This is a genomic window from Longimicrobium sp., from assembly GCF_035474595.1.
Classification (GTDB): Bacteria; Gemmatimonadota; Gemmatimonadetes; order Longimicrobiales; family Longimicrobiaceae; genus Longimicrobium.
In genome coordinates this window covers 57,138-281,527 of the sequence record NZ_DATIND010000046.1, presented here as the reverse complement: position 1 = coordinate 281,527, position 224,390 = coordinate 57,138, and the positions used below count along the sequence as shown (strand labels likewise).

The 224,390-nt window shown below is 70.6% G+C and carries 201 protein-coding genes, 1 tRNA gene and 1 pseudogene; 129 read left to right on the top strand and 74 right to left on the bottom strand.

Translation table 11 applies throughout. The annotated features are described in order from the left end of the window. Positions 1-291: 291 nt before the first annotated feature. From VLK66_RS09090 to VLK66_RS09075, 4 genes are all read right to left on the bottom strand, one after another. Positions 292-921, bottom strand: coding sequence for a hypothetical protein (locus VLK66_RS09090; protein ID WP_325309081.1), 630 nt, complete (start codon positions 919-921; stop codon positions 292-294). A 438-nt stretch (positions 922-1,359) separates the two neighbouring features. Beyond that, positions 1,360-1,821, bottom strand: coding sequence for a YaiI/YqxD family protein (locus VLK66_RS09085; RefSeq protein WP_325309080.1), 462 nt, complete (start codon positions 1,819-1,821; stop codon positions 1,360-1,362). Beyond that, a complete protein-coding gene (locus tag VLK66_RS09080; RefSeq protein ID WP_325309079.1) occupies positions 1,818-2,066 on the bottom strand; it encodes a hypothetical protein in 249 nt (82 codons plus the stop codon). Before VLK66_RS09080 ends, VLK66_RS09085 begins: the two co-directional genes overlap by 4 nt. After that, on the bottom strand, positions 2,038-2,574 hold the full coding sequence (locus VLK66_RS09075; protein WP_325309078.1) for an arsinothricin resistance N-acetyltransferase ArsN1 family A: 537 nt from the start codon (positions 2,572-2,574) through the stop codon (positions 2,038-2,040). Before VLK66_RS09075 ends, VLK66_RS09080 begins: the two co-directional genes overlap by 29 nt. A 178-nt stretch (positions 2,575-2,752) precedes the next feature. On the opposite strand from VLK66_RS09075, the gene VLK66_RS09070 reads away from it, so the two are divergent. Beyond that, entirely contained in the window at positions 2,753-5,764 is a 3,012-nt protein-coding gene (locus tag VLK66_RS09070) for a PAS domain S-box protein (RefSeq protein ID WP_325309077.1), read from the top strand. A gap of 98 nt (positions 5,765-5,862) precedes the next feature. Here the strand turns inward: VLK66_RS09070 and VLK66_RS09065 are convergent, their stop codons facing one another. Beyond that, positions 5,863-6,939 carry a serine/threonine-protein kinase gene (locus VLK66_RS09065; RefSeq protein ID WP_325309076.1) on the bottom strand — a complete coding sequence of 359 codons (1,077 nt, stop codon included), beginning with the start codon at positions 6,937-6,939 and terminating at the stop codon, positions 5,863-5,865. Positions 6,940-7,196: 257 nt separating this feature from the next. Here VLK66_RS09065 and VLK66_RS09060 point away from each other — a divergent pair, with 257 nt between their 5' ends. From VLK66_RS09060 to VLK66_RS09025, 8 genes are all read left to right on the top strand, one after another. After that, positions 7,197-7,631: a hypothetical protein gene (locus VLK66_RS09060; protein WP_325309075.1), complete on the top strand. Its 435-nt coding sequence runs from the start codon at positions 7,197-7,199 to the stop codon at positions 7,629-7,631. A gap of 45 nt (positions 7,632-7,676) precedes the next feature. After that, positions 7,677-8,117, top strand: coding sequence for a DUF3293 domain-containing protein (locus tag VLK66_RS09055; RefSeq protein WP_325309074.1), 441 nt, complete (start codon positions 7,677-7,679; stop codon positions 8,115-8,117). A 324-nt stretch (positions 8,118-8,441) separates the two neighbouring features. Then, entirely contained in the window at positions 8,442-9,113 is a 672-nt protein-coding gene (locus VLK66_RS09050) for a CBS and ACT domain-containing protein (protein WP_325309073.1), read from the top strand. Beyond that, positions 9,110-10,294, top strand: a complete 1,185-nt coding sequence (locus VLK66_RS09045; protein ID WP_325309072.1) for an acetoin utilization protein AcuC — start codon at positions 9,110-9,112, stop codon at positions 10,292-10,294. The genes VLK66_RS09050 and VLK66_RS09045 overlap by 4 nt, the downstream gene beginning before the upstream one ends. Next, on the top strand, positions 10,294-10,827 hold the full coding sequence (locus VLK66_RS09040) for a GNAT family N-acetyltransferase (protein ID WP_325309071.1): 534 nt from the start codon (positions 10,294-10,296) through the stop codon (positions 10,825-10,827). The genes VLK66_RS09045 and VLK66_RS09040 overlap by 1 nt, the downstream gene beginning before the upstream one ends. Positions 10,828-10,975: 148 nt before the next feature. Continuing rightward, positions 10,976-12,961, top strand: a complete 1,986-nt coding sequence (locus VLK66_RS09035) for a M1 family metallopeptidase (protein ID WP_325309070.1) — start codon at positions 10,976-10,978, stop codon at positions 12,959-12,961. Positions 12,962-13,024: 63 nt separating this feature from the next. After that, positions 13,025-13,198, top strand: coding sequence for a hypothetical protein (locus VLK66_RS09030; protein ID WP_325309069.1), 174 nt, complete (start codon positions 13,025-13,027; stop codon positions 13,196-13,198). A gap of 166 nt (positions 13,199-13,364) precedes the next feature. Then, positions 13,365-15,374 carry a M1 family metallopeptidase gene (locus VLK66_RS09025; RefSeq protein ID WP_325309068.1) on the top strand — a complete coding sequence of 670 codons (2,010 nt, stop codon included), beginning with the start codon at positions 13,365-13,367 and terminating at the stop codon, positions 15,372-15,374. A gap of 184 nt (positions 15,375-15,558) precedes the next feature. Here the strand turns inward: VLK66_RS09025 and VLK66_RS09020 are convergent, their stop codons facing one another. Continuing rightward, entirely contained in the window at positions 15,559-16,209 is a 651-nt protein-coding gene (locus tag VLK66_RS09020; protein WP_325309067.1) for an Ig-like domain-containing protein, read from the bottom strand. A gap of 249 nt (positions 16,210-16,458) precedes the next feature. On the opposite strand from VLK66_RS09020, the gene VLK66_RS09015 reads away from it, so the two are divergent. Further along, positions 16,459-17,922 carry a putative glycoside hydrolase gene (locus VLK66_RS09015; protein WP_325309066.1) on the top strand — a complete coding sequence of 488 codons (1,464 nt, stop codon included), beginning with the start codon at positions 16,459-16,461 and terminating at the stop codon, positions 17,920-17,922. A 113-nt stretch (positions 17,923-18,035) separates the two neighbouring features. Here VLK66_RS09015 and VLK66_RS09010 read toward each other — a convergent pair whose 3' ends face one another. After that, positions 18,036-19,115 carry a Fic family protein gene (locus VLK66_RS09010; protein WP_325309065.1) on the bottom strand — a complete coding sequence of 360 codons (1,080 nt, stop codon included), beginning with the start codon at positions 19,113-19,115 and terminating at the stop codon, positions 18,036-18,038. A 424-nt stretch (positions 19,116-19,539) separates the two neighbouring features. Here VLK66_RS09010 and VLK66_RS09005 point away from each other — a divergent pair, with 424 nt between their 5' ends. From VLK66_RS09005 to VLK66_RS08980, 6 genes are all read left to right on the top strand, one after another. After that, entirely contained in the window at positions 19,540-19,854 is a 315-nt protein-coding gene (locus VLK66_RS09005) for a DUF721 domain-containing protein (protein WP_325309064.1), read from the top strand. Positions 19,855-19,954: 100 nt separating this feature from the next. After that, complete coding sequence (gene gyrB, locus VLK66_RS09000; protein ID WP_325309063.1) at positions 19,955-21,931, top strand: DNA topoisomerase (ATP-hydrolyzing) subunit B; 1,977 nt, start codon at positions 19,955-19,957, stop codon at positions 21,929-21,931. Between the two features lie 113 nt (positions 21,932-22,044). After that, positions 22,045-22,590: a hypothetical protein gene (locus VLK66_RS08995; protein ID WP_325309062.1), complete on the top strand. Its 546-nt coding sequence runs from the start codon at positions 22,045-22,047 to the stop codon at positions 22,588-22,590. A gap of 231 nt (positions 22,591-22,821) precedes the next feature. Beyond that, the gene (locus VLK66_RS08990) at positions 22,822-23,364 is read left to right on the top strand and encodes a hypothetical protein (RefSeq protein ID WP_325309061.1); all 543 of its coding nucleotides are present in this window, start codon (positions 22,822-22,824) and stop codon (positions 23,362-23,364) included. Positions 23,365-23,445: 81 nt separating this feature from the next. After that, positions 23,446-24,504 carry a cell division protein ZapE gene (gene zapE, locus VLK66_RS08985; RefSeq protein ID WP_325309060.1) on the top strand — a complete coding sequence of 353 codons (1,059 nt, stop codon included), beginning with the start codon at positions 23,446-23,448 and terminating at the stop codon, positions 24,502-24,504. A 483-nt stretch (positions 24,505-24,987) separates the two neighbouring features. After that, complete coding sequence (locus VLK66_RS08980) at positions 24,988-25,230, top strand: GlsB/YeaQ/YmgE family stress response membrane protein (RefSeq protein WP_325309059.1); 243 nt, start codon at positions 24,988-24,990, stop codon at positions 25,228-25,230. 263 nt (positions 25,231-25,493) lie between these two features. Here VLK66_RS08980 and arfB read toward each other — a convergent pair whose 3' ends face one another. Both arfB and VLK66_RS08970 read right to left on the bottom strand, forming a co-directional pair. Beyond that, entirely contained in the window at positions 25,494-25,925 is a 432-nt protein-coding gene (gene arfB, locus VLK66_RS08975; RefSeq protein WP_325309058.1) for an alternative ribosome rescue aminoacyl-tRNA hydrolase ArfB, read from the bottom strand. Further along, positions 25,922-26,398: an FKBP-type peptidyl-prolyl cis-trans isomerase gene (locus tag VLK66_RS08970; protein ID WP_325309057.1), complete on the bottom strand. Its 477-nt coding sequence runs from the start codon at positions 26,396-26,398 to the stop codon at positions 25,922-25,924. Before VLK66_RS08970 ends, arfB begins: the two co-directional genes overlap by 4 nt. A 164-nt stretch (positions 26,399-26,562) precedes the next feature. On the opposite strand from VLK66_RS08970, the gene mpl reads away from it, so the two are divergent. Continuing rightward, a complete protein-coding gene (gene mpl, locus VLK66_RS08965; RefSeq protein ID WP_325309056.1) occupies positions 26,563-28,020 on the top strand; it encodes a UDP-N-acetylmuramate:L-alanyl-gamma-D-glutamyl-meso-diaminopimelate ligase in 1,458 nt (485 codons plus the stop codon). Between the two features lie 9 nt (positions 28,021-28,029). Here mpl and VLK66_RS08960 read toward each other — a convergent pair whose 3' ends face one another. From VLK66_RS08960 to VLK66_RS08950, 3 genes are all read right to left on the bottom strand, one after another. Beyond that, complete coding sequence (locus VLK66_RS08960) at positions 28,030-28,494, bottom strand: hypothetical protein (RefSeq protein ID WP_325309055.1); 465 nt, start codon at positions 28,492-28,494, stop codon at positions 28,030-28,032. After that, positions 28,491-29,087, bottom strand: a complete 597-nt coding sequence (locus tag VLK66_RS08955) for a nucleotidyltransferase domain-containing protein (RefSeq protein ID WP_325309054.1) — start codon at positions 29,085-29,087, stop codon at positions 28,491-28,493. The genes VLK66_RS08960 and VLK66_RS08955 overlap by 4 nt, the downstream gene beginning before the upstream one ends. Before the next feature lie 167 nt (positions 29,088-29,254). Continuing rightward, positions 29,255-29,536, bottom strand: a complete 282-nt coding sequence (locus VLK66_RS08950; RefSeq protein WP_325309053.1) for a twin-arginine translocase TatA/TatE family subunit — start codon at positions 29,534-29,536, stop codon at positions 29,255-29,257. A gap of 323 nt (positions 29,537-29,859) precedes the next feature. Between VLK66_RS08950 and VLK66_RS08945 the strand changes: the two genes are divergently transcribed. The 3 genes from VLK66_RS08945 to VLK66_RS08935 all read left to right on the top strand — a co-directional run bounded on the left by VLK66_RS08945 (position 29,860) and on the right by VLK66_RS08935 (position 33,590). Beyond that, positions 29,860-30,633, top strand: a complete 774-nt coding sequence (locus VLK66_RS08945) for a glycerophosphodiester phosphodiesterase (protein ID WP_325309052.1) — start codon at positions 29,860-29,862, stop codon at positions 30,631-30,633. Positions 30,634-30,739: 106 nt separating this feature from the next. Next, entirely contained in the window at positions 30,740-32,977 is a 2,238-nt protein-coding gene (locus VLK66_RS08940; RefSeq protein WP_325309051.1) for a hypothetical protein, read from the top strand. A 211-nt stretch (positions 32,978-33,188) separates the two neighbouring features. Further along, positions 33,189-33,590, top strand: coding sequence for a hypothetical protein (locus VLK66_RS08935; RefSeq protein WP_325309050.1), 402 nt, complete (start codon positions 33,189-33,191; stop codon positions 33,588-33,590). 278 nt (positions 33,591-33,868) lie between these two features. On the opposite strand, the gene serA is transcribed toward VLK66_RS08935, so the two are convergent. The 4 genes from serA to VLK66_RS08915 all read right to left on the bottom strand — a co-directional run bounded on the left by serA (position 33,869) and on the right by VLK66_RS08915 (position 39,131). Then, on the bottom strand, positions 33,869-35,470 hold the full coding sequence (gene serA / locus VLK66_RS08930; protein WP_325309049.1) for a phosphoglycerate dehydrogenase: 1,602 nt from the start codon (positions 35,468-35,470) through the stop codon (positions 33,869-33,871). Continuing rightward, positions 35,467-36,564, bottom strand: coding sequence for an alanine--glyoxylate aminotransferase family protein (locus tag VLK66_RS08925; protein ID WP_325309048.1), 1,098 nt, complete (start codon positions 36,562-36,564; stop codon positions 35,467-35,469). The genes serA and VLK66_RS08925 overlap by 4 nt, the downstream gene beginning before the upstream one ends. 261 nt (positions 36,565-36,825) lie before the next feature. After that, complete coding sequence (locus VLK66_RS08920) at positions 36,826-37,554, bottom strand: HAD-IB family phosphatase (protein ID WP_325309047.1); 729 nt, start codon at positions 37,552-37,554, stop codon at positions 36,826-36,828. A 212-nt stretch (positions 37,555-37,766) separates the two neighbouring features. Further along, positions 37,767-39,131 (bottom strand): HAMP domain-containing sensor histidine kinase, encoded by a 1,365-nt coding sequence (locus VLK66_RS08915; protein ID WP_325309046.1) that lies wholly within the window; start codon positions 39,129-39,131, stop codon positions 37,767-37,769. Positions 39,132-39,235: 104 nt separating this feature from the next. Here VLK66_RS08915 and VLK66_RS08910 point away from each other — a divergent pair, with 104 nt between their 5' ends. Continuing rightward, entirely contained in the window at positions 39,236-39,523 is a 288-nt protein-coding gene (locus tag VLK66_RS08910) for an HU family DNA-binding protein (RefSeq protein ID WP_325309045.1), read from the top strand. 63 nt (positions 39,524-39,586) lie between these two features. Continuing rightward, positions 39,587-40,045 carry a Smr/MutS family protein gene (locus VLK66_RS08905; RefSeq protein ID WP_325309044.1) on the top strand — a complete coding sequence of 153 codons (459 nt, stop codon included), beginning with the start codon at positions 39,587-39,589 and terminating at the stop codon, positions 40,043-40,045. A gap of 279 nt (positions 40,046-40,324) precedes the next feature. Here VLK66_RS08905 and VLK66_RS08900 read toward each other — a convergent pair whose 3' ends face one another. From VLK66_RS08900 to VLK66_RS08890, 3 genes are all read right to left on the bottom strand, one after another. Beyond that, positions 40,325-41,149, bottom strand: coding sequence for a L,D-transpeptidase (locus tag VLK66_RS08900; protein WP_325309043.1), 825 nt, complete (start codon positions 41,147-41,149; stop codon positions 40,325-40,327). A 453-nt stretch (positions 41,150-41,602) separates the two neighbouring features. Beyond that, positions 41,603-42,232 (bottom strand): hypothetical protein, encoded by a 630-nt coding sequence (locus VLK66_RS08895; protein WP_325309042.1) that lies wholly within the window; start codon positions 42,230-42,232, stop codon positions 41,603-41,605. A 26-nt stretch (positions 42,233-42,258) separates the two neighbouring features. Next, a complete protein-coding gene (locus VLK66_RS08890) occupies positions 42,259-43,563 on the bottom strand; it encodes a tetratricopeptide repeat protein (RefSeq protein WP_325309041.1) in 1,305 nt (434 codons plus the stop codon). Positions 43,564-44,281: 718 nt separating this feature from the next. Here VLK66_RS08890 and VLK66_RS08885 point away from each other — a divergent pair. After that, positions 44,282-46,363 (top strand): alpha-1,4-glucan--maltose-1-phosphate maltosyltransferase, encoded by a 2,082-nt coding sequence (locus VLK66_RS08885; protein ID WP_325309040.1) that lies wholly within the window; start codon positions 44,282-44,284, stop codon positions 46,361-46,363. A 395-nt stretch (positions 46,364-46,758) separates the two neighbouring features. Here the strand turns inward: VLK66_RS08885 and VLK66_RS08880 are convergent, their stop codons facing one another. The 3 genes from VLK66_RS08880 to VLK66_RS08870 all read right to left on the bottom strand — a co-directional run bounded on the left by VLK66_RS08880 (position 46,759) and on the right by VLK66_RS08870 (position 51,927). Further along, the gene (locus VLK66_RS08880) at positions 46,759-48,936 is read right to left on the bottom strand and encodes a putative bifunctional diguanylate cyclase/phosphodiesterase (RefSeq protein WP_325309039.1); all 2,178 of its coding nucleotides are present in this window, start codon (positions 48,934-48,936) and stop codon (positions 46,759-46,761) included. A 540-nt stretch (positions 48,937-49,476) separates the two neighbouring features. Continuing rightward, complete coding sequence (locus VLK66_RS08875; protein WP_325309038.1) at positions 49,477-50,328, bottom strand: hypothetical protein; 852 nt, start codon at positions 50,326-50,328, stop codon at positions 49,477-49,479. Between the two features lie 336 nt (positions 50,329-50,664). Further along, entirely contained in the window at positions 50,665-51,927 is a 1,263-nt protein-coding gene (locus VLK66_RS08870) for a hypothetical protein (protein ID WP_325309037.1), read from the bottom strand. Positions 51,928-52,327: 400 nt separating this feature from the next. Here VLK66_RS08870 and VLK66_RS08865 point away from each other — a divergent pair, with 400 nt between their 5' ends. The 6 genes from VLK66_RS08865 to VLK66_RS08840 all read left to right on the top strand — a co-directional run bounded on the left by VLK66_RS08865 (position 52,328) and on the right by VLK66_RS08840 (position 57,073). Then, the gene (locus VLK66_RS08865; protein ID WP_325309036.1) at positions 52,328-52,525 is read left to right on the top strand and encodes a hypothetical protein; all 198 of its coding nucleotides are present in this window, start codon (positions 52,328-52,330) and stop codon (positions 52,523-52,525) included. A 64-nt stretch (positions 52,526-52,589) separates the two neighbouring features. After that, a complete protein-coding gene (locus VLK66_RS08860; RefSeq protein WP_325309035.1) occupies positions 52,590-53,018 on the top strand; it encodes a type II toxin-antitoxin system VapC family toxin in 429 nt (142 codons plus the stop codon). A gap of 371 nt (positions 53,019-53,389) precedes the next feature. Further along, positions 53,390-53,968, top strand: a complete 579-nt coding sequence (locus VLK66_RS08855) for a DUF2383 domain-containing protein (protein ID WP_325309034.1) — start codon at positions 53,390-53,392, stop codon at positions 53,966-53,968. Positions 53,969-54,009: 41 nt separating this feature from the next. Further along, positions 54,010-54,684 carry an SGNH/GDSL hydrolase family protein gene (locus VLK66_RS08850; protein ID WP_325309033.1) on the top strand — a complete coding sequence of 225 codons (675 nt, stop codon included), beginning with the start codon at positions 54,010-54,012 and terminating at the stop codon, positions 54,682-54,684. Positions 54,685-54,881: 197 nt separating this feature from the next. Next, on the top strand, positions 54,882-55,784 hold the full coding sequence (locus VLK66_RS08845) for a cyanophycinase (protein WP_325309032.1): 903 nt from the start codon (positions 54,882-54,884) through the stop codon (positions 55,782-55,784). Between the two features lie 17 nt (positions 55,785-55,801). Further along, positions 55,802-57,073 carry an NAD(P)/FAD-dependent oxidoreductase gene (locus tag VLK66_RS08840; RefSeq protein WP_325309031.1) on the top strand — a complete coding sequence of 424 codons (1,272 nt, stop codon included), beginning with the start codon at positions 55,802-55,804 and terminating at the stop codon, positions 57,071-57,073. A gap of 150 nt (positions 57,074-57,223) precedes the next feature. Here VLK66_RS08840 and VLK66_RS08835 read toward each other — a convergent pair whose 3' ends face one another. Next, on the bottom strand, positions 57,224-57,553 hold the full coding sequence (locus VLK66_RS08835) for a hypothetical protein (protein ID WP_325309030.1): 330 nt from the start codon (positions 57,551-57,553) through the stop codon (positions 57,224-57,226). Positions 57,554-58,156: 603 nt separating this feature from the next. Between VLK66_RS08835 and VLK66_RS08830 the strand changes: the two genes are divergently transcribed. Further along, positions 58,157-58,723, top strand: a complete 567-nt coding sequence (locus VLK66_RS08830) for a hypothetical protein (protein ID WP_325309029.1) — start codon at positions 58,157-58,159, stop codon at positions 58,721-58,723. An 87-nt stretch (positions 58,724-58,810) separates the two neighbouring features. Here VLK66_RS08830 and VLK66_RS08825 read toward each other — a convergent pair whose 3' ends face one another. Together VLK66_RS08825 and VLK66_RS08820 are read right to left on the bottom strand one after the other, a co-directional pair. Beyond that, positions 58,811-59,581 carry a prepilin peptidase gene (locus VLK66_RS08825; protein WP_325309028.1) on the bottom strand — a complete coding sequence of 257 codons (771 nt, stop codon included), beginning with the start codon at positions 59,579-59,581 and terminating at the stop codon, positions 58,811-58,813. Between the two features lie 7 nt (positions 59,582-59,588). Then, positions 59,589-60,368 (bottom strand): RNA methyltransferase, encoded by a 780-nt coding sequence (locus VLK66_RS08820; protein WP_325309027.1) that lies wholly within the window; start codon positions 60,366-60,368, stop codon positions 59,589-59,591. A 64-nt stretch (positions 60,369-60,432) separates the two neighbouring features. On the opposite strand from VLK66_RS08820, the gene VLK66_RS08815 reads away from it, so the two are divergent. From VLK66_RS08815 to VLK66_RS08805, 3 genes are all read left to right on the top strand, one after another. Further along, on the top strand, positions 60,433-61,269 hold the full coding sequence (locus VLK66_RS08815; RefSeq protein ID WP_325309026.1) for a M48 family metallopeptidase: 837 nt from the start codon (positions 60,433-60,435) through the stop codon (positions 61,267-61,269). Beyond that, complete coding sequence (locus tag VLK66_RS08810; RefSeq protein WP_325309025.1) at positions 61,266-62,129, top strand: M48 family metallopeptidase; 864 nt, start codon at positions 61,266-61,268, stop codon at positions 62,127-62,129. Before VLK66_RS08815 ends, VLK66_RS08810 begins: the two co-directional genes overlap by 4 nt. A 169-nt stretch (positions 62,130-62,298) precedes the next feature. Then, a complete protein-coding gene (locus VLK66_RS08805) occupies positions 62,299-63,348 on the top strand; it encodes a PDDEXK nuclease domain-containing protein (protein ID WP_325309024.1) in 1,050 nt (349 codons plus the stop codon). A gap of 203 nt (positions 63,349-63,551) precedes the next feature. On the opposite strand, the gene VLK66_RS08800 is transcribed toward VLK66_RS08805, so the two are convergent. Both VLK66_RS08800 and VLK66_RS08795 read right to left on the bottom strand, forming a co-directional pair. Then, complete coding sequence (locus VLK66_RS08800; RefSeq protein WP_325309023.1) at positions 63,552-64,895, bottom strand: hemolysin family protein; 1,344 nt, start codon at positions 64,893-64,895, stop codon at positions 63,552-63,554. Further along, entirely contained in the window at positions 64,888-66,228 is a 1,341-nt protein-coding gene (locus VLK66_RS08795) for a hemolysin family protein (RefSeq protein WP_325309022.1), read from the bottom strand. The genes VLK66_RS08800 and VLK66_RS08795 overlap by 8 nt, the downstream gene beginning before the upstream one ends. A gap of 369 nt (positions 66,229-66,597) precedes the next feature. Between VLK66_RS08795 and VLK66_RS08790 the strand changes: the two genes are divergently transcribed. The 8 genes from VLK66_RS08790 to yhbY all read left to right on the top strand — a co-directional run bounded on the left by VLK66_RS08790 (position 66,598) and on the right by yhbY (position 75,015). After that, positions 66,598-67,590: a winged helix-turn-helix domain-containing protein gene (locus VLK66_RS08790; RefSeq protein WP_325309021.1), complete on the top strand. Its 993-nt coding sequence runs from the start codon at positions 66,598-66,600 to the stop codon at positions 67,588-67,590. Positions 67,591-67,976: 386 nt separating this feature from the next. Continuing rightward, on the top strand, positions 67,977-68,150 hold the full coding sequence (locus VLK66_RS08785; RefSeq protein ID WP_325309020.1) for a hypothetical protein: 174 nt from the start codon (positions 67,977-67,979) through the stop codon (positions 68,148-68,150). 242 nt (positions 68,151-68,392) lie between these two features. Further along, complete coding sequence (locus tag VLK66_RS08780) at positions 68,393-68,701, top strand: circadian clock KaiB family protein (RefSeq protein ID WP_325309019.1); 309 nt, start codon at positions 68,393-68,395, stop codon at positions 68,699-68,701. Continuing rightward, positions 68,698-70,209: a circadian clock protein KaiC gene (gene kaiC / locus VLK66_RS08775; RefSeq protein WP_325309018.1), complete on the top strand. Its 1,512-nt coding sequence runs from the start codon at positions 68,698-68,700 to the stop codon at positions 70,207-70,209. The genes VLK66_RS08780 and kaiC overlap by 4 nt, the downstream gene beginning before the upstream one ends. Continuing rightward, positions 70,206-71,855, top strand: a complete 1,650-nt coding sequence (locus tag VLK66_RS08770) for an ATP-binding protein (protein WP_325309017.1) — start codon at positions 70,206-70,208, stop codon at positions 71,853-71,855. Before kaiC ends, VLK66_RS08770 begins: the two co-directional genes overlap by 4 nt. A 60-nt stretch (positions 71,856-71,915) precedes the next feature. Then, the gene (locus tag VLK66_RS08765; protein ID WP_325309016.1) at positions 71,916-72,563 is read left to right on the top strand and encodes a ribosomal protein L7/L12; all 648 of its coding nucleotides are present in this window, start codon (positions 71,916-71,918) and stop codon (positions 72,561-72,563) included. A gap of 538 nt (positions 72,564-73,101) precedes the next feature. Further along, entirely contained in the window at positions 73,102-74,460 is a 1,359-nt protein-coding gene (locus tag VLK66_RS08760; protein WP_325309015.1) for a sensor domain-containing diguanylate cyclase, read from the top strand. A gap of 258 nt (positions 74,461-74,718) precedes the next feature. Beyond that, positions 74,719-75,015 carry a ribosome assembly RNA-binding protein YhbY gene (yhbY, locus tag VLK66_RS08755; protein ID WP_325309014.1) on the top strand — a complete coding sequence of 99 codons (297 nt, stop codon included), beginning with the start codon at positions 74,719-74,721 and terminating at the stop codon, positions 75,013-75,015. Between the two features lie 246 nt (positions 75,016-75,261). On the opposite strand, the gene VLK66_RS08750 is transcribed toward yhbY, so the two are convergent. Both VLK66_RS08750 and VLK66_RS08745 read right to left on the bottom strand, forming a co-directional pair. After that, positions 75,262-76,116, bottom strand: coding sequence for a L,D-transpeptidase (locus VLK66_RS08750; protein WP_325309013.1), 855 nt, complete (start codon positions 76,114-76,116; stop codon positions 75,262-75,264). A 60-nt stretch (positions 76,117-76,176) separates the two neighbouring features. Continuing rightward, the gene (locus VLK66_RS08745) at positions 76,177-76,884 is read right to left on the bottom strand and encodes a hypothetical protein (RefSeq protein ID WP_325309012.1); all 708 of its coding nucleotides are present in this window, start codon (positions 76,882-76,884) and stop codon (positions 76,177-76,179) included. A 275-nt stretch (positions 76,885-77,159) separates the two neighbouring features. On the opposite strand from VLK66_RS08745, the gene VLK66_RS08740 reads away from it, so the two are divergent. From VLK66_RS08740 to VLK66_RS08725, 4 genes are all read left to right on the top strand, one after another. Continuing rightward, positions 77,160-77,537, top strand: a complete 378-nt coding sequence (locus VLK66_RS08740; RefSeq protein ID WP_325309011.1) for a DUF423 domain-containing protein — start codon at positions 77,160-77,162, stop codon at positions 77,535-77,537. 211 nt (positions 77,538-77,748) lie between these two features. Continuing rightward, positions 77,749-78,975, top strand: coding sequence for a hypothetical protein (locus tag VLK66_RS08735; RefSeq protein WP_325309010.1), 1,227 nt, complete (start codon positions 77,749-77,751; stop codon positions 78,973-78,975). A gap of 141 nt (positions 78,976-79,116) precedes the next feature. Further along, the gene (locus tag VLK66_RS08730) at positions 79,117-79,803 is read left to right on the top strand and encodes a uracil-DNA glycosylase (RefSeq protein ID WP_325309009.1); all 687 of its coding nucleotides are present in this window, start codon (positions 79,117-79,119) and stop codon (positions 79,801-79,803) included. A 110-nt stretch (positions 79,804-79,913) separates the two neighbouring features. Continuing rightward, positions 79,914-80,084, top strand: a complete 171-nt coding sequence (locus tag VLK66_RS08725) for a hypothetical protein (RefSeq protein WP_325309008.1) — start codon at positions 79,914-79,916, stop codon at positions 80,082-80,084. Positions 80,085-80,377: 293 nt separating this feature from the next. Here the strand turns inward: VLK66_RS08725 and rsgA are convergent, their stop codons facing one another. Further along, complete coding sequence (gene rsgA / locus VLK66_RS08720; RefSeq protein WP_325309007.1) at positions 80,378-81,289, bottom strand: ribosome small subunit-dependent GTPase A; 912 nt, start codon at positions 81,287-81,289, stop codon at positions 80,378-80,380. Between the two features lie 157 nt (positions 81,290-81,446). Continuing rightward, positions 81,447-82,370: an RNA polymerase sigma factor RpoD/SigA gene (locus VLK66_RS08715; RefSeq protein WP_325309006.1), complete on the bottom strand. Its 924-nt coding sequence runs from the start codon at positions 82,368-82,370 to the stop codon at positions 81,447-81,449. Positions 82,371-83,179: 809 nt separating this feature from the next. Between VLK66_RS08715 and VLK66_RS08710 the strand changes: the two genes are divergently transcribed. Together VLK66_RS08710 and VLK66_RS08705 are read left to right on the top strand one after the other, a co-directional pair. After that, positions 83,180-84,670 carry a thioredoxin-like domain-containing protein gene (locus VLK66_RS08710; RefSeq protein ID WP_325309005.1) on the top strand — a complete coding sequence of 497 codons (1,491 nt, stop codon included), beginning with the start codon at positions 83,180-83,182 and terminating at the stop codon, positions 84,668-84,670. A gap of 325 nt (positions 84,671-84,995) precedes the next feature. After that, positions 84,996-85,337, top strand: a complete 342-nt coding sequence (locus VLK66_RS08705; RefSeq protein WP_325309004.1) for a hypothetical protein — start codon at positions 84,996-84,998, stop codon at positions 85,335-85,337. Positions 85,338-85,533: 196 nt separating this feature from the next. On the opposite strand, the gene VLK66_RS08700 is transcribed toward VLK66_RS08705, so the two are convergent. Together VLK66_RS08700 and VLK66_RS08695 are read right to left on the bottom strand one after the other, a co-directional pair. Continuing rightward, positions 85,534-86,049: an adenine phosphoribosyltransferase gene (locus VLK66_RS08700; protein WP_325309003.1), complete on the bottom strand. Its 516-nt coding sequence runs from the start codon at positions 86,047-86,049 to the stop codon at positions 85,534-85,536. Between the two features lie 121 nt (positions 86,050-86,170). Then, the gene (locus tag VLK66_RS08695) at positions 86,171-87,169 is read right to left on the bottom strand and encodes a rod shape-determining protein (protein WP_325309002.1); all 999 of its coding nucleotides are present in this window, start codon (positions 87,167-87,169) and stop codon (positions 86,171-86,173) included. Between the two features lie 330 nt (positions 87,170-87,499). Here VLK66_RS08695 and apaG point away from each other — a divergent pair, with 330 nt between their 5' ends. The 3 genes from apaG (at position 87,500) to VLK66_RS08680 (ending at position 89,968) form a co-directional block, all read left to right on the top strand. After that, the gene (apaG, locus tag VLK66_RS08690) at positions 87,500-87,883 is read left to right on the top strand and encodes a Co2+/Mg2+ efflux protein ApaG (RefSeq protein WP_325309001.1); all 384 of its coding nucleotides are present in this window, start codon (positions 87,500-87,502) and stop codon (positions 87,881-87,883) included. 318 nt (positions 87,884-88,201) lie between these two features. Then, positions 88,202-89,647 (top strand): VCBS repeat-containing protein, encoded by a 1,446-nt coding sequence (locus VLK66_RS08685; RefSeq protein ID WP_325309000.1) that lies wholly within the window; start codon positions 88,202-88,204, stop codon positions 89,645-89,647. Positions 89,648-89,894: 247 nt separating this feature from the next. Then, a tRNA-Met gene (locus tag VLK66_RS08680) sits at positions 89,895-89,968 on the top strand. Positions 89,969-89,990: 22 nt separating this feature from the next. On the opposite strand, the gene VLK66_RS08675 is transcribed toward VLK66_RS08680, so the two are convergent. After that, positions 89,991-93,881, bottom strand: coding sequence for a PAS domain S-box protein (locus tag VLK66_RS08675; protein ID WP_325308999.1), 3,891 nt, complete (start codon positions 93,879-93,881; stop codon positions 89,991-89,993). A 283-nt stretch (positions 93,882-94,164) separates the two neighbouring features. Here VLK66_RS08675 and VLK66_RS08670 point away from each other — a divergent pair, with 283 nt between their 5' ends. Continuing rightward, entirely contained in the window at positions 94,165-94,692 is a 528-nt protein-coding gene (locus tag VLK66_RS08670) for an acyl-CoA thioesterase (protein WP_325308998.1), read from the top strand. Between the two features lie 144 nt (positions 94,693-94,836). On the opposite strand, the gene VLK66_RS08665 is transcribed toward VLK66_RS08670, so the two are convergent. Beyond that, positions 94,837-97,122, bottom strand: coding sequence for a tetratricopeptide repeat protein (locus tag VLK66_RS08665; RefSeq protein ID WP_325308997.1), 2,286 nt, complete (start codon positions 97,120-97,122; stop codon positions 94,837-94,839). 132 nt (positions 97,123-97,254) lie between these two features. Between VLK66_RS08665 and VLK66_RS08660 the strand changes: the two genes are divergently transcribed. Together VLK66_RS08660 and VLK66_RS08655 are read left to right on the top strand one after the other, a co-directional pair. Continuing rightward, a complete protein-coding gene (locus VLK66_RS08660; RefSeq protein ID WP_325308996.1) occupies positions 97,255-97,845 on the top strand; it encodes a hypothetical protein in 591 nt (196 codons plus the stop codon). A 224-nt stretch (positions 97,846-98,069) separates the two neighbouring features. Next, entirely contained in the window at positions 98,070-98,912 is an 843-nt protein-coding gene (locus VLK66_RS08655; protein ID WP_325308995.1) for a pentapeptide repeat-containing protein, read from the top strand. Between the two features lie 446 nt (positions 98,913-99,358). On the opposite strand, the gene VLK66_RS08650 is transcribed toward VLK66_RS08655, so the two are convergent. Next, positions 99,359-101,434, bottom strand: coding sequence for a carboxypeptidase regulatory-like domain-containing protein (locus VLK66_RS08650; protein ID WP_325308994.1), 2,076 nt, complete (start codon positions 101,432-101,434; stop codon positions 99,359-99,361). Between the two features lie 570 nt (positions 101,435-102,004). Here VLK66_RS08650 and VLK66_RS08645 point away from each other — a divergent pair. The 3 genes from VLK66_RS08645 to VLK66_RS08635 all read left to right on the top strand — a co-directional run bounded on the left by VLK66_RS08645 (position 102,005) and on the right by VLK66_RS08635 (position 103,985). Then, positions 102,005-102,469, top strand: a complete 465-nt coding sequence (locus VLK66_RS08645) for a MarR family winged helix-turn-helix transcriptional regulator (RefSeq protein ID WP_325308993.1) — start codon at positions 102,005-102,007, stop codon at positions 102,467-102,469. 70 nt (positions 102,470-102,539) lie between these two features. Continuing rightward, entirely contained in the window at positions 102,540-102,995 is a 456-nt protein-coding gene (locus VLK66_RS08640; RefSeq protein ID WP_325308992.1) for a DoxX family protein, read from the top strand. A gap of 81 nt (positions 102,996-103,076) precedes the next feature. Continuing rightward, positions 103,077-103,985: a VOC family protein gene (locus VLK66_RS08635; RefSeq protein WP_325308991.1), complete on the top strand. Its 909-nt coding sequence runs from the start codon at positions 103,077-103,079 to the stop codon at positions 103,983-103,985. Between the two features lie 91 nt (positions 103,986-104,076). Here the strand turns inward: VLK66_RS08635 and VLK66_RS08630 are convergent, their stop codons facing one another. Next, positions 104,077-104,337 (bottom strand): hypothetical protein, encoded by a 261-nt coding sequence (locus VLK66_RS08630; RefSeq protein WP_325308990.1) that lies wholly within the window; start codon positions 104,335-104,337, stop codon positions 104,077-104,079. 80 nt (positions 104,338-104,417) lie between these two features. Continuing rightward, the gene (locus VLK66_RS08625) at positions 104,418-104,687 is read right to left on the bottom strand and encodes a hypothetical protein (protein WP_325308989.1); all 270 of its coding nucleotides are present in this window, start codon (positions 104,685-104,687) and stop codon (positions 104,418-104,420) included. 246 nt (positions 104,688-104,933) lie between these two features. On the opposite strand from VLK66_RS08625, the gene VLK66_RS08620 reads away from it, so the two are divergent. The 4 genes from VLK66_RS08620 to VLK66_RS08605 are packed head-to-tail and all read left to right on the top strand — an operon-like array spanning position 104,934 to position 107,205. Continuing rightward, complete coding sequence (locus VLK66_RS08620; protein ID WP_325308988.1) at positions 104,934-105,266, top strand: methylated-DNA--[protein]-cysteine S-methyltransferase; 333 nt, start codon at positions 104,934-104,936, stop codon at positions 105,264-105,266. Between the two features lie 5 nt (positions 105,267-105,271). Beyond that, positions 105,272-105,706, top strand: coding sequence for a GNAT family N-acetyltransferase (locus VLK66_RS08615; protein WP_325308987.1), 435 nt, complete (start codon positions 105,272-105,274; stop codon positions 105,704-105,706). A 3-nt stretch (positions 105,707-105,709) separates the two neighbouring features. Then, positions 105,710-106,405: an alpha/beta family hydrolase gene (locus tag VLK66_RS08610; RefSeq protein WP_325308986.1), complete on the top strand. Its 696-nt coding sequence runs from the start codon at positions 105,710-105,712 to the stop codon at positions 106,403-106,405. After that, entirely contained in the window at positions 106,366-107,205 is an 840-nt protein-coding gene (locus VLK66_RS08605) for a hypothetical protein (protein WP_325308985.1), read from the top strand. The genes VLK66_RS08610 and VLK66_RS08605 overlap by 40 nt, the downstream gene beginning before the upstream one ends. A gap of 298 nt (positions 107,206-107,503) precedes the next feature. Here the strand turns inward: VLK66_RS08605 and VLK66_RS08600 are convergent, their stop codons facing one another. Together VLK66_RS08600 and VLK66_RS08595 are read right to left on the bottom strand one after the other, a co-directional pair. Next, positions 107,504-107,890 (bottom strand): DUF3037 domain-containing protein, encoded by a 387-nt coding sequence (locus VLK66_RS08600; RefSeq protein ID WP_325308984.1) that lies wholly within the window; start codon positions 107,888-107,890, stop codon positions 107,504-107,506. Beyond that, on the bottom strand, positions 107,887-108,723 hold the full coding sequence (locus VLK66_RS08595; RefSeq protein ID WP_325308983.1) for a HipA family kinase: 837 nt from the start codon (positions 108,721-108,723) through the stop codon (positions 107,887-107,889). Before VLK66_RS08595 ends, VLK66_RS08600 begins: the two co-directional genes overlap by 4 nt. A 436-nt stretch (positions 108,724-109,159) precedes the next feature. On the opposite strand from VLK66_RS08595, the gene VLK66_RS08590 reads away from it, so the two are divergent. Both VLK66_RS08590 and VLK66_RS08585 read left to right on the top strand, forming a co-directional pair. Then, positions 109,160-111,475, top strand: a complete 2,316-nt coding sequence (locus tag VLK66_RS08590) for a hypothetical protein (protein WP_325308982.1) — start codon at positions 109,160-109,162, stop codon at positions 111,473-111,475. Beyond that, positions 111,459-112,133: a hypothetical protein gene (locus tag VLK66_RS08585; protein WP_325308981.1), complete on the top strand. Its 675-nt coding sequence runs from the start codon at positions 111,459-111,461 to the stop codon at positions 112,131-112,133. Before VLK66_RS08590 ends, VLK66_RS08585 begins: the two co-directional genes overlap by 17 nt. A 314-nt stretch (positions 112,134-112,447) precedes the next feature. Here the strand turns inward: VLK66_RS08585 and VLK66_RS08580 are convergent, their stop codons facing one another. From VLK66_RS08580 to VLK66_RS08570, 3 genes are all read right to left on the bottom strand, one after another. Further along, on the bottom strand, positions 112,448-112,633 hold the full coding sequence (locus tag VLK66_RS08580; RefSeq protein WP_325308980.1) for a hypothetical protein: 186 nt from the start codon (positions 112,631-112,633) through the stop codon (positions 112,448-112,450). A 66-nt stretch (positions 112,634-112,699) separates the two neighbouring features. Further along, positions 112,700-113,791, bottom strand: coding sequence for an LLM class flavin-dependent oxidoreductase (locus VLK66_RS08575; protein WP_325308979.1), 1,092 nt, complete (start codon positions 113,789-113,791; stop codon positions 112,700-112,702). Positions 113,792-114,220: 429 nt separating this feature from the next. Next, positions 114,221-115,015 (bottom strand): phosphodiester glycosidase family protein, encoded by a 795-nt coding sequence (locus VLK66_RS08570; protein WP_325308978.1) that lies wholly within the window; start codon positions 115,013-115,015, stop codon positions 114,221-114,223. 176 nt (positions 115,016-115,191) lie between these two features. On the opposite strand from VLK66_RS08570, the gene VLK66_RS08565 reads away from it, so the two are divergent. After that, positions 115,192-116,154 (top strand): aldo/keto reductase, encoded by a 963-nt coding sequence (locus tag VLK66_RS08565; RefSeq protein WP_325308977.1) that lies wholly within the window; start codon positions 115,192-115,194, stop codon positions 116,152-116,154. A gap of 420 nt (positions 116,155-116,574) precedes the next feature. Here VLK66_RS08565 and VLK66_RS08560 read toward each other — a convergent pair whose 3' ends face one another. Then, positions 116,575-116,838, bottom strand: a complete 264-nt coding sequence (locus VLK66_RS08560; protein WP_325308976.1) for a hypothetical protein — start codon at positions 116,836-116,838, stop codon at positions 116,575-116,577. A 560-nt stretch (positions 116,839-117,398) separates the two neighbouring features. Here VLK66_RS08560 and VLK66_RS08555 point away from each other — a divergent pair. Beyond that, positions 117,399-117,611, top strand: a complete 213-nt coding sequence (locus VLK66_RS08555; RefSeq protein ID WP_325308975.1) for a hypothetical protein — start codon at positions 117,399-117,401, stop codon at positions 117,609-117,611. A gap of 1 nt (position 117,612) precedes the next feature. Here VLK66_RS08555 and VLK66_RS08550 read toward each other — a convergent pair whose 3' ends face one another. The 9 genes from VLK66_RS08550 to glmM all read right to left on the bottom strand — a co-directional run bounded on the left by VLK66_RS08550 (position 117,613) and on the right by glmM (position 129,832). Then, on the bottom strand, positions 117,613-118,827 hold the full coding sequence (locus tag VLK66_RS08550; RefSeq protein ID WP_325308974.1) for a hypothetical protein: 1,215 nt from the start codon (positions 118,825-118,827) through the stop codon (positions 117,613-117,615). Positions 118,828-119,288: 461 nt separating this feature from the next. Continuing rightward, positions 119,289-119,570 carry a ubiquitin-like small modifier protein 1 gene (locus VLK66_RS08545; protein WP_325308973.1) on the bottom strand — a complete coding sequence of 94 codons (282 nt, stop codon included), beginning with the start codon at positions 119,568-119,570 and terminating at the stop codon, positions 119,289-119,291. A gap of 8 nt (positions 119,571-119,578) precedes the next feature. Beyond that, the gene (locus VLK66_RS08540) at positions 119,579-120,739 is read right to left on the bottom strand and encodes a hypothetical protein (protein WP_325308972.1); all 1,161 of its coding nucleotides are present in this window, start codon (positions 120,737-120,739) and stop codon (positions 119,579-119,581) included. Positions 120,740-120,866: 127 nt separating this feature from the next. Beyond that, positions 120,867-122,606, bottom strand: a complete 1,740-nt coding sequence (locus tag VLK66_RS08535; RefSeq protein WP_325308971.1) for a DUF4268 domain-containing protein — start codon at positions 122,604-122,606, stop codon at positions 120,867-120,869. Between the two features lie 140 nt (positions 122,607-122,746). Beyond that, positions 122,747-124,663 (bottom strand): Xaa-Pro dipeptidyl-peptidase, encoded by a 1,917-nt coding sequence (locus VLK66_RS08530; RefSeq protein WP_325308970.1) that lies wholly within the window; start codon positions 124,661-124,663, stop codon positions 122,747-122,749. Positions 124,664-124,837: 174 nt separating this feature from the next. Then, on the bottom strand, positions 124,838-124,984 hold the full coding sequence (locus tag VLK66_RS08525) for a hypothetical protein (protein WP_325308969.1): 147 nt from the start codon (positions 124,982-124,984) through the stop codon (positions 124,838-124,840). 259 nt (positions 124,985-125,243) lie between these two features. Then, positions 125,244-125,855, bottom strand: a complete 612-nt coding sequence (locus VLK66_RS08520) for a bacteriocin fulvocin C-related protein (protein ID WP_325308968.1) — start codon at positions 125,853-125,855, stop codon at positions 125,244-125,246. A gap of 369 nt (positions 125,856-126,224) precedes the next feature. After that, positions 126,225-128,087 (bottom strand): glutamine--fructose-6-phosphate transaminase (isomerizing), encoded by a 1,863-nt coding sequence (gene glmS, locus VLK66_RS08515; protein ID WP_349260496.1) that lies wholly within the window; start codon positions 128,085-128,087, stop codon positions 126,225-126,227. Positions 128,088-128,461: 374 nt separating this feature from the next. Next, positions 128,462-129,832: a phosphoglucosamine mutase gene (gene glmM, locus VLK66_RS08510; RefSeq protein WP_325308966.1), complete on the bottom strand. Its 1,371-nt coding sequence runs from the start codon at positions 129,830-129,832 to the stop codon at positions 128,462-128,464. Positions 129,833-130,071: 239 nt separating this feature from the next. Between glmM and VLK66_RS08505 the strand changes: the two genes are divergently transcribed. Then, complete coding sequence (locus VLK66_RS08505) at positions 130,072-131,496, top strand: AMP-binding protein (protein ID WP_325308965.1); 1,425 nt, start codon at positions 130,072-130,074, stop codon at positions 131,494-131,496. Positions 131,497-131,598: 102 nt separating this feature from the next. Here VLK66_RS08505 and VLK66_RS08500 read toward each other — a convergent pair whose 3' ends face one another. The 4 genes from VLK66_RS08500 to treS all read right to left on the bottom strand — a co-directional run bounded on the left by VLK66_RS08500 (position 131,599) and on the right by treS (position 137,695). Next, positions 131,599-132,168, bottom strand: a complete 570-nt coding sequence (locus VLK66_RS08500; RefSeq protein ID WP_325308964.1) for a hypothetical protein — start codon at positions 132,166-132,168, stop codon at positions 131,599-131,601. Between the two features lie 239 nt (positions 132,169-132,407). Then, positions 132,408-132,821 carry an IS200/IS605 family transposase gene (gene tnpA, locus VLK66_RS08495; RefSeq protein WP_325308963.1) on the bottom strand — a complete coding sequence of 138 codons (414 nt, stop codon included), beginning with the start codon at positions 132,819-132,821 and terminating at the stop codon, positions 132,408-132,410. Positions 132,822-133,052: 231 nt separating this feature from the next. Then, the gene (locus VLK66_RS08490) at positions 133,053-134,417 is read right to left on the bottom strand and encodes a hypothetical protein (RefSeq protein ID WP_325308962.1); all 1,365 of its coding nucleotides are present in this window, start codon (positions 134,415-134,417) and stop codon (positions 133,053-133,055) included. Beyond that, positions 134,414-137,695, bottom strand: a complete 3,282-nt coding sequence (treS, locus tag VLK66_RS08485) for a maltose alpha-D-glucosyltransferase (RefSeq protein ID WP_325308961.1) — start codon at positions 137,693-137,695, stop codon at positions 134,414-134,416. Before treS ends, VLK66_RS08490 begins: the two co-directional genes overlap by 4 nt. A 417-nt stretch (positions 137,696-138,112) precedes the next feature. Between treS and VLK66_RS08480 the strand changes: the two genes are divergently transcribed. Continuing rightward, positions 138,113-138,460 carry a hypothetical protein gene (locus VLK66_RS08480; RefSeq protein ID WP_325308960.1) on the top strand — a complete coding sequence of 116 codons (348 nt, stop codon included), beginning with the start codon at positions 138,113-138,115 and terminating at the stop codon, positions 138,458-138,460. Between the two features lie 567 nt (positions 138,461-139,027). Here VLK66_RS08480 and VLK66_RS08475 read toward each other — a convergent pair. Next, a pseudogene (locus VLK66_RS08475) lies at positions 139,028-139,132 on the bottom strand (phage integrase N-terminal SAM-like domain-containing protein); the annotation flags it as partial. 284 nt (positions 139,133-139,416) lie between these two features. Between VLK66_RS08475 and VLK66_RS08470 the strand changes: the two are divergent. Together VLK66_RS08470 and VLK66_RS08465 are read left to right on the top strand one after the other, a co-directional pair. Continuing rightward, on the top strand, positions 139,417-140,610 hold the full coding sequence (locus VLK66_RS08470) for a serine hydrolase domain-containing protein (RefSeq protein WP_325308959.1): 1,194 nt from the start codon (positions 139,417-139,419) through the stop codon (positions 140,608-140,610). Between the two features lie 422 nt (positions 140,611-141,032). Then, positions 141,033-141,950 carry an NADP-dependent oxidoreductase gene (locus VLK66_RS08465; RefSeq protein ID WP_325308958.1) on the top strand — a complete coding sequence of 306 codons (918 nt, stop codon included), beginning with the start codon at positions 141,033-141,035 and terminating at the stop codon, positions 141,948-141,950. A gap of 286 nt (positions 141,951-142,236) precedes the next feature. Here VLK66_RS08465 and VLK66_RS08460 read toward each other — a convergent pair whose 3' ends face one another. Next, positions 142,237-142,650, bottom strand: coding sequence for a hypothetical protein (locus VLK66_RS08460; RefSeq protein ID WP_325308957.1), 414 nt, complete (start codon positions 142,648-142,650; stop codon positions 142,237-142,239). A gap of 91 nt (positions 142,651-142,741) precedes the next feature. On the opposite strand from VLK66_RS08460, the gene VLK66_RS08455 reads away from it, so the two are divergent. The 9 genes from VLK66_RS08455 to VLK66_RS08415 all read left to right on the top strand — a co-directional run bounded on the left by VLK66_RS08455 (position 142,742) and on the right by VLK66_RS08415 (position 150,535). Then, a complete protein-coding gene (locus VLK66_RS08455; RefSeq protein ID WP_325308956.1) occupies positions 142,742-143,635 on the top strand; it encodes a sigma-70 family RNA polymerase sigma factor in 894 nt (297 codons plus the stop codon). A gap of 201 nt (positions 143,636-143,836) precedes the next feature. Then, positions 143,837-144,265: an ester cyclase gene (locus VLK66_RS08450; RefSeq protein WP_325308955.1), complete on the top strand. Its 429-nt coding sequence runs from the start codon at positions 143,837-143,839 to the stop codon at positions 144,263-144,265. Positions 144,266-144,734: 469 nt separating this feature from the next. Then, entirely contained in the window at positions 144,735-145,220 is a 486-nt protein-coding gene (locus VLK66_RS08445) for a hypothetical protein (protein WP_325308954.1), read from the top strand. A gap of 112 nt (positions 145,221-145,332) precedes the next feature. After that, on the top strand, positions 145,333-146,646 hold the full coding sequence (locus VLK66_RS08440; protein ID WP_325308953.1) for a hypothetical protein: 1,314 nt from the start codon (positions 145,333-145,335) through the stop codon (positions 146,644-146,646). Positions 146,647-146,796: 150 nt separating this feature from the next. After that, positions 146,797-147,444: a dihydrofolate reductase family protein gene (locus VLK66_RS08435; protein WP_325308952.1), complete on the top strand. Its 648-nt coding sequence runs from the start codon at positions 146,797-146,799 to the stop codon at positions 147,442-147,444. 208 nt (positions 147,445-147,652) lie between these two features. Next, a complete protein-coding gene (locus VLK66_RS08430; protein WP_349260495.1) occupies positions 147,653-148,087 on the top strand; it encodes a VOC family protein in 435 nt (144 codons plus the stop codon). A 194-nt stretch (positions 148,088-148,281) separates the two neighbouring features. Next, positions 148,282-148,653 (top strand): hypothetical protein, encoded by a 372-nt coding sequence (locus tag VLK66_RS08425; RefSeq protein ID WP_325308950.1) that lies wholly within the window; start codon positions 148,282-148,284, stop codon positions 148,651-148,653. Positions 148,654-148,780: 127 nt separating this feature from the next. Further along, complete coding sequence (locus VLK66_RS08420; RefSeq protein WP_325308949.1) at positions 148,781-150,043, top strand: cytochrome P450; 1,263 nt, start codon at positions 148,781-148,783, stop codon at positions 150,041-150,043. 102 nt (positions 150,044-150,145) lie between these two features. Beyond that, entirely contained in the window at positions 150,146-150,535 is a 390-nt protein-coding gene (locus tag VLK66_RS08415; RefSeq protein WP_325308948.1) for a VOC family protein, read from the top strand. A gap of 595 nt (positions 150,536-151,130) precedes the next feature. Here the strand turns inward: VLK66_RS08415 and VLK66_RS08410 are convergent. Both VLK66_RS08410 and VLK66_RS08405 read right to left on the bottom strand, forming a co-directional pair. Further along, the gene (locus VLK66_RS08410; RefSeq protein ID WP_325308947.1) at positions 151,131-151,568 is read right to left on the bottom strand and encodes a CARDB domain-containing protein; all 438 of its coding nucleotides are present in this window, start codon (positions 151,566-151,568) and stop codon (positions 151,131-151,133) included. Between the two features lie 130 nt (positions 151,569-151,698). Next, positions 151,699-152,892 carry a DUF2911 domain-containing protein gene (locus tag VLK66_RS08405; protein WP_325308946.1) on the bottom strand — a complete coding sequence of 398 codons (1,194 nt, stop codon included), beginning with the start codon at positions 152,890-152,892 and terminating at the stop codon, positions 151,699-151,701. Between the two features lie 294 nt (positions 152,893-153,186). Between VLK66_RS08405 and VLK66_RS08400 the strand changes: the two genes are divergently transcribed. The 6 genes from VLK66_RS08400 to VLK66_RS08375 all read left to right on the top strand — a co-directional run bounded on the left by VLK66_RS08400 (position 153,187) and on the right by VLK66_RS08375 (position 157,223). Next, positions 153,187-153,684 (top strand): NUDIX hydrolase, encoded by a 498-nt coding sequence (locus VLK66_RS08400; protein ID WP_325308945.1) that lies wholly within the window; start codon positions 153,187-153,189, stop codon positions 153,682-153,684. Positions 153,685-153,780: 96 nt separating this feature from the next. Continuing rightward, the gene (locus VLK66_RS08395) at positions 153,781-154,194 is read left to right on the top strand and encodes a VOC family protein (protein WP_325308944.1); all 414 of its coding nucleotides are present in this window, start codon (positions 153,781-153,783) and stop codon (positions 154,192-154,194) included. 70 nt (positions 154,195-154,264) lie between these two features. Next, positions 154,265-154,999 (top strand): phytanoyl-CoA dioxygenase family protein, encoded by a 735-nt coding sequence (locus VLK66_RS08390; RefSeq protein ID WP_325308943.1) that lies wholly within the window; start codon positions 154,265-154,267, stop codon positions 154,997-154,999. Between the two features lie 54 nt (positions 155,000-155,053). Then, positions 155,054-155,707, top strand: coding sequence for a DUF6624 domain-containing protein (locus tag VLK66_RS08385; RefSeq protein ID WP_325308942.1), 654 nt, complete (start codon positions 155,054-155,056; stop codon positions 155,705-155,707). Between the two features lie 257 nt (positions 155,708-155,964). Beyond that, entirely contained in the window at positions 155,965-156,882 is a 918-nt protein-coding gene (locus VLK66_RS08380) for a hypothetical protein (RefSeq protein ID WP_325308941.1), read from the top strand. A 170-nt stretch (positions 156,883-157,052) separates the two neighbouring features. After that, positions 157,053-157,223, top strand: a complete 171-nt coding sequence (locus VLK66_RS08375; RefSeq protein WP_325308940.1) for a hypothetical protein — start codon at positions 157,053-157,055, stop codon at positions 157,221-157,223. 117 nt (positions 157,224-157,340) lie between these two features. Here the strand turns inward: VLK66_RS08375 and VLK66_RS08370 are convergent, their stop codons facing one another. Next, entirely contained in the window at positions 157,341-157,808 is a 468-nt protein-coding gene (locus VLK66_RS08370) for a PDZ domain-containing protein (RefSeq protein ID WP_325308939.1), read from the bottom strand. Positions 157,809-158,146: 338 nt separating this feature from the next. Between VLK66_RS08370 and VLK66_RS08365 the strand changes: the two genes are divergently transcribed. The 5 genes from VLK66_RS08365 (at position 158,147) to VLK66_RS08345 (ending at position 161,812) form a co-directional block, all read left to right on the top strand. Further along, complete coding sequence (locus VLK66_RS08365) at positions 158,147-158,338, top strand: YegP family protein (RefSeq protein ID WP_325308938.1); 192 nt, start codon at positions 158,147-158,149, stop codon at positions 158,336-158,338. Between the two features lie 111 nt (positions 158,339-158,449). Further along, positions 158,450-158,905 carry a response regulator transcription factor gene (locus VLK66_RS08360; protein WP_325308937.1) on the top strand — a complete coding sequence of 152 codons (456 nt, stop codon included), beginning with the start codon at positions 158,450-158,452 and terminating at the stop codon, positions 158,903-158,905. A 123-nt stretch (positions 158,906-159,028) separates the two neighbouring features. Next, positions 159,029-159,577 (top strand): DUF4199 domain-containing protein, encoded by a 549-nt coding sequence (locus VLK66_RS08355; RefSeq protein WP_325308936.1) that lies wholly within the window; start codon positions 159,029-159,031, stop codon positions 159,575-159,577. Positions 159,578-159,620: 43 nt separating this feature from the next. Beyond that, on the top strand, positions 159,621-160,484 hold the full coding sequence (locus VLK66_RS08350) for an NAD(P)H-binding protein (protein WP_325308935.1): 864 nt from the start codon (positions 159,621-159,623) through the stop codon (positions 160,482-160,484). A 281-nt stretch (positions 160,485-160,765) separates the two neighbouring features. Further along, the gene (locus VLK66_RS08345; protein WP_325308934.1) at positions 160,766-161,812 is read left to right on the top strand and encodes a tectonin domain-containing protein; all 1,047 of its coding nucleotides are present in this window, start codon (positions 160,766-160,768) and stop codon (positions 161,810-161,812) included. Between the two features lie 705 nt (positions 161,813-162,517). On the opposite strand, the gene VLK66_RS08340 is transcribed toward VLK66_RS08345, so the two are convergent. Then, positions 162,518-164,296 carry a hypothetical protein gene (locus tag VLK66_RS08340; RefSeq protein ID WP_325308933.1) on the bottom strand — a complete coding sequence of 593 codons (1,779 nt, stop codon included), beginning with the start codon at positions 164,294-164,296 and terminating at the stop codon, positions 162,518-162,520. Positions 164,297-165,042: 746 nt separating this feature from the next. Here VLK66_RS08340 and VLK66_RS08335 point away from each other — a divergent pair. The 14 genes from VLK66_RS08335 to VLK66_RS08270 all read left to right on the top strand — a co-directional run bounded on the left by VLK66_RS08335 (position 165,043) and on the right by VLK66_RS08270 (position 178,283). After that, a complete protein-coding gene (locus VLK66_RS08335) occupies positions 165,043-166,413 on the top strand; it encodes an alpha/beta hydrolase (protein ID WP_325308932.1) in 1,371 nt (456 codons plus the stop codon). A gap of 61 nt (positions 166,414-166,474) precedes the next feature. Beyond that, positions 166,475-167,014 (top strand): hypothetical protein, encoded by a 540-nt coding sequence (locus VLK66_RS08330; RefSeq protein ID WP_325308931.1) that lies wholly within the window; start codon positions 166,475-166,477, stop codon positions 167,012-167,014. A 183-nt stretch (positions 167,015-167,197) separates the two neighbouring features. Further along, a complete protein-coding gene (locus VLK66_RS08325; RefSeq protein WP_325308930.1) occupies positions 167,198-168,136 on the top strand; it encodes a serine hydrolase in 939 nt (312 codons plus the stop codon). Between the two features lie 60 nt (positions 168,137-168,196). Further along, positions 168,197-168,733 (top strand): hypothetical protein, encoded by a 537-nt coding sequence (locus VLK66_RS08320; RefSeq protein ID WP_325308929.1) that lies wholly within the window; start codon positions 168,197-168,199, stop codon positions 168,731-168,733. A 132-nt stretch (positions 168,734-168,865) separates the two neighbouring features. Continuing rightward, positions 168,866-170,146, top strand: coding sequence for a pyridoxal phosphate-dependent aminotransferase (locus tag VLK66_RS08315; RefSeq protein ID WP_325308928.1), 1,281 nt, complete (start codon positions 168,866-168,868; stop codon positions 170,144-170,146). 91 nt (positions 170,147-170,237) lie between these two features. Further along, positions 170,238-170,750, top strand: a complete 513-nt coding sequence (locus VLK66_RS08310) for an isoprenylcysteine carboxylmethyltransferase family protein (RefSeq protein WP_325308927.1) — start codon at positions 170,238-170,240, stop codon at positions 170,748-170,750. Between the two features lie 645 nt (positions 170,751-171,395). After that, positions 171,396-171,695: a DUF4242 domain-containing protein gene (locus VLK66_RS08305; protein WP_325308926.1), complete on the top strand. Its 300-nt coding sequence runs from the start codon at positions 171,396-171,398 to the stop codon at positions 171,693-171,695. A 253-nt stretch (positions 171,696-171,948) separates the two neighbouring features. Beyond that, positions 171,949-172,302 carry a nuclear transport factor 2 family protein gene (locus VLK66_RS08300; protein WP_325308925.1) on the top strand — a complete coding sequence of 118 codons (354 nt, stop codon included), beginning with the start codon at positions 171,949-171,951 and terminating at the stop codon, positions 172,300-172,302. Positions 172,303-172,310: 8 nt separating this feature from the next. After that, entirely contained in the window at positions 172,311-172,847 is a 537-nt protein-coding gene (locus VLK66_RS08295) for a GrpB family protein (RefSeq protein ID WP_325308924.1), read from the top strand. 30 nt (positions 172,848-172,877) lie between these two features. Further along, a complete protein-coding gene (locus VLK66_RS08290; RefSeq protein WP_325308923.1) occupies positions 172,878-173,306 on the top strand; it encodes an HXXEE domain-containing protein in 429 nt (142 codons plus the stop codon). Between the two features lie 69 nt (positions 173,307-173,375). Continuing rightward, the gene (locus tag VLK66_RS08285) at positions 173,376-173,789 is read left to right on the top strand and encodes a YciI family protein (RefSeq protein ID WP_325308922.1); all 414 of its coding nucleotides are present in this window, start codon (positions 173,376-173,378) and stop codon (positions 173,787-173,789) included. A gap of 130 nt (positions 173,790-173,919) precedes the next feature. After that, positions 173,920-174,561, top strand: a complete 642-nt coding sequence (locus VLK66_RS08280; protein ID WP_325308921.1) for a VOC family protein — start codon at positions 173,920-173,922, stop codon at positions 174,559-174,561. A 597-nt stretch (positions 174,562-175,158) separates the two neighbouring features. Next, positions 175,159-175,470, top strand: a complete 312-nt coding sequence (locus tag VLK66_RS08275) for a metal-sensitive transcriptional regulator (RefSeq protein ID WP_325308920.1) — start codon at positions 175,159-175,161, stop codon at positions 175,468-175,470. 14 nt (positions 175,471-175,484) lie between these two features. Further along, the gene (locus tag VLK66_RS08270; RefSeq protein ID WP_325308919.1) at positions 175,485-178,283 is read left to right on the top strand and encodes a heavy metal translocating P-type ATPase; all 2,799 of its coding nucleotides are present in this window, start codon (positions 175,485-175,487) and stop codon (positions 178,281-178,283) included. Between the two features lie 65 nt (positions 178,284-178,348). Here VLK66_RS08270 and VLK66_RS08265 read toward each other — a convergent pair whose 3' ends face one another. Next, positions 178,349-180,469 (bottom strand): hypothetical protein, encoded by a 2,121-nt coding sequence (locus tag VLK66_RS08265; protein ID WP_325308918.1) that lies wholly within the window; start codon positions 180,467-180,469, stop codon positions 178,349-178,351. A gap of 332 nt (positions 180,470-180,801) precedes the next feature. Between VLK66_RS08265 and VLK66_RS08260 the strand changes: the two genes are divergently transcribed. Next, the gene (locus VLK66_RS08260; RefSeq protein WP_325308917.1) at positions 180,802-181,182 is read left to right on the top strand and encodes a cupredoxin domain-containing protein; all 381 of its coding nucleotides are present in this window, start codon (positions 180,802-180,804) and stop codon (positions 181,180-181,182) included. A 358-nt stretch (positions 181,183-181,540) separates the two neighbouring features. On the opposite strand, the gene VLK66_RS08255 is transcribed toward VLK66_RS08260, so the two are convergent. Then, positions 181,541-183,529, bottom strand: coding sequence for a heavy metal translocating P-type ATPase (locus tag VLK66_RS08255; protein WP_325308916.1), 1,989 nt, complete (start codon positions 183,527-183,529; stop codon positions 181,541-181,543). 297 nt (positions 183,530-183,826) lie between these two features. On the opposite strand from VLK66_RS08255, the gene VLK66_RS08250 reads away from it, so the two are divergent. Continuing rightward, entirely contained in the window at positions 183,827-184,204 is a 378-nt protein-coding gene (locus VLK66_RS08250) for a hypothetical protein (RefSeq protein WP_325308915.1), read from the top strand. Between the two features lie 107 nt (positions 184,205-184,311). Here VLK66_RS08250 and VLK66_RS08245 read toward each other — a convergent pair whose 3' ends face one another. After that, entirely contained in the window at positions 184,312-184,944 is a 633-nt protein-coding gene (locus VLK66_RS08245; protein WP_325308914.1) for a hypothetical protein, read from the bottom strand. A gap of 449 nt (positions 184,945-185,393) precedes the next feature. Here VLK66_RS08245 and VLK66_RS08240 point away from each other — a divergent pair, with 449 nt between their 5' ends. Further along, complete coding sequence (locus tag VLK66_RS08240) at positions 185,394-187,268, top strand: alpha-amylase family glycosyl hydrolase (protein WP_325308913.1); 1,875 nt, start codon at positions 185,394-185,396, stop codon at positions 187,266-187,268. Positions 187,269-187,550: 282 nt separating this feature from the next. On the opposite strand, the gene VLK66_RS08235 is transcribed toward VLK66_RS08240, so the two are convergent. Further along, positions 187,551-190,514, bottom strand: a complete 2,964-nt coding sequence (locus VLK66_RS08235) for an ATP-binding protein (RefSeq protein ID WP_325308912.1) — start codon at positions 190,512-190,514, stop codon at positions 187,551-187,553. A gap of 398 nt (positions 190,515-190,912) precedes the next feature. Here VLK66_RS08235 and VLK66_RS08230 point away from each other — a divergent pair, with 398 nt between their 5' ends. The 3 genes from VLK66_RS08230 to VLK66_RS08220 all read left to right on the top strand — a co-directional run bounded on the left by VLK66_RS08230 (position 190,913) and on the right by VLK66_RS08220 (position 192,354). Continuing rightward, positions 190,913-191,497 carry a hypothetical protein gene (locus VLK66_RS08230; protein ID WP_325308911.1) on the top strand — a complete coding sequence of 195 codons (585 nt, stop codon included), beginning with the start codon at positions 190,913-190,915 and terminating at the stop codon, positions 191,495-191,497. Between the two features lie 135 nt (positions 191,498-191,632). Beyond that, the gene (locus tag VLK66_RS08225) at positions 191,633-191,842 is read left to right on the top strand and encodes a hypothetical protein (RefSeq protein ID WP_325308910.1); all 210 of its coding nucleotides are present in this window, start codon (positions 191,633-191,635) and stop codon (positions 191,840-191,842) included. 134 nt (positions 191,843-191,976) lie between these two features. Then, positions 191,977-192,354, top strand: a complete 378-nt coding sequence (locus VLK66_RS08220) for a hypothetical protein (protein WP_325308909.1) — start codon at positions 191,977-191,979, stop codon at positions 192,352-192,354. A 440-nt stretch (positions 192,355-192,794) separates the two neighbouring features. Here the strand turns inward: VLK66_RS08220 and VLK66_RS08215 are convergent, their stop codons facing one another. Both VLK66_RS08215 and VLK66_RS08210 read right to left on the bottom strand, forming a co-directional pair. Further along, positions 192,795-193,589, bottom strand: coding sequence for a carboxypeptidase regulatory-like domain-containing protein (locus VLK66_RS08215; protein ID WP_325308908.1), 795 nt, complete (start codon positions 193,587-193,589; stop codon positions 192,795-192,797). 130 nt (positions 193,590-193,719) lie between these two features. After that, positions 193,720-194,928 carry an acyltransferase family protein gene (locus VLK66_RS08210; RefSeq protein ID WP_325308907.1) on the bottom strand — a complete coding sequence of 403 codons (1,209 nt, stop codon included), beginning with the start codon at positions 194,926-194,928 and terminating at the stop codon, positions 193,720-193,722. A gap of 409 nt (positions 194,929-195,337) precedes the next feature. Between VLK66_RS08210 and VLK66_RS08205 the strand changes: the two genes are divergently transcribed. The 6 genes from VLK66_RS08205 to tnpA (VLK66_RS08180) all read left to right on the top strand — a co-directional run bounded on the left by VLK66_RS08205 (position 195,338) and on the right by tnpA (VLK66_RS08180) (position 202,819). Next, a complete protein-coding gene (locus tag VLK66_RS08205) occupies positions 195,338-196,231 on the top strand; it encodes a phosphatase PAP2 family protein (RefSeq protein ID WP_325308906.1) in 894 nt (297 codons plus the stop codon). Then, complete coding sequence (locus tag VLK66_RS08200; protein WP_325308905.1) at positions 196,228-197,598, top strand: 1-acyl-sn-glycerol-3-phosphate acyltransferase; 1,371 nt, start codon at positions 196,228-196,230, stop codon at positions 197,596-197,598. Before VLK66_RS08205 ends, VLK66_RS08200 begins: the two co-directional genes overlap by 4 nt. 1 nt (position 197,599) lies before the next feature. Further along, positions 197,600-198,331 (top strand): hypothetical protein, encoded by a 732-nt coding sequence (locus VLK66_RS08195; protein ID WP_325308904.1) that lies wholly within the window; start codon positions 197,600-197,602, stop codon positions 198,329-198,331. Positions 198,332-198,629: 298 nt separating this feature from the next. Then, complete coding sequence (locus VLK66_RS08190; protein WP_325308903.1) at positions 198,630-199,325, top strand: NYN domain-containing protein; 696 nt, start codon at positions 198,630-198,632, stop codon at positions 199,323-199,325. A 48-nt stretch (positions 199,326-199,373) separates the two neighbouring features. Then, positions 199,374-201,872: a PEP/pyruvate-binding domain-containing protein gene (locus tag VLK66_RS08185; protein WP_325308902.1), complete on the top strand. Its 2,499-nt coding sequence runs from the start codon at positions 199,374-199,376 to the stop codon at positions 201,870-201,872. 251 nt (positions 201,873-202,123) lie between these two features. Continuing rightward, a complete protein-coding gene (gene tnpA / locus VLK66_RS08180) occupies positions 202,124-202,819 on the top strand; it encodes an IS200/IS605 family transposase (protein ID WP_325308901.1) in 696 nt (231 codons plus the stop codon). Positions 202,820-203,001: 182 nt separating this feature from the next. Here tnpA (VLK66_RS08180) and VLK66_RS08175 read toward each other — a convergent pair whose 3' ends face one another. After that, positions 203,002-205,026: a M13 family metallopeptidase gene (locus tag VLK66_RS08175; protein WP_325308900.1), complete on the bottom strand. Its 2,025-nt coding sequence runs from the start codon at positions 205,024-205,026 to the stop codon at positions 203,002-203,004. A 371-nt stretch (positions 205,027-205,397) separates the two neighbouring features. Between VLK66_RS08175 and VLK66_RS08170 the strand changes: the two genes are divergently transcribed. From VLK66_RS08170 to VLK66_RS08115, 12 genes are all read left to right on the top strand, one after another. Beyond that, entirely contained in the window at positions 205,398-205,961 is a 564-nt protein-coding gene (locus VLK66_RS08170) for a DUF4189 domain-containing protein (protein ID WP_325308899.1), read from the top strand. 109 nt (positions 205,962-206,070) lie between these two features. After that, the gene (locus VLK66_RS08165; protein WP_325308898.1) at positions 206,071-206,298 is read left to right on the top strand and encodes a DUF433 domain-containing protein; all 228 of its coding nucleotides are present in this window, start codon (positions 206,071-206,073) and stop codon (positions 206,296-206,298) included. A 127-nt stretch (positions 206,299-206,425) separates the two neighbouring features. After that, a complete protein-coding gene (locus VLK66_RS08160) occupies positions 206,426-206,650 on the top strand; it encodes an addiction module protein (protein WP_325308897.1) in 225 nt (74 codons plus the stop codon). A gap of 55 nt (positions 206,651-206,705) precedes the next feature. Beyond that, the gene (locus VLK66_RS08155) at positions 206,706-206,939 is read left to right on the top strand and encodes a hypothetical protein (RefSeq protein WP_325308896.1); all 234 of its coding nucleotides are present in this window, start codon (positions 206,706-206,708) and stop codon (positions 206,937-206,939) included. Positions 206,940-207,051: 112 nt separating this feature from the next. Further along, positions 207,052-209,391 (top strand): bifunctional salicylyl-CoA 5-hydroxylase/oxidoreductase, encoded by a 2,340-nt coding sequence (locus VLK66_RS08150; protein WP_325308895.1) that lies wholly within the window; start codon positions 207,052-207,054, stop codon positions 209,389-209,391. Positions 209,392-209,518: 127 nt separating this feature from the next. Then, positions 209,519-210,307 (top strand): SDR family NAD(P)-dependent oxidoreductase, encoded by a 789-nt coding sequence (locus tag VLK66_RS08145; RefSeq protein ID WP_414676460.1) that lies wholly within the window; start codon positions 209,519-209,521, stop codon positions 210,305-210,307. Between the two features lie 424 nt (positions 210,308-210,731). Then, positions 210,732-211,565 carry an enoyl-CoA hydratase family protein gene (locus VLK66_RS08140; protein WP_325308893.1) on the top strand — a complete coding sequence of 278 codons (834 nt, stop codon included), beginning with the start codon at positions 210,732-210,734 and terminating at the stop codon, positions 211,563-211,565. Positions 211,566-211,838: 273 nt separating this feature from the next. Beyond that, the gene (locus VLK66_RS08135) at positions 211,839-213,011 is read left to right on the top strand and encodes an acyl-CoA dehydrogenase family protein (protein WP_325308892.1); all 1,173 of its coding nucleotides are present in this window, start codon (positions 211,839-211,841) and stop codon (positions 213,009-213,011) included. Positions 213,012-213,169: 158 nt separating this feature from the next. Next, positions 213,170-213,613: a hypothetical protein gene (locus VLK66_RS08130; RefSeq protein ID WP_325308891.1), complete on the top strand. Its 444-nt coding sequence runs from the start codon at positions 213,170-213,172 to the stop codon at positions 213,611-213,613. A gap of 12 nt (positions 213,614-213,625) precedes the next feature. After that, positions 213,626-213,850 carry an addiction module protein gene (locus VLK66_RS08125; RefSeq protein ID WP_325308890.1) on the top strand — a complete coding sequence of 75 codons (225 nt, stop codon included), beginning with the start codon at positions 213,626-213,628 and terminating at the stop codon, positions 213,848-213,850. A 129-nt stretch (positions 213,851-213,979) separates the two neighbouring features. Beyond that, on the top strand, positions 213,980-215,638 hold the full coding sequence (locus VLK66_RS08120) for a benzoate-CoA ligase family protein (protein ID WP_325308889.1): 1,659 nt from the start codon (positions 213,980-213,982) through the stop codon (positions 215,636-215,638). 124 nt (positions 215,639-215,762) lie between these two features. After that, a complete protein-coding gene (locus VLK66_RS08115; protein ID WP_325308888.1) occupies positions 215,763-216,203 on the top strand; it encodes a RidA family protein in 441 nt (146 codons plus the stop codon). A gap of 308 nt (positions 216,204-216,511) precedes the next feature. Here VLK66_RS08115 and VLK66_RS08110 read toward each other — a convergent pair whose 3' ends face one another. Together VLK66_RS08110 and VLK66_RS08105 are read right to left on the bottom strand one after the other, a co-directional pair. After that, on the bottom strand, positions 216,512-217,876 hold the full coding sequence (locus tag VLK66_RS08110; protein ID WP_325308887.1) for an aminopeptidase P N-terminal domain-containing protein: 1,365 nt from the start codon (positions 217,874-217,876) through the stop codon (positions 216,512-216,514). A gap of 27 nt (positions 217,877-217,903) precedes the next feature. Continuing rightward, positions 217,904-218,176, bottom strand: a complete 273-nt coding sequence (locus VLK66_RS08105) for a NifU N-terminal domain-containing protein (RefSeq protein ID WP_325308886.1) — start codon at positions 218,174-218,176, stop codon at positions 217,904-217,906. Positions 218,177-218,646: 470 nt separating this feature from the next. On the opposite strand from VLK66_RS08105, the gene VLK66_RS08100 reads away from it, so the two are divergent. The 3 genes from VLK66_RS08100 (at position 218,647) to VLK66_RS08090 (ending at position 222,493) form a co-directional block, all read left to right on the top strand. Continuing rightward, positions 218,647-219,528, top strand: coding sequence for an SDR family oxidoreductase (locus VLK66_RS08100; RefSeq protein ID WP_325308885.1), 882 nt, complete (start codon positions 218,647-218,649; stop codon positions 219,526-219,528). Continuing rightward, complete coding sequence (locus tag VLK66_RS08095; RefSeq protein WP_325308884.1) at positions 219,528-220,502, top strand: TIGR03885 family FMN-dependent LLM class oxidoreductase; 975 nt, start codon at positions 219,528-219,530, stop codon at positions 220,500-220,502. Before VLK66_RS08100 ends, VLK66_RS08095 begins: the two co-directional genes overlap by 1 nt. 377 nt (positions 220,503-220,879) lie before the next feature. Beyond that, on the top strand, positions 220,880-222,493 hold the full coding sequence (locus VLK66_RS08090; RefSeq protein WP_325308883.1) for an alpha-amylase family glycosyl hydrolase: 1,614 nt from the start codon (positions 220,880-220,882) through the stop codon (positions 222,491-222,493). Positions 222,494-222,515: 22 nt separating this feature from the next. Here the strand turns inward: VLK66_RS08090 and VLK66_RS08085 are convergent, their stop codons facing one another. Further along, on the bottom strand, positions 222,516-223,373 hold the full coding sequence (locus VLK66_RS08085) for a 1,4-dihydroxy-6-naphthoate synthase (protein ID WP_325308882.1): 858 nt from the start codon (positions 223,371-223,373) through the stop codon (positions 222,516-222,518). A gap of 61 nt (positions 223,374-223,434) precedes the next feature. Beyond that, a complete protein-coding gene (gene mqnB / locus VLK66_RS08080; protein WP_325308881.1) occupies positions 223,435-224,178 on the bottom strand; it encodes a futalosine hydrolase in 744 nt (247 codons plus the stop codon). Positions 224,179-224,390: the final 212 nt, after the last annotated feature.

Below are 224,390 nucleotides of genomic sequence, written 5' to 3'. Positions count from 1 at the left end.
AGGACAGTGGTCGTGAGCGCTGATGCCACAGAATGAGCGGATCAGCCTCGCGCAGTTTGCGAGGCTTCCCGTAGTTGTTGCTGCGACTTCAGTCGCCGGTGGGGGGCCAGGCCGCGAACTTTCTATTCAGGCCGGCCACACTGTCATCAGCGGCCGCACGGTAGGTCGCAGGCCGAAGGATCCATAGCCGCGGCAGCACGTGACTGGGACGAGATGCGCTGATATAAGCGGCGGCGGCCCCGGAGGAAGCTTCCTCCGGGGCCGCCGTTGTTCACTCGTGCGTTGGTGCGCTCAGCTCTGCGTCCAGGTGCGGGTGACGTCGATGGTCTGGCGGCAGAGGGTGCCGGAGACGTGCAGCGTGTGCGTGGCCGGGTCCCAGGTGTGGGTCACGTCCACGGTGCAGGTGCCCGAGCCGCCGGTGCTCTTGGTCCAGGTGAAGCTGCCCTTCTTGGTGGCCGTGCGGATGCCGGGGGTGCCGTTCGTGACCGACTGGCTGGCCGTGAGCTGCGTGTTGGGGCTGCCGGTGACGGTGATCGTGGCGCCGTTGTGGTTGAAGGCGCACGCCTCTTCCGTCCGCGTGGCGGTGAACTGGATGCTTCCCGTCTGCGCCGCGCGGTCCCAGCTGCGGACCAGGCTGCCCTCCAGCTTCACGTCGCCGCCCTGCGGGCAGGTGCGCGTGCGGGTGAAGGTGGTCGTCACCGTGCTCGTGGCGAACGACGGGCCGTCCGGCGACGCGCTGAACGCCGGGCCGCCGAAGCCGTCCAGCATCGCGCCGTCCTGGTCGCCGAAGTCGCCGGCCAGCGCCACCGCGTCGCTGCGGCTCAGCTGGTTCGCGGTCCCGGCGTTCGTGATCCCCCGGTCGCAGGCGGCCAGAGCGAGGACCGCGGCCAGCGCGGTGGGGAAGAGCAGCTTGCGTTGCATGGCGTCCGTTCCGGATTGGAGGGTCCTGTCGCGCACGGCGCCCGCCGTGCCGAGCCATCCCAGTTTACAGCGGCTCCCCGGTAAGCGTTGGGGGGAGATTTTCATCCGTCCCATCCCCATCTTCCGCCCGCATATCACAAGCCGATGTGCGGCAATCTGTTACTACATTCGTGCGGGGCAACGACGGTGTGGCCGGCCTGCATAAGAAAGCTTCGAGCGCAGCCGATCACCGGCGACTGAAGTCGCAGCAACAACAACGGGAAGCCTCGCAAACTGCGCGAGGCTGATCCGCTCACTCCGCGGCATTGGTGCTGACGATCGATCTCCCTTTCATCCTCCCCCGGACGCGCCCAGCACGGGGACGACTCAGGATGACGCCTCTGTGCGTTTTGAATGCGCAGGTGATTGCCAGATCCGCTATCAGGGGGATGGGTCGCATCATCGCTTCGCCCGCAGGAGACGCGTGAGGACGCGGTCGAGCGCGGCGGCGAAGGCCTGCTTGTCGCGGTCGCCGTACGGGCGCGAGCCGCCGGTCTCCACGCCCGCGCCGCGCAGGCCGTCCATGAAGTCGCGCACCGACAGCCGCTCGCCGATGGTGTCGGGCGTGTGCTCATCGCCGCGCGGGTCCAGCACTTTCACCTGCTTCTCCACCAGCGCGGCGGCCAGCGGGATGTCGGCGGTCACGGCCAGGTCGCCCGGCGCGGCGTTCTCGGCGATGTGGCGGTCGGCCACGTCCGGCCCGCCCTCCACGCGCACGGCGCTCACGAACGGGTTCCCCGGCGGCGGCGTCAGCCGCAGGTTGGCCACCATCACCGTCTCCACCTGCAGCCGTTTGGCCGCGCGGAATACGATCTCCTTCACGTCCCGCGGCGCCGCGTCCGCATCGATCCAGATCTTCACCGGTCCCCATCCCATGGTTCGCGTGCCAGCGTCCGGATCTGCGCCCGGCGCACGGGTGCATCCAGACGGCCCGGCTCCGTCGCGTAAACTGCGTCCAGTCTCTCCGTGACGGAAGATGCGTCGTGCTTCGCCACGAATGCGGCCACGGCTTCCGCAACAAGCTCGTCGCGGCTCATCCCCAGCCGACTCGCTGCGGCATCGGCGGCCGCGAGAAGGTCATCGGGAAGGTCGATCGAGATCTTCATCTTCCTGTTCCTCCGCCGGGCCGAGGAGGCGCTCGACGATGACGGTGTCGCGCCACGCGCCGTCCAGCCTGCCGTGGCGGCGGTAGGTGCCGACCACGCGGAAGCCGTGGCGCGCGCAGAGGGCCAGCGAGGCGGCGTTCTCGGGGAAGATGCGCGAGAGCACCTTCCAGAACCCCGCCGCCTCGAGCGCGGGGACGAACGCGCGCATCAGCGCATCGCCCACGCCGCGGCGGCGGGCGCGCCCGGCCACGTACACCGAGAACTCCGCCACGCCCGCGTAGCAGTCGCGCGGCCGGTACTCCGACGCGGCGACCCAGCCGACCACCGCGCCGCCCATCTCCGCCACCAGCAGCGGGTGGCGCTCGCGACGGAACCACGCGCGCACCTCGTCGACCGTGCGCTCGCGCGTCTCGAAGGTGGCGCCGCGGCCGCGGATCCCCTCGTTGTAGATCTCCGCGATCGCCGCCGCGTCTTGCTCGACCGCGGTCCGCACCTCCACCCTCTCCATCCGCTTCTCCCTGACCTGGATCCGAACGCCGCACCTTCACCTGAACGGGCGTTTCTTGCATCTTACTGGATACGACCTCCGGGCGTAATCCGCCCCCGCGGGCGCGCCCGCCGCCGTCCTCGATTTCGCGTGGACTCCGGCGGCGTCCGTGGCGGTGTCGTCCCCCCGAAGCATCCGCATGACCGACCTCGCCGCCGCCGCGCCGGCGTCCGCCCTCTCCCTCCTCGCCGCCAGCCCCGACGGCGTGCTGGCGTACGACCGCGACTTCCGCGTCACCTTCTGGAACGGGGCGATGGAGCGCCTTTTCGGCGTTCCCGCCGCGGAGATGCTGGGCCGCGACGCGCACGAGGTCTTCCCCTTCCTCCGCGACCTGAACGAGCGCGAGATCGCCCGGACTGCGCTCCGCGGCGAGACGGCGGCCGCTCCGGAGTGGGAGATCACCCTCCCCGCGACCGGCACCGGCGTCCGCATCGAGGCGCGCTACGCCCCGCTGCGCGACGAGGCGGGCGAGGTGTGCGGGGTGATGGCGACGGTGCGGAAGGTCGAGGCGCGCCGGCGGACGGACGACGCGGAGGCGGGCTCCATCCCCACCCGCCCTTCCGCCGAGGCCGAGACGGCGCTGCGCCGGAGCGAGGAGCGCTACCGCTCGCTGGTGGAGGCGTGGACGCAGATGGTGTGGACCACCGACCCCCGCGGAATGGTGGTGGACATGCCCTTCTGGCGCCACCTCACCGGGCAGACGGTGGAGGAGGTGCGCGGCGACGGGTGGCTGTCGGCCATCCACCCCGGCGACCGCGAGCGCGTGCTGGCCGTGTGGTGGAGCGCCGTGGAGGCGCGCTCGGTCTACGAGGCCGAGTACCGGCTGCGGCTGCGCGACGGGAGCTACCGCTGGTTCGTGGCCCGCGGCGTTCCGGTGCTGGAGGCCGACGGGAGCATCCGCGAGTGGGTGGGCGTGTTCAACGACGTGCACGACCGCCGCGTGGCCGAGGCGGCGCTGCGCGACAGCGAGGAGCGCTATCGCCTGGCGACCCTCGCCACCCGCGACGTGGTGTGGGACTGGGACCTGGCCACCGACGAGGTGCGCTTCGGCGACTCCATCCGCCAGGTGCTGGGCTTCCACCCCGGCGACGTGGCGCCCGAGGCCAACTGGTGGTACGACCACATCCACCCCCACGACCGCGACCGCGTGGTGGCCGGCGTGCACGACGCCATCCGCCGCCGCGCCGAGGTGTGGACCGACAGCTACCGCCACCTGCGCGCCGACGGCCAGTGGGCGCAGGTGGAGGACCGCGCCTTTCTGCTGTACGGCGACGACGGCCGCCCGGTGCGGATGGTGGGCGCCACGCAGGACGTGACCGAGCGCCGCCGGGCCGAGGCCGTGCGCGAGGCCGAGCGCCTGCGCCTGCGCCGCGTGCTGTCGCGGATGCCCGCCGCCGTGTCGGTGCACGAGGGGCCGGAGCTCACCTTCGTGGCGCTCAGCGAGGCCATGCAGCGGCAGATCGGCGGGCGCCCGGTGCTGGGGCTTTCCGCGCGCGAGGCGCTTCCCGAGCTGGCCGCGCAGGGGTTCGTGGACGAGCTGGAGCGCGTGTACGCCACCGGCGAGCCCTTCACCGCGCGCGCCGTGTCGGCCTGGTACGACTCGGACGGCGACGGCGTGGCCGAGGAGCACGTGATGGACTACGCCTACGAGCCGCTGCTGGACGCGGAGGGCGGCGTGTACGGCGTGGTCAGCCACGTGGCCGACGTCACCGGCCGCGAGCAGGCCGCGCGCGAGCTGGCCGAGGCCCGCCGCGAGGCCGAGTGGCGCGCCGACGAGTCGGCCCGGCTGGCACGCGAGCTGGCGGAGAAGGCGGCGGCGCTGCAGGAGCGGGCGGACGAGGCGCACCGGCTGGCGGTGGAGCTGGGGCTCGCCAACCTGGAGCTGCGCGCCGCCAGCGCCCGCGCCGAGGAGGCCGGCCGCCGCATCGCCGTGCTGGCCGAGGCCAGCAGCCGGCTGGCGGCGTCGCTGGACTACCGCGAGACGGTGCGCACCGTGGCCGACCTGGCCGTGCCGGCGCTGGCGGACTGGTGCTTCGTGGAGATGCGGGAGGAGGGCGGCCCCATCCGCCTCCTGGCCTGCGGGCACCGCGACCCGGAGCTGGTGGAGCTGGTGGCCGAGACGCTGCGCCGCAACCCGATCGACATCGACGCGCCGCACGGGACGGGCAAGGTCCTCCGCACCGGCGAGCCCGAGGTGGTGCTCGACATCCCCCCGGAGTTCGTGGAGCTGATGGGGAAGGACGACGCGCACCGCGACCTGCTGCGCCGCGTGGGCTTCCGCTCCTACGTCTCCGTCCCCCTCGCCGTCGCGGGGCGGACGTTCGGCGTGCTCTCGCTGGTCCACTCCGACTCGGGCCGCCGCTTCGGCGCCGACGACGTGGATCTCGCGGCCGAGCTGGCGCACCGCGCCGCCGTGGCGATCGAGAACGCGCGATTGTACGAGGAGGCGCTGGCGGCCAACCAGGCCAAGGCGGGGTTCCTGGCCACCATGAGCCACGAGCTGCGCACCCCGCTGAACGCCATGATCGGCTACGTGGACCTGCTGCTGATGGGGATCCCCGACCCGATCCCCGTTTCCGCGCAGGGGCAGGTGGAGCGCATCCGCCTCGCGTCGCGCCACCTCCTCTCCATCATCGAGGAGATCCTCACCTTCTCGCGCATCGAGGCGGGGCGCGAGACGCCGGAGATGGAGGACGTGGACCTGGCCTCGGTGGCCAACGAGGTGAGCGCCATCATCGAGCCGCTGGCGCGGGAGAAGGGGCTGCTCTTCCACCTGCCGGACGAGATCGACCCGCCCATGCTGCGCACCGACCCGCGCAAGCTGCGGCAGATCCTGGTGAACCTGCTGGGGAACGCGGTGAAGTTCACGGCGCGCGGGAGCGTGGGCTTCGCGGTGGAGCGGGGCGATGGAGAGGTGCTGCTGCACGTCCGCGACACGGGGCTGGGGATCGCCCCCGAGTTCCACGAGATCGTCTTCGAGCCCTTCCGCCAGGTGGACGACGCCAAGACCCGCGCGGCCGCGGGCACCGGCCTGGGCCTTACCGTCAGCCGCGAGCTCGCCCGCCTCCTCGGCGGCGACGTGACGCTTGCGAGCACGCTCGGCGAGGGAAGCGTGTTCACGGTGCGGCTGCCCGAAGGGGAGAGGGGTTAAGGAGACTTTTCCGCGTCCTCCAACCTCGTTGATCTCACGCGGAGACGCGGAGACGCGGAGGTGCATGCCCAGCCACCTCCGCGTCTCCGCGTGAGATCCTACCGCGTTACGGTATCGCTGCGGCGCTCGACGGGCGCGTTCTCGGGCCAGAGGCGGTGGCGGCCCTTGAGCAGCGGCGCGAGGGCGGCGAGCATGCCGCTGACGGTCTGGAAGCGCCTGGCCGGGTCGCGCTCCAGAGCGCGCAGGATCAGCCGCTCCAGCTCCGGGGTGACCTGCGAGTTGCGCTGGCGCGGGGGGACCACCTCCTGCGAGATCTGCGGGTAGCGCATCGTCAGCTCGCGCGTGGTCAGGTTCCGCGGCGTCCCGTCGGGGCTCACCGGCGGGAGCGCGGTCCGCGGCTCGAAATCGTCGTCGTCCTCGTCGAACCAGTCCTCGTCCTCGTCTTCCTCGAACTCCTCGGTGGGCCACTTTCCGGTCAGCAGCTCGTACAGCAGCGCGCCCAGGCCGTAGACGTCCGTCGCCGGGGCCAGGGGCTCGCGCAGCACCTGCTCGGGGGCCATGTACGGCGCCGTTCCCAGCCGGTCGCCGGGGCGGCGCGCCTCCTTCCCCAGCGTCCAGACCACGTCGAAGTCCAGGAGGACGGGGATCCCCTCGCGGAGGTGCACGTTGCCCGGCTTCAGGTCGCGGTACAGCCAGCCGCAGCGGTGGAGGTAGTGCACGGCGGCGCCCACGTGCATCACCGCGCGGATGGCGTCGGGAACGTGCAGGCGGCGCTTGGGCAGGCTCTCCAGCACGTCGAAGAGCGAGGGGCCGGCCAGGTACTCCATGAGCAGGTAGTGGCGCCCGTCGGCGTCGCCGGTGCCGAACACCTGCACGATGTTGGGGTGCCGCACCCGCGCCAGCACGCGCTCCTCCTTGCGCAGCGATGCCGGGAGATTGCCCTTTCCCATGTGCTCGGGCGCCACGATCTTGGCGGTCAGCGCGCACCAGTGCCGGTTGCTCCACACCTGGTACAGCTCGGTGAAGCGTCCGCGCGCCAGGTGGCCGATCACGGTCAGCTCGCCCACGCGGTCGCCGACCGCCAGCGAGAACTCGGCGCGCGGGCGCGCCGGGTCGTGCTCCCACCGGCGCGCGGCCACCAATCCCTGGTAGCGCGGCTTTGCGACTGCCGCCATCTGGTTGTCCCGCAGAAGGTTGGGCGCCCGGGGCCGATGGACGCATGGAAATCCGCATGAATGCTACGCAACGCGCGTACCCCGCGCGGAACCCCGGCGTTTCGGCAGGGTAGGGGTTGAGGTTGGAAACCGGTCTCCCCGCCATCCCCGCGCCCGGTCCCGGACGTGACGCTCGGCCCCCCGCCTTCGTCCCCCCAGGTGACCCCCGCGAGCCCCGCGCGAGGACGAGAGGGACCCCATTCCCAAAGAGGTGCCAGATGCAACGCATCCACACGGCCGCGGGCCTGGTGGTGCTGGCGGCGGTCGCGCTGGGCGCGGCGCCGGCCCGGGCCGGGCAGGAGTGGACTCCGCCGTCGCGGCAGATGCCGCAGATGCCCGCCGCGGGCGAGCTGGACGGCGGGTGGAGGGGTTCGCTGGGCGCGTGGTTCGGCGGCACGGGCGTGCAGCTGGACCAGGTGCGCGCCAGCGGCGACGACGGCGGCGCGCGCCCGCGCTTCGTGCGCTTCACCGCGCAGTCGCGCCCGGTGGAGGCGTGGAGCGACCGCAACGGCGACGGCCGCGCCGACCAGGTGGAGGTGTTCCGCGACGGCGCGCGGGCCTACCAGCTGGTGGACACCGACTACGACGGCCGCGCCAACGTCCTGCGCGTGTACGGCGCGGGCGGCGGGCTGGCCCGCGAAGAGCGCTACTGAGCCCCATCCGCCGGGGATGGGCGCCCCGCCCTTTTCCCGCGCACCGTGAGCGACTCCGACCTCCTGCACGCCTACCTCGCCACCGTCTGGACCGTCCATGGTCCCGGCGGTGAGGTCGAGGTGCGCCCGGGCCGCTCCGCGCCGCCGCCGCTCCGCCCCGCCGGCATCGTCACCGCCTGGAACCCGGCCTCCGCGCAGCTTTCGCTGGATGAGAACGAGCGCGCCGACGGCCAGCTCCGCGCCCGCATCGCCGCCGCGGGACTCATTGCGTGGCCGACGCTCGCGCACGGGACGGGGGATGACGGGTCGTGGGACGAGCCCGGCTGGTGCCTCCGCGGCGACGTGCGCGGCGACGCCATCCGGCTCGGCGCGGAGTTCGGCCAGAACGCGATCGTGTGGATCGATGCGGAGGGCGGGGTGACGATCGTCTGCACCCGCGCGAGGTTCTGTGGCGGGGAGATCGGGGAGGTACTGGATGCCCGGTAGATGGGGATCGGTGCGCGAGGCTGGCATCGCGCCCTCTCCGGCCGGCCTAGGCCGTCCACCTCTCCCGTACCGGGAGAGGTAGCTTTCCGGCATCGACTCGGTCCCACAAGCACTTGCGTGTGAAGGAGTTGCGGAATCGCGGAGATGCTGGAGAGCCACCCTCTCCCGGAACGGGAGAGGGTCGCGCCCTCCGGCGCGGGGTGAGGGCGGCGCGAGGGTGAGGACGCGCAGCCCGGTTCCGCACCTCGGCGCCAAACACGCCCGGAACCTGCAGTTCAAGATCTGTCCTTCGATCATCCTGAAGATCCGTCAGAAGATACAGACATGCTGGTCAAGAACCGCATGACCGCGGAGCCCGTGACCGTGACGCCGGAGGACTCCCTGGCGCACGCGCTGCGGCTCACGCGCGAGCACCGCGTCCGCCACCTTCCCGTGGTGCGCAACGGCGAGCTGGTCGGCATCCTCTCCGACCGCGACATCCGGCTGGCGATGCCGTCTCCCATCGAGGTGGCCGACCCCGAGCGCGCCGCCATGCTGGAGCGCACCCCCGTGGAGCGGGTGATGACGCGCGAGGTGATCACCGCCGGCCCGTTCGACGCGGTGGAAGACGCGGCCGAGCAGATCTGCCGCCACCGCATCGGCGCGCTTCCCGTGGTCGACGCGCACGGGCATCTGCTGGGCGTCATCACCGAGACCGACGTGGTGGTGGCCTTCGCAGAGGTGCTGGCGGCGGGCGGGCCGTCGTCGCGGCTGGAAGTCTCCATCGCCGACCGGCCGGGAGAATTGGCGCGCCTCCTCGCGATCATCGGCGGCGAGCTGAAGCTGAATGTCACCAGCCTGATGGTGCTGCCGGACGGAAAGGACGGGCGGAAGACGGCGGTGCTGCACGTCGCGACGATCGATCCGCGCGAGGCGATCGAGGCGCTGGAGCGCGCGGGCGCCACGGTCGGCTGGCCCTCGCTCGAGGCGGACCTGCGCCGGGGGATGGACGCGTGAGCGAGCACCGCACGGCGCTGATCTGGGACCCCGCGGTCACCGCCTACCAGTTCCGCCCCGACCACCCGTTCAACCCCAAGCGCCTGGAGCTCACCGTCTCCCTCATCGAGGCGATGGGTCTCGCCGGCGGCGAGCGCACGCCGATCGTCGCGCCCCGCCAGGCGACGGACGCCGAGCTTCTGCGCGTCCATTCGCCCGAGTACATCGATGCGGTGAAGCGCTTCAGCGCGCCGGGCGCCGACGTCTCGGACGCGTGGCGGTGGGGATTGGGGACCGACGACACGCCGGTCTTCCCCGGAATGCACGAGGTGACGTCGCTGGTCTGCGGCGGCTCGATCCGCGCGGCCGAGCTGGTGATGGGCGGCGAGGTAACGCGCGCCTTCAACCTCTGCGGCGGGCTGCACCACGCGCACCGCGACCGCGGATCCGGCTTCTGCGTGTACAGCGACCTGGCCGCGGCCATCGCCTGGATCCGCGAGGCGCACGGCGCGCGGGTGATGTACCTCGACTACGACGCCCACCACGGCGACGGGGTGCAGGGGATCTTCTACCAGGACCCCGAGGTACTCACCCTCTCCATCCACGAGTCGGGGCGATACCTCTTTCCCGGCACCGGCTTCGTGGACGAGCTGGGCGACGGCGAGGGATACGGCTACTCGCTGAACCTGCCGCTGGACCCGTTCACCGAGGACGGCTCCTGGACCTCGATCCAGGCCAAGCTGATCCCCGAGGCGGCCGAGGCCTTCCGCCCCGACGTGATCGTCCTGCAGAACGGCTGCGACGGCCACATGCTGGACCCGCTCACCCACCTGCGCGCATCCACCCGGCTGTACGAGGAGACCGTCCGCGTGGTGTGCGAGACGGCGGACCGCCTGTGCGGCGGCCGGGTCGTCGCCACCGGCGGCGGCGGGTACGCGGTGTGGAGCGTGGTTCCCCGCGCGTGGACGCTGGTGTGGGCGGGGCTCAGCGGGCAGCAGGCGCCCGACGCCATCCCGCGCGAGTGGCTGGACCGGTGGCAGGGGGAGAGCCCGGAGCTCCTGCCCGAGCGCCTGCGCGACCCCGAGGGCGCCTACCCGCCCGTCCCCCGCCGCGACGAGATCGAGGCCACCAACCGCCGCACCTTCGAGTCGCTGCGCCGGCAGGCGTACCCGCTGCTGCGCGGCTGGGGGCTGGGGTTCTGATGATGGCCGCCGCCCCCGCCGCCCTCCCGGTGCCCACCGTGTTTCCCCTCATCCCCGCCCACCTCCACGACAAGGGAGGCCGCGTGTTCACCGTACGGGAGCTGCGCGCGGAAGACCGCGCCGCCCTGGAAGACTTCTACGACGCCTTCGACCCCAAGCGCGCCGCGCAGGGGCTGCCCCCCGACGGCCGCCCGCGCGTGGCCCGCTGGCTGGACCAGGTGCTCCCCAACGGCACGCACCTGGCCGTGGAGCGCGACGGCCGCCTGATCGGCCACGCCATGCTGATCCCCACCGGCAAGCCGGGGGTGAACGAGTACGCCATCTTCCTTTCGCGCGAGGTGCGCGGGCAGGGGGTGGGCACGCAGGTGAACCGCCTCTCCGTCGAGCTGGCGCGGTCGATGGAGCTGCGCGGACTCTGGCTTTCGGTCGAGCCGCACAACCGCCCGGCGCTGCGCAGCTACGAGAAGGCCGGCTTCCGCTTCGTCCCCGGCACCATCTTCTCCCCCGAGGTGGAGATGGAGATGGCACTGTAGGGAGATCGATCCACGGTCGATGGATGTTGACGCGCCCGCCCACTCCCGATTGCGGAGGGGCGGGCGCTGCGCTTATGCTGGCCCGCGTTTTGATTCCCCGTCGCTTGCTTGTTTCCGCAGTCCGGTCCTTAACGCGGAGCCCCACATCTTGTCCATCCGGTTCGTTTACAGCGCGGCGCTGCTGGGCGCCGTCCTCTCGGCGTGTGCGCCCGTGGCGGAGCCCATCGTGGCGCCCGTGCCGCGCGGCGCCGCCGGCGACACCGCCGCGCGCCCGCTGCTGCAGCCCGTGCCCGTGATCCCCGAGTACATGGCGGCCGTGCAGCGCGGCACCCGCGGCACCACCGGCGCGCCGGGCCCCCGCTACTGGCAGCAGCGCCAGCGCTACAGCATCCAGGCGCGGGTGGCGCCGGACTCGCTGCGCGTGAGCGGCCGCGAGCGCGTGGTGTACTTCAACCACTCGCCCGACGCGCTGCGCTTCGTCGTCCTCAACCTCTACCAGAACCTGTTCCGCAACGTCACCGGCGGGCTGACCATGACGCGCGTGGCCGCGCAGGGGCAGACGCTGGCGCGCCTCAGCTCCATGCAGGTGGAGCAGAACCTGGCGGCGGTGAACGTGGCGGCGGGGTGGTTCGAGAACGGCTCGCTGGGCCGCATCTACCTCCCGCGCCCGCTGGCGCCGGGCGACAGCGCGGTGTTCGAGTTCGAGTGGAGCTTCCGCGTGCCGCCCTCCACCGCGCCGCGCACCGGCTACGAGGACGCGCTGGGTGGCCGGGTGCTGCAGGTGGCGCAGTGGTATCCCCAGCTCGCCGTGTACGACGACGTGATGGGCGCCGACGTGACGCCGTACACCGGCAACGCCGAGTTCTACCTGGACTACGGCGACTTCGACTACTCGGTCACCGCGCCGGCGGGGTGGCTGGTGGCGGGAACGGGAACGCTGCAGAACCCCGAGCAGGTGCTGACCCCCGAGGTGCGCCAGCGCCTCGCGCAGGCCATGCAGCAGGACTCGCCGGTGCACGTGGTGGGGCACGAGGCCGAGAACCTGGGGCGCGGCACGCTGCAGGGCGACGGGGGGATGGTGACCTGGCGCTACACCGCGCAGAACGTGCGCGACGTGGCCTGGGCCACCAGCAACCGCTACAACTGGGACGCCATGCGCGCCCCCATCCCGCAGGCGGGGGGCGGGGTGAAGTACATCCCCGCGTACGCCTTCTACCGCACCGGCGCGCCCTTCTGGGACCACGCGGTGCGGCACGGCGCGCACGCCATCTCCTTCCTGAGCCGCGAGGAGGTGCCGTACATCTACCCGCAGATCACGGTCACCGAGGGGCCGGTGTACGGGATGGAGTACCCGATGATCGTGTTCGTGGGACGGCCGCCCACGGGGGGCGAGAAGGAGCTGTACGCCGTGGTGGGCCACGAGGTGGGGCACGAGTGGTTCCCCATGATGGTGGGCGGCGACGAGGCCGTGGCGGTGTGGATGGACGAGGGGATCAACACCTACCAGGAAGCGCTGGCGTACAACGACTACTGGCGCGGCACCGACCACTGGACCGAGCCGCGTGGCTACTACCTGACGGTGGCCGGCCGCCGCGGCGACGTGCCGCTGATGCGCAACGGCGAGTCGCTGGACAACGAGTCGCTCGGGGTCGCGGGCTACTACAAGCCGGGGCTGGTGATGCGGGCGCTGCGGGCCACGCTGGGCGACTCGGTGTTCCACACGGCCATGCGCACCTACATGAACGAGTGGATGCTGAAGCACCCGTATCCGTGGGACTTCTTCAACACCTTCGAGCGGGTGGCGGGGCGCGACCTGGACTGGTTCTGGTACCCGTGGTTCTTCACCAACGCCACGCTGGACCTGGGGCTGGGCACGGTGACGCCGGGCGCGGGGAACGTGACGGTGACGGTGCGCGACGTGGGCCAGGTGCCCGCCCCCGCCTTCGTGGTGGTGACGACCGATGCCGGCGTGGTGCGGCAGACCATTCCCGCGGAGCGCTTCCTGAACCCGCCCAACCAGCGCGCGGTGACCATCACCATCCCGGTGCAGGGGCGGGTGACGCGGGTGGAGATCGACCCCGAGCAGCAGTTCCCGGACGTGAACCGCCGCAACAACGTGTGGACCGGGCAGTGACCGTTCTTCGGTAGATGGAGAGGGCGCGGAAGGGCGGCTGCCGGCGCGGGGCCGCCTTTCCATTTGGATCACGCGGAGGAAACGGAGGAGCTCTCCGCCCCTCCGTGGTTCTTCACCAACGCCACGCTCGACCTGGGGCTGGGCACGGTGACGCCGGGCGCGGGGAACGTGACGGTGACGGTGCGCGACGTGGGCCAAGTGCCCGCCCTACCGGATCTGGCAATCACCTGTGCATGACAAACGCACAGAGGGACGTCATCCTGAGGCCGGCCACACCATCTTTGCTCAGCACGAGTGGTGGCAGGCCGAAGGATCTATGGGCGAGGTCGCACGTGCGCTTCCGGATTGCACGATCGATCCCCGAATTCAGTGTGACATCCGTTGCTTTTCTGAGGAGATGGGGATGGTGAGGAAGATGATGGTGCTCTGCGCGCTGGCGCTGTCCGCGTGCGGGCCGGGGATGCGCACGGCGGCCCCGACGCCCGCGTCGATCGTGATGGACACGGCGCGGCGATGGAACGTGCGCCCGGTGCCGGTCTCCGAGGCGTTCCGGCGCGGCCTCGCGGCGGGGACCCGCACGGCCACGGGGGAGCCGGGCGCGCGCTACTGGCAGCAGGGCGTGCGCTACCGCATCCGCGCGGAGCTGGATCCACAGTCGACGGTGCTGCACGGCTCGGAGCGCATCGTCTACCGCAACCGCTCGCCGGACGCGCTCGCGACCGTCGTCCTCAACCTCTACCAGAACATCTACACCGAGAACGCGGCCCGGAACCGCCGCGCCCCCAACACCGGCGGCGTCACGCTGCAGCGCGTCGTGGCGCAGGGGACGACGCTGGCGGAGCGCCCCACGGCGAGCATCGGCGTCGTGCGCGCGGCGGAGAATCCCGCGGCGGGGTACGCGGTGGAGGGGACGCTCGCGCGGCTCGTCCTTCCGCGCCCCATCGCGCCGGGGGACAGCGCGGTGTTCGAGATCGACTGGCACCACAGGGTTCCGCCCGCGCCCACCTTCCGCACCGCGTGGGAGGACGCGCTGGGCGCCCGCGCGTTCGTCGTCGGCCAGTGGTATCCGCAGATCGCCGTGTACGACGACGTGAACGGGTGGGATGCCACGCCGTACCTGGGCGACGGCGAGTTCTACCTGGAGTACGGCGACTTCGACGTCGACCTCACGCTGCCCGCCGGGTGGATCGCCGGGGCGACGGGGACGCTGGCGAACGCGGCGGAGGTGCTGTCTGCCCAGACGCGTGAGCGCCTGGCTCGCGCCGCCGCGGGTACCGACAGCGTGGTGCACGCGGTCACCGCGGCGGACCTGGCGTCCGGCGCGGCGCTCGCCCGCCCGGCGAACGGGCGGCTGACGTGGCGCTTCTCCGCGCGAAACGTGCGCGACTTCGCCTTCGCCACGAGCGACCACTACCTGTGGGACGCGGCGCGGGCGGCGGTGCCGGACCCGGCCGGCGGCGAGCGGACGGTTGCCATCACCGCGCTGTACCGGCCGGGTGCGCCGGGGTGGGAGCGGGCGTGGCGCTACGGGCAGCACGCCATCTCCTATCTCTCCAGTCTCGTCATTCCCTACGCCTACGATCAGGCCACGATCGCGGAGGGGCCGATCGCGGGGATGGAGTACCCGATGCTGGTCTTCATCCACCGCGCGCCCACGGCGGAGAGCCTGGAGGCCGTCATCGCCCACGAGCTGGGGCACCAGTGGTTCCCCATGATGGTGGGCTCGGACGAGGCGCGGTACGCGTGGATGGACGAGGGGGTGAACAGCTACCACGAGGACCGCGCGGCCGCCGACTTCTTCCGCGGTAGCGACCCGCGCGCCGGCACCCGCGCCGCGTACCTGGGCGTGGCCGGGCACGACGCCGAGGTGCCGCTGATGCGCCACACCGACCTGGTCACGCCGTACGGCGCGCGGACGGTGGCGGCATACAGCAAGCCCGCCGCGGTGCTCGTCGCCCTCCGCGCCGTGCTGGGCGACAACGCGTTCGACCGGGCGATGCGGGAGTACGCGCGGAGCTGGTCGTTCCGCCACCCGCAGCCGTGGGACTTCTTCGCCACCTTCGAGCGGGTGGCCGGGTGCGACCTGGACTGGTTCTGGACGCCGTGGTTCTTCGAGACCGGCGTGCTGGACCAGTCTATCGAGTCCGTCCGTGCGGTCAGCGGCGGCGTGGAGGTGGTCGTCCGCGACCGCGGCGACAACCCGATGCCCGTGATCGTCGCCGCGACGTCGGGGAACGGTGTGGTCGCCGAGGCGGAGGCGGGCGTGGAGGAGTGGCTGGCGCACGGCGGCACGCGGACGGTCACCGTCCTGGTCCCCACGCAGGGCGCGGCGACGCGCGTGGAGATCGACCCGCGGCAGCTCCTCCCCGACGCCGACCGCGCCAACAACGTGTGGACGCCGCCGGCGCCGTAGCGGGAGATCAACAAGACGCGCCACGTGCCCTCCCCCACATCGGCCATGGGGCGGAACGAGAGAGTCCCCCTTCCCGGAACGGGGAAGGGGGACTCTTCTTCAGCGGGTCACGCCGAAACCGCTCGTACGGTCTTCCGGTGTCCGCCCATCCGTACGGGCGGTCTCGGCCGGATCGGGGATCCGATCAGCAGTAGTACTTGCCGCACATGGGGTTGTCGGGCTCCTGGTAGTCTTCCACCGTGACGGTGCCGGCGCCGGCCACCCCGTCGATCGTGGCGCGAGCCGTGGTGGAGCCGAGGGCCTGTCCCGTCACCACGCCGCTCGAGGTGATGGTGGCGACAGCGGGGTTGTCGATGCTCCAGGTCGCGGTCTTCCCGCTCATCTGGTTGTTGTACTGGTCGTAGGCACGAGCCGTGAGCTGCGCGCTCTGGCCAGGCGCCACCGACACGGAGGTCACGGTCACTTTCGTAACCACCGGTGGCGCCGGGGGCGGGGCGACGTATACGGACGCGGAGGCCATGTAGCCGCCGTAGGAGGCGTAGATCGTCGCGGCACCGGGAGAGATGCCGTACAAGAAGCCACCACTGTTTGCGCTCACCACACCCGGGTTGGTCGACCAGTAGCTGGGATAGATGAAGCCGCCGGAGTAGGAGTAGGCGGAGCAGTGTCCGGTGCCCCCTACCGTGAGGCTGCTCGTGCAGTTGATCCAGAACGGACCGGTGAGGTCCGCGCGAGGCTTCTGGGGAGCCCGCGCCTGCCCGGTCGGCAGATCCGTGCAGGACGCCGCCAGCGCGGGCAGCATGAGCGCGGCAGCGAAGAGACGGAATGCTTTCATCGAGGTCCTCCTGAGCTTGGAGTGGGTAAAATGGGCGTCAAATGATAATGTGAATGAGCGCCGAAGCTCAAGACCCGGGCGAACGAGCGTCCGTGGAAGCCGCTGGGTCCCGAACGGGAACGTTGTCCGCGCACGCCGAGTATCTCGGCCGCGCACGTTCCCCTCGCGTGCGAGTGCGGCGCGCAGCATCTTTGTAGCGGTGAACGCGCCCAGCCGGCACCTCCCGCACAGTCAGGCAGATCCCCGCAGATGAACACGCAACCCCTCCTCCGTGCGGCCGCCATCGCGGCGTTCGCCCTGGCCGCGGCGTGCGGCAAGGACACGCCCGCGCGCACCGGCGGCACGTCCGCGGGCGGCGACACGTCGTCCGCGACGAAGACGGACTCCGCCACCGCGACCGCCTCGCCCGCCGCCCCCGGCTCCACCTCGCAGGGCGACGTGCGCGACAACGCGCCCCCGCAGATCCGCGGGCTGTACATCAACGCCTACGCGGCCGGCTCGCGCACCCGCTTTCCGCAACTGCTGAAGATGGCGGACGAGACCGAGATCAACGCGTTCGTGGTGGACGTGAAGGACGAGAAGGGGATCCGCTACCACACCGACCTGCCGCTGCAGCACTCGCTGGAGCAGCCGGGCGAGGTCACGCTGCGCGACCTGAAGGCGCTGGTGGACACCATGCACGCGCACCACATCTACGCCATGGCGCGGATCGTGGTCTTCAAGGACCCCATCCTGAGCAAGGCCCGGCCCGACTGGAGCGTGAAGGCGCCCGGCGGCGGGCTGTGGCACGACAAGAAGGGGAACACCTGGGTGAGCCCGTGGGACCCGCACGTGTGGGACTACAACCTGGCCATCGCCGAGCAGGCGGCGCGCGCCGGGTTCGACGCCATCCAGTTCGACTACGTGCGCTTCGCCGAGCCGTACAAGAGCCTTCCGCCGCAGATCCATCCGCTCGCGAAGGGCGACCGCAGCGACGCCATCGCCGCGTTCCTGAACGAGGCCAAGCGCCGGCTGCACCCGCTGGGGGTGATGATCCAGGCCGACGTGTTCGGCCTGGTTCCCAACGACCCGGGCGACGTGGACATCGGGCAGCAGTGGGAGACGGTGGCCAGCACGGCCGACCACGTGAACCCGATGATGTATCCGTCGCACTACCTGCCGACCCACCTGCCCGGCGTGCCGAAGCCGGACCTGATGCCGTACCAGACCATCTTCAAGTCGGCGGGGATGGCGCGGCTGCGCAACGACCGGCTGCGCGAGGTGGGGGTGACGCCGGCGCGGGTGAACGTGTGGCTGCAGGCGTTCAACGCCACCTGGCTGGGGCGCAACCACCAGGACTACGGCCCGCAGCAGCTGCGCGAGCAGAAGCAGGGCGTGTACGACGTGGGGTTCGACGACTGGATCCTGTGGAGCCCGGGGTCGCACTACGAGCAGGTGGCGGCGGGGCTGGAGCGCGAGACGGTGTCGCGCCGCAAGCCGCAGTACGCGCCGCCCGCCGACGTGCTGTCGACGGTGAACATCTTCGACCGGCAGGGGGTGCGCACCGCGCGCGAGAAGGCGGCGCGGCAGGCGCACGGGCAGATCGGCAACCCGCAGGCGGCGCAGGCCGCGCGGCAGGGCGCCCCCGAGCCCAACCAGCCGCCCACACGCACCGTCCCCGGCCAGAACGCCCCCGCCGAGGCCGCCCCGAAGGCCACCGGCGGCACGCGCTGAGCGTCGGGCGGAGATGACGATCGGAAGGCCCGCGGGGATCGTTTCTCCGCGGGCCTTCGTCTCTGATAAACATGATCATTTCGACCGCTCGTGATCACGTTAATCACTCGTGATCATGATTTCTCCCACGTCGCATCGCGGCCCGGACGCGTGCACCGGATGATGCCCTCTTCCCGCAGCTCGCGCAGGGCCCGGTTGATGGTGGGGCGGCTGACGCCGGGGCATGCACGCTCGACGTCCACGTAGCGGAAGGTGGTGGGCAGCCGCTGTACTGCATCGCGGACCAGCTCGCGCTTGGCCCCGCGCCCGGACGTGACCGCGCCGACCCGCGCGTCGATCTCGGAGTAGGCGCCGAACACGACCACTCCCAACAGGTACTCGAGCCAGGGCCGGAGCGTATGCGTGCCTTCGTGCCAACCACGGGACGATGCCCGCAGCGCCTCGTGATAGCTCTCCTTCGTCTGCTCGACCAGGCGCTCCAGGCTGACGTACCGGCCCACGTCGTGCCCGGCGTGGTAGAGCAGAAGCAGCGTGAGCAGACGCGCCATCCGGCCATTGCCGTCGAGGAACGGGTGGATGCACAGGAAGTCGAGGACGTAAGCCGCGATGAGGATCAGCGGCTCCACCTCTCCGCGCTCCCACTCCTCTTCGAAACGCTGGTGCAGATCGCGCATCGCGCCGGCCGTCTGGTATGCCGGCACCGGCTCGAAGCGCACGATGCGCGTGCCGTCGGGCTGCACCTCGGTGATGCTGTTGTCCACCGATTTCCAGCGGCCGCCGGGAAGGGTGGTGAAGTGGTAGAGATCGCGGTGCAGCTGCAGCACCACGTTCGGCGTGCGGGAAATGTACGGATGGTTCGCGTGGATGGTGGCCAGCACGTCTCGATAACCGGCGATCTCCTGTTCCGGCCGGTCGCGGGGCGCCGTGCTTTCTGCCACCAGCGCGCGCAGCCGTTCGGGCGCGGCGGTAATTCCCTCGATGCGATTCGATGATTCGGTGCTCTCGATCACCGCGGCATGCCTCAGCGTCTCGAGCACCTGCGGTGCGTGGTCGCGGAACAGCTGGATCCGCCCCTTGCGCTCGGCGATCGCGGTGAGCGTCCGCAGGAGCCCGTGGGTTATCTGCGTGTTCCGAAGAAAGCCGGGATCGAAAGATCGCATCGATGCTGCCCTGCAAAATGTGATCACGAACACGCGAGATGATCATGTTAATGAATCATGATCACGTTTGCCAAGCCATTCGAGGGGGCCTGTCACGCATTCAGGGCGTCAAAACGTGATCATCCCCGCCGCTCGTGATCACGTTAATCGATCATGATCATCTTCCCATCTCCACCTCCGCGACTCCCACCCCGGATAGATCTTACGCGGAGACGCGGAGAACTCATCGCGGCGCGGCACTCCCCGCGTCTCCGCGGCTCCGCGTGAGACCAGAAGACCGCATCCTCCGCGCGGGATGTGAAAAGCGGACAGAACGCAACCCGTTGTGGAGAGCGCGTCTCCACATCACCAGATCTGCGGGTGCGGGAAGGTTTCGCGGCGGGCGCGGAGGTGCTAAATTAGGGAGCACCCATCCGCCGGGAATCATCCCCGTTTTCAGCGCCGTTCCAGATCGCCCTTGAGCCGTATCCGCAGAGCCGACGCGTCACCGCAGCCCGTAGGCGACCTGGTCGCGCGCTTCCTGGACCGGTCGGGGCTGGCGGGCCGCGTCGAGGCCGCCAGCGTGCTCACCGACTGGCCGCAGCGCGTGGGCCCGCAGATCGCCGCGGTGACCGCGCCCACCCGCCTGGCCGACGACACGCTGTTCGTGTCGGTGGCCACCAGCGCGTGGATGATGGAGCTGAACCTGATGAAGGGCGAGCTGATCAAGCGCGTGAACACGGGGCGCAAGGAGGGGCGGATCCGCCACATCGTGTTCGTGATGGCGGCGTGACCCGGCACCGCGCAAACCCTTGCGCGGCGCGAACTTTCGGCCCTGCTTCGGGGTACTGGAAGGGATGATGGACTCAGCGAATCACAGCGACGAGGGGGGCATGGCTTCCAGCTCCGCAGCCCACGAATACAATGCCGGCCAGATCCAGGTCCTAAAGGGGCTGGAGGCGGTCCGCAAGCGCCCGGGGATGTACATCGGCTCCACCAGCGCGCGCGGCCTGCACCACCTGGTCTACGAGGTGGTCGACAACTCGATCGACGAGGCGCTGGCGGGCTACGCCACGCACGTGGACGTGGTCATCCACCCCGACAACTCGATCACCGTGGTCGACGACGGCCGCGGCATTCCCGTCGACCTGCACCCCACCGAGAAGGTGCCCGCCGTTGAGCTGGCGCTGACGGTGCTGCACGCCGGCGGCAAGTTCGACAACGAGGGCGAGGGATCGTACAAGGTCTCGGGCGGCCTGCACGGCGTGGGCGTGTCGGTCGTCAACGCGCTCAGCGAGTGGCTGCGCGTGACGGTGAAGCGCGGCGGCCAGATCCACGAGATGAGCTTCTCGCGCGGCGACAAGACCAGCGACCTGGCCGTCATCGGGGAGACCGGGGAGCGCGGGACCACCGTCTCCTTCAAGCCCGACACCGAGATCTTCGAGGAGACCACCTACTCGTTCGACGTGCTGTCGAGCCGCCTGCGCGAGCTGGCGTTCCTGAACAAGGGCGTGCAGATCACCCTCACCGACGAGCGGCCCACGCTGGAGGGCGGCGAGGTGCGGCGCGACGAGTACCACTACGAGGGCGGGCTGCGCGAGTTCGTGGAGCACCTGCGCGGCGCGCGCAAGCCGCTGCACCCCGAGGTGGTGTACATCGAGGCGTCGAAGCCCGAGGCCGAGATCGAGATCGCCTTCCAGTACGACGACGGGTACAACGAGAACACGTTCACCTTCGTCAACAACATCAACACGCACGAAGGCGGCACGCACCTCACCGGCTTCAAGAGCGCGCTGACGCGCACCATCAACGACTACGCCCGCCGCGTGGGGCTGTTCAAGAAGGGCGGCGTGGAAGGTCTCTCGGGCGACGACGTGCGCGAGGGGCTGACCTGCGTGATCAGCGTGAAGGTGCGCGAGCCGCAGTTCGAGGGGCAGACCAAGACCAAGCTGGGCAACAGCGAGGTCAAGGGCGCGGTGGAGAGCACGGTCAACGAGAAGTTCAGCGAGTACCTGGAGGAGCACCCGGGCGTCGGCCGCGCGATCATCGAGAAGGCGATCAGCGCCGCCCGCGCCCGCGAGGCCGCCCGCAAGGCGCGCGACCTGACGCGCAAGAAGAGCGCGCTGGAGACGGGCGTCCTCCCCGGCAAGCTGGCCGACTGCTCCAGCAGCAACCCCGAGATCGGCGAGCTGTACATCGTCGAGGGCGACTCGGCCGGCGGCAGCGCCAAGCAGGGGCGCAAGCGCGAGTTCCAGGCGATCCTCCCGCTGAAGGGGAAGATCCTGAACGTGGAGAAGGCGCGCTTCGACAAGGTGCTCTCGAACGACGAGATCCGGGCCATCATCACGGCCATCGGCACGGGGATCGGCGACGACGAGTTCAGCCTGGAGAACGCGCGCTACCACAAGATCATCATCATGACCGACGCGGACGTGGACGGCAGCCACATCCGCACCCTGCTGCTGACCTTCTTCTTCCGGCAGATGCGGCAGCTGATCGACGAGGGGTACGTCTACATTGCCCAGCCGCCGCTGTACCTGGTGAAGAAGGGCAAGCAGGAGACGTACGCGTACAGCGACGCCGAGCGCGACGAGCTGCTGGCGCGGCTGAAAGGTCCGGCGAGCGGGGACGGGGATGGCAAGGAGACCAAGGGGATCCACATCCAGCGCTACAAGGGCCTGGGGGAGATGAACCCCGACCAGCTCTGGAAGACCACCATGGACCCGGAGACGCGCACGCTGCTCCAGGTGACCATGGAGGACGCCGCCCTGGCCGCCGACATCTTCGAGCGGCTGATGGGCGAAGAGGTGGAGCCGCGCCGCAAGTTCATCGAGGAGAACGCGCGCTACGTGAAGAATCTGGACGTGTGACGAGCACGCCGGGCGCAGGCGGTCGCGAAGAGCGGCTCCGGGACGAGTTCCCGGGGCCGCTCGCGCGTTACGGCCACTCTTGCCACTTGGCGGGAAGCGAGCTATACATTCCGATGAACCCCAAGAATTCTGGTCCAACTGGACGCAAGCCCGATCGCCGGCGGGAGTTCCACATCACCCGCCACCCGGGGTACGTCCCCGAGGATGCGATCCGGGAGTTCCTGCTCCAGCGTCAGGACGAGGTGACGCTTCGCGGCGTCGCGGAAGAGGTCGAGACTTCGCACGAGACGGTGCGCGGCTTCATCGAGGGCGACCGGGTCACGCGCAGCACCACGATCTGGAAATTCTCGAAGTACTACCTCGACTTTCACCCCGTGGGGTACGTGGCCGAACGGAAGCCTTCTCCCGACGATCCGCCGTCCGGCGTCACGGTGCCTCTTCCGCAGCTGAAGGAGGTGCTGCGCGAGCCGGGGCTGGGTTCGGCCGAGCAGAACCTCGAACTGCTGGTGGAGCTGGCGAAGCGGTTTCCCGACGAAGTTCCCGAGTTCGCCGACCGGCTGAAGGAGTGGCTGAAGACCGTCGTGGCCGCGGAGTACCTCGGGAGCTCACCGCCGAAGCGCCCTCCCCGGCGGAGGCAGCGGAAAAGCTCAAATGGGTAGAGGGACGATCGAGCGATGTGTCGAGCGGCCCCGGGACGAACTCCCGGGGCCGCTTTTTCGTCCATCCGTGTGAAAGCGTGCACCATCCTTTCGCGCTCCGAATCGGACTTCCGTACGAGCGGTGGCGGTGTTTTGGCGCTCTGTTGCTGCGGCGCGGGGCGCCTGCTAAACATTTGCATGAACAGCCTACCTCGTGGCCAAAGTGGCCGCATCGCCGGGGAAGCCCGGTACGTGCACTTCGCCTCTTCGTGGCGCTACATCCCCACCGAGCTGCTGCGCGAGTTCACCCTGGAGCTGATCGCGCAGTTCCGCATCCGCGGCGTGGCCGAGATGGCGGGCGTGGCCAAGGACACCGTGCGCAAGTTCGCGCACGGGCTGAGCGAGCCCAACCTGACCACCCAGAAGGCGCTGGGCGAGCTCTTCCTGCAGATGCACCCGGCCGGGGTGCTGGCGGAGCACGGCCGCGAGCACGACCGGAAGTGGCGCCTTCGCCCGCGCCTGGCCGACCTGCTGCCGCGCGGCGAGCCGGCCGCGCGCGCCGCCCTGGCGGCCATCTTCCGCGAGGCGCGCGGCGCCACGGCGGGCGCGCAGGAGAGCATCGGCCGCATCGAGCGGTGGCTGGAGCTGCAGGTGCGCGGCGAGTACTGGGCCGAGCACAACTGCCGCGAGGTCGCCCGGCGCCCGCCGCGCCGCGTGGGCGCGGAGCCGGGAACGCGCACCACTCGCCGCCGCCGCAGGCGCGAGCCGTGGGAGATGGACGAGGACGACGGTTAGCGCCCGCCCGGCCTTGTCGCGCGGGGAGCGGGTGGCGAGCTTGTCGCGCTCGCGAACCCACTCTCCCGCCGCGGACGCCGCTTGCTCGACCTGGACACGCTGATCTCGACGCTCCCCGCGCGGCCGGACCCGGCGGCGCTGGTGGCCGGGTTCGTTCCGCCGCGCCGCTTCGCGGAGAAGCGGTTCGACGACTACCGCCCCGACCCGCGGCACCCGTCGCAGGCCGGGGCGGTGCGGCGGCTGCGCGAGATCGCGGGGGAGCTGCGCGGCGCGGCGGAGGCGGGGCTCGGCCGGCGCCTCCGCGCGCTCTTCGGGGCGGAGGAGCGGGGGAGCGGGGTGTACCTGGATGGCGGGTTCGGGGTGGGCAAGACGCACCTGCTGGCGGCGCTCTGGCACGAGGCGCCCGGGCCGAGCGCCTACCTGAGCTTCGACGAGCTGGTGTACACGATCGGGCTGCTGGGCGTGGAGGGGACGCGCGAGGCCTTCCGCGGGCGGCGGCTGGTGGCGGTGGACGAGTGGGAGCTGGACGACCCCGGGAACCTGAAGATGGCGCTGGCGTTCCTGCGAGGTGCGCTGGCGGACGGGATCCGGGTCGCGACGACGTCCAACACCATTCCCGACGAGCTGGGGCGGGGGCGATTCGACCAGAAGAACTTCCGGTCGGAGATCGAGGAGCTCTCGGGCGCCTTCGAGGTGCTGGAGATCGAGGGCGCGGACTTCCGCCACCGCCGCTTCCAGGCGGACCCGGGCCGCGCGTACTTTCTGGACGCCGCGGCGCTGGAGCAGGCGGAGCGGCGCGCGGGGGACAGGGCGCTCGCGGCGGACTTCGGCGCGCTCCTCCGCGCGCTGGGCGAAGTGCACCCGATCCGCTACGTGGCGCTGGTGGAGAGCGCCGACGAGCTGCTGGTGAGGGACGTGCGCCGGGTCACCTCGCTGTTTGACGGGCTGCGGTGGGTGCACTTCGTCGACAAGCTCTACGACCGCGCCGTCTCGGTCGCCATGTCGTCCGAGGCGGCGCTGGGGGAGCTGTTCCCGGCGGAGTTCCTGAGCGGCGCGTACGGGAAGAAGTTCTCGCGCTGCCTGTCGCGGATGGAGGAGATGCTGGGGGAACGGGAGGGGGAAGGAAGTGCTGAGTGCTGAGTGCTGAGTGCCAAGTGCCAAGTGCCAAGTGCCAAGTGCCAAGTGCCAAGTGGCAAGTGCCAGACGGTTGGAAGTCGCGGCGAGCGTAGGAGCTGGATCTTCGCTCCCAGGCGACCTTGCCCGATCTTCTCGCTGTCCCCTGCTGTTGCGTGAGGGATGCGCGCCCGAAGGGCCGGGAACCCGGCGGGGCGGATGCAATGATGCAGGTTGATCGAGACGGGCTCTCGGCGGAGATGAATCCGCCGGGGGCCCGGCGCCGTTGGGCACAGTCGTACCGTGCCCTACGGCGCGCGCAGCCCGGTTTGGCGCCCAAGCGCCAAACACGCCCGAATCCCGAAGTTCAGGATCGTCCTGTCGCGACGCGGGGATCGGCGCGGGTGTCCGGTGCAACGCGTAACTTCGGCACCCCATTTGCGTTACCGGCCGCCGACGACGGAGCGGAGGCCCCGTCGCGGCGGAAACACGAAAGGGTGGAGGAAACGTATGGGTATCCTGTGGATGATCATCATCGGCCTGATCGCCGGCGCGATTGCCAAGCTGATCATGCCGGGGCGTGACCCGGGCGGGATCATCGTCACCATCCTGCTCGGCATCGCGGGCTCGCTGATCGGTGGGTTCCTGTTCGGCGGCAGCGACGGGCGGGTCGGCCTCATCGGCTCGGTCGTCGGCGCGCTGATCCTCCTGGGGCTCTACCGCCTCATCATCGGCCGGCGCGCGCACGTCTAACCGCGCGCGCACCCGACGCAACGAGCCCCCTCCGGAGAGATCCGGCGGGGGCTCGGTGCTTTTCTACCGACCTTGTCGCGGGTGAGGTGCGGTAAAGAGTTCGCGTCGCGGCGGGGATGGTATCGCGAAAATGCGAGTGAACTCGCGGCTACAAAAGCACGCAGTCCGCCTTCGCGGACTTCCCGCGGGGCAGATGGCGGCGCGCGTCCGCCGGTCACGAACGGTATCGTACTTCCGTACTCTCGTACTTCCGTACTCGGCCGTCAGTCTTCCAGCGTCCGGCGGCTCCGCTTCACCTCGGAACGGTGCTTCTTGGCGCGGAGGCGCTCCTCGCGCGAGGCGGCGCTGGGGCGGGTCTTCCTGCGCTTCTTGGGCACGACGAGCGCCTGGCGGACCAGCTCCACGAAGCGCTCGGTGACCGCTTCCTTGTTCTGGTGCTGGCTGCGGTGCTCGCTGGCCGCCAGCAGCAGCGTGCCCTCGCCGCTGATGCGGTTCGCCAGCTTCTCGCGGATGCGGGCGCGCTGCTCGTCGCTCAGGCTGGGCGACGCGTCCACGTCCCACACCAGTTCCACGCGCGTGGAGCTGGTGTTCACGTGCTGGCCGCCGGGGCCGCCCGAGCGGGTGGCGCGGTACGCCAGCTCGGTCCGGGGAACCCAGAGCGACTCATTGATGGCCAGGACGCCGTCGTCGCTCATCCCGGCTGCACCGACACCAGCTCTACGTCGAAGATGAGCGTGGAGTTGGCGGGGATGATCACCCGTCCGCTGGCGTCGGTCTGCGGCGTGGAGCCGTACCCGAGCGACGGCGGGATGATCAGCCGGCGCGTGCCGCCCTCCTTCATCCCCGGGATCCCCTGGCTGAAGCCGGCGATCAGCCCGGCGTCGCCCAGCGTGAAGAGGAGCGGCGCTCCGCCCCGCGAGGTCTCGATGCCGCTGCCGTTGGACAGCCAGAGCGTGTAGTGCACCTGCACCCGGCTGTTGGCCTGGGCCACGTCGCCCGTGCCCACGATGATGTCGGCGTACTTCAGCCCCGACGCGGTGGTCACGGTGTCGGTGCCGGCGGGGAGCGCGGGTGGGGGCCCGATCTCCAGCCGGGCGCCGGTGGGGTCGCCGAAGCAGGCGGAAAGCACGGCCAGCGAGGCCGTGGCGAACAGGATCCCGAGCTTCAAGAGGTCTTCCTTGCGGCGGTGGTTTTTTGACGCGAGCGCACGGAGGATGGAATATACCACTCCGGGCGCGTTCGCTGAACCCGCTGCCGGGCACGCACTTCGCAGTCGCCCTGCGCCCGCTCGATGCATTCCGAGCCACTTTCGTTCCCGACGGATCAACGCCGATGACCGACATGCGCTCCACCGTGCAGAGCTCCACCCCACGCCACTACCACCTGATCGGCATCGCGGGGACGGCGATGGCCTCGCTCGCCGGGCTGCTGCGCGCGGCGGGGCACACGGTCACCGGGAGCGACGAGAACGTCTACCCGCCCATGTCGGACCAGCTGCGGGAGATGGGGATCGACTACGCGGTCGGCTTCCGGCCCGAGAACCTGGAGCCGCGCCCGGACTGGGTGATCGTGGGAAACGCCATCTCCCGCGGGAACCCCGAGCTGGAGGCGGTGCTGGACCGGCGGCTGCCGTACACCTCGGCGGCGCACACCCTGAAGGAAGAGTTCCTGCGCACCCGCAAGGTGCTGGCGGTGGCGGGAACGCACGGGAAGACGACCACCACGTCGCTGCTGGCCGCGGCGCTCGAGGGCGCGGGGCTGAACCCGTCGTTCCTGATCGGCGGGGTGGCCGAGAACTTCGGCAGCAGCTACCGGCTGACCGACTCGGAGTGGTTCGTGATCGAGGCCGACGAGTACGACACGGCGTACTTCGACAAGGGCCCCAAGATGTGGCACTACCTGCCGTACGTGGGGCTGGTGAACAACATCGAGTTCGACCACGCCGACATCTACCGCGACGAGGAGGCGTACCGCTTCGCCTTCGCGCGCTTCATCAACCTCGTCCCCGGCAACGGCGCGCTGGTGGCCGGGTGGGACTCGCCCATCGTGCGCGAGCTGGCGCCGAAGGCCTTCGCGCCGGTGGAGAGCTTCGCCTACGGCGACGGTGCTTCCGGAGACGGCGGGCACCCGGTGTGGACGGCGGAGGGGGTGGAGTTCGGGGCGGAGGGAACGCGCTTCACCGTGCTGCGCGGCGGCGAGCGCTGGGGCGAGGTGGACACGCCGCTCTCCGGCGCGTTTAACGTGCGCAATTGTCTGGCGGTGATCGCGGTGGCCGAGTTCATCGGCGCCGACCGCGACGGCGTGCGCGAGGGGCTGCGCACCTTCCGCAGCGTGAAGCGGCGCATGGAGGTGCGCGGCGAGGCGCGCGGGGTCACGGTGATCGACGACTTCGCGCACCATCCCACCGCTGTGCGCGAGACCATCGACGCGGTGCGGCAGCGGTACGGCGACCGGCCTCTCGTCGCGATCTTCGAGCCGCGCAGCTACACGGCGCAGCGCCGCGAATTCCAGGATGCGTACCGGGCCGCGTTCGCCTCGGCGGACCAGGTGGTGCTGGCGGGGCTCTTCCACCCCGAGCGCTACACCGAGCAGACGGCGATGAACCCGCGCGAGCTGGTGGAGGCGTGGAAGGGCGAGGGAAAGGAGGCGTGGTACATCCCCGAGCCCGACGACATCGTGGCGCACCTGGCGCCGCGGCTGCACCACCGCGAGGTGGTGCTGGTGATGTCGAACGGCGGCTTCGGCGGCATCCACGACAAGCTGCTGAAGGCGCTCGGCGAGGGGGGGTGAGGCGGGGAGCTACGCGGGCGTGGAGATGCGGGCGGCGATGCTGGGGAGTTCGGCGCGGAGGTTTTCGGCAGCCAGCCCCAGCAGGCGCGCGACGATTGGAACCGCTCGCTCGGCGTCCCGCTCCGACGCGGCCTCCCAGCCGTACTCCAGCGTGTTTCGCAGCTTGCGCAGCTGGTTCACGTCGCGGAGCGCCCGCTCGAAGTCTTCCCCGCCGATGATTCCCGCCGCGGTGAGCGTGACCTCGTGATGGTTCTGGGCGCGCGCCTTCACGTTGCGCGAGCGCACCAGCGCGTAGGCGGCCAGCCGCGCCGCGTCGTACGCGCGGATCACGCGGCCTTCGGCGCTCAGGCCGGCGGCTCGCGCGTCGTGATAACCCTTGAGCGCGTTGGCCCAGATCCCGGCCACCTCTTCGTCGGGGGCGGATTCCCGGGCAAGCATCCCCGCGGATAAAAGCGCTTCGATGCGGTCCGTCATGCGGCCATTCGCTCCCGCTGCGGGAAGAGGTTCTCGGAGCCGATCAGCCAGATCTTCGGGGCGCGAAGCGCCGACGGGAGAAAGCTGACCCGCGGGTCGTTCCAGCGAAGGAAACGCTCCCGGTCGATCCACTTGTCGTCGAGCTTGCGATCGAGCAGGCCGAAGATGTACAGGAAATCGAAGGAATCGCCGAGCTCCTCCCCGTACACAAGCAGGTCGATGTCGCTGTCGGGGCGGGCGTCGCCGCGGGCGAGGGAGCCGAAGATGAACGCCGCCTCCACGCCGGGAACGCCCGCGAGCCCCGCGCGGAGGAGGAGGGGGATGCCGTACGTGGCCACCAGCTTCTCGATCGCGCGCCACTCGGGCGTGTAGCCGCTGCGCACGTACACCACGCGCCGGCCCTCGTGCTCGCGCCGCACCAGCCCCATCTCCACCAGCCGGGCCAGCTCCTTCTGCAGCGAGCGCTTGCCGATGCCGGTGTCGCGCTCCAGCGCGCGCACGTGCAGCCGCGACTCCGGCCGCGCGACGAAGTGCGCGAGCAGGCGGGCGCGGGCCTCGGAGCCTACGAAGGCGGAGAGCTGATCCAGTTCCATGCCCTCAATTGTAGGGCAACGCTGCGGCACGTCAAGCCGTCAGCTGGGGGCGCCGTTCCGTGCTCTCGTACTCCCGTACTTTTCCTACTTCTGCGAGCACGAAAAAAGGCCCCCCGGCGCACCAGCGCCGGGAGGCCTCCGATTCATCGACCAGCAAGCGGCGAAGCTCAGCCGAGGCGCCGGGGCTCGCCGGCGGCGGCGGGCGTCTCCACGACCGGCGCGGCCGGGGCGGCGGCGACCTGCGCGGGCGCGGCGGGCGTCGCCTGCAGGTAGTTCTGCTGCTGGTTGGCCTGCACCGACTGGTCGTCGAGGCCGTTCAGCGAGCGCTTGAAGTCGCGGATCCCCTTGCCCATGCCGCTGGCGAGCTCGGGCAGCCGCTTCGCGCCGAAGAGCAGCAGCAGGACGGCGAAGATCAGGATCATCTCGAAGGGGCCGAGTCCGAGTCCCATCGGAACCTCCTCACGGAAAGGGAAGCGCGGGCGCATGCCCGCGCATGTGCTGGCGGAGAGCCGGAGCGCAGTTTCATATCCTGCAAGCCGTACAAGATACTACAATCGGCCGTGCCGTTCAATGGTGGCGGCGGGCGCGCTCCCGCGCCGGAAATCGTTCGCGAACAATATGTTAGCCGCGCGGATCGCCGATGGTCGGGCAACGGCGGATGTCGTCCGGAGCCATCGCCGACGCGGTGTAGGAGTTTGGCTGACGCGTGGGGAGATGAGGGGGACAGGGGGACAGGTGCGTGTCCGGATGCGGCGGGGCGGGGGAGCGGGGGATGCGCTACATTGCCGCGTCGCCCGATTCCACCGCTGATGGAGATGCCGTGTTCGCGAATCGCCCGCTCATCCTCGGCCACCGCGGCGCGCCGCGCGAGGCGCCGGAGAACACCATGCGCGCCTTCCGCCGGGCGATGGAGCAGGGCGCGGACGGCATCGAGCTGGACGTGCAGCCCTCCGCCGACGGCGTTCCCGTCATCCTGCACGACGACACGCTGGACCGCACCACGGACTCGCGCGGCGACGTCGCCGACCTGGCGTGGGAGAGTATCTCCGCCGCGCGCGCGGGCGGCGAGCCGGTGCCGCGGCTGGAGGAGGTGGCGGCGTGGGCGGCCGAGTCGGGCGCGTTCCTGAACGTCGAGATCAAGCGCCGCGGCGTGGAGGCCGCCGCGCTCGCCGCCATCGCCGAGGCGGGGCGGACGCGGGCGACACTCTTCTCCTCGTTCGACGTGGGCTCCGTGGCCGAGGTGCGGCGGCTGGACCCGTCCGCGGCGTGCTGGCTGCTGACGGAGCGGTGGAGCCCGGCGGTGCTGGAGCTGGCGCGCGACCTGGGCGTCGGGGGCGTGTGCCTGCACGATCCGCTCGCCACGCCCGCGGTGCTGGAGACGCTGCGCGCCGCCAGCCTGGGCTCGGTCGTGTGGACGGTGGACAAGCCCGGGCGCATCCGCGCGCTGCTGCGGGCCGGCGTCGCGGGGATCATCACCAATCATCCCGCCACCGGTATCCAGGCGCGCGCGGAGGTGGAGGCGGAGGGCGCGTCATCGACTGGGTGATGGGGAAGACACGGGAGGCGGTGCATCTCCCTGTCCCCTGTCCCCTTGCAGTTGGTCCGCCGCTTGCCTTTGATCGGCGCAACGATCCACAATCGAGGCCGGACCGATGCTCCTGACCCTTGCCGCGGCGGCGCTCTTCCAGCAGCAGCCGCAGCGTGACACCACGCCGCGTCCGCGCACGGACACCATCTACATCGGCCCGCGGCCGGCGGCCCCGCCCGGCGCGCCGCCGTCCGCGCAGCCGGGCATCGTGACGCGGGCACCGTCCGCCGTGGCGGACACTTCGACCGCCATCTTCGACTCGCCGGCCACGCGCGCGCTGGTGGAGCGGGTGATCCGCGCGGGGGCGCAGGTGCCCGCGGGGCTGGACGACTACACTGCGCGGATGAACGCGGCCATCTACCTCTCCATCCGTGCCGACTCGGCGCAGAACGGCGAGGTGCCGGTCACGATCGACGAGTTCGCGGGGCAGGTGCGATGGGCGCGCGGTGAGGCCTTCGAGCAGCGCGTGACCGGGCACCGCGTGCGGATGCTGGCGCCCACGCCGTACACCGTGGGCTCGCTGCTCGAGTCGCCGTGGGTGATCCCGCACCTGTACGGCAACACCATCTCCGTCTTCTCCCTTTCCGCCACCCCCGGCGCCCGCACGCGGGTCTCCGTGGCCGTGCATCCGTTCTCGTGGCGCGGGCTGGACTTCTACCACTACACCGCGGGCGACACGGTGCGCGTGCGCACGCAGCAGGGCGTAACCACGCTGGTGCCCGTCACCGTGCGCCAGCGCGTGGGGATCACCGACACCGCGCGGACGGTGGCGGGGACCTTCTACGTGGACGTGGACCGTGCCGCCGTGGCCCGCGCGCGCTTCGGGTTCGTGGAGCGGCAGGGGCGATTCATCGCCACCGAGAGCGGCATCTACTTCGAGCTGGAGAACGGGCTCGTCGGCGGGCGCTACTGGCTGCCGTACCGCCAGCGGCGGGAGATCCAGGTCTCCTCGCCGCTCTTCGGCGGTGCGGCGGCCATCCGCATGGTGACGGCGCTCTCCGACTTCCAGGTGAACACCGGCGTGCGCCCCGAGCAGCCCGGGCAGCGCCTGGTGCGCAGGCTGGCGCCGGGCGACACGGCGTTCGCCGACTTCTCGCGCGCGGTGGGCGAATTCGCGCAGGCGGCCGACATCGCCGACTTCTCGGACCTGCGCGCCGCCGTGCGCCCGCCCAGCGCCGACCCCGGCGCGGTGCGCGTCTCCCTGCGCTACGAGCGCGGCGACCACCTCTTCCGCTACAACCGGGTGGAGGGGGCGTACCTGGGGCTGGGAGTGCGGCTGGAGCCGGGGAGCCCCGAGCGGCGCGACTGGGACGTGTACGCCACCGGCGGATGGGCCTTCGCGGAGGGAACGCCGCGCGGCGAGCTTTCCGCGCGGTGGCACCCGCAGCCGCGCCTGCCGGGGGCGCCGCGCTACACGCTGGCGGCCACCGGGTACCGGCGGCTGCGCGACCTGCAGGCCTTCCGCCCGCCGCTGCAGTGGGACCTGGGCTACTCGCTGGGCGCCGCGCTGGCCGGGTACGACGTGCGCGACTACCTGGACGCCACGGGCGGCGAGCTGCAGCTGACGCGGCGCAGTGGGCCGTTCCTGGCCATCCTGGGCGGCCGCTACGAGCGGCAGGACTCGGTGAGCAAGAACGTGAACGGCGGCCTGTTCGGCGGCGTCTCGGGCGACTTCCCGGAGCTGGCCGCCGTCGATCCCGGCACGCACGCCGCGGCCGAGGGCGAGCTGCGCTGGGCGCGCGGGGCGGGGGCGCTGTCGCTGGGGAACTCGCTCTTCGCCTCGCTGCGCGGGGAGCTGGGGCTGGCGGACTTCCGCACGCAGCGGGTGACGGCGCTCCTCTCCTTCCGCCGCACCGGCAAGTACCTCACCTTCAGTGGCCGGGGGGATGCAGGGATCGTAGGCGGGATGGCGCCGCCGCAGTTCCTCTTCCGCTTCGGGGGGACGGAGGGGCTGCGCGGCTACGAGCGCAACGAGTTCGGCGGCAGCCGCGCGGCGCTGGGCCGGGGACGGGTGCTCCTGCATCTCCCCCCGTACGGGAGCCAGCCGATCGCGCGCGCGGCGGGGTTCATCATCCCCCCGCTGCGCCCGGCCATCGTGGTGTCGGCGGACGCGGGGTGGTCGGACGTGTCCGAGGCCTCGCGTCCGTCGCTGGTCCGGCTGGGATCGTCTACGACGGACGGGGTGCGCTGGTCGTACGGGACGGGGCTCAGCATCTTCGAGGACGCCTTCTCGGTGGAGTACGTGCGGCCGGGCGGCGGGGGAAAGGGGAAGTGGTACGTGGGGTTCGTGACCGCGTTCTAGACGGCGTTCGTAAGTTCTGTCAGGTGTGAGAGTCCTAAGTCCTAAGTCCTAAGTCCTAAGTGCTGGAAGCAACAGGATATCGGTCTGTTGACTTGGGACTTGGGACTTAGGACTTAGGACTACTTACTTCGACGGGGCGCGGCGCTTGCAACCTTCGCGGGCGAGCACGGCGGCGCGGCCGCCATCCACCGGAAAGACGGAGCCGGAGACCATGTCGTCCATCAGCCGCCCCCTGGCGGGGCCCTCGTTGACCTTCCGCCTCACCGACCACCTGGGCGAGCTGCGCCAGGAAGAGGCATACTCCCGCAGCGGCCGCGCGGGGCGCACGCTGGCCAAGTCCGGCCGCCTGCGCGTGGTGCTGCTGGCGCTGGCCGACGGGATGGAGATCGGCACGCACCAGGCCGACAGCCCCATGACGCTGCAGGTGCTGGAAGGCGGCCTGCGCTACCGCGACGCGGGCGGCGAGTACGAGCTGCGGCAGGGTGACCTGCTCTTCTTCGGCCCCGGCCAGGCCGAGGACATCCGCGCCATGGCCGCCAGCGCGCTTCTCCTCACAATCAGCGCCGTGGACGACGACTTCCGCCCGGAAGAGCGGGGGAATACGAATTCGTAGGGAAGTACGGGAGTGCGGGAGTGCGGAAGTGCGGAAGTGCGGAAGTGCGGGGATCGTCGTGCCGCGCGGCATCATCCACAGACGAACTGTCGGTGCTCGCCGCGGAAGCCCTCTCCCCGCGCCTTAGAGCGCTCGCCCTCTCCCGATAACGGGAGAGGGTGGGATCGGCGCGGCCTGCAACCTGTCGATCGCACGTCGAAGTCACGTGTGGCGGAGGACGGCGGCCGATGGCTGTCTCGCGAAACGCACTCACGCACTTCCGCACTTCCGCACTTCTTCTATTCCATGTCCACCTGGCGGACGTCCAGCACCTCGGGGAGGGTGGAGAGGCGGTCGCAGACGTCCTTCGGCATCGGGCCGTCGACGGAGATGGCGGCGAGGGCCTCGCCGCCTACCTGGAGACGGGCCTGGTGGTACTCGGCGATGTTGACGCCTGCCTCGCCTAGGATCGTTCCGACGCGGCCGATGACGCCGGGGACGTCGCGGTTGCGCAGGACGACCATGTTCCCGCGCGGCGCCACGTCCACGCGGAAGGCGCCGATGCGCACGATGCGGCCCTGCACGTCGCCCAGGAGCGCGCCCACCACGCGGATGCTGCGGTCGCCTCCCTCCAGCCGCAGCTCCACCTCCTCGCCCGTGTCGCCGGGGCCGTCCACCCGCGTGAACGCCGTCTCGATCCCCCGCTCGGCGGCCACATGGTGCACGTTGACCATGTTGACGTTGCGTCGGTCCACCACGTCGCGCATGGCCCCCATCAGCGCGCCCAGCAGCAGCGGGCGCGGCGCCTGGTCGCGCTTGCCGGCGTAGCGCAGCTCCAGGCTGCTGAGCGGGCCGGGGAGGAGCGCGCGCCCCAGCCGCCCCAGCCGGTCGGCCAGGTTCAGCAGCGGCCGCAGGTCCGCCCACGCGGCGCCGCCCACCCCCGCCGCGTTGATCGCCGCCGACAGGTCGCCCGTGAGCAGCGCGTCGCGGACGGAGAGGCACGCCTCGATGGCCACGCTGCGCTGCGCGTCGGAGGTCGACGCGCCCAGGTGCGGGGTGAGGACGACGTTGGGGAGCCTGCGCAGCGGGCTGTCGGCCGCCAGCGGCTCGGCGGCGTACACGTCCAGCGCCGCGCCGCCGATGCGGCCGCTCTGCAGCGCGTCGATCAGCGGCTCCTCGGCCACGATGCCGCCGCGCGCCAGGTTCAGCACGAAGGCGCCGCGCGGGAGCCGCGCCAGCTCCGGCGCGCCAATCATCCCCTTCGTCTCCGCCGTCAGCGGGGTGTGCACGGTCAGCACGTCGGCGCGGTCCAGCAGGTCGCCCAGCCGCTCGGCGCGCTCCACGCCCAGCTCCTCGAACCGCCCGTTGCCCACGTACGGATCGTACGCCACCAGGTTCATCCCGAAGGCGCGGCCGCGGCGCGCCACCTCGCTGCCGATGCGCCCCAGCCCCACGATCCCCAGCGTCCGCCCGCGGATCTCCGTCCCCCCCAGCTTGGAGCGGTCCCACCGCCCCTCGCGCATCGACGCGTCGGCGCGGGTGATGTGGCGCGCGAGGGAGATGACGACGCCGAAGAAGAGCTCCGCCACCGAGACGGTGTTGCCGCCCGGCGCGTTGATCACCGCGATCCCCAGCTCGGTGGCGGTGGGGAGGTCGATGTTGTCCACGCCCACGCCCGCGCGGCCGATCACCTTCAGCCGCTCGCCGCGGCGCAGCAGGTCGCCGGTGACGCGGGTGGCGCTGCGGCCGATGAAGGCGTCGTACTCGCCGATCTCCTCCAGCACCTCGGCCAGCGGGCGCGTGGGCTTCTCCACCACCTCCACGCGCGGCTCGCCGCGGAGCACGGCCAGTCCCTCGGGGTCCACCTCGTCGGTGACGAGGATGCGGAAGCGGTCCGTCATCCCAGCACCTCCTCGATCGCCGCCAGCAGTGCTTCCAGCTCGTCCACGGTGTGGTCTCCCATGTGCCCGATGCGGATCGTCCGTTCCTTCAGCGGCCCGTAGCCGCCGCCGATCACCCAACCCTCCGCCTTCAGCCGCGCCACGATCTCCGGCGCGGCGACCGGCCCGTCCACGCCGATGCAGGTGACCGTCGGCGAGCGGCATCCCTCCGGCGCGAAGAGCGAGAATCCCCACCTCGCCCCGTCCTCCATCACCCAGTCCCAGCAGCGCCTCGCCATCGCCCGGTGCCGCTCGGCGCGCGCGTCCACACCCTCGGCGGCGATGTGGCGGCACTGCTCGGCCAGCGCGTAGATGAGGGAAACGGCGGGCGTGGTCGGCGTCTGGTGCTTCTTCCAGAACTCGTCGTACTCGATCAGGTCGAAGTACTGCCCGCGCCCGGTGAGCGTGGCCGCGCGCGCCATCATCCGCGCGGACGCGGTGCCGAAGGCAAGGCCGGGCGGCAGCGCCATCGCCTTCTGGCTGCCGGTGAGGACGAAATCCAGCCCCCACGCCTCGGATTCCACGATCGCACCGCCCACGCTGGTGACGCCGTCGGCGAGGACCAGGATCTCCTCCCCCGTCTCGCGCTCCGCCCGCCGCACCGCCTCGGCGATCCCGGAGAGCGGGTCCAGGACGCCGGTGGACGTCTCGGAGTGGACGGCGGTGACCGCGTCGAAGCCGCCAGCGCGCAGGCGCTCGAACACCTGCTCCGGGTCGTGGCACTGCCCCATCGCCACCTCGTACGTCTCCACCTCGCGCCCGCAGTCGGCCACCAGATCGCGGAAGCGCTTGCTGAACGCGCCGTTGACGAGGGAGAGCGCCTTCGACCGAATGCCGTTGCGCACCGACGCCTCCATCAGCCCCGTGGCCGACGACGAGGCCACGTAGACGGGGCGCGAGGTGCGGAAAAGGTCGCGCAGCACGGGATCGCACTCCGCCAGGATGCGCGACATCTCGCTGCCGCGGTGCCCGATCACGGGGCGCACCATGGCTTCGAGCACCTCGCGGCGGACCTCGGTGGGCCCGGGGAGGAAGAAGCGGCCGAAATCGGTCATCTATCGATCAGTCCCAAGTGCCAAGTGCCAAGTAACTGCGGAGTCGGGAGATGCGACGAAATTCGGCGGGCACGATGAAGTCCGCGCAGGCGGACTGCGTGCCGTTGTAGCCGCGACTTCAGTCGCATCTTCGGCCACCTCCGCTCCCGATCTCCCTCCCGACATTCTGGGGGGATGGCGGGGCGCGCGAAACCCGTATGACGGGCAGTCCGCCCCTGCCCGATCTAAGGGGCGGGGGCGGACTGATGGCGTGCGGACAGTCTATCGCGCGGCCGCGGATGCGGCGAGGTCCGCGTCGCCGCGGCCAAGCACGGCGGCCCACTCGCTGGCGCGCAGCCGCTCTCTGTCCGCCGCCGTCGCGGCGAGGGCGAGGACGGGCGCCAGGCTCCGGCCGCGCAGCACGAAGTCCGCGCCCGCGGCCACCGCCGGGCGAAAGGCGACGCCCATGTACGCGGCGAACGCATCCACCGCGGGCCGCGCCTCCAGGTCCGTCGCGCCGTCGCCGACGAGCAGGGAGGGGCGAGGAAGATTCCACCCGCGGATCACCTCCGTCTTCCCCCCGCTCCGCGCCACCGGCGACGCGGTTTCGTATCCCGCGTACGAGCCGTCGTCCGCGAAGTCGAGGCCCACGGCGGTGACGGCGTCCAGCGGGAGGCCCAGCGCGCGGGCGACGTCGTCCACCGCGGGGCGCACGCCGCCGGAGAGGATGCGCACCGTCTTTCCCAGCCAGAGCAGCGCGGCCACGACCTCGCGCGCGTCCGGCACCAGCGCGGCCACGTAGTCGCGCCCGAGCCCCTCCACCTGCGCGCGGGTGGGGCGGATGATGGCGAGGCGACGGCCGTAGACCTCTTCCAGCGCCACCTCACCCTGCATGGCCGCGTCGGTGAGCGCGCTGATCTCGGCCGCGAACGGGCCGGCCAGCTCGTCGATGCCCTCGATCGCCGCGAGGGTGGAGTCGCAATCGAAGATGACGGAGGCGAAGCCGGTCATCTAGCGGCCCTGCTCGGATTCGGAAAGAGCAAGGAAGGCGAATGAATTCGCGGCAACAACGGCCCGAAGTCCGCCTTCGCGGACTCGCGCTTCGCCATCCGCGCGCGCATCCGGCCTCGTCGCATCCTGAACTCCGCGCAGGCGGAGTGTGTGCCGTTGTAGCCGCGAGTTTACTCGCATTTTCGATATCAATCCTCGCACTCCGATCTCCATCAATCCCCACCTCCCACGCGGCCCAGACCCGCCGGGAGCGCGAGGACGAAGAGCGAGCCGCGGCCGGGCTCCGAGCGCACGCTGATGTCGCCGCCCAGGCGCCGGGCGAGCTGGCGGGAGAGGGCGAGGCCGATCCCCACCCCGCCGAAGCGGCGCGTGGCCGAGCCGTCGGCCTGGCGGAACTCGTCGAAGACGCGGTCCAGCGCCGCCTCGTCCATCCCGATCCCCGTGTCCTCCACCTCCCACACCACCAGGTGCCGCGCGTCGCCCGTCCGCCGCGCCTCGTCGCTCCACGGCGAGCCGCTGGACATGCGCACGCGCAGCGCCACCCCGCCCTGGAAGGTGAACTTGAAGGCGTTGGAGACGAGGTGGCGGAGGATGCGCACCACCTGGCTGGGGTCGGTGCGCACGGGAACGGTCGCGTCGGGCACGTCCACGCGCACTTCCAGGTGCGGCGGCGGCGGGGCGATGCCGGACATGGCGGCGCGGAGGAGCGCCACGGCGTCGCAGGTCTCCACCTGCGGCTCCAGGCGGCCCAGCTGCAGGCTGTTCAGGTCCAGCAGGTCCTCGATCAGCCGCAGCAGCTGCGAGCCGGCCTCCTCGATCCGCACCACCTGCGCCGCCGCGTCGTCCGGCAGCCTGCCCGTGTCGCGCAGGAGGAAGGCGTAGCCCAGGATGGCGGTGAGCGGCGTCCGCAGCTCGTGCGACACGTTGGCCAGCAGCTCGCCGCGCAGCCGGCGCGCCTCCTCGGCCTCGCGGAAGCGCGCCTCCAGCTCCACGTTCTGCAGCCGCAGGAGCGCGTTGGCGCGCTGCAGGTCGTCGATCAGGTGCGCCTTCTCGGCCGTGGCGGAAAGCTGGTCGGCCACGAGGCGGAGGAGATGCCGGTCGTGCGGGCGGGGCGCCCCGGCGTCGCGGAAGTAGAAGGTGATGGCCCCCTCCGGCTGCCCGTCCAGCAGCAGGGGAAGGGAGACGGCCGAGGCGAAGCCCAGCTCGCGCGCCACCTCCCACCAGTCGTCCAGCGCGGGGTCGGCGAACACGTCGTGCACCTCGACCACGCGGTTCTCGCCCGCTGCCACCCCGGTGGGCCCGGCGCCCAGGCGCACGCGCGTCTCGCCCAGGAAGGCGGCGTACTCCGGGGGCCAGTTCCACGCCGCCGCCAGGCGCAGCACCGGCCCGTTCTCGCGCAGGAACACGGAGGCGAACGCAGCGCCCACGAGCGGCGAAACGCGTTCCAGCGCAAGACGATACACTTCGGCCGGCGAGGCGGCGGTCAGGAACGCGTGGGCGATCTCGCGGGCGGCCTGCACCTCGCGCAGCAGCGTGTCGGCAGCCGGAAGCGGCGCCGCGACTGGAAATTCGGGCAATGACGGTCTCTTGACGGAAGAGGGGGCGGCTCCTACTGTAGGTGCGAACGGCGTTGCCGTTTGTGGGTTTTCGCCGATTTCCACCCCTCTACAGGAGCTCCGCGGTGAACAAGACCGAACTAGTCAGCGCGCTCGCGGCGAGCGCGGAACTGAGCAAGGCCGAGGCCTCGCGCGCCGTCGATGCGCTGTTCTCGGTGGAGAACGGCCTCATCGCCAGGGCGCTGCGCGAAGGCAACAAGGTGCAGATCACCGGGTTCGGCAGCTTCGAGGCCAAGAAGCGCGAGGCCCGCAAGGGGCGCAACCCCCGCACCGGCAAGGAGATCAACATCGCCGCCTCGACCAGCCCCGTGTTCCGCGGCGGCAAGAGCTTCAAGGACTCGTTCGGAGGCTGAGGCCGAGCGACCGGCAGCCGCGAGAGCCACGGCCCCGCCGTGGCTCTCGTCGCGTCCGCACGCATGGCGCGCCGAAGACGCCCTTCCGAGCCTTCGCGGGGAACCATCTATCCCCTGCTGGACCTGCACGGCCACACCGGTGGCGAGGCGCGGGCCCGGACCGAGTCGTGGCTGCGCGCCCGCGCCGCCGGCGGCGAGCGCACGGTGGTGATCGTCACCGGCCGCGGCAACCGCTCGCAGGGCCTCCCAGTCCTCCGCGGCGAGGTGGAGCACCTGCTCACCCTGCTCACCGGCGAGGTGGTGCTGCGCTGGGAGATGACGGTCGGCGGCGGCGGCTTCCGCGTGGAGCTGCGCCCCGCGCGCGAGACCGTTGCCCGCGCGGACGACGGCAGGCTGCTGCGCGACCACTCGCACGCCCTCCGCCGCCAGGCCGAGGAGGCGCTGATCGAGCTGGGGATCACCCCCACGCCGCCGCTGGTCCTCGCCGAGATCCGCCGCATCCTGGCGGAGGAAGAGGGCTGAGGATTGGCACCGGCGGATGGCGGCGAAGCTATTTCCCGAATCGCCCCCCGCGCAAGCCGTTTTCCGGGCCGCGCATCATGCCGGTCACCGGCGACTGAAGTCGCAGCAACAACGACGGGAAGCCTCGCAAACTGCGCGAGGCTGTTCGGCTCGCTTCCGGCTGCGGAGTGACGTCAGCGCGGCGGAAGGCGCCATCATCATCATCGAAACCAAGAAGAAGCGGGGGCGGCAGAACCTTCTGCCGCCCCCACTTTCTTCATCTCCATGCCTGTCTTGCGGTTAGCGCTCCAGCGCGAGGGTCCTCACCGCCTGGGTGTCGGCGCTCACCGTGACGACCGGCTCGCGCACCTCGGGGAGCTGCACGCCGCCGCGGGCGAGGCGGAGCGGGGTGGCCGGGGCGCGGCTCAGCTGCACCTGGGCCAGCACCGTGGCCGGGTCGGCGCCGGCGGCGTTCATCTCCTGCCGCACGCGGGCATCGTAACGGCCCGCCGCGCGGCCGTAGACGTCCGGGTGCAGCGTGACCGAATCCGCCGCCACCTCGGCCAGGCGGTACTCCACGCGCACCCGGACCCGGCCGGCCAGCGCCAGCTCGCGGGTGGCGTGCGGGTTCCGCACCAGCGACTGCACCGTGGCCTGCGAGACGGGGGTGCCGTCGGCCTGCAGCACCAGCTGCGCCAGCTCCATCACGTCCTGGTTGCGCATCCGGATGCACCCGTGCGAGGCCGGGCGCCCCAGGTGCCGCTCGTTGGACGCGGGCGTGCCGTGCACGTAGTAGTCGGCGAACAGGTGCATCTTCACGCGGCCCATGGGGTTGCCCCATCCCGGGCCCTTGGGCTTCTCGTTGCGCGCCCACGCCGCGTCGGGCGGCGGCGTCCACGAGGGGTTCCACACCATGCGGCGGATGCTGGCCTCGGCGGTGGGGGTGGCGTGGTTCGCGGTGCCCACCGACACCGGGTAGCTGCGGATGCGCTCGCCACCCTGGAACACGTCCAGGCGGCCGGCGGGAATATTGACGACGATCTCCATCGGCCCCTGGGCGGCGGCCGGAATCGAGCTGACGGCGGTCACGAACAGCGCGGGGATGATCCCCTTCAGGGCGAACATGGTCGGGTTCAGGCGGCGTTGCGGACCTGTTCGGGACGCTTCCGAGAGACGGGAGCGTTTGATCCGCTGGTACTGCGGGGCACTTCCCCACGGTACTTGGCGTGAGGGTTACGAGGGCCGTTCGGAAAGAGTTTCAGCCGCGACCTTCCGCGGCGGCGCCCTCCGACCGGCGAGGACCCACCAAGGCAACCCGGGAGCCACGCCGGCGCAGCCGTCCGCACTGGTGCCCAAGTCGTTCGGATCATGGTAGATGGGCGAAGAAGACCCGGTGAGCGCCACGGCCGCATTGTGCGACGCGCCTGTCCCGTATGCACCAGGGATGCCCCAGCGGGAACGGAGATCGGGCCAACGTGTCCCCTCGATCGCACCTGCATCGATGCCACGCAAGCAAGGCCGCGGAGAGCTCGTGCCCTCCGCGGCCCCTTCTTCCCTGTCCCCTGTCCCCTGTCTCCTTCAGAACGTCCGCACCTTCACCGCGTCGCGGAAGATGGCGGCGGCGACCAGGCGCGTGGCCGGGTTCGCGGCGGAGAGCCACGCCGATGCGTCCAGGTCGATCAGCAGCCGCACGTCCGCCTCGGGCGCGCCGAGATCGACGGCGCGCTCCACGACGATGCTGTCGCCGCGGGTGATGGAGACGTTGATCAGCCCGGTCACGCTCGTGCCGCCGATCACCAGCCCGCTGGTGACGTTGGCCTGCACGCGGGTGAAGGCGACGCGCACCGCCGTGTACCGCGCCGCCGGCACGTCCCCCGAGATGACGGTGACGGTGTCGCTGCCGTCGATGCGCACGACGGCCGTGGCGAGCGACGAATTCAGCGGCACGACCGAGCCCGTCGAGGTGACCAGCGACACCTTCGCGTCGAAGGTGATGGTTCCCTCGGCGCGCCCGGCCACCGCGAGCGCGGGGGCGAGATCGTACGCCGCCGCGCGCGAGCCCGACGCGCCGCCCTCCGGCGTGCCGTCACCCGTGGCGCGGGTGTCCACGTGCTTCTGGCCGCCGACGACGACCTCCTTGGCGCATCCCCCCAACCCCATGGCCAGCAGCAGCGCGGCGGCCGCCCATCTCGCATGCGTCTTCATCATCCACCATCTCCCCAAAAGTCCAGCGTTCAATCGCCTTCATGCGGCGCGCGGAGTTGCGCCCGCAGCTCGTCCATCTCTCGCGTGGCCCTCGCCATCTCCGGCCGGGTCCCCAGGCGCCGGTAGATCGCCAGCGCCTCCTCCAGCCGCGCCACGGCGCTCTCGGTGCGGCCCATCTCCCTCTCCCAGAGCGCGTACTCGTGCTGCGTCTGCGCCAGCTCGAAAGGGGGCGATCCCGGGGCGTGGCAGAGCTCCAGCGCCTGCTCGTAGAACACGAACCCCTCCTCCTCGCGCCGGGCGCGGGCAACGGCGCCCAGCGTCCGGTACGCGTCGGGGAGGAGCGTGGGCAGCCGGTGCACCACGGCCAGCCGCTCCAGCTCGCGCGCGGCGGCCTCGGTGCCGCGCAGGTCGCCCGCCGCCAGCAGGCACTCGGCCAGCGCCGCCAGCACCGCGCCGCGCACCGTCGGCGAGCCCTGCCCCTCCAGGGAGCGCCGGTACGCACGCGCCGCCGCGGCGTAGTTCCCGCGCGCCACCAGCAGCCGCGCGCGGCCGTTCTCGATGGGCAGGCGCCCGACCGGGTCGTCGGTGGCCAGCACCAGCGCCTCGGCGCGGTCCAGCCACTCGCCGCTGGCCTGCAGCTCGCCGGAGCGCCGCGCGACCACCGACAGGTTGCTGAACAGCTGCCAGAGCAGCTGCGAGCGCGTGCTCTCGCCGGCCTGCCCCACGCCGCGCTCGTACCACTCGCGGGCCTTCTCCCACAGCCCCTGGTCCACGTACACGTTGCCCACGCCCTGACAGGCCACGATGGCGCCCTCGGTGTCGCGCTGGGCCACGGCGACCTCGTAGCCCGCCAGATAGAAGCGCAGCGCGGGCTCCAGGTCACCGCGCTCGCGGGCCACGCGGCCCAGCCGGCGCAGCGCCAGCCCCTCCGCGCGCCGGTCGCGCGGCCGCCGCCCCAGGGCGAGCGCCTGCCGGTAGAACGCCTCGGCCGCGTCCAGCCGCGCCGCGTCCTCCTCCACCTCGCCCGCGGCCACCAGCGCGCGCGCGGCGGCGGCCTCGTCGCCCGCCTCCAGCGCGCGGAGGGCGGCAACGGAGTGGCGCATCACCGCGTCCACCCGCTCGCGCGCCTCCTCCGCCAGCGCGGCGATGCGCGCTTCCAGCGCGGCGACGTCGGCCAGGCGCCCGTCCACCGTGGCGTACGCGGCCGATGCGGCCCACGCGCGCCGGCTGTCCTCGCGCGATACGCCGATCAGCGCCTCGCGCAGCCCGCCCAGGTCGTCGACCTCGGGAAGGGCCTTGAGCGCGTGGTCGACTTTCAGCGGGCGCGTGGTCACGGTTCGAACAGTCCTGGTCTGCGTGGATGCGTCGCGTCCCGGCCCTCCGGTCCGCGCCCAGCCCCAAAGCACGCGCCGTTCCACGCGGGCACGCGACGGCGGCGGCGTGGTTGCTGGCGTTCCGGAGGGTCGGGGGGAGATGGAGATCGGATGGGGATATCACTTTTTGTGGCAGGGGGATGGGAAATCCGGCAGCGACTTCGGTGCATCTCGGGATCGGTTCACCGGGACAAAGCCTGTGCGCGCGTCCGGCTTACCGCGGGGATGGGCGGTGGCTAGTGCCCGCGGCATCGCGCCCTCTCCGGCCGGCCGAGGCCGTCCACCTCTCCCGTACCGGGAGAGGTAGCCGTCCCGCATCACCGCCACACCGAACCCTCATTGCAACCAGAGGCTGCAGGCCCCGCCGGCGCCGGACAGCCCCCCTCGCCCGGGACGGGAGAGGGCGAGCGCTCTCAGGCGCGGGGAGAGGGCTCCGCGGCGAGCACCGGCGCCCGGCCTGCACCGCTACCGCGCGGCTCACCGATTCCAGCGCACTCCCGCACTCCCGCACTCCCGCACTCCCGCACTCCCGCACTCCCGCACTCCCGCACTCCCGCACTCCCTTTCCCCTCGCCATTCCATCCGTTCCCCTTACCTTCATGCGCCCGCCCATGGCGCGGCGCTTGCGCGCGGCGCGCGGGCCGGAGAACGACCCTCGAACCACCCACAGGATCTGCAGATGCCGGAGACGATCGACGCCAGCCGGAAGATCGTGATCGAATGCGTGGAGCCGGAGCTGGACGGCGGCCGCTACGCCGTCAAACGCGAAGTCGGCGACACCGTGGAGGTGTTCGCCGACATCTTCAAGGAGGGGCACGACGCCATCGCCGCCGCCATCCGCTACCGCGCCGAGGACGAGGCGGAATGGCGTGAGGCGCCCATGCGCTTCTTCGACAACGACCGGTGGACGGGGTCGTTCACCGTGGACCGCAACTGCCGCTGGCACTTCACCGTCATCGCCTGGACGGACTGGTTCGGCACCTGGCAGAGCGAACTGCGCAAGAAGTACGACGCCGGCCAGAACGTCTTCCTGGAGCTGTACGAGGGCGCCCAGCTCGTCGCCGTGGCGGCGGCGCACGCGCGCGGCGGCGACGCCGCGCGGCTGAACGCCTACCTCGCCGAGATCCTGGGCGACGAGCGCGGCGAGGTCCGCCATCTCCACGAGGAGGCGGAGTTCGAGACGGTCGCCACCATCCTCGAATCCGGCGCGGGCGACCGCACCCTGGCCGACCGCGTGGCCGCCGCGCTGGACGCCGAGCTGCTGGCGCTGATGGCGGCCAACCCCATCCGCACCGACCTGACCGGGTACGACCGCCATCTCCCCGTGCAGGTGGACCGCGTGGCCGCGCGCTACGCCGCCTGGTACGAGCTGTTCCCGCGCTCGATGTCGGACGACGCGGCGCGCCACGGCACCTTCCGCGACGTCATCGCCAGGCTGCCGTACGTGCGCGACATGGGGTTCGACGTGCTGTACTTTCCCCCCATCCACCCCATCGGCAAGCAGTTCCGGAAGGGGAAGAACAACACGCTCACGCCGGGGGACGACGACCCCGGATCGCCCTACGCCATCGGCGGCGAGGCGGGCGGGCACCGCGACGTGCACCCGGAGCTGGGGACGATGCAGGACTTCCGCGCGCTGGTGGACGCCGCGCAGGAGCACGGGCTGGAGATCGCCATCGACTTCGCCATCCAGGTCTCGCCCGACCATCCCTACGTCGAAGATCATCCCGGCTGGTTCTACGTCCGCCCCGACGGCACCATCAAGTACGCCGAGAACCCGCCGAAGAAGTACCAGGACATCTATCCCCTGAACTTCTACGGCGACGACTGGGAGGGGCAGTGGCGCGAGTGGCGCGACGTGATCCTGCACTGGGTGGCGCAGGGCGTCCGCATCTTCCGCGTGGACAACCCGCACACCAAGCCGGTGCAGTTCTGGGAGTGGATGATCCGCGAGGTGCAGCGCGAGTACCCGGACGTGATCTTCCTCTCCGAGGCGTTCACGCGGCCCAAGATGATGAAGGCGCTGGCCAAAGCGGGGTTCACGCAGAGCTACACCTACTTCACCTGGCGCAACTTCAAGCGCGAGCTCGAGGAGTACTTCACCGAGCTCACGCAGACGCCCATGAAGGAGTACTTCCGCGGCAACCTGTTCCCCAACACGCCCGACATCCTTCCCGAGTTCCTGCAGCGGGGCGGGCGCCCGGCGTTCATGATCCGCGCGATCCTGGCCACCACGCTGTCGTCGGTCTACGGCATCTACAGCGGCTTCGAGCTGTGCGAGAACCGCGCGCTGCCGGGGAAGGAGGAGTACCTGGACAGCGAGAAGTACGAGGTGAAGGCGTGGGACTGGGACCGGCCGGGGAACATCCGCCCGCTGATCACGCGGCTGAACCAGGTGCGGCGCCAGAACCCCGCGCTGCACGAGTACGACAACCTGCGCTTCTACCCGGCCGACGGCGAGGACGTGCTGTTCTACGGGAAGATGACGGAGGACAGGACCAGCATGGTGTTCGTGGCGGTGAACCTGGACCCGTTCCGCGCGCACGAAACCGTGCTCCACTTCCCGCTGGGGGAGATGGGGATCGGCTGGGGAGACCCGTGGGAGGTGGAGGAATTGCTCACCGGCGAGCGCCACTTCTGGCACGGCGCCGACCAGTACGTGCGCCTGGAGCCCGACGCCCCCGGCCGGATCTACCGGGTGCGCGCCTGGCGGAGCTCGGAGACGGGGTTCGACTACTTCATGGAGCCGACGCTGGTGTAGGGAAGTACGAAAGTACGGGGAGTACGGAAGTACGAGACGGAAGTGCGGGAGTGCGGAAGTGCGGAAGTGCGTGGGGATGGTGAGAGGCGAGGCGGCGGTGCGTGCCCGAGGCCTCGCGCCCTCTCCCCGCGCCTTAGAGCGCTCGCCCTCTCCCGTTCCGGGCGAGGGGGGCTATCCGGAATCGGGGGGGCCTGCAGCCTCTGGTAGCGATGATGGTTCAGGGGGTCGGTGATGCGGGATGGCTACCTCTCCCGGTACGGGAGAGGTGGACGGCCTCGGCCGGCCGGTGAGGGCGCGATGCCAGCGGACGCGCACGTAAAACCGAACGGCAACAGCGCAGAGGCTGTTGCCGTTCGATTGTTACGCTCTTCGTCGAGAGCCGCGGATGCCGACCCTCACCACCGCGGCTGGGTGGCGACCAGCTTGTCGATCTCCGGGCCGGGGAGCGGGTGCGAGAAGAGGTAGCCCTGGCCGAACTCGCAATTCAGCGATCGGAGCTCGCTGAGTACCTCGGCGCTCTCGATCCCCTCCGTCACCACCGCGACGCCGAGCGCGTGGGCGAGGGCCACGATGGTGCGGACCAGCGGCAGGTTGGCGCCCTGGCCGCCCATCACGAACGAGCGGTCGATCTTCAGCGCGTCCAGCGGCAGGCGGTGCAGGTAGCCCAGCGACGAATAGCCGGTGCCGAAGTCGTCGATGTGCAGCTGCACGCCCAGCGCCTTCAGCCGGTGCAGCGTGGCCGTCACCGCGTCGGTGTGCTGCATCAGCACGCTCTCGGTGATCTCCAGCTTCAGCGTTCCCGGCGCGATCGCCGTCTCCGTCAGCACGCGGGCCACGCGCTCGGCCAGGTCTGCCTGCAGGAACTGCCGCGCGCACAGGTTCACGGCCATGGTCAGCGGCGCATCGTCCCCCTGCCTGTCCTGCCAGCGGCGCAGCTCGCGGCACGCCTCCTCCAGCACCCACGTTCCCAGCGGCAGGATGAGCCCCGTCTCCTCGGCCAGCGGGATGAATGCGTCCGGCGCCAGAAGGCCGCGCTCGGGGTGCTGCCACCGCACCAGCGCCTCGAACCCCGCGATCCGCCCCGAATCCAGCGAGATGATGGGCTGGTAGTGCACGCGCAGCTCGCCGCGGTCCAGCGCGCGCCGCAGCTCCGTCTCCATCCTGAGCCGCGCCATGGCCCGCGCGTGCATCTCGCGGTCGAACACCTCGTACTGCCCCTGCCGGGCGTCGCGGCTGCGCCCCAGCGCGATGGCCGCGTCGCGCAGCACGTCCTCGGCGCGCTCGTAGCCGGTGTAGCTGAGCGCGATCCCCACGCTGGCCCCGGTGGCCACCTCCGTCCCGGCAACGGGGAAGGGGCGGGCGAGCGAGTCCTGGATGCAGGCGGCCACGCGGCTGGTTTCGGCGATCCCCTCCACGTCGTCCAGCAGCACCGCGAACTCGTCGCGGGCCACGTGCGCCACCAGCGTCTCCGTCTTCACGCACTCGCGCACCCGCGCGGCCACGCCGGCCAGCAGCTCGTCGGCGGCCTCGCGCCCCAGCGACTCGCCGATCAGCGCGAAGCGGTCGATCCCCACCGCCAGCACCGCGAAGTCGCCCTCGCCGCGGCGCTCACGGTCGACGGCCAGCTCCAGGCGATGGGAGAAGAGGCCGCGGTTGGGAAGGCCGGTGACGGGGTCGAAGAAGGCGTTGCGCAGGAGCTGCCGCTCCATCTCCTTGCGCTGGGTGATGTCCTCGCAGCAGGTGACGATCCCCACCACGTTCCCGCGCGAGTCCTTCACCACGTCGGAGCGCAGCAGCACGGGGAAGAGGGTGCCGTCCTTGCGCACGTTCACCGTCTCGCGCATCCAGCTGGTCACCCCCTCCATCTCCTGGCGGGTGATGGGCTGCGCGTGCTCGGGCGGCGCGAACACGCGGGCGTGCATCCCCCGCAGCTCGTCGGCCGCGTACCCGTGCATGCGCGCCTCGGCCGGATTGGAGTAGAGGATGCGGCCGTCGGCGTCGGTGATGGTGACGCCGATCTGCATGGTCTCGATCGCCTTCTCCAGCATCCGCAGGGACAGCCGGCCGCGCGAGCCGGCGATGGCCCCCACGAACCCCGCCTCGCCGGCGTGGCTCTGGCGCCGGTCCAGGAGCACGCCGGCCAGCGCGGCCAGGTGCTCCAGCGCCTCGGCGTCCTCGCCGGTCCAGGTGCGCGGCCGCGTGTCGATGGCGCAGATGGAGCCCGCCACCGTGCCGTCGGCGGTGCGGATGGGGGCGCCGGCGTAGGCCACCTCGCCCATCCACAGCGCCGGGTTCTCGCGCACCAGCGGGTGGGCGCGCGCGTCCTCGACCAGGAGCGTGCGCCCGGTGCGCGCGGGAACGCCGCACAGCGAGCGGTGGAGCGGGGTTTCGCGGCGGGGCTGCCACCGCGCGCCGGCGGCGGGGCCGCACCAGGCGCGGCCTTCGGCCAGGGTGATGAGGGAGACGGGGACGTCCAGCAGTCGCTCGGCAAAGCCGGCGAGGCGGGCCAGCGCGTCGGGAGCGGGCGGCGCGCTGAGGCGCAGCGCCAGGGCTTCCAGGGTCGAAGCGGGCATTCGCTTCCCTGCGGCGGGAACAGGAATCATGTCTCCGTTATCACGAAGACGCGGATGCTGCTTGCGCCGTGCTTTGTGTGGAAGCCTGGCGGCAGGTCGGTATGGGGGAGATCGTCTGCGGAGATGCTGACGAACGAAACTAAACGCGCGTCACGTGGGTCGGTACGTCTTCGTTCGCTTTATGCGCAAAGCGGCCAATCTTCGATTTAGCCGTATACGCCGCATTCCCGTTTCCCACCGCGCACAAGCTCTGCGTTCGCCAAGACTTACGGGCGATTTACCAGACCAGAGCGGGAACCGGGTGTTTGCGCTTGAAGGCACGAAACATACCGAATCTGTAGCATGGACCCGGTCACATCGCGGACCGGAATCTCCCAAAAATCTCACGCGGAGACGCGGAGACACGGAGACGCAGAGGAACTCCGTTGGGCGATGAGTTCTCTGCGTCTCCGCGTCTCCGCGTGAGATTTCAGGAAAACCGGGGGATGAAAACGGGAGATGGAGATAGGCGCATGGATGACCGGCTGACCATGCGCCGACTCAGCCGTACAGCGCGCCGGCCCGGCTTCCCGGGAGCGGGCGCCGCCGCTCGCGCGCCTCCTCGCGCAGATCGCGAAGCTCGGCGTTGAAGCGGTCCGCGGCGCGCCCGAACAGCTCCTTTCGCGCGATGGTGGACGGGTCGCCGTCCACCAGCTCGCGCATGGCCCGGCGCAGCGCGTGGTCGGTCGCGTATCCCGCCCCCCGCGCGGAGTTCACGATGCTGCGCCCACGCTCCTCCAGCAGCGACGCCGCCAGCAGCACGCGCATCCACGCCAGCAGCCGGCGCGGCGCGGGAAGGCCCTCGCGGCGGCACCACCCCGCCACCGTGCGCGGGTCCGCGCCGAAGAGCGCGGCCATCTCCGGCGCACCACCGCCTTCCACCGCCGCCTCGCACGCCGCGCGCAGCAGGTTGCGCGCGTTCTCGGACGCGTACGCCGAGAGGATGGCCTCCACGCGGCGCTTCAGCGGGCGGGCGCGGGCGTCGCGCAGCCGCGCCTGCACCGCGGCGGGACGCGTCTCCAGCACCAGGTCCAGCACCTGGCTCACGCCCCAGCCGAACAGCGCGCGCAGGTCGGCCGCGCGCTCGGGCTTCAGCGGCAGCGCGGCCACGAGCGGGATGCTGGGCCGCCACTCCAGCAGCTCCCGGATCCGCGGCGACGGGCCCTCGCCGGGCGCAGAGCCGAGATAGGCGTCGGCCAGCACGGTCGTGGCGGGCGGCGCGGTCGCCATCGCCTCGGCCAGGTCGTCCCACCCGTTGAACCAGCGCGGCTGGTAGATGCCGGTGCGCCCGGCCAGCCGCCGCAGCGCCGGCGTGGCGGTGATGAGCACCGTGCGCTCGTCCGCGCGCGTCACGGCACCGCCCATTCGGCGCGTGACACACTCATTTCATGCAGTCGGTGTGTGGCTGCGTCCACGTTGACCCCTATGTTTCGGTGTTCGCGTCTCACCCGTTCTCACACAGAGAGGTCAGCTCCGATGAGAAGCAAGCTCGCGCTCGCCCTTGCCACCGCCGCCCTGCTTGCCGCCTGCGGGCAGTCGCCCACCGCGTCGAACCGTCCCTCGGCGCCGCGCTATGACGGCGGGAGTACGTTGGGTAGCGGGCACGTCACCACTCCGCCGGACACTTCCGCCGCCACGGAGACCACTTCCACGACGCCCGGGGGGAACGGCCTGGGTTCGGGCCACTGATCAATCCGGGAGGGCCGGCACCAGCGCGCGAATCACGTCGGATGCGACTTGGTCTGCCGCTGCCGTGCGCCGTGACACCACCGGCACACGTTCGGCCGCGCCCTCCCGCTTTCTTGCCAGCTCCAGCGCGGCTTCGGCCTTGAACCGCACATCCGCCTCACCGCGCCGGGATGCGACCGCGAGCGCGGCTTCAAACGCGTCGATCGCCTGGTCCCAGCGACGCAGGGTCGACGCTCCCCTTCCCATTTCCAGGAACGCCGCGGCACTGAGGCGGTCGATGCCGACCGTCGCCTCGCATTCCCAAGCTCCTGTCCAGACCGCGTCAAACGCATCCTCATCACACGCCCCACCCGCCGCACGCGCCGCGGCCGAATAGGTCTGGAATCTCTCCGCCGGATCCGGAAGATGGCCGGCTACGCAAAGAAGCACCGGCAGCGCACGGCCAAAGTGGCCCTGGGCTATCCACAGGTTCGCGATATCGTGCGCGAGAGCCGGTAAGCGTTCATGGTCGGAGAGATAGATCTCCATGGCTCGTACGCCGTACTCTTCGGCCCGGGCCAGCTCGTGCCGTTCCGTCTCGATCACCATCAGGTTGTGCAGGACCTCCCCTTCGAGTACCCGCGATCCCTGACGCGTCGCGACGAACAGCGCTTCTTTCAGCCGCCGCTCGGCCATCCCGAAATTTCCGCCCGTGTACGCCAGCATCCCGAGGCTGCTCAGCGCGATGCTCTGCGCGTATGCGTCGCCCGTCCACACCGCCACGCGGTGGCTCCGCTCCAGCCAGAACTCCGCCTCGCGCATGCGGCCGTTGCCCCTCAGCATGCGGCCCGCGGCCCACGCGTAGCGCGGGTGGCGCGGACAGACAAGCGCTGCCAAGAGCATGAACGCCTGTGCGGTCGCGCCGGCGTTCCGCGCGAGCGCCCAGTCCGCGATGCAGAAGCACGCCTGCGCGACCTGGGCGCGGTCCGCACGCTCCGCCGCGAGCTGCGCCGCGATCACCGCCGCGGCGGGCCAGCACTCGTCCTCGTCCAGCCGCGCCAGGGCGTGCTCCTCGAGGGCCGCCAGCTCGGCCATGGGCGGCCCGGGATCGTTGCTCCACGCCAGCGCCGTCCGGAACAGGGAGCAGAGCACGACGCCCATACCGGATTCGAGATCCGCCATGATTTCCGCGCCGGGAACGGCCGCGCCCGGAATGGCGGCGGGATGCACCATCTGGAGGGGGGCGCGCGGAAGTTCGGAGACGCTGCGACGGCGAGCGCCCATTCTGCCTCCTCATTGTCGCGGGGCCGCGCGCCGCAACGTCCCGGCGCGCCCGATAGATGCCTTACATCTTACAAGGACAAAGGGGACAAACACAGTGCCGGAAACGGGCTTCCGCCACCCGCCCCCCAACCGCATGCGAAACGACACGACTTCCCGGCACGGACGAAGATTTTGGCTACTCCTAGCCCGAGCTGGCGCAGACGGAGCGGCCGCATCTCACGACATAGCTTGGAGATGAAGAGAAAAGTGCCGTCCAGCTTGTCGATCGATGTGCTGCCGGAGGCCGGTAAGTAGTGGTAAAAGCGCGGGTTAGCCCACCTTCTTGCACTCTTGACAGCGGCGCCGTTCGGGATGAGAGTTAAGGCGATTTCCGCGACTCGACCCTCATGTGAGCAGAGACATGGAAACGCAGCTGAACGACCTCGACACCCTCGACCTCTGGCCTCAGGACGAGGACGAGGTGGAACGGATCGTCCTCGCAAGGATGCGCGCCGCCGGCGTCCAGCTCGCCACGGAGCCGCTCTCCCGGCCGAGAATCACCGTCAGGCAGCGCCCACGGTGGTGGGCGTTCATCCTCCGGACGCTGCGGCTCACGTGAGCAGCCTCTTCTGGGACGCAAGCGCGCTGGTGAAGGCCTACGTGAATGAAGACGGAACCCGAACGTGAAGAGTGCGATGGCTCTCCGGAACGTCCGGGGTTTCGTATCCGAGTTCGTAGCGCTGGAACTGCTGTCGGCTCTCGGGAAGAAGCGTCGCTCGGGCCTGATCACCGCCTCGCGATACCGAACGGCTGTGCCTGAGTTCCACAAGGATTTCCCGCGCGCGTTCGACTTCTTTCGCGTGGACGCTCCAGTAGTGGCGGATTCGCTCGCGCTCGTGGAGAAGCACCATGATCGCGCCACCGGGGCGATGGATATTCTCCATCTCGCCAGTGCCCGGAAGGCGGCGCTGCTCTGTAAACCGCTGCCGTTGGTGCTCATCTCCTGCGACCGCCCTCTGCTAGAGGTTGCCCAAGCCGAGGGGGTGGCCACCTATAATCCCGAAGCGGAGCCTCAAGCCGCCCTTCGCGCGGCGTTGTGGCTTCGCTCCTAGCCAGCACCCGCGTCCCACCGAGGTCGAATGGACCCCTCACGCAACGAGCAACTCCGCGATGCATATCGCGAAGCTGCGTCGGATCCTGAGTATCAAGCGGAAATGGCGGAGATCGACCGGGCATTCGACTGCACGCTGCTCGATGGGCTGGACGAGGAGCCACACCGCACTCCGCCTGCGGACCACGAGGAATTTGCGGCATACCGGAGCTTCGGGCTGAAAGGAGTGCGCGAACAGCTGGCTCGCAGACGAAAACAAAGGCCATAACACCAATCCTCCCCCACCATATCAATCCGGACGCTGCTTCCGGTTCGGCACGGGTTTCGCCTTCCCGCCGCTCTCCCTGTGAACCCGAACGTGGAGAGAGTGACATGGCCGATGAACCCGTGAGCGGCGCGAAGCTGATCGCCGAGCTGAACGACCTGCTGCGGCTGGACCACGACGCCATCGGCGCCTACACCATCGCCATCGAGAGCGTGGAGAGCGTCACCTACCGCGAAACGCTGGAAGGCTTCCGGCGCGACCACGAGCGCCACGTGCGGGAGCTGACCGAGCTCGTCCGTGCCGCCGGCGGCACCCCGGCGGAGGGGCCGCACGCGTCCAGCAGCCCGTTCAAGCTGGCCGTGCAGTCGCTGGGCAAGCTGGCGGGGAGCGACCGCGCGCTGATCCTGGCCTTCAAGGCCAACGAGGGCGAGAGCGTGGCGAAGTACGCGGCCGCCGCCGAGCGCCCGCATCCCGACGCCATCGCCGAGGTGCTGCGCCGCGCCGCCCGCGACGAGGAAAAGCACTACGAGTGGGCCGAGAGCCGCCTGAAGCGCCTGGACGCCGGCCCCGGCACGCTGCTGGGCAAGGCCGAGGCGGTCGGCGAGGCGATCCACGGCGCCACCGCGGCCGCGATGGAGGGTGTGGGACGCAAGGCGTCGGAGATCGTCAACAGGGTGAAGGGATGATTCGACCCGCGCCCGCCTCGAGGGGCGGGCGCGAGTGCGGCGTGCGGACCCGGATCCTGGAGTCGAGCGGATGGCGGGGGGAGGGCGGAGCGTGGTGCTGCTGGGGCGATTCGATCCTGGACAACGGGGCGTACACCAGCGGCGGGCCGCAGGTGGCCGCACAGGTGCAGGCGGTGCTGCCGGACGGCTGGCGATGCGTGCTGGCGGCGGTCGACGGCGCCACCACCGGCGACGTGCCGCGGCAGATGGGCGACGTGCCGGACGATGCGGCGGTGTTGGTGCTGAGCGCGGGCGGCAACGACCTGCTGATGCACGTGAACGTGCTCGACGAGCCGGCCACCGGCTCCGCGCAGGTGCTGGCGCGGCTCGCCGAGCTGGCCGACGGCTTCGAGGTGGACTACCGCGCCATGCTCCGCCACGTCATGGCGGCGGGGCTGCCGCTGGTGCTCTGCACGGTCTACAACGGCGGTTTCCCGGACGCGCGGATGGCGCGGCTCGCGGCCACGGCGATGGCCGTGTTCGACGACCGCATCCTGCGCGTGGCGCTGGAGCACGGCCTTCCCGTCATCGAGCTGCGCGCCGTGTGCAACCGCCCGGAAGACTACGCGAATCCCATCGAGCCCTCGTCCATCGGCGGCGAGAAGATCGCCCGCGCCATCGCCCGCGTGGTAGCGGAGCACGACTTCACGGTACGGTGGACGGTGATCTACACCTAGCGAATCATCTCCCGAAGGCCGTTGTTGCGGTTACCTCTCCCAGCAGTTTGGGAGAGGTCGAAAAATCGGGGAGGAGAACACGGCGGTTACGTCTTCTCCTCCTCGATTTTTCGGGTGAGGGCCTGCGCCGTGGCTGGCGTGATCCTTGACACTTCTGCGCGCGACGAAGGTAGCCGGGACGCACACGAGGGAGCGACATGTCCAGCCAGAATGGGAACGGCAGGCGCCGGATGGGACGGCTGCTGGTGATCGGCGGGGCGGAAGACCCCGACGAGGAGAACATGACCATCCTCCCGCACCTGGTGAAGATGGCCGGGGGCAGGCAGGCGCGCATCGTCATCTGCTCGTCGCCCTCCGAGGATCCGCTCGGAAAGGTGCGCACTTACGGCCCGCTGTTCGAGAAGCTCGGCGTGGCCGAGGCCTTTCCCGCGCCCATCACCGAGCGCAACCAGGCGTCGTCGAAGGAGATCCTGGACGCGCTGGGGCGCGCCACCGCGGTGTTCTTCACCGGCGGCGACCAGCTGCGGCTGACCGCGCTGATGGCGGGGACGGAGTTCTGCGAGGGGATCCGCGAGCGCCTGTTCGGCGAGGGAATGGTGGTAGCCGGGACCAGCGCGGGCGCGGCGGCCATGAGCAGCGTGATGTTCATCGGCGGGCGCAGCGACGGCACCGTGCGCCGCGCCGACGTCTCGCTGGCGCCGGGGCTGGGCTACTGGCGCGACACCGTGGTCGACACGCACTTCAACCAGCGCGGCCGGCCCAGCCGCCTGTTCACCGTCTTCGCCCACAACCCGCAGGTACTGGGGGTGGGGATCGACGAGAACACCGCGCTCGAGGTGGAGCCCGGCGAGCGCTTCACCGTGATCGGCGAGGGGGCGGTGATGGTGCTGGGCGGCCGCGTGACGCACACCAACGCCCCCACCGCGGGGGATGACGACATCATCGCCGTGACCGACTCGCTGGTGCACATCCTGGCCGACGGCTACGGCTTCGACGTGAAGCGCGGCCGGCCCCTTCTCCCCGGCGGCACGGTGATCGAGGAGCTGCTGCACGTGCGGCCGCAGCCCAGCCGCCGCGCGCGCGAGCGGCAGACCACCTGACCGCTCGCCCCGGCCCGATGGACGCCCACCCGCCCGAGCTCGCGCGCGCCCACGCCCCGCACCCAATGCCGGTGCGCGTGGTGGGCGACCGCTGGAGCGCGCGCACGCACGAGGTGAAGGACTTCCTGGCGCGCAGCCGCGTGCCGTACCAGTGGTCCGACCCCGCCGTCTCCGCCGACGCGCGCGCCATCCTGGCCCAGGTGCCGGAGGAGGAGCGCGCGCGCCTTCCGCTCCTCGTCTTTCCCGACGGCTCGCGGCTGGCGGACCCTTCGCCCGAGGCGCTGGCGGAGAAGGTGGGGCTGCGCACCGAGCCCGCGGCGCCCTTCTACGACCTGGTGATCGCCGGCTCCGGACCGGCGGGGCTGGCCGCCGCGGTCTACGGCGCCTCCGAGGGGCTGCGCACGGTGATCGTGGAGCGCGAGGCGCCGGGTGGGCAGGCGGCGCAGAGCGCGCGCATCGAGAACTACCTGGGCTTTCCCGACGGCCTGACCGGCGCCGAGCTCACCGAGCGGGCCATGCGGCAGGCGCGCAAGTTCGGGGTGGAGATCGTGGTCACCCGCGCGGCGGCGGGGCTGCACGTGGACGGCGACTACCGCACGGTCCGGCTGGACGACGGCGCGGAGCTGGGCGCGCATGCCGTGCTCGTGGCCACCGGCGTGGCCTGGCGCACCATCGACGCGCCGGGGTGCGGCGAGTTCATCGGCCGCGGCGTGTACTACGGCGCCGCCGCGGCCGAGGCGGCGGCGGTGCGCGGGCGCGACGTGTACATGCTGGGCGCGGGGAACTCCGCCGGCCAAGCCGCGCTGCTGCTGGCGCGATACGCGCGCTCGGTGACCATGCTGGCGCTGGAGGAGGACTTCGGCGAGCGCATGTCGCAGTACCTGCTGGACCGCATCCGCGCGGCGCCCAACATCGCCCTGCGCCCCTGCTGCACCATCGCCGCGGCCGAGGGAGACGGGCGCCTGCGCCGCATCACCATGCAGCGGGTGGAGACGGGGGATACCGAGCAGGTGGCGTGCGAGGCGCTGTTCGTGTTCATCGGCGCCGCGCCGGAGACGGACTGGCTGGGCGACGGCGTGATGCGCGACGACGCCGGCTACCTGCTGACGGGCGACGCCGTGCGCCCGCGCTGGCCGCTGGAGCGCGCCCCGCTCCCGCGCGAAACCAGCTGCCCCGGCGTCTTCGCCGCCGGCGACGTGCGCGCGGGCGCCGTCAAGCGCGTGGGCTCCGCCGTCGGCGACGGCTCGGTCGCGGTGACGTCCATCCACGAGTATCTGGCCGAGCGCTGACCGAAGAAGTGCGGGAGTGCGGGAGTGCGATCGTCGACATTGGCCTGATGCCGCTGCCGCGCGCCATCTTCCAGTCGACCTTCGTGCTACTGGGTTGAAGCCCAAAACGCCGGCCGCTCGCTGGAGCGGCCGGCGTCAATTCTGGTGAGGTCAGTTGCGGCGGACGGAGCGGGCGCGCTCCAGGAGGCCCTCCAGCTCCGTCTCCCCGGCCTCGTCCCAGCCGGCGGGGATCGGCGTCAGGCGGCGCTTGTCGACCTGCGCCTCGAAGCACAGCCAGCCCCCCTCCAGCCCCGGCGTCATCAGCGTGGCGGTGCGGATGCGGCGGTCGCGGCCGGTGCGCCGCTCCGGGCCGGTGTACGCGCCCGACTGCGCCACCCGCCGGTCGTTCGCCCGGCGCTCGCCGGAACGCGTCCCGTACGGGACCACGTCCCACACCCGCCACTCGTTCCCGCCCGCGTCCTTGAAATTTCTCAGCGACATAGACTTACCCGTTTTGGAATCCGCTGTCATTGATGCAGATTCCGTGCCTTGGCCAACCGTGCTACAAGTGTTCCAAACCACTCTCCCACATCATTTTACGTGAATCGATCAGGGGAAGTTTCTGGCAGATGGGCAGGAGTTGCGCGCGGGTCCGGCATCGCGCCCTCTCCGGCCAGCTCAGTCCACCTCTCCCGTGCCGGGAGAGGTAGCTGGATAAGATCGGCGCGGCTGCGGAGGCGCCCTGCCCGCCCGGCCTTGGCTCCCCTCTGCGGGAAGGAGAAAAACTAACCGCGAGAAAGCCTCCGGATCGCGGCACGATGCTGGACTGGGCCTCGCATCGCACCACCTCGCGGCGAGTGCGCAGACGCTGGAGCGCCGCACGTGAAGTGACCCCCATCCCGTTATCGGGGCCCGTTATCGGGAAGAGGGTACGCGGCCCCAGCCGCGGGCGGAGAGGGCTTCTGCGCGCGGGCACGCATGGATCATCAGCGCGAATGCCGCCCCGCACTCCCGCACTCCCGCACTGCTTTTCTCCGGCCCGCTCCTTGCTTGCTCTCCCGTTCGGAGTGCATCTGCCACAAACGCCTGATCCACGAGGGCGACATGGGACTGCGGGACTGGATCCGGAAGCGGATGGCCGAGACGGTGGACGACGACGGCAGCTCGCCGCCGGTGGCCTCGCTCGTCTATTCGGTGCTGGGCAGGGACGAGGAAGCGCCGCACGCGCTCGGCGAGTTCACCGCCGACACGTATCCCGGCCAGCTGGTGAACGTGCTGCGCCGGCGCCAGGACGTGGCCGCCGAGCTGATGCGCATGGGCATCGGCAGCCCCGACCGGCGCCGCGAGTCGATCCCGCGGCTGCAGGAGCTGCTGCGCACGTATCCGCATCCGCTGGCCTACGAGGCGCTGATCCTGGCCTACGTGGAGCAGAAGCGGTGGGACGAGGCCCGCGGCGTGGCCTTCGCCGCGCGCGAGCGGCGCTGGGAGGTGGAGCACTCGCCCTTCCCCGAGATCCGCTCCGAGATCGCGCGCCTCAAGGCGTGGGACCCGGACGAGGTCGAGACGCTGCGCCGCGAGGCCCTGGGCGAGCTGGTCACGCCGGGTGTCCCCAGCCCCGCCGCCGCCGTCTCCGCCGCCGCGCCCGCGGGAATGACGCCCGCGCTGGGCTGATCGAGCTCGGAATCACGGAAGACGAAGCGCCCGCCGGAACCAAATCCGGCGGGCGCTTCATCTTTTCCCTGTTCCCTGTCCCCTCGACTACGCGGGATTCAGAAAGTTCGTAACGTACCACGCGATGATCGCGTGCCCCCACGGCTCCGTGATCCCCGCTCCGAGCGCGAGAAAGATCCCGAACGGCACCAGCTTCCCCGTCTTCAGGCTGATGGGCCCGAAGATCAGGCTCCCGAACAGCGCGCCCAGGAAGATGGTGAGCAGCACCCCCGGCGGGCCCAGGAAGGCGCCCACCATCGCCATCATCTTGATGTCGCCCCCACCCATCGCGGGCTTGCGGAAGACGACCTCGCCCAGCACCGCGATCACCCAGAGCAGCGCGAAGCCGAGCAGCGCGCCCAGGAACGACTGCAGCGGGTCGATCCCCCCGGGGGCGAGCGAAAGGAACAGCCCCATCACCAGCCCGCCCCAGGTGAACTGGTCGGGGATGATGTAGGTGCGCGCGTCGGTCAGCGCGATCCCCAGCAGCAGCGTGAAGAAGACGGCCGACGACAGCGCCTGCCAGGTGAAGCCGTGCCGCAGCACCGCCGCCACCCAGAGCGACGCCGTGGTCAGCTCGATCAGCGGGTACTGGATGGAGATGCGCTCGCCGCACGTCCGGCACTTCCCGCGCAGCAGCAGCCACCCGATGATGGGAAGGTTGTCGTACCAGCGGATCGCCGTCCCGCAGCTGGGGCAGCGCGAGCCGGGGTGGACGACCGACTCGCCCGCGGGCCAGCGGTAGATGCACACGTTCAGGAACGAGCCCACGCAGGCCCCGATCAAGGCCGCGTAGGCCCACAGCAGAAAATCCGGCATCTATCCGTCAGGTCCTGAGAAGCTCGTAAAGAAGGATGGCCCCGGCCGCGGCCACGTTCAGCGACTCGGCGCGCCCGCGGAGCGGAATCCCCGCGTGGAGAGCGGCCCGCGCGAGCGTGGCCTCGCCCACGCCGGCGCCCTCGTTCCCCAGCACCAGCGCCCCCCGCGCCGGCCGCGGCGACGGCAGCGGATCGGCGCCGACCACGGAGGCGATCACCGTCAACCGATGTTCCGCGAGCCACGGCGCCGCGTCGTCCCACCCCGCCTCCACGATCGGCAGGCGGAACGACGAGCCCATCGCCGCGCGGACCGACTTGGGGTTCCACGCGTCCACCGTGCCGGGGAGCGAGATCACTCCCGCCGCGCCCAGCGCCTCGGCGGTGCGCACCAGCGTGCCGAAGTTGCCGGGGTCCTGCACCGCGTCCAGCACCAGCACCACCGCGGGCTCGGCATCCACCCGCAGCGCGCCGAGCCCGCCGCGCGGGATCTCGGCCACCGCCACGATCCCCTGCGGATGCTCGGTATCCGCGAGATCGCGCAGCTCGCGGTCGCCGGCCTCGCGGACGGGAACCCCCCGCGCCTCCAGCGCGCGCCGCAGCGCCGCCCCGCGCGGGCTGTCCTCCAGCGAGGACGAGGCAGCGGCGAAGCGCACCGCGAGCGCCGATGCGGACAGGTCCTCCACCGCGCGCACGCCTTCGGCCACGAACAGGCCTTCCGCCTCGCGATGCTTGCGCTGCGCGAGCGACCGCAGCAGGCGCTCCTCGCGGCGGCTCAGCGTGTCCGGCATCTGGTCCGCAACTTGCCTTTCAGCCCTCGTTGAACGGTCCAACCCCAAGCCGATGGAGAGCGTTATGAGTCTTCGACTTACGTCCTTCCGGGCGGGCGCGCTGGCGCTCGCGCTGGGCGGTGCTGCCGCGGCCGGCGGATGCGCCCCGGCGGTGACCACGCAGCAGGAGACGCAGATCGGGCAGCAGTACTCGCAGCAGATCAACCAGCAGCTGCCCCTGCTGCGCGACTCGTACACCAACCAGTACATCAACCAGCTGGGCCGCCAGATCGCCGCGCAGGCGGACCCGCGCGGGATCCCGTACACGTTTTACGTGGTGAACTCCGACGTTGTCAACGCCTTCTCCATTCCCGGCGGCTACGTGTACGTGAACCGCGGGCTCATCGAGCGCGCCGACAACGTGGCGCAGCTGGCCGGCGTGCTGAGCCACGAGATCGCCCACGTGGTGGAGCGCCACTCGATCACCCAGATGCAGCGCGCGCAGAACGCCAACACGGTGCTCTCGGTGCTGTACGGCGTGCTGCTGCGGCGCAACCCCAGCGGCGTGGAGCAGGCGGGGATCCAGGTGGGCGGCGGCGCGGTGTTCGCCGGCTACAGCCGCGACGCCGAGCGCCAGGCCGACCACGACGCGGTGATCTTCATGACGCGCACGGGCTACAACCCCAACCAGCTCCCGGTGTTCTTCGAGAAGCTGATGTCGCTGGAGAAGAGCCAGCCCAGCAAGATCGAGAGCTGGTTCGCCACGCACCCGGGAAGCCAGGAGCGCGTGACCGCCACGCGTGCCGAGATCGCCCAGACGCCGGGCGCCAACAACGCGCGGCTGGTGACCGACACGCGCGAGTTCCAGAACTTCCGCGCCCGCGTGCGCTCGCTGACGCCGGCCCCGCAGGACCGTCGGTGAGCCCGGCCGCCGGCGGCACCCAGCGGACCCGCGCCCGCGCGCGGGTCCGCCTGGCGGCCCTCGCCCTCGTGGTGGCCCCGGCGCTGGCCGGGTGCGTGAACGAGGCGCGCGAGAAGCAGCTGGGCGCGCAGATCGCGGCCAACCTGAACGCCCGCGTGCCGCTGGTGCAGGACGTGCCGCTGAACCTGTACGTGAACGACCTGGGGCAGCTCATCGCCCGGCACAGCGAGCGCCCCGACCTGCAGTACCACTTCTACATCGTCGACACCGACGCGGTGAACGCGTTCGCGCTCCCCGGCGGCTACATCTACGTGGACCGCGGGCTGATCGAGCGCACGCGCAGCGTGAGCGAGCTGTCGGGGGTGCTGGCGCACGAGATCGCGCACGTTGCGCTGCGGCACGGCGCCAAGAACCTGCAGCGGCAGATGCGCACCAGCTCCATGTCGACCGTGCTGTACCGCACGATCCTGGGGCGCGACCCGCTGCTGGACCAGCAGGCGCTGCAGCTGGGCAACCAGCTGTGGTCCGCCGGCCACTCGCGCGCCGACGAGACGGCGGCCGACAGCGAGGCGGTGAAGTACCTGATCGCCTCGGGGGTGGATCCGCACGGGATGCTGGCGCTGTTCCGCGAGCTGATGGTGGAGGAGCGGCAGGAGCCGCACGCCGAGAACGTGGCGTGGTTCAGCACGCACCCCAACACGGCGCGCCGCATCACCTCCACCGAGCAGACCATCAACCGGCTGATGCCCAGGCCCAGCCCGCGGCTGGCGCGGAACAACGCCTCGTACCCGCTGTTCCTGGCGCGGATTTCCATGCTCCCGCCGCCCCCGCCGCTGATCCCCGGGCAGCAGGCGAACTGAGCACCGCTCTCCATGCATGACAGCAGAGGCCCCGTCGTCAGGCGGGGCTTTCCTGTTTCATGACGACCGTGCGGCCTCCTCGGCTTCCAACGAAACGGTTGACGAAGTAAACGGGGGAGATTAGCATCCGCGCTCCCGAATCTCCCGTTCACTCTGTCCCGAACGTCCCATGGATCCGGTGCTTCCCGCCGCGGACGTCTACGGCGAGTTCCTGCATGCGCTGAAGGAGCGGATCCGCTCCGCCCAGCTGCGCGCCGCCGTCTCGGTGAACCGCGAGCTGGTGCTGCTCTACTGGGAGATCGGGCGCGACCTCACCGAGCGGCAGGAGCGGGAGGGATGGGGCACGCGGGTGATCGACCGGCTCGCGGCCGACCTGCGCACCGCGTTTCCCGGCCAGCAGGGGTTCTCGCCGCGGAACCTGCGGTACATGAAGCTCTTCGCGGAGGAGTGGCCCGATCGTGCGATGGTGCAGGGGCTGCTGGCACAATTGTCCTGGTCGCACCACATCGCGCTGCTGGAGAAGGTGATCGATCCGGCCGAGCGGGCATGGTACGCGGGCCGGTGTGCCGAGAACGGCTGGTCGCGGAACGTGCTGCTCCACCAGATCGCCAGCGGCCTGGCGCACCGGCAGGGCCGCGCGCTCCACAACTTCGGCCGCACGCTGCCGCCCGCGCATTCCGATCTCGCCGCCGCGCTGCTGAAGAGCCCCTACTCGTTCGAGTTCCTGACGCTCGAGGGTGAGGTGCGGGAGAAGGAGCTCGAAGGTGCGCTTGTCGAGCACATCCGCGACTTCCTGCTCGAGCTGGGCGTCGGCTTCGCCTTCATGGGGCGCCAGCACCGGATCGAGGTGGGCGGGCAGGAGTTCTTCCTCGATCTCCTCTTCTACCACGTCCGGCTGCGCTGCTACGTGGTGATCGAGCTGAAGGTCGGCCCGTTCATCCCGGAGAGCGCCGGAAAGATGAGCTTCTACCTGGCGGCGGTGGACGACCGGATGCGGGCTCCCGGCGACCAGCCCACCATCGGCCTCATCCTCTGCACGAACCGCAACGACGTCGTGGTGGAGTACACCCTGCGCGATATGAATCGCCCGATCGGCGTGGCCACGTATTCTCTCCGCGAACCGCTTCCGAAATCGTTCCGCAGCGTCCTTCCCAGCGCCGACGCGCTGATGGCGCAGATCGAGGCCGTCGTCCAGGGGCCGGGCACAAAGCAGGAATGAGGCAGAGCATGTGGAGTGTCAATGTTGCAGACGGCGGCTGCAACATTGACGAAGCGGACAGCGAGTAGCGCAGAATTCGTCAGGTATGTAAATGTTGCAGACACCGTCTGCACTATTGACAGAAAGGACAGCCAAGTGTCCGATCTGCGGAATCAGTCAAGTGTCACTTGCCTGATTGCACAGTCCGGCAGATCGGTGGAGGACTACGGCTCCTCGCCTGCAGGCATGGGCGGGCCCTTGGGCGGCTTCAGGAGGGTGGCGGCGGCCTCGCGCACGCCGTGGCCCTCGACGGCGGTGACCTCGAAGCGGACGTCGTCGTACTCCACCACGTCGCCCACGGCGGGGGGGCGGCCGAGGAGGTCGAGCACCAGGCCGCTGACGCTGTCCACCTCCTCGTGCTCCAGCACCACGCCCAGGAACTCGCCCACCTCCTCCACCCGCACCGTGCCGGCGACGATCGCGCGGCCGCGGTCGTCGCGGTACATCTCGGGGCGGCGGGTGGCGCTCTCCTCGATGTCGCCCACCACCTCCTCGAACAGGTCCTCGATGGTCACGATCCCCGCCGTGCCGCCGTGCTCGTCCATCACCACGGCCATCTGCGTGCGGGCGGCCCGCAGCGCCTTCATCACGTCGTCGATGTCGGCGGTCTCGGGAACGAACGGGACCTCGCGGGCATCGTGCTCGTGCACCGCGCGCCGGGCGCGCAGGCGGCGGAAGAGGTCCTTGATGTGGACCATTCCCACGATGTGGTCCAGGTCGTCGCGATAGACGGGGTAGCGGGTGTGCGGGTGGCGGCGGACGATGCGCACCACCTCGTCGAACGGGGTGCCCACCTTCAGCCCGGTCACGCGGACGCGCGGCACCATCACCTCGCCCGCCGTCAGGTCGCCGAAGTCCAGGAGCTCCTGGACCACGGCGGCGCTCTCGCGGCGCAGCATTCCCCCCGCCTGGCTCTCGCGGACGATGTAGCGCAGCTCCTCGGGGGTGCGCACGTTCTCGTTGCTGAGCTCGGTGCGGTCGATGCCGAACACCCTGAGCAGCCCGTTCCCCGCGAAGCTGAGGAAGCGGATGAGCGGGAGCGCGACCGTCTGCACCCCCAGCAGCACCGGCGTGACCAGGCGCGAGGTGCGGTCGGGCGCCTGCAGCGAGATGGACTTGGGGATCATCTCGCCGAGGACGATGTGGAAGTAGGTGAGGATCACCAGCGCCAGGAAGCTGGCCAGCCCGTGCGCCGTCACGTACCGCCACTCGCCCATCCCCAGCGCGTGCAGCCCGGCGGCCAGCCACTCGGCCAGCGCGTGCTCGCCGTACATCCCCAGCAGCAGGCTGGCCACGCTGATCCCCAGCTGCGCCGTGGCGATGTAGCGGTCGCGGCGAGCGGCGTCCTTCAGCACCCGCACCACCATCCGCGCCAGCCGGTCGCCCTGGGCGGCGCGGCGCTCCATGGTGGTGTGCGGCACGCTGACGATGGCGAACTCGGCGGCCACGAACACCGCGTTCAGCATCACCAGCACGAAGACAATGAGGACGGTGAGGAGCTTATCCACCGTGCTCCTCCTCCGCCTCGTCGCGGCCGCCCACGCCGCGCCGCGGCCGGGCCACGATCCAGGCCACGGCGTGGTGGAGCACGCTCTCCACCTCCATCTCCACCCCGTGGATGCGCACCTGCTCACCCACCGCCGGCACGTGCCCCAGCTCCTCGGTGATGCGGCCGCCCAGGGTGTCGCTCTCGCCCTCGAGGTAGGCGCCGATCCAGGGCTCGGCCTCGTCCACGCGCAGCCACCCGGGAAGGCGTACGCGGCCGTCGGGCAGGCGCTCGGGGCCGGGCTCGTCGCCCTTCAGCTCGTCGCCCACGTCGCCCATCACCTCGGTCAGCACGTCGTCCAGCGTCACCAGCCCGCTCACCCCGCCGAACTCGTCGAGCAGCACCGCCTGGTGGGTGCGGCTCTCGCGCATCCGTGCCAGCAGCTGCTCGGCGGTCACCGTCTCGGGCACCTGCAGCACCGGGCGCAGCAGCGCGTCGATGCCCGTGCCGGCCACCCCGCCGCCCGATAGCTCGCGCACGAACAGGTCGCGGGTGTGCAGCACCCCCACGATGTCGTCGATGTCCTGCCGGTAGACGGGGAGGCGGGTGTACGGGCTCTCGGCCACGATCCGCATCACTTCGTCGGGCGGGGTGGAGATCTCGATGGCCGAGATCTGGTTGCGCGGAACCATCAGATGGCGCGCCGGGCGGATCCCCAGCTGCAGCGCGCGGCGCAGGCGCCGGTGCTCGTCGGGCTCCAGCATCCCCCCGTCGCGGCTCTCGGCGATCAGGAGGTCGATCTCCTCGGGCGAGTGGATGTGCCGGTGCCCCACCTCGGGGATGCCGAACAGGCGCAGCACCGCCGCGGCGCTCCCGTTCAGGAAGGAGATGAAGGGCCCGAACACGGTGAGCGACCACTTCATGGGCAGCACCGTGAACAGCGCCACCTGCGTGGGCCGCGCCAGCGCCAGGTACTTGGGCACCAGCTCCGACAGCACCATCTGCAGCATGGTCAGCACCAGCAGCACGGCCACCGTGGTCACCGACACGGCGGCCGCGGGGCGCAGCCGGAACCAGCGGGCGAAGAGGGGAACCAGCTGCACGGCCAGGGTCCCCTGCGCGAAGGCACCGACCACCAGCGAGGTGACGGTGATCCCCATCTGGCTGCCCGAGATGTAGCGGTCCAGCCGGCGCGGGTCCTCGAGCACGGGCAGCAGCCGCGCGGCCACCGCGCTTCCCTGCTCGGCCTTCTGCCGGATGCGGGCGCGGCGCACGCTGACCGCCGAGAACTCGGCGGCCACGTACAGCGCGGAGAAAAGAAGGAGGAGAAGAACGACCAGGAGCGGTCCGACCATCTCTCGGCGATGGGAGAATGCGCGGGAGCGGCGCCCGCGCGCGCGCCCCGCCCTTTCCCGGCGCCTGGCGGTGGGAAGGGCGGGGTCGGTGAAGCCGACGGGCGCTGCCCGTCTTCCTGCCGTGGCGGGAGCACGCACGAGCCACGCCACGCGTGGGGCGCGGGACCCGCTTTCCGCGCGCCCGCCCCCGGCCGAAGATGGACGCTACGGCTCCCGGGGGCGCGCCGCAAGCGCGCGGGCGGCGCCATCCGCGCGTCCCGATTCGTCCCGCCGGAGCGCGGCTATGGGCGAAATTCACAATCGCACGTTACATTGAGCACCCTTCGGTCCTTTCGCCTCCAAAACTCGTTCCCTCAGGGAGACCTTTCGATGGAACCCGACGCCGGCCTGAGTGACCGTCTGCGGGACCGCATCCTGAACGCGCTGCACCTGGGGCTGCTGCGCCCGGGCGACCGTCTTCCCAGCATCCGCACGCTCTGGCGGGAGATGGGGGTGGACCACCGCGTGGTGGCGCAGGCCTACCGCACCCTGGAAGCCGAGGGGCTGGTGGAGGTCCGCGGCCGGTCGGGCGTGTACCTGGCGCCCCAGGACCAGTTCGGGGGCGAGCTGCTGGCCGAGACGGCGCGGTGGCTGGCCGGCGTGCTGGTGGAGGCGTGGAAGCGGCGGCTGACGATCGCCGACGTTCCCGAGCTCATCCGCCGCTGCACGCAGACGGCCACGCTGCGCTGCGCCTGCGTGGAGAGCAACGAGGACCAGATGACGGCGTACACGGCCGAGCTGCAGGAGCAGTTCGGGCTCGACCCGTACCCGGTGCGCATCTCGCACCTCCCGCTCCCGCGCCCCGAGCGCTCGGTGGAGTTCCACTGGGTCGAGGACGAGCTGCGCAAGTGCGACCTGGTGGTCACCACCAGCTACCACGCGCGCCTGGTGCGCAAGGCGGCCGAGAACGTGGGCATTCCCGCGGTGGTGCTGACGGTGAACCCCGACGTGGTGGAGACCATCCAGAAGCGGCTGCGCGAGGGGCCCCTTACCGTGGTCGCCGTCGAGCCGTCGTTCGGCGACCGGATGCGGGCGATGTACGCCGACGAGACGCCGGAGCGGGTGCGCGTGGTGCTGGCCGGCGACCGCGAGGGGCTGCGCGCGCTGGACCCCGACGAGCCGGTGCTGCTGACCCGCGCCGCGCGGCAGAGCCTGGGGCCCGACGACGACCTGCCCATGCTCCTTCCCCACTCGCCCACCTTCTCGCCGCACACCGCGCGCGAGCTGCTGGGGGTGATCATCCGCCTGAACCTGGAGGCCGCCGCCGCCAGCGACCAGCAGCCGGTGCTCCGCCATCAGGAGCCGGTGACGCTGGACACCTGATCCCGCGACGGGGGGTGATCCGGACCGGGAAACCGGCCGTGCATTCGGATCGATCGGCAAGGAGTCTCACACGGAGGGAACGGAGAACTGCGATCCGTCCTCCGTTCCCTCCGTGTGATGCCCTGCTGTTCGTTGGTCGAGGAAGCGCACGGCCGGCGGGGGGGATTGATTCCGGTCGCCGCGACCGCCCGCGGGGTCCATCGAGCAAAATGTCCAATCGCGCGGTGCGGGCCGCCGGAGGGGACGGGGTTGGACAAGGGTTCTCTCTCCCCCGTCCGTCCGCATTGCCAAGGAGTGGTTTGCCCGCTATTCTTCTGCGAAAGCCTCCCGGCGCCCTCCCGCCGCATCCGGTTTCGTTTCCCCACACGCCCAAGCCAGAGCTACCGATGACCAACCCGACCGCTCCCCGCATCCCGTCCAGCGCCGCTCGCGGCCGCCGCCCCTGGGAGTCGCCCCGGGTCACGGATCTGCCGCGCCTGACCGAGCTTACGCTTGCCACCGGCCCCGCAATTCCCGGCGGCGGCGGCCCCGGCGGCGGCGGCAGCACGGTCGTTCCGTAAGCTGCCGCACGCCCAGCTTGCAGATGCCCCGTCCCGGCCACCGCCGGGACGGGGCATCGCGTTCCAGGGCCGACGGCGGGAGCCGCGCCGCCGGTCCGGCGCGGAAGCTGCATTGGCGCGGAGGTTTGTATCAGGTTGTGCCGCACCGCCGCTTCCGGCGGCGCCGGAGACGTGAAACACCGTGCCCCAGCGGGCCGCCGGAACCGACCCGGCGGCCCGCGCGGGCGCCCGGCCCGGGGCCGATGAGCCGCTACCGCTTCACCCTGTTCGTGGCGGGCGACACCGCGAGGTCGCAGCAGGCGTACGCCGACCTGCGGCGCATCTGCCGCGAGCGCCTGGGCGACGGCGGCTTCGACCTGCGCGTGGTGGACGTCACGCGCACCCCCGAGGAAGCCGAGACGCACCGCGTGCTCACCACCCCCACCGTGGTGAAGGAGGAGCCGGAGCCGCGCCGGCGCATCACCGGCGACCTGTCGGACGCGGACAAGGTGCTGGCCGGGCTGGGGCTGCTCCCCGGCTGGCCCGATCCCCTTCCCCAGACACAGCCATGACGGCAGCGCTGCACCCGGTCGAGAAGCTGGCGACCGGCATTCCGGGCTTCGACCTGATCGCCGACGGCGGCCTGCCGCTGAACCGCGCCACCCTCATCGCGGGGACGGCGGGGAGCGCCAAGACCGTGTTCGCCACGCACTTCCTGGCCGCGGGGATCGCGCGCGGCCAGCCGGGGGTGTTCGTGACCTTCGAAGACTCGGTCGACGACATCCGCCGCAACGTGGGGAGCTTCGGGTGGGACGTGGCCGCCTGGGAGGCCGCGGGCACCTGGGCGTTCGTGGACGCCAGCCCCAACGCCGAGCAGGCCACCACCGTGGTGGGCGACTTCGACCTGGGCGCGCTGCTGGCGCGGCTGGAGCACGCGGTGCGGAAGTCGGGGGCCAAGCGCGTGTCGCTGGACTCGCTGAACGCGCTGTTCGTGCAGTACCGCGACCACGCCGTGCTCCGCTCCGAGCTGTACCGCATCACCAGCCACCTGAAGAAGATGGGCGTGACGCTGGTCTTCACCAGCGAGCGCACCGAGGAGTACGGCCAGGTCAGCATGTACGGCGTGGAAGAGTTCGTGGCCGACAACGTGGTCATCCTGCGCAACCTGCTGGTGGACGAGCGCCGCCGCCGCACGCTGGAGCTGCTGAAGGTGCGCGGCGCCCCGCACCAGCGCGGCGAGTTCCCCTTCACCATCACCGGCGAGGGGATCATCGCGCTCCCGCTGTCGGGGATCTCGCTCACGCAGACCTCGTCGTCGGTGCGGCTCCCCACGGGGAACGCCACGCTCGACGAGATGTGCGGCGGCGGCTTCTTCCGCGACTCCATCATCCTCCTTTCCGGCGCCACCGGGGCGGGGAAGACGCTGATGGTCACGCAGTTCCTGGCGGCGGGGTTCGAGGCCGGCGAGCGCTGCCTGCTCTTCGCCTTCGAGGAGAGCCGCGACCAGCTGTACCGCAACGCCGCGGCGTGGGGGTACGACTTCGCGGGGATGGAGAGGGACGGCAAGCTGAAGGTGGTGAACACGTATCCGCACGCCATGGCCATGGAGGACCACCTGGTGCTGATGCGCGACACCATCGAGAGCTTCCGCCCCGGCCGGGTGGCGGTCGACTCGCTCTCGGCGCTGGAGCGGGTGACCAGCGTGCGCAGCTTCCGCGAGTTCGTCATCTCCCTCACCTCGTTCCTGAAGCTGAAGGAAACGGTGGGGCTGTTCACCTCCACCACGCCCTCGCTGATGGGCGGCACCTCGGTCACCGAGAAGCACATCTCCACGCTCACCGACACCATCATCCTGCTGCGCTACGTGGAAAGCTACGGGCAGATGCGGCGCGGGCTGACGGTGCTGAAGATGCGGGGCTCGGCGCACGACCACGACATCCGCGAGTACACGATCGACGGGACGGGGATGCACATCCTGGGGCCCTTCCGCGACGTGAGCGGGGTGCTTTCGGGAAGCCCGGTGTTCCTGGCGGGCGAGGTTCACGGGGCGCCCGCCGGGGGCGGCGAGCGCCACGGGTGATAGGCACCGTGGGCTCCGTGCGCGCGGCGCGCTCCGACGAGCGCCTGAGAGGCGTCATCGACCGCCTGGCCGACGGGGTGATGATCGTGGGGCGCGACGGGGTGGTGCGCTTCGCCAACCCGGCCGCCGAGGCGCTGTTCGGCCGCCCGGCCGAGGAGCTGGTGGGCGGCGAGCTGGGCTTTCCCACGCTGGCGGGGGAGACCACCGAGATCGACGTGGTGCGCCGCGGCGGCGGTACGGCGGCGGCCGAGCTGCGCGCGGTGGAGACCGACTGGGAGGGCGAGCCCGCCTTCATCGTCTCGCTGCGCGACGTGACCGACCGGCGCGAGGCCGAGGAGCGCCGCCGCCAGGCCGAGGCCGACCAGGCCGCCCGCCGCCACGCCGAGGCCGAGGCCCGCCGCGCGCGCTTCCTCTCCAACGTGAGCTCGGTCCTGTCCGGCTCGCTCGACTACCACGCCACGCTGTCGACGCTGGCGCGGCTGGCGGTGCCCGAGCTGGCCGACTGGTGCGTGATCGACGTGGCGGAGGAGGACGGGCGGATGGCGCGCGTGGCGGCCGCGCACTCGGACGGCGACCGCGAGCCGCTGCTGGCGGTGCTCTGCGAGGACTTTCCGCCGCGCCGCGACGGCGGCTCGGTGGCCACGCAGGCCGCCCGCGGGCGCGCGCCGGTGTACGTGCCGCACGTGACCGACCCTTGGCTCGAGGCGGTGACCACCGGCCCCGAGCACGCCGCGCTGGTGCGCGCCCTGGGGATCCGCTCGCTGATCGCCGTCCCCCTGGTGGCGCGGACGGAGACGCTGGGGGTGGCCACGCTGGTGTGCGCCGACCGCGTCTACTCGCGCAACGACCTGGCCACCGCCGAGGACTTCGCGCAGCGCGCCGCGCTCTCCATCTCCAACGCGCGGCTGTACGCGGCGGCGCAGCAGGCCAGCCGGGCCAAGAGCGAGTTCCTGGCGGTGATGAGCCACGAGCTGCGCACCCCGCTGAACGCGGTGATGGGGTACGCCGACCTGCTGCAGGCGGGGATCGGCGGCGAGGTGAGCGACCGGCAGCGCTCGTACCTGGACCGCATCAAGGACGGGGCGCGGCACCTGGAGGGGATCATCGACGAGATCCTGGCCTTTTCGCGGATGGAGGCCGGGCACGAGGAGGTGCGCACCCGCCGCGTGGACCTGCGCGACGTGCTGCGGCAGGTGGGCGACCTGCTGCGCCCGGTGGCGCGGCAGAAGGGGCTGGGCTTCGACCTGCGGCTTCCGCCCGAGGCGGCCATCGCGGAGACGGACCCCGAGAAGGTGATGCAGATCCTGCGCAACCTGGGGACGAACGCGGTGAAGTTCACCGACGAGGGGGAGGTCCGCATCGAGGGGGTGCGGGGCGGCACGCACCACCTGGTGCGCGTGGTGGACACGGGGATCGGCATCCGCCGCGAGCACCGCGAGCGCATCTTCGAGCCCTTCTGGCAGGTGGAGCAGTCCAACCGCCGCGAGGTGGGTGGCACCGGGCTGGGGCTCTCGGTGGCGCGGCGGCTGGCGGAGCTGCTGGGCGGCCGGCTGTCGCTGGAGAGCACGACCAACCACGGCACCACCTTCACCCTGGCGCTTCCCGCCGCCGACCATCCCGAGAACGGCGGCGGCGCGTCTTCCTGACGCGGCGCGGCGTGATTGGCATCTCCATCTCCATCTTCATCCCGCTTCCCGAGGCGAGCCATGTCACGAGGAAGAGTGCTGCTGAATGCGGCCGTCGCGGCGTTCGTGGCCGTCATGCTGGCGGGGCCCGGCGCGGCGGTCTTTCCGTCCACGATGCGCTGGGCCGCGTGGGCCGCGTGCCCGTCGGGAACGACGCCCGCGCCGAAGCGCTTCCGCGAGCCGTACAACCGCCCGGGAGAGACGCAGGTCGCCTTCCTCTGCGTCGCGCCCGACGGTTCGGCGCGCGACCGGACGCTGGCGGCCATGGGCGGGCTCTGGGCGATGTACTTCATGGGCGGATGCGTCCTCCTCTCGCTCCTCTCCCTGCGCGGCGGATCACGCTCGGCGGATGCGGCACCCCGCTCCGTGCTCTCCGCGCGCCCCGTCCCGGCGGAAGTCGAGGCGCAGGCGCGGGAGATGATGGAGCACGAGCAGAAGATCACCGCCATCCGGATCGTACGCGACGCGACGGGGATGGGGTTGAAGGAGGCGAAGGAGTGGGTGGAGGCGCTTCCCCATCGCCCCGCGTCTCCCATGTCCCCGTCCCGGGCGATGGAGTCGAACCCGCCGGTCGCGCGCCTGGCGGAGCTGAAGCGGATGCTGGACGCCGGACTCATCACCCAGGCCGAGTACGACGCGAAGAAGGGCGAGATCCTGGCCGGGCTGTAATTCCGGGATCTGGCAATCATCCGTGCATCGCAAGCGCACGGAGAGACGTCATCCTGAGGCCGGCCACACCGTCGTTGCCTCTGCACGGGCGATTGCAGGCCGAAGGATCTACAGGCGAGGTCGCACGTGCGCTTCCGGATTGCACGATCGATCTCCGAAACGATATAGGCCCGCATCCCCGCCGACTCCCGGCCCGTTGGGATGCCACGCTCCGTTGCATCCGTTCCCCGCAACTTGCACGGAGCCTGTGCAATCGCGGACAGGCGGGAGTGGCGGCGAGAGAGCGGGGATGGCCGCTATGGGCCGAAGCCGTGCGCGGCGGGGCGGGAAACGTTATTTTGCCGCTGCCTGAATCATCTGCTTGCCCGCCTTGCAGTTCACTGCGATCGGACGCGCCGCGGAAACGCGCGCCGGCGCGGCGCCGGGATGACTTCCGGCGCGTGTTCCCATTCGGGAACGCGGCCGGTGGAACACGGTATGCACTTTCGGGGCGCCGGTTATGGTGTGCCGGATTCACAGCCCCGCCCCCATCATCTTCATGCACGTCGCCACCCATCCGAGCGTGCAGCTCCCCGAGATCCACCTCGAGCCCGGCGCCTGGCCGAGCGCATCCGAGATCGCGCACCTGTTCTCGGCCATCCCGCTGCTGGCCACCACCGACGAGGTGGCGGCCGCCTGCGTGGAGGCCGCGCGCCGCGTCGCGCGCTGTCCCTGCTCGCTGGCTGTTCCCACGCGCCCCGTGCCCCTTTCCGTAGGCGACGACCGCGACGGGATGTCGCCGCGGCTGCGCTTTCCCGCGCCCGGCGGCGAGGGCGAGCTGTGGACGCCGGACGCCACGGAGCTCCCCCCCGAGGTGCGCGACGCGCTGGCCGAGCACCTGACGCGCGTGTGGCAGGTGCAGGAGCTGCGCGCCGGGCAGGCGGCCGAGCTGGACCAGCTGCGCTTCCACCTGACCGCGCTGCAGCAGGTGGCCCGCACGCTGTCGGTGGTGCGCAGCCTGGAAGAGACGGAGCGGCTGGTGCTGGACTCGGTGGGCGAGGTGTTCTTCGCCTGGTGGGCGGCGCTGTACCACACCGACGGCGAGCAGTACACCTGCCGCGCCGTGCGCTCGCTGCGCGGCGAGTCGGTGGCCTACGCCATCCCCGCGCGGGTGGTGCGGTCCGTCGCCATGCCGGGGCAGCCGCCGGTGGTGCCGCCGCAGGACGCCGAGATCCGCGACCACGTGCCCGCCGAGGTGGCGGTGGTGGCGCCGCTGGACTTCGGCGACGGCGACGCGGGGCTGCTGATCCTGGGGCGGCGGATGACCGAGGCGCCGTACGAGGCGCACGACCTGGCGCTGCTGCGGGCGCTGGCGGACTCGTCGGCCATCGCGCTGCGCAACGCCGAGCTGCTGGACCGGCTGCGCGCGCAGGCCACCATCGACCCGCTCACCGGCTGCCACAACCGCCGCGGCTTCGACGAGATCCTGGGGGTGGAGTTCTCGCGCGCCAAGCGCTACGGGCGCCCGCTCACGCTGGTGCTGCTGGACATCGACCACTTCAAGACGGTGAACGACCAGTACGGCCACGAGGTGGGCGACAACGCGCTGCAGCGCATCGGGCGCGCGGTGCGCCACACCTTCCGCAGCACCGACAGCGCCTGCCGCTACGGCGGCGAGGAGTTCGCGCTGATCTTTCCGGAAACGGGGAAGGACGAGGGCGCGCGTCTGGCCGAGCGGCTGCGCATCCTGATCGAGACACTGCCGCCCAACGCCGAGGTGCCGCGGTCGCTGACCGCCAGCTTCGGCGTCTCCGCCTTCCCCGACGACGGGAGCGACATCTCCGCGCTGATCCGCGCGGCGGACCGGGCGCTGTACCTGGCCAAGGCGAACGGGCGGAACCGGGTGGAGCCGGCGTAGGAAGGTTAGGGGACAGGGGACAGGGACGGCGGCGCGGGTCGAGGCATTACCGCGCGGCCCAGGCATCCCCCGGCGGATGAATCCGCGGCAACAACGGCCCGAAGTCCGCCTTCGCGGACTGCGATCCCGGCATCGGCGCGAGAGCCCTCTTTCCGTGTGGGAGAGGGCTTCTGCTTTTGCCGCATCGCGGCTCGGGCGCGGAGTGTGTATCTTCCCGCCTCCGAATGCAGCGGCGGACCGGAACCGGAGACTGGACTCGTGGCGATCACCCCCAAGCAGCGCGCGTTCCTCAAGAGCCAGGCGCACCACCTGAAGCCCGTGGCCTTCGTGGGCAAGGAGGGCGTGAGCGATGCCACCATCCGCTCCATCCAGGAGGCGCTGAACACCCGCGAGCTGATCAAGGTGAAGGTGCTCGAAGCCTCGCCGCTGCACGTGCGCGAGGCCGGCGCCGAGCTGGAGCAGCGCATCGACGACCTGCAGCTGGTGCAGACCATCGGCCGCATTGCCGTGCTCTACCGCCGCCACCCCGAGAAGCCGGAGATCGAGCTTCCATAGGCAGGCACGGAAGCCTTCGGAGCGCTCCACCATGCTCGGCCGGGCCTCGCGTCACGCAGTCGTCGGACGAGTACGCCACCGGTTGCGCGGAGCGATCGAAGTTACCCCCTCCCGTTATCGGGAGGGGGTACGCGGCCCCAGCTGCGGGGGGAGGGTCCCACGGGTGCCGCGGTGGCGCAAAGAAATCGGGGGGGCACCGTCCGCCGGCGCCTCCCCGATTCTCTATCCCCATCCCTCGCCATCCCGTCAGTAGATGTACACCGGGGTGCCGACGGGGATGTGGTGGTACATCCACAGGATGTCGTCGCGGAGCATGCGCAGGCACCCGTGGCTGGCGGCGTCGCCCACGGAGTTCGGGTTGTCGGTTCCGTGGAAGTAGTAGCCGTCGTACATCTCCAGCTTGGCGGCGCCCAGCGTGCCGCGCATGGCGCGCTGCGGGCTGCCCCAGGGCGGAATGATGACCTTGCCGCCGCTGATGGGCACCTGTCCCGGCGGGAAGCGGCCGTTCAGCGCGTTGGGCGGCGCGTCGCTCATGTCCACGATCCCCAGCCCGTTGCGCCGCGCGATCTGCACGTAGTGCCAGTTGGGCGGAACCCACACCGGGTCCAGCTCCTTGGCGGTGATCGACATCTTCCCGCGCGGCGTCTGGAAGCGCTTGGTCACGCCGTCGATCACCATCGTCTCGCCCGAGCCGATGGCGACGGGGGCCTTGAACAGCGTGTCGTCGCCCTTCAGGTACAGCACGCGGCGCTCGGCCAGCGACACCACCAGGTACGGCCGGTCGCGCGGCGCAAGCTCCTCTTCCTTGCGCGCCAGCGACCGCTCGCGCTGCGCCACCTGCTGCGTGATCTCGGCCTCGCGGCGGCGCATGAACTCCATCGAGCGCTCGTCGCGCGTGGCCACCATCTCGGCCACGCGCCGGTCCAGCCGCGCGTTCACCGCCATGGCGCTGGTGGCGGCGAACAGCCCCGCCGCGATCAGCACGCCCAGCAGCAGCGCCACCGTGGTCCCGCGGTAGTCGTGCGCGATCCGCCGCAGCCGCCCCGGCGGGGTGTAGTTGCGCCGGTCCTCGATCCCCGCGCGCGTCACTCGTCTGGCCATCTATCCCTCACCTCCGCATAGAGTTGCATCCCCCCTCCGCACTCCCGCACTCCCGCACCGTCAGTAGATGTAGACCGGCGTGTCCTCCTTCACCGCGTCGAAGATGGCCACCAGGTCGCGCGCGCGGGCCATGAACCCGGCGGGGATCACCACGTCCTTCAGCGGCCCGGCCTGCGGCTGCGAGTAGATCTGCGTCCCGTCGTCGAGCGCGATGAGGTACGCGCCCATCCCGCCGGCCACGCGGCGCTCGCCCTCGGGGGGCACCGGCTGGCCGCGGCTCACGTACACCCATTCGGGCACGGTGATGGTGGGGTTCTGCTGCCGGCTGGCGATGTGCCGCTCGCCCATGCCGCGCACGAAGCGCCACTGCCGCCCGTCCGGCGCGCGCACGATGGAGTCCGGTCCGATGGCCAGCTTCGCGCGGCGCAGCGTGGCCCGCCCCTGCCGCAGCTCCAGCACCGAGTCCTTCAGCACGATGGCCAGGTGGCGCTTGTTGGTTTCCAGCGAGCGGATGCGCATGTCGCGCTGCAGCAGCGCCACCGCCAGCTTCGTGCGCTGCTCGCGGTGCCGCAGCAGCTCGGCCTGCGTCTGCTTCTGCGCGGCGGTCATCTGCTGCGTGAACCCCTGCGCCTCGCGGTTGTAGCGGGGGATGCGCATGGCCACCGCCCCGGCCGCCAGAACGAACAGCGCGATCAGCGCGACCGAGCCCCAGAAGAACACCGGGTGCTCGCGCCTGAAGCCTTCGCGCCTCGGAGCCGCCTCGTCCATGATCGTTCCCGTAAGCCGTCTGGGTGGAACGGTTTGCATTCCCGGTGGCGCCCACCGGTTGCAAGACACGTTCCGCGCCCGCCTAAGCGTTTGCGCGCGCCGGATTTAGCTGGCCGGGTGGAGGAGCCCGCGGAAACAGCCGTACGAACTCCGCTTTCGCGGATCGCGCGAGCCGTCGAGCGAAGCCGGCGGAGTGGCGCGGGGATGGGAGATGATGGATCTTCATCTCCATTCGCGGTTTGCTGGGGATGGGGATTCAGACGGCGAGGGGGGAGATGGAGCGGACGTTCTGGAGACTGGGGTGCGCGTTCGGGTTCCTGGGCGTGGCGGCGGGGGCGTTCGGCGCGCACGCGCTGCGCAGCCGGGTGCCGGCGGAGCTGCTGGCGGTGTTCGAGACCGGCGCGCGCTACCAGATGTATCACGCGCTGGCCCTGCTGGCCGTCGCGCTGGTGGCGGGGCGCGCGCCCTCCAAGGCCGCGCGGGCGGCGGGGTGGCTGTTCGCGGCGGGGATCGTGGTGTTTTCCGGCAGCCTGTACCTGCTGGCGCTCACCGGCGTCCGCGTCCTGGGGGCCGTCACCCCGCTGGGCGGGCTCTGCTTCCTGGGAGGATGGATCGCGCTGGCGCTCGCGGCCCGCGCACCGGCGGCGGATTGAGCGTACTACGCAGATCGTCTCGCGCCTGTCCCCGCCGGGGGACGCGCGCTTGTCCGCGTGCGGGAACGAAACGGCCCGGGGCACACGGGTGCCTTCATCTCAACCCGTTGCGCTGGAACGGGTTGCGAAACCGGGGGTAGGGGCGCATGGATTGCTTTGCATGGGAGCCGAACGCTTCTCTCCCCACTGCCGCTTCACGAAGGATCGAACCATGAGACGCCTGGCTACCCTCCTGCTGCCGGTGCTCGCACTCACTGCCTGCGTGGGCCCCGCCTACGGGCCCGGCTCCTACGGCGGACGCTACTCCTCCTCCAACTCCCGCGAGCGCTGGATCGACGACGAGCGCCAGCCCATCGCCGCGCGCATCGTCCCCGACGGCAACTGGTTCGGCGTGGAGCTGAACCGCCCGGCGTACGTGGCCGTGTTCGAGATCCTCCCCGGCCGCGGGGTGGCGATGGTGTACCCGCAGTACGCGGGCGGCGAGTCGTACTTCCCCACGGGGTATTCGTCGCTGCGCACGCCCGGCACCCGGCGCTACGACTGGTACGACCAGAGATACACCTCGCGCTTCGCCAACGACGAGCCCACCTACTACTTCCTGGTGGCGTCGCGCCGGCCGCTGCGCGTCTCGCGCTTCCAGCGCTCGCAGAACGCGCTGCGCAGCGTGCTGGGGTACAACTCGTACACCACGCTGAACTACCGCACGGTGATGAACGACCTGGTGCAGGCCATCGTTCCGAGCCAGCCGGACGACGACTGGACCACCGACGTGTACGCCATCTGGCCCAACGGCGGCCGCAGCCTGTACGCGAACGACGACCGGCGCTTCACCTACGTGCGCTGCCCCGACGGCTACGTGGACCTGGTGCCGGTGGAGCTGGGGCTCTTCGCCTGCCGCGGCATCCACGCGGGCAACGAGGGCCGCCACCGCGGCGCGAACGGCAACAACCCGCCGCCGCCCCCGCCCGCGGACACCTCGACCGTGCACGTCCCCGGCCGGCGCCGCCCCGAGCCCGCGACCCCCGCCGGCGGGAACACGGCCACGAACGGCAACGCCGGCAGGCGCGCGGCGCCCGAGCGCCGTCCCGAGCCGCGGACCGACGCGCCGCGGATGCGCCCGAACGACGACGACAAGCCGCGCGTGGCGCCGCAGAGCAGCGGCAGCGACGAGCAGCCCAGCCGCGCCGAGCCGCGCGCCGAGGAGCCGCGGCGGGCGGAGCCCCGGCACGAGGAGCCGCGCGCGGAGCCCAGGTCGGAGCCGCGGAGCGAGTCGCCGCGGGCGGAGGCCCCGCGCTACGAGCGGCCGTCCGCGCCGCCGCCGCCCCCACCGCCGCCGCCGCCGCCTCCTCCCCCGCCGCCGTCTCCGCCTCCGGCGCCCGCGGCGGAGCCGTCGCGGACCGCCGAGCCGCAGTCGGTGCGCCCCCGCGTCCAGCCGTAACGGCCTGGACGGGAGATGAAGATGAAGCGCCGCACCCGCCGGATCGCCGGCGGGTGCGGCGCTTTTATGCGTTTGCGGTGTAAACCTGTGCGGGAGAATGCGATCCATCCCCCGTCAACCCGATTTCACCGCACGCCCGGCATGCTGAAGGTCATCGAAAACGAAGTGGTCGCCTGCCGCCGGTGCGCGCGGCTGGTGGAGTGGCGCGAGCAGGTGGCGCGCGAGAAGCGGCGCGCGTACCGCAACGAGGAGTACTGGGGGCGGCCGATCCCGGGCTTCGGCGACCCCGCGGCGCGGCTGCTGATCCTGGGGCTGGCCCCGGCGGCGCACGGCGGCAACCGCACCGGCCGCGTGTTCACCGGCGACCGCAGCGGCGACTGGCTGTACGCGGCGCTGCACCGCGCGGGCTTCGCCAACCAGCCCACCAGCACGCACCGCGGCGACGGCCTGGCGGTGACGGACGCGTGGATCACCGCCGCGGTGAAGTGCGCGCCACCCGACAACAAGCCGCTCCCCGACGAGCGCGACGCCTGCTTCCCGTTCGCCGTGGCCGAGCTGGCGGCGCTGCCGAACCTGCGGGCCATCGTCTGCCTGGGGAAGTTCGCGTGGGATGGCGCCCTGCGCCTTCTGCGCGACGCCGGCCACGCGCTCCCCACGCCGCTGCCGAAGTTCGGGCACGCGGCCGAGGCGCGGCTGGCGTCGGGGCTCACGCTCATCGGCTCGTACCACCCCAGCCAGCAGAACACCTTCACCGGCCGCCTGACCGAGCCCATGCTCGACGCCGTCTTCACCGCCGCGCGCCGGGCGATCGACGAGGACGGGGGATGATCAGGGGATCGTTGCGCCGCGCCGGATCCGGTCCGACATTCCGTCACACCGCCTCGCCGCGGACGGCGATCCGGCGCGAACGATCTCTCCCCCCAGACAGGATGGCGAAGATGAAACGGACGCGACTCGACCTCTCCAACCTGCGCGTGCAGTCGTTCGCCACCTCCGCCGTGCTGAGCGACGACGAGGCGCAGGCGGACCACGACTCGTACCGCCAGTGCATCAGCGAGCTCTCCGCCTGCGGCGTGTGCCCGACGGACACCTTCGCGAGCCCGGCCTGATCTTGAAGGCGGAAAGACTCGGAGGATGGCTGAGTAGATAGAAAGGCCCGCGCGCAGCCGGTCACCGGCGACTGAAGTTGCAGCGTTGCAGCAACAACTATGGGAAGCCTCGCAAACTGCGCGAGGCTGATCCGCTCACTCCGCGGCACCGGCGCTCAGGACTGATCTCCTTCCATCCTCCCCGGACGCGCGCAGGCGGACGACTCAGCTCAGGATCAGGTCGGATGGACGTGAAGAGCCGCGGGGGAATCGCTCCTCCGCGGCTCTTCGTCCGTCTGGGGAATCGAATCCCCCTACTCTTCGTCCTCGCCCGTCATCATCCGCCGGTAGCTCTCGTATCGGCCCGCATCCAGCTTGCCCGCCGCGGCGGCGTCCTGGATGGCGCAGCCGGGCTCGTGCACGTGCGTGCAGGTGGGGTAGCGGCAGCCGCCCAGCAGCGCCTCGAACTCGGGGAAGTAGAACTGCAGCTGGTCGCGGTCGATCTCCCACAGCCCCAGCTCGCGCAGGCCCGGAGTGTCGGCCACGTACCCGCCGCACTCCAGCGGGATGAGCTGCGCGGTGACGGTGGTGTGGCGCCCCTTGTTCACCGCCTCGCTGATCTCGGCCACGCGCAGCCCCAGCCCGGGCTGCACCGCGTTCAGCAGGCTGCTCTTTCCCACCCCCGACGGCCCCGCGAGCGCCGACGTGCATCCGCAGATGGCGCCGCGCACGTCCTCGACCCCCACGCCGCGCTTGGCCGCGGTGAAAAGCACGTCGTACCCCGCCGCCACATAGGGGGCGAAGGTGCGCCGCGCCTCGTCCTCGCCCGACACGTCCGTCTTGTTCACCACGATCACGGGGCGGATGTCGGCGTCGGCGGCGATGACCAGGAAGCGGTCCAGCATGCGCAGGTGCGGCGCGGGGTTGGCCGCGGCGAACACGATCAGCACCTGGTCCAGGTTGGCGGCGATGACCTTGGCGCGCGGCGCCTTTCCCGGCGCGCGGCGGGCCAGCACCGTGGAGCGGTCGTGCACGCGCATGATGGCCCACGCGGCGTCGGTTCCCGCCTGCTCGCGGTCCATGTCCACGCGGTCGCCGACCACCACCATGTCGCCCGAGCGGTCGTCGCGCTTCAGCTTGCCGCGCAGCACCGCGTCGCGCAGGCCCTCGGCGGTTTCCACCTCGTACACGCCGCCCTGCTTGCGGAGAACGGTGCCGGTCAGCATGGCGGGAACCCCAGTGCGGACGTGCGTGAGTGCGGGAGTGCGCCGGGTCCGGACGCACTCACGCACTCGCGCACTTCCGCACTTCCGCACTTTGGAGAAAGCGAAGGGCACTCCGCCGCGTGGCGGAGTGCCCTCGTTTCCCTCCCGTCGCGCCCGCTCATGCGGTGGCGAAGGAGGCCAGCGCCTCGCCCATCTCGCCCTCGCGCAGGCGCTTGAGCGCGCGGTCGCGCAGCTGGCGGATGCGCTCGCGGGTCACGCCCAGGATGTCGCCGATCTCCTCGAGCGTGTGCTCGCGCCCGCCCTCCAGCCCGAAGTACAGCTTCAGCACCTTGGCGTCGCGCGGCTGCAGCGTGCCCAGCGCACGCTCCACCCGCTCGGAAAGCAGCCGCTCCTCCACCTCGTCCTCGGTGACGATCGCCTCCTCGGCGATGAAGCGGTCCATCAGCTGGCTGTCGTCGCTGTCGCCGATGGGCGCGTCCAGCCGGATCTCGGCGGCGTTCAGCGTCTGCAGGCTCTCCACGATCTCGGTGGACAGCCCCGTGGCCTCGCTGAGCTCCTGCGGCGTGGGGTCGCGCCGCAGCTCCTGCTTCAGGCGCTCGCGCTCGCGGAAGATCTTGGCCAGGTCGCTGGCGCGGTTCAGGGGCACGCGCACGCTGCGCCCCTGGTTGGCCAGCGCCGACAGGATGGCCTGGCGGATCCACCACACGGCGTAGGAGATGAACTTCACCCCCTGGTCCGGGTCGAACTTCCGCGCGGCCGTCACCAGCCCCACGTTCCCCTCCTGGATCAGGTCCGAGAGGGACACACCGCGGTTCTGGTACTTCTTGGCCACCGAGATCACGAAGCGCAGGTTGGCCCGCGTGAGCTCGTTGACGGCGTCTTCCTCACCCGCGCGCGCGCGGCGGCCCAGCTCGATCTCCTCGGCGGGGGTGAGCAGCTTGTGCGTGCTCACCTCCTTGAGGTACTGGTCGAGACTGCTCTGGTCCTCGTTGGGCGCGCCGAACTCGCCGTCCGGCCGGGTGGCCGTACGCTTGCGCTTGCGTGCCGGGGTGTTCGTGCTCTTGCGCGCTGCCGTAGCCATGTCTTCTGTCGCCTCTCCGCCTTCACGGAGGCCCGCCTGCCGTTGTGGCCGGCGCGGGCCGGAAATGGGGCCGGTTCTGCAAAAGGTCTGCCCGCCGGAAAACAAATCCGCCCGGCGCTGCGGGTGCGGCCGGGCGGGAAACGGTGCGGGACGCGGATTTCCGCGCCTACGCCTGCTCCCGCCCCCTTCCCGTGCCGAAGCACCCCACCCCGCGCATCGCTGCGCGGAGCCGCTCCCGGTCATGGCCGGGGTGTTGCCGGGTGCTTGCCACGGTGAAGCTCATGCTGCCGAAAAGGGGTGAAAAGTCTGCCGCCGGTACGCCCTCGCGGAGCGTGGGGGGCGCACAAGGTAGTGCGCCCTCCGTGCCCCGTCAACGGGAAAGAACGCGCGGGCCGGCCCTCGTTCGCACAGGTGGAATACCGCCGGGCCCGCCCCAGGTTCCCGAAGTTCCTACCGTAGATGACGATTAATCCACCGCAAACGTTTCATCTGCTTCCCGCTCTCCGGAATCGCCCGTCAATTCCCCCGTCCTTGCGGGAAAGGCGAATGAATTCGCGGCAACAACAGCACAAAGTCCCTGCGGGACTGCTCTCCGGCTTTCGCGCAGGTGGCGGAACCGGTGCCGGAAAGGCTCGGCTGCACAGTGCTGGCAATCCGCCCGGATGCTGGAAGCGGAGTCCGCGAAGGCGGCGCGAAGGCGGACTTCGGGCCGTTGTTGCCGCGAATTCATTCGCCTTCCAGAGAGGTTGCGCCCGCGCGCCGGCGCATCGACCTTCTCCATCTTCCCCCCAACCGATCGGAGCACGGCAATGGCGGTACGCGCACCCGACTTCAGGCCCGAGCTGGAGTGGATCAACACCGGCGGGCGGCATCTCACGCTGGCGGACTTCCGCGGGCGCATCCTGGTGCTCGATTTCTGGACCTACGGCTGCATCAATTGTCTTCACATGATCCCCGAGCTGGCCGAGCTGGAGCGGCGCTTTCCCGACGAGGTGATCGTGGCCGGCGTGCACTCGGGGAAGTTCATCAACGAGCGGGTGACGGCCAACATCGCCCGCGCCTGCGAGCGGCTGGGCGTGCATCACCCCGTGCTGAACGACCGGCAGTTCCGCACCTGGCGCGAGTACACGGTGAACGCCTGGCCCACGCTGGCGGTGGTATCTCCCGATGGCTACGTGCTGGGGATGCAGCCCGGCGAGGTGACGGCCGAGCAGCTGACGCCGGTGATCGGCGAGTTCGTGGACGCGCTGCGCAGGGCGGGGAAGATGGGCGGAGCGCCCGCCCCCTTCGTGCCGCAGACGCAGCCGCCAGAGCCGGGGATCCTGCGCTTCCCCGCGAAGGCGCACGCGGCGGCGGACGGGCAGCTGTTCGTGGCCGATACGGGGCACCACCGCGTGCTGCAGGTGGCGCTGGACGGCGGCGGCGCGAGCGGGCGGGTGCTGCGCGCCTACGGCTCGGGGGAGGCGGGGTGGATGGACGGCGATGCGGGCTCCGCCGCCTTCCGCGCGCCGCACGGGCTGGCGCTGGCGGACCGCACCCTCTACGTCGCCGACACCGGCAATCACCTGGTCCGCGCGATCGACCTGAACGGCGAGCGGGTGGCGACGGTGGCGGGCGTGGGCGACCAGGCGCGGCAGCGCTACCAGGGCGGCCCGGCGCTGGACACGCCGCTGAACTCGCCATGGGACCTGCTGTGGAAGGACGGGCGGCTGTATGTGGCGATGGCCGGCCCGCACCAGCTCTGGCGCATCGATCCGGACGCGGGCGCGGCGGAGGTGTTCGCGGGCTCCGGCGCGGAGGAGGTGTACGACGCGGAGCTGCCGCTGGCGGCGCTCGCGCAGCCCAGCGGCATCGCCACGGATGGCAACCGCATCTGGTTCGCCGACGCGGAGTCGTCGGCGATCCGCTACGCCGTGGCGGGGGCGGACGTGCGCACGATCGTGGGCACCGGCCTCTTCGACTTCGGCGACCAGGACGGCACCGGCGACGACGTGCGGCTGCAGCACGCGCAGGGGCTGGCGTGGTGGCCGGGCGAGCGGAAGCTGCTCGTCGCCGACACCTACAACCACCGTGTGAAGACGGTCGATCCGTACACCCGCGAGGCCCGCGCCTTCGCCGGCTCGGGCGAGGCGGGGCTGATGGATGGGGATGGGGAAGCGGCGCGCTTCTGGGAGCCGGGCGGCATCTCCGTGACGCCCGACGGCGCGCGGGCGTACGTGGCCGACACCAACAACCACGCGCTGCGGGTGATCGACCTGGCGACGCGGCAGGTGCGGACGGTGGAGCTGCGGGAGGGGTGATCGGGGGTGGGGTGGCCGGCTTCTCTCTTCCCCTTACCCCGAATGGAATTCGGGGGCAACAACAGCACAAAGTCCCTGCGGGACTGCTGTCATGCATCCGGGCTGATCGCCTGCACCGGTGTTGCATTGGCTCTCCAACAGCGGTGCTGCCGACTCGCCGGGAAGCCGGGGGGCAGTCCCGCAGGGACTTTGTGCTGTTGTTGCCGCGAATTCATTCGCCCGGTGCGAGGGCGGCTGCCGCGACGAAACCTCATGCAGCGCAACGACATAGATCGTACGCGGCCGAACGGCCGGCGAGCGGTTTCACCGTTGATGGAGCGCGGTCATGAGCAAGGCGGAGCGGCAGGAGATCGGGAAGTGCCCGTCGTGCGGTGCCACGATCTGGAGCGACCATCCGTACGCGTGGTGCTCGAAGTGCGGCGAAACGCTCCCCGGGGAGATCGGCGCGCGGCTCCCGTCGGCGCAGGTAAAGCGGGAGGAGGGCACCTCGTTGGTGGTTCAGGGACGCCAGGTGCCTTGCCCCATCTGCGCGCACGACCGGTTCTGGACCCGCAAAACGCTGATGGACACCCGCGGCGCCTCATTCTTCGGGATCGACTGGGCAAACCCGTCCGCCGAGAACTACATCTGCCTCCGCTGCGGCCACGTACTCTGGTTCATGCGGTGATAACCGACCGGGGTGCGTACCGAACCCAAGCCCCGGGCTCCGGGTCCCGAGGCCGCAGTCCCGCAGGGACTTTGTGCTGTTGTTGCAGGGGAATTCCATTCCCCTGATCCTGCCTGGGCTCGGCTTGATCCATCGCAAAGCCCCCCGCCCGAGTGCTTCCGGGCGAGGGGCTTCTTCGCGAAATCCCGATGGAGGATCAGTACTCCAGCATCGCGTACACGTCGTGGTTCTGCAACAGCTTGCGGCCGCCCAGGAAGCCGAGCTCGACGAGGAAGGCGATCGCCGCCACCTGGCCGCCGAGCTGCTCGACCAGGTGCGCGCTGGCGGAGGCGGTGCCGCCGGTGGCCAGCAGGTCGTCGATCAGCAGCACGCGCTCGCCGGATCGGACGCCGTCGACGTGCATCTCCAGCGCGGCGGTGCCGTACTCCAGCGCGTACTCGCGGTGGATCTTCTCGGCGGGGAGCTTGCCCACCTTGCGGATGGGGACGAAGCCCACGCCCAGCTCCAGCGCCAGCGGCGCGCCGAAGATGAAGCCGCGCGACTCGATCCCCGCCACCACGTCGATCCGCGCGTCGCGGTAGCGCTCGGCGAGGTGCGTCACCACCTCGCGCAGCGCGCCGGGCGCGCGCAGCAGCGGCGTCACGTCGCGGAAAAGGATGCCTTCGACGGGAAAGTCGGGTACGTCGCGGATCAGCGTCTTGAGGTGGTCCACGGGTCGGGAGGGGTTGGGGTGGGAAGTCGTAAGTCCTGAGTCCTAAGTCCTAAGTCCTAAGTGGGAGTGATCAGTCCCACTTAGGACTTGGCACTTAGGACTTAGGACTTCTTTTCTCCTCTTATCGTGCCAGCACGCCGCTGTACTTGTCCCAGTCATCCAGCACCATCCCCGCGCCGCGGACCACGCAGGACAGCGGCTCGGAGTCGACGTGGATGGGGAGCTGGGTTTCCTCGGCCAGCAGGAGGTCCAGGCCCTTCAGCAGCGCGCCGCCGCCGGTCATCACGATCCCCTCGTCCACGATATCGGCGGAAAGCTCGGGCGGGGTGATCTCCAGCGCGCGGCGCACGGCGCTGGCGATGGCGTGCACCGGCTCCTGAATGGCCTCGCGGATCTCCTCGCTGTACAGCCGCACCGTCTTGGGGATGCCGCTCACCAGGTCGCGGCCGTTCACGTCCATCTCGCGCTCCTGTCCGGTGGCGCGCGCGGAGCCGATCTGGATCTTGATGCTCTCGGCCGTGGCCTCGCCGATCAGCAGGTTGTAGCTCTTGCGCACGAAGGCCATGATCGCCTCGTCGAACTCCCAGCCGCCCGTGCGGATGGAGGCGTCGGCCACGATGCCGGAGAGGGCGATGACCCCGATCTCCGTGGTCCCCCCGCCGATGTTCACCACCATGCTGCCGCGGGGCGAGACGACGGGAAGGCCCACGCCGATGGCGGCCGCCATGGGCTCGGAGATGAGCCACACCTCCTTGGCGCCCGCGGCCATCACCGCCGCGCGCACCGCCCGCCGCTCCATCTCGGTGATGCCCGAGGGCACGCCGATGACCACGCGCGGCTTGATGCGGAAGATGCGCTTGGGAAGGACGCGGGCCAGGTACTCGCGCAGCATCCGCTCGGCCATGTCCACGTCAGCGATCACGCCGTCGCGCATGGGCTTGACGGCGATGATCCCCTCGGGCGTGCGGCCCAGCATGCGCTTGGCCTCGAGGCCGATGGCGCGCACCTTTCCGGTGCGGCGCTCCACGGCAACCACCGAGGGCTCGTTCAGCACGATGCCCTCGCCCTTCACCTGGATCAGCGTGTTTGCGGTGCCGAGGTCTACCGCGATATCTGGCACGGAGTTGCGCAGTCGTTCCGGTGGAGGTGGCGCGTCCGCTACGGGCCCGGGGCTGGTGCGGATGAACGGCCGGAATCTAACCCGACAGTCGGCGCGCGGACAGGCGCGGAGTAGTCCTGAGTCCCAAGTCCCAAGTCCCAAGTGGTTCGGAACCCGGATCTCGCCCCTGATACCCGGCACTCAGCACTCAGCACTCAGCACTCAGCACTTAGGACTCAGGACTTAGGACTCAGGACTTAGGACTTCTTTTCCCCTTCTCCACGATTGACCTCGCCCCGCCGGGCGTTTAGCCTTCGCAGTGAGGCCCCACCCAACCCGATCGGAGCACGCATGTCGTTCTTCCACCGCGAGACCCAGGGGATCCGCGTCATCGCCCAGCCGTTCTACGTGGCCGAGCACAGCGATCCCGGCGACGAGCGCTACGTGTTCGCCTACCGCATGCGCATCGAGAACGTGGGCGACCAGGCGGCGCAGCTCGTCTGGCGCCACTGGTACATCCACGACTCGGCCAGCGGCGAGAGCGAGGTCGAGGGCGAGGGCGTGGTCGGCGAGCAGCCGCTCATCGGCCCCGGCGACGTGCACGAGTACCAGAGCTTCTGCGTCCTCGAAGGGCCCGAGGGGTCGATGGAGGGCTACTACGAGTTCCGCCGCCCCGACGGCGGTGTCTTCCGCGCCGACATCCCCCGCTTCCTCCTCCGCACCTTCAGCGCCTGATCCGGCATCGAAAGCGAGGTCGGGGGCGATGGGGAGATGGAGATGGTTCCATCTTCATCCCCATCCCCCCGGCGTGTTTTCGGCGGATCGCGAGCGTGATGTGAAACGTCCGGCGCGCGGCGCGGTAGAATCTACATCCTCCGAAGTTCGTCTCCTCCCGAAGTCCGCTCCTCTCCCCCGATGAACAGCATCGCCCGGCTCCCGCGCGTCGCGGCCGTCCTCGCGTGCGCGTCCCTGGCCGCGTGCGGAGATGCGCATCCGCGCGCGCCGAGGCAGGCGCATGCGAGCGCGCCGCCCGCCGCCACGCCTTCCGCTGCTTTGACCCTGTCCGACAGCGCCGCCGCCGTCGTCGAGAGCCCGAACGTGCCGGTGGGCATCCTGCGCGACATGGCGCGCGACTGGGACTGGATCGGCGTGCGGCACGAGGAGTTCGGCATCCGCACCCGCACCGACCTGAACGGCGACGGCAGGGAGGAGGTGGAGATGCTGGGGATGTGCGGGAGCGCCGAGCTGTGCGTGAGCTACTACTATCGCCAGGAGGCAGACGGCGCGTTCACCCGGCTGCTGGCCGCCGAGACGGCGGAGGGCGGGCTGGAGCCGCTGCGCCACCGCACGCACGGCTACCGCGATCTGCGCAGCGAGGCGCCGATGACCGGCACGCAGCGGCCCGTGCCGGTCATCTACCGCTACGACGGCACCGAGTACCAGCCAAACGGGCTGGCCACGGCCATTCCGCACTCGCTTTCCGCGGCGGACCTGAACGGCGACGGGCGGATGGACCTGCTCGTGGGCGGCTACACGGGAACGACCTTCCTGCTCCCCGGCGACGGCCGCGGCGGGTTCGGCGCGCCGTCGTTCACCACCACGCCGCGCTTCACCGACGTGGTCACACTCGCGGACGTGAACCGCGACGGCCGCGCGGACCTGGTCGTGGCCCCCGAATACTCCGCCGTGCGCCTCCACCCGGGCGACGGCCGCGGCGGCTTCGGCGCGGCGAGGGAGCTGGCCGACAGCGCCAACTGGCTGGCGGTGGCCGACATGAACGGCGACGGAGCGCCTGACCTGGTCGCCACGCGCCAGGACCACGGCACGGTGACGGTGATGCTGAACGACGGGCGAGGCGGCTTCCGCGCGGCCCGCGGCTTCTCCGCCGACGCGCGCCTCGGCGCTCTCGCCGTCGCCGACCTGGACGGCGACGGGCGGCAGGACGTGGCCGTCGCGGACGCCGGCGCGCTCGGGCTCGACCACCGCGTCGCCATCCTGCGCGGCGACGGCCGGGGCGGGCTGGGCGCCCGCACTGACGCCGACGCCGGGTTCGCGCCGAGCCAGCTCCACGTCGCCGACGTGGACGGAGACGGGAAGCCGGACGTGGTCGCCTCGGGGCAGGTGCGGAACGTTGCGGTGCTGCTGAACCGCGGCGGGAGCTTCGCGGTGAGGCAGGTGCCCGTGGAACTGTGGGTGGACGCGTCGGCGGTGGGCGACGTGAACGGTGACGGGCGCCCCGACCTGGTGGCCGCCACCAGCCGCTACCGCGACGTGCTGGTGGTGCTGCTGGGCACCGGCGGCGGGCGCTTCCGCCGCAGCGCACGCCTCCCGGTGGGGCGCTGGCCCGCCGCGCTGGCCATCGCGGACGTGAACGGAGACGGGAAGCCGGACATCGCGGTCGCCAACGAGGATTCCGACGACATCGCCCTGCTGATGGGGCGCGGCGACGGCACCTTCGGCCGCGGCGCCGTGGTCCGGCTGAGGCGGCCCTTCCACTGACCAGGACCCAAATCTCCCGAATCTCGCTAAGCGGCCACTTGACTTAAACTTGGAATGGCAGTAAGTTAGATGCGTTCGGCATGGCAGAGAGTTTCATGTTTGAGCCGATATCATTGAAGCCGGGGGCTGATCCTGCAGCGGACGTGGAGTCCTTCGACGGACATCGCGGAAGACTGCGGGGATGTCACCCAACGATACTCACGTATCAGGCTTCAAACCTTGCTCTCTGTTATGTCGGCACACGCGTCGCGGGGTGGAGCAGCCTGGTAGCTCGTCGGGCTCATAACCCGAAGGTCGCGGGTTCGAATCCCGCCCCCGCTATGGCCGAAAGCGCCTCCGGATCTCACGATCCGGAGGCGCTTCGTGTTTCCGCCGCCTCCGCCTGACCCTCGCTCGCCGTCGTCGGCGAGGACGGGGCACGGGGGAGGATGAGGGTGAAGACGGAGCCCTCGCCCTCGCGGCTCTCGGCGTCGAGCTCGCCGCCCATCGCCCGGGCCAGGTCGCGGCTGATGGAGAGCCCCAGCCCCGTGCCCTCGCTGGTGCGCGTGTACCCCGCGTTCACCTGCACGAAGGGCTCGAAGATGGTGCCCAGCTTGTCGGCGGGGATGCCGATCCCCGTGTCGGCCACACGCACCCGCACCGCGTCGCCGTCCGCCTCGCCCGACAGCGTGATGCACCCGCCCTCGGGGGTGAACTTCACCGCGTTGGAGAGCAGGTTCAGCACGATCTGCCGCAGCTTCTCGGCGTCGGCGCGCACCTCCACCGCCGCATCGCAGCGCCGGTACTCGTACGACTGCCCGCGCGCCCGGACCTGCGGCGCGATCAGCTCCTCCACCCCCTCCAGCAGCTCGCCCACCGCCACGTCGCGCACGTCGAAGTGCACGTGCCCGGTTTCGATGCGCGCGAAGTTCAGCACGTCGTTGATCAGCCCCAGCAGGTGCGTCTGGCTGCGGCGGATGCGCTGCAGGTCGGCGTGCTGCGCCTCGGTCAGGGGGCCGCGGATCTCCAACTCCAGCAGGTCCACGTACCCGGCGATGGCATTCAGCGGCGTGCGCAGCTCGTGGCTCATGGTGGTCAGGAACTCGAACTTGGCGCGGTTGGCCGCCTCGGCTTCGGCGCGGGCGGTGCGCTCGGCCTCGTACAGCCGCGCCCGCTCCAGCGCCAGCGCGCCCTGCCGCGCCACCGCCAGCAGGTAGTCGCGCGTCTCGCCGTCGAACGCCCGCGCCTCGGCGAAGTTCAGCACCAGCCCGCCCACCGCGCGCCCCTCCACCCACATCGGCACCACCGCCCACGCGCCGTAGCGCGAGCGCTGGCCGCGGTCGGGGATGCCGGGGTACAGCCGCTCCAGCGCCTCGCGGCTCTCCAGGCACAGGATCTCGCCGGTGCGCACCGCGTCGGCCAGGGGGATGTTGAGGTCCAGGGGAACGCTGCGGAACTCGTCCATCACGTCGGCCGCGTGGCCGGTGGCCCACACCAGCTCCACCCGGTCGCTCGCCGGCTTCAGCTGGCTGATCCACCCGGCGGCCGCGCCGAGCGCGCGCATGCTCTCGCCCAGCGCGGCCTGCGCCACCTCCTCCATCGTCCGCGCGGTGGCCAGCCCGGCGGTGACGGCCTGCAGCCGCGCGATCTGCCCCGCCGCCCGCTCGGCCTGGCGGCGGGCCTCGTGCTCGGCCTGGTGAAGGCGCGCGTTCTCCAGCGCGGTGGCGGCGCGGCGCGCCAGCTCCTCGGCCAGCGCGCGGTCGGCCGGGCCGTAGCGCCGCGCCGCGTCTGCCGACGCCAGCACGATGGCCCCACGCGCGGCGCCGTCCAGCACGAGGGGGACGATAACGAGGGAGACGGGGGCGAGCTCCGCCAGCAGCTCGTCGTAGCGCGGATGGGCCACCTGCCCGCGCAGCACCTCGGCGGCGTGGTCCTCCACCAGCACCGAGCGCCCCGAGCGGACCGCGCCGCCGATGGTGGTCTCGCCGCCGGCTGCGGCGCGCACGGCCAGCAGCTCGCGCACCCGCGGCGCCCGCGCGGGGTCGGCGTGCGCCACCTCGGCCTGCGGGCCGCCGTCGCCGGCCAGCACCACGGCGCACCAGTCGGCCAGCCGCGGCACCACCAGCCGCGACAGGCTGGCCAGCACCGTGGGGTAGTCCAGCGACTGCGCCAGCACGCGGCTGGCCTCGGCCAGGAAGCGCATGGACTCCTCGGCGCGGCGGCGGTCGGTCACGTCGGTGACCATCGCCAGCGTTCCCGCCTCTTCCGCCTGGCCGCCGGAAACGGTGCTGAGCGACACCAGCGCCCACAGGTCCGAGCCGTCGGCGCGCACCAGCCGCACGTCGTGGCGCTCGCGCGCGCCGTCCATGCGGCGGGCCAGGTGCGCGGCCACCTCGGCGCGGGCATCCGGATGCACGAACGCGGTCAGCGGCCGGCCCGCGATCTCCGCCGCCGGGCGGCCGAGCAGCGCCGTCATCCGCTCGTTCACGTAGGTGGTGCGCCCCTCCGCGTCCAGCAGCCAGATCCCCTCCTCGGCCGTCTCGATCAGCCGCCGGTAGCGCGCCTCGCCGGCCCGCAGCGCGGCTTCCGTCCGCTTCCGCTCGGTCACGTCGCGGGCGATGGTGCTGGCCCCCGTCACCCGCCCCGCCGCGTCGTGCAGGGGGGAGATGGCGAGCAGGACGTCGATCGGCGTTCCGTCGCGCCGCACCCGCACCGTTTCGAACGACGGCAGCCGCTCGCCCGCGGCGATCCACCGCAGGATGTCCGGGATCTCGTCGGGGCGGTCGGGCGGGGCAAGGAGGGCGACGCTGCGTCCCACCATCTCCCCGGCCGTGTAGCCGTAGAGCCGCTCGGCGCCGCGGTTCCAGGTCAGCACGGTGCCGTCGAGCGACTTGGAGAAGATGGCGTCCTCGCTGGACTCCACGATGGCCGCCAGCCGCGCCCGCTCTTCCTGCGCCTGCCGCTGCCCGGTGACGTCCTCGAAGAACATCGAGATCCCGCCGTCCCACGGCGCCACGTGCAGGCTGAACCAGCCGCCCAGCGCCCGCGAGTGGAACTCCAGGTGCTCCGGCCGCCGCTCGCGGGCCACGCGGTGGAGCACCTCCCACGAGGGGCTCTGCTCGATCTCGGGAAACGCCTCGTTCACCACGCGCCCCAGGAAGGCCGCGCGCGGGGTGCGCATCATCTCCTCGGCGCGCCGGTTGGCCCAGGTGCAGCGCCACTCGGCGTCCACCGCGAGGAAGGCCTCGCCGATCCCCTCCAGGATGGCCTCCAGCCGCCAGCGGCCGGCCTCGGCCTCGGCGCGGGCGGCCTGCTCGGCGGCCAGGCGGCGCGCGGTTTCCTCGGCCTGGCGCGCGCCGGTCACGTCCTGCCCCGTGCCCGCCATCCGCACCACGCGCCCCCGGCCGTCCGTCTCCGCGCGGCCGCGGGCGTGGAGCATCCGCGCCTCGCCGTCGGAAAGGACGATGCGGTGGTCCAGCTCGAAGGGCTCCCCCGTCTCCACGCTCCGCTCCACCGCGGCGCGGACGCGGCCGCGGTCGCCGGGGTGCACGCGCTCCAGGAAGGTGCCCAGCGTCACCCGCACCTCGCCGGGGCGGAAGCCGTACACGCGGTACATCTCGTCGGACCACCAGACGTGGTCGCGCTCCACCTCCCACTCCCAGCTTCCCACGTGCGCCAGCGCCTGGGCCTCGGCCAGGCTGCGCGCGGCGCTCTCTTCCAGGCGGCGGTTGGCCTCGGCCAGCTCCTCGGCCAGCACCTGCGCCTCCTCGGTCTGCGCCTCGAGCTCGGCCGCCTGCGACTCGAGCTCCACCGCCTGCTCCTCCAGCCGCAGCGCGTGCTCGCCGCTCTCGCGCGCCGCCTCCACGGCGCGGCGGCGGGCGGCGTCCAGCGACTCGCGCATGGTGCCGATCAGCACCGCCAGGCTGGCGAACAGCGCCAGCCGCAGCAGCGTGACCGGCGCGGTGCTCCACGCGAACGGGGCGTCCAGGAAGAACCAGTTCACCAGCGGGAGGGCGAGCACCGTGACCAGCAGCGCCGGCCCCCGCCCGCCGAACCACGCCGTGAGGATGACCGCGGCGAAGAAGAAGATGAAGACGTTGGGGGCGATGAACTGCCTGAGCGACAGCGACACGGCCAGCGCCACCGCGGTCCCCGCCAGCGCGGCGCCGTAGCGCACCCGGGCCGGGCGTTCGCGCGCCCCGGCGGCGCCGGGATCGAACGGAGAAGAAGGGCGATCGGGTACGGGTGCCGCCATGTTTCCTTCCGGTGGGCAGCGCGGGCGGGGCGGAGAATCGACAATCATAGGATCATCCCCCGCGCTTCACCAGCATCCGCCCGGCCCTTCCGCGCCTGCGCCGGCGAGACGTCTCCCTCTCGCCTCCGGACCGCCTCCGCATCGCCCCCGCCATCCCGGAAGCGGCGGGGGATTCGTGGCCGGAGCGGGGAGCGGCTTTCCGCGCGCCGCATCGCCCGCCATCTTCCCCGCCCGTCGTTCAGGCGGTGATTTCGATGGAGATCGAGAACCGAAGAGGAGCGAGATGGCGGAGAGGATGATCCGGCCGGTGGAGATCTACCTGAAGTCGGCGCCGCCGGACCCGGCGGTGCCGCGGCCGGTGCGGCTGAGCCAGGTGACGTTCGCGGACCTGGCCGAGCCGCAGAGCCAGAACGTGGCGGGCACGCTGTTCGGCGGCGTGCTGCTGGGCTTCATCGACCGCGCGGCGGCGTTCTGCGCCATGAAGCACGCGGGGCGGCCGGTGGTGACCAAGAGCTTCGACAGCGTGGAGTTCAACGAGCCCATCTACATCGGCGAGCTGGTGGTGGCGCACGCGTCGGTGAACTTCGCGGGCACCACCAGCATGGAGGTGGGGGTGAAGGTGCTGGCGCAGAACCCCGTGACCGGCGAGGAGCGCCACACCAACACCTGCTACGCCACCTTCGTGGCCCTGGACGGGAACGGCCGCCCCGCCCGCGTCCCGCCCGTGCTGGCCGAGACGGACGAGGAGAAGCGCCGCTACCAGGCCGGCGAGCAGCGCCGCGCCGAGCGCCTCGCCCGGCGCAGGCGGTAGATCAAAGGAAGAGAGTCACGCGGAGGAAGCGGAGGAACGGAGGCGTTCTCCGTTTCCTCCGTTCGATCCGGCGCCATGATATATGAGTGAAAGCAGCCCCACACCGGCAACGGCCAGTGTGGGGCTTCTCGCCGCGCGTCCTCCTCATTCCCCGGCTTCCACGCGGGCTACGAGACGCGCGAATGCGGGGTCGGAGCGCAACGGGTCGAATACCGGCTCGACGGGGAGGTAGACCACCCAGTCGTCGTGCGTGGCGAAGGCGCGCTCCAGCTGCGCGGTGGCCGAGTCCGGCTCGCCGAGGGCCGCATGGATGGCCGCGGCGTACGCTGGCGACACGTAGCGGCGGCTCCCCTGCTCCGCGAGGCCCCGGATAACGGCGCGCGCCTCGTCGCGGCGGCCCGAGAGCGCGAGCACGTACCCGCGCAGGGCCTCCGCGATCGGTTGCCCGTGCGCCAGCCGCCGTGCCCGCTCCGCTTCGGCGAGCGCCTCTCCGTAGCGCCCCTGCTGCGCGTGCGTCTGGGCGAGCCGAAGGTATGCCGGCCAGAAGCCGGGGTCGACCGTGAGGGCGGCGCGGAAGCGCTCGAGCGCCTCGTCGTAGCGGTGCGCGTAGTAGAGGATGGCCCCTTCCGCCGTCAGCGCGGGCGCCGAGAAGGGGTCCAGACGCTGCGCCGCCTCCACCGCGGCGAGCGCTTCACCGAAGCGCCGCTGGTAGGCCAGATAGGTGGCGTAGCGCTGCCGGGCCGTGGCGTACCCCGGGTTCAGGCGCAGCGCCCGCTCGAACGACAGCCCGGCGCCCCGCCAGTCGCGGTCGTAGTACAGTTGCACCAGCGCCAGCGAAGCGTGCGCCTCGGCAAGGGTCGAGTCCAGGGCCAGCGCCCGCTCGGCGGCGGGCCGGGCCCGCGAGTACCCCTCCTGCGGCGAAAGCACGCCGTAGGTGACCAGCAGGGCGAAGCACTCGGCGCGCCCCGCGTGGGCCCTGGCGTTCGACGGGTCGCGCGCGATGGACTGCTCCAGCAGGTACAGCCCGCGCGCCAGCCCCTCGCCCGTACGGCTGCTCCAGGCTTCGCGCGCCTGCAGGAACAGCCGGTACGACTCCGGGTTCACGGCGCGCCGGGCGCCCGGGGGAGGCGGCGCGTCGTCGGCGTGCGGCCGCAGGCGGGCCACCACGGCGCGCGCGATCTCGTCCTGCACCGCGAAGGCGCTGTCGATCCCGCGGTCGAACGTGCCGGACCACACGCGATACCCGTTGTCCACGCTGACCAGCGAGGCGTTCACCCGCAGCCGGTCCGCGCTCGTCCCGACGCTCCCCTCCAGGACGTAGCGAACGCCCAGCCGCCGCCCGATCTCGCGCACGTCCATTTCCCGGGCGCGGAACGCGAAGGCGGAGGTACGGGCAGGCACCCGCATCCCCGGCAGGCGCGCCAGGGCCGTGAGAATCTCCTCGCTGATTCCGTCCGCGAGGTACGCCTGGTCGCCGTGCGGGCTGCGGTCCGCGAACGGGAGCACGGCCACGGCCGTCGTGCCCGGATCTGCCCGCGGAGCGCCTGGGCGGCCGGTCGCCCCGAGGTAGAGTGCCGCCGCCGTCGCGACGGCGAGCACGCCGGCGGCCGCGCCAGCCGGCCGCCGCCGGCGGAGCCGCTTCGGAACCGGGGACGGAGCCTCCGCCACCCCCGTGGCGGCGGCGGGTTCGGCCGAGGTCGGGGGAGGCGCGGCCGCGGCGGGCGCCGAGCGCAGGCGCCCGGCCAGCGCGGCGATGGCGGGGTCCGGGGGTGCGTCCAGCGTTGCGCGGACCATTGCTTCGTGCACCCGCGCGTGCTGGAGCGCACCCGCGCGGTCACCGGCGGCGGAAAGCGCCTCCATGAGCCGCAGCGCCACCCGCGAGTCGCACGGATCGTGGCCGGCGCGCCGCTTCCACCACGCCGCCGCCCGCACGGGATCTCCCGCGCGCCCGGCCGCGTCCGCCAGCCGCTCCAGCGCCTCCGCCAACGCTCCCGCCAGCCGCGCCCGCTCCCCCTCCGCCCAGCCGTCGAACGCCTCCGCGTCCAGGTAGAAGCCGTCCAGGAAGGGCCCCGCGTACACCTCCACCGCCCGCTCCGGCTCCCCTTGCGCCAGCGCATCCGCGAACGCGCGCACGTCGCTTCGCACGCTCGCCCTGTCCAGCTGCAGGCTGCCGCCCACCGAGACGATGGCACCCTCGCCCAGTGCCTTGCGGATGGCGTGGACGGCCACGTTCAGCAGCCCGCGGGCGCGGTCGGTGTCGCTGTCCGGCCAGAGCAGCCCCAGCAGCTTTTCGCGGCTTACGGTAGCCGAGGGGGCGGCGGCGAGCACGGCCAGGAGCGCCAGGGGGTGGCGCTGCGCGATACGGCCGCCGAGCGGCCCATCGGGACCGTCGACGCCCGGCGCGCCGAAAAGGCGCAGGGAAAACGGCATGGGAGGAGATGTCCCGGGGGAGGTAACGCTGGGGTAACGCTGCGTTCAGGGCTCCGCCGCACGATAGAGGCGCACGACGACGGGAGCAAGAAAACCGCTCCCATGGAATGTCCCCTCTCATCGGAGGCCATCATGTCCACACCCACCAGCATGTTCACCACCCTGCTCGCCCTCTCGTCCGCCCTGGGCCTGGCGCTTACGCCCGGCTGCGAGAACCGGGTCGACTTCGAGGCGCCGGCCGTCGGCGAGGAGGTCGGCAGGCAGTACCTGGAGGCGCCGGGGGTAGAGTTCCTCACGGCCGTGAACTGCGCCGGCGGCCCCGCGTGCGTTCCCGTGAGCGAACGGTGGCGGGGACGATGCGAGGCCCTTCCCAGGGTGATCGCGGAAGCGGGGGCGCTCTCGGGTTCCAAGGTCGCCGACATCCGCCACGGCCAGCCGGAGTTCGCCGTGAACGCCGTCTGCGCGCGGCTGGTGCGGCCTGCCTGGCGGCTGCTGCTGCACGTGCGCAACGCGCCGGGCCGGGCGCAGTCCGAGGTGACGCTCGTGGCCCTGGACGCCGCGGGCACGGAGATCGGGCGGTCCGTGCAGACCGTGCTGCCCGGCACCGGCTTCACCCCCCTGGAGGTGCAGGTGGCGGACGACCGGATCTCCTCCTTCGTCCTCTGGGGCATGCGCGACGCCGGCCTCGCCATCGACGACCTGACCTTCTTCGAGCACACGTAGCCTTCCCGCGGGCCCGCGAGCGCCGCGCGGGCCCGCCGTCCACCCCCCGTCCTTGGTCCTCACGCGACCCGCCTCGCGTGAATCTTGCGGCGAAGCTGCGGCGGGACACATCATCCGAAAACTCTTGTTGGCTCGGTGCCGCCGCGGCACCTTGGGATGACGCGCCCCGGCCGGAAGCCCTCGCCCGGAGCCGCGCCGCTCCGCGCCCACAACGGAGGTTGGCCATGGGGATCCTGGATCGTGCGATCTCGGTGTTCCGTCCCGACTCGTCCAGCGCGGCCGCCGCGCCGCGCGGCCTTTCCCGCGCCGAGGTGGAGGAGCGCCTCGCCGCGGGCGGGGAGCGCTCGCTGGCGGGCCTCGACCTCACCGGGGCGGACCTGAGCGCGGTGGACCTGGAGGGCGCCGACCTGACCGGCACCCGCCTCCGCGACGTGAACCTCACGCGGGCCAACCTGCGCGGCGCCAACCTGACCATGGCGCAGCTCTGCAACGCCAACCTCACCGGCGCGGTGCTGGAGAACGCGACCCTGCGCGACGTGAACTGCGTCCGCACCGGCGCGCTCGCCCCGCCCATGCTGGAGGAGGCGAACCTGGCCGGCGCGGACCTGACCGGCGCCGAGCTTTCGCGCGCCATCCTGCGCAACGCCAACCTCACCGGCGCGGTGCTGGACGAGGCGGGGCTGGGCAAGGCCGACCTGCGCGGCGTGCACGCGGGCGGGGCCAGCTTCCGCGGCGCCAACCTGCGCCACGCGCGGCTGGACGACGGCGTCTTCTCCGGCGCCAGCTTCGACGAGGCCGACCTGTCGCGCGCCGTCTGCCGGGGCGCCAACCTGAGCGGCGCGTCGCTGGTGCGCGCGAACCTGGCCGAGGCGGTGCTCGAGGGCGCCGACCTCTCCAGCGCCAACCTGCGCGAGGCGCAGATGGACGGCGTCGTGGTGCGCGGCGCCTCCCTCCGTGGCGCGTCGTTCATCGGCGCCGACCTGGACGGCCTCACGCTCGACGGCGCCGACGTGCAGGGTGCCGACTTCGCCGGGAGCCACAACTATCGCGCGCCCGCGACGACGTGAAGGGAAGTACGAAAGTACGGAAGTACGATGGGATGATCGGGAGATGGGAATCCCCCGTCGGTATCGAACCGGCGGGGGTTCGTATTTCGATCTCCTTCCACGGATTCATACCGGATCTGGCAATCACCTGTGCATTACAAACGCACAGGGGACGTCATCCTGAGGCAGGCCACACCAACTTTGCCCGGCACGAGTCATTGCAGGCCGAAGGATCTCTAGGCGAAGTCGCACGTGCGCTGCTGGACTGCACGATTGATCCCCGAAACCGGTGTCGTGTCATACCGATTTCGAGAATCGGCTGCATTTCCTCAGCGGACGTGCGGCACCGGCTATAGATCCTTCGGCCTGCAAATACCTGTGCAGATTCAGCTTGCAGTGTGGCCGGCCTCAGGATGACGTCTTCCTAGTCTTGAGCGGAAATGCACAGGTAATCTCCAGATACGGTATCAGTTGTGGTAGGTGGTGATCATGATGGCGCCGTTCGGGCTGTCGGTGCCGAAGCGCAGCGTGGCCTCGGGCCCGGTGAGGAACTCGATCTTCTCGATGCTCGAGGCCGGCACGATGCGCAGCGACGCCGTCCAGATCCGCGTGAAGTCGTCGCCGAACGCGTACTCCACCCGCACCCCGTCCACGTACAGCGCCGGGAACTGCTTCACCGGGCCCTCGTGCGTGCCCCCCGGCGCCCGGTTGTCGCCCGGCACCTGCCCCAGCTGCATCGTCGACTGCCCGCGCATCTGGTTCCACTCGGGGCGGAGATGGGTGAGCAGGTCCAGCGCGTTGGTCAGCCCCGACTGCTGGATCTCCTCGCGCGTGAGGATGCGCGTCCGCGCCGAGCCGCGCCTGCTCGTGGACACCGTGCGCCCGGAGATCAGCTGCGAGCGCGTCCCCAGCTCCAGGTCGCGCCGCTCCAGCGACGCCGAGGCCAGCCGCAGGTTGGCCGAGGCGGAGCCGGTGCCCGGCTCGCTGGCCGCGAGCTGGACGGCCGCGCCCGCCGGGATCCCGCAGAAGTGGTACGCCCCCGCCGAGTCGGCCGCCGCCTGCGCGGTGCGCGCCGGGCTGTTGCGCGTGGCCCGCCAGGTGAGCACGACGACGGCGCCGGGGACCGGCGCACCGCTGGCCGCGCTCCGCACCGCGCCGCCGACCGCGCCCGCCGAGTCGGCCGGGCAGGCGGAGGCCAGGACGCGGGTGAGCGAGGGAACGAACAGGTCCTGCTTCACCGAGCCGCCCTCGGCCATCGTCACCGTCACCGGCGCGGGGAGGTATCCCAGCCCGCTGAGCCGTGGGGAGGAGAAGGAGAGCCCGTACCTCCCCGGCCGCACGCCGCGCATCTCGAACACCCCGGCGGAGTCCGTCGTCGCCTCGTAGCTGGAGCCCGAGATGAAGACGCGGGCGCCGGCCAGCGGGCGATTGGTGGTGCTGTCGTACACCGTCCCCGTCACCGTTCCCAGCGCCACGATGCCCGCCGCCGCGCCGTTGGCCGCGTCGATCGCCACCACCTCGCCGCCCTCCTCGCGCACCAGCGACGGCTGGCGCGCGGCGGCGGCGTGGGGAATCACCTCCGTCACCGGGTCCGCGTCGCGGATGGGCATGCGCACCAGCCACTTCGACGCGATCCAGACGCCGTTCGGGAGCCGCTTGAAATCCACCCGTCCGCCGGGAACGCCGCCGGGGCCGCGGATCGGCGCGCGCGTGTACTGGTAGTCCAGGTAGCGCAGCTCGACGGGCGCGCGGCTGAGCCAGAGCGTGCCGCGCACATCCGACTTGCGCCCCTCGCGCACCGGCTCGAAGGCCAGGCCGATGACGCTGGTGTCGCGGTCGCTGGAGTCGACGATGCGGAAGCAGTGCGTGTCCAGGAACTCGTCCGAGAGCAGCACGTCCGCGTCGGGCGCGTTGTAGATGGTGGTGTCGGCGCGGGTCTGGATGAAGCCGCTCGCCCGCAGCGTGTCCAGCGGCACCGCGGAGAACGGGCGATCGGTCACCGCCTCGGCCTCGCGGATGGTGCCGTCCGCCGCCTGCCCGGTGTTGAAGTCGCTCTCGCGCGACCAGTTGCGCACCCGGAAGCGGAACATGCGGTCGGAGAGGGCGGTGCGCGTGACGTCGAGCGCCTTGCGCGCCTCCTCCCAGACCCGCGCCGTCTCCAGGTTGCGCCCCGGCCGCACCACGCACCGCGACGCCGACTGGGCCGTGATTCCGGCCAGCGTGAGCGCGGTGAGGTCCGCCTCCATCCGGTAATCCACCGTCTGTCCCGCGGCCAGCGAGAGCACGCGCGAGCGCGTGGTGACGAAGCCGATCCGCTCCGCGCGCACCGTGAAGCTCCCCGCCGCCGGCGCGCGCAGGATGAACGTGCCCGACGAAGTGGTCAGCGCGGAGGCGACGTTGTGGCCTTCCGCATCCATCAGGAACACGTGCGCGCCGCCGATCCCGGCGCGGTTGCGCGGATCCACCAGCTCGCCACGAACGGTCTGGGCCGCCGCCGGGGCCGCCACGGCGGCCAGGAGGAGGAGTGCGGTCAGGGTTTTCACGCGGGGAGCCTCGGGGGAGAAGAGGTGTTGCGCGACGGGTAGGAGGATGCCGCGGGGATGCGGCCGCGCGTCGCCGGATGGTGGTATGGAGATCAGAGATAGAACGCGAGAACGGAACGGAGTCGCACGCCCCGCTGAATAGCGGCCAAGCCGGTTCTCGGCGGGGGGGTGCGAATCGAGGAGTTCTTTGTCGTGGCTGGAGATAGGGGTGCTTCCGCAAGGCCGAAAGGCGAATGAATTCGCGGCAACAACGGCCCGAAGTCCGCCTTCGCGGACTCGCGCCCTTGCCATCCGCGCGCGGGGGGTGGACTCAGACGCGCCGGAACCGGCTTCCGCGCCGAACAGCCTCGCGCAGTTTGCGAGGCTTCCCGTGGTTGTTGCTGCGACTTCAGTCGCCGGTGCGAAGCCGGACCGCCACTTCCATTCGGACCCTCCGCGCCTTTCGTCCGCGAACCCGGTATCCATCGCGAACGGATCTTGCGCGCGGCGGGGACTGGCTGGCACACCGTTCTCCTCATCTGCCGAACGCGTGTGTTGACATTAGATGTTATCACACATATATTTCGATCCATGACGACGCAGTTGAAGGACGAGATCCGGCAGAGCAAGCCGTTCGGCAGCCTGGAGCAGGAGGCGCACCTCAGCATCGAGCGCACGGCGGCGGTGCTGGTGCACGCGATGGCCGAGGCGCTGAAGGCGCACGGCGTGACCCCCGCGCAGTACAACGCGCTGCGCATCCTGCGCGGCGCCGGGCCGCAGGGGCTCTGCCGTGGCGAGGTGCGCGACCGGCTGGTGGCGCAGGTGCCCGACGTCACGCGGCTGCTGGACCGGCTGGAGGCCGCGGGCCTCGTGGAGCGCGAGCGCGGCACCGAGGACCGCCGCTTCGTCACCACCCGCATCACCGCGCGGGGGCTGCGGCTGCTGGACGAGATGGACGAGCCGGTGGAGGAGATCCACCGCCGCTCGCTGGGGCACCTGGAGCAGGGCGAGCTGGGCACGCTCATCGCCCTGCTCGCGAAGGTGCGGACGGCCTGATTTTCCGGAGCAAACGTGTGTTTACACACGTGTCGTTGCAACGCCCACCATTCCCTACGGAGAGAGACGGATGAACACGATCGCACGCGGGCCGCTGGCCCGGAACGTGGACCTGGGGCTGCTGATCCTGCGCGTGGTGATCGGCGGGATCATGATCGCGCACGGGGCGCAGAAGCTGTTCGTGTACGGCCTTCCCGGCGTGACGCAGGGGTTCGCCGGCATGGGCGTGCCGCTGCCGGGCGTCACCGCGCCGCTGGTGGCGCTGGTGGAGCTGCTGGGCGGGCTGGCGCTGGTGTTCGGGCTGCTCACGCGGCTGGCCGGGCTGGGGCTGGCCATCGACATGCTGGGCGCGATCCTGCTGGTGCACCTCAAGAACGGCTTCTTCATCGCACCCCCGAAGGTCGGGTACGAGTACGCGCTGGCGCTGCTGGCCGCGTCGGCGGCGCTGGCCTTCACCGGCGCGGGGGCGTACTCGCTGGACGCCGTGATCGCCGGCCGCCGCGCCGGCGGCACGCGCAACTCCTGACGCGGGCTTTTCCGTCCCCGCCCGCACCGTCGCGGCGGGGACGGGCCACGGCAGGAAATCATGAGAAGGGAGATGGTAAGGATGTCCAACATCGATTTCGCGGCCGCGCCGGCCGAGGCCGAGGGGGGGTACGGCATCGCCCCGGCGGGATACCGCCTGCCGGCGGAGACGCACGTGGGCCGGGTGCGGCTGCAGGTGGCCGGCCTGGAGCGCTCGCTGGCCTGGTACGGCGAGGTGCTGGGGATGCGCGTCCTTGCCCGCGGCGACGGCCGGGCGACGCTCGGCGCCGGGGACGGCGCGCCGCTGGTGGAGCTGCACGAGCGGCCGGGCGCCGCGCCGGTGCCGCACCGCGGGCGGCTGGGGCTGTACCACTTCGCCATCCTGCTGCCGGACCGCGCGGCGCTCGGGCGCTTCGTGGCCCACCTGGGCGCCGTCGGCGAGCGCTTCGGGGCGAGCGACCACCTGGTGAGCGAGGCGACGTATCTCCACGACCCCGACGGGCTGGGGATCGAGGTGTACGCCGACCGCCCGCGCGAGTCGTGGCGCGCCACCGGCCGCGAGCTGCGGATGGACACCACGCCGATGGACGTGCGCTCCGTGGTCGCCGCGGCGGGCGGCGAAGCGTGGGCGGGGATGCCGGCGGGAACCACGATCGGCCACGTGCACCTGCACGCCGGCTCGCTGGACCGCGCGGCGGAGTTCTACCACGCCGCGCTGGGGCTGGACGCCATGGTGTGGAGCTATCCCGGCGCGCTCTTCCTCTCGGCCGGCGGCTATCACCACCACCTGGGGCTGAACACCTGGGCCGGCCCCGGCGCCCGCCCGCCCGCCGAGGACGAGGCGCGGCTGCTGGAGTGGGAGCTGGTCGTCCCCGCCGCGGATGACGTGGACGCGGCGGCGCGCAGCCTGGCCGATGCCGGGTTCGCCTCCCGGGACGGCCGCGCGGACGATCCGTGGGGGACCACGCTGCGGATCGTCGCGGCGGGCTGACCCACGGCATCTCACGCGGAGACGCGGAGCCGCGGAGGGGCGAGACTGCTCCTCCGCGGCTCCGCGTCTTTTCTGTGGAACCGTCAGCCGGTCAGCACTCGCAAAGGCGCTGCGAGCCGGTGGCGCAGGTGACGTAGTTCGTGTCCGGGCAGCCCACCGTGCAGCCGCCGCTGCAGGCGTAGGTGCCGCAGCCGTCGGTGTCGCACGGGTCGCCGTTGTCGGTGCAGCCGCACAGGCGCTGGCCGCCGGTGGTGCTGTCGAACCCCTCCACCGTGCCCGTATCGCCCGCCTTCCCTGCCGTCAGAAACGACTCCACGTTCAGCTCGTCGATGCTCAGCCGCAGCTTCTTCATCACACACCTCGCGGGTTGGGTAGAGATCATCTCGGGACGTGAGCGGCGCCGCCATCGCGGGGATGGCGGCGCCGGATGGATCAGCACTCGCAGATGATCTGGTTGCCGGTCGCGCAGGTGGCGTAGTTGGTGCCGCCGCCGCACCCGCCGCTGCAGCCGAAGGTGCCGCAGCCATAGCTCCCGCACCCGGCGCTGCCGCCGCAGGCGCCGCCCTCGTCGGTACACTCGCAGATGATCTGGTTTCCGGTGGTACTGTCGAACCCGCGGACCGTCCCCGCCTCCTCCGCCTTCGCCGCCGTCGGGAACGACTCCACGCTCAGCTCGTCGATCTGCAGCCGCAGCTTCTTCATCGGACACCTCTGGTTGACGGGTCTCTCGCGGAGGCGGCGGCCTGCCCCCCCGCGCGCGAGCACATACGGTTCGCGACGGTAAGAGATAATCGCCATCCGTTCATGCGCGCAATACGCGCCGCGAGATTTCGATCCCCGGCGCGGACCCCTCCATCGGCGCGACGGTTGACACTGCGGCCGTTGCGGCGAGACTGTACACGGCCGTCGCATCCGCTCCATCTCCATCCGCCGACCCGCCGACCCGCCGTGCCGGAGCCGTCCACCTACGACCGCATCTACGCCGCCGCACGCCGCATTCCGCGCGGGCGGGTGAGCACGTACGGGTGGATCGCGGAGCTGGCGGGCGTTCCCGGCGCCGCACGCCAGGTGGGGTACGCCATGGCCGCGCTCCCCGCGCACACCACCGTGCCGTGGCACCGCGTGATCAACGCGCAGGGCCGCGTCAGCATCCGCGCCGGCGGCGACCCGCGGCTGGAGCAGCGCTTCCTCCTGGAAGCCGAGGGCGTGGCGTTCGACGCGAACGGGCGCGTGTCGCTGGAGCGCTTCGGGTGGCGCGGCCGCCGGCGGAAGGAGGAGTGAGGGAGATGGAGATCGCCGTGCTGGGTCCAGGCGACGCCGCGGTGCTGGAGAACAAGGCGCCGGAGGTGTTCGATCACGCGATCGACCCGCGCTGGTGCGCCCAGTTCTTCGCCGACCCGCGCCATCACCTCGCCGTCGCCATCGATGACGGGACGGTGGTGGGGATGGTGTCCGCCGTGCACTACGTGCATCCCGACAAGGCGCCGGAGCTGTGGATCAACGAGGTCGGCGTCGCCTCCACGCACCGGCGGATGGGCGTCGCCAAGCGGCTGCTGGACGCGATGCTCGCGCACGGGCGGGCGCTTGGGTGCGGCGAGGCGTGGGTGCTGACGGACGCGGGAAACGCCGCGGCGATGCGGCTCTACGCGGCCGCGGGAGGCACGGAGCAGGTTCCCCAGCCGGTGATGTTCAGCTTCCGGCTCAACCGCGGAGAGGGGTGACGGATGGCGACGGAGAGCGTGACCTGGAGGGTGAAGGTGGGGGATGCGGAGACCGTCGCGGTCTTCGACGCGGCGGATTCGGCCGATGGCCGGAACGCCGTGTTCGTCTGCGCGCACGGAGCGGGCGGGAACCGCGACGACCGCGGCATGGTGGCGATGTGCGCCGCGCTGCGCTCGCGCGGGATGGGCACCGTGCGCTTCAACTTCCTCTACCGCGAAAAGGGCTCGGGGCGGCCGGACCCCATGCCGCGGCTGATGGAGACGGTGGCCGCCGTGGTCGCGCGGGTGCGGGACGAGCTGCGGCCGGAGGTGCTGCTGACGGGCGGGCGATCGATGGGCGGGCGCGCGGCCTCCATGCTCGCCGCGGACGGATTCGCGTCCGACGGACTGCTGCTGATGGCGTATCCGCTCCACCCCGCGGGGCAGCCGGAGAAGCTGCGGGACGCGCATCTCCCCTCCATCACCATCCCCGTGCTCTGCTTCAACGGCACCCGCGACGACCTGTGCCGCCGCGACCTGATGGAGCGCGCGCTGCAGACGGTAAAGACGGACTGGACGATGCACTGGCTGGAGGGCGCCGACCACAGCTTCCACGTCCTCAAATCCTCCGGCCGCAGCGACGCGCAGGTGCTGGACGAGGTCGCGGACGCGACGCGGGCGTGGGTCGCGCGGCTCGGCTCCCCATCTCCCGCATCGTGACCCGCGACGACTACCCGGCGCACCTGCCGTATCGCCAGCTCTACTACGCGATTCGCGACTACGAGGGCGGCGCGCTGTACGACGACGTGCTGCGCGTCTGGCTGGGGTGGCAGGACGGGCAGCGCCGCTGGCTGGACGAGCTCCGCCGCCGCCCGGGCGCGCCGGTCCCCGCGATCTCGGACGAGGAGAGCTGGGAGCTGTACGCGCTCTCCCGCGTGGTCGACGTGCTGAACCTCTCCTTCGCGCCGCGGGTGGGGGACGACTGGAAGATGCCGAGGGTGGGCGCGGAGGAGATGGCGGCGTTCATGGACGCGCTGGGCTTCGAGCGCATCGACCGCCCGCGCTTCCATCCCTTCCATCACGAGATCGTCACCGTCGAGCCGATGGACGATGCGTCCGCGGAGCCGGAGGTGGCGCGCGAATACTGGCCCGGCTGGCGGCTCGGCCCGCTCCTCATCTCCCGCGCGGGATGCGCCGTCCGCGCGGGCCGCGAACACGTGGTGAAGGAGATCGCCGAGACGTCGACGCTGTACTGGGCGTTCGCGCGGCACACGCGCCCCACGTACGACCTGAGCGTCGGCTGGGGAAGCAACTCGCAGTGGCGCACCCGCTTCCGCCGCGACTACGAGATCGGCGGCGCGCTCCATATGAACGTCGACCCTACCAGCCCGGCCGCGCTCGACGAGGACCTGACCCAGGCCGAGCGCCTGGAGCTTCTCCGCCACCGCTGCTTCGTCCGCTGCGCGAAGGATCACCGCGACCGCTGGCCGTACGACCTGACGCACGTGGAATCGCTCTGACACCGGATTCGCAAATGAACGTTTGCGTTTCAGCGCGCTACCCGCCCGACGTCATCCTGAGGCCGGCCACACCGTAATCAGCGTCTGCACAGTAAGTTGCAGGCCGAAGGATCTATAACCGCGGTAGCACGTGACTCAACGGGCCGCACTGAATCTTCTTTCGGAATCGCTCTGAGGGGCGGCGGGCTCCGGGAATTTCACACAGGAAACCAGAGGACCGGAGAACGGAGACGAGGCCCACGGGGCGACGTCTCTGGTTCTCCGGTCCTCTGGTTCTCAGGGTGCCTGCTCGTCTGGATCACCGCCTGACGAAGGCGTCGAACAGCTCGTCGAGCGTGGTCTGCGGGTCGCCGCAGAGGCCTTCGTGCACGGGGGAGGGCTGGATGACGTCGGAGCGCGGGCTGGTGAGCCAGTGGAAGCGCTCCGACGTCGGCGCGAGCGCCACCGGCCCCGCCGCGGGGTCGCCGTCGCAGATGGCGCGGCAGGCGTCCAGATAGCGTGCCAGCAGGTCGGCGTCCGCGCCGGGGACCAGGGCGCGCAGCACGGCCGGGTCGCTCACCACGCGGGCGCGCAGGAAGCCCGCGGTGCGCGCGTGCAGCACCACGCCCACGTTCACGAACACGCCCAGGTACGGGTGCGCCACGGCGCGGATGAACGCGAAGTTGTACTCGGTCGCGGCGCTCATCGGCGTGCGGAGAGGGCGCGGGGCGGTTCGCGCAGCAGCGCATCGCGCGCGCGGGCGGCCTCGGCGGCGAAGGCGCGCGGCGCCGTGAGCCGCGTGCGGAAGTAGCGCCGGTAGCGCTCGCGCGCCGCCTCGGCCGAGTCGAACTCGGCACCGGCGACCTCGTCCAGCAGCAGCGAGTCCGGCACGTTCTCCATCACCCCCGCGATCACCTCGTCCGTCAGCATCGGCGCGAGCTTCGCGTCCGCCGCCTCCAGGTCGCCCGCCAGGCGCAGCAGGACGTGGTTCTTCACCATGGGAAAGGGCGTGCGGGTGCGCGCTTCATCCACCCCCTTCCAGTCGTAGTGCGCGTACAGCGCGGCGCCGTGGTCGATGAGCCACGGGCGGCGCTCCCACAGCAGCAGGTTGGGGTTGCGGTGCGTGCGGTCCACGTTGGTCACCAGCGCATCGAACCACACCAGCTCCGCCGCGAACGCGGGGGTGATGAGGTCACCCGCCGCGAAGCCGTCGAAGTTGAAGGCGCCGTCCAGGTAGCGCAGCCCCACGTTCAGCCCGTGGCTCTTCCGCAGGATGTCCTGGATCTCGGGATCGGGCTCGGTGCGGCCGAAGGGCGGCGGCACCTCGACCAGCGCCAGCTCGGGAACGGGAAATCCGAGCGCCCCCGCCAGCATCCCCACCACCAGCTCGGCCACGAGCACCTTCGCCCCCTGCCCCGCCCCGCGGAACTTCACCACGAACCGCCCGCCGCCGTCGGTGTCCACGATGGCCGGCAGCGAGCCGCCCTCTCGGAGCGGCTGCAGGTAGCGGGTGGCAAGGTAGGTCGGGAGAGGGGCCACGAGTGCGAAAGTGCGAAAGTGCGAAGTGCGTGAGTGCGTGAGTGCTCCGGGCACAAGCTACGGTCCCGCGGCTTCCAGCGGGAGACGCCGCTCCCCGCGCACTCCGATCTCCATCCCTCGCGATGCGCCGTGCCGCGGGGCGCACCCATCCATACGGGCCGATTTCTTGCCATCCTGCTCCCCGGGCCCTGCTGCGAGGGTGGCGGGCGGCGCTGCGGATCGGGCGGCGCGCCTGCTGCGGAGCGGGAGCCCGAGTTGGATTTTTATTTTTTGCATCTTGATGACGGCCTGAACACTCCGGGAGCTTCCGGCGGTCCGGCCACATGCGGGAAGTGCGCAGCCGCTCCACTCCCCCACACGGGCGGTGCGGCTTCGGCGTGTCCTGCGGCGCGGGCCGGTCGCGCACGCCGCCCTCCATTCCACCCGCGGAGCCTGGATGCCACGAGATTCCCACCCGCCGCTCACCTGCTACCTGTCCGGCGTGCACAGCGGCCCCAACCCGTCGCCGGGGCTGGGCGTGGCGCGCTCGCTGCGCGAGGCGTACCCGCACGCGCGGCTGGTGGCGGTGGACTACGGGGTGGAAAGCTCCGGGCTGCACAGCGAGGTGTTCGACGAGGTGTGGCTGCAGCGGCCGTGGAAGGAGATGCGCCTTCCCGTCTACCAGGCCGCCATCCGCGAGGTGCTGGACCGGGGCGCCGTCTGGCTTCCCGGGCAGGACCTGGAGGTGGAGTTCGTGTCCGCCTTCCTGGGCGCGGACGACGGCGCGCTGGTGCCGCCGCGCGAGTCGCTGCGCCGCGTGGCCAAGCCCGCCATCGAGGCCGCGGCCGCGCTCCTCCCCTTCACCATCCCCCCGTTCCTCTCCGCCGGCCGGGCCGACTGGGAGCTGCACGGCTTCTGCCGCGAGCACGGGTGGCGGGTGTGGGTGAAGGGCCCCAACTACGAGGCCATGCCCGCGCTCGACTGGCCCTCGTTCCGCCACGCACGCTCCTTCCTCTCCGAGATCTGGGGGACGGAGAGCCTGTTCGTGCAGCGCCACGTGCCCGGCGCCGAAGAGTCGGTGGCGTTCTGCGCCTGGCGGGGCGAACTGCTGGACTGCGTGCACATGCGCAAGCACACGCAGACGCACGAGGGAAAGACATGGGCCGGCGCCGTGGGCCCGGTGGACCCCGCCATCGCCGAACCGCTGCGCGAGGTGCTGGCGGAGCTGGAGTGGACGGGCGGCGGCGAGCTGGAATACGTCCGCGCGCTGGACGGGACCATGCACCTGATCGACTGGAACCCGCGCTTTCCCGCGTGGATCCACGCCGCCTCGTTCGCCGGGCACAACCTTCCCGCGCGCCTCCTCCAGGCCGCCGGGTTCGGCGCGCCCGCCGCCGCGCCCTTCCGCGGCCGGCAGTTCACGCGGGTGGTGATGGAGATCCCCATCCTTCCCGCCTACCCGCTCCCCGCCGTGCGCGACCCGGTGGACGACGGCCGCGCGGGCTCCAAGCACCCGTCGGGGATGCCGGACCTGGCCCGCCGGCTGGCCGAGACGCGCGGCGGCGACACCACTCCCGAGCCGCGCGCCAACGGGAAGAAGCCGGCCCCGCGGCGGCGCCCCGCCCCCGAGGTGCCCGCCACCCTGCAGTGGGACCTGGACGAGGCGCTGGCCGGCGAGCTGCCCACGCCGCGCCGCATCCTCCTCCCCCGCACCGCGCGGGAGCGCTTCGCGCGGGTGGAGCGCGCGCTGGCGGCCGGCGCGGGGGGGCGCGTGGAGCTGGGCTTCGGGTACAGCGTGAAGACCAATCCCCACCCCTCGCTGCTGGCCATGGCGGAAGCGTCGGGGATGTTCGCGGAGGTGATCAGCGCGGCGGAGATGCGGCAGGCGCTGGCGGCGGGATTTCCGTTCGAGCGGGTGGTGCTGAACGGGCCGGCGCCGCGCTGGCCCGCCGGGCCCGAGCCGGACGGCGAGATGGTGGCCGCCTTCGCCGACTCGCCGCAGAACCTGGCGCTCTGGCTGAAGGAAGGGCGGCCGCGGGCCCGCTACCTGGGGCTGCGGCTGCGCCCGGCCACGCTGGAGCTGTCGCGCTTCGGGGCCAGCCTGGGCGCGCCCGAGCGCTTCGCCGAGACGCTGGCGCTCCTCCGTGCGCTCCCCGCCGGGCAGGCGCTGGGGCTGCACTTCCACTTCGCCAGCGACGTGCTGGGGCCGGCGCGGTGGTTCGAGACGTTCGAGGGGGTGCTGCACTGGGCGGCGGCCATCCAGGACGGCGTGGGACGCCCCGTTCGCTGCCTGGACGTGGGCGGGGGATGGTTCCCCGACGACTTCGACCGCGAGCTCGTTCCCTCGCTCCCCCGGATGATGGCGGCCGCGGCGGAGGCGCTTCCCGCGCTGGAGCGCTTCGTGGTGGAGCCGGGGAAGGCGATGGCGCAGCCCGCGATGGCGCTGGTGACCACGGTGCTGGAGGTGCGCCGCGCCCGCGGCGGCGCGGTGGAGGCGGTGGTCGACGCCGCCATCTCGGACCTGCCGATGGCGCCCTTCTATCCCCACCGCGTCTTCGCCTGCGGGCGCGGCGGCGCGTGGGAGCCGCTGGGCGGCCGCGGCGACCGGCTGCTGGGCCGCATCTGCATGGAAACCGACATCCTGGCCAGCGACCTGGCGCTCCCGGACGACCTCGCCGCCGGCGACCGGCTGGTGATCGGTGACGCGGGCGCGTACGACGCCAGCATGGCCTACAACTTTGGACGCGGAGTGCTGGATGACGCCTGCTGCTGAGACCCGCGCGAGACGCCCGCACGCGGCGCACCCCGCCCCCGCCGCGCCGGCGATCGAACCCGGCGCCGACTGGGCGCCGTGGGCCGCGTGCAACCCTTCGAGCCTGGCCCACCACGGCGGCAACTGCTGCACCGCGGCGCGGGCCTGGTTCCTGGCCATGGACCGCTCGTTCTGGCAGGGCCACGGCGGGCCGGGGTGGATCCCCCGGCGGTGGCCGTGGGGGCCGTCGCGGTGGCCGCTGCACTGGTGCGAGGCCGTCCGCGCGGACGAGCTGGACTGCGGCGCGCACGCCTTCATGACGCGGGAGGCGTTCCGCGCGCGGGGGGTGCGCGCCGTGCCCGTGCAGCTGGTGCAGCGGCAGGAGCGGCACCACTACCTGCACTGGCTGGGGCGATGGAACGGCTCCGGCGCCTCGCCCGCGTGGGCCGGCGAGGGCGCCGCCTACCACGAGGCGTGCGCCACGATTGCCGGCGGGCGCGCCGAGGTGTGGGACGCGTCGGTGGGCGCGTGGCTCTCGCCCGAGCACGTGCGCGGGGTGCGCAGCATCGCCGCCGTGCGGATCGGCGGGGCGGAGGAGACGGGGGAGGTAGTGACCTGGCGCGGGGTCCGCGTCCCCCTGGGCGTGTGGATCACCCCGCCCACGCCGCCGGAACCCTGATCCACCTGAAGGACAGTTCCGGCGCGGCCAGTCACCGGCGACTGAATGAAGTCGCAGCGTCGCAGCAACAGCCACGGGAAGCCTCGCAAACTGCGCGAGGCTGTTCGGCTCGCCCACGGCTACGGCTCGTCCTTGAATCTCTTTGGACGCGCACAACGCGGGGGCGACTCAGGAAAGGCGGGCTCGAACAGAGAAGCGGAGGAGCAGAGAGGGATCTCCGCTCCTCTGCTTCTCCGCTTGGATGCATCGTTTCATGACGGCGCGTCAGACGTGCGGCGGGCTCGGGGCCGTTCTGCCGCGCCCGTCCACGTCCGCTATTCGCCCCCCCGGGCGTCCGGTTTCCTCCGCAGCAGCTCCTCGGCCTCGTCCAGCAGCTGCTGGATGCCGCGGATCGCCTCGGCCGGCCCCGCTTCGCGTGTGGCGACGCGGTTGCGGAGCTCGCGGGAGCGTTGCGCCAGGATCCGGGCGCGCAGGTCGCGGTCGTCAGAGGGATACACCATGGGCGCGGGGGACGCAGGTCCGGCGCCGGAAACGTATCAGCCCCTTCCGCGCCTTTCGCGACAGGCTCACTCCGCCGGTGCGGCCTCCGTCTTGGCAGGCGGCGACTCATCCGCCGACGGCCGCTCCTCCTGCGTCGCCGCGCGGACGGCGGGGGCGACGACGGTGCCCAGCAGCTCGATGGCCCGCATCACCTTCGCGTGCGGCATGGGGCCGACGGTGAGCTGGGCCAGGAAGCGCCGGTGGCCGAAGATCTCGCGCTGGAACAGCACCTTGTCGATCACCTCCTGCGGGCTGCCCACCAGCAGCGCGCCGCGCGGCGAGCGCTGTGCCTCGAACTGCTGCCGGGTGGTGGGCGGCCACCCGCGCTCGCGCCCGATGCGCGTCATCGTCTCGGCGTACGACGGGTAGAACGCGTCCGCCGCCTCCTGGGAATCGTCTGCGATGAACGCGTGCGAGTTGATGCCGACGGCCAGGCGCGCGGGGTCGTGCCCGGCGCGGCGCGCGGCCTCGCGGTACAGCTCGATGAGCGGAGCGAAGCGCTCCGGCGCGCCGCCGATGATGGCCAGCGCCAGCGGCAGCCCCAGCGTCCCCGCGCGCGCGACGGACTGCGGCGTGCCGCCCGCCGCGATCCAGACCGGGAGCGGGTCCTGCTGCGGCCGCGGGTACACGGGCTGGTCGGCGAGCGCGGCGCGGTGGCGGCCGCTCCAGGTGACGCGCTCGGAATCGCGGAGCTTCAGCAGCAGCTCCAGCTTCTCGCCGAACAGCGCGTCGTAGTCGCGCAGGTCGTGGCCGAAGAGCGGGAACGACTCGATGAACGAGCCGCGCCCGGCCATGATCTCCGCCCGCCCGCCGGAAAGCAGGTCCAGCGTGGCGAACTGCTGGAAAACGCGCACCGGGTCGTCGGAGCTGAGCACGGTGACGGCGCTGGTCAGCCGGATGCGCTCGGTGCGCCCGGCCGCGGCGGCCAGCACGATGGCCGGCGCGGAGACGGCGTAGTCGGGGCGGTGGTGCTCGCCCACGCCGAACACGTCCAGCCCCACCTGGTCCGCCAGCTCGATCTCCTCCAGCAGCTCCCGCAGCCGCCGCCCGGCGCCGAGGGTATCGCCCGTCACCGGGTCGCGCCCGACCTCCGCGAACGTGTAGACCCCGATCTCCATCTCACCCCGATCCGTTGCTCGTCGTCATGCCGGTCTCCGCGCGGCCCGCACGGGGCACGCCGCCGCCGGACGCAACATAGCAAACGGCGCAATCCCCACCCCGCAGCCGTCGAGCATCTCGGGGCTTTACCACCGCCACGAACCCCAAGGAGACGTCATCCTGAGGCCGGCCACACCGACCCTGCCTCTGCACGAACGATTGCAGGCCGAAGGATCTATAACCACGGCCGCACGTCGGCTTCGGAGACGCGCCGATGCCGTGGCGTGGTATGCGGAAGCAGGTCGGAGCGACTTCGGAAATGGACGTGCTGCGTCGGTTATAGATCCTTCGGCCTGCAACCAATGGTGTGAGACGAGTTGCGTGTAGGCGGCCTCAGGATGACGTCTTTCGGGGGATGTCGATGAGAGAGCCTCGTTTGATAGCCGGCGTCAGCGGCGCCCCGCGATCGGCTCGGTCACGGCGAACATGGCGGAGAAGTCGTGGCGCTGGGGCGGGAGATCCGCGCCGGTGTAGAGGGCGGAGATGGTGCCGTCGAGGTAGAGCGCGTCAGGACAGGCGAGCGCGTCGCGGAAGGCGGTCGCGAGCTCGTACAGCGTGACCCCGTCGTCGGAGATGGCGAAGACGACGGTGCCGTCGGCGCGGACGCAGACGCCGTTGCGGATGGTGCGCGAGCGGCCGTGCGGGTCGAACGCCTGCGCCAGCGCGCCGCGGCGGACGAGCAGCGGACCGGACTGCGTCGCCATCTCCACCGCGGGCGCGGTCCGCGGACGCCGCGCGAAATCGGCGGTGGAGAGGACCGCCGCGCGGCCGCCGGCGACGAAGAAGACGCCGTTGGGCGGGCAGTAGAAGTTGGCCGTGCGGCAGGGATTCGGCGGGCCGGGCGACACGTTCAGCCGCGTGTAGGTCCGCCCGCCGTCCGCGACCAGCAGCCCCGTCGCGGAGTCCGGCCGTTCGTAGATCCCCGCGTTCATGGCGAACTGGAGGCGCTCGCCGCGCGCGTGGAGCCCGGCATCGAGCCGCTCGATGGTGCGCCACGGACGGCCCTGCGCGTCGCGGGCGAGGAGGCGCAGCCTGCCCAACGCCGCGGGCGGAAGCTCGCAGACGCGGTAGCGCGCGCCGGCGATCGTCCGCGCGCGGCAGCGCATCTCCGGCTGCCGCGTCGTCGTTTCGGCATCCGCATCGCGCGCGGTGCAGCGGAAGGCCGCGAGCGCGAGGAGCGGCAAGACGAAGATCGGAAGGCGGGAGAATCGGCTCATCATCCCCCAATCTACCCACCATCTCCCGATGCAGTCCATTGCATCCCGCATCTCATCGTACCCATTGTTCGTGTGCTGGACCGGATCTGGCACCGGCGGCGGACGGAGCGGGCAGGCGACCCATCCCCAACCAGGAGACCCCCATGGCGGAGAGCGCGCAGAATACGTCCATGCCGTACCGCACGCTCGGCCGCACGGGCGAGCGCGTGTCCGCCATCGGGCTGGGCGGCTGGCACCTGGCGCTGCCGTCGGTGGACAAGGAGCTGGCGATCCGCATCGTGCGCAGCGCCATCGACCGCGGCGTGACCTTCATGGACAACTCGTGGGACTACAACGAGGGCGCCAGCGAGCGGCGGATGGGAAAGGCGCTGAAGGACGGATACCGGCAGAAGGTGTTCCTGATGACGAAGATCGACGGCCGCTCGCGGAAGGCGGCCGCGCGGCAGCTGGACGAGTCGCTGGAGCGGCTGAAGACGGACTACGTGGACCTGGTGCAGCACCACGAGATCATCCGCTACGAGGACCCGCACCGCGTGTTCGACGAGAACGGCGCGCACGCGGCGCTCCTCGAGGCCAAGGCGGCCGGGAAGGTGCGCTACATCGGCTTCACCGGGCACAAGGACCCGCACATCCACCTGCACATGCTGGAGGTGGCGCGCGAGCACGGCTTCACCTTCGACGCCGCGCAGATGCCGCTGAACGTGATGGACGCGCACTACCGCAGCTTCGAGCGGCTGGTGGTGCCCGAACTGCAGCGGCAGGGGATCGGCGTGCTGGGGATGAAGAGCATGGCGAACGGGATCATCCTCAAGTCGGGCACGGTGACGGCGACGGAATGCCTGCACTATGCACTGAACCTGCCGACGAGCGTGGTGATCACCGGCTGCGACAGCATGGAGGTCCTGGACCAGGCCATCACCGCCGCCGAAAGCTTCCGCCCGATGGACGCCGCGCAGGTGGGTGCGCTCCTGGCGAGGACGGCCGAGGCCGCCGCGCGGGGCCGCTTCGAGCCGTTCAAGACCTCGTCGATCTTCGACGCCACGGCCAGCAACCCGGACTGGCTGGGCGACGAGCCCAAGCGCCTGCGGGAGCTGATGCCGGCGTAGACGGAAGTGCCAAGTGCCAAGTGCCAAGTGCCAAGTGCCAAGTGCCAGGTGCCAGGTGCCAGGTGATATACCCGGCATCCTGCGCGAATGGCGCGGGACCGCCGTGGAGGGCTCGGCATGCGATGAGTATCGCGGATTTTTCGATCAGAGGTGATTGCCCGGCGTGACGCGGGTGGGGCTATCTCCATCCCCCCTGATGACGCAGTTGACGATGCCTGGTTGACGCTGGGCCGGCTCCCGCACCGGCGACTGAAGTCGCAGCAACAACTACGGGAAGCCTCGCAAACTGCGCGAGGCTGTTCGGCCCGGCACCCACTCTCCCGGCGGATTCTGTATCACGCAGAAACGCGGAGACCCGGAGAACCGCGATGAGTTCCCCGTGTCTCCGCGTCTCCGCGTGAGTTTCCTTTCTTCTGTATCTCAGCCGCCCGAGACGAGCCCGCCGCCGTAGGAGACGGGGAGCCGCAGCTCCGGCGGCCCCTCCACGTCGTGCGGCGGCATCGCGCGGGCCAGCTGCTGGCGCAGGTCGCGCGCCCGCACGTCCAGCTCGGCCAGCTCGGCCTCGTCGTAGCGCGGCTGCACCAGGAGCCGCGCGATCTGCCGCGCCACCCCCGCCAGCTCGTCGCGCAGGCGCTCGGCCTCGGCCGCGCGCTCCTGCAGGGAGGGGTCAGGCGCCGGAGCCATAGTAGCCATCACGACCGGGGCGATGAGGAGGCCAATCGAGCGAGAACCCGCCGGTGGACGGCGGCGTGGTGCGGGGCCGCGCGCCGCGCGGACGGCCGGCGCGCCGGATGGGCCGAATCATCGATTCGGAGCCGCCCGGGTCGTCGCCGGTTTCGGGGCTGCCGGGCGGGTCGTCCGGTGAGGCGTGTGGACGCATCAACATCCCTCCGCAGGTCGGTGAATCCATTGTCTGTCAACCACTTACGGAGCCCGTGGGGCCGGCCGCGCGCCCCGGGCTTCCGGAACGTGGCGGCGTCTCAGGCGCGACCCGGAAATCCGCTCCGGGGCCGTCAACTCCGTATACCGTTCGTTATGAATAGGGACCGCGGGTCCGGACGTCAACTCTTATGGGCCAACCCGTGCCGATTCGGACACCCACTGGCATACTCCGCGCAAGCTGTGTATACCTGTCCCTGTCCGATTAGGATCGGAAGCAGGGCGATACACCAGTTGCTGTCGCTTTGCGTGCGGATTAGCTTCGAGATGTACCCTCTGTTGCCCTTAACTTTCTGGAGGTCTCCATGAAGCGTGCCCGCATCCTCCTGCTTCCGCTCTCGGTGGCGGTCCTCGGCGCCTGCAACGGCAGCATCGCGGGCCCCGACGGCGCCAGCGCCCGCGGAACCCGGAGCGAAAACGGGAGCAGCGTGCCCTCGGCGGTGCCGGGGAACGGCACGCTGGGAAGCGGCTACGACCGGTCGGCCGAGGGGAACGGGACCCTGGGCTCGGGCTACTGAGCTACTGCTCGATGGGATACTTCTCCGGCGGGACCGCCCTGGGCCTGGCGCCCGGGGCGTGCTTCCGCAGCTTGCGGAGGAGGGATTCGCGGACGAGGTCCACCTCGCCGCCTTCGGGGGGAACCACGTCGCGGTCGCCGGGGGCGCGCACGCGGAGGCCGGCCAGCAGCTGCTGCGCCTGGGCCACCGTGAGCGCGTTCCCGCGCTCGCCGGCCAGCCGCAGCGCCAGCAGGCAGCACTGTTCGGCGCGGTTCCACTCCTCGAACGAGCGGCACCCCTCGGCCAGGTGGTAGAAGGCGCTGGCGGGCACCGTCTCGCCCGCCTGGCGCAGCCGCTCCACCGCCTGGTAGGCGCGCTCGTAGCGCAGCCGGTCGCGGCAGGCGCCGGCCGCGCGGGCCTGGTTGGCCAGCACCACCACGCGCTCGGCGGCCAGGTGGATGAAGGGCAGCACCGCGTCGTACAGCGGCGCGGCGCTGGAGAAGAACCCGCGGCAGGCCCACAGGAAGGCGATGTCGTGCGCCAGCGCGGGGACGCGCGGGTGCTCGGGCTTGTAGAAGGCCACCGCGCTCCGGGCGTGGGCCGCGGCCTCGTCCAGCCGCCCCGAGTGGATGCGGATGGTCATCAGGTCGTGGTATGCCGACGCCGCCAGGCTCCGCCGCCCCACGCGCAGCGCCGCGCGGCGCCCCTTGTCGGCGTGCTTCTCGGCCTCGCCGAAGCGCCCCAGGTCGCTTTCCAGGTTTCCCCACCCCAGGTGGGCGATGGCGAAGTCGACCTCGGCGGTCTTCGCGTGGCTCACCCGCGCCAGCCGCGCCGCGCGGCGGAACCAGAGGGTGCCGCGGATGCGCTCGCTCCGCCGCCGGCAGAGCCGCCCGGCCGTCGCGGCGCGCGCGGAGCTGTCCGGCTCCAGCCGCGCGGCCGCCTCGGCGAACTGCAGCGCCAGCTCCGGCATTCCCCGCTGCTCCGCCCACTCCCACACCGCCGCGCAGGCGTCCGCCACCTCGCCCGGGACGTGGCTCTCGCGCCCGGCGAGAACGCGCGCCGCGTCGCCCAGCTCCGCCGGAAGCTCCAGCGCGTCCGCCCCGCCGAAGGGCGTGCCGTCGTCGCGCGCGGGCGTGGAAATCACCTCCAGGTCGGCGAGGATGCGCCAGAACGAATAGGCGGCGCGCGCCTCCGGCACCTCGTCCAGCACCAGCAGCGAGGGGCGCGCGGCGGGCATGGGGGGAGCGGGAGAAAGCCTGCTGCGCGGACGGCGCAAGGTAGGGGCTGGCTCGCTCATTGTCGGGCGCAAGGGAAGGGATCCGAAACCTGAGCGCAGTTTACCTCCGCCTATCTCTTGGCGCCAGATACCTGCCGCACAAGCCCCGCATCGGACGCGAGGGCGGCGACGGGATCGTCCGCGCGAAGAGCCGCCGCCCGCCTTCATCCCCGCCGGTCCGGCGAGACATAATGGGACCTGGCATCCGGGGGATGGGGAGCTTCATCGCATCTCCATCCCCTGACGCGTTCACCCATGGGCGAGGGGCGATGGGGGGAGATTGCCATCTCCCTCCGGAGCCGCGAGGCGGATCCCACGTCCCGTGCACGACCCGATCCTCCCGAACCCCGGAATGGAGATGGCCCCGCTGCTCATGGCGGGGCCATCGTCGTCCGTCCATCTCCAATCGCCGTCCCCGGCCGCTAGCCGCCGCTGACGGAGGGGACGATGATGATCGTGCTCCCCTCGCCCACCGGCGTGCCGAGGCCGTCCAGGAAGCGCACGTTGTCGCCGTTGACGAAGACGTTCACGTGGCGGCGCAGCTCGCCGGTCTCCTCCACCACGCGGTCGACCACGCCGGCGTGGTGGCGGGCCAGGGCGCCGAGCGCGTCGCGGACGGTGTCGCAGCGCTCGTCCAGCGTCACGGCCAGGCTCCCCCCGGCGAAGGGGCGGAGCGCGCTCGGCAGCTCGATGGTGATCCCCATCTCCCCTCTCAGCTCCCCGCCGCGGCGCCGCCCAGCACGGCGGCCCGGACGCAGACGATGGGCGGCAGCGCGTCGGCGATCTCCATCCAGCTCTCCCCCTCGTCCGCCGAGCCGTACAGCTTCCCCAGCCGCGTGCCGAAATAGATCCCCGCCTGGCGGTGCCCGTCGGTGGACATCGCGTCGCGCAGCACGGTCTCGTACGCGCCCTCCTGCGGCAGCCCGTTCGCCAGCGGCTGCCACGACGCGCCGGCGTCGCGGGTGCGGTAGACGCGCATCCTGGCCTCGGGAACGCAGCGGAACCCGTCGGACTCCAGCGGCACGATGTAGACCGTGTCCGGGTCGTGGGGATGCATCTCCATGGCGAACCCGAAGTCCGACGGAACGCCGTTGGCGATGTCGGTCCAGCTGTCGCCCCAGTCGTCGCTGCGGTAGAGCCCCCAGTGGTTCTGCAGGAAGAGCCGCTCGGGGCGTGACGGGTGATTGACCACCTTGTGCACGCACTGCCCGATCTCGGGATACTTGTCGGGGAGGAACTCCGCGCGCACGCCCTGGTTGCGCGGCTGCCAGCTTTCGCCCCCGTCGTCGGTGCGGTAGAACCCCGCGGTGGAGATGGCGATGCCCATCCGCCGCGGCTCGGCGTGGTCGAAGACGATGGTGTGCAGGCAGAGCCCGCCGCCGCCCGGCATCCACTTCGGCCGCTGCTCGTGGTGCAGCAGCCCGTCGACGGGCTCGAACGTCTCGCCCGCGTCGCGCGACTCGAAGAGCGCCGCCGGCTCCACGCCGCAGTAGACGACGTCGGGCTCGCTCGCGCGGCCGGGGCGGAGCTGCCAGATGTTGGCCAGCGCCAGTCCGGAGTCCTCCGGGAAGCGCACGTTCTTCCGCTCGGGCGAGCTCCAGGTGGCGCCCAGGTCGTCGCTGGCGCGCACCACGCTGCCCCAGTGCCAGCTCTGCGTGCCGGCCAGCATCCGCCGCCGCCCGCCGCGCTGGTCGAAGGCCAGCGAGTACACGGTCTCGCCGCGGAAGTGCGGCCCCTCCATCCGCCACTCCCGCCGCTCGCCGTCGGAGCGGAACACGAACGCGCCCTTCATGGTGCCCACCATCAGCAGCACCTGGCCGTCGGCCGCGGACGCGACGGACGGAGGCGCTGCGGAGGAGCCGTTCGAATCCATGCGCGAACTCCGGATGGAGGATGAACTGCGAGCCGACGCGGGTCAGTCGGTCGCGATCGGGATGGTTGCGGTGGAGTGCGCAGTGTAATGATCGGACGTGCGGAAGCCAAGGGAGTCGTTTGATTAATCACTCCGGATTGGCGAAGGGATCATCCACACCCGTAATGAGCGGGATGAGTTCCGCGAGCCCCCGATGCATTCGCGGAGCGTTCTCGGCCACCCATTCTACGAGTTTCTCGAGATCCACAGAGTCATCGTTGATTGACCCGGACGTGTACAAGGCGACCCTGCAGGCCCGGCGGTTATCAAGTTGCTCCCATTCGAGCGTGGAGCCGATCACCGCTTCGAGAGAGTCCCGATGGGCGTGGAGTTGCCGGAAAAGCTCAGTGTTGCTGGTCCCATCCCCGGTATCGATGTAGCACTCCAGGCGGAATCGCCGGCGACGGGCGAACGACAGGACCAGGGTGAGGCCGGTACCGTGATAATAGATGATAGGGATCCAATTCTGGCCGAGGGGATTCGCCGAAGCCAGCGGCAGGTTCGTCTCTCGTAGCCGGTTCTGCACAATGCTGAAGAAATGGATGTACGCGCGTTCCCGATCTCGCGCACGTGCGAACACCACCCGCTCGTTCGTCATGTTGATCGAAACAACGCGCCAGTTGACATCCAGCCACTGCGCGGACTGAACGTGGGCGGTCGTATCGTTCGACCACCAGGCGCGATGATCGCGAGCGGCTGCTGGCAACTCGGCGTCGATGATCTCCTCGATCTCGCCGAACGTGAGAGCGACACGCTCGAGGGAACGCGGCAGCCGCGCCAGATGCCTCGCGAGCGGAGCGTATTTGCTGTCGACGATGTCACTCCCGGTGTATCCGGCCTCCGTACCGGCGGAGGCATCTTCGACGTACTGAAGGCCATCCTCCATTCCGGATGGAACAGGAATATTGGCCGAAGCTTCGGTGCCCGATTCTTCCCTGGCAGTCTCCATCATCACGGGTGGATGGTTCTTGAACCACTCCGCGCAGAATCTCAGCCGGTCGCGCTCGACCGCGTCGACGTCGGCCCGGAAATGCATCAGCTTGTTCCGGGTCTTTCGGACATCGTCAAGCATCTCCCGGAATGCGGTCACGGGGACGCCGAACACCACTCCTAAACGCTCCCAGGCATCCGAGCGGCACGCCAGCTCGATGTACTCGTATAGCGAGAGATCCTCAAACTTTCGCTCTGCCGACGTTTTCCCGACTGACCGCTCGACAAACTCGGAGACGTCCGCCTCCGTGACCTGAATCAACTTCAGTCCACAGAAGCGCCGGAAGCTCTTGCGGCATGTCTCACGAATCGAATCGGTTGGAGTGCTGAGCGAATTTACGGCTGCGCTGAGTGGTCCGTCGGGATCCCCTTCGTCTCCGCCATACGCACTCCTGATGTGGTCCTTCAGCGTGGTTTCGATGTCCTCGACCAGGAGCACGTCTTCCGCGCGGCGGCGAAAGTACTGTGTGGTATCGTAGTTGGTAACGATTCCCGCGATCGTGCCATCGGGGTTCAGCACCAGAACCGCGTAAGCATCGAGGAGATCATCCATCTTTGCGAATACGTCATCATCCGAGAGAACGGTTGGAGCGGGAATGACTGCGTCTCGCACCCGGAGATGGTGAAGCGGCGATCGGAAGATGCGCAGAGCACGGGCGACGGAACTGCTCGTAACGAAGCTGGCCGGCTTTCCGTAAGGCCGCCCATTTTCCACCACGGGAAGCTGGCTGAAATCATGTTCGATCATCTTCCCGACAGCGTCTTCGAGATTATCGCCAGGAGCGACAAAGACGAGCGGGGCTTGGTCCTGGGTCAAGTGGTGGATCGGAATAGGCATCGCAACAATCCCCGATAGAATTCAGCCAAAGTTATTCCCTCTCAAATGCCTCGGGCGCCACTCTGATCTCGATGCAAAAGGGCCGCCGGTGTACGCGGCGGCCCTATACTACTTCGACCTGCGACAACAGCAGCCCAGCCTTACCGCCGCACGCCGCCCGCGCGCTCCAGCGCCGCGCCGCCGCCCACGACCGGCACCGAGAACGACGTCCCCGCGAGATCCACCGTCAGCCGCGTTCCCGCCCCCGGCCAGAGCGTGAACTCCGGGTCGCTGGACATGATCATGACCCCGAGCTGTCTCCCCGCCGGGATGACCTGATCGTCCGGCTCCAGATCGAAGGTCAGGTCGTAGTACCTGCCCGGAACGAGCGGCTCGCCGCGGCGCATGGAGTCGTAGACGCCGCCGCGCGTGAGCGACGCATGGTTCTGGATGTCGGCCCACCCGCGCGTCACCACGCCCGCGTGGCTGGCTGAGCCGGTCGGCGCCGGGTCGTAGGGCAGCGTCACGAGCCACACGCTGAGGTTTGCCGCGGGCCGGTCGACGGCGATGCGCACCGTGACGCGCGGCGTCCCGGAGATGTGCAGCGAATCGGTGAGCGGCGCCGTCGCGAAGAGCAGGCGATGGGACGAGCGTGACGCGCCGGCATTGGCGCTCCCGGAGACGGCGGCGTCGTCGACGATGGAGTCGACCCCTCGCGCGGGACGAAGGGCGAGCGAGGCGATGCCGTTGCCGTCACCCGCGGGATACAGCCGGACAGGTGCGGAGCCCGGGACCGGGAACGACGCGAACGGAACCGGCGCCGGCATCGTGGCACGCCCGCCCGACCTGCGTGCCTTCGCGATGGCCGAATCGACGGCGGTGCTCGACACGATCCACACCGGCGGGTCGCTGCCGACACCGTTGTCCACGCCGTACAGGTAGTGCGTGAACCAGCGGTTCACCATGTCGGCGGGCGGATCGCCCCCGTGACCGCCCGGATGCAGGTAGAGCGAGACGGGCAGTCCGCGCGCCTTCATCGCCTCGTAGATCCGCACGCTGTGCGACGGCATCACGTTGAAGTCGTTGAGCCCGTGCGCGAGCAGCACCGCCGCCCGGATGTTCCCCACGTACGGCAGCAGCTCGCGCGAGGCCCAGAAGTCGTTGAAGTCGCCGGTCGCGCGGTCCTGTCCCGCGGCGAATACGCCGTTCTTCCAGAGACGGTCGCACACGACGCGCGTGGCGGGATTGCCGCTGGCGACGAAGTCGTAGAGCACGTCCATGTCTTCGCCGAGATACCCGCCCGGCGAACGCACCAGCCCGTTCGAACGATAGTAGTGGTAGTAGGACGTGTTCGGCGAGACCGGGATGACGACCTCGAGTCCCGCGACCCCCGTGGTAGCCGCGGCGAGCGGCAGCGTGCCCTCGTACGACGTGCCGATCATTCCCACCTTCCCCGTCGACCACGACATCGCCGACACCTCCTCTGCGCCGGCCGGCGTCGTATAGCCCCTCGCGCGTCCGTTCAGCCAGTCGATGACGAACTTCATCGCGGTGCGCTCCGGCGTGTCGCCGATCGTCACGCATCCCTGGGAGCGCCCGGTGCCCGGCGCATCCGAATGCACCACGGCAAAGCCCCGCGGCACCCACGTACGCACGAGCTGGTTCGAGATGCGCGTGCGCATCGAATCGTACGGGGCGGCGAGCATCTTCCCGCGCGGCGGCGAGGGCTGGCCGAGCTCCTGGCGCACGTCCCAGAACACGTTCGTGCGCGCGACGCCGGCATAGTAGGGGCTCGATCCATACACGACCGGCACCTTCAGCCCCTCGGTCTCCGTCTGGCGAGGCCGCGTCACGTCCACGTGCACGCGATCGTTGCGCCCATCGCGATCGGAGTCGAAGTCCGTCTCGACCCAGAGATTCTGGCGAATCCACTGCGTGGAATCGGCGAACGCCGGAACGACCTGCGCCATGCCGTTCACGAAGACGGGTCCGGCACCGTTCTGCGCGCGAAGCGGCGCGGCGCAGAACAGCGTGAGCGCTACGGCGATGCCGGCGCGGCGCGAGAATGATCGAGTCATGAGCATGTGTCAGCCGTGTTCGTTCAGCCAGGGAGGACGGGCGGCGAAAATCGGGCAAGCGGGCGGACGTGAAGCTTACCGATTCCGTGCCGGTGCGAAAAGGGAGCAGGCGAACCGAGCTCGCCTGCTCCCTTCATTGGTCTCCGTTCACTCCTCCAACCCAGCCGTCGATCGCTACTCCACCGTCACGCTCTTGGCGAGGTTCCGGGGCTGGTCCACGTTGGTGCCGCGCATCACGGCGATGTGGTACGCCAGCAGCTGCAGCGGCACGCTGGCCAGGATCGGGGTCAGCGCGTCGTGCGTGCGAGGGATGCGGATCACGTGGTCCACCACCTGCTCCAGCTCGGTGTCGTCCTCGCTGGTCGCGGCGATGATGCAGCCCGCGCTCGCCTTCGGCTCGTCACAAAGGTAGCCCGTGCTCGTCGTGACCGATGATCTCGTCGCCCGTGCGTGTCCACCCGCGCTGCGGAATCTTCGCTGGATGCTCTGGTGTTACGCAGCACTTCGTCCTTGCAATTGCAGCTACGCCGCCCGGAACACAGGCGCTCCCGGCGAGGAAATCCTCGCCGGGAGCGTGGTTTCACCGCTCCGCTTCGGTCACTGCGTACTTGCACCAGCCCGTGCACTGGTCGCTCCAGAACGGGCCGCACCCGGAGTTGCCGCTGCACAGGGCAATCCTGCAGGTACTGCCCTCCGGGCAGGGAGTGAAGCGATCGCAGGCGCAGATCGGCAGGAGCACGCCGCTGGCGTTACGCTCTGCCGAGGGCGGCCCCAAGGTGCCGAAGATCTGGCGGTAGCCGTCGCTGCCGAACTCGCGGATCAGCCGGTTGCGCAGCGCCAGGCTGGCCGCGTCGTCGGGGTTGTGCCGCACCAGCGTCGGCAGCTGCGCGATCATCTCGCGCAACGTGGCGCGCTGCGCGCCGGTGAGCGACGCGTTGGAGCGCAGCACATCCTCCAGCTGCTGGCGCCAGAGAGACGCACGCGTGGCGGCGGGAAGCACGTCGTAGATGGCGCGGCGGCGCGCCATCGGCTGGCGCGACAGCGCGGGGAGCGTGGTGGGGAGCGCATTGCGGTGCGCCGCCACCCACCGCCGCGCCACCACGCACGCGGGCGGATCGCCGGGCCGGGTGGCGGCGCCCAGCGTGGCGGTGAACAGCACCGCGGCGAGGGGAGCAAGAAGTCGCTTCCGCATGGGGACACCTCCTGGTGAGAAGGATGTTCGCCGCCGGACCCACGTGGCCCCGGCGCTCCGACCGGCGTTCCGGCCAGTTCTCCCAGGATAGACGAACAATCTTAAATCGTCAATAAATATGTAAATGTGATTAGTCTCCAAACGAACGGCAATGAACGGAATTTCGCCTGTATCTCACCAATGATCCTAGATGTACGGGAGCGGGCAACCCGCGAAGCATCCCGCTCCTGATCCAAGGACCCGATTCCTATTCGCCCGTTTTGGGAAATAAGAATTGCTTTGACGGCCGGCTCAAACGAAACCGGGGGGGAGAAATCGTGCGATCTCTCCCCCCCGTTCGTGTGCGTACCCTGGGGTACAGTGCGAGGCCTACTCCACCGTCACGCTCTTGGCCAGGTTCCGCGGCTGGTCCACGTTGGTGCCGCGCATCACGGCGATGTGGTAGGCCAGCAGCTGCAGCGGCACGCTGGCCAGGATCGGCGTCAGCGCGTCGTGGGTGCGCGGGATGCGGATCACGTGGTCCACCACCTGCTCCAGCTCGGTGTCGTCGTCGCTGATCACGCCGATGATGCACCCGCCGCGTGCCTTCACCTCGTCGATGTTGCTGCGCACCTTGTCGTACACGGCGTCGCGCGGGGCGATCACCACCACCGGCATCTGCTCGTCGATCAGCGCGATGGGGCCGTGCTTCATCTCCGCGGCCGGGTACCCTTCCGCGTGGATGTAGCTGATCTCCTTCAGCTTCAGCGCCCCCTCCAGCGCCGCCGGGAAGTTGTAGCCGCGCCCCAGGTACAGGAAGTTGCGGCTGTCCTTGTACTCCTCCGCCAGCCGCCTGATGTCGTCGTCCTGCTCCAGCAGCCGCGCCACCTGCTCGGGGAGCTGCTGCAGCGCGCGCACGATCTCGCGCCCGCGGCTGGCCGTCAGCGTCCCGCGCAGCCGCCCCAGGTGGATCGTCATCATCGCCAGCACGACGACCTGGCTGGTGAACGCCTTGGTGCTCGCCACGCCGATCTCCGGCCCCGCGTGCAGGTACACGCCGGCGTCGGTCTCGCGCGCGATCGTCGATCCCACAGCGTTCACGATCCCCAGCGTGGTCGCACCCTGGCTCCTGGCCTCGCGCATGGCCCACAGCGTGTCGGCCGTCTCGCCGCTCTGCGAGATGGAGATGGTGAGCGTGTTGGGCTCCACCACGGGGCGGCGGTAGCGGAACTCGCTGGCGTACTCCACGTCGGTGGGCACGCGGGCGATGTCCTCGAGCATGTACTCGCCGATCAACCCGCTGTGCCAGCTGGTGCCGCACCCCAGGATGATCACCCGCTCCGTCTCCAGGAGCTCGTGGTCCATCCCGGTCAGGCCGCCCAGCTTCACGTTCCCCTCCTCCTCCAGCAGCCGGCCGCGCATGGTGGCGCGCAGCGTCTCCGGCTGCTCCATGATCTCCTTCAGCATGAAGTGCGCGTAGCCGCCGCGCTCCACCTCGTCCAGGTCCCAGTCCACCCGGCTGATGGGGCGGCTCACCGGGCCCTGGTTGTGGCGGTGCACGGTGTACCCCTTCTCCGTCACCGTCACCATGTCGCCGTCGTCCAGGTAGATCACGTCGCGGGTGTGCGCGATCACCGCCGCCGCGTCGCTGGCCACGAAGGTCTGGCCGTTCTCGCCCACGCCCACCAGCAGCGGGCTGCCGAGCCGCGCGGCCACGATCTTCCCCGGGTCCTTCGACGAAATCACCGCGATCCCGTACGTCCCCTCGATCTGCTGCAGCGCCGCCTCCACCGCGCGCTCCAGCTTGCCGGCGCGGCCGCCGTCCTCGGCCACGCCGGTGTTGAAGATGTCCTCGATCAGGTGGACCAGGACCTCGGTGTCGGTGTCGCTGGAAAAGGTGTGGCCGCGCTCCAGCAGCTTGCGCTTCAGCGCCTGCGCGTTCTCGATGATCCCGTTGTGCACCAGCGCGAAGTCGCCCGCCTCGCTCACGTGCGGGTGCGCGTTGCGCTGGTTGGGCGGGCCGTGCGTGGCCCAGCGCGTGTGGCCGATGCCGTACACGCCCTCGACCGGGTCGGCCGCCATCATCTTCTCCAGCTCGGCGATCTTCCCGGCCTCTTTCCGGACCGCGAGCGTGCCGTTCTTCGCCACGGCGATCCCCGCCGAGTCGTACCCGCGGTACTCCAGCCGCTTCAGCCCCTGGATCAGGAGCGGGGCGACCTGCTGGTTACCGATGTATCCCACGATCCCGCACATAGCGCGTCCTTCGCGTGGATTGTGTGTCTAGAAGTGCCAGACCGAACTGCCGACTGCGGATTCGGGCATGTCCCCCGCTGCGCGGGGGCCGGGCTGCGCGCGCCGTAGGCAACGATACGACTGTTGCCAACGGCGCCGGGCCCCCGGCGGCCCGTCCAACCTCATTTCAATCTTCAGGCCGTCCGGAGAAAACGGCAGTGCCAAGTGCCAAGTGCCTGGTGCCAAGTGGGTTTTCGGGGGTGTCCGGCGCCCGCTTGGCCGGTACGACATCGGGGCGCCGGAGCGTCCGTTCACCGGGCGCGTCTCCAGCCTGGGCATCTCCCGTGTCACACCGACACGGCCGCCGCGCACTAGGCACTAGGCACTAGGCACTTTTACTCGGGCAATGCCTCCCGCAACGTCTCCACCAGCCCCTGCGCCTCTTCCCGCGTCGGGGCCTCGCAGATGATGCGGACGATCGGCTCGGTGCCGGAGGGACGCAGGTGCGCCCAGCTCTTCCGCTCGGGCCAGGAGAGCCGAAGCCCGTCCTGCCGGTCGGCCTCCGCGTCGGGGAAGCGGGCGGCCAGCGCGTCGTAGACGGCGTCCAGCGGCTGGCTTGGGCGGGGGAGCTTTTCCTTTACGATCTCGTAGCGGCCGATCCCCGCGGCCAGCTCGCTCAGCGGCTTTCCCGTCTCCGCCAGCAGCTGCAGGATCAGCGCGGCGGCCACCGGCGCGTCGCGCGTCAGGTGCACGTCGGGCAGGATCACCCCGCCGTTCCCCTCGCCGCCCACCGTGGCGCTCTCGGATTGCATCCGCCGCGCCACGTTGATCTCCCCCACCGGCGCGCGGAACAGCCGCACCCCGGCCGCCTCGGCGACGTCGTCCATCAGGCGGCTGGTGGAGAGGTTCGTCACCAGCGCGCCCGGCCGGTGCCGCAGCACGAGCGTCGAGGCCAGCGCCAGCGTGTAGTCCTCCCCGATCGCCTTCCCCTGCTCGGAAACGAGCGAGAGGCGGTCGACGTCCGGATCCGTCGCCAGGCCGACGACGGCGCCGGTGCGGCGGACCAGCTCCTCCAGCTCCCCCAGGTTCTCGGCGATGGGCTCCGGCTCGCGCGGGAACAGGCCGTCGGTCTCCAGGTTGATGGCGTCCACCGTGCAGCCGAGCGCTTCGAGAAGACGCGGGAAGATGGTTCCGCCCGCGCCGCGCACGCAGTCCAGCGCCACGTGGAAGCGCATCGAGCGGATCTTCTCCACGTCCAGGAAAGGGATGGCGAGGATGCGCTGGACGTGGCGGTCCACCGCGCCGGGGTCCTCGCGCCAGCCGCCCAGCTCCTTCCAGGTGGCGCGGGGGATGTCGCCCTCCAGCAGCGCGCGCATCTCGGCGCTCTCTTCCGCGTCCAGGAACATCCCGCTGGGGCCGATGAACTTCAGCGCGTTCCACTCGATGGGGTTGTGGCTGGCGGTCACGGCCAGCCCGCCCGCCGCCTTCAGCTCCTCCACCGCCAGCTGCACGCTGGGCGTGGGCGCGATGCCGACGTCCACCACGTCGCAGCCGGCGGCCTGCAGCGCGGAAGTGGCGGCGCGCGCGAACATGGCGCCCGAGACGCGGCTGTCGCGGCCGATCACCACCGTGGTTCCCGGCCCGCGGCGGCGCGCGTAGGCGCCGAACGCCGCGGCGAACCAGGCGATCACCTCGGGCGTCAGCCCGTCGCCCACGCGGCCGCGCACGCCCGAGACGCTCACCATCAGCTTCGAAGTATCCAGCATCCCCACCCGTGGGTTGGCAGTGTCGTTGAAGATCGCGGGGACAAAAGTCGCGCCGCGGGCAGCGAGCCGGGGCGCGACAGGGCGGTGAATGTCGGCGGCCCCGCATCTTCCGTCAAGCCAAACACATGGCGGCACCGGCCCGCGGGCGTATGCAAGAACGGTTCTCGTCTTGCGTTCGGTACGCCGAACGGTAGGTTGGCGCGCCGTACGCGCCCGAGCGGACCCACATCCCAAGGCCGATGACGCAGCCGCTGGACACCCTGCTGGCCGCCGCCGCCCGCGCCACGCCCGAGCGCATGGCGCTGGCCGCCGACGCGCCCGCCACGTACTTCGAGCTCGAGTGCCGCGTCCGCGACTTCGCCGACGGGCTGGCCGAGCTGGGGATCCGCGGCGGCCGCGTGGGGCTCCTCCTGCCCAACGTTCCCGCCTTCCCCACGGCCTTCTACGGTACGCTGCGCGCCGGGGCCAGCGCGGTGCTGCTGAATCCCCTCCTCTCCCCCCGCGAGACCGCCGAGTACCTGGCCGACTCGCGGGCGCGCGGCGTGGTGACCATCGAGGCGCTGGAGCACCTGGTTCCCCCCGGCATTCCCAAGCTCTGCGTGGACGCGGCCGACGGCGCGCTGGAGACGGCGTGGGACCGGCGCCTGGCCGACGCGCACGAGGACGGCGGCCTGGCGCGCGGCGACCGCGAGGCCGTGGTCATCTACACCTCGGCGATGGACGGATGGGCGCGGGGCGCGCGGCTCACGCACCGCAGCCTGGGCGCCAACCTGCACGGCGTGGTCGAGGCGATGCAGCTGACGGCGGACGACTGCGTCCTCGGCCTCCTCCCCTGGGTGCACGCCTTCGGGCTGACGGCCACGCTGAACGCGCCGCTGTCGGCCGGGGCGCGCGTGGTGCCCGTGGACCGCTTCCACCCCGCGCGCACGCTGGCGCTGATGGAGAGCGACTGCGCCACGGTGGTCTGCGGCGTCCCGGCCATGTACGTGGCGCTGGTCTCCGCGGCGGAGCGGCAGGGCGTGCCCAGGCACAGCCTGCGCGCGGCCATCTGCGGCGGCGCGCCGCTGCGGGCCGAGGTGGCGCGGCGCTTCGAGGAGACGTTCGGCATCCCGCTGCGCGAGGGGTACGGGATCACCGAGTGCTCGCCGGTGGCGCTGTTCAACCGCGTGGACCGGCCCAACCGCCCGGGCACGCTGGGCTACCCCTTCCCCGGCGTGGAGGTCAGCATTCGCGACCCGCGCGGGGAGATGGTGCCGCCGGGGCAGACGGGCGAGATCTGCGTGGAGGGCGCCAGCGTGTTTGCCGGCTACGTGGGCGACGACGGGCGCGACCCGGCGTCGTTCTGGGACGACGCCTTCCGCACCGGCGACCTGGGCGTGGCCGAGGCCGACGGCGCGGTGCGCTTCCGCGGCGTGCAGAAGCGCATGTTCACCCGCGGCGGCTTCAACGTCTACCCGCGCGAGGTGGAGCGCGCGCTGCTGGCCGACCCGCGCATCGCGGAGGTGTGCGTGACCTCCGCGCCGGACCCGGTGAAGGAGAACGAGGTCGTGGTCACCGTCACCGCCGCCCCGGGCGCGGAGCTGGACGAGGCCGCGGTGAAGCTCATCTGCCGCGAACGCCTCGCCGCGTACAAGCAGCCGGGCGTCATCGTTATCGAGCACTGAAACGGAATCGAATCACACGGAGGGAACGGAGGTGACGGAGGACTCATCGCAGTTCCTCCGTTACCTCCGTTCCCTCCATGTGATTTGCTTCTTTTCAGGAGATCAGAACCAGCGCGTCCAGTTGCTGGTGTAGCGCATCTCCCGGCCGTGGCCGTAGCGGTGCACGTCCATCCCCGCCTCGTCGCTGTCGGGGATGATGTGCGGATGGTAGTCCTCGGGCCGGCCGTCCATCTGGTACGGGCCGCGCGCGCCGTAGCCGCGATCGTAGCCCCGCTGGAAACCGCGGTCGTAGCCGCGCGGGCGGCCGCGGAAGCCGGCATCGTAGCCGCCGAAGTCGCGGTCGTAGCCCTGCATGTGGGTCTGCATCCGCTCCTGCTCGATCAGCCCCCACGGCCGGTCGTCCAGCGCCTGCCGCGAGTAGGGGCGCCCCAGGAAGTCGGTCTCTCCCGGCGCCACGCGCTGGTTCTGCGACGGATGGGCGGGTCCGCCGAACGCCGTCTGCGCGCCCATGTCGCGCCACCCCACCCGCCCCGCGTCGCGCCCGCGGCGGCCCTGCGGCGGGCCCGCGTGCCGCTCGCGCCCGCGGAACATCGAATCGTAGCGCGGCATTCCGCCCATCGGGCCGCCCTGCCAGCCGCCGTAGTCGCGGCCGTATCCCCGGTCGTACCTCATCGCCTCATCCTCCCGTTGCGCGCCGCCCGCCATTGGGCGGCAGGACGGAAGGATGGTTCGGCAACGTCCGCGCCAGAGGGGCACACGCGATTTCTCACGAGGTGCTGGAACCGAGGATCGAGGGCGCGGAATCGAAGGTGATGCTCGTCAGCCGATATCGCACCGGCGACTGAAGTCGCAGCAACAACTACGGGAAGCCTCGCAAACTGCGCGAGGCTGTGGGGGCCGGCATCTTCGCGCTACTCACCTGTCCGTTCAAAGGCGAGATGGGTCGTACCCTCGCGATGGTGCTGCTCCTGGTTCTGAACATAGTCGCGGACAACCGGGACATGGCGCTTCGAGACGCTGAAGGCGCCGTATCCACCTTGCCACTTGAACGGCTCGGGGGAACGAAGAACATGGGTGACGAGGTGCGATGACGCTCCCTTCAACCGGCGCACGAACTCGGAAATCGAGATTGTCGTCGGCATCCGCGCGAGCACGTGCACGTGGTCCGGCATTCCGCCGATGGCGATGACATCGGCATCGAGCGACATGCACTGGTGCGCGAGCGCGCCGAAGACCCGCTGCTGCAGTTCCGGCGAAATGAACGGCTGCCGCCGCCACGTGCTCCACACCACATGCAGGTAAACCTCGGTCCACGGCGTTCGCATCGGAGACTCTCCGAAAGTCAGGCGTGGAGGAGTGAGCCTCGCGCAGTTTGCGAGGCTTCCCGTGGTTGTTGCTGCGACTTCAGTCGCCGGTGCAACCCTGGCGAGGCAATCACCTCAGGGCGCCGCACCGAAGCCCCGGCGTGGAGGAGTGAGCCTCGCGCAGTTTGCGAGGCTTCCCGTAGTTGTTGCTGCGACTTCAGTCGCCGGTGCAGTGGGGGGATTGGGACGCCGCTATTCGTCCAGCACCGGCGGCGGCGTGGCCGGCGCGGCCGGCGTGGCGGGGGCGGACTCCGTCGCGGTCAGCTCGGGGAGTACGTAGGCGACCTCGGCGCGGCCGAGGGAGACGGTGTCGCGCACGGGCTCGCCGGTTTGCGGCGCGCCGTCGCGGCAGACGCGGAAGAGGCGGTAGCCCGGCGCCAGCGCCTCGGGGGCGATGCCGGCCAGGCGCACCTCGCGCGGCTCCGCCCACACCTTGTTGACCAGGATCCATCCCCTCGCCGCGGCGGGCGCGTCCGACGCGCGGCGCTCCAGCACCAGCGTGTCCTCGTAGATGCCGCGCGGAGCGCGCAGCACGCCCTCGCCGTGCAGCACGGGGTGCGCCTTCTTCAGCGCGTTCACGCGGGCGATGAAGCCGCGCAGGTCCATCCACCGCCGCTCCCAGTCCGTCGGCATCGTCCGGACGACGTCCACCTGCGCGCGGAAGCCGAACTCGTAGCCGATGGGCATCATCACCCCCGCGCTGAACGCCGCCGCGAAGGCGTAGCGCTGGCGCTGCACCGCCTCGTCACCGTTCGTCTCCGCCGCCAGCCGCGGCGTGTCGTGGCTTTCGGGGAAGGCGATGGAGGGCGCGATGGCCCGGAAGTCCTCGTGCTGCTTCAGCGCCCACGGCTCGCTGAAGTTCCACCACTTGCTGGAGTTGAAGAAGTAGTCGAACCCCGCGCCGGCCAGCGCGGCCACATCCTCCACCGGCGCCCCCAGCGTCTCCGCGAAGAAGACGACAGAGGGGTCGACGGACTTCGCCGCCTCGATCAGGTGACGCCAGAGCGCGGCGGGCACCTTGTACGCGGCGTCGCAGCGGAAGCCGCGGAAGCCCAGCTCCACCGACTCGCGCACGATCTCCGCCCAGAACGCCCACTGCTCCTCGTGCCCGGCCGGCGGCTCGTTGTCGATGTCCGCCAGGTCGCCCCAGACGGTGATCTTCGACGGGTCGTCGGGGTCGCGGACGAAGGGAGATCGCACCTGCCCGTCATCCCCCCAGCGGTACCACTCCGGATGTTGCCGGATGAGCGGCGAGTCCTTGGAGGTGTGGTTCACGACCAGGTCCATCACCGGCTTCATCCGCCCGTCGCGGATCTTCCACAGCGCGTCGCGCAGCGGCTCCAGCGACTCGGGGTCGGCGCCCTGGGGGACGAAGAGCGGGTTCAGCCGTCGGTAGTCCTTGATGGCGTACAGGCTCCCCGAGAAGCCGGGGTAGTGCCACGGGTTCACGTACAGCCAGTCGAACCCCATGGCCGCCGCGCGCGCCGCGTGCTCGGGCCAGCGCGACGTGGGCCCGACCAGGCGCGGGAAGAGGTTGTAGATGAGCGGCGGCGTCACGCGGCGCCCTCCCCCGTGATGGCCAGCACGCCCTGCAGCGGCACCCAGATCCAGTCGGGCCGGTTGTTCATCTCGTACCCCAGCTCGTACACGGCCTTCTCCAGCTCGAAGACGGCGAGCGCCCGCAGCAGCGCGTTCAGGTCGCGGGGAACGACGGAGGATTCGCCCAGCGTCTCGCGGTAGGCGGAGACGAAGAGCGAGCGCACCTCGTTGCGCCACGCCTCGGCCCAGCGCTCCACCGCCATCCGCACCCGCAGGTCGTCCACCTTGAAGCCCTGCAGCGACATCCGCACCGCGTAGTCGAACGAGCGCAGCATCCCCGCCACGTCGCGCAGCACCGAGAACTTCGCGCGCCGCTCCTCCAGCGAGCGCGCCGGCTCGCCCTCGAAGTCGATCACGTACCACTCGTTGCCGTCGGGCGCGGGGGTGGCGCCGCGCAGCACCTGGCCCAGGTGGTAGTCGCCGTGGATGCGCACCTTTACGCTCCCGCTGTCGGCCAGCACCTCCAGGTCCTCGCCGCGCAGGCGCAGGTCGTTGGCCATGCGCACCACGCGCTGCAGCCCCGGCTGGAGCTCGCGCGGGAAGAAGCCCGGCATGGCGTCCAGCCGCCGCGACAGCTCGCCCAGCACGCCGTCCACCTGCCGCCGGAAGCCGTCGGCCCAGCGCCGCACGTCGTCGTGCCCCACCGTCTCGGCCGCGAACGCCGCGTCCGCCGTCTCCGCCGCCAGGGCCAGGTGGAGGCGCGCCGTGGTCTCCCCCAGCCGGCGGACAGCGGGGAAGAAGTCGCCCGCCATGCGGTACAGCGCGTCGCGTCCGGTGGGCGTGTCGGGGTCGGCGGCGCTGCGGCTGGCGGCGCCCAGGAAGCGCTCCATCGCCTTCAGCGCCACGCTCCACGCGTCGCCCCGGTTCTCCACGTAGCGGAAGAGCCCGCCGACGGACGACTTCACGCCGTCGGTCCCCTCGTACTCGATCCACCCCGCCAGCGCCGGGAGCGAGCGGAAGCCGGCGGTCTCCACCAGGAAGCGGGTGACCTCCAGGTCGGGGTTCATCCCCGCCTCCAGCTTGCGGAACACCTTCAGCACGTACTCGCTGCCGAACACGATAGAGGTGTTGCTCTGCTCCGCCCCCATCGGCCGCGCGGGGCCGCGGATCGAGCGGTCGCCCGCGCCCGGCGTGGCGCACCCGCAGAAGCGCCCGTTCACCCCGGCCACGGTGCGCTCGGAAAGGACCAGGTCCAGCAGCGCCCCCGCCACGCGCCGGTCCACCAGCGCGTCGTACACCCGCACGTCGCCGCGCTCGGTGGCGTGCGAGAGGATGGGCTCGCTCGCCTCGCCCGGCACCGCGCTGGGGCGGAGCGAGAGGGGGAGGAGGTAGACGTCCGGGTCGCCCTCGCGGTAGCGCACGCGGACGCGCGCGACGAGCACGTGCGGCGCGCGCTCGGGGCGCAGGACGGCGTGGTCGGCCAGCTCGACGGAGGCGATCTCGCGCGCCTTGCCGCGGAACCAGCGCTGGCGCTGGATCCACTCGTGCGGCAGCGCGTCGATCATCCCCGCTACGCTCGCGGTGCTCTCCAGGATCTCCGCGTCCTGCTCGGCCCACTCGCGCGCCACCTCGGGGTGGATCTCCAGCTCGGCCCCGGCGCGCGCCTTCCGCAGCGCGAACCAGAAGAAGCCGTACGGCTGCAGCGTCAGCGCGTAGGGCGTCTCGTCGACCGGCAGGAACTCCGTCTCGCCCAGCAGCTCCACGGGAACGTGCCCGGTGAAGCGGGTGAGATCGAGCCGCACCGCCTGCGCCGCGCCGGACAGGTTGTTGACGACCAGGATGGCGTCTTCGCCGTGCTCGCGGATGTACGCCAGCACGTGCGGGTTCTCCGGCTCCAGGAAGGTGATGGAGCCGCGGCCGAAGGCGTGGTGCTGCTTGCGCACGCGGATCAGCCGCCGCGTCCAGTTCAGCAGCGAGAACGGCGACTTCTGCTGCGCCTCGACGTTGATCGCCTGGAAGCCGTACACCGAGTCCGCGATCGCGGGGAGATAGAGGCGCGCGGCTTCCGCGCGGCTGAATCCGGCGTTGCGGTCCGGCGTCCATTGCATGGGGGTGCGCACGCCGTCGCGGTCGCCCAGCCACACGTTGTCGCCCATCCCGATCTCGTCGCCGTAGTAGATGATGGGCGACCCGGGCATGGTGAAGAGGATGGAGTTCAGCAGCTCGATCTTGCGACGGTCGTTGTCCATCAGCGGCGCCAGGCGGCGGCGGATGCCCAGGTTGATGCGCATCCGGGCGTCCTGCGCGTACTCGCGGTACATGTAGTCGCGCTCGTCGTCGGTCACCATCTCGAGCGTGAGCTCGTCGTGGTTGCGCAGGAACATGCACCACTGGCAGTTCTCGGGAATGCCGGGCGTGCGGCGGATGATCTCCACGATCGGCTGCCGGATCCCCTGCCGCACCGCCATGAAGATCCGCGGCATGAGGGGGAAGTGGAACGCCATGTGGAACTCGTCGCCGTCGCCGAAATACGGGCGCACGTCGTCGGGCCACTGGTTGGCCTCGGCCAGGAGGATGCGGCCGGGGTACTTCGATTCGAGGCGCGTGCGGAACTCCTTCAGGATCTCGTGCGTCTCGGGCAGGTTCTCGCAGATGGTGCCTTCGCGCTCGATCAGGTACGGCACCGCGTCGGCGCGGAAGCCGTCCAGGCCGCGGTCCAGCCAGAACTCCATCACCTCGAACATCTTCTCCTTCACCGCCGGGTTGTCCCAGTTCAGGTCCGGCTGGTGGCTGAAGAAGCGGTGCCAGTAGTACTGCCCGGCCACCGGGTCCCACGTCCAGTTGCTGGGCTCGGTGTCGGTGAAGATGATGCGCGCCTCGCGGTACAGCTCGTCGCTGTCGCTCCACACGTACCAGTCGCGCTCCGGGCTGCCTTTCGGCGCCCGGCGCGCGCGCTGGAACCACGGGTGGTCGGACGACGTGTGGTTCAGGACGAGGTCGGAGATGACCTTGAGGCCGCGCCGGTGCGCCTCTTCCATGAAGCGGGTGAAGTCGTCGACGGTGCCGTAGCTGGGGTGGATGTTCCAGTAGTCGGCGATGTCGTACCCGTCGTCGCGCAGGGGAGACGGGTAGTAGGGGAGGAGCCAGATGGCGTCGACGCCCATCTCCTGCACGTAATCCAGGCGGTGGATGAGGCCGTTGAAGTCGCCGATGCCGTCGCCGTTGGAGTCCTGGAAGGCCTTGACGTGCAGCTCGTAGAAGACGGCGTCCTTGTACCAGAGCGGGTCGTCGCTCACGGGCTTCCCCTGCGTGCGTGGTCCGAAGTCCAGTCCCGAAACGAAGCCCGGCGCCAGGGCGCCGGGATGGTTGTGCCTGCGTGAGAATAGCGTGCCTCGGCCGACGCAGGAAGCGTGCTTGGGGAGGTTCAAGCCAGAGTCAAGCGACTCGCGCTCAAAGATGGGACACCAAACAGTGGCAGCAATGTCCCAAAGTGACTATCTGCGCGTGAAGGCGACTTGGTTTGTCATTCTAAACCGTAGACTACCAACGCGTTGGCAGAATTCTGGGAGGTAGTGAAACGCGGCACAGCGTTCGCACCGACTTCCATTCGGCAGCGATAGCCAGGACTGCTGTGTTTAGCGTTTTCCCGTTTATTTCCCCGTCCAGGAGAAGTCATGAGACCTCACGCCCTCTCATACCTGATCGGAGCTAGCATGCTCCTTCTTGGAGCTGCTTGCCAGGAACCTCCGGCGGGGGCAACGCTGACCCTTTCCACGCAACGCTTCCAAACCAAGGTGACCCTGCGTATCAAAGGACATGGCTACACGCCGGGCCAGCCCGTTACCATCACAATCCAAAATGTGCCAGACAAAAACGGGAGTGATGTGGTGAGAAATCCAACGCCCGATAGCAATGGGAACTTTGATCTGCCAGAAGATTTCTCGCTAAAGCATGTTCCTGGAGGCACTGAGCTACCCGATATCCTAGTGATCGCACGTGATGTCTCGGGCTGGTCCTTGGTCGAAAAAATTAGTGCTTTCCCATTCGTGATTCTCGTCTAGTCTCTAGTTCTCTCTCGGGGTCCACGAAGCGTGTAAAGGATCCCAAGATGCCCAAGTTTCAGCGACTGGGCTGGACGTTCCTCGCCGCAGCGGCTGCGGGCGTGGGGTCCTTCGACTGCTCGGGCATCGTGGCCTGCGATCCTCTTAACCGGCCCCTCACAGGCTCGAAAACGTAAGATGCCGTCGACCCCCAGCTCCTGCACGTACTCGAGCCTGCTGGATCAGCCCGTTGAAGTCGCGATGCCGTCGCCGTTGGAGTCCTGGAAGGCCTTGACGTGCAGCTCGTAGAAGACGGCGTCCTTGTACCAGAGCGGGTCGTCGCTCACGGGCGTTCCTCGCGATGTCCGAATTCCGGTCCCGAAACGAAGCCCGGCGCCGGGGCGCCGGGATGGTTGGTGCGTCAGAATAGCGCGCGGGCGGCGACGCAGGAAGCGGGCCCTTGCGAGGCGTTTCGACCGGGGCCTCTCCGTCCTTCAGGCGAGATCGAGCGGGCTGCGCACGCCGCGGCCGCCGCGGTTCAGCACGTGGGTGTAGATCAAGGTGGCGCGCACGCCGGCGTGGCCAGAGCGCCTGGTTCTGCGTGGACGCGGCCACGTTGCGCTCGACCGCGAGCCAGGTGAGGAACGCCTGGATCTCGCGCGCCCCCATCTCGCGCGGGTGCCGCTTGCCGTGGGGCACCGGCCTCGCGCGGAACCCCATTATGTCGCGCAGACACAGCCCGGCGGCTGCGACGTGTAGTACTTGTTGTGCCCGGCGCGTTCATGAAGTGGAACCACTGCGAAACCGGTTGACCACGATCGACCACAAGGCGAAACCGCATGATCTCACGTCGTGATTGGCCTGGCCTGTCCCGCGGCGCCGGGGCTACCGCTTGTCTCGCCGTTCTGCTTTCCTGCGGCGGAGAGCCGACCACGCCGCCTGCCTCTCCCCCGGTTACGCCTCCGGCGCAGCAGGAGATGCCGATCACCGGGGCTGCAGTGCCGGGAATGGAGTCGTACGATCAGGTCATTCCCGATTTCATGCGGAAGTACAACATTCCCGGTGGCGCGGTTGCCGTGATGCACGACGGCAGGCTGATCTACGCGCGCGGCTTCGGTTACGCGGACGTCGAGAACAAGACGCCGGTGCACCCGGACGCGCTGTTCCGCATCGCCAGCGTGTCCAAGACGCTCACCAGCGCCGCCATCATGAAGCTCGTCGAGGAGGGCAAGCTCAAGCTCGACGATCGCGTGGCGCCACTCATCGCGGACCTCAAGCCCGCACCGGGGGCGACCGTCGATCCGCGATGGGAGCAGATCACCATTCGGCACCTGCTCAACCACACGGGGGGCTGGGACCGTAACAAGCCGGATGGTGGATTCGACCCGATAGATCGGCCGGCGATCGCTGCAGCCGCGGTCAACGCGCCCGCGCCGGCGTCGAGTGAAACGTTGATCCGCTACATGAAGGGAATGCCGCTCGACTTCAATCCGGGCGAAAAGTTCGCCTACTCGAATTTTGGTTACATCATCCTCGGCCGCGTGATCGAGCGTCTGAGCGGCATGCCGTACGAGCAGTACGTGCGCAGCCGCGTGCTGCAGCCCGTGGGCGCCAATCGCACGCAGCAGGGCAGGTCGCGCATGGCCGACGCGCTCGCGGGCGAAGTGAAGTACTACTTCCCCGGCTTCGGCGCGAACGCGCCGCTGGTGCCTTCCGTTTTCCCGGGCGAAGGCCTCGTGCCGCTCAACTATGGCGGCTTCCACCTCGAAGCGGGTGATGCAAGCGGCGCCTGGGTATCGTCGACCGTTGATCTCCTGCGATTCCTGGGCGGCGTCGATGGCCGCGCCAATCGTCCGGACATCCTCAGGCCTGAACTCGTCGCGCAGATGACCGGCAGCGGCCCCGACCAATGTGCCGGTGGCGCGTGCTATTACGCATTTGGGTGGTGGGTTCGCCCAACCAAGGGCGACGCGACCTGGTGGCACACGGGAACGTTGCCCGGCACGACGAGCATACTCGTGCGCACGTACAACAACTTCTCGTGGGTCGGTCTCTTCAACACGCGCTCCCTGACAGCCAATCTCGAAGTCGAAGTCGATGCCGCGCTATGGAATGCGTTTGCGGGCGTCACTTCGGTTCCGACGCACGACCTGTTTTCGACCTTCCAATGACATGAGCCGCAGAGCGCCCCAGAGCGCACCGTAGGACCATTGATTGCTCCGATCATCGAGTCCGATCAACTTCCCCTGGAGAAGTGCCGATGAAACGGGCAATTGCGCTGGCCGCCTTGTTCATTTCCGCATGCGCAGGGTCCCCGACCAGATTGGTCTCGACGTCCGGCAGCAGCGCTGTCGCCGTATAGTACCTGCTTCCTGTTGTTGCCGAAGCAGCCTGCGGCCTAACCATCGGCAGCAGGGGATGCGGGGCCGTCCATGCTTTCGGCCGGACGAAACTGTTGCGTGCCGGCCCCGCACCCCTGACCCTTGAGCCGTTAGGCCGCCGGACGAACATCGCGGCAGCCGCGGGGGATCCCTCCCGCGGCTGCCGTGTGTTCATCGCTGGCCCCCTCATACCACACACAAGGAGGTGGACGATGAAGGCGATCGTTGTGACGGACCAGGCTGCGGGAATGGCCGGGATGAAGCTGGTGGAGCGGCCCGAGCCGCAGGCAGCGATAAACGACGTCGTCGTTCAGGTTCATGCATCGGGATTCGTCGGGACCGAGCTGGGTTGGCCTTCGACCTGGACCGATCGCCTCGGCCGTGACCGAACACCGTCGATCCCCGGGCACGAGCTGGCCGGAGTGGTCACTGCTCTGGGCTATGGCACGACGGGGCTGTCGGTGGGACAGCGGGTGTTCGGCCTCGCGGACTGGTATCGCGACGGCACTCTGGCCGGGTACGCGGCCGTTGAGGCACGGAACCTCGCGCCGTTGCCGGGCGACGTCGACTTCACGGTGGGAGCGAGCCTGCCGATCTCGGGCCTGACCGCGTGGCAGGGACTGTTCGTGCACGGCCGCCTCCAGGCGGGACAGAGCGTTATCGCACACGGCGCGGCGGGCGCAGTTGGGTCGATGGTGACGCAACTCGCACGATTGGCTGGCGCCTACGTCATCGGCACCGGACGCGCCGCCGACCGTCAGACGGTGCACGACTTCGGCGCGAAGCAGTTCGTCGACCTGCAGAACGACGCCCTGGAAGACGTCGGCGGCGTCGATCTGGTGATCGATCTCATCGGCGGCGACATCGGGAAGCGATCCGCGCGCCTGGTGCGAGCCGGAGGAACGCTGGTGTCCATCGTCGGGCCGTCCGAGGCACGACCCGCCGACGGCCTGGCGGTCGACTTCGTTGTCGAGTCCGATCGTGCCCAACTGAGTGAGGTCGTCCAGCGGGTGCGAGACGGACGGCTGCGCACGAACATCGGCACCATCGCGACCCTCGACGATGCCGTCGCCGCCTTCAACCGAACCGAGCGACGCCCGGGGAAGACGATCATCTGCGTTCGTCCATGAGCGACGCCCGCCCTGAGGGCCGCTCCCTGCTGCGGTTCACGTCTGGGTCGCGACCGCGGGACTGCAGCAGGGGGCGTGCTTTCAACATGCGTCAGGCCGCTAACCTTCTCCTCAGTGGACAACCTTCACTCCTCGGACGAGGAACCTCGACATGCTGCTGCCATCGCCCGGTCGCATGCGACGCATCTCCCGACCGCCGAGTGCGTCGCAGTAAAGCGCGCGCCGCCCCGAGCGTCGATCCGGCTGGCGCGCCGATGCCTCCGATGCGCGTTTCGTCGACCACCAGTCACGACGTCACAGCTTCGCGTTCGCGCTCCGGCCCGGGGACGCGCCCGGGCACGGCGGCGAGAATCGCCTGGGCCAGCGTGCCCGCCAGTGCCATGGCGGCGAGTCCCATCAGGAGGTGAATCACCCGAACGATCCAGTGCATCGGCCCGATGAGCACGGTGGCCTGCCGGATCCCGAACGCCGGCAGCGCCAGACCCCACAGGAGCGCGAACAAGGCGAGCCCCCGGTGCGTTCGGGCGATGAGGGCCAGCACGGCGACCGTCCAGAGCGCCAACACGATTGCGGCGCCGCCGATGATGTGGAGCGGAACGCAGGTGTAGGCGTGGCCGGTCCAGAAGAGGGCACCCAGCACGAGTTGCAAAGTGCCGGCGAGGCGCACGATCCAGTTACTGATGCTTGCAGTGGCTCGCATAGGTCGATCGGGGTTGGGGGTGTCACATCGCCGCGTACTCGCGGGTCATCCCCATGACACACCACGCGGCCAACATGTGACGGAGGGGCAGGTGAGCGGCGAACGCGATCGGATCGGCAGCCAGTTCGAGGAGCACCGAAGCCATCTGCGGGACGTGGCCTACCGCGTGCTCGGCTCCGCGAGCGACGCCGACGATGCCGTGCAGGAGGCGTGGTTGCGTGTCAGCCGGGCGGGGACGGGCGACGTGCTGAATCTCCGAGGCTGGCTGACGACCGTTGTCGCCCGGATCAGCCTCAACATGCTCCGCGCGCGGAACATCCGTCGTGAGGCGCCGATCGACACGGACGAGTTCGTCCCGGCGATCCCGGGCGTGGGGGCTGACGCCGAGGAGGAAGCGGTCCTTGCCGATTCGGTCGGGCTCGCGCTTCTGGTCGTGCTCGAGCGTCTGACGCCCGCGGAGCGTCTCGCGTTCGTGCTGCACGACATGTTCGACCTGCCGTTCGAGGAGATCGCGCCCCTCGTCGGGCGCTCACCCGCCGCAGCTCGTCAACTGGCGAGTCGTGCTCGCCGGCGTGTGCGAGGAGCCGGGATGGCTGGCGATGCCGATCTCCATCGGCGCAGACAAGCCGTGGAAGCGTTTCTGTCCGCCTCGCGACAGGGCGATTTCGGCGCGCTCCTCACGTTGCTGGATCCGAACGTCGTGGTCTGCATCGAGGACGTGCGCGGGCACCCCGGCGGGCGACGGGAGCTCCGCGGGGTGGAGGCGGTGCTCGAGCGGGCACGCGATTTCGCTCGCGCCGCGCGGTTCTGCCGACTCGCGCTGCTGAACGGCAGCCCCGGTCTGGTGATGGCGCCGCACGGGCAGCTCATGCGGGCGCTCGTGTTCACGTTCGCCGGCCCCAAGGTGATGAGCATCGAGGTGATCGCGGACCCGGCGCACCTGCGTCGGCTGGACATTTCCGTCCTCGAGCCCGGCGCCTTCTGAGACGCCCGGCCCGTCACATTCGCGCGTGCTCGCTTGTCATCACGACGGGAGCTCGGCGCAGACGCAAGACACGATGCCGAACCGCGGGCTAGACGCCGCGTGCCTTCGATCCGCCACCCTGCTCTCGCGCGCGCAACGCAGGCGCTCGATCCGGGCGTGGAGCGCTTCGACGCTTCGATGATCCAAACCGGAGGAACTGGAATGTCCGACGATATCGCGGCCGCGAACAAAACACTCGTCCGCCGCTTCTACAAGGAGGTCTACGGCGACTGGAACATGGCGCTGGTAGACGAGGTGGTGTCACCCCGGTTCACATCCCACGACTGGCCCGAGGGGAGCCCGACCGGTCCACGGGGGTTCGGGGCGTTCTATTCAGCGATACGCACCGCGCTGCCCGATGCCCGATATGAAGTGGACGATCTGGTTGCTGAAGATGACAAGGTCGTGGTGCGGTGGAGACTGCTCGGGACCCACCAGGGCGACTTTCGCGGCATCGCTCCCACCGGCCGGGCGATCGCGCTCAAGGGGATCGCAATCTACCGGGTGGACGGCGGCAAGCTGATGGAGCGATGGGTCGTAACCGACCTGCACGGCCTGCTGGAGGAGATCCGCGAGCCCTCCGCACTCTAGTGTCACAAGGGGCGAGGGCCGGACCAGCGGCTGTAACCGTCCGTCGCACCGCTACCCGATCGTTGCACCTGACAACGGAGCTGGTTGCGCCGCGCTTCGCGCGGCGCTCTTATTTTGTTCCCTTGCAGTGGATCGCCGTCCGTTTCAGGCGGAGAGCCGCCGTACCACCTCTCGCGCGCCTTTCCGGTACATGTGAGGCACACCAGCTCGCCCGCCACACGGATAGGTGCGCAGGGCGTCGCGGCCTGACCATCGGCTGCAGGGGATGCGGGGCCGTCCATGTTTCTCGCGGAGGCGAGGCTTGCGCGCCGGCCCCGCACCCCTGACCCTTCGCGCGTTAGGCCGACAATTGAACGGTTTCCTTTTCAGGTACTGGTGAATGGCGTCGCGTCATCCTTGACCGATGGTTGTTGCAAGGTTATTGGTCCAGATCCGACCGTCGCTGGCGCACCTGAGATTGGGAGAGCCGATGGAAACCGTTGCCCACCCCGCAGGTGTCGCACGCACCGACGAGCAGCTCGCCCACGTGCGGAAAGCTGTCGCCGAGCTCGACCTGAGGTTGGTGAAGAAGAAGGTGGCGAGTGAAACGGACTGGAGCGAGGAGAAGGTCAATCACCTGGCATCGGTCTATCGGCGATTTCTCTTCCTCTGCTACAAACACCCCGGGGTGACGGTTGCCACCCGGGATGTCGACGCTTTCTGGCACCGTCACATCCTCGACACCCGGAAGTACGCGGCCGACTGTCAGGAGATGTTCGGGTTCTTCCTGCACCACGACCCGCACGCTCTGCATCGAGATCCTGATCTGACCAGGTCCGTGCTGGATGACCGGTTCAGGGAGACTCATCGCCTGTATGAGATGGAGTTCGGCGAGAAGTCGTTCGACGTCTACAAGGCACAGTGCGATGACTGTGTTCCGGATTACGACGACATGGGGTCTGAGTCGCGCCCGTGATTCGGGTCTCGGTCAGTGAAGAGCGAGAGAAGCCCCCGCCGGCTCCCGGTGCGGGGGCTTCTGACGTCGAGTGCCCAGGCTTCTGCTTATCTACCTGGATGCAAGAGACGCAATGACCGTCGATTCGTACGACTATGATGCGAACTGCCGCCACTGGCCTGACGTCGTTGGTCAATTCCCGGTGGGCACGCTCGAGTTCGAGGTCATCGACACGCTTCGCAATTCTCAGTACGCACCGGAGCCGACCGTTACCCGCCGCCTGTACGTGAGGGCGTGGTATCCGGCGGGTGACGTAGCCGGCTATCCCCGCCGGCCATACTTCACGACGGCCGAGATCGACACGGTCCCGGTCATGTCTCTCCAGCTGCTTCGGCAACCGCCCGACGCGTTCCGTAACGCGGTCCGGCTCCTCACCAATGCCTGCGCCGGGGCGCCGCCGGCGACGGGCAGGTTTCCGGTCGCCGTGTTCAACCATGGATACCTGTCGTACCCTGCCCAGCACACCGCCCTGTTCGAGCACCTCGCCGCGAACGGATACGTGGTTCTCGGTGTGGGCCACCCGTGGGAGAGTGGTGGAATCGTCTATCCGAACGGCGACCGTGTTCTCGGATCGCCACGCATTCTCGAAGACATGATGCAGATCGGCCAGGCCCTGGGCGCGATGGCCGCCTACGCCGCCCCGACATTGACCGCCCAGCTCGGAGCCTTGCGCGAATACATCCGGGTGTTGCGCACCACCTCGGCGGGGCGGCTCGCCCCCGTCTGGCGCGACGACGTCTACTTCGTGCTCGACCGGCTCGAGGAGAATGCAGTTCCAGCCGCTGCCCCGGTGTCGAGGATCATCGATCACGAGCGCCGGGCGTACATGGGCAAATCCTTCGGCGCCTACATCGCGGGAATGCTGGGGCAGGGTGACCCGCGGGCCCGCGGCGTAGTGCACCTCGACGGCGGCGTCTGGTCCTACGAGTTGGTCGACAGCGAGCTCCGCACACCATTCCTGACACTGGGCTCCGATCTCTGGGAAGATTTTCGGAGCATGCCGGAGATGCCTCGCGGCATGGACCCCAGCGTCCGCGAGCCCCTGAGCCCACAAACGCCGACGGGGTCGGACCTCGCGTACGAGTTGCTTGCCCGGGCCGGCCTTCGCTCCGACGGATACCGATTCCTCGTACCGGGCATTCGGCACAGTGGCGTTTCAGATCTGCCCGAACTGTCAGGCGTTCCGGTGCTGCGTGGGAAGTTGGGAACGGAGGCTGCGCTCGCGACGTTCACCGCGGTTCAGAACGCCCTGGTGGGAGGGTTCCTCTATCGCCACGTGAAGGACGCACCATCGGATTTCCCAGCTCGCGCACGGGCCACGCATCCTGACCTGATCGTGCAGGACTTGAGCTGGCTTCGGGAACGAGCGCGAGCGGAGTTGCATTAAACGGTACTCGCGCCAGCGGCCTGGCAAATCGGCTGCAGGGGATGCGGGCCGTCCATGTTTTCGCCGACGATAGTCTCGCGCGCTTCTGACCCTTCGGGTGTCAGGCGGCGCACCACCCGTCCCGCTACCAGCCAACCACCAACGCACCGCATGTCCAGACTGCGCGTCCACAGCTTCGGCATGTCGCTCGACGGGTTCAGCGCCGGCCCCGACCAGAGCCTCCAGCACCCCCTCGGCGTCCACGGCCCGGAGTTGATGCAGTGGTTCTTCCCCACGCGCACGTGGCGCGAGATGCAGGGCCAGCCCGGGGGCGAAACCGGGATCGACGACGAGATCGCCCGGCGCGGGTTCGGGAGCTTCGGCGCCTGGATCCTGGGCCGCAACATGTTCGGCCCCGTGCGCGGGCCGTGGCCCGACGAGAGCTGGCGGGGCTGGTGGGGCGACGAGCCGCCGTACCACGTCCCCACCTTCGTGCTGACGCACCACCCCCGCCCGCCACTCGAGATGGCCGGCGGCACCGTGTTCCACTTCGTCACCGGCGGCATCCACGCCGCGCTGGAGCAGGCGACCGCGGCGGCGGCCGGCCGCGACATCCGGCTCGGCGGCGGGGTGGCCACCGTCCGGCAGTACCTGCAGGCGGGGCTGGTCGACGAGCTGCACCTCGCGGTCCGGCCGGTGCTCCTGGGGGCAGGGGAACACCTGCTGGGCGGCATCGATCTGCGCGCGCTGGGCTACGAGTGCGCGGAGACCGTCGCCGGCGAGCGCGCAACCCACGTCTTCGTCCGCCGGCGTCCGTGACCGCGCCGCGGCGTCCAGCCCGGCCGGTCGCCCGTCACCCGTCGCCCGTCGCCGCCTGACAAGCGGCTGCAGGGGATGCGGGGCCGTCCATGTTTTTCGGCGGACGCAAGCCTTGCGGCCAGCCCCGTACGCTGACCGTGGTGTTGTCATCCGCCACGTGCGGCGAGTACGGGCATCACCAGTGAAGTGAAGCGAGGAAGGGAAGGATATGACGGTCAAACGGATGGACAACGTCCTCATCGTTGTCGACGATCTCGAAGCCACCAAGGCGTTCTTCATCGAACTGGGTCTCAGGCTCGAGGGCGAGACGACAGTCGAGGGGCCTTTGGTCGGGCGCTTGATCGGGCTCGAGGATGTCCGGGCCACCCTCGCGATGATGCGGACTCCCGATGGGCAGGGCATCGAGCTGGACAAGTTCCACACGCCCGACGCGATCAGGTTTGGTCCCGTGGACGCGCCGGTGAACACGCTGGGCATCCGCCGCATCATGTTCTCCGTCAATGATATCGACGCTGTCGTCGCGCGCATGCGCACCCACGGAGCCGAGCTCATTGGCGAAATGCAGTACGGGGACACGTACCGGCTGGCCTACCTCCGCGGGCCTGAGGGCATCATCGTCGGGCTGGCCGAGCAGCTTGGCTGAGGCGTGCCCGGCGTATAACCATGCGCTGCAGCGAACCCGGCCATCGCGTCACGGTTGCAATCCACGCTTCCCGCGGGCCAGGTCGCTGCTGAGCTTGGGTCTTGCGCGCCAGCCCCGCCCCCTGACCTTTGGGGCGTAGGCCGCTGGACAAACATCGCGGCAGCCGCAGGTGATCCATCCCGCGGCGGCGTGTGTTGGACCGCTCGACCGCGGAACTGCGGCAGGGGCGTGCTCTCAACGTGCGTCAGGTCGGTCCAGCGAAGAGAAAGGGAGGTGTTGCACTGATGTGGTCAACGTTGATCGTGCTGTCCGCTCTCGCAGGGGTGGTCTGCGGCTGGATCCTCCCGGGGCGCCGCACGGTCGCCTGGGGTGGCGCTGTCCCGTGGCTCGGGGTGCTCGCCTGGCTGCTTTATAACGAGTATCTCGTTCCCTACTCAGGCGGTGGGGCATCGATGTGGCCCATCGCCCAACTCGTCGCGGGCTCGGTGGCGGCCGCCGTGGGCATGCTCGCGGCAGCCGTCGCCCGCGCGGCCAGAGTGAAGCTGCAGACCCCCGCGCGGCAGTAAAGTCGCCTCGCAGCCCGACGAATCGTTGCAGCTGGCAAACGCGCGCAGCTCTCGCCGGGCCCTTCCAGGCACCGACCCTCGGGCATCGCACGCCAACGACTGATACGAACGTGACAAGGAGACCCTCATGTCCGAAGCTGGCGCACCCACCCTGCCCGGGTCGGCGTGTGGACGGGAGCATTCGCCGCTCACCTCGCCGATGCTGGACGATCCGCGGCCGTTCTATGCGCGCGCCCGCCGCGATGAGCCCGTGTTCTGGAGCGAATCGCTGGGGCTGTGGGTGGTGACCCGGTACGAGGACGTCTGCGCCGTGGCGAAGAACGCGGCGAGGTTCTCGTCCGCCGATTCGATCCAGCCGAAGCCCAGCACCGCTCCGCCTCCGCCGGAGCTGCTCGCCGAGCTCGTCCAGGGCTTTCCGCTGCTCCCGAGCCTGGTGACCAGCGATCCGCCCGACCACACCCATGCGCGGGCCCTCGTCGTCAGGGCCCTCTCGCTCCGCCGGCTGGCCGCGTTCGAGCCGATCCTCCGCGAGATCGCCGAGGGGCTCGTGGACAGGTTCGCCGCGCGCGGCCGGGTGGAGCTGGTGGAGGCGTTCGCCATCGCCCTGCCGGGGAACTTCATCATCGACCTGCTCGGCCTGCCGAAGGAGGACCTCGCGCGGGTCAACGACTGGACGACCGACAGCACCGAGATCTTCGCCATGCAGAAGCCGCTCGCGCAGCTCGTCGAGCACGCGCGCGGCTTCGTGGCGTACCAGCATTACCTCGCCGGGGCCATCGAGGAGCGGCGTGCGAGGCCGCGGGACGACGCGCTCTCCGACATCGTCACCGGCGCGGACGCGCTCGACCGGCCGTTCGGGATGCCGGAGCTGATCAACATGCTCCTGCAGGTGATCTTTGCGGGATACGAGACCACGGCCGGCCTCATCGCGGCCGGCGCCCTCCAGCTCGCGCTCGATCCGGAGCTCTTCGCGGCGGCAAAGCGGGACCCGGCGATCATCCCGCCGCTCATCGAAGAGGTGCTCCGCACGGCCTCGCCGATCCACGCCATGTACCGCACCGCGAACGAGGACGTGGAGCTCGGCGGCGTGCGCATCCGCAAAGGCGACCGCCTGCAGATCGCGTACATCTCGGCGAACCACGACGAGCGCAGGTTCGACGATCCGCTTCGCTTCGACATTCACCGCACGACGCCGCACCTCGCGTTCGGGCACGGGATCCACTACTGCATCGGCGCCCCGCTCGCACGGCTCGAGGGCCGCATCGCGCTGGAGGTGCTGACGCGGCGCCTGCCGGGCCTGCGCCTGGTCCCGGATCAGAAGCTCTGCTACTTCCCGAGCGCCACCGCTCGGCGCCCCGAATCGCTGGAGCTGGAGTGGGCCGCTCCATGACCGGATTGCGGCCGCCCGAGCGCGTGCCGCCGGCCCGACGGGCACAGGATGGTCGATCGGAATCGCGTGCAGCGGCCCGGACCCTTTCGAATCATCAATGCGATGAAACGCACGTGGACGATCATCGGCGTCCGTGACGTTCCGGAGAGCTGCGGGTGGTACCAGTCGCTCCTCGGCCAGCCGGAGACGCCGCCTGCGCATGACCACTTCGGGCAGATCGTGGATACGGACGGGACCGTGCTGCTCTGCCTCCACCAGTGGGGCGCGCACGAGCATCCGTCGCTGACGAGCCCGGAGCACGCGTTGCCCGGCAACGGCCTCCTCCTGTTCTTCCGCGTCGACGACTACGACGAGGTGCTGGACAGGGCCCACGCTCTCGCCGCGCGATTCGAGGAGGAGCCCCACGTGAACCCGAACACCGCAACGAGGGAGTTCTCGCTCCGGGACCCGGACGGATACTACGTTACGATCAGCGCCATCTCCGCGGCCTGATACCAAATCCGGGGGGAGGAATCAGTGCTTCTCGCCGAATCACGTGCTGCGGCAACGATAGTTCCTTCGGCCTGCAACGTCTTGTGCAGACGTGGGTTACAGTGTGGACAGCCTGAATGGAGAGTACACGAACTGGCCCTCCTCACCGGCGACTGAAGTCGCAGCAACAACCACGGGAAGCCTCGCAAACTGCGCGAGGCTGTTCGGCTGAGTCCGCGGCATCGGCGCTCACAACCGATCTCTTTTCATCCTCCTTGGACGCGCAGCGCGGGGACGACACAAGATGACGTCGGGTTGATGCGGTGATACCGGATCTCGCAATCACCTGTGCATTCCAAACGCACAGAGAGACGTCATCCTGAGGCCGACCACACCGTCGTTGCCCTCGCAGGAGCGGTTGCAGGCCGAAGGATCCATAAGCGAGGTCGCACGTGCGCTGCCGGATTGCACGATCGATCTCCGAATGCGGGTATGAGAATGCACGAACTGAATTCCCGGATTCGGTATGACTTCACGCGGTGATGGTGGAATGAGGAGGGGGCGCCTTTCACGTGGAAGGCGCCCCCTCACGTCGGGAATCCTCCCCGGCGGCCTATCAGGGATAGACGTCGATTTCCTTCTCGTTGTCGTTCTCGTTGGATTCCTGGATGACCAGGAATTCGTCCGCCTTGGCGTAATAGCTGTGGATGGCGCCGTTGTTGTCGCCCAGAGGCGCGCTGGTCACGTAGGTGCACCAGCCCGCGGCCAGATTCGTGGTGTAGATGTCGTGGATGTCGTACGAGAGGTCGTACCAGTGTTCCAGGTACGTGGTGGATGCCGCCGCCCCCGTCGTGCCGTTGTTGCAGACGCGGATCCGCGCGGTGAGCACGCCGTTGGCGTCGCGGCGCGGCAGGATCTCCGAGATGTAGAGGTTCGGCAGTCCTGTGCCGGTCAGTGCCGGCCTGCTTCCCTCCGCGGAAACCGGATTGTTGCCGTCGCCGCCACAGCCGGCCAGACTCAGCGCCGCCGCGACGGTTGCCAGGAAGCGCTTCATCGCTCCTCCTCGTTGGACACATCTTTCCCGTACGCAGGGCGCGAACGGATCTCTATGGAAGGTATATTTTACGCCACAAAACTGTCAACCACACACCGCGTGGGTTCTGCACCCCATCACGCGCTTCCCATCATCGCACCTCGATCGGCGCCGTCCACCGGAATGGGCCCCACGCCATCGCAAGGGTCCCACGCCGCGCGTCGACCGCATCGATCGAGATGGTGAACTGCTCGACGGGCGGAGCCACCCTATCGGCGGTCATGGGCGCGCGGCCGAGGTCGTGCGCGGCATCGTACCGCGTGCCCCACTGGCCGGTCTGCCGGTTCACGATCAGCTCGGCGCCGCGGGCGTGCGGGATCGTCCACAGGGTGTACGTGCCCGCGCGGAGCCGCATCCCGGCGAGCGTGACCGGCGCCGACGTGGTGAATTGCGTGGCGGCGTTCGCTCCCGTGCGCCAGACGCGGTCGTACGGGACGACGTTGCCGAGCAGCACGCGCCCGCGCGCCAGCGGACGGCCGTAGTCGACGGTGAACGCGGCGGCGCCGATGCGGGCGCGCACCGTGTCGCGCACGCTCAGCTGCCGGAACCCGCCGCCCCTCGCCTCCAGCGCCTCGAACCGCGCGGCGACGGCCCCGACGTCGGGCGGCGACGCCAGGCGGCGCACGTCGACCAGGTACGTGGTCCGGGCGCCGGAGTAGCGCAGCATGCGGTACGCGGAGTCGAACGCCGCCTCGCCGGTGCCCGACAGCCAGTCGTGCGTGATCTCCGCCCGGCCGCCGGGCAGGAGCCGCACGACGCCGTGGTGCAGCGGGAAATCGTCGAACTCGCGGTCGATGTAGAACTGCCGCATCCGCACCGTGTCGCCGGCGGCGCGGTGCCCCGCCGCGGCGCGCCTGAGGGCGGCGGCGAAGTACAGCTCGTACAGGCTGTACATCTGCGGAACGTGCGCCATGGCCATGCCGCCCTGCGTGGCGAAGGCGCGCGTGGTCGTGCCCGTCCCGTCCCGCCTCGTGACGCGCACGGAACCCGCCGTCACCTCGGCGACCACGTGGCGCTCGCGCTGCGCGGCCGGCTCGCTGGGCGTGTGGATGTCCATCACGAGCCGCCGGATGGCGCCGCCGGGGCCCAGCTCGATCCGGGTGTGCCGCCGGCGCACGCGCGGGAACCGGTCGACCGCGTCGCTGGTGACGGTGTCGCCGCGGCGCGTCACGCTCTCGACCGAGACCGTGTCGCGACCGAGGCGTGCGACGAACCCGTACTGCTCCCCGGGCGCGGCGGGGCTGCACGCGAGGGCTGCGAGCGCGAGAAAGATGAAGCGTTTCATGGGGAGGGATGGCGGGAGATCGGCAACCCGGCGCGGTAGGCCGCGACGGCGAGGGGCCGTCACAGGATACGCGCCCGGCGGTGGCGCGTCACCGGGAATGTGGCCAGACGCATCCGCGGGTGACCAGACGCGCGGGCGGCGGGACGAGCGATGGACGGCGCCGATCCCGGCGAGATGCGGCGGCTCCCGGTGTCGCTGAATCCTTGTAGGGGACGCGGAGGCCGGGCATCTTATGCGTTTCGACCGACGGCCGCGCAAGCGGCCGGGCGCGCCTCCCGCAACGACACACGATTCGTGGATCCCGACGCCGCCGTTTCCCCGGCCGATCCGGCGCGAGGCGTGCTCCCGCTGCGCGAAACGGCTCGCCTGATCGTGATCGACGCCGCGGGCGCGATCCTGCTGGTCCGCTACCGCGACCATCGCACGAGCGGCCGGTGGTACTGGGCCACGCCCGGAGGCAAGGTGGAACCGGGCGAATCGCTGGAAGCGGCCGCCGCCCGCGAGCTGTGGGAGGAAACCGGGCTCCGGGCGGAGGTGGGGCCCATGCTCTGGCAGCGGCGCTTCGAGTGGGATTCACCGCAGGGATGGGTGGAGCAGACCGAATGCTTCTTCCTCGTGCGGATCGCCGAGGCATCACCGGGCGTTTGGAACTCGTCGCCGGAAGCCATCGAGGAACACCGGTGGTGGAGCCCGGCCGACCTGCAGGGCACATCCGAGACGGTCTATCCCGAGGGGCTGTTGGGCCAGATTTCCCGGCTACCGGGATCGGCCGTACGCCCGCCCGAGCCCTGACCGGCCGCGGCAGACGGGCCGCCGGCGTGCGTCGCGGCCCGTATCCTCGCCCTCGGATGGGATGCGAGAAACGCGACGACAGCAGGAGCGATTCCGATGACCGACACACTCGCCGATGCGGCCAACGCGGTCGCGATCAGGTCCGCCGTTCCGACCTTTCCCGTCGCCGATGTGGGCGCCACGATGCGCTGGTATGCGGACGAGCTCGGCTTCGCGACCGCCGGCACGTTTCCGGAACACGAGCCGTTCGCCTACGCGAGCATGCAGCGTGGCGGCGCGGAGATCATGCTGCTGCGGATGATGGATTATCAGAAGCCGGATCTCAGGACACTGCGGCCGGAAGGTCTGTGGGACGCGTATGTGCGGATGGACGGGGTGCGCGCCCTGTACGAGACACTCGAGTCCAGGCCCTTCATCCAGATGCCGCTCAGGCGTCAGCCGTACGGCGACTGGGAGTTCGAGGTGCGAGACCCGAACGGGTACGTGCTGGTGTTCGGAGGCGGAGAATAGCGTTCGCCAGCCGCCGCGATGGGATCACGCCCGTAGATGTCGAAGCCGCCCAGCCACGCGCTGTTTTCGCATGGACGACTGGTTCAGCACACTAGCCGCGGGTAGCGAGCTCCCGCCGGATGCGGCGCGCGAGCTCCGCGAGCACGGCTTCGTCGTGCTCCCCGGCCCGGTGCCGGCCGGGGAGATGGACCGGCTGGCGCGGGCATACGACACCGCGGCGGCGTCCGCGGCCGGCGACGACGTGAGGGTGGGCAGCACGACCACGCGCGTCACCGATTTCGTCAACCGCGGCGCCGAGTTCGATGGCATCTACGTGTTCCCGCCGCTCCTGGAGGCGTGCTGCCGCATCATCGGCCGGCCGTTCATGCTCAGCTCGATGCACGCGCGGACGCTGCGGCCGGGCTCCCCGGCGCAGGAGCTCCACGTGGACGTGCGGCGCGGCTCGGCCGACTGGCCGCTGGCCGGCTTCATCCTGATGGTCGACGAGTTCCGGCCCGACAACGGCGCCACCCGGTTCGTGCCGGGCTCGCACCGGTGGTCCGCCGCCCCGGACGACGTCATCCCCGACCCCGGGGCCGATTACGACGGCCAGGTGCTGGCCTGCGGGCCGGCGGGCTCCCTGCTCGTCTTCGACGGATCCGCGTGGCACGGCCATACGGGCAACACGTCGGACGGGCCGCGCCGCTCGCTCCAGGGGGCGTTCATCCCCCGCGGCGGACGCGCCGGGACCGACTTCGCGGCGCGCATGCGCCCCGATACGCGCGCCCGCCTGGGCCCACTCGCGCGCCATGTGCTCCAACTTTGACCGGCGTCACCGCTACACTCGCCGGCCGCAATCCCACGCAATCCGACGGTGCACATGCACAGGTACTTCGTCCGCCTGATCACGTTCATTGCCGCCTGCCTGGTGGGCGGCGCCTGCGCGGCGCAACCGGGCGCGCGCGCCGCCACGGGTCCTTCGGCGGGCGCGGGGGCGTGGAGCCCCGCGCTCGTCGACACGCTGGTGCGGCTGGGGCGCGAGGACCAGGACGGGCGCGCCGCCCTGGCGCAGGCGGCCGCCGCGGGCGACACGGCCACGCTCAAGCAGTCGCTGCGCGCGGACAGCGCCCGCTCGCTGTGGCTGCGCCGCGTGGTGCGGGAGCACGGCTGGCCCACGCGCGCGAGCATGCCCGACACCGCGGCCCACGTGGCGTGGCTGATCCTGCAGCACAGCCCGTTCTACGAGTGGCAGGGCGAGATGCTCCCCACGCTGGAGGAGCTGGCCGCGCGCGGAGAGCTGCCGCCGCCCGACCTGGCGCTGTTCACCGACCGCGTGCTCGTCCACCGCGGCCAGCCGCAGCGCTACGGAACGCAGTTCAACGTGACGGGGGGCCGGCTGGTGCCCGCCCCGATCGCCGATCTGCCCCGGCTCGACGCCCGGCGCGCCGCGGTAGGGCTGCCGCCGGTCGCCGACTACGTGCGGATGCTCGGCGAGATGTACGGACTTCCCGTCGTGTGGCCGCCCGCCCCGTGATGCTGAGCAGTTCGGCAGCCGCCATGCCCCGGCCGCTGCCGTGGTTTTCAGTCTTCTGCCCGCAAATGCGATTCACCGAGATGAGCTACTCGCGTGAGCCGCACGACACGACGTGGCCCAATCGACCACGTCTGGCCTAGAACCTGCCACAACGAGGGACAATGCAAGGCCATGATCTAATTGAGCGTATCGTAAACTATTGTGAAGCCCGCGAGGTAGACAAAGCTACACTTGCATGCCTTCGGCTCGCCCGCTCTGTGGGCGACACATATAATGTCATACTTTTCCTGCGTGAACTTTACCCCGACCAGAAACAACTTCATTCTGCTGTCTACGACGAGACTGTGCACCTCACAGACGAAGGACGGACTTTTGTATGGGAGAACTCAGGCAAACATTGGCTCGCCGAACGCACCTTGGATTTTGGTGTCGACTCGGACAATCCCGATAAGAACGTACTCGTAATGGGCGTGGGCGAACTCACACGCGAAGTTGAGCAACTCGAGCGCTCAATCGATGACCTTCGCTTACCCGAGGGCATGGGAGAGTTCGACCTTGCAGCATTCACTGATCGACATAGTGGCCTAAAAGGTGGAATGCGCCTTAAAATCCGTGCGTGTCACACGATTTTAGAGCGTGTCCGCACAAGATGCCTCTACTATGCACTGCGGATCGAAGGACAACTGAATTCTCAGCAGAAGACCTCCGATCTCGTCAGCAGTATCCAACAAGAAGTCCATAATTTTTACGCTACCAGATGTGAGCCGGCCTACCAGCGTATGCGAAAGGCAGCCGAATTGCTGCCTTCTTCCGACCCGGAGGATCACGCTCTTCTGCTCACAAGTATACGCAGAGCAGTAAATGCCGTGGCTGATTATCATTATCCGCCTTCTGGCGAACCAGTAGTCTGCTTGGACGGCAAATCACGCCAATTGGGTGAGGAACAGTACCTGAATCGGCTGGAGGAGTTTTGCCGCACTCGCTTCGGTGCAGACACATCCTCACGGCTTCTTCGCGCCGAGTTGGATCTCCTTTCAGTGTTGATCAGGAGGATCAACGAAGTTGCATCCAAAGGTGTCCACACGGACGTTACACATGCTGAAGCCCGGCAAGGGCTGCTGGGCTTATACATTTTTCTCTCTAACCTGATCATCAAGTTGGAACATGCCACCTAGACGGCCGGTGGTTGGCTGACCATTTCACGCCACCGATGTCGACGCCACGCTCCGCTGGTATGCGGACGAGCTCGGCTTCGAGATCGCTGGCCCAACGAGTGTAGCTGGTGTCCGGGGGGCGGAGAGTAGAGCGTCCCCCCTTCTCGCCGGAGGATGCGATGTGGAGGGTGATGGGATACGACACCTTCGCCCGCGAGGAGTACGTCGTGGGCGAGTACGCGACGCGCGCGCTGGCCCAGGCCGCCGTCGACGCGGCCGAGCGGAGGCAGGCCGGGTTCCAGGATGAGGCCCTGCGGGACCACGTCTGGATCGTCCCTCCCGAAGGCGACCCCGTCTCCTGAACCGCGGTCACCGCGCGAAAGCCGTGGTCCGGCGGAAGATCCGGCCCGAGCGGGGGCGAATCGCCCGGCCGGCTGCCCGCGAGAGCATCCTTCCGGGTGACGTCCCGATCAGTCGGATCAATCGGGTTTGGCGCTCGCCGTCTGGCTTCCCATGGGGCGGCAGACGCGCGTGACCCCCTCCGCCTCCTGGGGCGGGTCCCATTGGCCCAGGACCACGGTGAGCGGGACCTCGGCGCCATTGCGGCGGACCACGAACACGACCGTATCTCCCGCCAGGGCGGGCTGCGCCGGCGGGTTGCCGATCAGGTCCCGGCCGTCCTGGAGCACGACCACGTCGCCCGGCCTCATGCCGGCCGCTTCCGCCGGCGAGCCCGGCTGAACGGTTTCGACTGCGCCATAGCTCGGGAACACCACGGGCGGTCCGTTTTCACGCGCCAGCGTGAAGGACGAACTCTGGGACGTGGTTCCCCGGCACCCGGGCGGCCGTGAAGCGGCCGGCGCCGCCGCCTGCGCGGCCAGCGCCGCGGGCAGAAGCAGGGTCGCGAGCGTCAGGGCGAGAGGAGATGCGGGTGGGGAGAGTCGCATACGCCGATCCGGATGAGGGGAGAGTTGCGGGAGCCGCCGGTCGCGATGAAGATGACGGCGGCGGAACCGCGCCAACAACGATTGGGATGCCTCGGGCGCCGGTTTGGTTGGACCTGCGGGAAGATGGGTCCCGCCGGGAACTCACGGAAGTACGGCCGAAGCGCAGCCCGTGTGATATGCGTCGTGAATGCGCAGGCTCCCGGCGGAACTCGCATCGAGAGGCTTCGGGCCGGAGAGCAACCGGCTGAATTCAGGTGTGTGAAACGCGAAAACCGGGTCCGTCCAGAGAAGATGCTCGCTGGAAGGGATGTTTCCTCTCAAACCCGGAGGTGCTGATCATGGCCGAAGTCACCTATCCATGCTACCGGCAGAAAAAGGACAACAGTGGCCAGTGGTACTGGATCTACTACGCGGCGAACCGTGAGGCGATCGCTCGCAGTTCCGAAAGCTACGCCAACCGCGCGAACTGCGACCGCTCGATCACCATCATGCAGAGCTCATCGACTTCACCCGTCTTCTATTCGGACTGAGCAGCGGATGGAAGGGTCGCTCGCCGGTCGTTCGGGCTCCGGTCGGCGCTGCGGCTCCCCGGCCGAGCGACCCTTCTTGAGATCGCCATCCGGCGCGGCAATATTCGTCGCGTGAAAAAGACAATCCTCCTCTACGGCCTGCTGGGCGGGGTGCTGATCGCCGGGCTGAAGCTCATCGAGTACCGATACCTCGTGGTCGAGCACTCGGTGGAGGTCTACGGCGGCATCGTGGCGGCGCTCTTCGCGGGGCTCGGCATCTGGCTGGGGCTGAAGCTCACCCGCACGCGCGAAACCGTGGTCGTGCGCGAGGTGCCGGTGCCGGTCCGGGTCCCCGCGGAGCCGTTCGTGGCCGATGCGGAGCGCGTGCGGCAGCTCGGCATCACCCCGCGCGAGCTGGAGATCCTGCAGGCGATCGCGGCGGGGCTCAGCACGCGCGAGATCGCCGCGCGGCTGTTCGTGAGCGAGAACACGGTGAAGACGCACTCCAGCCGCCTGTTCGACAAGCTGGGCGCGCGGCGCCGGACGCAGGCCGTGCAGATCGCCAAGGAGGCGGGGCTCATCCCCTGAACGGGTGATTTTCGCCGGTCCGGGCCGAAATCACCCGTTCGGGTGACGCGGAATCCCGGCCGCCGCGCCCATGATTGCGGCGCGACGCAGGGAAACCGCCAACTGCTCCTGGAGAATGGATCGATGAAGAAGACCGTCTGGACCTTCGGGCTGATCTCGGGCGCCATCCTGTCGGCGATGATGCTGCTGACGATGCCGTTCGCGGACAGGATCGGCTTCGACCGCATGGAGATCATCGGCTACACGACGATGGTCCTCTCCTTCCTGCTGGTGTTCTTCGGCATCCGCTCGTACCGCGACAACGTGGCCGGCGGCACGGTCGGCTTCGGCCGGGCGCTGGCCGTGGGGGCGCTGATCGTCCTCGTCGCGTCGCTCTGCTACGTTGCCACCTGGGAGCTCATCGCCTCCAGGCTCGCGCCCGACTTCCTGGCCCGGTATCAGGCCCACGAGATCGAGCAGGTGAGGGCGAGCGGCGCCACCCCGGCCGAGGTCCAGCAGAAGCTCGCCGAGTTGCAGCGGTTCGCGAAGCTGTACCGGAACCCGGCCATCAACGCCGCGATGACCCTGCTGGAGCCGCTGCCGGTCGGGCTGGTGATGGCGCTGGTCTCCGCGGGAATCCTGAGCCGCAGGCGGCGGAGCACGGAAGAAGGTCTGGCGGCGGCGGTCGCGTGAAGAGGGACGGAAACGCCGGCGGCATCGACAAGGAGTTGCCAGAGTGACCGAACCGAGCAGCTCCGACGCTCCCGTCCTCGTCACGGGAGCCACCGGCCGCGTCGGGCGCGAGGTGGTCGCCCAATTGCTGGCCGCGGGCGTGCCGGTGCGCGCGCTCACGCGGCGGCCGGAGGCGGCGGGGCTGCCGGCGGGCGTGGAGGTCGTCGCGGGCGACCTCACCGTGCCCGGGTCGCTCGGCGCGGCGCTGCGGGGCGTCCGCTCGGTCTTCCTCGTCTGGACCGCGGCGCCGGACACCGCTCCCGCCGTGATCGAAGGCCTCGCGGCGCACGCTCCGCGCGTGGTCCTGCTCTCCTCGCCGCACCAGACGCCGCATCCGTTCTTCCAGCAGCCGAACCCGATGGCTGCTTTCCATGCCGGGCTCGAGCGCCTGATCGCGGCCGCCGGGCTGGCGTCCACCATCCTCCGGCCGGGGATGTTCGCGTCCAACGCGCGGCTCTGGTGGGCGGACCAGATCCGCGGCAACGGCGTGGTGCGCTGGCCCTACGCCGCGGCCGAGACGGCGCCGGTGGACGAGCGCGACATCGCGGCGGTGGCGGCGCGCGCGCTGTGCGACGACGCGCACGCGGGAGGAGACTACGTGCTCACCGGCCCCGAGCCGCTGAGCCAGGCCGCGCAGGTGAGCGCCATCGGCACCGCCATCGGCCGCCCGATCCGGTTCGAGGAGGTGTCGCCGGAAGAGTTCCGGCGCGAGATCATGCCGCATCCCGCCGCCGACATGCTGCTCGCCGCCTGGCGCGCGGCGCTGGGGCACCCGGCGTTCGTGACCTCCACCGTGGCCGGCATCACCGGATTGCCTGCGCGCACCTTCGCCCGGTGGGCCGCCGACCACGCCGGCGCGTTCCGCTGAGCGCCCGACGCTGGTGAGACATTTTGCTTGTCGCGCCCGCATCCCGGAGGTATGATGCGGGCGGACGAGAGTGGACGGCACCGTGCCGGTCCATCCCGGCCGGCGTGAGAAAGGTCACGGAGCCCTGGCCTTTCATCCCCCGGCCGCTCGTCTTCCCTCCCCTTGTCGGCTTGCCCGGCGTCCCTTCCTCGTGAGCCCGAGCCCCGGTCCGGCATCCCCCATTGGACCGCACGCTCGAGCCGCGCCGCAAGCCAATCCAGCCCAACGCGAAGGAACCCACCATGCGCCGCATCACCCGTTTCAAACGCATCCTCCTCCCGGTCGGCTCCGCCCTGCTGCTCTGCGCGTGGGGCCGCGCCGCCGCGCAGACGGTGAGCGCCGGAGGAAGCATCCTCTCCCAGCGGCACAACGACGGCCGGCTCTGGCAGTACACGGGCACCGCGTGCAGCGGAAACAGCTGCCCGGGGTGGCGGCTGCTGGACAACAACTCGAACACCACCGCCCTGGCCGGCGGCGGGATGCGGCTGTACCAGCTGCACGGGAACGGCCGCATCTGGCGGTACACCGGCTTCCCCTGCAGCGGAAACAGCTGCCCCGGCTGGCAGATGCTGGACAACAACCCCGCCACGGCCGGCATCGCGGTGGCCGGTGACGGAACGCCGTACCAGCGGCACCAGGACGGCAAGATCTGGCGGTTCACCGGCACGCCGTGCAGCGGCGAGAGCTGCCCCGGCTGGCGGATGCTGGACAACAACGCCGCCACCACGGCGATCGCCGCGGGGAGCACCCAGCTGTACCAGATGCACCAGGACGGCAAGATCTGGCGGTACACCGGCACGGCGTGCAGCGGCAGCAGCTGCCCGGGGTGGCAGATGCTGGACAACAACACGGAAACGTCGGGGATCGCGGCGGGCGGCGGCTCGCTGTACCAGATGCACCGCGGCGGCAAGATCTGGCAGTACACGGGCACGCCGTGCAGCGGCAGCAGCTGCCCCGGCTGGCGGATGCTGGACAACAACCCGGCCACCGCCTCCATCGCGGTGAACACCGACGGCCGGCTGTACCAGATGCACCGCGACGGCAAGATCTGGCGGTACACCGGCACGGCGTGCAGCGGCAACAGCTGCCCGGGGTGGCAGCTGATCGACAGCAACTCCGCCACGGCGTCCATCGTGGCCGGTGGCGGGCAGCTGTACCAGCTTCACCGCGACGGCCGGATCTGGCGATACACCGGCGTGCCGTGCTCCAGCGCGGGCTGCCCGGGCTGGCAGCTGCTGGACAACAACTCCGCCACCGCGGCGCTCACCAGCGGCACGGCGACGAAGTAATTCAGGCGAAGCAGCGTCGCGTCGATGTGAACGGCGACTGCACACACCTCGGCAGCCGTGGGAGAATCCTCCCGCGGCTGCCGAGCGTTTTCGCGCTTCCGTCACCCCGCCCAACCATTCGGCCGCGCCGCGTGACCCACAGCAGGACTCGATGTGTCTTCCGGCTGACGTGCCGGGCAGTAGAAAGCGCGCGATCCGGCTTCCTCACCGGCGGCTGAAGCCGCAGCAACAGCTACGGGAAGCCTCGCAGATTACGCGAACACGGCCGAACGCAGCAAGATGCACGGAAACGGCGTAATTACTAGGTGTGCGCGCGCAACCTGCACACGATCCCGAGCCGATCCGAGCATCTTGCAGTAACGACCGACAGCACAACAGACAGCAGGAGGTGAGACTACGAACATAGAAAAGCCAGCGGCGCGTCGGTTGATCCGGGCGCCCCTGGCTTCCACTTATTCAAGTTTGAGTTCTATACAACTTCGGCGAAATCCGTGTTCGCTCTCCCGGCCCTTGCACTTTCGGAGCTTACACCCGACCCGGAATGCTGCTCGACAGCGGGGATGTCATCGGCAGTTACCCTGACCGTTAGTACGCGTCTATGCTCCAGGCGCGATTGCTTGGAACCGCGCCGTTGCACCGTCGGAAACGCTTTGTTTTATGACGTAACCTGCGCCGTTAGCGAATAAATCTGGTAACTAACTGTTACTAATCGGTACTCTGACCTTCACCGTAATTTTCGCCGAGTTGTGAACTGTTACTCGGGGTCTTGTCCGGCATTGAGGTGCCTGGGAGGTCAAAGGGACTGATAGACAGTCGCTCAAAGTCTTGTAGGTCCGTTATTACCCGCAGGTCAGGAAGTTGTAGCTCGCTCAAGACCTCCGGCAGCGTCACCGCCGCCGATCGATTTGCCACACCGTCCTTGGGCTTCGCGACCACCCGGTAAGCGAAACTCACATTGCTGGTACCGCCCTGTTGCTCAGAGACTCGAAAACCTGTCGCATAGCGCTCCGCTACGAACAGGCCATTGGACTCCCCGTATGGAGTCAAAAAAATGTGGTAGCTGTTCACCTCGATGAGAGCAGTGAAGCCCGACTCCAATCGCACTTCCACATTACCGTCCACTAACTGTGACTCCCCCAAATCCTCGAACCAACGCTCTCGGCTCTCGATGGAGTAAAACTGTGTATGTGAACCATCGGGGTGAGGCACAGGTGCGCTTTTGATGCCGCCTATGATCGTGATGTCTCCCTCAACCGTCACCGGTCCTTTGAAGTGCCCCGCCAATCCAGTCGTACTCGAGCCGAAGACACCGGTTCCAGAAGTGCTCATTCCGACTATTCCGATCCCGGAAGTAGCTAGTCCAATTACACCAATACCCTGGTCAGTAATCCGATCCGTCGGAACTCCCTCACCAGAATCAGTCGTGCCGACGATGCCAATGCCTCGGTTAGTGTTTCCCCAAACACCAATTACCTCCGCACTGCTACCAAGGACCCCAACACTTTTGTCGTTTACACCGAGAACTCCCGCCGGGACGCCGGGAACTTGGAATGGGGCGTCTCCAAAGCCGAAGACGCCGGCCGAAGAAGTGCTCCTACCCATGACACCAGCTTGCCTCACGCTTTCACCGAAGACGCCAGGCGCAGATGTGCTTCTACCCGCCACGCCAGTCATCTGCTCGCAAACACCGAAGACCCCAGGAGCCCTGTTACTCCTGCTTCTGCCCACAACACCGGATTGCTTTGCGCTATCGCCGAAGACGCCGAATCCCGTAACGGCCTCCCCTGTGACGCCGATGCCGCTGTTAGCACTGCCGCGCACCCCCCCACTTGGCCCACCGCTCCTGCCCACCACGGCTTCCTTAAAATCGCTAGTGAAAAACCCGCCGATTCCAGACGTGCTCCTGCCTACCACGCCAATCCCAGAATCGCTATTGCCGACGAGGCCGTCCCCAGAATTGCTTTTGCCCTCAACGCCGGCCCCGGATCTACTAAATCCGGCGACTCCCGTCCCGGAATCGCTAGCACCCAAAACTCCGATACCGCTGCTAAGGTTAGTCGGCAACACGACTTCATTATGAATGTCGCGCCCGGCCCTTGGCACATGTCTGGGCGATACGCTATCGACACTTAGACCGACAACTCCAAAGCCTAGCCCACCTTCTGTCGCACCCACGATTCCGGTACCTACCGCAATCTTCCTGGCGTTTGGATTAGGGTTCTTGACCTGATTGATTCCAGCCATACCGAGAGCAATATCCTTCCCCACACCGAACACACCAAAGCCGCTAGACTCGTTCTCGCCGTGAACACCGGCTGTAGTAAACCCTCTCCCGAATACGCCATAATCGACTCCTACTCCACACACTCCCGTATTGCGTTCTGGCGTTTCTCTGCTGGTCCCGGGAGAAACATTGACGCATTCGCCGTAAACTCCGCAAACCGAACCCTGAACGTTTACTCCATAGGTTGAATCCGTTCCCACGCTGCCTGTCGAAAACGCGGCCCGGGGAAATCCTGCTCCCTCAAAGGCTGGGCCCGTTGCCGTGAATTGGTCAGTGTGCATACTTCTCTCCTTGTCGTTAACGTGGATTTCGTCGTTATGTCAGAGTCTGCGGTCGGAGCCGTTAACAATGGGTGGCGGATTCTCCGGCACGATTGCCTCCTCCGCTCTCCTGAACGAATTCCCCTAAGAACGAGAGCTACAGAAGGATGTCGACCAAGGCTCTGCTAGTTTGGAACGCATTTTGTGCTCCGCAGATTACGAAACTCATCGAAGCTCCCGTACAATGCACTACTTGCGTCTAAACTTGAATCCGGGTGATACAGGCCTTTGCCGCTCAACTGCGGCGGTATTGCCGCAAACACGGGACAATCTTGTCCCGTCTTCGTCACTGCTGGGATGGTTGATAAGCACCTAGGAAGCGACCCGGTATGACCCGCAAACCAGTGGGGCCGAATCCCCTTGGCTTGACCTGCGCACGTAGAGGGGCGAGCGTACGCGTTCAGCCAGCCCGGCGGGTAGCGAATCCGCGAGGGTTGCCATAATTCCGGGATGCGGCCTGAGTCAACCGACAGTAACAACCCGACAGCAGGCACCCGGCGCAACGCTAAGTACCTGCAAAGCACCCCACTTATGCAGACCGCGCGTAATCCCTCGCAAACTGCGCGAGGCTGTTCGGCTTGGACGATCGTGACTCATCCATCTCCCAGATCCCCCAAGGTACACACATGCTCGTCTCCACCGTGGTCGCGCTCCTTTTCGCCGCGTCTTTCCCGGTAGATGGAGCGCGGGGCGACCCGGCGGCCGCCGCGCGGGTGGTGGGGCACTGGGAGGGCGCGTTCTCGCGGCTCGGGTCGGTGCAGCGGGCGGAGATCGACCTGCGTCTGGAAGATGGGGCGCTCGCGGGGACGTTCCGCATCGGCGAGCTGGGGCTGGCGGGCGAGCCGCTGCGTGACGTGGAAGTCACCGATTCGACCGTCACCTTCGCGCTGCTCTACGGCCGCTTCGAGATGCGGATCGACTCGGCGGCGGAAGAGCTCACGGGGAGCAACCCGCGCTGGAACCCCGTCGTCGATCTCCACCTGAAGCGCGCGCTCCCGGAGATCGTGTACGACACGGAGACGGTGCGGGTGGGCGCCGCGGGTGCGACGATCGCCGGCATGCTGTACCTGCCGCGCCGGCGTGGTCCCGCGCCGCTCGTGGTCGTCGCCGGCGGGTCGGAGCAGACGACGCGGGCGCAGTGGGAGTACCGCTCGTGGGGCGACGTGCTGGCCCGGCACGGCATCGCGGCGTTCGTCTACGACCGCCGCGGCCACGGCGCGTCGACGGGGGATTCCGCGCACGCCGATCTCCGCGACGAGAGCGCCGACGTGGTGGCGATGGTCGACGCGCTGGCTCGCCGCCCGGACATCGACCGGCGGCGGATCGCGGTGCTGGGGACGAGCCGCGGGGGATGGGTCGCGCCGCTGGCGGCCGCCGCGTCGCGGGAGATCACCGTGCTGCTGCTGGAGTGCGCGCCCGCCGTGGGCGTGATCGAGCAGGAGCTGCAGCGCATCTCCCACGTGGAGCCGGACGATTCCGTCTCCGCGGGGGACATCGTCCAGGCGGCGGCGTACGAGCGGTTCTGGCTGGGCGCGGCGCGCGGCGGGGCGCCGTGGTCCGTCATCGACAGCGCCTCCGTGGCGGCGCGCGCGGCGAGGTGGCGCTCCATCGCCGTCATCCCCGACTCCGCGGCGGACGTGGCGTGGTGGGTACGGAACGACTTCGACCAGCAGGCGCTGCTGCGCCGGATCCACATCCCCGTCGTCGCGGTCTTCGGCGCCGAAGACCGCACCGTGCCGCTGGCGGAGAACCTGGAGCCGATGCGCGCGGCGCTGGCGGCGGGCGGGAACCGGGAGGTGACGATCCGCGTGATCCCCGAGGCCGGGCACGGGCTCTGGCTCTTCGGCAGGCTGCGCGGCGGCGAGTGGAAGTGGCCCGCGGCGTACTGGCGGTGGGCGCGCAAGGCACCCGGTGCCTTCGAAGCCGTCATCACGGCGATGGCGGACGGCGGCCCCACCTCCCACCGCGCCGGCGGGCTGCGTCAGAACGGACCGTGAGCCGCGCGTTCCGGTCATCCCAGCCGCACGCCTTCCCAACCCACCCGCGCGGAGCACGCACGTGACGAATCCCCCGATCCCCACGCCCAACCGTTCGATCCTCTCGCGAATCCTGGCAGCGGGGCTCGTGACCGGCGTCGTCGACGGGCTGTTCTCCAGCATCCTCGTCGTCGCGTTCTACCACGGCACCTTCGCGCGCCTGTGGCAGGGCGTCGCATCCGTGCTGCTCGGCCCGTCGGCGATGGAGGGCGGGACGCGCACGACGGTCATCGGCCTGCTGATGCACTCCGGCGTGGCGCTGGGGTGGTCGGCGGTGTTCGTCCTGCTTGCGGAACGGTCGGGATGGATCCGCGGGGTGCTCGGGTCGCGGTTCGGCGCGCTGAAGGTGGCTTCACTCTACGGGCCGTTCATCTGGCTGGTGATGTCGCTCGTCGTGATCCCCCTCCTGACGCATCGCCCGCCGAAGGTCGGGTTCCGCTGGTTCGTCCAGCTCCTCGGCCACATCCCCTTCGTCGCCCTGCCGATCGCGGTGCTGGCGGGGAGAGGTTCGGCGGAGCCCGTGCTGCAGCGGGACGAGGCGCCGACGCCTGTCTTCCAGTGATCGCCCCCCTCACCGGCGGCTGAAGCCGCAGCAACGACTACGGGAAGCCTCGCAAACCGCGCGAGGCTGTTCGTCGCGTGCACAACCGCGGGTGCGATGCGTCCGGCTTGCGGGCGGGTCCACGGGGCTCGATCTTCGGCGCCAGCCTCGCATCTTCCCGATCCTCGCCGCCCCGCCTTCCCGATGAGCCGCATCCTGCGCGCGTTCCTCTCCATCGCCGCCGTGGCCACGTTCGCGGGCGGGCTCGCCGCGCAGGGTGCGGCGCCGTCCGGGCCGCCGGCGCGCGCCGACCGCGTGCTGCAGGCGCGCTTGGAGGCGCTGGTGCGCGGGTTCCACGGCGACGTGGGCATCTACGCGCGCAGCCTGCGCACCGGAGCGACGGCGGAGATCCACGCGGACTCGGTGTTCCCCACCGCGAGCATGGTGAAGATCCCCATCCTGCTCACGCTGTTCGACCAGGCGGAGCGCGGCGTGGTGGACCTGGACGCGCGGGCGGCGTTCCCCGACACGCTGCACTACGCCTACGGCGAGGATACCGACGTGGTGGGCTACATGGCCCCGGGCGACACGCTTCCGGTGCGCGAGGTGGCGTTCCTGATGCTCACCGTGAGCGACAACTTCGCGGCGCTGTGGCTGCAGGGGCTGGTGGGCGGCGGCGCGGCCGTGAACGAGTGGCTGGCGGCGCACGGCTTCCGCGACACGCGCGTGAACTCTCGCACGCTCGGGCGCGAGGCGGCGCGCTCGGTGTACGGTTGGGGGCAGACCACGCCGCGCGAGATCGCGAGCGCGCTGGTGATGATCCGGCAGGGGCGAGCCGTCAGCCCGCGCGCCTCGGACGCCATGTACCGCCTGCTCACCGCCAGCTACTGGCGCCAGGAGGCGCTGTCGCAGCTGCCGTCCACGGTGCAGGCCGCGTCCAAGCAGGGCTTCGTGGACCGCTCGCGCTCCGAGGTGCTGCTGGTGAACGCGCCCGGCGGCGACTACGTGCTCGCCATCATCACGAAGAACCAGGCGGATACCAGCTACGCGCCGGACAACGAGGGATACCGGCTGATCCGCGCCGTCTCCCGCGCCGTCTACCAGCATTTCAACCCGCGCGACCCTTGGAGGCCGCTGCCGTAGAAACTCGAGGCGACATCGTGGCGACGTCCATCCCAGTTCGATCAGAGGAATCGACTGATCATGCGTGCTGAATTCCTCGGTGACTCATACGACTTGGTCAAGCGCTTTTGGGTTCAGGGGCTGGGCACCATCGCGCCCCTTTACTCGCACCCGAATTTCGTGCCTCCAGGAATGCGGTTCGCCTACACCGCGGCTACGACGATTCCGGTGCTGGAGCCCGAGAATCTTCCAAATACGCAATTTGGCCTTCTGCTCGATCCGGACACCGGGATCACATTGAGCACGAATGTTAAGAGATCCCACGCATCGCTTGCTTTAATCGTTGAGATCATCGGCAAGTACCATCCTGCTTACATGATCTGCTTCGATCAGAGCTTCCATCGCAAGCACGAGTTGTCACGGCCTGAGCAGATGAGGAAGAAACAGGCATATCTGCATGAACATGGCGTTCCCTCGTTCTACTACAAATCGCACGCGCCTTTTCTGTTCGCAGCATTGGGAGATGAACCTCTCCTTGATGTAAAAGCGCGCTTGATATCGCTGGGAATTCCGGCGGAGCGCCTCGTATCCGAGATGCTGCTTGGGAGAACGGCGTGAGCGGCCTCACGCAACGTGACAAGCTAGGCTCGATCGCTACGGAACCCGACTTGCCGGGGGATGCGCCGCGCGGGAGATTCCCGCGCGGCGCGATCGTTTGCGCGCTTGATCCGACCCCGCTGGCAGAGGCTGATGGAACGCAGACGCATCGACGTACCGCCGCCGACGGTTCCCGGCTTCCGCCCCGTTCCGTTCACGGGGGTGATCTACGTGATGGCCGAGGCCACCAAGCGCGGCTACGCCTACGGCCACCCCGACTGGTGCAACCTGGGCCAGGGGCAGCCCGAGACCGGCCCCCTGCACGGCGCGCCCGACCGGCTGTGCGAGGTCGCCATCACCCCGGCGGACCAGGAGTACGCGCCGGTGCAGGGGATCCCGGAGCTGCGCGCCGCCGTGGCCGAGCTGTACAACCAGCTGTACCGGCAGGGAAAACCGGCGCAGTACACGGCCGACAACGTGTGCATCTGCGGCGGCGGGCGGATGTCGCTCACCCGCACCGTGGCGGCGCTGGGTGAGATCAACCTGGGGCACTTCCTCCCCGACTACACCGCGTACGAGGAGCTGCTCGACATCTTCCGCCTCTTCACCGCCATCCCCATCCTGCTGGAGGGGACGGACGGCTACCGCTTCGACGTGGGGCGGCTGGAGCGCGAGATCACCGGCCGCGGCCTTTCCGCCCTGCTCCTTTCCAACCCCGCCAACCCCACGGGGCGCACCATCCGCGGGCTGGAGCTGGCCGGCTGGGTGGAGGCGGCGCGGCGGCTGGACTGCACCCTGCTGCTGGACGAGTTCTACTCGCACTATGCCTGGAACGCCACGCCCGACGAGGAGGGGCTCGTCTCCGCCGCGCGCTTCGTGGAGGACGTGGACGCCGACCCGGTGGTGATCCTGGACGGGCTGACCAAGAACTGGCGCTACCCCGGCTGGCGGACTACCTGGGTGGTGGGGCCGCGCTCGGTGATCGATGCGGTGACCAGCTCCGGCTCGTTCCTGGACGGCGGCGGGAGCCGGCCGCTGCAGCGCGCCGCCATCCCCCTTCTGGACGCCGGGCACGTGCGCCGCGAGACGGCCGCGATCCGCGAGGCGTTCCTGCGCAAGCGCCGCATCCTGGTGGACGGGCTGCGCCAGGCGGGGATGCGGCTGGACCTGGAGCCCGAGGGCACCTTCTACGTCTGGGCCGACCTGTCCGGCCTCCCCGCCCCGCTGCGCGACGGGATGGACTTCTTCCGCGCGGCCATCGAGGAGAAGGTGATCTGCGTTCCCGGCGAGTTCTTCGACATCAACCCGGGAAAGCGGCGCAGCGGCCGGCCGTCGCGCTTCCGCAGCTACGCGCGCTTCTCCTTCGGCCCCGACGAGGCGGCCGTCACCGAGGGCGTGCGGCGGCTGGTGGAGATGGTGCGCCGCGCGCGCTGACCGGCGCCTGCCCGTCGGAAGATGCCGCCGCCGGGATGATGACGCGGCGCCGCGGCCGTATCTCCTCCGCCAACCCTAACCGAGGATTTCCATGAGCGAACGCGCGCTGGCGAACGCGGGTGTCCGGTTCCCGCCGCCCCTCCTGTTCGTCGCCGGGCTGGCGCTGGCGGCCCTCCTCGATCGCCTCCGGCCGGCCCCGCTCTGGCACGGCGGCGGCCGGCCGGTCGCGTTCCTCGTGGCCGCGGCGGTGCTGCTGGGCGCCGGCGCGGTGTGGATGGCGTGGGGGCTGATCACCTTCCGGCGCGCACGCACGGCGGTGATCCCCAACCGGCCGGCCTCGAGCCTGGTCACCGGCGGACCCTACCGGTTCGGACGGAACCCCATGTACCTGGGGATGACCACGGCGTACTGCGGGGCCACGCTGTGGCTGGACTCCGCGTGGGCGATCGTGATGCTCCCCATCGTGATCGACCTGCTCCACCGCCTCGTCATCCGCCGCGAAGAGGCGTACCTGGCCGATGCCTTCGGCGCGGAGTACGAGCGCTACCGCGGGCGCGTCGGCCGCTGGCTTTCCCTCTCCGCGCCACCGCCGCGGGCGCCGTAACGGCTGCCCGCCAAGACCGCATCTGGCAATCACCTGTGCATGACAAACGCATAGACGTCATCCTGAGTCGAACACCGCGCTTCGCGCGACCACGATGGATGAAAGGGGAGGCGTCCTCCAGAGCGGAACGGCTGCCGAGCCGAACAGCCTCGCGCAGTTTGCGAGGCTTCCCGTAGTTGTTGCTGCGACTTTAGTCGCCGGTGAGGGGCAAGGCCGCGAACTTTCTATTCAGGCCGGCCACACCGTCTTTGCCCAGCACGAGGGTTTGCAGGCCGAAGGATCTATAGGCGAGGTCGCACGTGCGCTGCCGGATTGCACGATCAATCCCCGAATTCGGTATAAGACCGCCTCGCCTTCACGAGGCGATCGTGACGGAAATTCTCGAGGGATATCCCGGCGGACGTGCTGAACGGCCACAGATCCTTCGGCCTGCAGCCGGTTGCGCGGAAGCAGGTTCCAGCGTGGCCGGCCTCAGGATGACGTCATACGGGGGTCCTGCGACGATTATTCATTCTGACGCGAGCTGCCCCTGCCGTTCAGAGAGTCGGGAAAGGGCGGCGGTGCACCATCTCCTTGTCCGATCACCCCGTGGACTTTACCGTAGGCTTCCGCAGGTTCTGTATCCCCCCACACGCGAGGTGAGTCATGCCCAAGTACTTGATCGAGCGCGAGATTCCCGGCGCCGGCGACCTTTCGCCCGAGCAGCTGCAGGCCATCTCGCAGACGTCGTGCGGCGTGCTGCAGGGGATGGGACCGCAGATCCAGTGGGTGCAGAGCTACGTGACGGGCGACAAGATCACCTGCGTCTACATCGCCCCGAACGAGGAGATGGTGCGGGAGCACGCGCGGCAGGGCGGCTTCCCGGCCAACCGCGTGTCCGAGATCCGCACGATCATCGATCCCACCACGGCGGAGCCGGCTCACGCGGCCGCCGCGGGCTCGTAGCCGCGGGACTCGGCTCCCGGGGACACCCGCACGGGCGACTGAAGTCGCAGCGTCGCAGCAACAACCACGGGAAGCCTCGCAAACCGCGCGAGGCTGTTCGGCCTGGAAGCCAGCTTCGGCTGCGGAGGACGGGCCTCCCTTTGCCGGTCGATTCATCGAAGGCGCACCCCGTCCACCCACGGCCGATGAGCGCGATGCTGCAGATGAAGAAGATCTACATCGCGGCGGCGGGCGTACGAGGGAGAGTCGTGACGTGACGCCCAACCAGCGGACGGTACGGAAGTACATGGACGCGTTCGGCCGGTCCGATCGCCCGGAGATCCTGTCGTGCCTGACCGGCGACGTGGAGTGGGTGATCCCCGGCCACGTGCACCTGCACGGCAAGGAAGCGTTCGACGGGGAGATCGAGAACCCCGCGTTCGCAGGGCGCCCCACGATCCACGTCACGCGGATGGTGGAGGAGGGCGACGTGGTCGTGGCGGAGGGCACCGTGCGCTGCGCGATGCGGGACGGGGGGATGCTGAACGCCGTGTTCTGCGACGTGTTCGTGATGCGGGACGCGCTGATCCGGCACCTGACGTCGTACGTGGTGCCGGTGCCGGAGTAGCGGCGGCGATGGGCACGCTGCGGCTCGTCGCCTGGGACGCCGCCTGGCCGGAGCGCTTCGCCGCGGAGGCGGCGCGGGTGCGCGGCGCGCTGGGCGAGCGGGCCGCGGCCATCGAGCACGTGGGGAGCACCGCCGTGCCGGGGCTGGCCGGGAAGCCGGTGCTGGACCTGGCCGTCGCGGTGGCCGGCGAGCCCGCCGCGGACGAGTGCATCGCGCCGCTGCAGGCGCTCGGCTACGAGTACCGCGGCGCGTACGGCGACGACCCTCGCCGCCGCTACTACGTGCGCGACGAGGACGGCCGCCGCGTGGCGCACATCCACCTCTACATCCTCCCCGCCCGCGCGTGGGACGAGAAGCTCGCCTTCCGCGACGCGCTGCGGGCGGACCCGGCGCTCGCCGCGGCCTACCAGGCCGAGAAGTGGCGGGTGGCCGAGGAGGTCGCCTGGGACAAGGCCGCGTACTCCGTGGCCAAGGGAGCGTTCGTCGAGGCCGTGCTCGCCCGGCTCCGCGCGGAGGGCCGGCTTGCTCCCGCGGCGCCCCGCTGACGCATTCCCGAACGGATCCGGAGGGTTGCGATGCGGCTCGAAGCCCGGACGCGCGCGGCGTTCCTCGCGCTGGTGACGGTGCAGGCGCTGCACTCGGCCGAGGAGTACGCCTTCCGGCTGTACGACGTGTTCCCGCCCGCGCGCTTCGTGAGCGGGCTGGTCTCCGGCGACCCGCAGCGCGGCTTCGCCATCTTCAACCTGGCGCTCGTCGCGTTCGGCTTCGGGTGCTGGCTGGTCCCGGTGCGCCGCGGCTGGCCCTCCGCCATCCCCCTGGCGTGGCTGTGGGTGGGGATCGAGATGCTGAACGGCGTCGGGCACCCGGCGTGGTCGCTCGCCCGCGGCGGCTACACGCCGGGGGTGGCGACGGCGCTGGTGCTGCTGCCGCTCGCGCTGCTGCTGGCGTGGCGCCTCGTCTCCGATCCGGTGACGTCCTCCCCGTCCACGAAGCGAACGTTGTGACTGCGGGCGAGATCGGCTAGAATCACTCCTCCCGGGTAAATCTCCACCTCCCGAAACCGAGGTTGCGCAATGAAGTACATCGTTCTGATCTACAACGACCCAGACCTGCTCGGCGCGGTGCCGCAGGGCGAGCAGGACGCCATGCTGCGCGGCTGCTTCGCGCACGTCGACCACCTGAGCCGCGACGGCCACCCGGTCGAGTCGCGCATGCTGGCCGAGGCGAACACGGCCAAGTCGATCCGCGTCCGCGACGGGCGGGTGACCACGGTGGACGGGCCGTTCGCGGAGGCCAAGGAGGTGCTCGGCGGCTTCAACCTGATCGAGGCCGAGAACATGGACGAGGCGGTGCGCATCGCCTCGGAGTTCCCGTGGGCGCGCACCGGGTGCGTGGAGGTGCGCGCGGTGCAGGACCTGGACGCGGTGCGCCAGCGCGTGGGCGCCCCGGCCGCGCCGGAGCGCGCGACGGCGGGCGCCGCGGCCTGACGGATCGCGGCTGAAGTCTCCGAGGCCGCGGCGCGGAAAGGGCCCGGCCTCGTCCCCGATCCCGGCGAAGCGCGCCTGCGGCTTTCCTGAGCGCAGGCGCGCTTCATCCCCCCCAACGCGGAGCGCCGCGATGAGCACTTCCGCTCCCCCGCGTGTCGATTGCGAGCAGAGCCACGCCGGCCTGGCCGTGGGTGACGTGCTCGCGGCCGCGGACTTCTATACCCGCAATCTCGGCTTCACCCTCGCGTTTACCTGGGGCGAGCCGCCCACGTTCGCGGGGGTGAAGCTGGACCGGGTGCAGATCTTTCTGCAGCAGGGCACGCCCAATCCCGACGGCAGCTCCGTCTACTTCATGGTGGGCGACGCGGACGCGCTGTTCGAGTTCCAGCGCGCCAACGGCGTCGACGTCGTCACCGAGCCGGGCGACCGCGAGTACGGCATCCGCGACTACACGGTGCGCGACCTGTACGGCTACGCTCTCACCTTCGGGCATCCCCTGTTCAACGACGGCCCGCCGATCCCCATCGAGCGGGTGGACGTGCCCGTGCGGCTGGAGAAGCGGCTGGCCGCGCTGCTGCAGGACCTGGCGCGGCACAAGCGGATGAGCGTGGACAGCTGCCTGGAGGAGATCCTGCTGCACACCAGCGAGCCGCTCGGCGACGGCGTGGCCAGCCCGCACACCCGCGGCCAGCTGGCGTACATCCAGGAGCTCAAGAAGAAGCACGGCATCGACTACGACTCGCACGGCAGCTACCGCTTCGTGGAGGAGTGACGGGCGATGTCCCGCGCCGGGCGATGTCCCCTGCCGGGCGATGTCCCCTGCCGGGCGATGTCCCGCGCCGGACGAGGGACGCCGCCCGGGATGGGTGTGGCCTGCATCGTTCGTCGCGGCTGAAGCTTCGGTGGGGCGGATGCGCTCTCGGGGTACGGGGCGTTTCCTCCGCACCGCGCCGCCCTCTCCCCGCGCCTTAGAGCGCTCGCCCTCTCCCGTACCGGGCGAGGGGGGCTGTCCGGCATCGGCGCGGCCTGCAACCTCTGGCCGTGCCGATGCTTCGGCGTGGCGGTGGCGCGTCCCCCACGCTGAGTTCTCCCCTCCCCTGCGGAGCGGGGGAGGGGGCCAGCCGGGCGGGCAGGATGCAGTCATTCAGCGCAGATCTCGTCAAGCTACCTCTCCCGGTACGGGAGAGGTGGACGGCCTAAGCCGGCCGGAGAGGGCGCGATGTAGCGGAACCAAGCCGCCGCCAGTCGCCCGCGCTCCCCCTCTTGAATCACCCTTGAATACCCGCCCCACTTGCACCCATTGACCTGCCTGTTATCTTGGAGACGTCGATAGGGTAGGGGGGTATCCTAAATCTCTGGATCGGGGACGATGGAGACGCAGAACGAAGAGCGCCACGCCACACACGTGGAGCCCGAGCTGAAGGAGCAGGCGCTCGCGCGGCTGAAGAAGATCGAGGGGCAGATCCGCGGCCTGCAGCGGATGGTGGAGGACGAGCGCTACTGCGGCGAGGTGCTGGTGCAGGTGGCCTCGGTGCACGAGGCGCTGCGCGGCGTGGGCAAGCTGCTGATGCGCAACCACCTGTCGCACTGCATCGCCGGCGCGCTGAACTCCGGCGACGAGCGCGACCGCGAGCAGGCGTACACCGAGGTGCTGGACCTGATGTACAAGCACGCCCGCTGAAGGAGGGGCGACCGATGGATACGAAGACGAAGGCGATCGACCCCGTGTGCGGCATGACGGTAGATCCCGAGACGGCCGCGGGACATAGCGACTTCGGCGGCCGGACGTACTGGTTCTGCTCCACCGGCTGCAAGCGCGCGTTCGATGCCGATCCCGCGAAGTACAGCGACGGCAGGGGACAGGGAACAGCGCACGCTCAGCCGCTGGTGCAGCTGGGGATGGGCGGCGCGCGGAAGACGGAGCCCGCGGCGGAGCGTCCGGCCACGCAGCCGGTCGTGCAGCTCTCCATGGGCCGGCCGAAGGTGGCGGAGCCCGCGGCGGTGGACGGACCCGCGGAGCGTATCGACCTGCCCATCACGGGAATGAGCTGCGCGGCGTGCGCGCGCCGCATCGAGGCCGGGCTGGGGAAGGCGCCGGGGGTGCGCCGCGCGGGCGTCAACCTCGCCACTTCGCGCGCCACGGTGGAGTACGATCCCGAGCGGACCGGCGTGCGCGACCTGATGCGCGTCGTGGAGGACGTCGGCTACGGCACCGCGGGGACGGCGCGCGCCGACTTCGTGGTGGACGACTCCGCGCGCCCGGCCGGCTCGTCGCAGCCGCTGGAGAAGCATCTGCGGCGGGTGCGCGGCGTGGTGGCGGCGGACTTCAACCTCTCCACCATGGAGGTGCGCGTCGAGTACCTCCCCGGCGCGGCGGACGTGCCCGCGCTGCGCCACGCCATCGAGGAGCTGGGCTACGTGGTCCGCGACGTTCCCGGCGGCCAGGGCGCGGCGGGCGTGGAGGATTCGCTGGAGGCGGCGCACGCGGCCGAGTACGCGGAGCTGCGCCGCAAGTTCTGGATCGCCGCCATCCTCGCCCTTCCCGTGCTGGTGATGGCGATGAGCCACGGGCGCGTCCGCTGGCTGGAGTTCCCCGGCGCGGTGTGGGTGCAGCTCGCGCTCACCACACCGGTCGTGCTGTACTGCGGCGCGCAGTTCTTCCGCGGCGCGTGGGCGGCCTTCCGGCACCGCGCGGCGGACATGAACACGCTCATCGCCGTCGGCACCGGCACGGCGTACGTGTACTCGCTCGCCGCGACCTTCTTCCCCCGCTTCTTCCTCGCCGCCCACAACGGGATGGGGGGGATGGAGATGCGGCCGCCGGTCTACTACGAGGCCGCCGCCGTCATCACCGCGCTGCTGCTGATGGGGCGGATGCTGGAGTCGCGGGCGAAGGGGCGCACGTCCGACGCCATCCGCCGGCTGATGGGTCTGCAGGCGAAGACCGCGCGCGTCGTCCGGGGCGGCGCGGAAACCGACATCCCCGTCGAGGAGGTCGTCGCCGGCGACGTGGTCATCGTCCGCCCGGGCGAGAAGATCCCCGTGGACGGCGTGGTGACGGAGGGCGCCTCGGCGGTGGACGAGTCGATGCTCACCGGCGAGAGCATCCCCGCCGAGAAGGCGGCGGGCGACGAGGTGTTCGGCGCCACCATCAACCGCACCGGCTCGTTCCGCTTCCGCGCGACCAAGGTGGGAAAGGACACGGCGCTGCAGCAGATCGTCCGCCTGGTGCAGGACGCGCAGGGGCAGAAGGCGCCCATCGCGCGGCTGGCGGACGTCATCAGCGGCATCTTCACCCCGGTGGTCATCTGCATCGCCATCGCCACCTTCGTGGCCTGGTTCGTGGCGGCGCCGCCGGAAACGCGCTTCACCCTGGCGCTGGTGAACTTCGTCTCCGTGCTCATCATCGCCTGCCCCTGCGCGCTGGGGCTCGCCACGCCGACCGCGATCATGGTGGGCACCGGCAAGGGCGCGGAGAACGGTGTGCTGATCAAGGGCGGCGAGAGCCTGGAGACGGCGCACCGGCTGGACACCATCGTCCTGGACAAGACGGGGACGCTCACCGCCGGCCGCCCCGAGCTGACCGACGTGGTCCCCGCCGACGGCTTCGCGGAGGACGAGCTGCTGCGCATCGTGGCTAGCGCCGAGCGCGGGAGCGAGCACCCCGTCGGCGAGGCCGTCGTCCGCGGCGCGCAGTCGCGCGGCATCGCGCTCGCCGACGCGACCGGCTTCCGCGCGGAGGCGGGGCACGGCATCGAGGCCACGGTGGAGGGGCGCGCCGTCCTGGTCGGCAACGCGCGGCTGCTGCGCGGGCGGGGGATCGAGATCGGCGACGCGGAGGAGCGCGCGTCGACGCTGGCGGAAGCCGGGAAGACGCCGACCTTCGCGGCGGTCGGCGGGCGCTACGCGGGGATCGTGGCCGTCGCGGACACGCTGAAGCCGGAGTCGGCCGAGGCGGTGCGGGCGCTCAAGGGGATGGGGCTGCAGGTGGTGATGATCACCGGGGACAACCGCCGCACCGCCGATGCCGTCGCCCGGCAGGCGGGGATCGAGCGCGTGCTGGCCGAGGTGCTGCCCGACGGCAAGGCGCGCGAGGTGAAGCGGCTGCAGGACGAGGAGCATCGCCGCGTGGCGATGGTGGGCGACGGGATCAACGACGCCCCGGCGCTGGCGCAGGCCGACGTGGGCATCGCCATCGGCACGGGGACCGACGTGGCCATCGAGGCCAGCGACGTCACCCTCATCCGCGGCGACCTGCGCGGCGTGGTGACCGCCATCGCCCTCTCCCGCGCCACCATCCGCACGGTCAGGCAGAACCTGTTCTGGGCGTTCGTCTACAACGTGATCGGCATCCCCATCGCCGCCGGCGCGCTGTATCCGCTCACCGGCTGGCTGCTGAGCCCGGTCATCGCCAGCGCCGCGATGTCGCTCTCCAGCGTCAGCGTGGTCACCAACTCGCTGCGGCTGCGGCGCTTCCGGCCGCCCGCCGCGTGAACGGCGGAGGCGCGGGGGGAAATTCATCTCCCCCCGCGCCTCCAAGCGATGCTACGACCTGCGCGTCAGGCGTTCACGATCGCCACCGGCAGGGTGGGAATCGTGTAGATGTACGTGGGATCGTAGTTCCAGTCCGCCAGGTGGCCGCCGTCGCCGCCGGAGGGGTTGAAGGCGCGGCTCACGGCGGTGAGCGAGAAGCTGTACGCGCCCTGCAGCGCGGCGCCGGGGAGCGCGAACTCGGCCGTCTGGATCACACTGTTGTCCGACGGGTTCTCGTACCAGTGCTGCGCGGTGTCGAGCGGCGAGATCAGCGAGAACGTTCCCCCGCCGCACCCGCCGCCGCCCACCGACACCGAGCGCAGGTGCTCGGCCTGCACGGTGTAGCTCACGCGGAACTCCAGGTTGGCCGGAACGCCGTTCACCACCGGGCGGGTGATGACGGGGCAGATGAGCTCCACCGGCGCGCTCCAGGCGCCGCCCGCCACGCGCCACCGCAGCTCGGTGAACTGCGCGGGGTTGGGCGCCGAGTTGTCGATGCGGAAGGCGGTGGGCGTGCCCGCCGACGAGGCGATCGGGTTCTTCGCGCCGTCCGCCACCTCCAGGCGCACGCCGTAGACGCCGTTCTGGAAGGCGCCGGTGTTCCACTCCAGCAGCAGGTTGGGCGGGAACCACCCGTCGCCGGTGGGGATCACCGGGTACCAGCCGTTGCCGTCGGCCACGGGCCAGTGCACCTGCAGCGCGTTGCCCACCACGCGGTACAGCGGCCAGGTGATGCCGGTGAAGGGCACCCACGGCCCCGCGTGGTTCACCTGGTAGAGGAGGCGGTAGAACTGCGCCCCCTGAACGTGGCTGCACCCGTACAGCTGCAGCGTGCCGCCGAACGGCGCCTCCGACAGCGGGTTGGGAAGCGGGTCCGCGAAGTCGCCCGACGGGTGGGGGCGGTTCGGGCGCCGCGCGAAGCCGGTGGCGCCGTCGTAGTACGGGTCCTCGGGGCTGGCCGGGTTCACCAGCGGCAGCAGCCCGGCGAACTGGATGGCGGGCGTGTCCTGGCAGGTGACCTCGGGCGTCTCGCACCCGCTGCCGGCGACGGCGATCTGCGAGGCGTACAGCGTCACCGGCGGGATGGCGCCCGAGTTCCAGCGGACGTCGAAGTAGCCCTCGGAGTAGATGGTCTCCTGGTCGCCGTCGCCGTCCACGTCCTGCGTGACGCGGAAGGTGATGTCGGGAACGTCGAAGATCACCTGCCACTCGGGGAAGAGCACCCAGCGGCAGCGCAGGAAGGGGCCGATGTAGCGCTGCGGATCGAAGGTCGACACGTGGTCGGGCTTCAGCCGCAGCTGGCTGGCCAGGTCCAGCGTGGCGAAGCCGTGCGACTCCTTCCCGTAGACCTCGCGCTCGACGCCCACGTCGTCGGTCTGCGCCACGGCCCTGCGCATGGCGCGCACGGTGGAGCGCGGAAGCGGCGGCGGCACGGGGCGGGTGAAGGCGGGCTGGTCCAGCAGCTGCCCCGCGGCGCGCGTGGACGCGCCGGCGCCCGCGCCCTGGTGCGCGGCGATGCGCCCGGCCACGGCGTGCCCCAGCACCTCCTGCGCGCGGCGCAGCGCCATCCCGCCGTCCTCCAGCAGGAGCGGGCCGGGGTCGGGCTCGGGGCGCGGCGGGCGGTGCGGCTCCACCTGCAGGCCGTCCAGCGCGTGCAGCAGGTCGCGCACGGTGGGGCGCACGAAGATGTCGGGGAAGCAGATGCGCTCGGCGCGCCAGCGCACGATCCAGTCGATCTCCCAGCGCGGGATGTTCACGCAGAAGTTGCCGCAGGCGTCGGTCACCGCCGTGGCGATCTCCTCGCGGTGGCAGTACAGCGGGAAGTGCCATCCCCACGGCGAGCTGCGGGGGAAGTACGAGACCAGGCCGCAGTCGGTGTCCTCCACGTGCACGGTGGCGAAGGGAACGGGGCGCTCCTCGCCGGTGGCCGGGTCCTTCTTCACCACCCGCCCGCAGACGCGGCGGAAGAAGAAGAGCTCGGGGTCGATCTCCCACTTGAACCGGTCCGACAGGTCGGCCACCGTGTTCCCCGCCAGCTCCTTGGCGGAGATGCCGCTGATGGCGGAGAGACGCCGGGCCTGCAGCTCGCCCAGCGGCCGCTTGTCGGGCGCGTGGCGGTGTTCGGTGAAGAGGTTGCGGATGTCCATGAAGTCCTCCGGTTGGAAGGGGCCGCGCGCCCGGGAAGAGCCGCGGTGGATGCGGAAGGAGAGGAGATGGCAGCCAGCGGCGAGGCCGCCGGCGCGCGCTCGGCTGAGGGCAGGGCTGCCGCGAGCGCGGTGGAGGGGGGTGGCAAGCGATGTTCCGGATGCCGCCCGGCGCGCCGGATCTGCCGCAAGTGCCTTGCAGAGGGGGTTTTGGGGAGATGGAGGGAAGTTGGCCGAAAGGTGCGCGGCCGTAGACGGGACGTCCCAGTTGTACCAGCGGTGTCGCACTTTTGAATGTTTTTTCCGCCTGCTACGGATGAAGGGAGATGCAAGCGATGGATACGACGGAAATCGCGGTGATCGCCGGCGGTGTGGCCGCGATCGTGGCCGTGCTGTGGTACTTCTTCGGCGAGCGGCAGGGGGTGGCCGCGACGACCACGGAGGCGGGGGTGCAGGAGGTGAGGATCACCGTGAAGGGCGGATACAGCCCCGACGTGGTGGTGGTGAAGCAGGGGCGCCCCGTGCGCCTGGACTTCTACCGCGACGAGACGGCCAGCTGCAGCGAGCAGGTCGTCTTCGGTGATTTCGGCATCGCCCGCGACCTCCCCGCGTTCCGTACCACGCCGGTGGAGTTCACGCCCCAGAAGCCCGGCGAGTTCACCTGGACCTGCGGGATGAACATGCTGCGCGGGAAGCTGGTGGTGGAGCCGGCTTGATACTACTCCGAACAAGTGACCGCGATGGGATCCCGCAGGTTTGCGTGGGGGAAAAATGCCACTGAAGTGGCGGCTACAACGGCACGCAGTCCGCCTTCGCGGACTCCATCCCGGTGCATGCGGCGCCACCGGTGCGTGACACGAACGCGGTGGATGAACGAACGGCGGCCGGGCGAATGCCCGGCCGCCGTTTGTCGTGATCGCGATTCACCAGCACCTGCGCCGCGCGGCAATGCCTCCGAATGCGCGGATGTGGAGTCCGCGAAGGCGGACTGCGTGCCGTTGTAGCCGCGAGTTCACTCGCATTTTGGGATCTTTCGGATCCCGCACCCGGCCGGTCCTGCGTCCCCCTCTCGCCTCAATCCCCCGCCATCTCCGCCATCCCCGCGACGGTCCGCACGCCCTTCGTTCGCGGCTGAGCCGGCTCGCTCACCGCCTTCGCGGCGCCGCGGAAGCGGTAGGCGAGCAGGCGCAGGCCCACGCTGACCACGAAGATGGTGCCGCCCTCGTGCGCGACCACGCCCAGCGGCAGCGGAATGCGCCCGAAGAGCGAGAGCGTGCCGACGATCACGATCACCCCCATCGCGAAGGTGAGGTTGAAGCGGATCGTTCCCGCGGCCTTCCGCGCCAGCCCCACCGCCCCGTCGATGCGCGACAGGTCGCTCTTCATCAGCACCAGGTCGGCGCTCTCCAGCGACACGTCGCTCCCCGACCCCATCGCGACGCCCAGGTCGGCGGCGGCGAGCGCGGGGGCGTCGTTCACGCCGTCGCCCACCATCGCCACGCGCCCCTCGCGGCGCAGGGTGGAGATGGCGTCCAGCTTGTGCTCCGGCAGCAGCTCCGCCATCACCTCGCCGATCCCCAGCTCCGCCGCGACGTGACGGGCTACGGCCTCGCGGTCGCCGGTGAGCATCACCACGCGCAGGCCGCGGGCGCGGAGCGCGCGCACCGCCGCGGCCGCCTCCGCGCGCGGCGTGTCGGCGACGCCCAGAAGGCCGACCACGCGCGCGCCGCGGCCGACCAGCACCGTCGTGATCCCCTCGTCCTCCAACCGGGCCAGCCGCCGCTCGGCATCCGCCGCCAGCGCGGCGCCCTCGGCGGCGGCCATGCGCCGGCTCCCCGCCCACACCGTCTCCCCCTCCAGCCGCCCGCGGATCCCCTGCCCGCGCACCGCGGCCACGTCGTCCAGCACGGGCGCATCTCCCGTCCACCCGCCCACGATGGCGCGGGCCACGGGGTGTTCGCTGTGGCGCTCCAGCCCGGCGGCCAGCGCCCGCAGCCCGTCTTCCCCTCCTTCGACGGGGATCGCCTCGACCAGGCGCATCCGCCCCTCGGTCAGCGTCCCCGTCTTGTCGAACGCCACGATGCGGGCGGCGGCCAGCGCCTCCAGCGCCGCGCCGCTCTTGAAGAGCGCGCCGTTGCGGGCGCCCGCCGCCATCGCCGCGAGCACGGCGGCCGGCGTGCTGATCACCACCGCGCAGGGGCTGGCCACCACCAGGAAGGTCATCGCCCGGTACCACGCCCCCGCCGTATCGACGCCGCCGGCGAGGTGCAGGGCCAGGAAGACGACGGGGACGGAGAGGAGGACGGCGATGGTGTACGGCCCCTCGAAGCGCGCCGCGAACTCCTCGGTGGGCCCGCGCGCGGCCTGCGCCTGCTCGACCAGGCGGACCAGCCGCGCGAGCGCGCTCTCCGACGCCGGCCGCTCGATGCGGGCGCGCACCACGCCCTCGCCGTTCAGCGTGCCGCCGAACACGCGGTCGCCCGGCGCCTTGTCGACGGGAACGGACTCGCCGGTGAGCGCGCTCTCGTCGGCCGAGGTGTAGCCGTCCGCCAGCGCCGCGTCGGCCGGGAAGCGCTCGCCGGGGCGCACGAGCACCAGGTGCCCCGGCGCCAGCGCCTCCAGCGGCACCCAGCGCTCGCATCCGTCCTCGCCGATCACCGTGGCCCCGGCAGGGTGCAGCTTCATCAGCGCGCGGATGGCGTTCTTCGTCCGGTCGAAGGCCCACCCCTGCAGCGCGTTGGAGAGCGAGAAGAGGAAGAGGAGGATGGCCCCGTCGCCCGCCTGACCGACGGACGCGGCGCCGAGCGCGGCCACCACCATCAGCAGGTCCACGTTCAGCTTGCGCTCGCCCACCAGCTCGTCGAACGCCGCCCTGGCCGAGGGCACGCCGCCGGAGAGGAAGGCCAGGCCGAAGAACGCCCAGTGCAGCCACGGGTGCCCCACGCCCTGCGCGGTGAACCCCGCCAGCACGCCGAAAAGCGTGACGCCCGCCAGCACGAACCCGCGCACCACGCGGTCGCTCCACCACCCCATCGGCCCGCCGCCGCCGTCCGGCTCGTCCATCCCGTTCCCCCGCGAAGAAGTGAGCGATCCCGCTAACAATAATGATTATCGATAGTGAGGCAATGCTCACGGTCCCTCGTCCATGCTCGCGGCCACTGACGCGCCGGGCGAGCGGGTGATCTCCACGCCGATGTGGGGATGAGTCCGGACGGATGAGAGAGACTGCCGGCCGACGCGGCCAGCCGGAAAAGGCGAATTGCGGCCGGGCCGGATCAAACGTTTCATTGACCGCTCCGTCCTGCCTCCTTAGCGTGCGCGAAGTGTTTCATACTTCATTTCTCTTTCGCGGAGGTATCCATGGAAGTCGCGACGGTCACCCGGGACGAGTTCGGAGGGCTCCCCGAGCCGCTGGTTCTCGCGCAGAAGTCCATCCACCTGCCCGAGGTCCAGGAGATGCTGAAGCGCCTTTCGGCGTACAACCTGGGCATCTGCATGCCGCACATGCACAACGACGAGACCGGCGGCTTCGAGGCGCTGCCGGACGACGTGGTGCAGGTGGAGGATGCGATGAAGGTCACGTTCCAGCCCCGCGCGCCCGCCTCGGCCGAGGAGTTCTTCCTCCCCGTGGGGTGGGTGTGGCGCGAGGGCGCGCGCGGCGTGGAGGAGATGTGCGCCGCGAAGTGCATCACGCGGCCGCCCGACACCATGCACTACAGCGACGGCAAGCGCGACTGAGCCGGCCGCGAAGCGAGAAACCGCACGGGCGGATGCCATCCGCCCGTGCGGCTTTTTCGCGTCCGGCGCCGAAGCCTCTGCGGAGAGAGGTCACGTCGCGGCGAGGATCACGGATAGGCGCAGACGTCGTCCAGCCAGAACTCCTGTCCGCCCACGATCAGCGACTTCACGGGGCCGCCGGAAAGCGTCACGGTGCCCTGCACGCCGCCGGGCACCCCCGCCCATACCGCCGCCGCGTTCACGCCGCCGATGGGCGTGGGCGGGGGCGTGAGCAGCGTCACCACCAGCGGCGAGCCGTTCACCGACAGGTTCTCGTAGCCGCCCAGGTGCAGGAAGTGGAACGTCACCTTGGTGGGGATGAAAGGCAGCCCCGTGAAGTTGAAGCCCGCGTTGATGTTGTTGGTGTGCCCCGTGTTCCCCGCGGCCAGCGTGAACGCCGCCGGCGCCGGCTCGATGCGCATCCAGTTGAAGCTGAACGCCCCGGTGCTCTGCAGGAACTTGTGGACCGAGACCGGGATCCCGTTCTCCACCCACACCACCGAGCCGGGCACGGTACCCACCGGCGCGCCGAAGAGGGCGCCCACCGGCGGCACGTTGAAGTTCACGCAGATCGGGGCGGCCGCCGCGGCGACCGCGCGCGCCGGCGCCGCGTCCGCGCCGGTGAGCGGCAGGTCCGCGCGCCCGCACGCGGCGAGCGAGGCGGCGGCGAGCATGGACAGCGAGAGGGTTCGTGCGCGCATGCGTTCCTCCGGTAGGAGAGGGTGGAACATCGCGGCCGGAGGGAAGCGGCCGCGCGGGGGAGTGCTTCTCCCGCGCCGCATCATGCGTGCCGTCAGGGCGCATTAGGTGCGATCCGCATCTGTCGCCGAACCCCGCTTCCGATGTCCCGCATCGCCTGCCAAGCCTGAAATCTCTTTCCTGTATGTAGATAATCAAGGTAGATACTGCGTCATGGGCACGGGCACCGTGGAGAGTCGCGCCTGCATGCGCATCTGCAGATTATGTCGTTAGCAGAAGATTCTGCCGCGTACGTCATCTCGCCGGCACGATGGGGTGAAGGGACGATACGCCGCATCGGGCACACTCCTCGCGGCGGATGACTTCCCCTGCGCCGGAGCGCCCGCCGTGCTCCCCACGCCGATCCGATCATCCCATCGCGTTTCCATCGCCCGCCACGGGAGTTCATCCGATGAGCACCGAAGCCGAAGCCGGCGCGGACCAGGCCGCCTCCGCCGCCCCGCCGCCGCACCCCTCCGCGCGCGAGGGGATGGGCGCCGTCCCGTACGCGGACGAGGGCGGCGGCGCGGGCGTGGCGTTCCGCGTCTGGGCGCCGCACGCGGACGGCGTCTCCGTCTCCGGCTCGTTCAACGGCAACGACCCCGGCGCCACCCCGCTCGCCCCGGAAGGCGACGGCTACTGGTCCGCCGACGTCTCCGGCGCGGGGCCGGGCGACGAGTACAAGTTCGCCATCCACGCCGGCGGCGAGACCACGCTGAAGCGCGACCCCTACGTGGCCGACATCGGGCTCACCGACCGCAGGTGCGTGGTGTACGATCCCGGCGCGTTCGACTGGGGAAGCGAGCCGTGGTTCACCCCCGCGTGGAACGAGCTGGTGATCTACGAGCTGCACGTGGGCACCTTCAACGACCCCCGGGCGGGCGGCGCGGCGGGGACCTTCGACAGCGTGCGCGCGCGGCTGCCGTACCTGCGCGACCTGGGCGCCAACTGCATCGAGCTGATGCCGTCGGTGGAGTTCGCGGGCGACTTCAGCTGGGGCTACAACCCCGGCGACATCTTCGCCATCGAGAGCGTGTACGGCGGCCCCGACGCGCTGAAGCGGCTGGTCCGCGCGGCGCACGAGCACGGCATCGCCGTCATCTTCGACGTGGTCTACAACCACTTCGGGCCCGGCGACCTGGACCTGTGGCGCTTCGACGGGTGGGCGCCGGCCGAGGGAAAGGGCGGCATCTACTTCTACAACGACGAGCGCTCCAGCACGCCGTGGGGCGACACGCGGCCGGACTACGGGCGCCCCGAGGTGCGCCGCTTCATCCGCGACAACGCGCTGCGCTGGCTGGAGGAGTTCCGCTTCGACGGGCTGCGCTGGGACGCCACCGCGTACATCCGCAACCTGCACGGCAACAACGACAGCCCCGCCAGCGACATCGCCGACGGGTGGAGGCTGATGCAGGAGATCAATGCCGAGACGGACGCGCGGCAGGGGTGGAAGCTGCACATCGCCGAGGACCTGCGCGGCAACGGCTGGGTGGTGCGCGCGCCGGAGCTGGGCGGCGCGGGGTTCGACACGCAGTGGGAGAGCGAGTTCGTGCACCCGGTGCGCCGCGCCGTCATCCAGCAGCACGACTGGCAGCGCAGCATGGACGAGGTGCGGAGGGCGATCGAGAACCGCTACGAGGGCGACGCCTTCAAGCGCGTCATCTACACCGAAAGCCACGACGAGGTGGCCAACGGGCACGCGCGGGTGCCCGAGGAGATCTGGCCGGGGAGCGCCGGAAGCTGGTACTCGCGGAAGCGGTCCACGCTGGCGGCGGCGCTCGTGTTCACCGCGCCGGGGATCCCCATGATCTTCCAGGGGCAGGAGATCCTGGAGGACCGCTGGTTCGCCGACGGCGACCCCATCGACTGGACGAAGCTGGAGACCTTCGCCGGGATCCACCGCCTGTACGGCGACCTGATGAAGCTGCGGCGCGACTGGTGGGACACCACGCGCGGCCTGCGCGGCCAGAACGTGCACGTGCACCACGTGAACGACGCCGACAAGGTCATCGCCTTCCACCGCTGGTCCAGCGGTGGGCCGGGGGACGACGTGGTGGTGGTGCTGAACTTCGCCGACCGCTCGTACGACGGCTACTGGCTGGGGATGCCGCGCGGCGGCGAGTGGAAGGTGCGCTTCAACAGCGACTGGACCGGCTACGGCGAGGACTTCCTCGGCACGCCCAGCAACGACACCCGGGCGGATGGCGCTCCGATGCACGGCATGCCCCACAGCGCCGCCGTCGGCATGGGACCGTACACAGCGGTGATCCTATCGCAGGACGAGTAGAAACGGAAACGGCGGAACGGCAGGGGTTCGGCGTGTTGGGCGCCGGGTGCGCGTCCGCAGGCCCTCGCGCCGCCCTCACCCCGCGCCGGAGGGCGCGACCCTCTCCCGTCCCGGGAGAGGGTGGCTATCCAGCATCCTCCCGCTCCCGCAACTCCTTAGCACGCAAGCGCTTGTGGGATCGCATAGATGCCGGTCCAGCTACCTCTCCCGGTACGGGAGAGGTGGACGGCCTTGGCCGGCCAGAGAGGGCGCGATGCGGCGGCAACGAGGCAAAGCCAATCCTCACGATGAGGCCTCCGCCTTCGCCTCCACCGGCAGCGTCACGGTGAAGGTGCTCCCCTGCCCCGGCTCGCTGCGCACCGCGATCTCGCCGCCCAGCAGCCGCACGAAGTCGCGCGAGAGGGCCAGGCCCAGCCCCGTTCCCCCTTCCCGGCGCGTCGTGGAGGGGTCCACCTGGAAGAAGGGCTCGAAGACGCGCGCCTGGTTCTCGGCGCTGATGCCGGGGCCGGTGTCCGTGACCTCGATCGTCGCGCGATCGCCCTCGCGGCGGGCGCGGACTGTGACGGCGCCGCGCTCGGTGAACTTGATCGCGTTCCCCAGCAGGTTGGTCAGCACCTGCCGCAGCAGCCCGCGGTCGGCCACGATCCGCCCCGCGCCCTCCGCCTCGATCTCCAGCGCCAGCTTCCTGGCGTCCGCCGCGCCGCGCATGGCCTCGCCGACGGACTCCACCAGCTCGCCCAGGTCGAACACCTCGGGCTGGGCGCGGCGGGTGCCCGCCTCCACGCGGGCCAGGTCCAGCACGCTGTCGATCAATTCCATCAGGTGGCGCCGCGAAACCTTCATGCGGCGGAGCGCGTCGCGCTGCAGCTCGGTCAGCGGACCGTAGATCCCTTCCTCCATCAGCCCCGCGTACCCTTCCAGCGCGTTCAGCGGCGTGCGCAGCTCGTGGCTCATCATGGCCAGGAACTCGCTCTTGGCGCGGCTGGCCGACTGCGCGCCCGCGTACAGCCGCGCGTTGCGCACCGCGAGCGCCGCCTGGTCGGCCAGCAGGGACACCACGCGCAGCGCCTCGCTTCCCAGCGGGCCGCGCTCGGGGCCGTTCACCACCGCCAAAATCCCCACCACCTCCTCGCCGCCGATGCGCATGGGCACCAGCACCGCGTGCTCGGCACCCACCGAGGCCAGCATCGCGCGGCTCGGCATCTCCTCCGGCAGCGCGGACACCGTAGTGGCGAGCGGCTCGCCCGCGGCGGCCACCGCCCACGTCACCGACACCCCGGCGGGCACGCTCACCCCGGCCAGCGGCGCCATCATCCCCACCGCCGCCATCACCTGCGTGCGCTCGCGGTTCTCGCCGGTGTACATGGTCAGCGCCGCGCCGTCGGCCCCGCTCAGCTCCCGCGCCGCCCCGGCGATGCGGTGCATCACCTCCCCCGGGTCCAGCGTGGACGTCAGCGCCTCGGCGGCGGCCAGGAGCGCGCGGTTCTCCTCGCCCCGGCGCCGCTCCTCGTCGTGCAGCCGCGCGTTGTGGATGGCCAGCGCCGCCGTGTCGGCCAGCCCCTCCAGCAGCCGCACGTCCTCGCCGGTGAACGGCGTCCCCCGGTCCACCACGGCAAGGACGCCCACCGGCGCGCCGAAGGCCCGCAGCGGCGCGACCGCCAGGTTGCGCAGCCCGCGCTCGCGCGCCACGGCCCGCATCGGGCTGGTCTCCGGGAGCTGCTCCAGGTCGTTGAACACCCGCGTACCGCCGCCGGAAAGCACCTCGCCCAGCACCATCCCCCGCGTGGCGAACACCCGCCCGTCCAGGTCGGCCAGCGCGCCCAGCGCGGGCGAGAGGCGCACCGTCTCCGCGCCGTGGGGAACGGCGAGCACCGCCGCGCGCGAGCCCAGCAGCTCCATGGCCGAGTGCGCCGCCAGGTCCAGCACGCGCCCGGGCTCCAGCTCGCTCACCAGCACCCGCCCGATCTCTCGCAGCGCCCGGCTCTCCTCGGCCCGCAGCGCCGTCTCGGAGGCGGCGTCCTCGGCCTCGCGGGTGCGCTCCAGCAGCGCTCGCTCCAGCGCCAGCCGGTCGGTCAGGTCGTAGAACACGGCCAGCGCACGGTCCACCCGCCCGGCGGCGTCGCGCAGCGGCACGCTGCTCACGCTCACGGTGCGCTCGCCGCCGTCGGCCGGCCGCAGCACGATCTCCACGTCGCGCGCGGGCTCGCCGCGCAGCGCCCGGGTGAGCGGGAGCTCGCCGGCGGGAAACGGCTCGCCGGTAAGGCGGAAGGTCTGCCAGCGCGCGGGGTACTCGACCAGCTCCCCGGCCGCCAGCTCGTCGGCCGGGCGCCCGCCCAGCGCCACCCCGGCGGGGTTGATGTAGGTGATGCGCCCCGTCGGCGCCTGGGCCACGATCACGCCCACGGGAAGGGTGTCGAGCACGTCGTACAGCGCCTTGCGCTCGGCCTCGGCGGCGCGGCGCCCCAGCACCTGCTCGGTGATCTCGACCACCAGCAGGAGAAGGTAGCGCGGCTTCTCGTCCGGCGCCGGGGCCAGCGGCTGCAGCGTCCAGCGGAAGAAGGTGGGCCCGCGCTCGAAGCCGGCGAACTCGAACTCGCTGATCTCGAACGGCTCGCCGCTGTCGCGCACCCCGCGGAAGATCTCGCCGATCCCCAAGGCCTCGAAGTCGGGGATGAACTCGTCCACGCGGTGGCCGATGATGGCGCCGGGGACGCGCCACGGCCCTTCCAGGAACTGGTGGTAGAAGGCGTTGGCCTCGCGCGCGGTGAAGGTCGCGGCCTCGAGCAGCACCATCCCCACGGGCGCGCCGGAGATGATGGCGGCCAGGCGCGCCTCGCGCTCCTCCAGCGACGCGCCGGCCTCGCGGAAGCGGCGCTCGGCGGCCTCGAGCTGCGCCTGCGCGGTCACGTTGCGCACGCGCACGCGCAGCTCGCCGGACTGCAGCGGCTCGGCCTCGACCTCCCACACGCGCCCGCGCCCGCGCTCGCCGTCCACGCGGAAGCAGACGGCGGCGCCGGTTTCCATGGCGTGGCGCAGCGTGCCGGCCGCGTCGCTGTGCTCCCAGCCGGGAAGCGCGTCCCAGAGCGTGGCCACCCGGTCCTCGCGGCCGATAAGCCGCAGGATGTCGAGCATCGACGCGTTCATGTAGCGGATGCGCCAGCTGGGCGAGAGCACGGCGATGCCGTCGCGCGCGCCGCCGAAGCTCGCCTCGTGCTCGCCGCGCCGCGCTTCGGGACTGGGGGTCACGGGGTGGATCGGGATGCCTGGGGACCGGGATCGGTTGCGGGTGCCGGATGATCGCGCACGGGCAGGGTTGGCGGCAAGAACGCGGCCATGTGGGGAGTACGAAAGTGCGAAAGTGCGAAAGTGCGGGAGTGCGGAAGTGCGGATGCGAGATGCCATCGGCGCGAGGCTCCGGCATTGTTGGATCTCACGCGGAGACGCGGAGACGCAGAGAACTCAACGCGGGCACGAACTCTTCCGCGTCTCCGCGTCTCCGCGTGAGATTCGGGAGAAACGGGGGAGGCACTTGCGCTCGGCCACGCGCCGCCGTTTCGTACTTCCGTACTCTCGTACTTTCGTACGTCCGTACTTCCCTTCCGATGAACGGCCTCCGCATCTCCCGCCCGCCGGACACCGCCGCAGTGCAGCATCCCGCCGATCCCGCGGGGCTGGGCTCGGGCGCCACCTTCGTCTCCGCCGGGGTGTCGGACTTCGCGCGCTGGTTCGCGCCGCTGAAGCCGGAGCTCGCGCGCTGGCGCTGGGTGCTGCACGCGGAGCCGGGCGTCTTCCGCTTTCCCGACGACTGGTACCGCGACTGGGACGAGGCGGCCGGCGCCTTCGCCAGCCTCGAGCTGCGCGCGGCCGCGCGGCTGGTGCTGGACGAGCGCGACGATTGGCGGCTGGTCGACGGGCGATACCTCGAACGCGTCGCCAACACACTGCTGGACGACTGGGCCGACTTCTTCGCGCTGAGCGAACCGGCGGACCGGCTGGACGGCTTCCTCGAGCGCTGGTGGGCCGCGGACACGCCCGAGGCCGCGCACGCGCTGATCGAGGAGACCTGCGCGCTCCACTTCTCCTGCGTCGACGGCGCCGTCTGGGAGGTGCACGCCGCCGACGACAAGGTGCTGGACGCCGTCCGCGGGCACGCCGCCGCCCTTCCCGGCGTCACGGTGACGGACAGCACCTTGATGCAGAGCCTGCGGAGGTACGAGCCGCACGGCTGATCTCCATCTTCTCCCCCGGTCCCGTGACGCGCTCGTTTCGCCGCGGAGAGGCAGTCGTCCTCACCTCGCCACTTGTCAGCATCCTCGGAAAACCTTGTCGCGCTTGACTGAAGTGCGCTTTCCGGGTAGAATCAAGTGATCAGCCTGAACGATTTCACGACTCGCCCGAATCACCTCATGCGCCTCACTCCTCCGCTGTCACGCCAGGGCATCGCCGAGGTCGTCGCGGAGCTCTCCGCCCCGCCTTCCGACACCCCGGAACGGAGAGCCACCTTCGCGCGAGCCCGCGCCGCGTCGTTCCTGGTGCGGCAGACATGGGTCCAGGTGATGAACCGCAGGCTGTAGCTCGCTTCCCCCGCACCGCTCGCGAACGCAGGAACCTCCGAGCCTCCCGCACCTTTCACTTCCGAAACCCGTGGCCGCCTCTCCCCGTACGGGCACGCCGAGGTGCAGGACCTACCACGTCGAGGACGAACGAGATGATGATCCAACGCGAAGCGCATTCACCGGGCGTGCTCGTCCGTGACTTTCTGCTGTTCGGGCTGAAGCTGCTGATCGACAGCCTGAAGGACATCCTGCTGGTGCAGGTCGCCATCCTGGCCTTCTGCGTCGACATGATCTTCATGCTGCTGGCGGGGTCGCGGCGCAGCTTCTTCTACACGGTGCTGGAGCTGGGCGAGCGCTTCGACCTGTGGCTGAACCTGTACGCCCCCGCCCGGGGCGCGGGCGACAACCCCGACGGCCTGTTCGGCGAGAGCCGCGCGGGCGACGCCACCTTCCTGGGCGAGATGGAGGAGCTGGCGCGCCGCGGCCCCGAGCCGCCCATCCGCCCCGCCGCGACCGGCATCCGCCGCTGACCACCCGCGGGGGATGAAGAGCAAAGGGGAGGCGCCCGGCCGCGGGCGCCTCCCCTCTTCGCATCTCCATTCTTCATCACCGAATCTGCGCGCGCGCGACGGCGTCGCACCCCATTCCCGTCGCCGTCATCCTGAGGCCGACCACGCCGCAAGCTGTTCCCGCGCAGTCGGTTGCAGACCGAAGGATCTATCGCCCGTCCAGCACGTCGGCTGAGGTCCAGCTCGAGTCTTTCCTTCGGATTTCAGTGCTGCCCGGGCGGAGTTCGGCGTGTCGGCCGGGAGTCACGTGCTTTCAGGCTATGGATCCTTCGGCCTGCCGTCTTCAGCTCACGGCGAGAGTTCGGCGTGGCCGGCCTCAGGATGACGTCAGCGAGTGAAGGTGGCGCGGTGGCGCGACATCTCCCCCGACGCCCCCCGCACTCCCGCACTCCCGCACTTCTTCACCGGCTGCCTGTGCGGGCGCTGTCGGCCTCGGCGCGGTCCTCCGCCTCGCCGTCGCGGCTCCAGACCACGATGAGGCCGCAGGTGGAGGCCAGGCTGATGTAGCGCCCCGGGATCTCGCTGGTGCCGCGGTACACCTCGATTCCCGCGATGTCGTTGGGCACGATCTGCAGGTCCAGCTCGTCGCCGGGCATCACGATGTTGTCCACCAGCAGCAGGGGCACGCACCCGCCGTCCTTGCGCGTCATCAGCGCCACCGAGTGCGTGGTGCCGCCCAGCGCCTGCAGCCGCACGCCGGGAATCCCGCGCAGCGCCTCGGTGGAGTGCAGCGGCCGCCGCCGGTCGATCTGCTCGCGCGTGACGAACGAGCCCACGTGCATCTGCTGGCGGCTGTAGAAGCCCTCGCGGTCCAGCCGCGGATTGCGCGGCACCTCGCTGTGCCCGGTGACGGTGAGCGGGTCCAGCGCCACCTCGCTGGTGCTGATGCGCATCTCCACGTGCACCGTCTGCATCGCGGCCACGGCGACGGCCGACGAGGTGGCGGTGCGGTAGCCCAGCCGCTGCACGCGCAGCCGGAACTCGCCGGGGTCGCGCAGGCGCAGGGTGAACGCGCCGTCGTCGCCGCTGCGGGCGCGGGCCATCACGCGGTCGCCGGGGCCCAGCGCCTCGACGGTGGCCTGCTTCACCGCGCTCTCGCCCGCGCGGTCCTTCACCGTGCCCGCGAAGATCTGGGCGTGCAGCGCCGTGGACAGCAGGAGGGCGGGAAGGAGAGCGAACGAGGGGAAGGGCTTCATGGGCATCCTCCGGGGTGCGTGCCGCCGGACTGAGGGCCCGGCGTGGACCGACTGTGGACCTGTATCCGTCACCCCGCCGCCACCGGCGGGGAAATCGACCGTCCCGACCCACACCGCACATCCCCGAAAATCACACCTTGATGAAGATCTTCTTCCGGTAGAAGATCTCCATGATCGCCCACCACACCGCCACGAACACCAGCGCGAAGGCCAGCGACGCGTTCAGCGGATCGATCCAGCTGGCGAAGAGGTTGGCGTAGATCCAGGCCTTCACCGGCTGCGTTCCCTCCGCGCCGCCGGGCACCTTCACCAGGTTCAGCAGCCGCGCGAACACGCCCGACAGGAAGAAGGCGGCGATCGCGTTGGTCCCGAACACCACGAAGGGGCGCGTCCAGCGGCGGACCCCCTTCACGTCCACCACCCAGTAGCACATCGCCAGCCCCACCATCGCCATCCCGCCCATGAACAGCACGTACGAGCTGGTCCACAGGTTCTTGTTGATGGGGAAGACGGCGTTCCACACGAGCCCCGCCGCCATCAGCGCGTTCCCGGCGAAGAACAGCCCCGTCGCCCGCTCGGCCGGCGCGCGCTCGCCGCGGATCCACTCGCCCGCGAAGATGCCCAGCAGCACCGTGGCCACCGCGGGAAGCGTGCTCAGCAGCCCCTCGGGGTCCCACGTCTTCGCCGCCGCCCACAGGTGGTTCGTGCCGATCACCATCCGGTCGACGTACGCCGCGAGGCTGCCGTCCTTGTGGACCAGGTCTCCCGCGCCGAAGGCGGGGACGGGAACCAGCGTCATCGCCGCCCAGTAGCCCAGCAGCAGGGCGGCGGCGACCCACGGCCGCGCCCGTTTCGGCGCGTACAGGTACACGGCCGAGGCGAGCAGGAAGCAGACCGCGATGCGCTGCAGCACCCCCATCACGCGGAGGTGGCCCGGGTCCAGGTTGTAGTACGGAAAGGCGGCCAGCAGCAGCCCCAGCCCGAAGAGGGTCGCGGAGCGCCTGGTGGACTTAACGAACACGCGTGCCCGGGTCTGACCACGCGCCATCTGCCCGGCGAAGCTCATCGTCATCGCCACGCCCACGATGAACAGGAAGAACGGGAAGATGGTGTCGGTGGGCGTCCACCCGTTCCACGGCGCGTGGTCCAGCGGCTCGTACACGTGGTCCCACGAGCCGGGGTTGTTCACCAGCAGCATCCCCGCGATGGTGATGCCGCGGAACACGTCCAGCGCCAGCAGCCGCCCCGGCTTCGCGTCCGCGTCCGCCGGGCCCCCCGCGATCTCGACCGCGGGGATGGTGGGGGATGAAGATGGAGATGCGGCGAGCGTGTCCGTCATGCGCGCGTCCTGCGGGGGATGTGGGGTGGGGATGATCAAGTGTGTAGGACGGCACCGTTTGGGGCAACCCTCTCCCGCTCGGGGATGCGGGGAGCACGCGGCGGCCGGGAATGGAATTCCCGGGCAACAAGGGCACGAAGTCCCTGCGGGACTGCCGCCATGCCTTCCCCGTGGCTGGGCCGCGCTGGTGTGAGACCGGGTAAGGGAGAGAACGGCGTTGAAAGATTTCACCCGCGACGTGGCGGCGCCCGTGGATGGGTGCTCGAGGCCATCCGCGAGGAAGCGTCGGAGTGGCGCGATTCGGCCATCCCGCCGGAGCTGCGCAAGGCGCGTCTCGCCCGCGCCCGCCGCCGAGACTAACTTCTTCCATCGTCCGCTCCAGCCCATCCGCCCAGCCCCCCGCTTCCGCTTGCTCCGCACGCTGCATCCCGCCGACCGGGCCACGCTGTTCATCCTCGCGGTCGTGACCGCCACGCTCGCCGTCGCGGCGGCCGGCGGCGCGCCCGTGGCCGCATCGCTCGGGCTGCACGCGGGAATTCTCGTCGCGTTCGCGGGGCTGGCGACGTGGATGGGGGCGCGCGAGGGGGCCGTGGTGCGCGGCATCGCCATCATCGCGGTGATGTTCACGCTGTACAGCACGCTCGGGCACGTCGCCTTCGCTGCCGTTCCGTGGCTTGCGGATCCGTGGCTGGCCGCGGCGGACCGGGCGCTGCTGCTCGGGCGCTCGCCGTCGCTCGTGGTGGAGCCGCTGGGGGCGACGCGGTGGGCGGAGGTGCTCAGCTTCGGCTACGCGATGTTCATCCCCTACCTGTACGTCTCCATCGTCCTGTCGCTGGTGGGCCGGCCGCCGGCGGAGCGCGACGAGTTCGTCACCGGGTTCGCGGTGCTCTACGCGCTCAGCTTCCTGGGCTACCTCTTCCTCCCCGCGCGCGGTCCGGTGGTGTGGATGGCCGGGGATTTCACGCTGCCGATCCACGGCGGCACCTTCCACCGCATCATCCTGAAATCCGTCGAGTCGGTGGGCGGGCCGCACGGCGCCTTTCCCAGCCTGCACGTGGGCGCGTCGCTCTACGCCACGCTCTTCGACCTGCGCCACCGCAACCCGCTGCGCGCGCTCATCTACCTCCCCCTCGTGGCCACCATCGCGCTGGCCACGCTGGTGCTGCGCTACCACTACGCGGTCGACCTCGCCGCCGCGGTCGTTCTCGCGCTGGCGGCATCGCATCTCGCCCGCGCGGCGATGGCGCGGCGCGGCGAGACGGCGCGCATCGCCGCCGAGGGCGCGGCGGAGGCGGCGGCGTGATCTACCGCCTGGTGCGGGCGCTCTGGCGCGCGGCGCTGTTCGCCTTCTTCCGGCGCATCGGCGTGCAGGGGCGTGGCAACGTCCCCGCGCGCGGGCCGGCGCTGCTGGTGGCCAACCACACCAACGCGTTCATCGACGGGCTGCTGGTGCTCACCCGGCTGGAGCGCCCGGTGACGCTCACGGTGAAAAGCACGCTGCGCCGCAACCCCATGCTGGCGGCGCTGATCCGGGCGATGCACGTGGTGGAGTTCCACCGCTCGCAGGATGTGGGCGAGGGCGCCGATCCCGCGAAGAACGTGGACGCGGTGGGCGCGTGCGCGGCGCGGCTGGCCGACGGCGGGTGCATCGTCATCTTCCCCGAGGGCGTCAGCCACAGCGACCCGGCGCTGCGCCCGTTCCGCACCGGCGCGGCGCGCATCGCGCTGGCGTACGTGGACGCGCACCCGCGCGGGCCGGCGCTGGCGCTGGTCCCCACCGGGCTGCACTTCGAGGCCAAGGAGCGCTTCCGCTCCTCCGCGGGGATGATCTTCGGCGAGGCGATGGACGTGCACGCGTGGCGCCGCGACCACCCGGGCGGCGACGCGCACGCGCTGACGGAAGAGATCGAGGCGCGCATCCGCGGGCTGACCGCGAACTACGACGCCGAGCGCGAGATGGAGATCTTCGGCCGCGCGGCGGAGCTGCTGGAGACGGCGGACGACGGGCCGCCGCCGCTGGGGCAGGAGCCGGCCGCCGACGTCGCCGCGCGCGTGTCGCTCATCCACCGGCTGCAGGCGGGGCGGCAGTGGCTGGGGCACGGCCGGCGCGCGGAGCTGGAGGCGCTGGAGGAGCGCGTCCGCGGCTTCGGGCGCAAGCTGCACCGCCTGGGGATCACCGCCGCCGAGCTGTTCCTGCCGATGGAAGTCCCGCGCGCGGCCTTCTTCGTCTTCCGCGAGATGGAGCTGCTGGCCGCCGGATCTCCCATCGCCGCATGGGGATGGATGAACGCGCTCCCCGCGTACGCCGTCACGAAGGCGGTGGTGATGAAGATGTCGAAGGACCGCGACCACTTTGCCTCGAACTCCGTCTTCCTCGGCATCCCCATCTTCCTGCTGTTCTGGGGGATGCAGATCGCGCTCGTGGCGCTCGTCGCCTCGCCGCTCCGGGCCGTGCTGTACGCGCTGTCGCTCCCCTACGCGGGCGCGGTCGCGCTGCTCTACCGCGACCGCGCGGGAAGCGCGTGGCGGCGGGCGCGCACCTTCCTCCTCCTCGCCCGCCGCCCCGGCCACCGCCGCAAGCTGGTGGACGAGGCGCGGTCCATCCTCGCCGACCTGCGGCGCCTGGCCGCAGAATTCGAAGCTGCCGAAACCTCCAACGCCGTGAGCTGAGATGCGCCTCCACGCCGTCCTCACCCTCGCCGCCGCGCTCGCGATGGCCACCGCCCGGCCCGCGGCGGCCCAGCGCGGATGCAGCGCGCCCCAGGGCACCGTGCTGGCCATCAGCGCCGAGCCGATCCAGATCGCGTCCGGCGGCACGGCGGCGGTCGGCGTGGTCTGGTACGCCGGCGGGTACACGCCGCCGCTGCCCGTCCCGTCCCGCTGCCGCGTCGCCTGGTCGGTCCAGCCCGCCGCGGCGGGACGCGTCGACGCGCGCGGCAGGCTCACCGTTCCCGCGGCGGCGCGCCCGGGGTCGCGGTTCACCCTCGTGGCGCGCGTGGGCCACGACACCGCGCGGCAGACGGTGAACGTGGTGGATGCGCGCCCCAACCCGCTGGCGGCCAATTGGAGCCAGGCCGACTCGGCGCGGTGCACGGGCGGCGAGGGCGGCCCCGCGCCGGAGCCCATCCGCGAGCTGATCCTCCGCCGCGACAGCGCCTTCAGCCTGACCGCGGTGCCCTTCGAATCGTACCGCGACTACTGGGGCCGCTACTCGTACGACGCGGCCACGGGCGCGCTGCACCTCCGCATCGAAGGCGGCAACCATTCCCCGGCGGACGGCGACCTGGAGGGCATCGCCCGCGTGGAGGGCGGCCGGCTTACGATGGAGGGTTTCTGGCTGGGCGACCCGCGGCAGGAGCGCGGCGGCCGCACCTGCACCTACGTCTTCACGCGCGGGCGCTGACACGCGGACGCCGTACCATCCTCTCCGTGCAGCGTGACGACGACGTGATGCGGGCGTTCGCGGACGATCGCGAGTACCGACGTGAAGACCGATTGACTCGTCCCCCGCGCCGCGTTTTGCAGCACCGACACCGAAGCGCCTCTTCCCGCTTGCCTTTGGCGCTTGACAGCCCCCGTCCGGTTCGGTAATATTCGAGCACATCCTCCCCAAGCGGCTACGGCTTCTTGGGCCCCCCGGGGCTACGGCCCCGGGGATTTTTTTTGCCCCGATCGCGAGCAACCTTCAACCAGGAGGGCGCGTGCGAGTAGCATTCATCGTCGACGGATTCAATCTGTATCACTCGATCAAGGACGCGGAGAAGATGGTTCCCGCGCGTCCGCAGCGGTGGCTGGACCTCCGCGCCTTCTGCGAATCGTACGTCCGCAACTTCGGACGGGCGGCGATGCTGGAAGACGTGTACTACTTCTCCGCGATCGCAGCGCACCTCGAACCTGCCAAGCCGGATATCTCGCGCCGGCACCAGACCTATCTCGACGCGCTCGCGGCTACCGGTGTGCACGTGTCGCTCGCGAACTTCAAGGTCAGCAATCGCTATTTCTCCTTTCGCCAATGCCGGTTCCGGATCTGGCCCTTTCGGCGGTTCATCCGCGTGCCGCTGCCACGCTGCACCGTGCTCGTCCAGAGGGCGGAGGAGAAGGAGACGGACGTCGCGATCGCGACCAAGCTGTTCGAGCTCCTCCACACGAATGCGGCGGACGCGGTCGTCCTCGTGACGGGCGATACGGACTTGCTACCGGCGATCAGAACCGCGCGGAGGCTGTTTCCCACGATTTTGATCGGCGTGTGTTTCCCTTTCAAACGCCACAACGCGGACCTGAAGCGGTCCGTAGTCCGGTCGTTCAAGGTGAGGAAAGAGCAGTACGCTGTGTATCAGCTCCCCGATCCGATCTCGTTGCCCAATGGCCACGTCATCCGCAAGCCGCCACCGTGGTGATCCACCCCCCGGCGCTGAACGGCTCCCGAATCTCCATCCATTGACCCGATGATCCTCGAATTCACCGACATCGCCGCGGCGGATGCGGGCGTGAGCGGCGGCAAGGGCGCGTCGCTGGCGCGGCTGACGCAGGGCGGCTTTCCCGTGCCGCCCGGCATCATCGTTCCGGCGGCGGCGTACCGCGCGTTCGTCGGGGCGGTGCCGGGGCTGGACGCGCTGGTGGCCGCGCTGAAGCCGGAGGACGCGGCGGACCTGCACGCGCGCTGCGGCCAGATCCGCGCGCTCCTCGTCGCCGCGCCGTTGCCAGGCGATCTGGACGCGGCGCTGCGGGCACGGCTCCCCGATTTGCTGACGCGCGATCGCGTCTCCGTGCGCTCGTCGGCCACGCTCGAGGACCTGGCGGGCGCCGCGTTCGCCGGGCAGCACGACACGTATCTGGACGTCGCGGGCGTGGACGGCGTGCTGGACGCGGTGCGGCGCTGCTGGGCGTCGCTGTGGGAGGACCGCGCCGTGCGCTACCGCCACGAGCGCGGCTTCGGCGCGGCCGAGGTGGCCATGGCGGTGGTGGTGCAGCGCATGGTGCGCAGCGAGGTGGCCGGCGTGGCCTTCTCCGTCGATCCCGTGAGCGGCGACCTGGACCGCATCGTGGTGAACGCCGCGTACGGGCTGGGCGAAACGGTGGTCTCGGGCGAGGGCGGCATCGACCAGTACGTCGTCTCCAAGCGCACCGGCGAGGTGCTGGAGCGCTCGATCGGCGAGAAGACGCACGCGATCGTGTCGACCGAAAACGGGTCGGAGCACGTGGAGGTGGCGCCCGAGCGCCGCTCCGCGCCCGCGCTGGCGGACGGCGAGCTGGCGCGGCTGCGCGAGCTGGTGATCCGCGTGGAGCGCTTCTACGCCTTCCCGCAGGACACCGAGTGGGCGGTCGCGCGCGGCGAGCTGTACCTCCTCCAGTCGCGCCCCGTCACCGAGTTCCCGCCGCGGTGGACGCGCGACGAATCGGCCGAGCGCTTCCCCAATCCCATCACCCCGCTCACGTGGGATTTCACCACCGAGGGCTTCCACGAATCGCTCGCCTTCTCCCTCGGCCTGCTGGGCTATCCGCCCTTCGCGGGGACGTGGTTCGAGCGCTTCGAGGGGTACATCTACGGAAACCAGACGGCGGTGCAGCTGTTCACGCAGGGCTTGCAGGTGCGCGTGGACACGCTCGACGAGCTGCAGGCGCGCAAGGACGACTGGATCGAGCGCTACCGCTGGGTGCAGGAGCTCCCGGTCACCTGGGCGCGCGATCTGGACCGCTACCTCCTCACCCTCGGCCGCCTCTCCGCCGTCGATCTCGGCTCGCTGGACGACGCCGCGCTCTGGCGCCATCTCCAGGCCGTCGACGCGCTGGGGCGCGGCTACTTCCGCCCGAACATCGCCATCTCCATCACCCAGGGCGTGCTGCACCGCACGCTCTTCACGGTCGTGGCGATGCTCGTCGGCCGCGAGCGCGCGCCCGCGCTGTACGACGCGCTCACCTGCTTCTGCGAGACCAAGACGAACCTGGTCAACGGGGATCTATATCGCCTCTACCGCACGGTCCGCGACGAGCCGGAGCTGGAGCGGCTGCTCGTCTCCACCGACCGCAGACAGGTGTGGGAGATGGGGATGCTGGAGCGCTTCCCCGGCTTCGCGGCGGCGTTCGGACGCTTCCTGGAGAACCACGGCCATCGGGAGGTGGATTTCGATGCGTACGTGCCGACGTGGATCGGCCAGCCGTGGGTCGTCCTCGAAAATCTGCGGCTGATGCTGATGCAGGGCGACGTGGCCGACCCCGCCGAGCGCGAGGTGGAGCTGCGCGCGCGCCAGTCCGCCGCCGAGCGCGATTTTCTCGCGGCGATGCCGGAGGGGCTGCGCAACTTCGCCGCGGAGATGCTGCGCCTGACGCGCGCCTACACCGGGCTGGACGACCTGGAGCACTACCAGACCACGCGCCTCACCATCCCCTTCCGCGCCGCCATTGCCGAGGCCGGCCGCCGCCTTGCCGGGCGGGGGATTCTGGAGGATGGCGACGACGTCTTCTTCCTCCACAAGCGCACGCTGACCGCGCTGATGGAGGGAGATGAGGATGCCCGGGCCGCCGCCGCGGACGAGGCGCGCCGTAACCGCGCGGAGTACGATGCGGCGAAGAATCGCACCCCGCCGCGCGTGTACGGCGAGGAGCCCGCCGCCCCGCCGGAGGGCGCGCTGCGCGGGCTGCCGGGCTCGCCGGGGGTGGCGGAGGGGCCCGTCTGCCGCGTGCACGGCGTGGAGGACTTCGCGCGCTTCACCCCCGGCTCGGTGCTGGTCGCGCGCACGACCAACCCCGCGTGGACGCCGCTCTTCTACTCCGCCGTCGCGGTGGTCACGGAGAGCGGCGGCCCGCTCTCGCACGGCGCCGTCACCGCCCGCGAGGTCGGCGTCCCCGCGGTGATGGCCGTTCACGGCGCCCTCACCGCGCTGAAGGACGGCGAGCGCGTCCGCGTGAACGGCGCGCAGGGGACGGTGGCGCGGGTGGAGGAATGACGAGCGGCGGCTGAATGGGTGCGGTGGACGAGCGTGACGGATGTGTATCCAGATGGGGAAAATGCCACTGAAGTGGCGGCTACAACGGCACGCAGTCCGCCTTCGCGCCGCCTTCGCGGACTTCAACTGCGGGTCGTCTTTTGTGCCAGCGGTGGCGCGGCGGGGGCGGTCATCTGGGCCGGGCGCGGAGCGGCGGCGGGAGTGTGATATTTGGGCGATCAATATCGTCCCCATCACATTCCGGAGGTCCGATGCGCGAGCCGTTCACGCAGTTGTACCTGCATCTCGTCTGGGCCACCTGGGACCGGATGCCGCTCATCCGCCCCGACCTGCGGCAGGCGATCTACGGATGCATCCACAAGCAGGTGACGAAGCACCGGTGCCAGCCGCTCGCCATCGGCGGGATGGACGATCACGTGCACGTGCTCGTGCGCTTCCACCCGATGGCGCGCGTCTCCGAGGTGGTGCAGCACGCGAAAGGCGCGTCGTCGCACCTCGTCACGCAGGTGCTCGATCCCGGCGGGTTCTTCAAGTGGCAGGGCTACTACGGCGCGTTCACGATCTCCAAACAGCAGGCCCCGCACGTCCGCGACTACATCCTCCGCCAGGAGGAGCACCACCTCGGCGGCACCGCCATCGAAACGCTCGAGCGCATCTTCCACCACCGGGATCCCAGGCCGCGCGTCCGGCGGACGGTGGAGGCACCAAGGGTCCGGACGACGTCGCGCCGCATCGACATGGACGCGATCCTCGCGCTCGACGTGGACCGCCGCATCTCGCTCGTCACCGCGATCTGGGAGAGCATCGCCGCCGAGAACCCGGCTCCGCGCCTGACGGACGATCAGCGATCCGAGCTACAAGGCCGCATCGCCGCACACGAGCGTGATCCGTCCAGCGCCATCCCGGCGGAGGACGCGCTTCGACGCCTCCACGAAAAGTTCGGGTGACACCGACCCGTCCGATCGCGCCGATGCTGCGGCCCGGGAAGTCCGCGCAGGCGGACTGCGTGCCGTTGTAGCCGCCACTTCAGTGGCATTTTCGTACGCACCAGATGCCAGACACACGCACGGCCGCAGGGCGTGATCCCCGCGGCCGTGCGTGAATCGGGCGGATACCGCCGCCTCGGCAACTACCAGATGTTCACGCGGTCGGCGTCGGAGCGGACCATGGGGTCGCCGGCCTTGCAGCCGAATGCGGCGGCGAACTCGGGCATGTTCGAGAGCGGGCCGTTCACCCGGAACTCGTTGGGCGAGTGCGGGTCGGTCTGCACCATCAGGCGCAGCTGCTGGTCGCGGAACGTGGCGCGGCGCGCCTGCGCGTAGGCCAGGAAGAAGCGCTGCTCCGGCGTGAACCCGTCGATCAGCGCGCGCGGCTGCCCCGCCAGCTCGCGCTGCATGGCCTGGAACGCCACCGACAGCCCGCCGATGTCGGCGATGTTCTCGCCCATGGTCAGCTTGCCGTTCACGTGCAGCGAGTCCAGCACCGTGTAGGCGCTGTACTGCCGGTCCACCACCGCCGCGCGCTGCTCGAAGCCGCGCGCGTCCTCGGGCGTCCACCAGTCGCGCAGGTTGCCGCGCGCGTCGTACTGGCGCCCCTGGTCGTCGAACCCGTGCGTCATCTCGTGCCCGATGGTTCCGCCGATGCCGCCGTAGTTGGCCGCCACGTCGTACGAGACGTGGAAGAACGGCGGCTGCAGCCGCCCGGCGGGGAACACCACCTCGTTCAGGTTGGGCGAGTAGTACGCGTTCACCGTGGGCACCGTCATGAACCACTCGGTGCGGTCCACCGGCCCGCCGATCTTGCCGCGGTCGCGGCGCGCCTCGAACTCGCCGAGCGCGCGCAGGTTGGCGATGTGGCCCGCGGTGCCGATCTCCAGCCCGGTGTAGTCCTTCCACACGTCGGGGTAGCCGATCTTGGTGCCGAACGCGCCCAGCTTCTCCAGCGCCTGCCGCTGCGTGGCCGGGCCCATCCAGGTGCTGGCGCGGATGCGGTCGGCGAACGCGGCGCGCAGGTTCCCCACCATCCGCTGCATGGCGGCCTTGGCTTCGGGGGTGAACGCCACGCGCACGTACTCGGCGCCCAGCGCGTCGCCCAGCGCGTTGTCGGTCAGGCGCAGGCAGCGCTTCCAGCGCGGCTGCTGCTCGCGGGCGCCGGTGAGCGCCTGCGTGTAGCGGAAGCTCTGGCGCACGAAGGGCGACGAGAGCCAGTCGGCGGCGCGGCTGAGGGTGCGGTAGCGCAGGTAGGCGCGCCAGTCGGCCAGCGGGCGCGTGGCCAGCTCGTGCGCGGCCGCCCTGAAGAAGTCCGGCTGCGCCACGTTCACGCTGTCGGCGCGCACGTTCACGCGGCGCAGGAAGCCGCTCCACGAGAAGCCCGGCGCCAGCCGGTCGGCCTCGGCCACGGCGACCCAGTGGTACTGCGCGTTGGGGTCGCGCTGCTGCACCCGCGTCATCGACGCGCGCGCCAGCGCCGTCTCCAGCGCCATGATGCGGTCCGCGTCGGCGCGCGCGGCGGCCCGCGTCTCGCCGGCCAGCACGAACATCTCGGTGACGTTGTCCAGGTAGTCGGCGCGCGTCTTCCGGCTGGCCGAGTCGTCGCGCAGGTAGTAGTCGCGGTCCGGCAGCCCCAGCCCGCCCTGCGCCAGGTTGGCGATCACCCGCGCGCTGTTCCGGGGGTCCTGGTCGCCGCCGAAGCGGAAGACCACGCCCGTCCCCCGCGTGTGCTGCAGCACCACCTCGTCCACCAGCTGCTGTCGCGTCGAGATGGCGCCCTGGCGCCGCAGGTCGGCGGCGATGGGGCCGATCCCCGCCGCCTCGGCGCGCGACGAGTCCATGCAGGTGGCGTAGAAGTTCCCCACGCGGCGCGTGTTGGGGTCGCGCGTGGTGCCGGCCTCCCGCGCGGCCGCCTCGACCACGCCGCGCAGCACCTCCTCGTTGCGGTCGCGCAGCTCGTTGAAGCCGCTCCACGACGAGTACGCCGCGGGGATGGGGTTGCGGGCGATCCATCCGCCGTTGGCGTAGCGGTAGAAGTTCTTGCAGGGCGCGCAGGTGGTGTCGAGGTTGGCCCGGTCGAGCGCCGGAACGACCGGGCCCTGCGCCGCCGCCGTCCCCGCCGCGAGCACGGCGGGGGCGACGAGGAGAAGAACGCGCGTTTGCATCGGGTCTGGTGGGGAGCGGGTGGATGCCCGGGCGGCAGGTGGCGCGCCCGCGCGATTCATCTACGTCGCCGCTTCCCGCCGCGCAATGCTCGTGGGATGAAGTGCAAACAACAGACGGCCGGACGCACGGGGGCGGGATCAGTTTCGCCAGCAGTTCCAGGGTCCGGGTGGGGCGGTGAAGAAATAGGCGGAAGAATTCTCTGCGCGAAAATGCGAGTGAACTCGCGGCTACAACGGCACGCAGTCCGCCTTCGCGGACATCGGATCGGTGCTTGACAGGCGCGGCGGAGAGGCGATCCTGTCATCGGACTCGACCGTCCGCCGTGCGACCGCCTCACATCCTGATCCACATCTTCCCGGAGAACGGTACGTTGCGTTCCATCTTCACCCTTCCCGCCGTCGCGATCGTGGCGGCCGCCCTCGTTGCGGCGCGCCCGGCCGGCCGCGCGCCCGAGCATACCGGCGCGCAATGCGACCCCGCGCGCGACCAGCGCATCCTGGACGTCGTGGCGGCAGAGATCCGCACGGGGCTCGCGGGCCGCGCGAACGAGGCGGAGATCCGTGCGCGGGTGGCCTCGGCGCACGAGCGGCTGCGGGCGAGCGGCGCGCTGACCTGCTCCGGAAGCACCGCCGCCGTGCCGGTGGGCGAGTTCGGCGCGATCGCGGTGAACGCCAGCCTGGCATGGGGCGTGAGCTGGGACCATCGCACGCAGGCCGAGGCCGACGCGCGCGCCCGCAGCGAGTGCCCCGGCGCGGGGTGCCGCGTGGTGGTGCGCATCGTGGGCCCCGCGTGCGGCGCGTACGCCACCAACGGCTCCGCCTACGGCTGGGGCACCGACGTCACCCGCGAAGCCGCCGAGGCCCGCGCGCTGAGCGAATGCAGCGCGCAGGGTCGCCGCTGCCGGGTGCTGGCGTACGCGTGCAACACGCGGTGATGGACGGACCGTGCCGAGACGTTGCGGGTTGATCTTCGCCGGAGTTGTACATAGCGTTGATGGAGGCACGGCATCGTCGCGCGTCGAAAGATGAATCAAGGAACGTCGGATGGCGAACGTGGCTCTGGGCGAAAGCGTGGTTCACCGCGATCCGGAGATCATGGGTGGCGAGCCGGTCTTCGTCGGCACCCGGGTGCCGGTGCAGGCGCTGATCGACACCATGCGTTCGGGGCGTACGCTGGATGAGTTCCTGGAGCATTTCCCCACGGTCGAGCGCGCGCAGGTGATGGACTTCCTCCAGCAAGCCACCCAGGCAATGGTAGAGCGCGCCGCGTGAAGCGCGTACTGCTGGACGAAAACCTTCCACACCTGCTCGTGCCGGAGTCGGCTTCGTCGCCGCCGATCGCGCCTGCGGTCTCGTTCAAACTGTTGAACAGAAAGCAGTAGAGCGATAAATTACAGACATGAGCACGATCGATATCGCCGAGATCCGCCGGCTCAGCGTGGATGAGCGCATCCAGCTCCTCGAGAAGATCTGGAGCAGCATCGCGGCCGACACGGAACCGCTGCCGCCGACGCCCGCGCAGATGAGCGAGATCGAGCGCCGCATCGAGGCGTTCCGCCGTGACCCGTCTCGCGTGATTCCCGCCGAAGACGTCTTCGCCCGCCTGGAGCGCGACTTCGGTTGAGCCGCGCCGTCGTATTCTTTCCTGAAGCCGAAGAGGACATCCGGGATGCCGCCGCGTGGTACCGAGCGCAGCGGCCGGGCGTCGCGCGCGCTTTCCGGCGGTGAAGGCAGCCGCCGAGGAGGTGCGCCTGCATCCTCCGCAGTACGCTGTGTTCGCGGGCGACGTGCGTCACTTCGTTCTCGACGGCTGGCCCTACAGCATCCTTTATCTCGTGCTCGACGACGCGGTGGTGATCGTCTCGGTCTTTCACGACCGCCGCGATCCCATGGACTGGAAGAAGCGGCTGTAGCCTCCCCGCGGAATCCGCATCGTCCCCCTCCCCTTCCCGCCGCCTGCCCGGCTCGCTACACTCCACGCCCTGATCCACACCACCATCGCACACCTTGACGGAGGGGCGGCGCTTGAAGGTCGTCACCATCGGCGGCGGGCCGGCGGGGCTGTACTTCGCACTGCTGATGAAGAAGGCGGACCCGCGGCACCAGGTCACGGTGCTGGAGCGGAACCGCCCCGACGACACCTTCGGCTGGGGCGTGGTGTTCAGCGACCAGACGCTCGGCAACCTCCGCGCGGCCGACGAGGAAAGCTACCGGCGCATCACCGAGAGCTTCGCCCACTGGGACGACATCGACGTCCACTTCAAGGGCCGCACGATCACCTCCGGCGGCCACGGCTTCAGCGGCATCGCCCGCAAGCAGCTTCTCCAGATCCTCCAGCAGCGCGCCGCCGAGCTCGGCGTGGACCTCCGTTTCGCGGCGGAAGTCCCATCTCCCCAAGCGCTTCCCGGTCTCGGGCTCGGGGATGCGGACGTCGTCGTGGCGGCGGACGGCGTGAACAGCGTCACCCGGCGCACGTACGCGGGGCACTTCCATCCCGACCTGGACGTCCGCACCGCGCGCTTCGTGTGGCTGGGGACGACGAAGCTCTTCGACGCCTTCACCTTCATCGTCGTCCAGAACGAATTCGGCGTCTTCCAGGTGCACGCCTACCGCTTCAACGAGCGGCAGTCCGCGTTCATCGTGGAGTGCGACGAGGCCAGCTGGCGCGCCGCCGGGTGTGAGGCGATGGGCGAGGCGGAGACGGTGGAGTTCTGCGAGCGGATGTTCGCGCCCTGGCTGGACGGGCACCCGCTGATGAGCAACGCGGCGCACCTCGCGTCGCCCTGGCTCACCTTCACGCGGGTGGTGAACGAGCGCTGGCATTTCCAGCTCCCGCCCGACGAGGCGGGCCGCGCGCCGCACGTGGTCCTCGTGGGCGATTCGGCGCACACCGCGCACTTCTCCATCGGCTCGGGAACCAAGCTGGCGATGGAGGACGGCATCGCCCTGGCCCGCGAGCTGAACGCGCGCGAGTGCACGGCCGAGGCACTGGAGGCGTACGAGGCGGAGCGGAAGCTGGACGCGGTGCGGCTGCAGAACGCCGCGCGCAACAGCATGGAGTGGTTCGAGAACGTGAAGCGCTACGTGCACCTGGAGCCCGAGCAGTTCGCCTACTCGCTGCTCACCCGCAGCCAGCGCGTGAGCCACGAGAACCTGCGCCTGCGCGACGACGCCTACCTCTCCGGCGTGGAGCGCTGGTTCGCCGCCCGCTCGGGGGTGGAAGGAGATGCGCGGCCGCCGATGTTCACCCCCTTCCGGCTGCGGGGGATGGAGATTGCCAACCGCGTCGTCGTCTCCCCCATGGACATGTACAGCGCGGGGGAGGACGGCACGCCCAACGACTTCCACCTGGTCCACCTGGGCGCCCGCGCGCTGGGCGGCGCGGGGCTGGTGTTCACGGAGATGGTGTGCGTCTCGCCCGAGGGCCGCATCACCCCCGGCTGCACGGGGATGTGGAAGCCGGAGCACGCGGACGCGTGGCGGCGCGTCGCCGATTTCGTGCACCGGTGGACGCCCGCGAAGATCTGCCTGCAGCTCGGCCACTCCGGCCGCAAGGGCTCGGTCTGCCTCCCCTGGGCGGGGGGAGACGTGCCGCTGGCGGAGAACAACTGGGAGGTGCTGGGCCCCTCCCCCGACCCGCACGGCGAGGGATGGGCGAAGCCGCGGGAGATGACGCGCATCGACATGGACCACGTCACGGCGGAGTTCGTGCGCGCGGCGGAGATGGGCGCCGGGTGCGGCTTCGACATGCTGGAGCTGCACTGCGCGCACGGATACCTCCTCTCTTCCTTCATCACCCCGCTGGCGAACCGCCGCACGGACGAATACGGCGGCTCGCTGGAGAACCGCCTGCGCTACCCGCTGGAGGTCTTCCGCGCCATCCGCGAGGTGTGGCCCGCGGACCGCCCCATCTCCGTGCGCATCTCGGCGACGGACTGGGTGGAGGGGGGGATCGGCGGCCCCGAGTCGGTGGAGGTGGCGCGCGCGTTCGCCGAGGCCGGCGCGGACGCCATCCACGTCTCCACCGGGCAGACGTCGCCCGAGGCGAAGCCGGTGTACGGGCGCGCGTACCAGACGCCGTTCAGCGACCGCATCCGCAACGAGGTGGGGGTGCCGACGATCGCGGTCGGGAACATCACCGAGGCGGACCAGGTGAACGCGATCGTGGCCGCCGGCCGCGCCGACCTGTGCGCGCTGGCCCGTCCGCACCTGGCCGACGCCGCGTGGACGCAGCACGCCGCGGCCGAGCAGGGCTTCGCGGAGCAGTGGTGGCCGCCGCAGTACCTCACCGGCAAGCAGCAGCTGGAGCGCAACCTGGAGCGCAAGGCCGCGCAGGCGGCGGAGCTGGCGGGCGGGGGAATCTGAGGCCGAGCCTCGTGCGAAAGGCGGCTGAAGCCGCGGCAACAACTACGGAAAGCCTCGCAAACCGCGCGAGGCTTCAACAGCACCGCAGGGCGCGAGGCATGCCTCGCCTCTTTCACACGAGGCTGATCTGATCGATCCCCAATTTCTCGCCGGCCGGCACGCCGTGATCACCGGCGGCGGGCACGGCATCGGCGGCGCGGTGGCCGAGGCGCTGGCGGCGCTTGGCGCGTCGCTGTCGCTGCTGGGCCGTGACGAGCCGCGGCTGGAATCCCACGCCGCCGTGCTCGAGGCGCGCTTCGGCGTGGACGTGGAGACGTTCGCCTGCGACGTGGGCGACGAGGAGGCCGTGGAGCGCGCCTTCGCCGCCTCGCGGGAGATGCTGGGCGACGCGCAGGTGCTCGTCAACAACGCGGGCCAGGCGGAGAGCGCCGCCTTCGCGGAGACCTCGCGCGAGCTGTGGGAGCGGATGCTGGCGGTGAACCTGACCGGCACGTATCTCTGTACCCGCCAGGTGCTCCCGGCCATGCTCGCCGCGAAATCCGGCTGCATCGTGAACATCGCGTCCACGGCGGGGCTGCGCGGTTATCCGAAGACCGCCGCGTACTGCGCCGCCAAGCACGGCGTCATTGGCCTGACGCGCGCGCTGGCGCTTGAGACGGCGAAGTCCGGCATCACCGTGAACGCCGTCTGCCCCGGCTACACCGACACCGAGATGGCGCAGCGCGCCGTCGACGGCCTGGTCACCGCGCTGGGGAAGTCGCCGGACGAGGCGCGGTCGATGCTCACGCGCATCAACCCGCTCGGCCGCCTGATCACCCCCGACGAAGTCGCCGCCACCGTGACGTGGCTCTGCTCGCCCGCGGCGGCCGCGATCACCGGCCAGTCCATCGCCGTCGCAGGCGGCGAGGTGATGTAGATCAGTGATGTAGATCGGAAGCGCTGGCGTGGAGAGGCTGCGGCGCGCGTCCGACGCCTCGCGCCCTCTCCCCGCGCCTTAGAGCGCTCGCCCTCTCCCGTACCGGGCGAGGGGGGTTGTCCGGCATCGGCGCGGCCTGCAACCTCCGGCGCACGGATGCTTTCTGTGCGACGGAGGCCTTGGGAAGCCGGACGTGCAGGATGCATTCACCCTCGCGCCGATGCTGGAAGGCTACCTCTCCCGGTACGGGAGAGGTGGACGGCCTGAGCCGGCCGGAGAGGGCGCGGTGCGGCGGAGGCGAGCCACCGCCAGTCCAGCACCGTCGGAGCACCGTCGAGCTACCGTCGAGCACCAGATCCGTCGAGGGGTGCGCATCCCCTCGCACGCAACGCACATCATCCATCGAACCGAACGCCATCTCCCGATGACGACGAAGATTCTCGCGGCCGATCTCCATCCCACCTCGTTCCACTGGCGAGTCGACGGGCCGGTGGCGACGGTCACGCTCAGCCGCCCGGAGCGCAAGAACCCGCTCACCTTCGAGAGCTACGCCGAGCTGCGCGACACCTTCCGCCAGCTCAGCTTCGCGACCGACGTGAAGGTGGTGGTCATCACGGGCGAGGGCGGCAACTTCTGCAGCGGCGGCGACGTGCACGAGATCATCGGGCCGCTGGTGAAGATGAAGGAGGAGGGGCGGATGGACGACCTCCTGGCCTTCACGCGCATGACCGGCGACCTGGTGAAGGCCATCCGCGGCTGCCCGCAGCCCGTCATCGCCGCGATCGACGGCGTGTGCGTGGGCGCCGGCGCCATCCTGGCGATGTCGAGCGACCTGCGGCTGGGAACGGCGCGCAGCAAGGTGGCCTTCCTCTTCACGAAAGTCGGCCTCTCGGGCGCCGACATGGGCGCGTGCGCCATGCTGCCGCGCATCATCGGGCAGGGGCGCGCGAGCGAGCTGCTGTACACGGGCCGCTCGATGGGCGGCGAGGAGGCCGAACGCTGGGGCTTCTACAACCGCATCGTGGAGCCCGACGCGCTGCACGGCGAGGCGCTCGCGCTTGCCCGCCAGCTCTGCGAGGGCCCCACGTTCGCGCACGGGATGACCAAGCGCTGCCTGCACCAGGAGTGGAACATGGGCGTGGACGAGGCCATCGAGGCCGAGGCCCAGGCCCAGGCCATCTGCATGCAGACGGAGGACTTCGCCCGCGCCTTCCGCGCCTTCGCCGCGAAGGAGAAGCCGGTGTTCCAGGGGAACTGAAGTGCGAGAGTGCGAGAGTAACTCAGCGCGACTCGTTGGTTGTGGAGCACGCCGCGCCCTCGCGCCCTCTCCGGCCGGCTTAGGCCGTCCACCTCTCCCGTACCGGGAGAGGTAGCCATCCAGCATCGGTGCGGAAACTCAACGCTGCTGATCCGCATACCGCTGGAGTCCGCGAAGGCGGACTGGGTGCCGTTGTAGCCGCGACTTTAGTCGCATTTTCGCACCTCTGACGACCCTCATCTCCCGTCTACCGCGCCCCGGTGCCTGAACCGAATGCCTGACCGCACCTTCCTCCGCTGGCCGTTCTTCGACGACGCGCACCGCGACCTGGCCGCGCGGCTGGCGGAATGGGCCACGCGCGAGGTGGCGCCGCTCGCGCATCCGTCCAGCGGCGGCGTGGACGACGCCTGCCGCGCGCTGGTGCGGAGCCTGGCCGCGGGCGGGTGGCTGCGCTACGCCGTGCCCGCGCCGTACGGCGGCGCGCTGGAGCGGCTGGACGTGCGCGCCCTCTGCATCGCGCGCGAGACGCTGGCGTACGCGGGCGGGCTGGCGGACTTCGCGTTCGCCATGCAGGGCCTCGGCTCGGGACCCATCTCCCTCTTCGGCTCGGAAGATCAGAAGCGGCGCTGGCTCCCCTCCGTCGCGGCGGGCGAAACCATCGCCGCGTTCGCCATCTCCGAAGCGGAGGCGGGATCGGACGTCGGGGCGATGTCGACGACGGCGCGGCGGGATGGGACCGGCTTCGTCATCGACGGCGCGAAGACGTGGATCTCCAACGCGGGTATCGCGGACCGCTACGTGGTGTTCGCGCGCTTCCCCGAGGCGGGCGAGCGGGGATTCGCCGCGCTGGTGGTGGATGCGGGCAACCCCGGCCTCCGCATCTCCGCGCGCATCGACGTCACCGCGCCGCACCCGCTGGGGACGGTGATGTTCGACGGATGCCGCGTGGGCGCGGACGCGCTGCTCGGCGAGGCGGGCGGGGGGATGAAGGTGGCGCTCGGCACGCTCGACGTCTTCCGCTCCACGGTGGGCGCGGCGGCGCTGGGGTTCGCCCGGCGCGCGCTGGACGAGGCGGTGGCGTGGACGGCCGGGCGCCGCGTCTTCGGCATCCCCCTGGCCGAGCACCAGCTCACCCGCGTGGCGCTGGCCGAGATGGCCGTGGACGTGGACGCCAGCGCGCTCCTCGTCTACCGCGCCGCGTGGACGCGCGACACCGGCGCCGCGCGCATCACCCGCGAGGCGGCGATGGCCAAGCTCCACGCCACCGAGGCCGCCCAGCGCGTGGTCGACCGCGCAATCCAGCTCCTCGGCGCCCGCGGCGTGGTGCGCGACAGCATCCTCGAAACGCTCTACCGCGACGTCCGCGCGCTCCGCATCTACGAGGGCACCAGCGAGGTGCAGAAGCTGGTGATCGCCGGGCAGGTGCTGGCGGGGAGTGGCGGATAGGCGCCAGGCTCGCGACGACGGCAACCGGGCGCGTCCCCGCATCGGGGCCGCGATGCGGGCCCATGCGGTGATTTCTTTTGAATCGACAGAGCTCTCGCGTATCCTTCGCACCAGGCGTGTGGCGGGCCGGCTGGTCCACAGTCCCCATGGAGGATGCAATGCCTGGTGCCTATACGACGTCGTTGCGCGGAACCCTCGAGATCCGCGAACGCGACCGCGACGTCGACATCGTTACTCTGGGAAATCTGCCGGGTGGATCCTACGTGGTTTTCGCGAAGGCCGTCGTGGTCACCCGGGTCGACTCGCAGGGCCGGGACTCGGCTCTCGCCCAGTTTTCGCTGGAGACGATGGGCGGCGCCGACAAGGCCATGACGACGCTGTGGCACTCCTCCGACCGCGGTTCCCTTCAGCCCGCCGACACGATCAGTCTCCAGCTGCCCATTCCAAGGCTGGTCACCACGACGAAACGAGGTGGCCCGTTTTCCATTTTCTTCGAGCAGACCGGTTCGGTGACGCTATTCGGCTCCAGCATCGCTGGAACGCTCGAAGTCAGGGACGTTGTGCTCACGGCCATCAAGGTCGATTCGGTCAAGGTGATGTGATCGGCTCCCCGTATGACCGCAGACGACATCGAATCCCAGGCGCTGAAGCTGCCCAGACATGAGCGGGCGCACCTTGCCGAAGTGCTGATCGCGAGCCTGGACGAGGAGGACGAGGTTTCGCGGGCGTGGGCCGACGAGGCCGACCGGCGCTTCGAGGAGCTGCGCTCGGGCGCGGTGAAAGGGATCCCGGCCGAGCAAGTGTTCGCCCGGATCCGCGCGCCGCAGCGGTGGGCGTGATCCACCGCCGGGTCGCGCTGAGTTACTCTCGCATTCTCGCACTTCACCGCCCCGGCCTGCCGCTTGCTGCCCCGCACACCATCAACACGGAGACGACCCATCCCCACACCGCCGCAGGAGCCGGAGCCCATGCTCGCAGCGGAGCCCGCGCCACAGGCCGCACCCACCGCGCACCTGGACACCTTCGCGCGCGACAACCTTCCGCCGCCCGAGCAGTGGCCGGCGATGGACCTGTCCGGCGTGCCGCACCTGGCCGCGCGCCCGCGGATCAACGCCGCCGCCGAGTTCCTGGACGCCATGTGCGCCGCCGGCCACGCGGACCGCCCCGCGCTGCTGGCGCCCGGCGTCCGCTGGACGTACGCGGAGCTGACCGAGCGCGCCAACCGCATCGCCGGGGTGCTGCGGGAGATGGGGATCGTTCCCGGCAACCGCGTGCTGCTGCGCGGCTACAACTCGCCCATGACCTTCGCGGCGTGGTTCGGCGTGCTGAAGGCGGGCGGCATCGTCGTGGCCACCATGCCGCTGCTCCGCGCGCGGGAGATCTCCGCCATCATCGCGAAGGCGCAGGTCCGCTTCGCGCTCTGCGACGCGCGGCTGATGGCGGAGATGGACGAAGCCGCATCTTCATCCCCCTGCCTTGAACGGACGGTCGCGTTCGGCACGGACGCGGAGGACGCGCTGGAGCGGCGGATGGCGCGGCAGTCCGCCGGCTTCGCGAACGTGCCGACCTCCGCGGAAGACGTGGCGATGATCGCGTTCACCTCCGGCACCACGGGGCAGCCGAAGGGGACGATGCACTTCCACCGCGACCTGCTGGCGAGCGCCGACACCTTCTCGGCGCACGTCCTCCGCCCGGAGCCGGACGACGTGTTCTGCGGCTCGCCGCCGCTGGCGTTCACCTTCGGGCTGGGCGGCTACGTCCTCTTTCCCATGCGCGTCGGCGCGGCCACGGTGATGCTGGAGCAGGCCTCGCCGCCCAACCTGCTGCAGGGGATCCAGGACTTCCGCGCCACCGTCTGCTTCACCGCGCCCACCGCGTACCGCGCGATGGCGGGGATGGCCCGGGACTTCGACCTGTCGTCGCTGCGCAAGTGCGTCTCCGCGGGCGAGCCGCTCCCCGCCGCGACCTTCGAGGCGTGGCGCGAGGCGACGGGGGTGAAGATCATCGACGGGATCGGGAGCACGGAGATGCTGCACATCTTCATCTCCAGCGCGGGCGAGGACATCCGCCCCGGCTCCACCGGCCGCGCCGTGCCCGGATACCGCGCCCGCGTGGTGGACGACGCCGGCCGCGAGGTGCCCCCGGGCGAGCCGGGGCGGCTGATGGTGCGGGGGCCCACCGGGTGCCGCTACCTGGCCGATCCGGAGCGGCAGCGCGCCTACGTGCAGGACGGCTGGAACGTCACCGGCGACACCTACGTGATGGACGCCGACGGCTACTTCTGGTACCAGGCGCGCAACGACGACATGATCATCTCCGCCGGCTACAACATCGCCGGGCCGGAGGTGGAGAACTGCCTGCTGGAGCACCCCGCGGTGCTGGAGTGCGCCGTGGTGGCCGCGCCGGACCCGGAGCGCGGCAACGTGGTGAAGGCCTTCGTCGTGCTGCGCGAAGGGTTCACGGGGGACGACGGGATGGTGAAGACGCTGCAGGACTTCGCGAAGCAGAGCATCGCGCCGTACAAGTATCCGCGCCGCGTGGAGTTCGTCTCCGCGCTCCCGCGCACGCAGACGGGGAAGCTGCAGCGCTTCCGCCTGCGCCAGCAGGAAGGCACGGCGGCGGGATGATGAACGGTGATCGGACCGCGGGGCGCGGCGACGGGTTCAGGATCGCGAAGATGCGACTGAAGTCGCGGCTACAACGGCACGCGAGGGCCGTCCGCGGCGCGCCGGGGATGCATCGGGGGGTGGGATGAGCAGCCTTCCCGAGATTCTGCAGCCGGAGGGATGGACGCCTGCGAAAGGGTACGCGAACGGCGTCGCGGCGGAGGGGCGGCTCGTGTTCGTGGCCGGGCAGGTGGGGTGGAACCCCGAGACGGGCGCGTTCGAGACGGACGATTTCGTCGCGCAGACGGCGCAGGCGCTGCGCAACGTCGCCCGCGTGCTCGCCGAGGCCGGCGCCGAGCCGCGCCACGTGACCCGGATGACGTGGTACGTGACCGACCGCGGCGAGTACCTGGCCCGGCCGCGCGAGCTCGGCGCCGCCTACCGCGAGGTCTTCGGCCGCCACTTCCCCGCCATGAGCGCCATGATCGTCGCCGGCCTGGTCGAGGAGCGCGCGAAGGTCGAGATCGAGGCAACGGCGGTGGTGCCGCGCGGGAATGGTGCGGCCGCGCCCCGGCCGGGCGAATGAATTCGCGGCAACAACAGCACAAAGTCCGCCTTCGCGCCACCTTTGCGGACTGCGGCCTCGGCATCCTGCCGGCGCCTCACCGCCGTGCAGCCGCCGCCCCCTCCCCGGCGCAATCGCGCCCGCCCTGCAATGGCAGGGCGGGCGCTGTCGTTTCGCATCCCGCGGTGATGCTGCGTCCCGGGAAGTCCGCGCAGGCGGACTGCGTGCCGTTGTAGCCGCGAGTTCACTCGCATTTTCGCGCCAGACCCATCGCCGCCGAACATCGCCTGGACCACGCCCGAACCGACGATGATGCCACCGTTCGGAGCCTACCCCGCGTCCGCGCCCACCAGCGCCTCGATCTCCTCCGGCGCCACGGGGACGCCGCGGGTCAGCACCTCGCAGCCGTCCTCCGTCACCAGCACGTCGTCCTCGATGCGCACCCCGATGCCGCGGTACTCGGCGGGCACGTCGTCCGCGGCGGCGGGGATGTACAGGCCGGGCTCGATGGTGAACACCATCCCCGCGGCCAGCGGCAGCCAGTCGCCGCCGCGGGCGCGGTAGTCGCCGGCATCGTGCACGTCCAGCCCCAACCAGTGGCTGGTCTGGTGCATGTAGAAGCGCTTGATCTCCTCGCCCTCCGCGATCGTCTCCGGATCGCCCTGCAGCACCCCCATCTCCACCAGCTCGCGCGCCAGCAGCAGCCGCGTGGCCTCGTGGATGGCGGCGATCGTCACCCCCGGCCGCACCATCGCGATGGCCTGCTCCTCGGCGCGCAGCACGGCGTCGTACACGCGGCGCTGGGGCGCGGTGAAGCGGCCGTTCGCGGGGAAGGTGCGGGTGATGTCGCCGCAGTACATCCCCCACTCCGCGCCCGCGTCGATCAGCACCAGGGCGCCATCGTCCGCGCGCTCGGCGTTCAGCACGTAGTGCAGGATGGTGGCGTTCGCGCCGGAGCCCACGATCGTGGGATACGCCGGCCCGGCGTCCGGCCCCGCCGCGCGGAAGGTGGAGTCGATCACGTTCGCCAGCTCCCACTCGCCGATGCCGGGGCGCGCGGCGCGCATGGCCCGCACGTGCGCCTGCGCCGACAGCTCGCAGGCGCGGCGGATGGCGCCGATCTCCTCCGGCTCCTTCACCACGCGCATGGCGTCCAGGATCCCCGCCGGGTCCATCACGTCGCTCGGCCCCTTGCCGCTGCGCGCGCGCCGGAGCCGCCACTCGCGGATCCAGGAAACGAGGCGGCGGTCCATCTTCTCGTTGCTCCCCAGCGCGTACCAGATCGCGTCCGCAGGCTCCAGCAGCGCCTTCAGCCGCGCGTCCAGCTCCGCCAGCGGGTACGCCGCGTCGGCGCCGAAGCGCTCGGTCGCGCCTTCCACGCCGGCGCGCGGACCGTTCCATGTCTCCCGCTCGGGGTCGCGCGGGCGGACGAAGAGGGTAAAGCGGTGCCTGCCGTCGTGCGGCGTCAGCACGGCCACACCGGGCTCGGAAAAGCCGGTGAGATAGAAGAAGTCGCTGTCCTGCCGGTACAGCACCTCGGTGTCGCGCGACTTGATCAGCTCGGGCGCGGAGCAGAGCACGGCCACGCCGCGGCCCATCCGCTCCAGGAAGCGCTCGCGGCGCCGCGCGCGGGGATCGTCGGGCGCGCCGGCCGGCGTGCGCGTCTCCGGCGTCCCGGCGAGAATGGTGGCCATCGGTAAGTTCAACCGCGGTATGGGGATTCAGAGCACCTCGCGGAGCGCGGCCTGTACGCGCGGGGCCAGCTCCGCCCACGCGGCGCCCGCGTCTTTCGTGACAGTGACGAAATCCGCGACCACGAACACGGAGGCGACGCCCGGCACGGCGAACAGCCGCTCGGCGATCGCGTCGCCCGCCGCCGCCTCGGCCGACGCGAAGGTCAGCCCGCGCCGCCCCTCCACCAGCGTCCGCCCGACGATGAACTTGGCCGCGTGCGGGTTCGGCGTCTCCTGGAAACGAACCTTCGGCTTGGCCACGATCGACGTCGGTGCGGTCGGCAGCTTCCGGCCGTCGCGCGGCCGCGGGGCCCCAAGTGTAGACGCGCCAACGCCTCCCCGCAACCGAACCCCGGCCGCGAATCCAATCTCCCACAAGGCGGCTGAAGCCGCGGCAACACCATTCCCCAGGTGCCGGGCCGCGGCAGCCCGCTCCGCACCTCACCTCTCCCGAGCGGATGAGGACCAGCAGCGGGATCCGGCGCTTGCGCTTCGCATCCTTCGCCGGCCAGCAGCGGCTCGCGAACCGCGCAACGCTCTGCGCATGGGCTCTCCTGGGTTGAGGTCAGCCCAGAATGATACATAATGCACAGCTAACCGACTAATGGGTATCATCTGTCATAACATCTTCCACGAATCCCCATCTCCCCCTGCATCCCCACCCGGTACGGGTCGTGCACCGGGTGCGCGGCCCGGAAAAAACGCCCACGCGAGCAGGCTTCGAGGTGGTGATGGAGGACGAGCGCGACCCGACCGAGGGGCCCAGGGCCGAGAAGAACGAGCGCCAGCAGGAGCCGCCCGGCTCCGAGCAGGAGATGAAGCAGAAGCCCGACCACGGCGAGGAAAGCTACCGCGGCTGCGGCAGGCTGGACGGGCTGGTCGCCCTCATCACCGGCGGCGACAGCGGGATCGGGCGCGCGGTGGCCATCGCCTTCGCGCGCGAGGGGGCGGACGTGGCGATCGGCTATCTCGGCGACGAGGAGGACGCGGACGCGCGGGAGACGCGGCGCTGGGTGGAACAGGCCGGGCGCCGCTGCATCGCACACCGCTTCGACGTGCGCGAGCCGGCGGAGTGCCGCGCGTTCGTGGACCGCGTGGTCGCCGAGCTGGGCAGGCTCGACATCCTCGTCAACAACGCCGCGTATCAGATGGAGCAGGACGGGCTGGAGGACATCACCCCCGAGCAACTGGACCGGACCTTCCGCACCAACATCTACGGCTACATCTGGATGGCGCAGGCCGCGCTCCCGCGCCTGAAGGAGGGCTCCGTCATCCTCAACACCGGGAGCGTGACGGCCATCGACGGCAACGAGGGGCTGATCGACTACTCGGCGACCAAGGGCGCCATCCACGTCTTCACCAAGTCGCTGGCACGGAGCGTGGCCAGGCGGGGGATCCGCGTGAACTGCGTGGCCCCCGGTCCGGTGTGGACGCCGCTCATCCCCAGCACCATGAGCCGCGAGCACGTGCGGAAGTTCGGCGAGGACACGCTGTGGGGCCGCCCCGCGCAGCCGGCCGAGATCGCGCCCAGCTACGTCTTCCTCGCCAGCGCCGGCGCGCGCTTCTACTCCGGCGAGGTGCTGTATCCCACCGGCCAGGCCACGTCCCGCTGATGGCCTGCCGCATCGGATACCACGCCAGCCACGAGCAGTACGCGCCGGGCGAGCTGCTGCGCCTGGTGACGCTGGCTGAGCGCGCGGGGTTCGCGAGCGGGATGTGCTCGGACCACCTGATGCCGTGGAGCGAGGAGGAGGGACAGAGCGGCTTCGCGTGGAGCTGGCTGGGCGCCGCGCTGCAGGCCACGCAGCTGCCGTTCGGCGTGGTCACCGTGCCGGGGGGATGGAGATACCACCCCGCGGTGCACGCGCAGGCGGCGGCCACGCTGGCGGAGATGTTCCCCGGGCGCTTCTGGATGGCGTGCGGGAGCGGCGAGTGGCTGAACGAGCACGTCGTCGGCGACTCGTGGCCGCCCAAGGCCGAGCGCAACGCGCGGCTGCGCGAGGGCGTGGACGTCATGCGCGCGCTCTGGGCGGGCGAGACGGTGACGCACCGCGGCCTGATCACCGTGGACGAGGCGAAGCTCTACGTCCGCCCGTCCGAGCCGCCGAAGGTGGTGGCCGCCGCGCTCAGCGAGGAGACGGCGGAGTGGGCGGGCGAGTGGGCCGACGGGCTCATCACCGTGGTGGGCGAGAAGGAGGGGATGCAAAAGATCATCGACGCCTTCCACCGCGGCGGCGGCGAGGGGAAGCCGCTGTACCTGCAGGCGCAGCTCTCGTTCGCGAAGACGGATGGCGAGGCGCTGGAGGCGGCGTGGCGGCAGTGGCGCGCGGCGATGCATCCCAGCCCCGTCCTGGCCCAGCTGAAGCTCCCCGCGGAATTCGACGCGGCGGCCGAGTACACGCGCCGCGAGGACGTGGCGAAGAAGATGCGCATCTCCGCGGACCCGGAGCGGCACCTGGAGTGGCTGTTGGGCGACACCGAGCTGGGGTTCGAGGAGATCAACCTCCACTGCGTGAACCGCCGCGAGCAGGAGCGCTTCATCGAGGTGTTCGGCGAGCACGTGCTGCCGCAGTTGCGGAAGGCGTAGAAAGCATCGTTCGGGCAATCCGGGGCAGAAAAGATACGAAACTCAGCGTGGGGGTGGGATTCGCAGTCCGTCCGCGACGCCGCGCCCTCTCCGGCCGGCCGAGGCCGTCCACCTCTCCCGTACCGGGCCCGTACCGGGAGAGGTAGCCAGGACAGATCACCGCTACTCCCCAGCATCCTCGCAACCCGGCCTGGAGCGTGCGCGGGAGCGCGGGAGCCACCTCCTCCCGGAACGGGAGGGGGTCGCGCCCTCCGGCGCGGGGGGAGGGCGCGAGGGCGAGGACCCGCGCGGAGGCATGAGGACGCGCTGTGTCGAACCCGCGGATGTTGGCGGAGACCGCGTAGATCGGAGACTCGACCCCGGGAGCCGGAGACTGGATGCACGCCGACTATCTGTGGTGGCAGCGGGGGGTGGTGTACCAGGTGTACCCGCGCTCGTTCATGGACGCGAACGGCGACGGTGTGGGCGACCTGCCGGGGATCACCTCGAAGCTGGACCACCTGCGCTGGCTGGGGGTGGACGCGGTTTGGATCAGCCCCATCTACCCCAGCCCGATGGCGGACTTCGGGTACGATGTGTCGGACTACCGCGGCATCCATCCGCTGTTCGGCACCATGGACGACTTCGACCGGCTGCTGCGCGAGGCGCACGCGCGCGGGCTGAAGGTGCTCCTCGACTTCGTCCCCAACCACTCGTCCGATCAGCACGTGTGGTTCCGGGAATCGCGCTCGTCGCGCGACAACCCCAGGCGCGACTGGTACATCTGGCGCGACCCGGCGCCCGGCGGCGGGCCGCCCAACAACTGGCTGAGCAACTTCGGCGGGCCCGCGTGGACGCTGGACGAGCGCACCGGCCAGTACTACTACCACGCCTTCCTCCCCTCGCAGCCCGACCTGAACTGGCGCAACCCCCGGGTGGTGGACGCCATGCTCGGCGTGCTGCGCTTCTGGCTGGAGCGCGGGGTGGACGGCTTCCGCGTGGACGTGATCTGGCACCTGATCAAGGACGACCAGTTCCGCGACAATCCCCCGAATCCCGACTTCAAGCCCGGCGGCAACCCTTTCCACCAGTTCGCGCCCGTCTACACCACCGACCGCCCCGAGGTGCACGACGTGATCGGGCGGATGCGCGCGCTCTTCGACGAGTTCGACGAGCGGGTGCTGATCGGGGAGATCTACCTGCCCGTGGAGCGGCTGGTGACGTACTACGGGGCGGACATGAAGGGCGCGCATCTCCCCTTCAACTTCCAGCTGATCCAGGCGAAGTGGGACGCGCGCCACATCGCGGGGATGGTGGAGGAGTACGACGCGGCGATCCCCGCGGGCGGATGGCCCAACTGGGTGCTGGGGAACCACGACCAGCACCGCATCGCCACGCGGGTGGGGGCGGAGCAGGCGCGGGTGGCCGCGGTGCTGCTGCTGACGCTGCGCGGCACGCCCACCCTGTACTACGGCGACGAGATCGGGATGCGCGACGTGCCCATCCCGCCGGACCGCGTGCAGGACCCGTTCGAGAAGAACGTCCCCGGCCAGGGCCTCGGCCGCGACCCCGAGCGCACGCCCATGCAGTGGAGCGCGGAGCCGAACGCCGGCTTCACCACGGGCGAGCCGTGGCTGCCGGTTGCGGAAGATTTCGCCACGGTGAACGTGCAGGCGGAGCGCGACGACCCCCGGTCGATGCTCTCGCTCTGCCGGCGCCTGATCGCGCTGCGGCGAGCCGAGCCGGCGCTGGCGGTGGGCAGCTACCGCTCCGTCCGCGCCGACGGCGACGTGCTGGCGTACCTGCGCAGCGCCGGCGGCTGCCACTTCCTGGTGGTGCTGAACCTGGGCGCCGCGCCGGCCGTGCTGAACCGCCGCGAGTTCGATCCCCCGGGCGTCGTGGCACTCGGCACCCGGCTGGAGCGCGAGGGCACGCGCATCGAGGGCGATGTCGGTCTGGCGCCGAACGAGGCCGTCGTCATCCGGCTGGAGACCGAGCCGCCGTCGCGGTAGCCGGCGCGGCGAGGTTCAGGAATCAGAGGAAGGGAGACGGAACGTCCTCGGCGATGATGCCGGCGGCGCCGGCCCGAGCGAACAGCTCGTGGATCGCGCGCACGCCTTCGTCGCCCAGGTCCGCGGTGAAGCGGTTGACGTACAGGTCGATGTGCTGGCGCTGCACGGCTTCGTCCATCTCCTGCGCGTGGGCGCGGACATAGTCCTTCCATGCGTCCGGATGCGCGAAGGCGTGCTCGACGGAGCGGCGGATGGCGTCGTCCACCGCGCGGATGGTGTCCGCGCCCAGGTCGCGGCGCGCCAGGATGCCGCCGAGCGGGATCGGCAGCCCCGTCGTCCGCTCCCACCACTCGCCCAGGTCCACCACCTTCACCAGCCCGTGCTGCGGATAGGTGAAGCGCGACTCGTGGATGATGAGCCCCGCGTCCACATCCCCACGCTCCACCGCGGGCATGATGTCGCTGTACACCATCTCCACGCCCGCCGCCGCGCCCGGCGCGAAGAGGCGCAGCAGCAGGTTCGCTGTCGTGTTGCGGCCGGGGATGGCGATGCGCTTCCCCGCCAGCTCCTCCGCGGTGAACGGCTGCCGCGCGACGACCAGCGGGCCGCACCCGCGCCCCAGCGCGCCGCCGCTGCGCAGGAGCACGTAGTTGCGCACCAGGTGGGGGGTGGCGCCGTACGACACCTTCGTCACGTCCAGCACAGCCTCGCCCGCCAGCCGGTTCAGCGTCTCCACGTCCTCCAGCCGTTCGCGGAACGCCAGCCCCTCCGCGCCCACCAGCCCGCTCACCAGCGCGTGGAAGATGAACGTGTCGTTCGGGCACGGCGAGAAGCCGAGCGTGAGCGTGCGTGTATCGATATCCGTCCCGGTGATCGTCATCGTGGATCCTGAGTCTGCATTCGTGTCGCCAAGAAGCCTCGAACTGCCGCTTCCACACCTTCTACCCCGCGAACACCGTTTCCCGCGCGGCGACGAGGGCGCGGACCGCCCGCTGCGCCGCTTCCGCCGCGGCGGCCAGGCGCCAGCGCGAGAGGTCGCGGTCCTCGACCAGGTTGCTGACCGCGCGCAGTTCCAGGAAAGGGACGTCGTAGATCGCGGCGACGTGGGCCAGCGCGGCGCCCTCCATCCCCTCGCACAGCGCGTCGTCGATGCGCCCGGCCATCTCGGCGCCTCGCGCGGCCGTCCCCGAGCACGCGGACACGGTGACGAACGGGCCCACGCGCACGTACACGCCGGCGGACGTGAGCGCGTCCGCGGCGCGCTGCACGCGGGCGGCGTCGAGGACGATCTCGTTGAACACGCGCCGGCCTCCGCGGTCGATCAGGGGGATGCCGATCCCCTCCGTCGACATCCACCCGCCCGGCGCCTCCACTCCCTCGTCGCCATAGACGGCGCGCGAGGCCAGCGCCACGTCGCCGATGCGGAGGCCGGAGCCGTCGTACGCGCCGCCCACGCCGAAACCGATCACCCCGCGCACCGTGCGCGTCTCCAGCAGCGCGGTCAGCCCCTGCGCCGCGTTCGTCTTCCCCATCCCCGCGGGAAAGACGATCACGGGCGCGCCGTCCAGCACGCCGGTCCACGCCGCCTTGCGGCCGATCTCCACCTCCGCGGCGCGGGCCAGGCCGTCCACCAGCCGCCGGCACTCCAGCGGAACGGAGCAGATCAGGGCGATGGGAGTCGTCATGCCCGGTCGAACGTGCGGAATTCCCAACGCACGTGTGACGACCGGCTATGGATCCTTCGGCCTGCCGTCTCCGGCGTGTGGACCCGTTCAGCGTGGCCGGCCTCAGGATGACGTCTGGGGGAGTGTGTCGAATGCACGGTCGATCTCGAGATCTGGCATCACCGTCGGCCGGGGCCGGGGGCGCGCGGGTTGCCGGGAGCGTTGCGAGCGCT

What these genes read in the sequence shown, in the direction of transcription:
- VLK66_RS08265 (WP_325308918.1), bottom strand. Translation starts at nt 180,469, where the DNA reads ATGGACATCCGCAACCTCTTCACCGAACACCGCCACGCGCCCGACAAG.
- VLK66_RS08640 (WP_325308992.1), top strand. Translation starts at nt 102,540, where the DNA reads ATGAACACGATCGCACGCGGGCCGCTGGCCCGGAACGTGGACCTGGGG.
- VLK66_RS08410 (WP_325308947.1), bottom strand. Translation starts at nt 151,568, where the DNA reads ATGAAGCGCTTCCTGGCAACCGTCGCGGCGGCGCTGAGTCTGGCCGGC.
- VLK66_RS09020 (WP_325309067.1), bottom strand. Translation starts at nt 16,209, where the DNA reads ATGAAAGCATTCCGTCTCTTCGCTGCCGCGCTCATGCTGCCCGCGCTG.
- VLK66_RS08335 (WP_325308932.1), top strand. Translation starts at nt 165,043, where the DNA reads ATGCTCGTCTCCACCGTGGTCGCGCTCCTTTTCGCCGCGTCTTTCCCG.
- VLK66_RS08980 (WP_325309059.1), top strand. Translation starts at nt 24,988, where the DNA reads ATGGGTATCCTGTGGATGATCATCATCGGCCTGATCGCCGGCGCGATT.
- VLK66_RS08285 (WP_325308922.1), top strand. Translation starts at nt 173,376, where the DNA reads ATGAAGTACATCGTTCTGATCTACAACGACCCAGACCTGCTCGGCGCG.
- VLK66_RS08085 (WP_325308882.1), bottom strand. Translation starts at nt 223,373, where the DNA reads ATGACGATCACCGGGACGGATATCGATACACGCACGCTCACGCTCGGC.
- VLK66_RS08835 (WP_325309030.1), bottom strand. Translation starts at nt 57,553, where the DNA reads ATGTCGCTGAGAAATTTCAAGGACGCGGGCGGGAACGAGTGGCGGGTG.
- VLK66_RS09080 (WP_325309079.1), bottom strand. Translation starts at nt 2,066, where the DNA reads ATGAAGATCTCGATCGACCTTCCCGATGACCTTCTCGCGGCCGCCGAT.
- VLK66_RS08560 (WP_325308976.1), bottom strand. Translation starts at nt 116,838, where the DNA reads ATGGCTCCGGCGCCTGACCCCTCCCTGCAGGAGCGCGCGGCCGAGGCC.
- VLK66_RS08995 (WP_325309062.1), top strand. Translation starts at nt 22,045, where the DNA reads ATGAACCCCAAGAATTCTGGTCCAACTGGACGCAAGCCCGATCGCCGG.
- VLK66_RS08785 (WP_325309020.1), top strand. Translation starts at nt 67,977, where the DNA reads ATGACCAACCCGACCGCTCCCCGCATCCCGTCCAGCGCCGCTCGCGGC.
- apaG (WP_325309001.1), top strand. Translation starts at nt 87,500, where the DNA reads ATGTCGTTCTTCCACCGCGAGACCCAGGGGATCCGCGTCATCGCCCAG.
- VLK66_RS08540 (WP_325308972.1), bottom strand. Translation starts at nt 120,739, where the DNA reads ATGGATTCGAACGGCTCCTCCGCAGCGCCTCCGTCCGTCGCGTCCGCG.
- VLK66_RS08210 (WP_325308907.1), bottom strand. Translation starts at nt 194,928, where the DNA reads ATGACGGACACGCTCGCCGCATCTCCATCTTCATCCCCCACCATCCCC.
- VLK66_RS08385 (WP_325308942.1), top strand. Translation starts at nt 155,054, where the DNA reads ATGCACAGGTACTTCGTCCGCCTGATCACGTTCATTGCCGCCTGCCTG.
- VLK66_RS08935 (WP_325309050.1), top strand. Translation starts at nt 33,189, where the DNA reads ATGTCGTCCATCAGCCGCCCCCTGGCGGGGCCCTCGTTGACCTTCCGC.
- VLK66_RS08480 (WP_325308960.1), top strand. Translation starts at nt 138,113, where the DNA reads ATGCTCCTTCTTGGAGCTGCTTGCCAGGAACCTCCGGCGGGGGCAACG.
- VLK66_RS08420 (WP_325308949.1), top strand. Translation starts at nt 148,781, where the DNA reads ATGTCCGAAGCTGGCGCACCCACCCTGCCCGGGTCGGCGTGTGGACGG.
- VLK66_RS08925 (WP_325309048.1), bottom strand. Translation starts at nt 36,564, where the DNA reads ATGACCGATTTCGGCCGCTTCTTCCTCCCCGGGCCCACCGAGGTCCGC.
- VLK66_RS08865 (WP_325309036.1), top strand. Translation starts at nt 52,328, where the DNA reads ATGGAAACGCAGCTGAACGACCTCGACACCCTCGACCTCTGGCCTCAG.
- VLK66_RS08390 (WP_325308943.1), top strand. Translation starts at nt 154,265, where the DNA reads ATGGACGACTGGTTCAGCACACTAGCCGCGGGTAGCGAGCTCCCGCCG.
- VLK66_RS08290 (WP_325308923.1), top strand. Translation starts at nt 172,878, where the DNA reads ATGCGGCTCGAAGCCCGGACGCGCGCGGCGTTCCTCGCGCTGGTGACG.
- VLK66_RS08195 (WP_325308904.1), top strand. Translation starts at nt 197,600, where the DNA reads ATGCGCCTCCACGCCGTCCTCACCCTCGCCGCCGCGCTCGCGATGGCC.
- VLK66_RS08765 (WP_325309016.1), top strand. Translation starts at nt 71,916, where the DNA reads ATGTCACGAGGAAGAGTGCTGCTGAATGCGGCCGTCGCGGCGTTCGTG.
- VLK66_RS08245 (WP_325308914.1), bottom strand. Translation starts at nt 184,944, where the DNA reads ATGCGCGCACGAACCCTCTCGCTGTCCATGCTCGCCGCCGCCTCGCTC.
- VLK66_RS08960 (WP_325309055.1), bottom strand. Translation starts at nt 28,494, where the DNA reads ATGACGGACCGCATCGAAGCGCTTTTATCCGCGGGGATGCTTGCCCGG.
- VLK66_RS08460 (WP_325308957.1), bottom strand. Translation starts at nt 142,650, where the DNA reads ATGCGAGCCACTGCAAGCATCAGTAACTGGATCGTGCGCCTCGCCGGC.
- VLK66_RS08900 (WP_325309043.1), bottom strand. Translation starts at nt 41,149, where the DNA reads ATGTTCGCCCTGAAGGGGATCATCCCCGCGCTGTTCGTGACCGCCGTC.
- VLK66_RS08550 (WP_325308974.1), bottom strand. Translation starts at nt 118,827, where the DNA reads ATGCCCGCCGCGCGCCCCTCGCTGCTGGTGCTGGACGAGGTGCCGGAG.
- VLK66_RS08260 (WP_325308917.1), top strand. Translation starts at nt 180,802, where the DNA reads ATGGATACGACGGAAATCGCGGTGATCGCCGGCGGTGTGGCCGCGATC.
- VLK66_RS08645 (WP_325308993.1), top strand. Translation starts at nt 102,005, where the DNA reads ATGACGACGCAGTTGAAGGACGAGATCCGGCAGAGCAAGCCGTTCGGC.
- VLK66_RS08555 (WP_325308975.1), top strand. Translation starts at nt 117,399, where the DNA reads ATGAAGCGTGCCCGCATCCTCCTGCTTCCGCTCTCGGTGGCGGTCCTC.
- kaiC (WP_325309018.1), top strand. Translation starts at nt 68,698, where the DNA reads ATGACGGCAGCGCTGCACCCGGTCGAGAAGCTGGCGACCGGCATTCCG.
- VLK66_RS08135 (WP_325308892.1), top strand. Translation starts at nt 211,839, where the DNA reads ATGCCTGACCGCACCTTCCTCCGCTGGCCGTTCTTCGACGACGCGCAC.
- VLK66_RS08430 (WP_349260495.1), top strand. Translation starts at nt 147,653, where the DNA reads ATGACGGTCAAACGGATGGACAACGTCCTCATCGTTGTCGACGATCTC.
- VLK66_RS09075 (WP_325309078.1), bottom strand. Translation starts at nt 2,574, where the DNA reads ATGGAGAGGGTGGAGGTGCGGACCGCGGTCGAGCAAGACGCGGCGGCG.
- VLK66_RS08660 (WP_325308996.1), top strand. Translation starts at nt 97,255, where the DNA reads ATGTCCACACCCACCAGCATGTTCACCACCCTGCTCGCCCTCTCGTCC.
- VLK66_RS08780 (WP_325309019.1), top strand. Translation starts at nt 68,393, where the DNA reads ATGAGCCGCTACCGCTTCACCCTGTTCGTGGCGGGCGACACCGCGAGG.
- glmS (WP_349260496.1), bottom strand. Translation starts at nt 128,087, where the DNA reads ATGTGCGGGATCGTGGGATACATCGGTAACCAGCAGGTCGCCCCGCTC.
- VLK66_RS08675 (WP_325308999.1), bottom strand. Translation starts at nt 93,881, where the DNA reads ATGGCGGCACCCGTACCCGATCGCCCTTCTTCTCCGTTCGATCCCGGC.
- VLK66_RS08440 (WP_325308953.1), top strand. Translation starts at nt 145,333, where the DNA reads ATGACCGTCGATTCGTACGACTATGATGCGAACTGCCGCCACTGGCCT.
- VLK66_RS08315 (WP_325308928.1), top strand. Translation starts at nt 168,866, where the DNA reads ATGGAACGCAGACGCATCGACGTACCGCCGCCGACGGTTCCCGGCTTC.
- VLK66_RS09070 (WP_325309077.1), top strand. Translation starts at nt 2,753, where the DNA reads ATGACCGACCTCGCCGCCGCCGCGCCGGCGTCCGCCCTCTCCCTCCTC.
- VLK66_RS08760 (WP_325309015.1), top strand. Translation starts at nt 73,102, where the DNA reads ATGCACGTCGCCACCCATCCGAGCGTGCAGCTCCCCGAGATCCACCTC.
- VLK66_RS08320 (WP_325308929.1), top strand. Translation starts at nt 168,197, where the DNA reads ATGCGTGCTGAATTCCTCGGTGACTCATACGACTTGGTCAAGCGCTTT.
- mqnB (WP_325308881.1), bottom strand. Translation starts at nt 224,178, where the DNA reads ATGACGACTCCCATCGCCCTGATCTGCTCCGTTCCGCTGGAGTGCCGG.
- VLK66_RS08365 (WP_325308938.1), top strand. Translation starts at nt 158,147, where the DNA reads ATGGCCGAAGTCACCTATCCATGCTACCGGCAGAAAAAGGACAACAGT.
- arfB (WP_325309058.1), bottom strand. Translation starts at nt 25,925, where the DNA reads ATGAGCGACGACGGCGTCCTGGCCATCAATGAGTCGCTCTGGGTTCCC.
- VLK66_RS08415 (WP_325308948.1), top strand. Translation starts at nt 150,146, where the DNA reads ATGAAACGCACGTGGACGATCATCGGCGTCCGTGACGTTCCGGAGAGC.
- VLK66_RS08305 (WP_325308926.1), top strand. Translation starts at nt 171,396, where the DNA reads ATGCCCAAGTACTTGATCGAGCGCGAGATTCCCGGCGCCGGCGACCTT.
- VLK66_RS08670 (WP_325308998.1), top strand. Translation starts at nt 94,165, where the DNA reads ATGGCGGAGAGGATGATCCGGCCGGTGGAGATCTACCTGAAGTCGGCG.
- VLK66_RS08435 (WP_325308952.1), top strand. Translation starts at nt 146,797, where the DNA reads ATGTCCAGACTGCGCGTCCACAGCTTCGGCATGTCGCTCGACGGGTTC.
- VLK66_RS09090 (WP_325309081.1), bottom strand. Translation starts at nt 921, where the DNA reads ATGCAACGCAAGCTGCTCTTCCCCACCGCGCTGGCCGCGGTCCTCGCT.
- VLK66_RS08665 (WP_325308997.1), bottom strand. Translation starts at nt 97,122, where the DNA reads ATGCCGTTTTCCCTGCGCCTTTTCGGCGCGCCGGGCGTCGACGGTCCC.
- VLK66_RS08735 (WP_325309010.1), top strand. Translation starts at nt 77,749, where the DNA reads ATGAGACGCCTGGCTACCCTCCTGCTGCCGGTGCTCGCACTCACTGCC.
- VLK66_RS08280 (WP_325308921.1), top strand. Translation starts at nt 173,920, where the DNA reads ATGAGCACTTCCGCTCCCCCGCGTGTCGATTGCGAGCAGAGCCACGCC.
- VLK66_RS08710 (WP_325309005.1), top strand. Translation starts at nt 83,180, where the DNA reads ATGGCGGTACGCGCACCCGACTTCAGGCCCGAGCTGGAGTGGATCAAC.
- VLK66_RS08745 (WP_325309012.1), bottom strand. Translation starts at nt 76,884, where the DNA reads ATGGACGAGGCGGCTCCGAGGCGCGAAGGCTTCAGGCGCGAGCACCCG.
- VLK66_RS08240 (WP_325308913.1), top strand. Translation starts at nt 185,394, where the DNA reads ATGAGCACCGAAGCCGAAGCCGGCGCGGACCAGGCCGCCTCCGCCGCC.
- VLK66_RS08375 (WP_325308940.1), top strand. Translation starts at nt 157,053, where the DNA reads ATGGGATACGACACCTTCGCCCGCGAGGAGTACGTCGTGGGCGAGTAC.
- VLK66_RS08140 (WP_325308893.1), top strand. Translation starts at nt 210,732, where the DNA reads ATGACGACGAAGATTCTCGCGGCCGATCTCCATCCCACCTCGTTCCAC.
- VLK66_RS08115 (WP_325308888.1), top strand. Translation starts at nt 215,763, where the DNA reads ATGAGCAGCCTTCCCGAGATTCTGCAGCCGGAGGGATGGACGCCTGCG.
- VLK66_RS08110 (WP_325308887.1), bottom strand. Translation starts at nt 217,876, where the DNA reads ATGGCCACCATTCTCGCCGGGACGCCGGAGACGCGCACGCCGGCCGGC.
- VLK66_RS08125 (WP_325308890.1), top strand. Translation starts at nt 213,626, where the DNA reads ATGACCGCAGACGACATCGAATCCCAGGCGCTGAAGCTGCCCAGACAT.
- VLK66_RS08100 (WP_325308885.1), top strand. Translation starts at nt 218,647, where the DNA reads ATGGAGGACGAGCGCGACCCGACCGAGGGGCCCAGGGCCGAGAAGAAC.
- VLK66_RS09015 (WP_325309066.1), top strand. Translation starts at nt 16,459, where the DNA reads ATGAACACGCAACCCCTCCTCCGTGCGGCCGCCATCGCGGCGTTCGCC.
- VLK66_RS08880 (WP_325309039.1), bottom strand. Translation starts at nt 48,936, where the DNA reads ATGCCCGCTTCGACCCTGGAAGCCCTGGCGCTGCGCCTCAGCGCGCCG.
- VLK66_RS08840 (WP_325309031.1), top strand. Translation starts at nt 55,802, where the DNA reads ATGGACGCCCACCCGCCCGAGCTCGCGCGCGCCCACGCCCCGCACCCA.
- VLK66_RS08705 (WP_325309004.1), top strand. Translation starts at nt 84,996, where the DNA reads ATGAGCAAGGCGGAGCGGCAGGAGATCGGGAAGTGCCCGTCGTGCGGT.
- VLK66_RS08885 (WP_325309040.1), top strand. Translation starts at nt 44,282, where the DNA reads ATGCCGGAGACGATCGACGCCAGCCGGAAGATCGTGATCGAATGCGTG.
- VLK66_RS08345 (WP_325308934.1), top strand. Translation starts at nt 160,766, where the DNA reads ATGCGCCGCATCACCCGTTTCAAACGCATCCTCCTCCCGGTCGGCTCC.
- VLK66_RS08950 (WP_325309053.1), bottom strand. Translation starts at nt 29,536, where the DNA reads ATGGGACTCGGACTCGGCCCCTTCGAGATGATCCTGATCTTCGCCGTC.
- VLK66_RS08615 (WP_325308987.1), top strand. Translation starts at nt 105,272, where the DNA reads ATGGAGATCGCCGTGCTGGGTCCAGGCGACGCCGCGGTGCTGGAGAAC.
- rsgA (WP_325309007.1), bottom strand. Translation starts at nt 81,289, where the DNA reads ATGCTGACCGGCACCGTTCTCCGCAAGCAGGGCGGCGTGTACGAGGTG.
- VLK66_RS08790 (WP_325309021.1), top strand. Translation starts at nt 66,598, where the DNA reads ATGGAACCCGACGCCGGCCTGAGTGACCGTCTGCGGGACCGCATCCTG.
- VLK66_RS08575 (WP_325308979.1), bottom strand. Translation starts at nt 113,791, where the DNA reads ATGGAGATCGGGGTCTACACGTTCGCGGAGGTCGGGCGCGACCCGGTG.
- VLK66_RS08470 (WP_325308959.1), top strand. Translation starts at nt 139,417, where the DNA reads ATGCCGATCACCGGGGCTGCAGTGCCGGGAATGGAGTCGTACGATCAG.
- VLK66_RS08955 (WP_325309054.1), bottom strand. Translation starts at nt 29,087, where the DNA reads ATGGAACTGGATCAGCTCTCCGCCTTCGTAGGCTCCGAGGCCCGCGCC.
- VLK66_RS08870 (WP_325309037.1), bottom strand. Translation starts at nt 51,927, where the DNA reads ATGGGCGCTCGCCGTCGCAGCGTCTCCGAACTTCCGCGCGCCCCCCTC.
- VLK66_RS08370 (WP_325308939.1), bottom strand. Translation starts at nt 157,808, where the DNA reads ATGCGACTCTCCCCACCCGCATCTCCTCTCGCCCTGACGCTCGCGACC.
- VLK66_RS08120 (WP_325308889.1), top strand. Translation starts at nt 213,980, where the DNA reads ATGCTCGCAGCGGAGCCCGCGCCACAGGCCGCACCCACCGCGCACCTG.
- VLK66_RS08505 (WP_325308965.1), top strand. Translation starts at nt 130,072, where the DNA reads ATGACGCAGCCGCTGGACACCCTGCTGGCCGCCGCCGCCCGCGCCACG.
- VLK66_RS08325 (WP_325308930.1), top strand. Translation starts at nt 167,198, where the DNA reads ATGAGCCGCATCCTGCGCGCGTTCCTCTCCATCGCCGCCGTGGCCACG.
- VLK66_RS08920 (WP_325309047.1), bottom strand. Translation starts at nt 37,554, where the DNA reads ATGACCGGCTTCGCCTCCGTCATCTTCGATTGCGACTCCACCCTCGCG.
- mpl (WP_325309056.1), top strand. Translation starts at nt 26,563, where the DNA reads ATGACCGACATGCGCTCCACCGTGCAGAGCTCCACCCCACGCCACTAC.
- VLK66_RS08405 (WP_325308946.1), bottom strand. Translation starts at nt 152,892, where the DNA reads ATGAAACGCTTCATCTTTCTCGCGCTCGCAGCCCTCGCGTGCAGCCCC.
- VLK66_RS08825 (WP_325309028.1), bottom strand. Translation starts at nt 59,581, where the DNA reads ATGCCGGATTTTCTGCTGTGGGCCTACGCGGCCTTGATCGGGGCCTGC.
- VLK66_RS08530 (WP_325308970.1), bottom strand. Translation starts at nt 124,663, where the DNA reads ATGACTCGATCATTCTCGCGCCGCGCCGGCATCGCCGTAGCGCTCACG.
- VLK66_RS08905 (WP_325309044.1), top strand. Translation starts at nt 39,587, where the DNA reads ATGGCGCGCCGAAGACGCCCTTCCGAGCCTTCGCGGGGAACCATCTAT.
- VLK66_RS08520 (WP_325308968.1), bottom strand. Translation starts at nt 125,855, where the DNA reads ATGCGGAAGCGACTTCTTGCTCCCCTCGCCGCGGTGCTGTTCACCGCC.
- VLK66_RS08465 (WP_325308958.1), top strand. Translation starts at nt 141,033, where the DNA reads ATGAAGGCGATCGTTGTGACGGACCAGGCTGCGGGAATGGCCGGGATG.
- VLK66_RS08130 (WP_325308891.1), top strand. Translation starts at nt 213,170, where the DNA reads ATGCCTGGTGCCTATACGACGTCGTTGCGCGGAACCCTCGAGATCCGC.
- VLK66_RS08450 (WP_325308955.1), top strand. Translation starts at nt 143,837, where the DNA reads ATGTCCGACGATATCGCGGCCGCGAACAAAACACTCGTCCGCCGCTTC.
- tnpA (WP_325308963.1), bottom strand. Translation starts at nt 132,821, where the DNA reads ATGCGAACGCCGTGGACCGAGGTTTACCTGCATGTGGTGTGGAGCACG.
- VLK66_RS08725 (WP_325309008.1), top strand. Translation starts at nt 79,914, where the DNA reads ATGAAACGGACGCGACTCGACCTCTCCAACCTGCGCGTGCAGTCGTTC.
- VLK66_RS08215 (WP_325308908.1), bottom strand. Translation starts at nt 193,589, where the DNA reads ATGAAGCCCTTCCCCTCGTTCGCTCTCCTTCCCGCCCTCCTGCTGTCC.
- VLK66_RS08580 (WP_325308980.1), bottom strand. Translation starts at nt 112,633, where the DNA reads ATGGTGTATCCCTCTGACGACCGCGACCTGCGCGCCCGGATCCTGGCG.
- VLK66_RS08165 (WP_325308898.1), top strand. Translation starts at nt 206,071, where the DNA reads ATGGCGAACGTGGCTCTGGGCGAAAGCGTGGTTCACCGCGATCCGGAG.
- VLK66_RS08590 (WP_325308982.1), top strand. Translation starts at nt 109,160, where the DNA reads ATGCCACGAGATTCCCACCCGCCGCTCACCTGCTACCTGTCCGGCGTG.
- VLK66_RS08175 (WP_325308900.1), bottom strand. Translation starts at nt 205,026, where the DNA reads ATGCAAACGCGCGTTCTTCTCCTCGTCGCCCCCGCCGTGCTCGCGGCG.
- VLK66_RS08895 (WP_325309042.1), bottom strand. Translation starts at nt 42,232, where the DNA reads ATGATGAAGACGCATGCGAGATGGGCGGCCGCCGCGCTGCTGCTGGCC.
- serA (WP_325309049.1), bottom strand. Translation starts at nt 35,470, where the DNA reads ATGACGGACCGCTTCCGCATCCTCGTCACCGACGAGGTGGACCCCGAG.
- VLK66_RS08250 (WP_325308915.1), top strand. Translation starts at nt 183,827, where the DNA reads ATGGAAGTCGCGACGGTCACCCGGGACGAGTTCGGAGGGCTCCCCGAG.
- VLK66_RS08845 (WP_325309032.1), top strand. Translation starts at nt 54,882, where the DNA reads ATGTCCAGCCAGAATGGGAACGGCAGGCGCCGGATGGGACGGCTGCTG.
- VLK66_RS08635 (WP_325308991.1), top strand. Translation starts at nt 103,077, where the DNA reads ATGTCCAACATCGATTTCGCGGCCGCGCCGGCCGAGGCCGAGGGGGGG.
- VLK66_RS08275 (WP_325308920.1), top strand. Translation starts at nt 175,159, where the DNA reads ATGGAGACGCAGAACGAAGAGCGCCACGCCACACACGTGGAGCCCGAG.
- tnpA (WP_325308901.1), top strand. Translation starts at nt 202,124, where the DNA reads ATGCGCGAGCCGTTCACGCAGTTGTACCTGCATCTCGTCTGGGCCACC.
- glmM (WP_325308966.1), bottom strand. Translation starts at nt 129,832, where the DNA reads ATGCTGGATACTTCGAAGCTGATGGTGAGCGTCTCGGGCGTGCGCGGC.
- VLK66_RS09065 (WP_325309076.1), bottom strand. Translation starts at nt 6,939, where the DNA reads ATGGCGGCAGTCGCAAAGCCGCGCTACCAGGGATTGGTGGCCGCGCGC.
- VLK66_RS08945 (WP_325309052.1), top strand. Translation starts at nt 29,860, where the DNA reads ATGCGCTACATTGCCGCGTCGCCCGATTCCACCGCTGATGGAGATGCC.
- VLK66_RS08095 (WP_325308884.1), top strand. Translation starts at nt 219,528, where the DNA reads ATGGCCTGCCGCATCGGATACCACGCCAGCCACGAGCAGTACGCGCCG.
- VLK66_RS08655 (WP_325308995.1), top strand. Translation starts at nt 98,070, where the DNA reads ATGGGGATCCTGGATCGTGCGATCTCGGTGTTCCGTCCCGACTCGTCC.
- VLK66_RS08830 (WP_325309029.1), top strand. Translation starts at nt 58,157, where the DNA reads ATGGGACTGCGGGACTGGATCCGGAAGCGGATGGCCGAGACGGTGGAC.
- VLK66_RS08820 (WP_325309027.1), bottom strand. Translation starts at nt 60,368, where the DNA reads ATGCCGGACACGCTGAGCCGCCGCGAGGAGCGCCTGCTGCGGTCGCTC.
- VLK66_RS08815 (WP_325309026.1), top strand. Translation starts at nt 60,433, where the DNA reads ATGAGTCTTCGACTTACGTCCTTCCGGGCGGGCGCGCTGGCGCTCGCG.
- VLK66_RS08500 (WP_325308964.1), bottom strand. Translation starts at nt 132,168, where the DNA reads ATGAGGTACGACCGGGGATACGGCCGCGACTACGGCGGCTGGCAGGGC.
- VLK66_RS08545 (WP_325308973.1), bottom strand. Translation starts at nt 119,570, where the DNA reads ATGGGGATCACCATCGAGCTGCCGAGCGCGCTCCGCCCCTTCGCCGGG.
- VLK66_RS08750 (WP_325309013.1), bottom strand. Translation starts at nt 76,116, where the DNA reads ATGGCCAGACGAGTGACGCGCGCGGGGATCGAGGACCGGCGCAACTAC.
- VLK66_RS08185 (WP_325308902.1), top strand. Translation starts at nt 199,374, where the DNA reads ATGATCCTCGAATTCACCGACATCGCCGCGGCGGATGCGGGCGTGAGC.
- VLK66_RS08630 (WP_325308990.1), bottom strand. Translation starts at nt 104,337, where the DNA reads ATGAAGAAGCTGCGGCTGAGCATCGACGAGCTGAACGTGGAGTCGTTT.
- VLK66_RS08715 (WP_325309006.1), bottom strand. Translation starts at nt 82,370, where the DNA reads ATGGCTACGGCAGCGCGCAAGAGCACGAACACCCCGGCACGCAAGCGC.
- VLK66_RS08625 (WP_325308989.1), bottom strand. Translation starts at nt 104,687, where the DNA reads ATGAAGAAGCTGCGGCTGCAGATCGACGAGCTGAGCGTGGAGTCGTTC.
- VLK66_RS08610 (WP_325308986.1), top strand. Translation starts at nt 105,710, where the DNA reads ATGGCGACGGAGAGCGTGACCTGGAGGGTGAAGGTGGGGGATGCGGAG.
- VLK66_RS08310 (WP_325308927.1), top strand. Translation starts at nt 170,238, where the DNA reads ATGAGCGAACGCGCGCTGGCGAACGCGGGTGTCCGGTTCCCGCCGCCC.
- VLK66_RS08090 (WP_325308883.1), top strand. Translation starts at nt 220,880, where the DNA reads ATGCACGCCGACTATCTGTGGTGGCAGCGGGGGGTGGTGTACCAGGTG.
- VLK66_RS09050 (WP_325309073.1), top strand. Translation starts at nt 8,442, where the DNA reads ATGCTGGTCAAGAACCGCATGACCGCGGAGCCCGTGACCGTGACGCCG.
- VLK66_RS08940 (WP_325309051.1), top strand. Translation starts at nt 30,740, where the DNA reads ATGCTCCTGACCCTTGCCGCGGCGGCGCTCTTCCAGCAGCAGCCGCAG.
- VLK66_RS08160 (WP_325308897.1), top strand. Translation starts at nt 206,426, where the DNA reads ATGAGCACGATCGATATCGCCGAGATCCGCCGGCTCAGCGTGGATGAG.
- VLK66_RS09060 (WP_325309075.1), top strand. Translation starts at nt 7,197, where the DNA reads ATGCAACGCATCCACACGGCCGCGGGCCTGGTGGTGCTGGCGGCGGTC.
- VLK66_RS08730 (WP_325309009.1), top strand. Translation starts at nt 79,117, where the DNA reads ATGCTGAAGGTCATCGAAAACGAAGTGGTCGCCTGCCGCCGGTGCGCG.
- VLK66_RS08740 (WP_325309011.1), top strand. Translation starts at nt 77,160, where the DNA reads ATGGAGCGGACGTTCTGGAGACTGGGGTGCGCGTTCGGGTTCCTGGGC.
- VLK66_RS09040 (WP_325309071.1), top strand. Translation starts at nt 10,294, where the DNA reads ATGATGGCCGCCGCCCCCGCCGCCCTCCCGGTGCCCACCGTGTTTCCC.
- VLK66_RS09025 (WP_325309068.1), top strand. Translation starts at nt 13,365, where the DNA reads ATGGTGAGGAAGATGATGGTGCTCTGCGCGCTGGCGCTGTCCGCGTGC.
- VLK66_RS08220 (WP_325308909.1), top strand. Translation starts at nt 191,977, where the DNA reads ATGATGATCCAACGCGAAGCGCATTCACCGGGCGTGCTCGTCCGTGAC.
- VLK66_RS08585 (WP_325308981.1), top strand. Translation starts at nt 111,459, where the DNA reads ATGACGCCTGCTGCTGAGACCCGCGCGAGACGCCCGCACGCGGCGCAC.
- VLK66_RS08565 (WP_325308977.1), top strand. Translation starts at nt 115,192, where the DNA reads ATGGCGGAGAGCGCGCAGAATACGTCCATGCCGTACCGCACGCTCGGC.
- VLK66_RS08355 (WP_325308936.1), top strand. Translation starts at nt 159,029, where the DNA reads ATGAAGAAGACCGTCTGGACCTTCGGGCTGATCTCGGGCGCCATCCTG.
- gyrB (WP_325309063.1), top strand. Translation starts at nt 19,955, where the DNA reads ATGGCTTCCAGCTCCGCAGCCCACGAATACAATGCCGGCCAGATCCAG.
- VLK66_RS08295 (WP_325308924.1), top strand. Translation starts at nt 172,311, where the DNA reads ATGGGCACGCTGCGGCTCGTCGCCTGGGACGCCGCCTGGCCGGAGCGC.
- VLK66_RS08255 (WP_325308916.1), bottom strand. Translation starts at nt 183,529, where the DNA reads ATGGACGAGCCGGACGGCGGCGGCGGGCCGATGGGGTGGTGGAGCGAC.
- VLK66_RS08445 (WP_325308954.1), top strand. Translation starts at nt 144,735, where the DNA reads ATGGAAACCGTTGCCCACCCCGCAGGTGTCGCACGCACCGACGAGCAG.
- VLK66_RS08795 (WP_325309022.1), bottom strand. Translation starts at nt 66,228, where the DNA reads ATGGTCGGACCGCTCCTGGTCGTTCTTCTCCTCCTTCTTTTCTCCGCG.
- VLK66_RS08395 (WP_325308944.1), top strand. Translation starts at nt 153,781, where the DNA reads ATGACCGACACACTCGCCGATGCGGCCAACGCGGTCGCGATCAGGTCC.
- VLK66_RS08270 (WP_325308919.1), top strand. Translation starts at nt 175,485, where the DNA reads ATGGATACGAAGACGAAGGCGATCGACCCCGTGTGCGGCATGACGGTA.
- VLK66_RS08600 (WP_325308984.1), bottom strand. Translation starts at nt 107,890, where the DNA reads ATGAGCGCCGCGACCGAGTACAACTTCGCGTTCATCCGCGCCGTGGCG.
- VLK66_RS08535 (WP_325308971.1), bottom strand. Translation starts at nt 122,606, where the DNA reads ATGCCTATTCCGATCCACCACTTGACCCAGGACCAAGCCCCGCTCGTC.
- VLK66_RS08805 (WP_325309024.1), top strand. Translation starts at nt 62,299, where the DNA reads ATGGATCCGGTGCTTCCCGCCGCGGACGTCTACGGCGAGTTCCTGCAT.
- VLK66_RS08855 (WP_325309034.1), top strand. Translation starts at nt 53,390, where the DNA reads ATGGCCGATGAACCCGTGAGCGGCGCGAAGCTGATCGCCGAGCTGAAC.